Origin of the sequence: Serratia sp. FGI94 (assembly GCF_000330865.1) — a bacterium.
Classification (GTDB): Bacteria; Pseudomonadota; Gammaproteobacteria; order Enterobacterales; family Enterobacteriaceae; genus Serratia_B; species Serratia_B rubidaea.
In genome coordinates this window covers 4,580,717-4,811,402 of record NC_020064.1, presented here as the reverse complement: position 1 = coordinate 4,811,402, position 230,686 = coordinate 4,580,717, and the positions used below count along the sequence as shown (strand labels likewise).

Here is a 230,686-nt window from a genome sequence, read left to right as displayed (position 1 = left end):
GCCTGAAGCTCAAACAAACGCATACCATCGGCATGCTGGTCACCGCCAGCAATAACCCGTTTTATGCCGAAGTGGTGCGCGGCGTGGAGCGTAGCTGTTACGAGCGTGGCTATAGCCTGATTTTGTGCAACACCGAAGAAGATGCGGCGCGGATGAACCGCAGTATGGAAACGCTGTTGCAAAAGCGTGTCGACGGGCTGCTGGTGATGTGCACCGAAAATCACCGGCCGTCGCCGGCGAACCTGAGGCGTTACCCGTCACTCCCCATTGTGATGATGGACTGGGCGCCTTTTGAAGGGGCGAATGACATTATTCAGGACAACTCCCTGCTCGGCGGCGAAATGGCCACGCAATATCTGATATCCCGCGGCTACCGGCAGATTGCCTGCATTGCCGGGCCACAGGATAAAACCACCGCGCGCAACCGTCTGGAGGGCTACCGCCGGGCGATGCAGCAGGCGGGATTGCCGATCCTGCCGGGTTATGAAGTGCATTGCGACTTTGAGTTTGAAGGCGGCGTACGCGCCATGCAGCAACTGCTTGCCTTGCCGGTCGCGCCGCATGCGGTTTTCGCCGGCAATGACGCGGTGGCCGTCGGTGTATACCAGGCATTGTTCCAGGCCGGGCTGTGTGTGCCGCAGGATATGGCGGTGATGGGATACGACGATATTGAACTGGCGAAGTATCTGGCGCCGCCGTTAAGCACCATTCATCAGCCGAAAGACTCGCTGGGCGAACTGGCGATCGATGCGCTGATCAATCGCCTGCAGAACCCACAGCGTGCCGCACAGGTGATGGTACTGACTCCTGAGCTGGTGGAGCGCGCCTCGGTGGGGCAGCTCAGCTGACTTTGGCGCGCTTCTCCTTGCCGGTAATCAAATTGCGGCCGTCTTTTTTGCGCAGCAGCATAAACACCAGCGCGGAGGCGACGCTGACCATCCCCATGGTAATAAAGGTGTAGTGGAAGTGGTCGATCATGGTGCCCAGCGACAGCGAGTCGTAAAAGCGCAATACCGCCGCGCTGACGGCCACGCCGAAACTGATGGAGAGCTGCTGGGTTACCGCCAGCACGCTGTTGCCTGAACTGGCATTGGCGTCGCTAAGATCGCCCAGGCTGATGGTATTCATCGCCGTAAACTGGGTCGACATCGCCATGCCCAGTAAAAATAGCGGAATAATCAGCAGCCACAGCGGCATGCCCGGGCTTTGCAGGGCAAACTGCGCAATCAACACGCCGATAATCACCGTAATGCCGACCAGCGTGCTGCGGTAACCGAACCAGCGCAGCACCTGTGACACGGTCGACTTGGCCAGCAGAGAGCCAATGGCGGTTGGCGCCATCATGCAGCCGGCGACGATCGCCGAGTAGCCGAAACCCACCTGCAGCATCAGCGGCATCAAAAAGGGAATACAGCCGGTGCCAAGGCGCGAGGCGACGTTGCCGGCAATGCCGACGGAGAACGTGCGCGTCTTGAATAAGTCCAGACCGATCAAAGGCTGCGTACGGCGACGGGCATGGGCGATATAGCCTGCCAGCATCACAAACCCACTTAAAAATACGCCCAGAGAGATATAACTGGCCAGCACGCGTTCACCGAACAGCTCCAGGCCGGTGGATATCATCACCAGGCTCAAACCGAACAGCATAAAGCCGAGAAAATCAAACGGCCGTTTTGGCGTGGTGAAGTCCGGCATATATTTGCGTGCGTACAGAATGCCGAGCAGGCCAATAGGGATATTGATAAGGAAAATCCAGTGCCAGGTGGCGTAGGTCACCAGCCAGCCGCCGAGCATCGGGCCGAGAATCGGCCCCACCAGGCCGGGCATGGTGACAAAGTTCAGGACCGGCAGCAGCTGGCTGCGCGGGTAGGCGCGCAGTAACGCCAGGCGCGCCACCGGCATCATCATCGCACCGCCGACGCCCTGAATCACGCGGGATATCACCAGGAAACTGAGGCTGGGGGAGAGCGCGCACAGCAATGAACCCAACGTAAACAGCGAAACGGCAAAGATAAATATCCGGCGCGTGCCGAAGCGGTCGGCCAACCAGCCGCTCACCGGAATCAGCATCGCGACGGTCAGGGTATAGCTGATGACCGCCGACTGCATGGCCAGTGGCGAACGTTCCAGGCTCTGGGCTATCGCCGGTAAAGCGGTGTTGAGAATGGTGGCGTCCAGCGCCTGCATAAAGAACGCCATAGCGGCTATCCAGGGCAACCCTGCCATACTGCGCGCGTTTTTCGTCATTGTTTTCCTGCTTAATCCCGGGTGATTTCCTTCTTCTATATAGAAGAGGGATTTTTTTCGCCTAACAGAATCTGGCATGCCTTAAAGGCGGCCTGGGCGTCTTTGGCCAGTATGGCGTCGACAATATCCTGGTGCTGCTGCAGTTTGATCACTTCGTTGTTGGTTATCGCCCTGAAATAGCTCTGATATACGGAGCTGAACAGGTTAGAGAATGAGATCAGGAATGGATTGCCGCTGGAGGCGTAAATCAGCTGGTGGTATTGCGTGTCCACTTGTATCCAGCGTTCGCGGTCAAAATCATCGTGCAGGGCGCGCATTTCCGCCATCAGCGCCGTCAGCTGCGCCCGTTGTTCTTCATCGGCCTGTATGGCGGCCAGTGAACAGGCCTGCGGCTCCAGCGAAGTACGCAGTATAAGGAAGTGCTGCATCACCTGATCGAAGTTTTCCCGCGTCATCCACCAGGTCAGCAGCTCCTGGTCGAGGAAGTTCCAGTGGTTTTGCGGCATCACCCGCGTGCCGATGCGCGGTCGCGGCAGCAGCATGCCTTTGGCCGCCAGTATTTTTACCGCTTCCCGTACGGCGGTGCGGCTAACGCCGAACGTTTCCCCCAGTTCCATTTCTCCGGGCAGAATGCTGCCCGCTTTAAACTCGCCGGCCAGAATCTGTTGGCCGAGTTTTTCCGCCAGTAAATAAGAAAGATTGCGTTGTGCGGCCTGTTGTTGAGCATCTAGTTGCATGGCTGCGGGTCCTTGGCTTACGTCGTTACTGTTATTTTACTCTACTGAGCGCGGGGTTTTATGGCTGTTTGTCGGAAAAAGTGATGTAAAAATGCGCTTTTTAGCCCCTTTTGCTGAAAAATAACGCAGTTGAAAAGTTTTTTTAAATTAGGGGTTGCGGCGTTCTGAGAACTCCCTATAATGCGCCTCCACTGACCGGGAACAACGACTGACAAGCCGCCGGGTCAGCGAGAAGAAAGCGAAATAAACGCTTGACTCTCCGGGTGAAAAGCGTAGTATACGCAGCCCGCGCCGATGAGAATTATCTCCGGCGATGCTCTTTAACAATTTATCAGACAATCTGTGTGGGCACTCACAAGACGATATCCAGCATCTTCGGATGCAAAAAATATCAAGTCTTGAAGAGTGACTAACTGAAGTAAAATTCATGCAGTAATCTTTGAGCAACAGCTATTAACTTAGCGAATCAAGCTTTTAATTGAAGAGTTTGATCATGGCTCAGATTGAACGCTGGCGGCAGGCCTAACACATGCAAGTCGAGCGGCAGCGGGAGGAAGCTTGCTTCCTCGCCGGCGAGCGGCGGACGGGTGAGTAATGTCTGGGGATCTGCCCGATGGAGGGGGATAACCACTGGAAACGGTGGCTAATACCGCATAACGTCGCAAGACCAAAGTGGGGGACCTTAGGGCCTCACACCATCGGATGAACCCAGATGGGATTAGCTAGTAGGTGGGGTAATGGCTCACCTAGGCGACGATCCCTAGCTGGTCTGAGAGGATGACCAGCCACACTGGAACTGAGACACGGTCCAGACTCCTACGGGAGGCAGCAGTGGGGAATATTGCACAATGGGCGCAAGCCTGATGCAGCCATGCCGCGTGTGTGAAGAAGGCCTTCGGGTTGTAAAGCACTTTCAGCGAGGAGGAAGGTGGTGAGCTTAATACGTTCATCCATTGACGTTACTCGCAGAAGAAGCACCGGCTAACTCCGTGCCAGCAGCCGCGGTAATACGGAGGGTGCAAGCGTTAATCGGAATTACTGGGCGTAAAGCGCACGCAGGCGGTTTGTTAAGTCAGATGTGAAATCCCCGAGCTTAACTTGGGAACTGCATTTGAAACTGGCAAGCTAGAGTCTCGTAGAGGGGGGTAGAATTCCAGGTGTAGCGGTGAAATGCGTAGAGATCTGGAGGAATACCGGTGGCGAAGGCGGCCCCCTGGACGAAGACTGACGCTCAGGTGCGAAAGCGTGGGGAGCAAACAGGATTAGATACCCTGGTAGTCCACGCCGTAAACGATGTCGATTTGGAGGTTGTGCCCTTGAGGCGTGGCTTCCGGAGCTAACGCGTTAAATCGACCGCCTGGGGAGTACGGCCGCAAGGTTAAAACTCAAATGAATTGACGGGGGCCCGCACAAGCGGTGGAGCATGTGGTTTAATTCGATGCAACGCGAAGAACCTTACCTACTCTTGACATCCAGAGAACTTTCCAGAGATGGATTGGTGCCTTCGGGAACTCTGAGACAGGTGCTGCATGGCTGTCGTCAGCTCGTGTTGTGAAATGTTGGGTTAAGTCCCGCAACGAGCGCAACCCTTATCCTTTGTTGCCAGCGGTTAGGCCGGGAACTCAAAGGAGACTGCCAGTGATAAACTGGAGGAAGGTGGGGATGACGTCAAGTCATCATGGCCCTTACGAGTAGGGCTACACACGTGCTACAATGGCGTATACAAAGAGAAGCGAACCTGCGAAGGCAAGCGGACCTCATAAAGTACGTCGTAGTCCGGATTGGAGTCTGCAACTCGACTCCAGGAAGTCGGAATCGCTAGTAATCGTAGATCAGAATGCTACGGTGAATACGTTCCCGGGCCTTGTACACACCGCCCGTCACACCATGGGAGTGGGTTGCAAAAGAAGTAGGTAGCTTAACCTTCGGGAGGGCGCTTACCACTTTGTGATTCATGACTGGGGTGAAGTCGTAACAAGGTAACCGTAGGGGAACCTGCGGTTGGATCACCTCCTTACCGAAAGATATCCTGACTGTGCAGTGTCCACACAGATTGTCTGATGAAAAGAACGAGCAAAGCGTCGATGCGTTGGGGGTACGGTGACAAGTAACAATGTCGCTCGATTTTCCTGGGAAAATCTCACCCTTACACGAAATTAGCGAATCAGTGATTCGCTAAGAAAATTTCGTGTCCCCTTCGTCTAGAGGCCTAGGACACCGCCCTTTCACGGCGGTAACAGGGGTTCGAATCCCCTAGGGGACGCCACTTGCTGATATCGGGTGAAAGACGGTATCAAACGATATCTCAAAACTGACTTGCGAGTCATGTTTGAGATATTTGCTCTTTAACAATCTGGAACAAGCTGAAAATTGAAACATGACGGCTGAAACTTATCCCTCCGTAGAAGTAGTGGGATGAGGAGTAACCTGTCATAGAGTCTCTCAAATGTTTGCAACGCGAAGTGAAACATCTTCGGGTTGTGAGGTTAAGTGACTAAGCGTACACGGTGGATGCCTAGGCAGTCAGAGGCGATGAAGGGCGTGCTAATCTGCGAAAAGCGTCGGTAAGGTGATATGAACCGTTACAACCGACGATACCCGAATGGGGAAACCCAGTGTGTTTCGACACACTATCCTGTCATGAATACATAGTGGCAGGAGGCGAACCGGGGGAACTGAAACATCTAAGTACCCCGAGGAAAAGAAATCAACCGAGATTCCCCCAGTAGCGGCGAGCGAACGGGGAACAGCCCAGAACCTGAATCGGCTTGTGTGTCAGTGGAAGCGTCTGGAAAGTCGCACAGTAAAGGGTGATAGTCCCGTACACGAAGATGCACAGGTCGTGAGTTCGATGAGTAGGGCGGGACACGTGTTATCCTGTCTGAATATGGGGGGACCATCCTCCAAGGCTAAATACTCCTGACTGACCGATAGTGAACCAGTACCGTGAGGGAAAGGCGAAAAGAACCCCGGCGAGGGGAGTGAAATAGAACCTGAAACCGTGTACGTACAAGCAGTGGGAGCACCTTCGTGGTGTGACTGCGTACCTTTTGTATAATGGGTCAGCGACTTATATTTTGTAGCAAGGTTAACCGAATAGGGGAGCCGTAGGGAAACCGAGTCTTAACTGGGCGTCTAGTTGCAAGGTATAGACCCGAAACCCGGTGATCTAGCCATGGGCAGGTTGAAGGTTGGGTAACACTAACTGGAGGACCGAACCGACTAATGTTGAAAAATTAGCGGATGACTTGTGGCTGGGGGTGAAAGGCCAATCAAACCGGGAGATAGCTGGTTCTCCCCGAAAGCTATTTAGGTAGCGCCTCGTGAACTCATCTTCGGGGGTAGAGCACTGTTTCGGCTAGGGGGCCATCCCGGCTTACCAAACCGATGCAAACTCCGAATACCGAAGAATGTTATCACGGGAGACACACGGCGGGTGCTAACGTCCGTCGTGAAGAGGGAAACAACCCAGACCGCCAGCTAAGGTCCCAAAGTCATGGTTAAGTGGGAAACGATGTGGGAAGGCACAGACAGCCAGGATGTTGGCTTAGAAGCAGCCATCATTTAAAGAAAGCGTAATAGCTCACTGGTCGAGTCGGCCTGCGCGGAAGATGTAACGGGGCTAAACCATGCACCGAAGCTGCGGCAGCGACGCTTAGGCGTTGTTGGGTAGGGGAGCGTTCTGTAAGCCGTTGAAGGTGGCCTGCGAGGGTTGCTGGAGGTATCAGAAGTGCGAATGCTGACATAAGTAACGATAAAGCGGGTGAAAAACCCGCTCGCCGGAAGACCAAGGGTTCCTGTCCAACGTTAATCGGGGCAGGGTGAGTCGACCCCTAAGGCGAGGCTGAAAAGCGTAGTCGATGGGAAACAGGTTAATATTCCTGTACTTGGTGTTACTGCGAAGGGGGGACGGAGAAGGCTAGGCTAGCCGAGCGACGGTTGTCTCGGTTTAAGCGTGTAGGGGGGTGTTCCTGGTAAATCCGGAACGCTGTTAACCCTGAGGCGTGATGACGATGCACTACGGTGCAGAAGTAGTTGATGCCAAGCTTCCAGGAAAAGCCTCTAAGCTCCAGGTAACATCAAATCGTACCCCAAACCGACACAGGTGGTCAGGTAGAGAATACCAAGGCGCTTGAGAGAACTCGGGTGAAGGAACTAGGCAAAATGGTGCCGTAACTTCGGGAGAAGGCACGCTGGCGCGTAGGTGAAGTCCCTTGCGGATGGAGCTGAAGCCAGTCGCAGATACCAGCTGGCTGCAACTGTTTAATAAAAACACAGCACTGTGCAAACACGAAAGTGGACGTATACGGTGTGACGCCTGCCCGGTGCCGGAAGGTTAATTGATGGGGTTATCCGTAAGGAGAAGCTCTTGATCGAAGCCCCGGTAAACGGCGGCCGTAACTATAACGGTCCTAAGGTAGCGAAATTCCTTGTCGGGTAAGTTCCGACCTGCACGAATGGCGTAATGATGGCCAGGCTGTCTCCACCCGAGACTCAGTGAAATTGAACTCGCTGTGAAGATGCAGTGTACCCGCGGCAAGACGGAAAGACCCCGTGAACCTTTACTATAGCTTGACACTGAACATTGAGCCTTGATGTGTAGGATAGGTGGGAGGCTTTGAAGTGTGGACGCCAGTCTGCATGGAGCCATCCTTGAAATACCACCCTTTAATGTTTGATGTTCTAACTCGGCCCCATAATCTGGGGTGAGGACAGTGTCTGGTGGGTAGTTTGACTGGGGCGGTCTCCTCCCAAAGAGTAACGGAGGAGCACGAAGGTTAGCTAATCACGGTCGGACATCGTGAGGTTAGTGCAAAGGCATAAGCTAGCTTGACTGCGAGAGTGACGGCTCGAGCAGGTGCGAAAGCAGGTCTTAGTGATCCGGTGGTTCTGAATGGAAGGGCCATCGCTCAACGGATAAAAGGTACTCCGGGGATAACAGGCTGATACCGCCCAAGAGTTCATATCGACGGCGGTGTTTGGCACCTCGATGTCGGCTCATCACATCCTGGGGCTGAAGTAGGTCCCAAGGGTATGGCTGTTCGCCATTTAAAGTGGTACGCGAGCTGGGTTTAGAACGTCGTGAGACAGTTCGGTCCCTATCTGCCGTGGGCGTTGGAAGATTGAGAGGGGTTGCTCCTAGTACGAGAGGACCGGAGTGAACGCACCACTGGTGTTCGGGTTGTCATGCCAATGGCACTGCCCGGTAGCTAAGTGCGGAAAAGATAAGCGCTGAAAGCATCTAAGCGCGAAACTTGCCTCAAGATGAGTCTTCCCTGGGCCTTTAAGGCCCCTGAAGGAACGTTTAAGACTAAGACGTTGATAGGCTGGGTGTGTAAGTGCAGCGATGCATTGAGCTAACCAGTACTAATGAACCGTGAGGCTTAACCTTACAACACCGAAGGTGTTTTAGAGAGATTGGTTGATATTTTCAGTGAAGTTCCGAGATTGGTTCTGATGGCTACGAGGTAGCGGTCGGGATGAAACAGAATTTGCCTGGCGGCAATAGCGCGGTGGTCCCACCTGACCCCATGCCGAACTCAGAAGTGAAACGCCGTAGCGCCGATGGTAGTGTGGGGTCTCCCCATGCGAGAGTAGGACACTGCCAGGCATCAAATAAAGTAGAAAGCCTCATGCGAAAGCATGAGGCTTTTTGCGTTTGGTCAGAAAAAATAAAAAAAGCAGGCAATTATTGCCTGCAGATTTATTTATTCAGCCAACGCACAATAAACTCGGCAATGCTTGGTGGATCGTTGATATCAAGCCGCTCTCCGACAAAATCAAGCGCGCGATCGCTGGCAACCGCAATCACATGCTTATCCAGCATCTCCTCCAGCGGCCGGCCAATTTCGGCTCGGTAGAGAATGATTTTACTGACCGGCTCATGTTTGAAGCCCTCGACCAGAATAAGATCGACGTTATTGTGGTCGAACCGGCTAGCCAGATAGTGAAGATTTAGCGGTTGCTGTTCCAGCGTTTCCGTCATCAGCGCCCAACGTCGATCGCTGGCGACCAGGGTCTGGTCTGCGCCGGCCTTACGCAGTTCGTAGCTGTCTTTCCCCGGTTTATCGATATCCATATCATGGTGGGTGTGTTTGATCAGCCCGACCCGAATATGTCTTTCTCGCAGCAGTGGGATCAGCTGCTTGAGCAGCGTGGTCTTGCCGGTACCGCTGTAAGCGGCAATGGCAAGCAGAGGCGTGGCGAGTTTAGTCATTGGCGATCCCCTTCTCCTGTAGCCAATGCCGGCAATCATCGGGAGTATTCAGATTCAGGAAGGCATGGGCCTGCCCGTTGAATACTACCTGCCTGGCGGCAACCTGTTTAAGAAACAGCATCAGCTTACGTTCTCCCCGCGCCAAATACTCAGCCAACTGTGGCGCCAGGCTTTTGTGCAGCAGCGCCAGCGTTGGATGAGCGCGCTCGCCATCGCTGGCATAGGCCGCCAGGGCCTGCTGCTTGCCTTGCCACAGCATCTCCACCAACGTGAGCGGCAAATCAGGCACGTCACACGGGACAAAGGCCACCCAGTCGCCGTGTGCCGCCCGTAAGCCGGCCAGCATGCCAGCCAGCGGCCCGGCAAAATCTGCTGTCAGATCGCCGACAACCGGCAGCCCGCTCTGCTGATAAACTGCCTGATTGCGATTGGCGCTGATGATTACGGCGTTAACCTGCGGCATCAGGCGCTCTAGCACATGGCGATAGAGTGGGATCCCGCCAAGCGAGATCAATCCCTTATCTTCTCCCCCCATGCGCGTAGCTCTGCCGCCAGCCAGGATCACCCCGGTAATATCTGTATGCATAAACCTTTCCCTTTTGAAACCTGCGCCCTGATTGTAGCGCTAAAGCCGCCCGGACATCAGGATTTACCTTTATTGACACGCTGTTCCTTTCCCTGTGCAGGCAAGCCTGCTACTTTGTGGGTTTATCGACTTCATTGGACGAATGAGTATGAAAACGCATCGCGTGGACGAATTGATTGAGCTACTGCATCCGGCCTGGCAGGAAGAGCCCGACCTCAATCTGATGCAGTTTCTGCAAAAGCTGGCGCAGGAAGCGGGTTTCCAGGGTGATTTGGCCGAGCTGAGCGATGATATTTTAATCTATCATCTGAAAATGCGCGGCAGCGCCGCAACGGAACAGATCCCCGGTCTGAAAAAAGACTACGAAGAAGATTTCAAAACGGCATTATTACGTGCGCGCGGCGTGATTAAGGACTAGTGCTGCTGCGGTACAGGGGCAACGATGCTACTATTTTCATTCCCGGCCCCCGTGCTGTCATCAGGCTAAAATGAATGTTGTTATGAACGATTCTGCGTTTAATTTTGCTACCCTTTCTCCCGATCTGATTATGGCCGCATTAGAAGGGGTCGGCCTGCGCGTTGATTCCGGCCTGACGGCGCTCAACAGCTATGAGAACCGCGTTTATCAGTTTGCCGATGAAGAACGTCACCGCTATGTGGTGAAGTTTTATCGTCCTGAACGCTGGAACGCCGCGCAGATCGAGGAAGAACATCAATTTTCTCTCGACCTGAGCAATGCCGAGGCGCCTGCGGTTGCGCCGCTACGGCTGCAGGGGAAAACGCTGCAGAGCTTCGGCGGCTTTTATTTTGCCGTTTTCCCCAGCGTCGGCGGGCGGCAGTATGAGATAGATAATCTCGACCAGCTGGAATGGGTCGGCCGCTTTTTGGGGCGCATTCACCAAACCGGCCGGAAAAAGTTGTTTACCGCGCGCCCGACCATCGGCGTTGACGAGTATCTCACCGCGCCCAGAGCAGTGCTGGCGGGGTGTGACTTAGTGCCGTCGGCGCAGCGGGAAGCTTTTCTTGGCGCGACGGATAGGCTGATCGACGCCATTAAGCAGAGCTGGCACCTGGACTGGCAGCCGCTGCGTTTGCACGGTGATTGCCATCCGGGCAATATCCTGTGGCGCGACGGTCCGCTGTTCGTCGATCTTGATGATGCGCGTAATGGCCCCGCGGTGCAGGATCTTTGGATGCTGCTGCACGGTGAGCGCAGCGAGCAGTTGCTGCAGTTGGATGTGTTGTTGGAAGCCTATAGCGAATTTGCCGAGTTTGACCGGCTTGAACTGGCGTTGATTGAGCCGTTACGGGCGATGCGTATGGTGTATTACCTGGCATGGGTAGCGCGTCGCTGGCAGGATCCGGCGTTTCCAAGAAGTTTTCCGTGGATGGCGGAGTCTGATTTCTGGTTGTCTCAGACCGCGACATTTACTGAACAGGTCAAGCTGCTACAGGAGCCTCCTTTGCAGCTGATGCCGATGTATTGAAGATTTAACACAATGGAGAGTTTAGTCTTATGAAAAAGATTTGGTTGGCGCTCGTTGGTATGGTTATGGCGTTTAGCGCCTCCGCCGCGCAGTTCAGCGATGGTACCCAGTATGTAACCCTGGACAAGCCGGTCACCGGCGAGCCGCAGGTGCTGGAGTTTTTCTCGTTCTACTGCCCGCACTGCTACCAGTTTGAAGAGGTTTACCACGTTTCTGACGCGGTGAAAAAAGCGTTGCCGGCGGGCACCAAAATGACCAAGTACCACGTTGAGTTCCTGGGCCCGCTGGGCAAGCAGCTGACTCAGGCATGGGCTGTGGCGATGGCGCTGGGCGTAGAAGACAAGATCACCCAACCGATGTTTGAAGCGGTACAGAAAACTCAAACCGTGCAAACGCCGGATGATATTCGCAACGTGTTTGTGAAGGCGGGCGTGAAGGCGGAAGACTATGACGCGGCGCTGAACAGCTTCGTGGTGAAATCTTTGGTCGTTCAGCAGGAGAAAGCCGCGGAAGATCTGCAGCTGCGCGGCGTGCCGGCGGTGTTTGTTAACGGCAAATACATGGTCAAGAATGACGGCCTGGATACCAGTTCAATGGATGCTTACGTAAAGCAGTTTGCTGACGTAGTTAAATTCCTGAGCGAAAAGAAATAACGTTCACTGAAGCTGAATATTGCAACGCCGGTCATTGACCGGCGTTTTTTGTTTGGCGCTTGAGCTTATCCAGTAACCGATCCTTTTCCTGCCAGAGCGTATTCAGCCACAGCTGGAACTGTCGTTTATATTGCTTATCGTTGAAGTAGTCGCCATGCAGACTTTCATCGATGGGTAAGGTTTCAATACGCACCACTATCCGCTTCAGACGTCCGCATAACATATCCAGGAATGGGTGTTCGCTGTTATCCGGGTAGTGCAGCGTAACGTTGAGTATTTTATCGAACTGGCTGCCTAACGCGCTGAGGGTAAAGGCAATGCCGGCAGCCTTTGGCGCCAGTAAATTGCGGTAGGGCGAATTGGTTTTAATTTTTTTTGCTTCGGTGAAGCGTGACCCTTCCACAAAATTGACGATGGTGGTCGGCCGCTGGCGAAACTTTTCGCAGGAACGGCGGGTGGTCTCAATATCCTGGCCGCGCTTTTCCGGGTGCTTAAGCAAATAGGCGCGTGAGTAGCGTTTCATAAACGGCATATCCAGCGCCCAGCAGGCCAGGCCGACAAAAGGCACCCAGGCGAGCTGCTGCTTAAGGAAGTATTTATTCATCGGGGCATGATTGCGAAATAGCACGCAAAGCACGACGATATCTGACCAGCTTTCATGATTACTGATCAGCAGATACCAGTTTTTACGGCTTAGCCCTTCCAGCCCTTCAATATCCCAGCTTAGCTGCGGGTTAATGCGCAGCAGCACAGCCAGCCCTTGGCACCAGCACCACATCATAAAATCAGCAAATGCGGAAATGCCCCGCCAGATTGCCGGGACGGGCACCAATAGCTTAACAATACCGGCCAGCGTGATGGGGATTGAACACAATACCGTCAACAGGATGGTCAATAAGGCAGAAATAATAAAAATAACAGGGGCTAACAATCTTGGCATGGTTATCGGTTGACGGTTAGTGGAAACAGCGTTGCAGGCATACGCTTCCGCGCGTGAAGGACGCATTTTAACAGAAAGCGGGGGAGGAAAGCGCCCACAACGCGCAACTGTTTTCTTTACCCTCGTCTGCCGCCTTACGGACTCTCGCGGTCATTGCGTTTTTTATGGTCGTAATTTGCTGCATTTTCGTGCAACTTTCCCAGTTTGTGCTAGGGTAATTGAGGCGCCGAATTTGATTAACGGCGTGCCGAACAACGCGTGTAACTTATATCCACAAATCTCAAAAAATGAAAATTATGGCGGTCAAGCGATGCTTACCATAAAACGCCATGATTTTATTGGTTTTTTTATTTGTTATTATAACAATTAACCCATTGTTATAATTCATTCTCTTTTCTATGCACAAACTTATCCACAGGCACGATCCTGCGGATCGCTTTGCAAAAGGCGATCATTTTTCATCGTAATGCGCGCTAAGGATCGTCTCCGGCGGCCAGCTATGGCATCCTTACCCTAAGTCCATCATCAAAAAGAAACGCTATGGCCCAGATTGCTGAAAACCCTTTGATCCTGGTAGATGGTTCCTCTTACCTCTATCGTGCCTATCATGCCTTCCCGCCGCTGACCAACTCTGCCGGTGAACCGACCGGCGCCATGTACGGCGTGCTGAATATGTTGCGCAGTCTACTGCAGCAGTACGCGCCAACCCATGTGGCGGTAGTGTTCGATGCCAAAGGCAAAACTTTCCGCGATGAGTTATTCGCTGAGTACAAGTCTCATCGTCCGCCGATGCCTGACGATCTGCGCGCACAGATCGAACCTTTGCACCGCATGGTCAAGGCCATGGGGCTGCCGCTGCTGGTGACGCCGGGCGTTGAGGCGGATGATGTTATCGGCACGCTGGCGCTGCAGGCGGAAAAAGCCGGCCATGCCGTGCTGATCAGCACCGGCGATAAAGATATGGCGCAGCTGGTGACGCCAAACGTTACGCTGATCAACACCATGAACAACACCATCCTGGGGCCGCAGGAAGTGTGTGATAAATATGGCATCCCACCGGAATTGATCATCGATTTCCTAGCGCTGATGGGCGACTCCTCCGATAATATCCCCGGCGTGCCGGGCGTGGGCGAGAAAACGGCGCAGGCGCTGCTGCAGGGGCTGGGCGGCCTGGATACGCTGTATGCCAACCTGGACAGCATTGCGACCCTGAGCTTCCGCGGTGCCAAAACCATGGCCGCCAAGCTGGAGCAGAACAAAGAGGTGGCCTACCTCTCCTATCAGTTGGCGACCATCAAAACCGACGTTGAGCTGGAAGTCAGCTGCAGCGAACTGAACGTCCTGCCGCCGGATGTCGATCAGTTGCATCAGCTGTTTAAACAGTATGAATTCAAGCGCTGGTTGGCGGACGTTGAGTCCGGCACCTGGCTGCAGGGCAAGAAAGGCAGCGGTGCCAAGGCCGCCAGCGCGGCAAAACCGTCCGCCGCCGCAGAGACGCCTAAAGCCGAGGCGGAAGCCAAGCTGTCGCAGGATGGCTATGTCACCATTCTGGATGAAAAAACCTTTGCCGAATGGCTGGAGCGGCTGAAAAAAGCCGAGCTGTTTGCCTTTGATACCGAAACCGACGGTCTGGATACGCAGAGTGTGAACCTGATCGGCCTGTCGTTTGCCATCGAACCCGGCGTCGCCGCCTATTTGCCGGTGGCGCATGACTATCTGGATGCGCCGGCGCAGCTGGATCGCGACTATGTGCTGGCAACGCTAAAGCCGCTGCTGGAAGATGAAAAAGCGCTGAAGGTCGGGCAGAACCTGAAGTTCGACAAGAGCCTGCTGGCGCGTTATGACATCGATCTGCGCGGCATTGCCTACGACACCATGCTGGAATCCTACGTGCTGGACAGCGTCGGCGGCCGTCATGATATGGACAGCCTGGCCGATCGCTATCTTGGTCATAAAACCATTACCTTTGAAGAAATTGCCGGCAAAGGTAAAAATCAGCTGACCTTCAACCAGATCGCCTTGGAGCAGGCGGCGCCGTACGCGGCGGAAGACGCGGACGTCACTTTGCAGCTGCATTTGGCCATGTGGCCGAAACTGAAAGAGAGCGACGGCCAGCGCAAGGTGTTCAGTGAGATTGAAATGCCGTTACTGCCGGTACTTTCCCGCATTGAACGCACCGGCGTGCTGATCGACCAGCATATTCTGGCGACCCATTCGCAGGAGCTGACCAAGCGGCTGGCCGAGCTGGAAACGCAGGCGCATGAGCTGGCGGAAGAGCCGTTTAACCTGGCGTCGACCAAACAGCTGCAGGCGATTTTGTATGAGAAGCAAAAACTGCCGGTGTTGAAAAAGACCCCGGGAGGCGCGCCGTCCACCAATGAAGAAGTGCTGGCCGAGCTGGCGCTGGACTATCCGCTGCCAAAAGTGATCCTGGAATACCGCGGGCTGGCCAAGCTGAAGTCCACCTACACCGATAAGCTGCCGCAGATGATTAACCCGGTCAGCGGCCGGGTGCATACCTCGTACCATCAGGCGGTCACCGCTACCGGCCGCCTGTCATCGAGCGATCCGAACCTGCAGAACATCCCGGTGCGCAATGAAGAAGGGCGGCGCATTCGTCAGGCGTTTATTGCGCCGAAGGGATACCGTATTTTGGCCGCCGACTACTCGCAGATTGAGCTGCGCATTATGGCGCATCTGTCGCAGGATGAGGGGCTGCTGAAAGCCTTTGCCGCCGGGGAAGATATTCACCGGGCGACGGCGTCCGAGGTCTTTGGCGTGCCGTTGGATAAAGTTACCGGTGAACAGCGCCGCAGCGCCAAGGCGATCAACTTCGGCCTGATTTACGGCATGAGCGCCTTTGGTCTGGCGCGCCAGCTGGGGATCCCGCGCAATGAGGCGCAGCGCTATATGGATCTCTATTTTGAGCGTTACCCTGGCGTACTGGATTATATGGAGCGCACGCGTCAGCAGGCTTCCGAACAGGGATTCGTCAGCACGCTGGACGGCCGTCGTCTCTATCTGCCGGACGTGCGCTCCAGCAACGGCATGCGCCGTAAGGCGGCGGAGCGTGCGGCAATCAACGCGCCGATGCAGGGTACCGCGGCCGATATCATCAAACGTGCGATGATCGCCGTGGATAGCTGGCTGCTGGAGCAGAAAGAACCGCAGGTGCGCGTGATCATGCAGGTGCACGATGAACTGGTGTTTGAAGTGCACGAGTCGGTGCTGGAAGAAGCCAGCCAGCGCATTCGCGACCTGATGGAAGGCAGTATGACGCTGGCGGTGCCGTTAAAAGTGGACGTTGGCAGCGGAAATAACTGGGAAGAAGCGCATTAATGACGCAACTGGCCGAACGTTGCGCTAAACGGCGAAAAACCCAGCTATTTTCGTAATTTAGCTACATTATACGGCGATTGTTTCCGCAACATCGCCGTTATTCCCCCTTTCAGGCTGTAACTAAACTACAGAAAATTCTTTTTCCTGGTGAAAAAATGATGTAAAGTTACAGGCGTAGGGTACAGAGGTAAGATGTTCTATCTTTCAGACCTTTTACTTCACGTAATCGGATTTGGCTGAATATTAGCCGCCCCAGTCAGCAGTGACTGGGGCGTTTTTTATTGTAAAAACAATAAGATTACCCGTTCTTTATCACGACTTTTCCCGGCGCTTCGTAACCCTTACTCGCCGCCAACCGTCATTTTCCCGTCATCTTGTCATAACTTTTTCTGATGTCTTTCGTTCAGATCTGTAATTAGATAACAAAATCTTCTGGCGCGATCAAAAAAGGGCCCGCTGGCGGACCCTGATTATCATCTGGTCTGGGCGTTACTCGCCGCCGATGTCATCCTCTTCCGGCAGTACTTCCGGTGGGATCTCGTTAAACCAGGTGTTCAGCTTCTGGCTCAGTTTATCAACGCCAAATTTTTTCAGCGAAGAGAACGGCTCGACCTGAATATCGCCCATAAACGCCAGCACCGCTTCACGCACCATATTGACCTGCGCCTTGCGCGCTCCGGAAGCCAGCTTGTCGGCCTTGGTCAGCAGCACCAGAACCGGAGTACCGACATCCACCGCCCACTGAATCATTTGCTGATCGAGATCTTTGAGCGGATGGCGGATATCCATCAGCACAACCAGCCCTTTCAGGCTGTTGCGCATCTGCAGGTATTCACCCAGCGCGCGCTGCCATTTGCGCTTCATCTCTTCCGGTACTTCGGCATAGCCGTAACCCGGCAGGTCGACCAGGCGGATGCCGTCTTCCACTTCAAACAGGTTGATAAGCTGGGTGCGTCCCGGGGTTTTACTGGTGCGCGCCAGGCTTTTCTGGTTCGTCAGCGTATTCAGCGCGCTGGACTTGCCGGCGTTAGAGCGGCCGGCGAATGCCACTTCAATTCCGGCATCCGGCGGCAGATGGCGGATATCGGGCGCACTGGTGACGAAATGGGTCATGTGGTAGTTGTAATTTTTGCTGGTCAAAATTTTTCGTCTCCGAGTGAAGAAGGGCTTTCCGGTGGGCGATTATAACTGCATCAGCGTGAAAAAGGGGCGCTTTCTCCGATTTTCCCCCTCAGAGCGGCAATTTTCCACCGGCAAAGCGGCATTGGCGTGTAAGACATTTGCCATTCCAACAGGGGGATATGTCGCTTTATTTTCCGACCGTAAAATAATATTTATTTTAAAAACAAATGGTTGTCTTGTGTTGGGGGCAAATAGTCCGTGTAAGCCGTTGTGAGTACCTTGAGCGCAGGCGTAATCCGCGTAAAGTAGCGACCAACGCAGGATGTGAAGGAATCAGGAACGTTCAGGATGAACGAAAAACCTCAGGGAGCGCACAGGAAGTGCGATGAGTGACAGGATGACTTCAAACGGCGTTGATTTGTTCGCTTAGGATTAGCGAACGCCACAAGGATGGTGGAGTATTGGCAGTCGGATGCTCGCGGGATGCGCGCTCAGGATGAGCGGATACGAAAGGATTGCGTACAGGGATGATTTTTCTTTCCAGGATGGAAGGCTAAATAGCAGGGAATGCGCTGATAGCAGAAGGAAAAACCGGGATGTTGAGTGTGCGCATGGAGTGCGTAGCAGGAATATCCTTCGTATGAAGGTATGAAATAGGCGACAGGTTTAACCTGTCGCCTTTTTTATTTGTCTGCTTTCTGCTAGATTCCGCCGCAATTCTATACCCTAAATAATTCGAGCTGCGGGAAGGCGACAAGAGAAGGAATCCCGATGAGCTTACTCTGGTAAGCGATTCGGGTGACTGAGCGCAGCCAACGCATCTGCAGCTTGAAGAATGACGGGTATATACTGAATCTACATACACCGAAGAGCATATGCCATGAACCAGTCATCAAAAGCGCCCCGCGGCAAAGCGGCGACGTCAAAAGCAAAAAAGAAAAGTCGTGTTGAGCTTGATATGGAAGCTCGCGAGCGTAAGCGCCAGAAAAAGCGCCGTGGCCATGCTTCCGGTTCACGCACCCAGATTGAAAACGCCAAGCAAAAGAAATCCGCAACCGGGGATGTGAAAGATCCGCGTATCGGCAGCAAAACGCCGGTGCCATTGCTGGTGGAAGCGCAGGCTAAGGTGAAACCGCAGAACAAAACCAAGGCTGAAGCCAAACCGCGCCTGTCGCCGGAAGAAGAGCTGGCGAAGCTGGAAAATGATGAGCGTCTGGACGCCCTGTTGGACCGCATTGACGACGGCGACAAGCTGACGGGGGAAGAGCAGGCCTACGTCGATCAGACGCTGGACCGCATTGATGCGCTGATGGCGCAGTTGGGCATCGAGTTGGGTGACGACGATGACGACATCGACGAAGAAGAAAAACCGGAAGATATCCTGAAACTGCTGAAAAGCGGCGGCCCGAAAAACGCGCTTTAACCGGTTATGTGGCCAATTCTGCTAATAGCCCTACTGTTAACATGTTATCTGCTGTGGTTATTCGGTAAACTATGGCGGCTGTCGAGGCGCAAAGCGCGCCTCCGCAGCGCTTCCGTGGCCAGACAGCAACGACAATTGCCCATTTCCCGGCCCGGCAGCAAACGTAAACCCAGGGGGTTCTGAGTCATGGCATCCGCCGTTCGCGACTCTTTGGGGCGATCGGAAGGAGTGAGCAATGTCAGAACAGGCTATCGTCTGGGATTTGGCCCTGATCCAAAAATATAACTATTCAGGCCCGCGTTATACCTCGTACCCAACCGCTTTGGAGTTCAGCCAAAGCTACGACGAGGCGGCATTCCAACGTGCCGCCCGGCGCTACCCTGAGCGACCGCTATCGTTGTATGTCCATATCCCGTTTTGCCACAAGCTGTGCTATTTCTGCGGCTGTAACAAGCTGGTGACGCGTCAGACGCACAAAGCGGATGAGTATCTGGCGGTATTGGCGCAGGAAATTGCCGCCCGGGCGCCGCTGTTTGCCGGGCGCCAGGTCAGCCAGATGCACTGGGGCGGCGGTACGCCGACCTACCTGAGCAAAACGCAAATCAGCCGGCTGGTGGCCATGCTGCGCCAGCATTTTGATTTCCTGCCGCAGGCTGAAATGTCGATCGAAGTGGATCCGCGTGAGATTGAGCTGGATGTGCTCGATCATCTGCGCGCCGAGGGCTTTAACCGCCTGAGCATGGGGGTGCAGGACTTCAACAAGGAGGTGCAGCGGCTGGTCAATCGTGAACAGGATGAAGCGTTCATCTTTGCCTTGATTGAGCGCGCCAAAGCGCTGGGCTTTAACTCCACCAATATCGATCTGATTTACGGCCTGCCGAAGCAGACGCCGGAGAGCTTTGCTTTCACCCTCGAGCGGGTTGTCGAACTGAACCCGGATCGGCTCAGCGTGTTCAACTATGCCCATCTGCCGAGCCTGTTCGCCGCCCAGCGTAAAATCAAGGACGCCGATCTGCCTGACGCACAGCAAAAGCTGGATATTTTGCAGCAGACCATCGCCTCGCTGACCGACTCCGGTTACCAGTTTATCGGCATGGACCATTTCGCCCGCCCGGATGATGAACTGGCGGTGGCGCAGCGCGAAGGAAATCTGCACCGTAATTTTCAGGGCTACACCACTCAGGGCGACAGCGACCTGCTGGGGCTGGGCGTGTCGGCCATCAGCATGCTGGGGGACAGCTACGCGCAAAATCAGAAGGAGTTGAAGGCGTACTATCACAGCGTTGAGCAGCAGGGCAATGCGCTGTGGCGCGGGCTGACGATGAGCGAAGATGACTGCTTGCGTCGCGACGCGATCAAAACCCTGATCTGCAACTTCCAGCTGAATTTCCGCCCGATAGAGCAGCAGTACGGTATTAGCTTTGTGGAATATTTCGCTGAGGATCTGCAGCTGCTGGCGCCGTTTGAGCGCGACGGGCTGGTGGTGCGTGATGAGCAGGGCATACGCGTTACGCCGCAGGGACGCCTGCTGATACGCAATATCTGTATGTGTTTTGATATCTATTTGCGCAAACAGGCGCGTGCGCAGCAGTTTTCCCGCGTGATCTGACGGTGTCCCGCCACGGCCGCACCGCCGGCGGCCGTGGCCTTAACTGAAGAAGTTAATCAGGGCGGCGCACAGCACGGCGGCAACGGCGGCCTGCGGCGTATGGCCGGCAGTAGCGCTGACGTCCGCACCTTGCGCAATAAAGGCGATAAGAGAATCCAGCATGGCGACCTCCGGGTTTTTTCGACCCGATCATACTGCGAGTTAGTTTACTGTAAAGTCTGAAGTTGCTGTTTTTTTGTGCGCCCAACGAGGTTTTCAGCATTGGGCGCGCCGTTTACTCCATGCCCAGCTCTTTCAGCTTGCGCGTCAGGGTATTTCTGCCCCAGCCCAGCAGGCGCGCGGCCTCCTGTTTATGCCCTTGGGTATGGCGCAGCGCCGTGGTCAGCAGGGTGCGTTCCATTTCCGGCTGCGCCTCCGAGAGCAGGTTTTGATGACCGGAACGCAGCGCGCTTTCGGCCCACTGCGCCAGCAGCGTCGCCCAGTTGCCGGCGCCGGCCGGCGCGCCGCTCTCCGGCGGTGAGGCTTCAAACAATTCGGTGGGCAGATCCTGAATCAGCACTTCCTGACCGGCGGCCATCACCGTCAGCCAGCGGCAGGTATTTTCCAACTGGCGCACGTTGCCGGGCCACGGCAGGCGCGTCAGCGCGGTTTCGGTTTCCGGGTGCAGGTTTTTGGCTTCGACACCCAACTCCTTGGCGGCCACCTGCAGGAAGTAGCGCGCCAGCCGCGGGATGTCTTCCCGACGCTCGCGCAGCGGCGGCAGGTGAACGCGAATCACGTTCAGACGGTGGAACAGATCCTCGCGGAATTTGCCTTCCTGCACCCGTTGCTCCAGGTTCTGGTGGGTGGCGGCAATAATGCGCACGTCCACTTTCACTGGCGCGTAGCCGCCGACCCGATAGAATTGGCCATCCGCCAACACGCGCAGTAAACGAGTCTGCACGTCCAGAGGCATATCGCCAATTTCATCCAGGAACAGCGTGCCGCCGTCGGCCTGTTCAAAACGGCCCTGACGGATTTGGTTGGCGCCGGTAAACGCGCCTTTTTCATGGCCGAACAGCTCGGATTCGATCAGATCCTTGGGGATAGCCGCCATATTCAGGGCGATAAACGGCGATTTGGCGCGCGGGCTGTGGCGATGCAGCGCATGCGCCACCAGCTCTTTACCGGTGCCGGACTCACCGTTGATCAACACGCTGATGGATGAGCGCGACAGGCGGCCGATAATGCGAAAGACGTCCTGCATCGCCGGCGCTTCGCCGATAATGTCGGCGGTCGGGCTGCTGGCGGGCTGGCTGCGCGCCGGCTGTTGCTGCTCCTGATAGTGGCTGATGGCGCGTTCGACCAGCGCGACGGCCTCATCAATGTCGAACGGCTTCGGCAGGTAGTCGAACGCCCCTTGCTGATAGGCGCTGACCGCAGCGTCCAGATCCGAGTGGGCGGTCATAATGATCACCGGCAGCATCGGGTGACGCTGCTTAATCTGCTTGAGCAGCGCCAGGCCGTCCATGCCCGGCATGCGGATATCGGACAGTAAAACGTCGGGAGTTTGCGTAGACAGCGCCTCCAGGACGGCGTTGCCGCTGTCAAACGTTGCGCAACGCATGCCGACGCCGGTCAGGGCGCGCTCAAGCACCCAGCGGATGGAGCTGTCATCATCGACGATCCAGACAATCCCTCGTTGCATAGCAAACCTCACTGACGAATAGGCAGGTAAACCGAAAATTCGGTATGTCCCGGCCAACTGTTAAATTCAATTTTGCCGCAGTGCTGATCGATCAGACTGCGGGCAATGGATAATCCTAGGCCGGTGCCGCCTTCGCGGCCGCTGACCATCGGGTAGAACAGCGTATCCTGCAGCTGCGCCGGCACGCCGGGGCCGTCGTCTTCAATATCAATGCGCGCCGCCAGGCGGTAACGCGTGCCGTGCAGAGTGATTTGAAACGCGGTGCGGGTGCGCAGCCGGATAGTGCCGCCGGTATCGCCCAGCGCCTGCAGCGCGTTGCGGGTAATATTCAACAGCACCTGTTCAATTTGTTCCGGATCGTGCGCCAGCTCCGGCAGGCTGGGGTCGTAATCGCGCACCAGCGTGACGTTTTCCGGTTTTTCCAGCGACACCAGCTGGCATACCCGCTCCGCCACCTGGTGGATGCTTTGCGTAATGTGCTGACCGGGCCGCTGCGGCCCCAGCAGGCGATCGACCAGGTTGCGCAGGCGGTCGGCCTGCTCAATGATCACCTTGGTGTATTCGGTCAGGGCCGGGTCGGGCAGGGCTTTGGCCAGCAGCTGTGCTGCGCCGCGCAGCCCGCCGAGCGGATTTTTGATTTCGTGCGCCAGTCCGCGCACCAGATCGCGCGCGGCGACCTGCTGGGCATGCTGCAGCTGTTCCTGACTCAGGCGACGCTGATTATCCATCGGCGCCAGTTCCAGCAGGATATAGCCTTCCGGCAGCGCCTGTGCGGTCAGCGACAGAATATGCGCGCGGCCGTCAACCACCAGCGTGACTTCGTTATCGGTAAACCCCTGGCCGGTATTCAGGCTTTCGCGCATCAGATCGACGTTCAGCGAAAAATAGCCGAGCAGGTCGGGCAGCGGCGTGCCAAACAGTTTACGGGAGCTTTGCGCCAACAGCTGTTGCGCAGCGGGGTTGGCGTAATGTACCGCCAGCCGATCGTCCAGCAGCAGTACGCTGTTGATCAGGGAATTGAGGATCTGCCCCGCATCGGGCAGTGGTTCAGTTGTCATATATGCCCTTCATCTTCCAGGGTGCGGCGCATGGGTTGAATTTGCTAACCCGGTCAGCCGGCAGACTAAGCGCGAACGCTTTGCACTGTTTTGGTGCATCCATCCTACTCCATCCGTGATAATTGCGGAATGGCGTGGATTTGCAGAAAAAGAGTGTGGAGAAAAAAACCCATCCGAAGATGGGCTGAAAAGTTTCCACGGCAACAAAAAAACGACAACTAAAATTAGGTGGCGCCGCGCGGGGCGGCGCTGGTCAAGCTTAAACGCTGTAGTACAGTTCGAATTCAACCGGGTGCGGCGTCATGCGCACGCGGTCCAGCTCTTCTTTACGCAGAGCGATGTAGGCGTCGATCGCGTCGTCGGTGAAGACGCCGCCGCGGGTCAGGAACTCGCGGTCTTCGTCCAGCGCCGCCAGCGCTTCGTCCAGGGAACCGGCCACTTTTGGAATCTCAGCCTCTTCTTCCGGCGGCAGGTCGTACAGGTTTTTATCCATGGCGTCGCCCGGGTGGATCTTGTTGATGATGCCGTCCAGACCGGCCATCAGCAGTGCGGCGAAGCACAGGTATGGGTTGGCCGCCGGATCCGGGAAGCGGGCTTCGATACGGCGCGCTTTCGGGCTGGCAACCACCGGAATACGGATGGATGCAGAGCGGTTACGCGCTGAGTAGGCCAGCATAACCGGCGCTTCATAACCCGGAACCAGACGCTTGTAAGAGTTGGTGGTCGGGTTGGCCAGGGCGTTGATGGCTTTCGCGTGTTTGATTACGCCGCCGATGTAGAACAGCGCGGTTTCAGACAGGCCGCCGTATTTGTCGCCGGCGAACAGGTTGGTGCCGTTCTTGGACAGCGACATGTGGCAGTGCATGCCGGAACCGTTATCGCCGAACATCGGTTTTGGCATAAAGGTTGCGGTTTTGCCGAATGCGTGCGCCACGTTGTGGACCACGTATTTGTAGATCTGGATTTCATCGGCCTTCTTGGTCATGGTGTTGAAGCGGGTCGCCACTTCGTTCTGACCTGCGGTTGCCACTTCGTGGTGGTGAGCTTCAACCACCAGACCCATTTCTTCCATGGTCAGACACATGGTTGAACGCAGGTCCTGCGAAGAGTCGACCGGCGGCACCGGGAAGTAACCCCCTTTGACGCCCGGGCGGTGGCCTTTGTTGCCGCCTTCGTATTTGGTGCCGGAGTTCCAGGCGGCTTCGATATCGTCGATCGCCACGTGGGAACCGCTGATGCTGCTGCCGAAGCGGATGTCGTCGAACAGGAAGAACTCAGGCTCCGGCCCGAACAGCACGGTGTCGGCAATGCCGGAAGAGCGCAGGAAGTCTTCCGCACGTTTGGAGATAGAGCGCGGGTCGCGGTCATAGCCTTGCATGGTGCCCGGCTCAAGAATGTCGCAGCGAATAATCAGCGTAGGCTCTTCGTAGAAAGGATCCAATACCGCGCTGCTGGCGTCCGGCATCAGCACCATGTCAGATTCGTTAATGCCTTTCCAACCGCCGATCGACGAGCCGTCAAACATTTTGCCTTCTTCGAAGAAATCGGCGTTTACCTGGTGGGCAGGAATGGTGACGTGTTGTTCTTTACCCTTGGTGTCAGTGAAACGCAGGTCTACGAATTTCACTTCATGCTCATTCAGCATCGTCAAAACGTGTTCAGCGGACATACTTAACTCTCCCGGATTTATCATTGTCGTCGTCGTGGAACGAATCTTTACTACTGGCTTTTTTTCACCTTGTGTAGACTAAAGCGAAAAGCGTGCCAAGTTTCAAAATGGCGGCCTTATGCCATTCTGGGCGGCTTTTACCCATTCCGAGTATGCACCAACAGGAATGCATTGCACCATAATCGTGCAAATAACCCCGCGATGGGCACCATAATGGTGCAAATTGCGTCCAAAGGTGACGTTTTGCACCGTGAAAGGGATCACAAACTAACCTGATTAGCATTGTTTATCAGAGATGGTTGTGATCTTGTTTAGTCCCTCGCTTAATACGTGTACAATAGCGCGCTATTTCTAATGCCTGAGGCAAAGCTGTGATCGAAAATTTGCGTAACATCGCCATTATTGCCCACGTTGACCATGGTAAAACCACTCTGGTCGACAAGCTGCTGCAACAATCCGGTACCTTCGGAGAGCGTGCGGAAGCCGCCGAGCGCGTAATGGACTCCAACGATTTGGAGAAAGAGCGTGGGATTACCATCCTCGCAAAAAACACCGCCATTAATTGGAATGACTACCGCATCAACATCGTGGATACCCCGGGACACGCCGACTTCGGCGGCGAGGTAGAGCGTGTGATGTCAATGGTCGACTCGGTGCTGCTGGTTGTGGATGCAATGGATGGCCCAATGCCGCAAACCCGTTTCGTGACCAAGAAAGCGTTTGCAAATGGTCTGAAGCCGATCGTGGTCATTAACAAGGTTGACCGTCCGGGCGCACGTCCTGACTGGGTTGTCGATCAGGTATTCGACCTGTTCGTTAACCTGGACGCTACCGACGAGCAGCTGGATTTCCCTATCATCTATGCATCCGCGCTGAACGGCATCGCCGGCACCGATCATACCGATATGGCCGACGATATGACGCCGCTGTATCAGGCGATCGTTGACCACGTGTCCGCGCCGGAAGTGGATCTGGATGGCCCTCTGCAGATGCAGATCTCCCAGCTGGACTACAACAACTACCTGGGCGTGATCGGCATCGGCCGCATCAAGCGCGGTAAAGTGAAGCCGAACCAGCAGGTCACCGTTATCGACAGCGAAGGCAAGACGCGCAACGGTAAAGTGGGCAAAGTGCTGGGCCACCTGGGTCTGGAGCGTATCGACAGCGACCTGGCGGAAGCGGGCGACATCATCGCCATCACCGGCCTGGGCGAGCTGAACATCTCCGACACCATCTGCGATCCGGCTAACGTGGAAGCGCTGCCTGCGCTGTCCGTCGATGAGCCGACCGTCAGCATGTTCTTCAACGTCAACACCTCGCCATTCTGCGGTAAAGAAGGCAAGTTCGTGACTTCTCGTCAGATCCTTGAGCGTCTGAACAAGGAACTGGTGCACAACGTGGCGCTGCGCGTAGAAGAAACCGACGATGCCGACGCGTTCCGCGTGTCCGGCCGTGGTGAACTGCACCTGTCGGTGCTGATCGAAAACATGCGTCGTGAAGGCTTCGAGCTGGCGGTTTCCCGTCCGAAAGTTATCTTCCGTGAAATCGATGGCCGTAAACAAGAGCCGTTCGAGAACGTTACGCTGGATATCGAAGAGCAGCATCAGGGTTCTGTGATGCAGGCGATGGGTGAGCGTAAGGGCGATATGAAAAACATGGATCCGGACGGTAAAGGCCGCGTGCGCCTTGACTACGTGATCCCAAGCCGCGGCCTGATCGGTTTCCGTAACGAGTTCATGACCATGACCTCCGGTACCGGCCTGCTGTACTCCACCTTCAGCCACTACGACGATCTGCGTCCGGGCGAAGTCGGCCAGCGTCAGAACGGCGTGCTGATCTCCAACGGCCAGGGTAAAGCGGTAGCGTTCGCCCTGTATGGTCTGCAAGATCGCGGCAAGCTGTTCCTGGGCCACGGTGCGGAAGTGTATGAAGGCCAGATCATCGGTATTCACTCACGCTCCAACGACCTGACCGTGAACTGCCTGACCGGTAAGAAACTGACCAACATGCGTGCTTCCGGTACTGACGAAGCGACGACGCTGGTTCCGCCTATCAAGATGACTCTGGAGCAGGCTCTGGAATTTATCGATGATGACGAACTGGTTGAAGTGACGCCAACGTCCGTGCGTATTCGTAAACGTCACCTGACGGAAAACGATCGCAAACGTGCAAGCCGCGGTTCTAAAGAAGCATAACTGCTGATTTAGAACGCACTGCTTGGGGCGCCTGTCGGGCGCCCTGAGTTTTTTCTTCTGCTTTCTCCCTTTTCTGCGGCGCGCTATGCGCTTTTCTCCGCCTTATCTGTTCAGCTTCTGCTTTTCCCGCTACAGTGAAACCTCACCGGTCGTCAGGAGAGGGCTATGCTGTATATCTTTGATTTAGGTAACGTGATCGTCGATATCGATTTCAAACGTGTGCTGGGCGTATGGAGCAATCTGAGCGGCACGCCGCTGGCGGTGCTGGCGGAACGCTTTAGCATGGGTGAGGTATTTCAGCGCCATGAGCGGGGGGAAGTGAGCGACGAGGAGTTCGCCGCCCGCCTGTGCGATGAAATGGGCATCGCGCTGAGCTTTGAGCAGTTTGCCGCCGGCTGGCAGGCGGTATTTGTCGCGCTGCGTCCGGAGGTGATCGCCATCATGCAGCGCCTGCGCAACGAGGGCCACCGGGTGGTGGTGCTGTCGAACACCAACCGGCTGCACTGCAATTACTGGCCGCAGCACTACCCGGAGGTGGCGGCGGCGGCGGACCATCTCTACCTGTCGCAGGATCTCGGCCTGCGTAAACCGGAGCCGGCCATTTACCAGCGGGTGCTGGAAGCGGAAAACACCCCGGCGGAACAGGCGGTATTCTTTGACGATCATCCCGATAATATTGCGGCCGCACGGGCTTTGGGCATGACGGCGGTATGGGTGACCGATCGCGATACGGTGCCGGCCTATTTTGCCGCTTGAGCCAGGCGGGTTAAGCTTAAGACATACGAACTGACAAGGAGTGAGTATGTCGTTTTTCCGTAGCAAGAAGCTGCCGTCATCCGTAAAGCCGGGCGTCACCTACGGCCGGCTGCTGCTCAAGCGCATCGACAGCGACGGCCTGACCATGTTGGCGGGCCATCTGGCGTATGTCTCCCTGTTGTCGCTGGTGCCGCTGGTGACCGTGGTATTTGCGCTGTTTGCCGCCTTCCCGATGTTTTCCGATATCAGCGTACAGCTGAAGAGCTTTATCTTTTCCAATTTTATGCCGGCGGCCGGCAACGTGATCCAACGTTATCTGGAGCAGTTTGTCGCCAACTCCAACAAAATGACCGCCGTCGGCACCTGCGGCCTGATTGTCACCGCGCTGCTGCTGATCTCCTCCGTCGACAGCGTGCTTAACACCATCTGGCGCAGTAAAAACAAGCGGCCGATCGTCTATTCGTTCGCGGTGTACTGGATGGTGCTGACGCTGGGGCCGCTGCTGGTGGGCGCCAGCATGGCGATCAGCTCTTATCTGTTGTCGCTGAACTGGCTGGCGCAGACCGGCGTTAACAGCCTGGTGGATCGGCTGTTGCGTATTTTCCCGCTGCTGCTGTCGTGGGTCTCTTTCTGGCTGCTGTACAGCATCGTGCCGACGGTGCGGGTGCCGCCGAAGGACGCACTGGTCGGCGCGCTGGTGGCCGGGCTGCTGTTCGAACTGGGCAAGAAGGGCTTTGCGCTGTACGTCACCATGTTCCCGTCTTATCAGTTGATATACGGCGTGCTGGCGGTGATCCCGATTTTATTTCTGTGGGTCTACTGGAGCTGGTGTATCGTATTGCTCGGTGCGGAGATCGCCGCCACGTTCGCGGAGTACCGCGCGTACAAACAGCAAAAAATTGAGCAGCAACAGCAGGATAAACCGTCATGATTGCATTGATTCAGCGAGTATTAAACGCCAGCGTCACGGTAAACGGCGAGACGGTAGGCAAAATTGGCCCGGGTTTGTTAGTGTTATTGGGTGTAGAGCAAGATGATAACGAACAGAAAGCCGAGCGTTTGTGCGAGCGCGTGCTGGGCTACCGCATTTTTGGTGATGATAACGGCAAGATGAACCTTAACGTTCAGCAGGCCGGCGGCAGCGTGCTGGTGGTTTCACAGTTTACGCTGGCCGCGGACACGCAAAAAGGTATGCGGCCCGGCTTCTCGCGCGGCGCGGAGCCTGCGCAGGCCGATCGGCTATATCAGTATTTTGTTGGCCAATGCCGCGAACGCGGCGTGGAAACACAGACCGGCGAGTTCGCGGCGGATATGCAAGTCGCACTGGTGAACGACGGTCCGGTGACGTTCTGGCTACAGGTTTAAAAATTTGGAGAGAAGGCGTCTATGTATCACCTACGAGTACCCGTTACAGAACAAGAACTGAAGGATTATTACCAGTTTCGCTGGGAAATGCTGCGCAAGCCATTACACCAGCCGGTGGGTTCGGAAAAGGATGCCTATGACGCCATGGCGCACCACCAAATGGTGGTGGATGAGAATGGCAAAATCGTCGCCGTCGGCCGGCTGTACATCAACGCGGATAACGAAGCGGCGATTCGTTTTTTAGCGGTCGACCCTGGCGTACAGGACAAAGGGCTGGGCACGCTGGTGGCGATGACGCTGGAGTCGGTAGCGCGCCAGGAAGGTGTGAAGCGCGTGGTGTGCAGCGCGCGTGAAGATGCGGTGGCGTTCTTCGCCAAGCTGGGGTTTGAAAGCCAGGGGGAGATCAGCGCGCCGCAGACCTCGCCGATCCGCCACTTCCTGATGATTAAGCCGGTGGCGACGCTGGACGATATCCTGCACCGCCCGGACTGGTGCGGGCAGCTGCAGCAGGCCTGGTACGATCATATTCCGCTCAGTGAAAAGATGGGGGTGCGCATCAGCCAGTACACTGGCCAGCGCTTTGTCACCACCATGCCGGAGGTCGGCAATCAGAACCCGCACCATACGCTGTTTGCCGGCAGCCTGTTTTCGCTGGCGACGCTGACCGCCTGGGGATTGATCTGGCTGCTGCTGCGCGAGCGCCATTTGGGCGGCACCATCATTCTGGCGGATGCGCATATCCGCTACAGCAAGCCAATCACCGGCCGTCCGCGGGCGGTGGCCGATCTCAGCTCGCTGAGCGGCGATCTTGACCGACTGGCGCGCGGCCGCCGCGCCCGCGTGCAGGCGGAAGTGGTGCTGTTTGGCGATGATGATAAAGGGGCGGTGTTTGAGGGCACCTACATGGTGTTGCCGGCCGAGCCGGAAGTGCCGTTGGATCAGGGCGGCTGCGAAGCCATTCCCGAATAGGCAACGAGGGCGCTGTGCGCGCCCTCGCGAGTTTACGGCTGCTGCTGACTGACCGTTTGTCCGTCTTTCGCCGTGGCTTGCAAAGTCCCCCGCACGGAATCCCGGAACGGTCCGTCGCTGTTTAACAACCCCTGCAATTGCAGCTGCAGGTTGCCGTCGCCCTCCAGCGGCACCGGCTGCCAGCCCCACTGCTGCAGGGTGTTAAGCGGCACCGAACGGCCGGACAGCGACAGCGAAAACGGCTTGCCCGGCAGCTGCATTACGCTGGCCTTGGCATCCAGCAGGCCATCCGGCATAAAGGCGCTGAGTTCGGTAACGGCGATCTGCCGCGGGTCCGCCGTCAGCGCCAGCGAGGGCCTGCGGACGTCGATTTTATTGAACGTCGCTTCGTTGGCGCTCAGGTTCAGCGAGCCGGACCAGATCCCCCACTGACCATCACGTGCCAGCAGCAGGCTGCTGCCGTTTCCGTTCAGCGCCGTCAGCTGGAGCGGAAACGCCGGATTGATATCGATAATCAGGTTGCGGTTGGTGGTCAGCTTATTGACATATACCTGCGACAGCCAGGCCGGCAGCGGCCTGAGCCACAGCTCGCGCCAGTTCTGCGGCAGGGTATACTCCAGCGCCGCGACGGTGACGTCGTCCAGCTGCAAGCGTTTGGTGGCGCGCAGCCAGCTGCCGCTGGCGCGCAGCAAACCGCCTTCCCAGCGCGAAGTCAACTGCTCGATGGCAACGCCGGCCGGCGACAGCCGCGTACTGATAATCGGATCCACCAGATGGAAGCGGCCGTTGATGATATCGCTGGCGTTGGCATTGAACGCGCCGTCCTCGCTGCGCCAGTCCCCCTGTTGCAGGGTGACGTTTTGCAGGGACAGGTCGAGATCGTTAAACGCCCATGCCTTGCCTTCCAGACGCGCATCGATCAGGTCAAAGCGTTTCAGCGTGATTGGCGGCAGGGTGGTTATGTGCTGCCAGAACTGTTCCAGCGACAGTGGCGTTTGCAGGCGCACCTTGTTCAGACGCAGGCGCTCCACCAGCCAGCTGCCGTCGGCGGCGCGCGTCGCCTTGCCGGTGAGATCGCCCTGGGCGAGGTTGGCGCCGAAATCTTCCAGCAGCAGCTGATGGTCTTTGATTTGCCCCTGTATCAGCGCCTGTGAGGCGGGAATGTCGTTCAGGGTCAGCGAACCGGCGCTGAACTGGAAGCGGTTGTTATTGCCCAGCAGTTCGCCGGGCTGAGGCCGCCATGGTGTTATCCCGGCGTTGACGCGCTGCGCGTTGAGCCGCCAGTCGGCGTCGCCGGCGTGCACGGCCATATTGCTCAGCTGCAGTACGTCAGCCTGGAGCGGTAGCGCCGCAGCGTCAGGCTGCACATTGAGCGTACCGTCGCGCAGCGTCACGCTGTGGAAGTAGCGCGGGTTGGTGATCTGTCGCAGGCTGAGGCCGAGATCGATGCGCTTGGCCGCCAATGCCTGCGGCTGGTTGGCGCGCGCCAGCGTGACCTCCTCCAGGTTGACCTGCGTTGGGTTATCCCAGGAGTGGGTGATTTTGCCAAGAGAGAGGCGGTAGTCGCTGCGCTCGCTCACCCAGTCGCCGATCTGGCCGGCGGCCCAGCGGCTCTGCCCGACCAGATACAGCAATACGATGACGATTGCCGCCGCCACCAGCAGCCATAGCAACAGTTTCCCGATAAATTTCATCGCCTGCCCACCCCAGCGCTCAAAAAAGATACCCCGTTTATGCCGTAATTGGCCGGCTATCTCAAGGGTAATGGTCTGAGTGGCAATAAAAAACGGCCGCAGACGGCCGTTTTAGACGATAAGCGTGGGCTATGCGGCCCGGCTGCAGGATTATTCCTTCTCTTGCGGGAACACCAGGTTCAGTACGATGGCGGTGATACCGCCGGCGGCGATACCGGAGGAGAGCAGGGTTTTCAGCCAGTCCGGGGCGAACTGCAAAATCAGCGGCTGCTGGGAAACGCCCATACCCACCGCCAACGACAGCGCCATAATCATGATGGCGCGGCGATTAAGCTTCTCACGCGAGACGATGCGCACGCCGGATGCGGCGATGGTGCCGAACATCACGATGGTGGCGCCGCCCAGTACCGGCTCGGGAATATGCTGCACAAAGCCGGCGACCGCCGGGAACAGGCCCAGCGCGATCAGCATCAGCGCCACCACAAAGCCGACGTAGCGGCTGGCGACGCCGGTCAGCTGGATCACGCCGTTGTTCTGGCCGAAGCAGGAGTTCGGGAAGGTGTTGAAGACCGCCGACAGCATGGAGTTAAGACCGTTGGCCAGCACGCCGCCCTTCAGGCGCTTCATATACAGCGGGCCGCGCACCGGCTGCTCGGAGACGTCAGAGGTGGCGGTGATGTCGCCGATGGTTTCCAGCGAGGTGACCATAAAGATCAGCATCAACGGCAGCAGCAGATTCCAGTCGAAGCCCAGCCCGTAATACAGCGGGGTAGGGATGGTGATGGATGCGGCGTTGCTGACGGGCTGACTGGCGGGCAGCATATCGAGCGCCCAGGCCAGCAGATAGCCGACCGCCATGGCGATCACCAGCGAGGCGACGCGCAGATAGGGATTGCGCTGACGATTGAGCAGAATGATCACCGCCAGCACCGCGCCGGCCAGCAGCAGATTTTTGGGCGCGCCGAAGGTGTGGTCGCTCATGGCGGCGTAGCCGCCGCCGATGGAGGTCAGGCCGACCTGAATCAGCGACAGGCCGATGATCATCACCACAATGCCTGAAACCAGCGGCGTAATAATGCGGCGCGCCAGGTGCAGGACGCGCGACAGCAGAATCTCGGTGCAGGAGGCGACCATCAGGGTGCCGAACAGCGCCGCCATCATGGTCGGCACGTCTGCACCGCCGTTTTTCAGCGCCATGCCGCCCATAATCAGCGGCGATACGAAGTTAAAGCTGGTGCCCTGAATCGACAGCAGGCCGGAGCCGACCGGGCCCCAGGTCTTGATTTGTAAAATAGAGGCCAGACCGGAGGCGAACAGCGACATGCTGATAATGTGCTGAGTATCCTGCGCCGGCAGCCCTAATGCCTGGCAGATTAGCAGCGCCGGCGTGATCACGGCCACGAACATCGCCAGCAGATGCTGGCCGGCGGCAAACAGCGTTTGCGGCAGCGGCGGGCGGTCTTCCAGGCGGTAGATCAGTTCGCTTTTGGGCGAGGCGGCGGAGGCGTTTTGCGCGGGTTCAAGCTCGGCGGATTGCATGGTCATGGTGTGGCACTTTTCCGAAACGGCAAAGCAGGCATTTTAATCGTCTGGGCATCAAAAGCAAACGGTTGCCCTGTACTTTTCTGCCTCACATATTTTTATTTATGTCGCATTTTCATGCATTTTTTCTTGTCTTCTCAGCGTTTTTTCCTTCTAATCCTGCATTCATCAAGTTTAAAAAACTCAGTGGTTTTATATAACTTATTAATAAAATTGGATTTTTACCCTCACACGGAGTACCTGGATGTTTCATCTTGATACTTATGGCACGTTAGTCGCTGCAACTCTGGTTTTGCTCCTTGGGGGCAAGTGCGTTAGAAGCATTCCGCTGCTAAAAAAATACACCATTCCTGCCCCCGTCGCCGGTGGTTTGCTGGTTGCGCTGTTATTGCTGATTTTAAAACAGACCGTTAACTGGGAAATCAGCTTCGATATGTCGCTGAAAGATCCGCTGATGCTGGCCTTCTTCGCCACTATCGGCCTTAACGCCAACCTGGCGCGGCTGCGCGCCGGCGGTAAGGCGTTGGTTATCTTCCTGTTTGTGGTGCTGGGGCTGCTGGTGGTGCAGAACGCCATCGGCATCGGTATGGCGAAGATGCTGGGGATGGACCCGTTAATGGGCCTGATCGCCGGTTCGATCACCCTGTCGGGTGGCCACGGCACCGGCGCCGCCTGGAGTAAGCTGTTTATCGAGCGTTACGGCTTTGAAAACGCCACCGAAGTGGCGATGGCCTGCGCCACCTTCGGCCTGGTGCTGGGCGGCCTGATTGGCGGCCCGGTAGCGCGCCATCTGGTTAAACGTTCCACCCCGGAAGGTTCGCCGGATGACAGCGTCCAGCCGAGCGGCTTTGAGAAGCCGGAGAGCGGCCGCCTGATCACATCCTTGGTGATGATTGAAACCATCGCGATGATCGCCATCTGCCTCAGCCTTGGCCAGCTGATTGCCGGCCTGCTGAGCGGCACGGTGTTCGAGCTGCCTAACTTCGTCTGCGTACTGTTTGTCGGGGTGATCCTCAGCAATACGCTGGCATTCACCGGCTTTTATACCGTGTTTGAACGTGCGGTATCGGTGCTGGGCAACGTCAGTCTGTCGCTGTTCCTGGCGATGGCGCTGATGAGCCTGCGCCTGTGGGAGCTGGCGTCGCTGGCGCTGCCGATGCTGGCGATCCTGGCGGTGCAGACGCTGGTGATGGCGCTGTACGCGATTTTCGTCACCTACCGGGTGATGGGCAAAAACTATGACGCGGCGGTGCTGGCTGCCGGGCACTGCGGCTTCGGGATGGGCGCTACGCCGACCGCGATCGCCAATATGCAGGCGATTACCGATCGCTTTGGCCCGTCGCATCTGGCGTTTCTGGTGGTGCCGATGGTTGGGGCGTTCTTTATCGATATCGCCAACGCCATCATTATTAAGCTGTATCTGCTGCTGCCGGTCTTCCCGGCGATTGGCTGAGTCAGGCGGGGGATGTTACCCCGCAGGACGGCAAAAGGGCGCCTTATCGGCGCCCTTTTTTATGCGTTGGAGTAGCGGGCTTTTTCCGGCAGCCAGCGCTCGATCAGCGCCTGAGCATGGTCGGGATAGTGCTGGTGGATATGGCGCGCAACCCGCTGGACTTCCGGGATCATCGCCTGATCGCGCAGCAGATCGGCGACTTTGAATTCGGCACTGCCGGTCTGCCGGGTGCCCAACAGCTCGCCGGGGCCGCGGATTTCCAGATCGCGCTGGGCAATCACGAAGCCGTCGTTGCTGTCGCGCAGCACCTGCAGGCGTTTTTGCGCGGTTTTACTCAGCGGCGTTTTGTACAACAGCACGCAGTGCGAGGCGACCGCGCCGCGGCCTACGCGGCCACGCAGCTGGTGCAGCTGCGCCAGACCCAGCCGCTCCGGGTTTTCAATAATCATCAGGCTGGCGTTCGGCACGTCGACGCCGACCTCGATCACCGTGGTGGCGACCAGCAACTGCAGTTCGCCCTGCTTGAAGGCCTGCATCACCGCCTGTTTTTCCTGTGCTTTCATCCGGCCGTGCACCAGCGCTACCTTCAGCTCCGGCAGCGCCGCTTTCAGTTCTTCCCAGGTGGCTTCCGCCGCCTGCGCTTCCAGCAGCTCGGACTCTTCAATCAGCGTACAGACCCAGTAAGCCTGGCGCCCTTCCTGCAGGCAGGCGTTTCTGACGCGTTCGATAATGTCCGCCCGGCGGGTATCCGGGATCGCCACGGTGGTGACCGGCGTGCGTCCCGGCGGCAGTTCGTCAATGACCGAGGTATCCAGATCGGCGTAGGCGGTCATCGCCAGCGTACGTGGGATCGGCGTGGCGGTCATGATCAGCTGATGGGCATGGAAGCCCTGCTCTTCACCTTTTTCCCACAGTGCCAGACGCTGGTGGACGCCAAAGCGATGCTGTTCATCGATGATAACCAGCGCCAGCCCGTTAAATTGCACCTGTTCCTGGAAGATAGCGTGGGTGCCGACCACCATGGAAACCTGGCCGCTGGCGATCGCTTCCTGCTGGGCGATACGCGCCTTGCCTTTTTGTTTCCCGGCCAGCCAGCCGACCTCAATGCCCAACGGCGCAAACCATTGGCGGAAGTTATTTGCGTGCTGTTCCGCCAGCAGCTCGGTCGGCGCCATCAGCGCCACCTGTTTGCCGTTAGCAATGGCGCGCAGCGCCGCCAGCGCCGCCACCAGCGTTTTCCCGGAGCCGACGTCGCCCTGAACCAGGCGCATCATCGGGAAATCTTTTTGCATATCCGCTTCGATATCCGCCACCACGCGCTGTTGCGCACCGGTCGGCGCAAACGGCAGCTGGGCCAGAAACGCCTTTTTCAAGGCGTCGTCCGGCAGCAGCGGCTGGGCGTGGTAGCTCTGCGCGCCGGCGCGTACCGCCAGCATGCTGAGGTTGTGCGCCAGCAGCTCTTCCATAATCAGCCGTTTCTGCGCCGGGTGCTTGCCCAGCTCCAGATCGGCCAGCTGAATATCCGGCGGCGGACGATGCAGCGTATGCAGCGCCTGCGGCAGGCTCATCAGCCCGCCGCTCAGTTCCGGCGGCAGCAGTTCGGTAATGGCGCAGGTGTCCAGCAGCTCCAGCGCCTGATCGGTCAGCTTACGCAGCGTCGCCTGGCGTACGCCTTCGGTGGTGGGGTAGACTGGCGTCAGCGACGCCTGCAGTTCAACGTCGTCATGCTCGCCCTGCAGGCGGTATTCCGGATGAATAATTTCTGCACCGTGGTTGCCGCGTTTGATTTCCCCGTAGGCGGTGACCCGGCGTCCGGTCGCCAGGCTGTTTTTCATCGCCGCGTTGAAATTGAAAAAGCGCATGGTAAGGATGCCGGTGCCGTCGCTGATTTGGCAGGTTAGCATGCGGCGGCGGCCGAAACTGATATCGCTGCGCAGCACTTCGCCCTCTACCGTGGCGAAAATGCCCGGCAGCAGGTCGTTGATGGGGTACAGACGGGTGCGGTCTTCATAACGCAGCGGCAGGTGCAGCAGCAGATCCTGAATGGTGTCCAACCCGATTTTCGCCAGTTTGGCGGCCTGGCTGGCGCCAACGCCGTTCAGCGTGGTGAGCGGAACCGCATCCAGCAGGCGGCCTTTCATCTGCGCACCGTGGCTTGCATGGTGGCCCACCATTCGGCGTCGGCGACCACTTCGCCGTTTTCATCGATATGCGGGCGCGGCAGGCCTTTGCGCTTGGCGACGTTGGCCAGCACCGGATAGCCGCCTTCAAACAACAGGCGCTGCTGCTCTTCGTCATCCAGCATGCTGCGATCGCGGCGGTACATGCCGGCATTCTGGCGCTGTCGCTGAGCTTCATACAGGATCAGGGCGGAAGCCACGGAGACGTTGAGCGACTGCACCATGCCGATCATCGGAATGATAATGTCCTGGTCGGCCAGCTGCAGGGCTTCTTCGGTGATGCCGGTTTTCTCCTGCCCCAGCAGAATACAGGTTGGCCGGGTGTAGTCGATATCGCGGAAATCCACCGCGCGGTCGGAAAGGTGGGTCGCCAGGATCTGCATGCCCTGGCCCTTCATATGCTGCACCGCATCGCCAATGGTCGGGTGCGTTTTTACGTTGACCCAGCTGTTGCTGCCGGCGGCGGAAGAAACCAGCGTGCGCATGCGGGCGGTTGGCCAGACGGCGTGAACCTGGTGCACGCCAACGGCGTCGGCGGTGCGGATAATTGCAGAGACGTTATGCGGTTTGTGGACCTGCTCCAGACAGACCGTCAGATCCGGTTGCCGGGTGGCGAGCATTTCACAAATCCGCGCATAGCGTTCGGGGCTCATAGGCGCTAGTTTCGGTTACGGTTAACTTTAATCACATCCGGCATGATACGGATTTTACGCATGATATTTGCCAGATGGATGCGATCGCGAGTGGTCAGGCGAATAAAGGCGCTGTAGACCCGGCCGTCTTTCTCTTCGGTATTCAGGCTTTGAATATTGGACTCGGCAGCATTGATCGCTGCCGTCAGGTTGGCCAACGCCCCCTGATGATTGAACATGTCCACTTTGATCTCGGCGATGAATTCCTGCTCGGTTTCCTTATCCCACTCGACCGCCATGAATTTTTCCGGCTCTTTCTGGTAACCGCGAATGTTACGGCAGGATTCATGGTGGATCACCAGCCCTTTGCCCGGGCTGACGTGGGCGATAATCGGGTCGCCCGGGATCGGCCGGCAGCACTTGGCAAAGGTGATCAGTACGCCGTCGGCGCCTTTGATCGCCAGGTTGCGCACGCCGGAAGAGGCGCCGAGGCTGGATTGGTCACCCTGCAGGTTTTTCGCCACCACCACGCTCATGGCGTTGCCGAGGCCGATTTCCGCCAGCAGATCGTCCAGCGTCGCCAGCTTCATGCGCTCCAGCTCGTGCTGAATGTTTTCCTGCGGGATTTCGGCCAGCTTGCGGCTGCCGCCCAGCGCATGGTTCAGCAGACGACGGCCGAGGTTGACGGAGTCGTCGCGCTTGAGGTTTTTCAGCATCTGGCGGATTTTGGCGCGCGCTTTCGAGCTGACGACAAAGTTCAGCCAGGCGGCGTTTGGCCGCGCCCCCGGTGCGGTGATGATTTCCACCGTCTGGCCGCTGGTAAGCGCCTGTGACAGCGGATAAGGCTGGCGATCGACGCGGGCGCCGACGCAGGCGTGGCCGATATCGGTATGCACGGCGTAAGCGAAGTCAACCGGCGTGGCGCCGGCCGGCAGTTCGACGATGCGGCCTTCCGGGGTGAAAACGTAAATCTCATCTGGGAACAGATCGGATTTGACGCTCTCGATAAATTCGAAGGAGCTGCCGGCGCTTTGCTGCAGTTCCAGCAGGCTTTGCATCCAGCGCTGGGCGCGGATTTGCGCGGTGGTGCCGCTTTCGCCCTGTTCCTTGTACGCCCAGTGCGCAGCTACCCCCATTTCCGCCATCTGATCCATATCTTCGGTACGGATCTGCACTTCGACCGGCACGCCGTGCGGCCCGATCAGCGAAGTATGCAGCGACTGATAGCCGTTGGCTTTGGGAATGGCGATGTAATCTTTAACCCGTCCCGGGCGCGGTTTGTACAGGCTATGCACCTGGCCCAGCACGCGGTAACAGGTATCCACTTCCTTGACGATCACCCGGAACGCGTAGATATCCATAATCGAATGGAAGCGCTGCTCTTTCAGGTGCATCTTGCAGTAAATGGAGTAGAGGTGTTTTTCCCGTCCGCTGACGCGGCAGGCGATGCCGGCCTCGGTCAACCGTCCTTCAATTTCGGAAAGAATCTTTTGGATCATTTCCTTACGGTTGCCGCGCGCGGCTTTGACCACTTCCTTGATGACGCGGTAGCGGTTGGGGTAAAGCGCCTCAAAACCCAACTCTTCCAGCTCGGTTTTCAGGTGATGGATGCCCAGGCGGTGCGCCAGCGGGCTGTAGATTTCCAGGGTTTCACGCGCGATGCGCCGGCGTTTGTCCGGGCGCAGCGAACCGAGGGTGCGCATATTGTGCGTACGGTCGGCCAGCTTGATCAGCACGACGCGGATATCCTGCACCATCGCCATGATCATCTTGCGGAAGTTTTCCGCCTGCGCTTCTTTTTTATCCTGGAACTTGAGCTTGTCGAGCTTGGATACGCCTTCAACCAGTTCGGCGACGCTTTTGCCGAACAGCTGTTCCATATCCTGATAGGTAGCCGGGGTGTCTTCAATGACGTCATGCAGCAGGGCGGCCATCAGCGTCTCGTAATCGAGACGCATCTCCGCCAGGATGCAGGCCACGGCGACCGGGTGAGTAATATAAGGCTCACCGCTGGAGCGTGTCTGGCCCTCGTGAGCATCACGTGCGACGAGGTATGCCTGTTTGAGGCGCTTAATTTGCTCCTCAGGCAGGTAACGTTGAATCAGCTGGTTAAGGCTTTCAAACAGGTACAAGGCAGACTCGCTATTTAATTAACGACGGCCTTCAGCAATCGCGGTAACCGCCTGAATTTCTGCGGCTTCCTGCTCTTGCTGCTCCTGGCGCTCACGGACGTCGAGGATCTGGCTGTTGATCAGACCTTCTTCGATTTCGCGCAGCGCGATAACGGTGTACTTATCGTTCTCTTCAGGAACCAGCGCGTCTTTGCCGCCGACCTGGATTTGACGTGCCCGACGAGCAGCGACCAACACCAGGTCAAAACGGTTACCAATTTTCTCTACAGCGTCTTGAACAGTTACGCGTGCCATATTTGTGCTACTCCACAGGTGACGAAAAGACTGGGCATAATACTGAAACTGTCTTCAGTCTGCCAATAGTTTGCTGATTAAAGCGTCATGTCGCAGCATTTGCCGACCTAAACGCAAGCGCTCGGCGCGAATAATGGTTTTCAGATCGGACAGCGCCAGATCGAAATCATCGTTCACGATTAAATAATCATACTCCGCATAGTGCGTCATTTCCGCTACCGCCTGCGCCATGCGCTTGGCGATCACCTCATCGGAGTCCTGCCCGCGGCCGCGCAGGCGGCGGCCCAGCTCTTCCTTCGACGGCGGCAGAATAAAGATGCTGCGCGCCTGCGGCATTTTGGCGCGAATTTGCTGCGCGCCCTGCCAGTCGATATCCAGGAAAACATCGACGCCGGTCGCCAGCACCTGCTCGATAGCCGCGCGTGAGGTGCCGTAATAGTTGCCGAACACTTCGGCATGCTCAAGGAAGGCATCCTGCGCAATCATGCGGCGGAATTCGTCGTGCGACACAAAGAAATAGTGTTCGCCATGATTTTCACCCGGGCGACTGTCGCGCGTGGTGTGTGAAACCGACACCTGCGTGTCGTACAGCGGTTGGGTCTTTAACAAAGCCTGAATCAGACTTGATTTACCTGCGCCGCTGGGTGCAGAGACAATATAAAGCGTGCCTTGAGCCATGATGATGTTCGTTGATAGCGGTTGATGTGCCAATTACAGCAGATGTGTATTTTCTCCGCACAGTATACACGGCTAACGCCGCTGATGCAGCGTTTGCACGCATTTTGCCCGCGGCTTTGGGGGAAAAACACGGCAAAAATTGCAAACTGCCTTGCGTATCGCGTTATTTCGAGGGTTTTGCGCAAAAGAAAATTTATTTTGCCATGCGTTTCTCAGCCGATGAGTTTATGCGTTGCCGCCGTGCGGAAAAGCGGTTTTACTGCACCGCATCAGGGAGGAAGGAATGAAAGGACACCTTTTTTACGGCGCCGTGTTTTTTATTCTCGCGATGGTCATCTCCGCTTGCGTGCAGGCGGAAACCTGTCCGCACTGGCCGGCGGAGCGGCTGCGCAACGAACTGAATGCGTTGGAAGAGCAGCTGGCGCGTTGGGATGCGGCCTATTACCAACGCGGGCAAAGTTTGATTAGCGACGAACTCTATGACAGCCTGCGGCAAAAGCAGCAGTTTTGGCGGATTTGCGCCGGGCGGGCGGGGGAGCCGCCGCTGCCGCTGTTGCCGGCGGGAAAAATGCCCCATCCGGTCGCTCATACCGGGCTGCGCAAGCTGACGGACCGCCGGGCGGTAGCCCGCTGGCTGGCGGAGCGCCGTGACGTGTGGCTACAGCCGAAGATCGACGGCGTGGCCGTAACGCTGGTGTACCGGCAGGGCAAACTGGCGCAGGCGATCAGCCGCGGCGACGGCCGGCAGGGGGAAGACTGGCTGGAGAAGGTCAGGGTGATCCCCGGCGTGCCGTCAACGCTGGCGGGCGCGCCGGACTTTCTGGTGCTGCAGGGGGAACTGTTTCTGCTGATGACCGGTCATCGCCAGCAGGTTCACGGCGGCGTCAACGCGCGCGCCAGCGTTGCCGGCGCACTGATGCGTAACCGGCCCTCGGAACGGCTGGCGCAGCTGGGGATTTTCATCTGGGCCTGGCCCGATGGCCCGCCCGAGATGTCGCAGCGGCTGGCGCAGCTGGCGGCGTGGGGCTTTACGCTGGCGCGGGACTATACCCGGCCGGTGAGCTCGGTAGAGGACGTTATCCGTTGGCGTGAGAGGTGGTTTGCCACTCCCCTGCCTTTTGTCACCGATGGTGTGGTGCTGCATCAGGCTCGTTCGCCGTCCGGGCGCTACTGGCGTAATAAGCCGGCGCTGTGGGCGGTAGCGTGGAAATATCCGCCGGCAGAACAGGTGACGCGCGTGGAGCGGGTGATGTTCCGCATTGGCCGCACCGGCAAAATTACGGTGGTGCTGGCTTTGGATCCGCTGCAACTGGATGATAAATGGGTGCGACGCGTCAACATCGGTTCGCTCGCCCGCTGGCGGTTCTGGGACATCGTGCCCGGTGATCAGGTCGCCGTCAGCCTGAAGGGACAGGGGATCCCCCAGGTGACCCGCGTGGCGTGGCGCAGCGTGGAACGGCCTGTGCTGACGGCGCCGGATGCCGAGCGCTATCACGCCTTCAGCTGCTTTACCCCGCAGGCCGGTTGCCGGCAGCAGTTTATCGCGCGGCTTGTGTGGCTGAGCGGCCCGCAGGGGTTGATGATGAACGGCGTCAGCGAAGCCAGCTGGCGCATGCTGGTCGAACACGGACGGGTGAAAGAACTGGCGGACTGGCTGACGCTGACGCCGGAAAGCCTGCGCACGCTGCCGGGGGTGGGTGATAAGCAGGCGCAGCGGCTGCATCAGCAATTTATGCTGGCGCGGCGGCAGCCGTTCCAACGCTGGCTGCTGGCGTTGGGGGTGCCGCTGTCGGCCGAACAACTTGCCGGGGTGACGGGGTGGCAACAGGCCAAAAGGTTGCCGACGCATATATGGCAGCGGCAGGCCGGCGTCGGCGATAAACGGGCGGCGCAGCTGGTTGCTTTCTTCCGCCAGCCGGCGCTACAGCGCGTGGCAAACAGCCTGCAGCGGCAGCATATCGCCGGCTTTGCCGACGATGCGCTCAGTGATCCGGATGTTGATAATTGAACACGGGCAGCCCGAGCCGGAAGCGCAGGGCAAGCAGGCGTGCCCCCAGGCCGGCAAACAGCGTAATCAGCACCACGACGTTATGCGGCAGGTCGAAGTGCTGCAGGCCGATATACAGCCAGGCGGCAGCGAAAGCGATACCGCCGTAAATCTCTTTCTGGAATACCAGCGGGATGCGGTTGCAGAACATATCGCGCAGCACCCCGCCGAACACGCCGGTGATCACCGCGGCAATGGCGGCGATAATCGGGCTGTGGCCCATATCCAGCGCCACCTGCGCGCCAATAATAGAGAATACGATCAGGCCAACGGCATCCAGCACCAGAAACAGCCGGCGCAGATGACGCATCAGCGGGGCGAGCCAGGTGGTGACGATGGCGGCAATGGCGACAATCACGATGTATTCTGGGTGTTTAACCCAGCCTAGCGGGTAATGGCCAAGCAGGACATCGCGCACCGAGCCGCCGCCGATGGCCGTGGCGGAGGCGATGATCAGCACGCCGAACAGATCCATCTGACGACGCCCGGCGGCCAGCGCGCCGGTCATGGCTTCGGCGGTGATGCCAATAATATAAAGAATGCTCAGTAACATGAGGAAATTCGCTGTGCGGCTAGAATAGAACTTTTAACTGAAGGGTAATGACCATCTGATTATGCCGCCACTGAGTTTTTCTCACCGATAGCCATTCGGATTACTATAACTAATGCCTTGGTGCGTATTTTTCTTTGCTTACAGCATTGTTGTCGGTTGTTATTAAAACTCAGGCATAAATTATTTCGTGCTGCTTTCCCGGGGAAACTATTTACACAATAGCCCACGCCGTGCGGCGTGGGCCTGCCGTTACTTCGCCTGCGCCAGAATATTGCCCTCCCAGCCTTTCTGCGCGTAGTCATTCAGGTGCTTGATTTGCCGTACCGGCTGGCCTTGGCTAAAGTTGATATCGTGCAGCGATACCCAGACCTGTGAGGCCGCGAAGGTTGATTTGAAGTGGTATTCGCCGTGGCTCAGGTCGGAAATGGCGGTCCAGTAAGTGCCGATGCCTTTATTTTGTTCCGGGCGCTTGCTGTATTTTTCATACATATCGGACACTTTCTGTTCGTCAGGTTCTGCCGGCGAGCCGATGGGGTAAGCCACATTGTTAATCACCGATAAAATAAATCCCTGAGCCTGATTCTTGTTATCCGGCTGCGGTAGGTTTTGTAGATCGTAGCTGGCGCGCACCAGGCGCTCATCCGCTTCCAGCCCGCCGGGAATGTCGCCGCGTTTGGCGTTCTGATATTTAGCCAGATTCTTCAGCTGCTGTGCGTAAGACGGCGGGTTGGTCATCACCCGGTAGTTTTTATCGTGATAAACATTAACTTTGCCGTTATCAATCTCGATAATCGCCGAATCACCGCTAACGTCTTCAATGGCGATATGTTTGGTGTCGGAGGCGTAATCGATCGGCAGGCGCGCGGCGACCAGGCGCACATCGTTACGGATCGCATTTACTGCCTGATCGACGGTTGCGTAATTGTCCAGAATGTAGCTGAGCCAGGCGCGGCTTTCGAGAACCGGTTTATCCTGATTGTCCTGTTGAACCTGGCTGCCGTTCATATAAAACAGCGTGTGCCCCGCCAACCCTTTTTCATTCATGCCATCCATCGGGAATACGCCGTCGGCATAGACCACTACGCTGCCGTAGCGGGTTTGCCACTGTGCGGCATTGGGATTGTCGCCGCCGTTATGCGCCACGCCGCGCGGGGTGATCACCAACGCGGGATCGACCGGGCCGAAGAAATCCAGATTACGGGCGCTGACCATATAGCCGGGGTACATATTCATAAACGCGCGGGTGCAGGCCTGTGCGCCGGTGGTCAGGCTGGCGCTGAGTATCGCGCCGGCCAGCAGCGCCGATGCGCTGGAAACGAATTTTTTCATGTTATCTCCTTACCGTTATGTGAGGGGTACTCGGGAAGAGTAAGGCGTTGGCCGCGCGGTCAAGAGTGAGTTAATGGGGGAAAATCCCCCGAACCGGACAGGAACAGCCGTGGGAAAGATTCGATTTTCTTTAGCTCAGATAGAGGCGTTCGCCAGCGTGTGCGAGAGCGGTAATTTAACGCGGGCAGCTAAACGCCTGGGCAAGGACCGCACCACCGTCGGCGAACTGGTCGAGTATCTGGAGCTGGATTTAGGTTATGCGCTGTTCGATCGCCATACGCGCCCGCTGCGGTTAACGGATGCCGGGCAGCGCCTGTATCGTCAGGCGCGGCTATTCCTGCAGGAAGCGGAAACCTTTTGCCAGTTGGCAGAGCATATTCCGCAGCAGGTTCGCCAGCGCGTGGTGCTGTGCTATGACGCGTTTACGCCAAGGCAGTTTTTGAGCGCGCTGTCGGCGGCGCTGTATCAGCAGGGTATTGCGTTGGACCTGCGCATGATGGAAAGGGCAGAGGCGGAAGATCTGTTGGCCGACGGCGCGGCGCACCTTGGCGTCTATCAGGCGCTTAACCGCAGCATCAGCGATCGGTTTAAATGGCGGGCGCTAGGGGCGTTGGAGATGGCAGTGTATGCCCGTGAGGGGTTCTTTCCGGACGCCTGTCCGATTCCGCTGATTGCGCTGGCTGCGCACACTCAGCTTATCCCGTTCAGCGACCTGCCGGATGCCATGGCCAAGCGCTTACAGATCTCTGACCGTATCCGGGTAATCAATGAATTGTCGCTGCTGCAGGTGGCGCTGAGCGCCGGGCAGGGCTGGGCATTTTTACCGACGCATTTTCAGGCCCAGCAATGGCCGGCGGTAAGCCGGCTCGACACCGACCTGGGCCAGAGCGGCCTGACGCACCCGATGGTCGCGCTCTGGAAGCCGGGCGCCGATGATGAGTTGCTGCGGTTGATTGAACAGGTGCAGCGGATATACCGCGAGGAATCTTAGGGGGTTCCGGTGGAGAATGTTACCGGGATCGCCGCTGACTTTATCCTGAAATAGCAGATATTCGTTGTGATCCCATTGCCTCTCGGTGATGAAAGATTTAGGTTATGCCTGAATGTATTACGATCACATTAATTATGAATGGAACATGTTAGGGATATCGTTAACAAACCCTGCAATGCTAAAGGGTTTGTAAATTTATTAGTGCTGGTGGGGATTGTCATGGGATTAGCCGATGTTGCTCTTTGGTTTAATATAATTGTCACGTGTTCTTTGCTCATCGTTGTTTTTTATGGTGTGAGGAATACATTAAAATCTAGTAAAAACAACGAGTCTATTATGAATAGTGGTCAGGAGGTGGAGGCCATAGTGATTGATGCAAAGCCACATGATAACCAAACTGCAGATGGGCGTCTGTTTATTTCATTATTGATCGAGTTTACCACTGGAGATGGAAAAATATCCACCAATAAAGATATTAATATTTCGGCATTTTATGCTGAAGAATATAAACTAGGTAAATTGATTACTATAAAATACCAAAGGAGCAATCCGCAGAATATCATTGTTGTTGGCAATGTTAATAACTAGTATGCTGTTGTATGTGGGCATGGGTGCTAAGCCGGTGGAACGAACATTAACAGAACATTTCTGTATATATCTGACATTTACTGGGAGGTAGAGTGAGTTTTATTAGTCAATATTCAGGGCTGATCATTATGGCAGCGCTTGCCTTAACGTTTTTGATGATTTTTGGAACGCTAAGAGGGCTGAAGGGACAGGGAGATGATCTTACCAAAATAAAACACTGGTTAAGTAAAGAAAGATGGAAAGGTGAGATAAAAGAAGCATTATTGTCAAGTTGGCGGCAGACTAACGCGACTAATAATCTTGACTATTATTTTGTCTTCACCTTTGAGATGAATATTGATGGGGAAAATAAACAGTACAGTGCTGCTTCAGTCGTTAGGGTATCAGAGGTTCCTAAATTAAAACCAGGCTTACCGATCATCATTAAATATGATGGGGTTCCGCCAGAAAAAATTGCAGTAATGTCTGTTGATTATGGGTGAGTAATTTCTCACATAAGAAGGTTTTTATGGGTTTTATCTCAGAGCATCCGTTTATCTTTGCGTGGTCAGTTATCTTTATTCTTGTTTTTATTTCTATAAGGGGACTTAGAGGTCAAAAGGACGACATTAAAGAAATTAAAAATTGGATTGGTAGAGACTTATGGAAAGGTAGTGTCTCCACTGCCAGACTCATCTCATGGCAACAACTGCAGGCAACACACAATATTGATTACTTCTACTCGTTTACTGTTGAAAGCGAGCTGGACGGTAGCTTAAAGCAGTACAGTGCCGCAGGAGTGGTTAAAGCTTCGGAGGTTGGCAAATTGCGGAAAGGGTTAGTCGTGATAATAAAGCATCAAGGCGTACCCCCTAAGAAAATCGCCGTTATTGGCGTTGATTTTGACTGAGCAATAACGTGTTAATGCCGCATTTTACTGTCTTCAGTAAGCTGCATCGCTATATCGTACACTGTTTACCAACTGCCTGAATAACATACGTAGCGCATAGCGTTATCCTTATATTACAGGTGGCCGGTGCTGCGGGATGCGGTTATTGACCTATGTTATCGATAGTTACGCGGAGCAAAACACCCGATCTTTATAGTGTTATAAATAAACGTGACGATATTCATCATATTCTGATTCTATATTTCACTATCGCGGCCTATCCTGATATAAAGGCGATTCTTTACTATCGCATTACCGTTGTCAGGCAAAGGACTACCGTCATGTTAGATCGCATTACCGTTCAGCTACCCATCCCCGGGCTGCTTTTCTGGAAACTCTCCGGGCGTGAGGCGTTATCGGAGCCGTTTGAACTGAACGTAACGCTGCTGAGTACTGATGCACGTATCGATCGCAGCAGCCTGTTGGGGCAGCCGATTACGGTGACTATCCCGACGCGTTCTCTGATGGGTAAACGCTACCTGAACGGTAAGATAACCCGCGTGGCGGTCAATGCGGTGGAACTGTCCGGTACCCGCTATGCGGAATACCGCCTGACGATGGAGCCGGATCTGTGGCCGATGAAGCGCGACCGTAACCTGCGTATTTTCCAGGGCCAGACGGTGCCGCAGATCGTGAAGAGTCTGCTGGGCGAAAGCCAGGTGAATGTGGAAGATCGGCTGACGGGCAGCTATCGCCCATGGGAATACTGCGTGCAGTATCAGGAGAGCAGCCTGGCGTTTATCAGCCGTTTGATGGAGCTGGAGGGCATTGCCTATCACTTCAGCCATGAGGCGGACAAACACACTCTGGTGTTGACGGATGCCCCGCTGCAACAGCAGCCGTTCAGCGGTTACGAGAGTATTCCCTACCATGTTACGCCTTCCGGCGGCAGTACCGACGAAGAGGGCATCAGCCAGTGGGCGCTGGAAGACAGCGTCACACCGGGCATCTACAGCCTGGACGACTACGATTTCCGCAAACCCAACGCCTGGCTGTTCCAGGCGCGTCAGAATCCGGCCTCGCCGTCACCGGGCAGCATCGATGTTTACGACTGGCCGGGACGCTATGTGGAACATGGCCACGGCGAGTTCTATGCCCGCATCCGTCAGGAACGCTGGCAGGTGGATCACCAGCAGATACAGGGAACTGGCACCGCCGTTGGGCTGGCGCCGGGTTACACCTTTGCACTGCTGAACGCGCCATTCTTCAGCGATAACGGCGAGTATCTGACTACGGCGGTGCACTACCAGTTTGAAGAGAACCGCTATGCCAGCGGCGACAGCGGGGGAAGCGTTCACCGGCTGGACTTTTCGGTGATCCCATCCTCCGTCGTATTCCGCCCGGAGCAGGCGACGCCTTGGCCGCGTACCTACGGCCCGCAGACCGCGAAGGTAGTGGGGCCGCAGGGCGAATCCATCTGGACCGATAAATACGGCCGGGTGAAGGTGAAGTTCCACTGGGACCGTCTGGCGAATGGCGATGACACCAGTTCGGGCTGGGTGCGCGTTTCCAGCGCCTGGGCCGGTCAGGGGTTTGGCGGTGTGCAGATCCCGCGCGTTGGCGACGAAGTAGTGATCGACTTTATCAACGGCGATCCGGACCGCCCCATCGTGACGGGCAGGGTATATAACGAAGCCAGCATGCCACCGTGGGCGCTGCCGGCAGCGGCCACCCAGATGGGCTTTATGACCCGCAGTAAAGGCGGGCATCTTGATAATTCCAGCCATCTCTATTTTGAAGACAAACCCGGTGCTGAAATGTTGTCGATGCATGCGGAAAAAGATATGCGGGTTTCGGTAGAGAATAATAAAGATGTGACTATCGATGGTACACGTACTACCATTATTGGCAAAGAACAAAATGATGAAATCATTGGTGATGCAACGTTCCATTACCGGAAGAAACGGAAAACGACAGTAGATGATGTTGAAACTAGATTATTTAATAATGGTGAAGAAACCACCATTAGAAATGGACGAACTTTAAGCGTAATTAGTGGTGACGATAATATCGTAGTACACGATAACAGAGATACGAAAATCGGAGCTAATGAGCGTCGGCATATAAAGGGAACTCTAACAAAGACTGTTGATCAGGGGGTGAAGACAACAGTTATTTCTGGTGGGGTTACCGAAAGTATTGAAGGTAATGTAAAGGTTGATATTAATGGAAGCTGGAGTCAGAGTGTAACGTCAGGGAATATTGATATTTATAGTCCAAATGAAATTACTATTAAAAGTGATTCGAAAGTTAGCATTGAAGCACCTTCTAGCTGGGCAAAAACTGCAGTCCATTCATTATCTTTAACAGGGTTTAGTGAAAGCTTTACTGGAAATAATGTTTCTTTTACAGGTAATAGTGTTGGTGCCACGGGGGTGAGCTCAACCTTCACGACGGTTACTAACAGTGTAACGGCATTGAGTAATTCGAGTACGCTCGTAAGTTATTCTACGCGAGCTATTGATAATCGACGTGCTTTAACAAAAATAGAAGATTCTCTCCAGAATCTTGTTATTAGTGCGATACATGTATTTATATGAAGGGTTATATGAGCTTTTTAACAGAACCATTTTTTTTATTTGGTATAGTTGTTACTGTTCTTGCATTGGTTTTATCCTTTGCTATGTTTAAACCTAATAAATCTCAGTTGACAACAATGAAAGACTGGGTGTCCCGTGAAAAATGGACAGGAACGACAATTGTTGTTCCACTTGAATCATGGAATCAAACAGATTCGAAATATGGTAATGATTTTTTTTATGATTTTTATTTTATGGCAACTATCGGTCAAAAACCTAAGAGATATTGTGCAAAGGGTTTAGTAAGGGCAAATGATATTCATAAATTAAAGAAAGGTCTGGAGTTGGTTGTGAAATATAGTGATGATACGCCACCTAAAATCGCAGTGATAAATGTTAATTATTAACTTTTGATGTTTATGTTACTGTGTAATTGATAAGCCAAAAAGGAATTGGTTTTTATGGTCTATATAAGCCATTTGGGATTTCTGAGAATGTGGAATGATTGTGATTCCACTTTTTGGTAATTGAAAATAAATGGAATGTTATAATTGTCAGTATATCATTTTTAATTTATTTCGCTTATAGTGGGAATTACAGTGGGAAGTGAATATGTAAATTTTTTCAGAAATAAATGCATAATATAGGAAGGGAAAATTTTGAAATGAAAAAACTCTCGTCTCGATGCATAATACCGTTTACCCCTCCCAATTAATATCAGGAAATACATGTATTTCATTATTAAATATCTACATATTATAATTGTTGGTGTCGTTGTTATTGCAATAGGTTATTCCCTTGTCAGAAACCGTATACGTAAGAATGTTGAAAAAGAGATACTGAATAACCCATGTTATACTGAAGCAACTATCGTAGATATTACCCCCGGGACTCCATCAAATATTGGCATTATTAGTATCCATGTTGGTTACCGCTTTACAACAGAAACTGGGGATACTATTGAAAAGGATGATGAACTAATAAACATTAAAACAATGGATTTACAAAAATATCAAGTGGGATCCGGGATACCTATTGTTTATGCCAGAAATGAACCATCAAAAAACATGTTGAATATGAGGGATGCGATGAAAGATTTCAAGCGAAAGTAATTAATTGTTATCTGGTAAAGCCTATTTATGTTTGATTTCATTAAGTCTATGACTGAAAGATCATGGTTTGCCTATGTTGTCTTGGCTATTATGATTATGCTTGGGTTATATTATTTATATTCCTTTGTTCTGGATAATTATCGACGCATTACTATGGAAAGAAATCAAGAAGAAGCAAGAAGAAATGGCATCCAGGGAAAAGCTGTTATTATTAGTTCAAATCTAACACCTGAACTTCAGGATATTCTTGTGAAAAAGAAGAAAAGTCTTGATTTAACAATTAGTGTAACAGGACCTGATGACATTTCTTTTGAAGTAAGAACAACACATTTGGTTAATCCGTTGATGCTGGATGATTATCGTATGGGAAAAAATTTGGTTGTTAAATTTGTGCCTGGAGATAAAGAGAAAATAGTAATTATTGATAATAATAAGGAAAAATAATGGTTTTAGGATGGGTTATACCTGATTATTTTTGGGTTACATTAATAATAGCAGTTGTTATCATTATTGTAATAGCTTACTGCTATAGAACAGGTGCCACTTATGACCGATTTAAAAAGGATGGGGTTCGTACAGAGGCTAGAATTTTGAATATGGATAAAATCGGAGCGACAGGAACGGGAAATACAAAGCTTAAGATGGATATTGAATTTGATACTGACTCAGGACAGGTTACTACAACAGCTAAAGAATATATTTCCCCTCAGAATATGGTAAAGATAATGAGGAATAATACGATTTGTATTTATTATATACCTAATAACCCAAAGGAAGTATTTTTGGCTCCATTTGAAATGAAGTGATAGTGTATTTTTATGTGAGGTGGCATGACCAATTTTAAGACTGATTTTATTAATGGTTAAAAATGAATATTTCTTATTTTACAACTTACCCTTTATTGGCTATATCTTTCATCGCCATGGCTTTTTTTGTATATGCACTAATTCGTGGAGGGAGTGGGGTTAAAATTAGTCCACAAGATGCCGTTGATACACAAGGAGAGATTGTTTCGATAAGAAGTTCAAGTGGCGAAAACTCTGCGTTTGTTAACGTTTTGATTACAGTTAGGTTTAATACTTTTGATAAAAAAATCATTACAAGTGAAGGCAGAGCAGTTATTGATGTAACGAGACTAACAGAATATAAAAAAGGTGATTCAATACCATTGACCTATTCAAGGATTGATCCTAAAAAAATCAAGATAAAAATAAAATCTCCATTGGATAAATAGTGTCTTTGTATGAAGAATTGGGAATATAATTGCGGGAAGTAAAATGAGTAATGCATTTATTATAACAATGGTAATAATCGCGCTGGTGTTCGGCGTTTTCCCCATGGCACGCTTCCTCTATACGAATTTTATCCCATATTTAAAGGATAGTTTTTCTCAGGATGCAGTTTTAAAAAATGGTATGGTTACGGATGCGGAAATTGTTAATACAGTTCAAACAAGTAGTTGGGATGGTAATAAACCTGTTTATAAACTTACGTTCCGGTTTAAAACAAAAGAAGATGACCTTGTTGAATCAACAATAATGAAGCCTTTAACTTTCAAAGAGATTGAAACCCTTAAAGAAGGCTATATAACTACAATAAAGTACGATCCTGAAAATCCGAAAAAAATAGCCTTGCTTGATAAGCCATTGATTCTTGGGGATTAAATGATTCGTGGTATAGATAATCGATGTTTGAAATAAAAACCAGTGCTACTGGCAGGTTGGATATGTATGGTTACTATCCCAGCTAAAGGAAATATTGCCGATAAGGATAAATGATGGCTATCCTGGAAGCCGCCAATATTATATTAACGTTTACCATTATCTTGGTATGTTATTATTTTGCCAACAGAGTTATCAAGGGTTCCCGTCGGCGTGAACTGGGGATTATTGAACAGGGAGCAGATGTGTACGTTACTATCCTGTCGCTAAAGCAAAGCGGCCTGTTTATTAACAATAACCCTGTTCTTGAGATGGACTTACGGCTAGAGGATCCTGAAAGCCAAGCCGTCTGGATGCTGGAAAAACACCGTGAAACCGTGCCGCAGATCGCTCTTTCGGCTTATCAACTGGGATTGGTATATCAGGCAAAGGCTAATGGTAAAAATGATTTTGTCTTTATTAAGGATAACTCTGGGAAACCCGTTGCTGTTAGTTATTGATGTTATTTATCAATAGCTTTCCCCATATGTTTTTAGAAAACACAGTGAGCTGTTGATCGTTCTCGTTAATGGTTAAGCCAAGTTGAATATGACAGTTTATTTATTTTTTATCTTGTGGAATGTCGCGCATGGTTTTTCTGTTAACTTATCACCTTGAGAATGATATTCTCCATGCAAACGATTAGCGGATGATTATTTCAGGCATGGTAAAACCCTCCGATGAAAATTATCAAACCCCTGCGCCTTAGCGTATTAAATCGCCCTTATCGCTGGCAGGGCCATAACCACCTTGGCGTTTCGGTGATGGCGCTGGCGGATATGGGGGAGGCGCCGCAGCTGCGGCCGGAAGTCGAGCTGTGGCAGCTGGCAGCCAGCGAGCTGCAGACCAGCGGCGGGGTGATTGATATGGCGATCCCCAAAGCCCGGGCGGAATTTCTGGCCACGGGTTATGCCTACAGCCATCACCAGTCGGATAAAACCGCCGTTGCGGCGCGTATCGAGATCGAAGGTCTGAGCAAAACCCTGGCGGTATATGGCGATCGCTACTGGTCCGGAGACCGGGCAACGCCGCCGCAGCCCTTTGAACAGATGCGTCTGGACTGGAGCCGCGCCTGGGGCGGTGAAGGGCATGAGGAAAACCCCCACGGCGTTGGCCTGCATCCGGTGGCGGTCGGCGGCTATCAGCTGCGCCCGTTGCCCAATATCGAATCGATGCATGAGCGCATCACCTCTGCCGGTCAGCAGCCGGAACCGGCGGGTTTTGGCGCGCTGGATCTGCTGTGGCCGCGACGCTTTAAGCGCATGGGTAAAAAATATGATGCCCGCTGGCTGAAGCAGGATTTCCCCGGCTTTGCCCGGGATATCGACTGGCGGGTGTTTAACGCCGCCTCGCCCGATCAATGGTGGCAAGAGCGTGATGCGCTGCCTCCGCAGGCGCGTTGGCGCATCTGGAATATGCATCCGGAACGGCCGCTGCAGGAGGGCACGCTGCCGCCGTGGCAGGCCCGCTGCTTTATCAACCGTCAGCGCGGCGATGAAACGCTGTTCGAAGAAATCGCGCTGCGCGCCACCACCGTCTGGTTCTTCCCGCATCTGCAGCAGATGATCCTTATTTGGCAGGGCAACACCCGCATCAACGAAGATGACGCTGCCGATGTGTTGCAGCTGATGCCTGCGTTGGAGGGCGTCGGCGCGGCCCGTTCGACCAGCCACTATCGCAAGGTGCTGAGCCAGCGGATGGATAAAGAGCGCGGCGCGCTGTTTGCCTTCCGGGAAAAGGACCTGGTGCCGGAAGCGGCCATTGGTCCTTGGATCGACAGCGAAATAGAACAAAGCTCCAGCCCGATGCGCGACAATATGAAAAATCGCGCCAATCTGTTGCGTGAACAGCATCGGGCACGGCTGGAGGCTCAGGGCGACAGCGTCGATGACCTGCTGCCGGCGTTTGAAGAGCCGGAGATCCCGCCGCTGGATGAACTGCCGGCGTTTATCGACAAGCTGGAGCAGCAGGCGGAAGCGCAGCGTCTCGATGCCGAGGAACGCAAGCGCGAGATGGAGGCCCGCTTCCCCGAGTCCGCAGAGGATGAAAACGCCCCTCGGGGACCGGAAACGATGCAGCGTATGCAGGATATGCTGCACCAGAATAAGGACGCCCTGAGCGAGAAGAAGCTGGCGCAGAGCCAGGCGGCGCTGCACCAGATGTACCTGATGTCGGTACAGAGCCAGCCGCCGGCCCGGCGTCTGAAGGGCGACCTGGCGCAGATCATCCGCAGCCGCGTGCAGCGCACCCTGGAACAGGGGGGCGATTTCAGCGGTATGGATCTGACCGGCGCGGACCTTTCCGGTATGGATTTGCGCGGCGCCAACTTCAGCCAGGCGCTGCTGGAGTGTGCCGATCTCAGCCACAGCCGGCTGGATGGCGCCTGTTTGCGCGAGGCGATGCTGGCGCGCTGCGAACTACACCACAGCTCGCTGCGGGAATGCGATCTGGAGGGCGCCAGCCTGGCGCTGGCCCAGTGCTGCCACAGCGATTTCAGCGGCGCGCGCTTTAAAGAGACCCAGCTGCAGCAGACGCTGTTCGACGACTGTATCTTTGACGATGCCGTGCTGGATGGCCTGCTGCTGCGCGAGACCTGGCTGACCCGCTGCCGTTTCCGGCGGGCGCGGCTGGATAGCTGCATCTTTATGGAGCTGACGCTGCCGGCGGCCGATTTCAGTTCGGCCCGGCTGCATAAAACCACCTTTATGAAAACTACGCTGGAGGCGGCCAGCTTCAGTGGCGCCAGCCTTGAAAGCTGTTCCTGGGTGGAGAGCCACGCCGAGCAGGCGCGGTTTGACGGCGCGACGCTGGTGACCTGCGCCGCGGCCTCGGAGAGCGTGCTGAACGGCGCCGATTTTAGCAACGCCACCCTGAAGCAGTGCAACCTGCGTCAGACGCCGCTGCGCGGCGCCCGCTTCACGCTGGCGAAGCTGGAAAACAGCGACCTCAGCGAAGCCTGCTGCCAGGGGGCCGATTTTACCCGGGCAAATCTGGTCGGCAGCCTGTTTGTGCGCAGCGACTTCCGGCAGGCCAATTTCAGCGATGCCAACCTGATGGGGGCCATCTTGCAAAAGAGCCTGTTGGGCGGCGCCCGTTTTAACGGCGCCAATCTGTTCCGGGCCGACCTTTCGCAGGCCATTACCGACGATGCAACCAGCCTGAACGGCGCCTGGACCAAACGGGTTAAAACGTTGCCAGGCCGTGACGGAGAAACAGTATGACCAATCTTGGCGCAGCGGATCTGCAGCAGCGGGTGAAGGGCGGTGAAGCAATTAGCGAGCTGGTGTTGGATGGGCTGGACCTGCGCAACTGCGACCTGTCTGGCGGCATCTTTCAGGAAGTCTCGTTAAACGGTGTCGATCTGCGCGGCGCCAACCTGCATGAAGCGGTGTTCACCGAATGCGAGCTGAACGACGTGCAGGCCGACGGGGCGCAGCTGACGCAGACGGTGTTTAACCAGTGCGCCATGGCGAACCTCCGGGCCGCCAATACGGCGCTGCGCGAGTGCGTCTTTAACGATTGCGAGCTGACGGCCAGCGATTTTTCTGACGGTCAGCTTGATACCACCCAGTTTATGCGCTGCAAGCTGCAGCAAAGCCGTTTTAGCCGCAGCGCGCTGGATCGCAGCACCTTCTTTGAAACGCCGCTTGATAAGGCGCAGTTTGCCGAGTGCCGCCTGCAGATGACTACGTTTTACGGCATTGATTTACGCGCGGTCGATCTCGGCGGCGCCAGCTTTGAACGGGTGGTGTTTTTTGAATGCGATCAGCGTAATAAAAGCTATGCCCGCCAGCAGTTTACCGGCTGCCAGTTTACTGATAACCGCCTTGACGAGGCGGACTTCAGCGGCGCGCAGCTGACCCAGTGCAATTTTAAAGGTGCTTCGCTGCAGCGGGCGAACCTGCGTCAGGTCGATGCCCGTCAGGCGCTGTTTATGGAGGCCGATCTGAGCGGCGCCCAGTGCCAGGGCAGCCAGTTCGATCAGGCGATCATGGTCAATGCGCTGCTGAGCGGCGCCGACTTCAGCCAGAGCCGGCTGTTTCAGAGCATTTTGCAGCAGGCCGTCGCGGTGGCGACCCGTTTCCGCTTCTGCGATCTGACCTATAGCGATTTTTCCGGCGCTGACCTGCGTCAGGCAGATTTTACCGACGTCCGTTTTTCCCGCACCCGCTTTCACCGTGCCCGTCAGGACGGCGCGCATATCCCGAATCGCAAAGGGATGCTGGAATACGATGAAGAATTACTGGCCGCCGAAGCCTGGAGCGCTCAGCGCCAAAGCCGCGGTTAAGGAGAGGTGATGAACAATATCAATCATAAACTGGCTCAGGCGGCGCTGCCGCCGCTGCAGGCCGCAGGCCGGGTAACCCACTGTTTTGCCGACGGCAGCCTGATGGTGGAGTGTGAAGGCCGCGGCTGGCACTGCCGCCGGGCGGCGAGCTGCCTGATTGCCCCGGCGGTCGGGGACAGCGTGCTGATCGCCGGGGCGGCGGACAAGGCGTGGCTGCTGGCGGTGCTGGAACGGGCCGATGAAGGCAGCGCTGAGCTGTCGCTGCCGGGGGATCTGCACATCCGCAGCGCCGGAGAACTGAGCCTGAGCGGCGCCACCCTGAAGGTGGCGGCGCAGCAAGGGGACTGCCACATCGGCGAGATGAACTACAGTGGCGATAAGCTTTCCGCCTGGGTCAGCCTGACCCGTATGGTGGGCAAACGCGCCGAGTCGGTATGGCAGACGGTGACCCAGGTCAGCCAGAACCTGTTTCGCCATACCCGCAATACCGAGCAGGTGCGCGCCGGACAGGTGGATATCCGCGCCGATGATTACGCACGTCTGCACGCGCACAACACGGTGATTACCTCTAAAGCGATCACCAAAGTCGATTCAGAACAGATTCATATGGGCTAAGGAGGCCGCGATGTTTGCCAACTGCCAACTGATGGGCGTCGATCTGGCCTTTCCGGACGTGTGCCTGACCCCGATGCCTGCGCCGACGCCGATCCCCTATCCGGATATCGCCATGGGGCCGACGGCGATCCCCAACGCGCTGAACATTCTGTTTATGGGCATGCCGGCGCACAATATGGCGACGGTAACGCCGCTGACCAACGGCGATAACGCGGGCGTCGCCACCGGCGTGGCGTCCGGTACGGTGATGGGGCCGTCGCGCCACCTTACCGGCGCATTTACCGTATTGCTCAAGGGCACGCCGGCCACCCGGCTGACCAGCGTCAGCCTGCAGAACTCCACCAATACGGTGGGGATGCGTATTGTGCCCAGCCAGTTTAAGGTGTTGATGTTGGCACCATAAGGCGCGGCATAAAAAAACGGCTTCCGCTCTGCGGAAGCCGTGATAGCGTTGGTCGGCGGTAGGCCAGCCAGTGTGCGATTACTCGATGTTTTGAATCTGCTCGCGCATTTGCTCGATCAGCACCTTCAGCTCAATCGCGGAGGTGGTGACGTCGGCATTGATGGATTTGGAGGCCAGCGTGTTTGATTCGCGGTTGAACTCCTGCATCATAAAGTCGAGACGACGGCCAACGGCCTCTTTTTTCTTCAGGATATTGCGCGTTTCTTTTACGTGCGCCTCCAGGCGGTCCAGCTCTTCGGCCACGTCGATACGCTGCGCCATTAGCACCAGTTCCTGTTCAAGACGGGTGTTTTCCAGCTGTACCTGTGCTTCTTCCAGCTTGCTCACCAGACGCTCGCGCTGCCATTGCAGAATATTCGGCATCTGCGCGCGCACCTTGACCACTTCTTCACCGACGGCGTCCAGACGCTGTTCGATCAGCGCTTTCAGCGCGGTGCCTTCGCTTTCCCGCGCGGCGATAAAGTCATCCAGCGCGCCGTCCAGCGCCTGCAGCAGCTGGGCGCTGATGGCGTCCAGATCCTGCTCCTGCGCGGACATCACGCCCGGCCAGCGCAGCACGTCGATTGGGTTGATTTCCCCTTCGTCGCTTTGCATTTTCACCCAGTTGGCGGCTTCCACCAGCTGCTTGGCCAGCTTTTCGTTCAGGATCAGCGAGCTTTGCGCGCTCGGGTCCAGCTCAAAGCGCAGGTTGCACTCCACTTTACCGCGCGTCAGGCGGCCGCGGATGCGTTCGCGAATCACCGGCTCCAGGCTGCGGAACTGCTCCGGTAGGCGGATATAGGTTTCCAGGTAACGTTGGTTAACGGAACGCAGCTCCCAAGCTGCGCTGCCCCATTCACCCTTGATTTCACGCCGGGCGTAGGCGGTCATGCTGCGGATCATTGTGCGTACCCGAATTAAGAAATGATGGTTCGATTATAGCGTTGCCGCCGCAGGCAAGATAGGCATAACGTCACGATGCGGCAAGATCGCCGCGTCGCGCGCTTATCGCGTCGCGTTGCTGCAACCGGCGATATTTTGGGTATAATGCGCAGCCAATGATGATTTAACGTCGGAGAAAGCCCCATGCGTCCAGCTGGCAGAGCACCACAACAAGTTCGCCCCCTGACACTCACCCGTCACTACACGAAACACGCTGAAGGTTCAGTGCTGGTTGAGTTTGGCGATACCAAAGTTCTGTGCACCGCCACGGTTGAAGATGGCGTACCGCGCTTTCTGAAGGGCCAGGGGCAAGGCTGGATCACCGCAGAATACGGCATGCTGCCGCGTTCGACCCACAGCCGCAACGCCCGCGAAGCGGCGAAGGGCAAGCAGGGCGGACGCACGCTGGAGATTCAGCGTCTGATCGCCCGCTCGCTGCGTGCGGCGGTCGATCTGAAAAAGCTGGGTGAGTTCACCATCACGCTCGACTGCGACGTCCTGCAGGCGGACGGCGGCACCCGCACCGCCTCCATCACCGGCGCCTGCGTGGCGCTGGCCGACGCGCTTAATGCGCTGGTCGCCGCCGGCAAGCTGAAGGCTAACCCGATGAAGGGCATGGTGGCCGCCGTTTCCGTCGGCATCGTGGACGGTGAGCCGGTCTGCGATCTGGAGTATGTGGAAGATTCCGCGGCGGAAACCGATATGAACGTGGTGATGATGGAAGATGGCCGCATGATCGAGGTACAGGGCACCGCAGAAGGCGAGCCGTTCAGCCATGACGAACTGCTGGCGTTGCTGGCGTTGGCCCGAGGGGGCATCGACACTATTTTCCAGGCGCAGAAAGCGGCGCTGGCAGAATAATTTTTAAGGCGACTGAGAAGTCGCCTTTTTTACGCCCGGCGATCGGGCGCAGTATCAATCAGTATCAAGACGAGGAGAAGCAGTGATGAAAGCCTACCAGCGCCAGTTTATCGAGTTTGCGCTTAACAAGCAGGTATTGAAATTCGGCGAGTTCACCCTGAAATCCGGCCGTACCAGCCCATATTTCTTCAACGCCGGCCTGTTCAATACCGGGCGCGACCTTGCGCTGCTGGGGCGTTTTTATGCTGAAGCGCTGGTAGATGCCGGCATTGACTTCGATTTGCTGTTCGGCCCGGCGTATAAAGGCATTCCGATCGCCACCACCACCGCCGTCGCGCTGGCCGAACATCACGACCGCGACGTGCCTTACTGCTTCAACCGTAAAGAGGCGAAAACCCACGGTGAAGGCGGCTCGCTGGTCGGCAGCCCGCTGCAGGGTCGCGTAATGCTGGTGGATGATGTCATCACCGCCGGTACCGCAATTCGTGAATCCATGGAGATTATCAACGCCAGCGGCGCCAGCCTGGCCGGCGTGCTGATTTCCCTCGACCGTCAGGAGCGCGGCCGCGGCGAGGTATCAGCGATTCAGGAAGTCGAGCGCGATTATCACTGCAAGGTCATCTCTATCGTCACGTTGCAGGATCTGATTGCCTATCTGGCGGAAAAACCGGAAATGGCGGAGCATCTGGCGGCGGTGCGCGCCTACCGCGAGCAGTACGGCATCTAATTTGCGCGACTGACGGATATATACCCTAAATAATTTGAGTTGCAGAAAGGCGGCAAGGGAAGGAATCCGATGAGCTTACTTAGGTAAGTGATTCGGGTGACTGAGCGCAGCCAACACATCTGCAACTGGAAGTATGACGGGTATCAACGCCGGGCATGCCCGGCGTTGTCTTATTGCAGCTGTGCCGCCAACAGCGGCCAGCGTCCTTCAAACTCTTCCGTCGGGCGGTAGCGGAATTCGGAGCGCACATAGCGTGACAGCATGCCCTCGCAGAATGCCAGCAGCTGGCTGGCCAGCATGGTTTCATCCACGATAAAGCCTTTGCCTTCCCGCAGTTTGCGTTCCTTCAACACCTGGCGCAGCTGCGCTTCGATGCGTTCAAACAGCTGGTTAATCCGGCCCTGCAGGCGATCCTGTTCAAACATCAGCGCGTGGCCGGTCATAATCCGCGTTAATCCCGGGTTGCGCTCGGCAAAGCTGAGGACGAGCAGCAGAATCAGCCGCAGGCGGCTGAAGGTCTCTTTTTCATCCTGCAGGATCAGGTTGATACGCGTGATCAGGCTGTCTTCGATAAACTCGATCAGGCTGTCGAACATCCGCGTCTTGCTGGGAAAATGCCGGTACAGCGCGGCTTCAGAGACACCGACATTCGCAGCCAGTTTTGCCGTGGTGATGCGCTGGCTGCCGTCGCTGGATTCCAGCATCTGGGCTAACGCCTGCAGTATCTCCTCGCGCCGATTCCTTTTGGTATTTTCTTTTTCTGCCATGTCTGATAAGACCCTTGCTAAAACGGCTTGGACTTTGGAAACCCGGCACCGGCCGCGCCAGACGCTATTCTGTGCGGCTTATGTGATAGCTTTTTTACGGTGTGGGGTCAGCGGTCTTTATGACCGGTTTTCTTCGCATTGCCTGGCCTGTGGCGGTGATATGTCCCATGGTGTGGGCACTCAACGCTGCCGGCTGCCGGGAACCCCGTCGCTGAGCTCTCCATAGCCTGCGGCGGACGAGGTTTCAGGCGGCTTCCGTGCCGGCCATCCTAATGCGGTCGTGCTTATTGGCGACCCGAGTGGCCGAAGCCGCCTTCGCCGCGTTCGCTGCTGTCGAACTCTTCGACCAGGTTGAATTCAGCCTGCACTACCGGTACGAAGACCATCTGTGCGATACGTTCGCCCGGCTCGATGGTGAACGCCTTTTGTCCGCGGTTCCACACGGACACCATCAGCTGCCCCTGATAGTCGGAGTCAATCAGGCCGACCAGGTTGCCCAGCACGACGCCGTGCTTATGGCCAAGGCCGGAGCGCGGCAGGATCACCGCCGCCAGATTGGCGTCAGCGATGTGAATGGCCAGACCGGTCGGCAGCAGGGTGGTTTCCCCCGGCGCCAGCTCAACCGCGGCGTCCAGGCAGGCGCGCAGATCGAGGCCTGCAGAACCCGGCGTGGCGTAAGTCGGTAATGGAAAATCCTGACCGATACGCGGGTCGAGAATCTTAACGTCGATTTTTTTCATCATAACGGCTGACTATCTCGTCTATTAAACGTTGGCCAAGGAGAGCTTTATCGCTAAGCGCCAGGCGCTTTTCCCCATCCTGCCAAAAAAGGTGTAAGGCATTGGTATCACTGTTGAAACCCTGCCCTGCAAGCGATACATCGTTGGCGCAGATTACATCCAGTTTCTTGCGCGCCAGTTTTTGTCGCGCGTATTCTTCCACATTCTGGGTTTCGGCAGCAAACCCAACGACAAACGGTCGATTTTTGTTCATGGCGGCAACGCCGGCGACGATGTCGGGGTTTTTTACCATCTTGATGGTGATCTCATCACCCTGTTTTTTAATTTTTTCATCGGCCACCAGCGCAGGGCGGTAATCCGCCACGGCGGCGCAGGAGACAAAAATATCCTGCTGAGCCGCCTGCTGCTGCACGGCCCGCTCCATCTCCAGCGCGCTGATGACGTCGATGCGCGTCACCGACGGCGGGGTCGGCAGATCCACCGGCCCGGCGATCAGCGTGACCTGCGCGCCGCGCGCCGCGGCGGCGGTGGCGATGGCAAAGCCCATTTTGCCCGAGCTGTGGTTGCTGATAAAGCGCACCGGGTCCAGCGCCTCACGCGTCGGGCCGGCGGTGACCATCAGCTTCAGGTGCGTGAGGTCCTGCGGCGTTGAGAAGTGGCGGTTCGCCAGATCGACCAGCTCCAGCGGATCAAGCATCCGGCCCGGGCCGACGTCGCCGCAGGCCTGGCTGCCGCTGTCCGGCCCCCACATCAGCATGCCGCGCGCCTGCAGGGTGCGCAGGTTGGCCTGCGTCGCCGCGGCGCGGTACATCTGTTGGTTCATCGCCGGCGCGGCGGCGATGGGGGCGGCCGTCGCCAGGCACAGGGTGGTGAGCAGGTCGTTGGCCATGCCGGCGGCGACGCGCGCCAGCAAATCTGCCGTTGCCGGCGCCAGAATCACCAGATCGGCCCACTTGCCCAGCTCGATATGGCCCATGGCGGCCTCTGCGGCGGGATCCAGCAGATCGTCCGACACCGGATAGCCGGAAACCGCCTGCAGCGTCAGCGGGGTAATGAACGACTGCGCAGCCTGGGTCATCACTACGCGTACTTCGGCGCCTCTGTCGCGCAGGCGGCGCACCAGCTCCGGGCATTTATACGCCGCGATGCCGCCGCTGATGCCCAGTACGATATGTTTGCCGGAAAGTCCCGTCATCGTCATTGTCCGATTGAAAACCGAAAGATGCGCCATTTTAGCATACTCGCCGCGCGGATGAGCGTTTCTGCATAACCTGGTGGTCGTTACATTGAGCTTTGCGCAGTACATCGCAAGCTTATCAGGCCGCCGTCGTTAACCCCCGCCCCGCATGGCATGATGTCTGCGCAGGGAGGACGAATCATGAATAATCAAAGTCTGGCGCCGTGGCCGGGAGAGCTGGCGCCCAGGGAAAAGTTGCTGCGTGACGGCGCGGCGGCGCTGTCGGATGTTGAACTGCTGGCGATTTTTTTGCGGACCGGGTTTCCCGGCGTGCACGTGATGTCGCGTGCGGAACAGCTGCTGCGGCAGTTTGGCTCGCTGCATCGGCTGGTGTCGGCGGATTATGCCCAGCTGTGTGCTCAGAAGGGCGTGGGGGATGCCACCTACAGCCAGCTGAGCGCCACGTCAGAGCTGGCGTTTCGCTGCTTTTCCGGCCGCTTGACGCAGGAGGACGCGCTGCTGAATCCGCAGGTTACCCGCAACTATCTGCAAAGCCTGCTGACGCATCGCGAGCGGGAGGTCTTTTTGGTGCTGCTGCTGGATAACCAGCATCGGGTCATCCGCCATCAGGAAATGTTTGCGGGCAGCATCAGCAGCGTGGTGGTTCACCCGCGGGAAATTGTGCGCGAGGCCTTGAAGGCGAACGCCGCCGCCATTATTCTGGCGCATAATCATCCTTCGGGGCGGGCCGAACCCAGTCAGGCGGACCGCCAAATTACCGAGCAAATCGTCAGCGCCTGCCAATTATTGGAGATCCGGGTGCTCGATCATCTGGTTATCGGCAGGGGGGAATGCGTCTCTTTTGCCGAGCGCGGCTGGCTTTAGGAAAAAATTTCGCGATCCTTGAGGGATCTTTAGCTGTTCGGGACTTGAGCACTTACGCTTCAGAGCGTATACTACGCCACCTTTGAGAATCTTGGGTTTGGCGTTAAGAGCCTATCTCAGCAGGTTTCTGACCTGATGTGTGGTTTCTGACCTGATGACGAGAGTCTCCTCAGTATGAAGTTTGCTGAGATGGGCTCTAAAGCCTGACGAGGCGGCCATACCCTATACGAAGCTCGAGCTGATTTGATTTTTGGAGAATAGACATGTCCCGAGTCTGCCAAGTTACTGGCAAGCGCCCGGTGAGCGGTAACAACCGTTCCCACGCAATGAACGCGACCAAACGCCGTTTTCTGCCAAACCTGCACTCACACCGTTTTTGGGTTGAGGCTGAGAAGCGCTTTGTAACTCTGCGTGTATCTGCTAAAGGTATGCGTATTATCGATAAGAAGGGTATTGAGACGGTTCTGGCCGATCTGCGTGCCCGTGGTGAGAAGTATTAAGGAAAGGAACTGAATCATGGCTAAAGGTGTTCGCGAGAAGATCAAGCTGGTTTCTTCTGCTGGTACTGGTCACTTCTATACCACCACGAAGAACAAGCGTACTAAGCCGGAAAAACTGGAACTGAAGAAATTCGATCCAGTTGTCCGTCAGCACGTAGTCTACAAAGAAGCTAAAATTAAGTAATTCTTAGTTTAGTGGATTAAGTAAAACCCGGCTTCGGCCGGGTTTTTTGCTTTTTGCCCGCCGTACCCGGCCGTGCATCACCGTTGTTCCGCCACGGGGATTCACAGCGCCGCCGCCAGGCAGTAATCTGGACGTTGTAGGGCAACCGAATGCGAGAGGAGCGCGCCGTGCCAGAATTACCAGAAGTTGAAACCAGTCGCCGCGGTATTGAACCGTATCTTGTCGGACACAGCATCCAGTACGCCGTGGTGCGCAATGCGCGTCTGCGCTGGCCGGTCTCCGAACAGATCCTGGCGTTGAGCGACCGGCCGGTGCGCAGCGTCCAGCGCCGCGCCAAATACCTGCTGATTGAACTGGATGCCGGCTGGATTATCGTCCACCTCGGCATGTCGGGCAGCCTGCGCATGCTGGCGGAAGAGAGCGAGGCCGGTAAGCATGACCACGTCGACCTGGTGATGAGCAACGGCATGATTCTGCGCTATACCGACCCACGCCGTTTTGGCGCCTGGCTTTGGTGTGAGGACCCGGCAACCAGCAACGTGCTGGCCCATCTGGGGCCGGAGCCGCTGAGCGAGGCGTTTGACGGCCGGTATCTGTTTGATCGGTCGCGCAATAAGCGTACGCTGATTAAGCCCTGGCTGATGGATAACAAGCTGGTGGTGGGCGTGGGGAATATCTATGCCAGTGAGTCGCTGTTTACCGCCGGGATCCTGCCGGACCGCCCTGCGGGATCGTTGAGCCTGCCGGAGGCCGAGCTGCTGGCGACAACGATTAAGGCCGTGCTGCAGCGCTCGATCGAACAGGGCGGCACCACGCTGCGCGATTTTCTGCAGTCGGACGGAAAACCGGGGTATTTTGCGCAGGAACTGCAGGTCTACGGACGCGCCGGCGAACCTTGCCGGGTCTGCGGCACGCCGATTGAGAGCGCGAAGCACGGGCAGCGCAGCACCTTCTTCTGCCGCCGCTGCCAGCATTAAGCGTTAGCTGGACGCCAGCTTTTCCAGCAGCGCCTTGGTGACGACATCCGGCAGGAACGGCGAGATGTCGCCGCCGTGGCGCGCCACCTCTTTCACCAGCGAAGAGGAGATAAACGACCACTCTTCCGACGGCATCAGAAAAACGCTTTCCAGGGTGGGCATCAGGTGGCGGTTCATATTGGCCAACTGCAGTTCATATTCGAAATCCGACACCGCCCGCAGCCCGCGCACCAGGATATTGGCGTTTTGATGCTGGGCAAAGTGCGCCATCAGCTCGCTGAAGCCCAGAACTTCTACGTTATCCAGATGCGCCGTTACCTGCGTCGCCAGTTCGACGCGCTCATCCAGCGTAAACAGCGGCTTTTTGCTCGGGCTGGCGGCAATGGCCAGAATCACGCGATCGAACATCCTTGACGCCCGGGTCACCAAATCCAGGTGGCCGTTGGTCATGGGGTCAAACGTTCCGGGGTAGATGGCTTTGCTGGTCATGATTTACTTCTCTGAATAGTTGCGGCCCAACGCCCACAGTGCGGCGTACTTATTAAAGGTATATTGCGCGTTGACCACGGCTAACAGCAACCCCTGTTTACCGTCGAGAAAGCCGGCGCGCAGCAGCCAGGTCTTGCAGAAGGCGCCAAGCGTGTGGGTGAGGATGGAGAAGTAACCGCAGCGCTTGCCGGCGGTATGGCGCTGCGTCGCCCATTCCTGCGCGTAATGAAGCTGCTTGCGCTGAAAGGCAAAGAAGTCGCGGCAGGTCAGATGCAGCAGATCGCCCTGTAGCGGCACGATGCGCGCGCCGAGCGTATTGAGCGACTCGTGCACCAGATCGTCGTTGTAGCGGTAGCGTTCACGCGCGTACAGGCGGTTGACGCGGTCCGGATACCAGCCGCTATGGCGCATGAAACGGCCAAGAAACAGGTTGCGTCGTCCCAGGCTGTAAACCCGATCGTCATCCGCGGCGCTGAGCACCTGCTCGATGGCGCGACGCAGCTCCGACGTTACGCGTTCGTCGGCGTCGATCATCAACACGTAATCGCAGCCGGCGTAGCTTTGCGCCAGCTGGCGCTGTTTGCCGAAGCCCTGCCAGTTGCGGTTGACGAAGACTTTTGCGCCCAGTTTTTCGGCAATGGCCACCGTATCATCCTGGCTGCCGGAGTCCAGCACGATGATTTCATCCGCCCAGCTGACCGACTGCAGGCAATCCGGCAGCAGCTCGGCTTCGTTTTTGGCGATCATCACGACCGACAGGCTTTTGCGGTTTTCCATCAGTGGCTCCGGGGCGGCAGATAAGGCTCCAGCAGGTGCAGCAGGCGCTGCAGCGCGCCCTGGTTCTGATACAGCACTTCAACGGCGTGGCGGCCGTAGTAACGGCGATAATCCTCATCGGTCAGCAGCGTCTCCACTTCTTTGACCAGCGAGTCGGTATCGGTGACGGTAATCAGCCCTTCGGCCTGAGAGAGCTTGCCGCAGATATCCTTAAAGTTAAAGGTATGCGGGCCCATCAGTACCGGAATGGCGTGCGCCGCGGCTTCCAGCGGGTTATGCCCGCCGCGTTCCACCAGGCTGCCGCCGACGAAGGCCAGATCGGCAATGCCGTACAGCAGCATCAGTTCGCCCATGGTATCGCCGATCACCACCTGGGTGCTGCTGGAGGGAATTTCGCCGCTGCTGCGGGTGGTGTAGCTGAAGCCGGCCTTTTGCGTTAACTCTTTGGCGGTCTGGAAGCGTTCCGGGTGGCGAGGCACCAGGATCAGCAGCAGGTCAGGGTGCTTTTCCAGCAGCTTACGGTGCGCCGCCAGCAAAATGGTTTCTTCCCCTTCATGCGTGCTGGTGGCGATCCACACCGGACGCCGCGGCGCCCACTGGCGGCGCAGCGTCACCGCCCGGGCAGCCAGCTCCGGGGTAACGGAAATATCGAACTTCAGGCTGCCGGTAACGGTTAACTGGGAACGCTTCAGCCCCAGTTCGATAAAGCGGTCGCCGTCTTCCTGGTTCTGCGCGGCGATAAGCGTAATGCGGCGCAGCATATCGCGCATAAAGCCGCCGATTTTTTTATAGCCGGCGGCAGAGCGGGCGGAAAGGCGCGCATTGGCGATCACCAGCGGGATCTGGCGCTGATGCAGCGCGTTGATCATGTTCGGCCACAGTTCAGTTTCCATGATGATGACCAGCTTCGGATTAACCTGATCAAGGAAGCGGTGCATGGAGCCGGGCAGATCGTAAGGGAGGTAGACGTGGTGCACATCTTTGCCGAAGGCGGACTGGACACGCTCTGAACCTGTCGGGGTCATTGTGGTCACAGTAATCGGTAAAGAGGGGTAACGGTGGCGCAGGGCGCGCACCAAAGGAATGGCGGCGAGCGTTTCGCCGACGGAAACGGAATGCAGCATGATGCCGCCGGGAACCACTTTCCCGGCGCAGAAGCCATAGCGTTCAGCCCAGCGCTTGCGGTAGGCCGGCGCTTTGCGGCTGCGCAGTAATAAGCGAAGCCAGATCAGGGGCTGAATGAGGTAGAGGAGTACCTGATATAAACGCAGCAACATTCTATCAATTTCATTTTTATGGGTTATTCGGAATAGTACCATAATCGGCAGGGAAAGGCGCTAATTTGGTGGCTTCGGGCACCAGTTTCAGACAACAGACGGGTGGTTTCGTCGATAGGGTTGATATGAAAAATATTTTAATTATTCGCCGCGATAACATTGGCGATCTTGTTTGCACCCTCCCTTTGATTGAAGGCGTAAAAATTGCGTATCCAGATGCCAAGCTCTATTTGTTAATTAATAAAATCAGCCAGGACGTCGTAGAAAATAACCCGCATATTGAGAAGGTTTTTGTCTATAAAAAGGCAAAGCACAAGGCGAAGCATGAAACGACGCTGGGCGTTTATTTCGAGCGCCTGATGATATTCCTGCAGCTGCGGAAGATAAAATTTGACGCAGCGATTCTGGCAAATCCCGTTCCCTGCAAATACAGTCTGCGGCTGGCGAAAATGGCGGGCGTCAAACATATTATCGGCGCCGACCTCGGTTCATCGGAAATAACCCGCGCGTTCAAACCGCAAGATTTTCACGGCAAACATCAGGTGGAACATACCTTTAGCTATTTGTCGGCGATCACCGATCGACAAATCGCCATTCCCCCGGTGCGGGCTTACTTAAGCGCGTCAGAGCGGCAGCAGGCGCAGCAGCGTATACAAACCGCCTTGCCGCAGGCGGAGCGCATTTATGCGGTGCATATCAGCAGCCGCATGGCTAACCGGCGCTGGCCGCTGGAGCGCTACGCCGAGATTATTCGCCGTTTGACCGATGATCCGCGCAATGGGGTACTGATATTTTGGTCGCCGCAGGGCACGCTGGCGCCGGATGATATCGGCGATCGGCAGCGCGCTCAGCAGCTGCTGGAGCAGTGTGGCAATGCGCGCGTCGCGCTCTACCCGACGGCGTCGGTGCGTGAGCTGCTGGCGGCGTTTGAGCGCTGCCACCTGGTGCTGTGCAGCGACGGCGGGCAGATGCATCTGGCCGCTGCGGTAAACAGCACGCAGGTGGTGTTCTTCGGTGATACCGACAAGGAATCCTGGCACCCGTGGTCGGGTAAGTACGCGATTTTGCAAACGGCGTCGGGCGAGTGCGCCGACGTAACGGTCGATGAGGTGTGGCAGCAGATCGGCGCGTTGACGGCGTAGGCTTCTCGGCTGCCGGCGAGGCAGCCGAGCGTTCTGGCTACGGGCGTTTTACCAACGAGAGATACTTGTCGATAATATGCTCGTAGTCGAATTTACGATACATCGCCGGGACGATCTCGGGGGGAGTCTCCCACGCCAACCGTAATTTCTCTGCAAGGGATTGCGCGCTCATTGCGGACATATAAGGGGCTAATTCGCCGTTCATGATTTCAGCCACGCCGCCGGGGCTTTGCGTGCTGACGATCGGCGTATGGCAAATCAATGCTTCGATCAGTACCGTTGGTAGCCCTTCGCTATCGGAACTGAGCGCTACAATTTTTGCGCCCTTGATGGCTGGCAGCGGATTTTGCTGGAAGCCGGCAAGGATCACCTTATCCTGTAGCTGCAACGCCGCTATCTTCGCCGTAATCGCCTGTGTGACAGACTCTTCTCCCTGGCCGATAAGCACCAGTTTGCCCGGCAATTGGGCAAGTGCAAACGCCTCTAATAACCGGTCGTGACGTTTAACCTGGTGAAAACGACCGACATGCAGGATGTAGTCTTCACCGGCGAAGGGATTGACCGCGGCTGCGCGCCGTTCGATCTCTGGAATATCGAACGGGTTATAAATGGTGATGAGCTGCGCGGGCTTGATACCCATCTGCTGAACCACATCTTCACCTACCGCATCGGATACGGTGATGAGTTGACGATTCTTATAGACATGCTGCATTTTTCGCCGTTTGAGCCAGCGGCTCAGGCCGGTTTTATTGCCCAGATACGAACGTGAAAACATGCCGTGAATGCAATGCCAGACGTTATTGGATCGCAGTATTTTGGAACGAACGACAATACGGTCGGTTTTATGCAGGTTGGAGATGACCAGTGTCGGTTGGCCGACGCGGGCGAAAAGCTCGCTGAGCACGGCATCAAGCGAGGCTGCACGTCTGGATAGCTCGGTCAGTTTGCGTAACGGGCCGGTTCCGCGGTCTGCATCAACGATAAAATCAATGCCCGCAGGGATTTCATAATCGCGCTTATTGCTTAATGACAGCAGGGTGACGTGATAGCCACGCTGCTGAACGCCTTTGGCGAGGGCTAGAGTAACGTTTTCAGCGCCGCCGCCCGGTAGCCCGTCGATAATAAACAGAATATGTTCTTTCATGATGGCAACACGCTCTGATACAGCGAAACCAGTTGTTCGGACAGGCGCGCCGGCGTTGCCGGCATAATGCGCTGCCGGGCCGCTGCGCCCATGGATGAACCCAGCGCCTGTCGCGGTAAGTCGCGCACTGCAGCGGTTAACGCCGCGACGTCCAGCGCATCGCTGACAAAACCGTTTTGGCCGGCGGTGATAAACTCGGCGCCGCCGCATGTGGTGCTGGTGATCACCGGCAGACCACATGACATGGCTTCCAGAATAACGTTGGGGAACGGATCGTACAGCGTAGGCAGCAGTAGCCCGTCGGCGGCCTGATAGAAAGGCAGCGTCTGTTTCTGCACGCCCATAAAGCGGATGCGGTCGCCGCAGCCTAGCGATTGGGCCAGCGCGCGATAGCGTTTTTCCGCCTTGTCTTTACCCACCACCAGCAGATAACTGTCGGTGGCCGCGACGGCGCGAATCGCCGCCGCCAGCCCTTTGCGCTCAAAGCCGGAGCCGACGAAGATCAGGCAGTGGGCCTGCTGCGGGATCTGGTATTGCTGGCGTAGCAGATGCCGCTGCGCGTCGTCGGCGGGCAGGAATTTCTGGTTATCGATGGCGTTGTAAATCACCCTGATTTTATCGGCGGCGACGCCGAAATCGTCGATGATTTCCTGTTTAATCATTTCTGCGTTGCAGATCACCGCCTTCAGTTCGGGGGCGGCGTACATCGCCCGTTCGGCGCACATCACGTAGCGGTGGTAACGGTTGGAGAACAGCCATTTACGCCGCCATTCCGGCAGCAGGCGCGCACGCTGCAACAGCCAGCGGCGGTGCACGCCGTCGCCGGCCCGGTAAATATCGCAGCCGGCGATGCGTTCGTGACTTTGCACCAGATCGAACCGTTCCTGCTGCCACAGCGCGCGCGCCGCCTCGGCAAAGCCGCGCTCGCGGCTGATGCGGCCGAGTTTAAACGGATTACACAGGTGAATATGCCAATTGGGGTTGGCGTCTCCTTGCCATTCGCGGGTAATGACGTTGAGTTCGAGGTCCTGTTGCTCCAACGCTTCTAAGGCGCGGGAAACAAAACGCTCAGCCCCGCCGTCCGGGCGGTATTTTTGACGAACGATCGCCAAACGCAATGCGGTCATGAAAGCTGGCTCCGCGCGGCAGTGATGACCGCGTCTGTAGGAATAAGGTTAAGGTAACGCTCATCGGTACCGGTGTTCACCGCATCCGGGTCGGGCAGTGGCCCGTAGTCTCCGGCCCAGATAACCTGGCCGATAACCTGCCATGGGCGCCAGAACGTCAGCTTGGACGGGCCAAACAGCGCGATGCAGGGGGTTTTCAACGCGGCGGCCATATGCATGGGCACGGAGTCTACGCCGATAAATAGCCCGGCGTGATCGATGATCGCCGCCAGTTGCCGCAGGGTGAGCTGACCCGCCAGCGACACCACGCCCTGTTGGGGGCAGTGCGCCAGAATGTTTTCCACCATTTTCCGCTCTTTCTCATCGGGGCCGGAGGTAATGACCACGATATGGCCATCGCTTTGCAAGGCGGTGATGAGCGCGGCCATTTTCTCTTCGCTCCAGCATTTAAAGAACCAGCGGGAGGTGGGTTGAACGACAATATAGTCATTCTGTACGCCGCGCTGCTGCAGCAGCGCTTCGGCGGCCTGCCAGTCCTGAACGGCATAGCTCATGGTGACCTGCGTATCGCTGAGCTTCAGACCGAGCGGCTGCAGCAACGAGAGGTTCTGCTCCACCGTATGCAAGGCGTCATGGCCCTCGACGGAGGCGAGCTGGGTATGGCAGTGGCGCCAGAGAAAGCCGCGGCGTTTGGGGAAATCAAAACCCAAACGGATGCGCGCGCCGGTCAGGCGCGTAATCAGCGCGCTGCGCCACTGGTCGGCGAGGTTCACCACCAGATCGTAATGCTGCGCCTGCAGCCGGCGGATCAGGCGCCATTCGTGGTCGAGATGCGCCTTGGCACCCTGTTTTTTCCATTGGCGGTCAATGGCGAATATCCGTGACACCGCTGGATTGCTGGCTAACATATCCTGCGTTTCCTGGTACAGCAGCACGTCTATCTGCGCCTGCGGATAGTTTGCTTTTAGCGTATTGATGACCGGCGTGGTCAGCAGCATATCGCCGTGGTGGCGCAGCTTAATAACTAAAATACGCTGTACAGATGTTGCTGGGATCGGTGCTGACGCGTCGTTCATCGTGATTCGCTATCTGGGAAACCAGCGAATGATTCTAAATGACCCTCTCGCATGTGGCTACTGTTGCGGATTTTTCGTGTGAAACGTGGAAAAATAGCGCGATAAAAGAGACAAATCTGTTGCGCCGTTGTCCAAACCTGACGGCGAAGTCGTTTGCTCACGGCAGGCGGGCTGTGTAGCATGTTTGTATGTTATTGATATCAGGCGCGATATTTATGAATAAACCGGCATTTCTCATCACGATAGATACTGAAGGCGACAACCTGTGGCAGAACCACGATCGTATTACAACTGAAAATACCCGCTTTTTACCTCGCTTTCAGGCGCTGTGTGAGAAATATGCGTTTAAACCGGTTTATCTCACCAACTATGAAATGGCGGTTGACCCGCAGTACGTCGAGTTTGCCCGTGATGTGATTGCGCGCGGCACCGGTGAAGTGGGTATGCATCTGCACGCCTGGAACAGCCCGCCGCTGACGCCGCTGACCGACGATGATTGGCGTCACAAACCGTATCTGATTGAGTATCCGGCCGATCAAATCCGCGCCAAGGTCGATCATATGACCAAGCTGCTGGAGGATGCCTTCCAGACGAAAATGCTGAGCCACCGCGCCGGACGCTGGGCGTTCAACGAATATTACGCCGAGCTGCTGCTGGAATATGGCTATCAGGTCGACTGCTCGGTGACGCCGCGGGTCAACTGGCAGTATTCGCCGGGCAATCCTCAGGGCAACGGCGGTACCGACTATCGCGCGTTTCCGTCTCACGCCTACTTTATCGACCCGCAAAACATTGCGCGGCCGGGCCAGTCCGGCCTGCTTGAAGTGCCGATGAGCATTCAGTACAAGCATTCCGGCGTGATGAACGCGATTAAACAGGGTTATGACCGTCTGCGTGGCAAGCGGCGCTCGCCGTCGGTGCACTGGCTGCGCCCGAGCGGTAATAATCTGGCGCAGATGCAGCGGGTGGCCGAACGCTCGTTGGCGGAAGGGCATGATTACGTTGAGTTTATGCTGCACTCTTCGGAGTTTATGCCCGGTGGCAGCCCGACGTTTAAAAATGAGCAGGATATTGAAGCGTTATATCGTGATTTAGAGCAGTTCTTTAGTTGGATGCACGGCATCGCCGTAGGTAAAACGTTGGCGGAATATTACCAGGACGTAGTCAGTAAAAGATGAGAGAGAAGAAGAAATTTAAAATAGGGCTGAGCGATTCTTTGCTCGGACTGTCGTTTCGCCAGGCGCTGGCGACGCCGGAAAAGAAGCGAACGTTATCAACGATAAATTTTGACAGCATTCTGGTGTATTCAACAACGGCGTTGGGCGATTATATGTTCAACTCGCCGGCATTACGGGCGATCCGTCAGCGTTACCCATCAGCAAAGATCACGCTGGTGGTGCATCCTAAGTATCAGGATCTGATAACAACGCGCGATTTTTACGATGACGTTTTGTTCTGGACCAACAAAGCCAGCGATATGTTTACGCTGGTCAGCCAGGCGAAAGAACGTAAGCCGCAGCTGGCGATTTTACTGCATTCCCATCTGCCGTATGACGTCGTCAGCGCCGCGATGGCCGGGTGCCGGTATATTGTACGTGATAACTACGCCAAACCGGTCGGCAGGATGAACCGCTGGTTGACTTACGGGTTGGATGAATTCGATGAGCACGTCATTGCGCGTAAGATGAAGCTGGTTAGCGCGTTGGGGTGTGAAACGGATAATGTGGCAATGGCTTTGCCCTGTGCCTATGAGAAGCAGCCAAAGCCGGAAGGCGTGATACGTATCGGTTTCCAATTGGGTGCTTCAACGCTTGTTCGCTGCTGGCCGCCGGAATATTACGCTGAACTGGCGCAGCGGCTGATAGCCAGCGACAGCCGCATTGAAATCGCGCTGATCGGTTCTGCGCCTGAAAAAGGGTTGGCGGAGGCGTTGATGCAGCATGTTGAACCGGCGCTGCGGAATAAGATCACCAGCCATGTGGGGAAAACGTCGCTGCCGCAGCTGCTGGGGGTTATCGCCTCAATGGATTTATTGGTGACGGGAGATACCGGGCCATTACATCTGGCGATCGCCTTGCGGGTGCCGACCTTGAGTCTGTTTGTGACCGAAAACCCGTGTCGCAGCGGTCCTTATCAGGATAAAGGCCGCCATGAATATATTTACTTGCCGCTGGAGGATCCGCGGGTGGTTGATGAACAGGCCCCGCTGAGAGCGATATCCGTCGGCGAAGTTTTTGACTGCGTTGAGCGTATGCTGACGCATTGAAAACAAAAGAGCGCTTATTGCGCTCTTTTTTTCTGGCTTGGAAACCTCTTTAGACCTTTTTTTCTTTACTCTGGTAGAGAGGGGGGCTAGGCGGCGTCGGCTGTAGGGTGAGATAGATAACCAACATCAGCGTCAGGTTGGTGACGTAACGCTGGTCGATGAATAATGTATCCACCATACCAATAAGAATCGTTGGCAATATAAGCAAAATCAGCATAGCGTTCGTATCCATGTGTCTGCGGGCCAGATACACAAGCGAGAAAAAGCATAATAATGCGATTATGCCCGCAATACCCTGCAGAGAGCCCGCCTCAATAAAATCATTATGGAGGTGATACGCGATGTTGCGCAGGGCTTCCGGATTTCCCCCTTCATGGCTGTCGATATATTGGGTTGCGTTGGCAAACCTGACATCGGTGCTCTGCCCACCTGGAGATTGGAGCATCGTATGTATTCCTGCTTTCCACATACTGATGCGCGAGCCTAGTGATGTGTCGCCATTACCTTTTTGGTAATTACTGATTTCATTGATTATATCGGTAAGCCGTGCCGTCGCTGTTGAAAATAAATGGCTGGCCGCAGTTGCCATGACGACGACAATCAGGCCGGATAGCAAAATGGTTTTTAGCGTCAGATGGTGGCGACGGCAGAAAAAAAACAGTAAAAACAGTGGGTAACTCAACAGGGTTGCACGCGTTTCTGTCAGGAAAATCACCCAAAGACTTAATAGGATAACAATGGTTATCGCTACGTATTTATACCGCCATGATGTTTTATGGATAACATATACAGTTAATAAAGACTGTAGCATGTAAATATACGCGGTTATCGTGGATACCGTATTAATTTGCAACCGCATATCGGGCGATTGTGCGTGCAGGTAGAGTCCGATACTCGACGTATAAAAGAAACCGAAGATCAGTAGTCCCTTGGCAAAAACTTTTACTTTATGACTTATTTGGTGATGTAACGAACCAAGCATCATGATGAGCACGGCGCCGCATAACAGACGTGTCGCGCTGGTGAGATATTCATTATGCGTTTCTAACATGCCGGATGCGGGAAAACGCCATAGCCAAACGGCTTGGCTTAATCCGATACAGAATACAGCCATGGAGGTCAACGCGGCATCGCGGGAAATTACCCATGACTTGCTGATGGCAAAGGCGGCTGTAGCGAATAAAACGGCCAGATAAAACGCATTTCTCGTAATCGTGCTATCGGTCAAGCTAGTTGATGCAGCGATAATGGTGAACAATAAAGCAATGGCAGCCAGATTGGCGGTACTTAATTTACGAAGCATGCAAAACTCCGTTCTAACTCTTTGACGAAGCGAGTGTAGTCAAACTTCGTATTAGCATGATGCATAGCGTTATTACTTAGCGTTAGATAACGGTTCTGTGTAGTGACGTTGAGAATCTGTTGGGCGCAGTCTGCAGGATCCAATGTGAGAGGCGGCGCCATTTTCTGCGTTACCGTATCGAAGACCTGGTGTGGAAAATCAATGCTGATACCTGTTAGCGCACGGTATTGCTCAAAGGTCAGGGCTGGTGCAATGCCTACGCCGCATTCGCCGTCGGGGATGACTTCTGGTTGCCCATCAATCAGCGGGAAAATCACCGGGACGGCGTGGTATAACGCTTCCATACAGGAGAGCCCGAAAGGTTCCGTGACCGGAGAGCTGATGTAAAAATCGATACGGTCGAAAAATGACGTCAGATCCTGTTGAAAGCCCAGAAAATGAACGTATTTCTCAACGCCCAGTTTGGTAACGAGTTCACGTAGCTTTGCTTCATCAGGCCCTTTGCCGGCGATGTACAGTTCAGCATCAATACTTTTTTGCCGCAGGGTATGCAGCGTCAAAATAGAGACGCCGATACCTTTAAGAGAGACGAGACGAGAAGCCGTACCCAACACTACACGCGTTGTCGGCGCTACGGTTTTGGGAGAGATTGTGGTTGGCGGCGGCACGCAGTTGCTGACGATTTCTATTGGGCAAGTCAGCTTGAAACGCTCTTCTAATACGCGTTTGGAGGCGAAGCTGACAGCGATACAGCCGTCCACTTTTTCGAAAAATCCTAATGTCTTCGCATTCAGCGGGAAACGCCAAGAGCAGCCATGATCGTAATAAATCGTTTTGCTATTGCGTATCTTACGCGCCAGATTGGGCACAAAGTCCCAAAAGATCACCAAGTCGGCCCGCTGTCTTTCGATTTTTCGCAGTAAAGCGGACTTGCGAAGAAACACTGGATACTTCAGAGCACGATCATTGATGATGCGGTTGGCGAACAATACGGGAGTGTCACCCAGTTCGCTGGCTATTTCTGGCCCGATCTTATTACTGATACAAAGTATGCTATCGCTGCCAGCCGTTGCGTTATGTAAGAACTGCAGGAAAATTTTCTCAGCGCCGCCCATTTTCTCTAAATTGATTACATGTAATCGCTTCATGACCTTGGTTCCTGCAGCAGAGTGAACACTTCGTTCGCTGAAATAGAGCTCATCATGTTGTTCGATGATTTTTTTGCTATTTGGTTCTGCCCATAACCACCGATTAATCCGGGATCGGTCGGGCCGAACAGCGTAATATTCGGTCGATCGAGCGCGGCGGCCAGATGGCTGAGGCCGGTATCCACCGATACCACGCCTTTGGCGCCGGCCAGCACCTGTGCAACCTGCTCCAGGCTGAGTTTCGGCAGTACTTCGGCATGCGGGAAGCCTTCCGCCAGGCGCAGCGCACGCTGGTGTTCGTGCTCGGCACCCCACGGCAGCTTGATGTGCAGCCCGGTCGGCGCAACCAGCGCGATCAGCTCGCGCCAGTTCTCTTCCGGCCAGTGCTTCTCATCGCGGGTGGTGGCATGCAGAAACACCAGATATTGCCCGGCGTCCGCCGGCGGCTGAGTGAGAAAACGAGCGGCGATGGCGTAGTCGCCATAGGTGGCGGGCTTGGCGTAGCCGAGGCTTTTGGCGAACAGTTCGCGGGTGCGCTCCACCGCGTGCTGCTGCTTATCGATGTGATGACGGTGGTTGTAGAACCAGCTGGCGAACGGCTCGCGCGCGCTTTTGCAGTCTTGCCCGTGCTTGCTGCCTTTGGCAACGCGGGTCACCAGCGCGGCGCTTTTGATCAACCCCTGCGCGTCAATCACCACGTCGTAGTTGCGCTCTTGCAGCTGGCGTTTAAAGTCGCAGCGCTGTTGGCGGGTTTCACTGCCGAACCAGTTTTTGCGCCAGCGGCGAATGGCAACCGGAATCACCCGATCCACCGCCGGGTGCCAGGTGGGGATCTGGCGAAAACCTTCTTCCACCACCCAGTCAAAGCGAATGCCGGGGATGGCGTTCATCGCATCCGTCAGCGCCGGCAGCGTATGCAGCACATCCCCCATGGATGAGGTCTTGACGATCAGCACCTGCATGGTTATTCCTCGCTGTCGGCCAGTAACGGCATTAACGCGTCTAACACCTGTTGCGGCTGAATATCAATCAGGCTCTGATGATAGCCCTGGTCAGCATCGCCTTTACGCACCTTGTGGTAACCGCTAATCAGGCGGATCACCTTGGCTTTGTCCGACAGCGGCGGCGTGAAGTCCGGGCTGCTCGGCCCGTACAAGGCTATCAGCGGTTTATTCAACGCCGCTGCAACGTGCATTAAACCGGAGTCATTACTGACCACCGCCTGACAGGAGGCCAGCAGGATGACCGCCTGCTCCAGCTGGGTTTCGCCGGCCAGATTGATACAGTGGCCGCGTGAGGTGTCTGCCAGGGCCGTACGGATCTGTTCACCGGCCTCGTGATCTTTGGCGGAACCGAACAGGGCGATCTGGTAACCCTGGTCGATCAGCATCTGTGCCAGCTGGGCGTAATGGTAGTGCGGCCAGCGTTTGGCCGGGCCGAATTCCGCACCGGGGCAGAAGCCAATCAGCGGGCGGGCGTCGGTCAGATTGAAGGAGGCGGTAGTCTCCGCAATCTCTTCATCGCTGACCTGCAGCTGCGGCCATAACAGCGGCTGCGGCAGATCTGCCGCGCTGCGGATACGCTGTTTATCATAGGCCAGCGCCACATAGCGCTGGACCATTAACGGGAAAGCGGCTTTATCCAATACGCGGATATCGTTCAGCAGCCCGTAGCGCATTTCGCCGCGCCAGCCGCAGCGTTGCGGCACCTGAGCGAAGAACGGCACCAGAGCGGATTTGAACGAATTCGGCAGTACATAGGCGCGATCGTAGCGATTGGCGCGCAGCGCGTGGCCAAGACGGCGACGTTCGCCGAGCGCCAGCGCACCGTGCCCGAGGGGCATCGCCAGCGCCTGACTGACTTCCGGCATCCGCGCCAGCAGCGGCCGACACCAGGCCGGAGCCATCACGTCGATCTCTGCTGACGGGTACTCGGCCTTCAGGGTGCGGTAAAGACTTTGCGACATCATCATATCGCCAACCCAGGAAGGGCCGATAACCAGTATTTTCATACCGTACAGATTCCCTTCAGCTTAAGCAGTGCGGTTGAGCCAGGCCATATACTCTTTGACGCCTTCGGCGACCGTTTTAAACGGTGCGGTGTAACCCGTCGCGCGCAGATTGGTCAGATCGGCCTGGGTATAAGCCTGATAGCGGCCCTTCAGCTTTTCCGGGAACTCAATATATTCCACCGCGCCTTTCTGGTGGAAGTCCACCACCGCGTCGGCCACCGCCTGGAAGGTTTCCGCCCGGCCGGTGCCGCAGTTGAAGATGCCGGAGACGCCGTTCTGCCAGAACCACAGGTTAACCGCCGCCACGTCGCCGACGTAGATGAAGTCACGCTTGAAGTTTTCGCTGCCGGCGAACAGTTTCGGGTTCTCACCGCGGCCGATCTGGCCGTTGAGGTGGAAGGCCACGCTCGCCATGCTGCCCTTGTGGCCTTCACGCGGGCCGTAGACGTTGAAATAGCGGAAGCCGCACACCTGAGAGTCGGCCTCCGGCAGAATTTCACGCACGTACTGGTCGAACAGGAATTTGGAGTAGCCGTAAACGTTCAGCGGCTGCTCGTACTGGCGTTCTTCGATAAAGTTTTCGCTGCGGCCGCCGTAGGTGGCGGCGGAAGAGGCGTACAGGAAAGGAATTTGGCGATCCAGGCAGTAGTGCAGCAGATCTTTGGAGTACTGATAGTTGTTATCCATCATGTACTTGCCGTCCCACTCGGTGGTGGCGGAGCAGGCGCCTTCATGGAATATCGCTTCGACATCGCCGAAATCGTCGCCGGCAACGATGCTGGCGATAAAATCTTCCTTATCCATATAATCGGCAATATCGAGATCGACCAGATTGACGAATTTGGTGCCGTCTTTCAGGTTATCGACCACCAAAATGTCACGATAACCTTTATCATTCAGTGCTTTAACGATGTTGCTGCCGATCATGCCGGCGCCGCCAGTGACGATAATCATTGGGCTTACCCCTGTTTATTCTGCCTGGTAGGGCACGATACCCCACGCTATATGACGCCTATAATAGCATTTCATGCCGTTGCAAACATCGGACGGGCTCCGATTCTCCTTAGAAGAGATTGCGGCGGTAACTGGCCGGTCTCTGCCGTGATATCTGCTGCATTTTTCATATTCTCTCCGGCGGATTATCGTCAGTCCGGTTACAAATCAGTAAAATATGTTGAAAATGAGCCAATCCTGGAGATAACAGAATGTCCGCGTCGTTTTATCAGCAGTTGGAACAACAACTTGCCGACACCCGTGCCGAAGGGTTGTTTAAGCAGGAACGTATTATCACCTCCGCGCAGCAGGCCGATATCGCCGTGGCGGATGGCAGCCACGTTATCAATTTCTGCGCCAACAACTATCTTGGTTTGGCGAACCACCCTGCGCTGATCGAGGCGGCGAAAGCCGGTATGGACAGCCACGGTTTCGGCATGGCATCGGTACGCTTTATCTGCGGCACCCAGGACAGCCATAAACTGCTGGAGCAGAAGCTGGCCGAGTTCCTGGGGATGGAAGACGCTATTCTCTACTCCTCCTGCTTTGACGCCAACGGCGGCCTGTTTGAAACGCTGCTGGGGCCGGAGGATGCGATTATTTCCGATGCGCTGAACCATGCTTCCATTATCGACGGCGTACGCCTGTGCAAGGCCAAGCGTTACCGTTACGCCAACAACGACATGAGCGAGCTGGAAGCGCAGCTGAAACAGGCGAAGGCCGACGGCGCGCGCCATATCCTGATCGCCACCGACGGCGTGTTCTCGATGGACGGCGTGATTGCCAACCTGAAAGGGGTGTGTGACCTGGCGGATGACTATCAGGCGCTGGTGATGGTGGACGACTCCCACGCGGTCGGCTTTGTCGGCGCCAATGGCCGCGGTACGCATGAGTATTGCGAAGTGATGGATCGCGTCGACATTATTACCGGCACCCTGGGTAAAGCGCTGGGCGGTGCTTCCGGCGGCTACACCGCGGGGAAAAAAGAGCTGGTGGAGTGGTTGCGCCAGCGCTCGCGCCCTTATCTGTTCTCCAACTCGCTGGCGCCGGCGATCGTCGCCGCTTCGATCAAAGTGCTGGAACTGCTGGCAGAAGGCGACGCTCTGCGCGAGCGCCTGTGGAGCAACGCCCGTCTGTTCCGCGAAAAAATGACCGCCGCAGGTTTTACCCTGGCCGGCGCCGATCACGCCATTATCCCGGTGATGCTGGGAGATGCGAAACTGGCGCAGGACTTTGCCAATGCACTGCTCAAGGAAGGCATTTACGTAACAGGTTTCTTCTATCCGGTGGTGCCGAAAAATCAGGCGCGCATCCGTACTCAAATGTCCGCCGACCATTCACCGGAGCAAATTGAACGCGCCGTTGAGGCGTTTACGCGTATCGGCAAAGATCTTGGCGTTATTGCATAAGGTAAAACCATGAAAGCACTGTCTAAACTGAAAGCGGAAGAAGGGATTTGGATGACCGATGTGCCACAGCCGGAGCTGGGGCATAACGATGTCATGATCAAAATTCGCAAAACCGCGATCTGCGGCACCGATGTCCATATCTATAACTGGGACGAGTGGTCACAGAACACCATTCCGGTACCGATGGTGGTGGGCCACGAATACGTGGGCGAAGTGGTGGCGATTGGTCAGGAAGTGAAAGGGTTTACTATCGGTGACCGCGTGTCCGGCGAAGGGCACATCACCTGCGGGCACTGCCGCAACTGCCGCGGCGGCCGTACGCACCTGTGCCGCAACACCACCGGCGTGGGCGTCAACCGCCCCGGTTCGTTCGCCGAATATCTGGTGATCCCGGCGTTTAACGCCTTCAAGATCCCGGACAATATCTCCGATGAGCTGGCGTCGATTTTTGACCCGTTCGGCAATGCCGTGCATACCGCGCTCTCGTTCGATCTGGTGGGTGAGGATGTGCTGGTGTCCGGCGCCGGGCCAATCGGCATTATGGCGGCGGCGGTGTGTAAGCACGTGGGGGCACGCAACGTGGTGATCACCGACGTGAATGAATACCGTCTGGACCTGGCGCGCAAAATGGGCGTCACCCGCGCGGTGAACGTCAGCCAGGAAAACCTGAGCGATGTGATGAACGAACTGGGCATGACCGAAGGGTTTGACGTCGGCCTGGAGATGTCGGGCGCACCGCCGGCCTTCCGCACCTTGCTGAACGCCATGAATCACGGCGGCCGCATCGCCATGCTGGGGATCCCGCCTTCCGATATGTCGATCGATTGGAACCAGGTGATTTTCAAGGGGCTGTTTATTAAAGGTATTTACGGCCGTGAAATGTTTGAGACCTGGTATAAGATGGCCGCGCTGATCCAGTCTGGCCTGGATCTGACGCCGATCATTACCCACCGTTTCTCGATTGACGAGTTCCAGCAGGGCTTCGACGCCATGCGTTCCGGGCAGTCCGGGAAAGTGGTGCTGAGCTGGGATTGATGTGATGATAACAGGGCGGAGCAGGCTCCGCCCTGGATTATGACTGTTTTTCTGACGTGCGCGGCCAGCTTGGCCAGTGCTGCTTGATAAAGGTCACCACCGGCGACTGCGCGATGCTTTCGCCAATGACCGCCAGCGCCGTACCGGCGTGCACTTTTTCCTGCGTCTTCGGCGCCTTCACTTTGCACTGCTTGATGCCGTTTTTGAACGGATTCTTCGGCTGCGTCGGACGCGGCGGTTTGCTCGGCGGCAGATAGCCGCCGCCCTGCGGCGCATTCAACAGCGAACTGGGCCTGACCAGCTCAATATCGGCAGGCAGCGTCGCCAGCATTTGCTTGAGCACTTTCACCGTGGCCGGCCGCGGGTGGCCGATGGCGATGGTGGAGCCGTTGCGGCGTGCCAGCTCGAGGGCGCGGTTGAACTGGTGGCGGATATCGCTTTCGCTGGCGGTATCGTCAAGGAATACCCGACGTTTGATCACCTTGACCCCGGTGCCCGCCGCGGCGCGGGTGGCCTGGCTGTTGCCGATGGTCATGCTGTCGAGGAAGTACAGGTTATAGCTTTCCAGCGCCTGCATCACCTTTTGCATGGCCGGCAGGCTGGAGGTCATGGCGCTGCCCATATGGTTGTTCATGCCCACCGCATAGGGCACGTTGCTTACCGCATTGCGGATAATGCGCTGCACCTCTGCGCTGCTCATGGAAGGCCGCAGGGTATCGCGCTCCAGCGGCTGTTTGCTGAGCGGCTCCATTGGCATATGGATCAGCACCTCGCGGCCCTGCGCATGGGCGCGGGTCGCCATCAGATGGGCATGCGGGGCATTGGGCAGCACCGCCACCGAGATCGGCAGCGGCATTTGCAACACGGCGTTTTCTTCATGAGGGCGGTAACCGACGTCATCGATCACAATCGCCAGTTTGCCGGCCTGTGCGGCGGTGGCCAGCAGCAGGGAACCAATCAGTACGGCGCTTCGTGTTTTGAGGTAGTGCAAAGCTATCTTCCCAACCACGGCAGTGGGTTAACGGCCTGACCCTGGCGACGAATTTCGAAATAGAGCGACGGCGTTCCCTGGCCCCCGCTGGTACCCACCAAGGCGATCGGCTGGCCGGCACGCACCTGCGCGCCCACGTTCACCAATGCGCTCTGGTTATAGCCGTACAGGCTCATATCACCTTTACCGTGCTCGACCACTACCACCAGGCCGTAGCCTTGCAGCCAGTCGGCCATCAGCACGCGACCGTCGGCGATCGCCTTGACTTCACTGCCTTCCGGCGCGGCGATAACCACGCCTTTCCAGCGTAACTCGCCCTGCAGCTGTTCGCCGAAGCGGTGCAGGGTGTTGCCGCGTACCGGCCAGTAGGCCTGACCGTTAGGCCGCCCCAGGCCGCCGGTGCGCGCCATCAGCGAACGTTCGCTTTCGCTAGGCTTGTAGCTGGTGCCGGTTTTCTTCGCCTGCTGCTCTTTCTTGCGCACCTTCTCGCGTACGCGGGCGGCTTCACGCGCTTCGCGCTCGGCACGGGCGCGGGCCTCGCGTTCGGCGCGGGCGATTTTGTCGCGCAGGCGACTTTCGTTCTGGCGCAGTTCACCCAGACGCTGCTGATCTTTTTCCAGCGAGCTTTCCAGGGCGCTCAGGGTTTTCTTACGCGCGCTGCGCGCCTGCTCCAGCTTCTGCTGTTGGGCCTGCTGTTCGCTCAGCAGGGATTTTTGCTGCTTCTGCTTAGCGACCAGCGTGGTTTTTTGCTGCGCCAGTTCCGCGCGGGTTTGCTTCAGCTCTTCGATATTTTTCTGGCGCGCTTCGTTCAGATAGCCGAAATAAGCCAGGATACGCTCGCTGCGCTGGCTCTCTTCACCGCTCAGGATCAGCTGTACGGCGCTGTGCTGCCCCTGACGGAACGCGGCGTCCAACTGTCTGGACAGGATGTTTTGCTGTTGGGTCTGCTGCTTTTGCAGCTTGGCGATCGAGGCGTTAAGGCCGGAGATATCTTTGCCTAACGTGGTCAGCGTACTTTGCGTACTCCGTAAGGAACGGCTGGCCTGTGCAATGGTTTTTTCCTGCTGCCTGAGTTTGTCCTGCAGGCTGCTGCGCTGTTGCTGCTGTTGTTTAACCGCTTTTTCTTTCTCGGCGATGCTTTGCTGGATGTCTTTAAGCTGGCTTTTGTTGTCGTCGGCGGCATGGCCGGATAACGGCAACAGCAAGACGCCAGCGTATAACACGCTGGCGCACAGTGTGGTCAACTTCCGTGGTGCAACGCGTTGCGGCAGCAGCTGGCTGCCGGCTTTTGCGCCTCGGGTTACCCTTGATAGTGCAAAATACGCCTTCTCCCTCATGGAGTAGGATTATTCCACGATGAACAGCGGCTTACCAGTCATCTCTTGCGGGATTTTCATTCCCATCAGCGTCAGCATGGTCGGTGCAAGGTCGGAAAGCTTGCCGCCGTTGACCGCCTGCGCCGGTTTACCGACGTAAATTAACGGCACCGGCAGGCTGGTATGCGCGGTGTGCGCCTGGCCGGTCTGCGGGTCGCGCATCTGTTCGGCGTTGCCGTGGTCGGCGGTGATCAGCAGCTGTCCGCCGACGCTCTCCACCGCGTTAACAACCTGTGCGATGCAATTATCCAGCGTTTCCACCGCCTTGACCGCGGCGTCATAGTCGCCGGTGTGGCCGACCATATCGCCGTTGGGGTAGTTGCAGATGATAGCGTCGTATTTCCCGCTGTGAATGGCGCCCAGCAGTTTCTCGGTCAGCTCCGCCGAACTCATTTCCGGCTGCAGGTCGTAGGTGGCCACCTGCGGCGAGTTAATCAGGATGCGCTCTTCGCCGGTGAAAGGCTGCTCCACGCCGCCGTTATAGAAGAAGGTGACGTGGGCGTACTTTTCGGTTTCGGAGATGCGCAGCTGGGTTTTATCGTGCTTCATCAGCCATTCGCCGAAGGTGTTGGTCAGCGCCGTCGGCGGATAAGCGCAGGCGGTGTCGATATCGGCGGCGTATTCGGTCAGCATTACAAAATCGGCGAACTTCACCACTCTGGCGCGCGGGAAACCGTTGAAGTCGGCGTCGACAAAGGCGCGGGCGATCTGGCGCGCGCGGTCGGCGCGGAAGTTCATGAAAATCAGCGCGTCGCCGTCCTGCATGGCGGCGCTGGCTTCGCCGGCGGCCTGAATGACCGTGGGTTTGACGAACTCATCGTTTTCATCGCGTGCGTAGGCGGCCTGCAGCGCGGCGTCGGCGCTGTCGGCATGAAACTCGCCTTTGGCGTCGGTCAGCAGGTCATAGGCCAGCTGGACGCGATCCCAGCGGTTGTCGCGGTCCATGGCGAAGTAACGGCCGACCACCGAGGCGATGCGTCCGACGCCCAGCTGTTCGAACGCTGCGCTAAAGCGCTGCAGGGAGGCATCGGCGCTGCGCGGCGGCGTGTCGCGGCCGTCCAGAAACGCATGCAGATATACGGCGCTGGCGCCGCGTTGCGCGGCCAGTTGCACCATCGCCAGTATATGGTCTTCATGGCTGTGGACGCCGCCCGGCGACAGCAGCCCCATGATGTGCACCGCTTTGCCGGCCTGCGCCGCTTTATCCACCGCGGCGGTCAGCACCGGGTTGGCGTAGAAATCGCCGTCGGCGATCGCCTTGTCCAGCCGGGTCAGATCCTGGTAGACGATACGGCCGGCGCCAAGGTTGACGTGGCCCACTTCCGAGTTGCCCATCTGGCCGTCAGGCAGGCCGACGTCCAGCCCGGAGGCGGCGATCAGCGTATGCGGCCGCTGCTGCCACAGCTGGTCCATCACCGGCGTGCGGGCGTTGAGAATGGCATTGTCCTGCTGCTCTTCACGGTGGCCGTAACCATCCAGAATCACCAGCACCATAGGCGTTTTATTGCTCGACATTGTATTAACCTCGTTGCTGTAAATATGTCAGCCTGAAAAGGGAGTGATAGTAGCGGATGGCCGCGCGCAAAGTGCCCAAAGAGATCAAACTTACGGCGAACAGTCGGCCACTTTTTACGGTGATAAGGAGAATTTCCCGGCGTCGTCCGCAGTTTCTGCAATCGCGGATGCTAATTGGCTGTAATTGACGCATTCGGCAGGTATACTCTGGAGCCTTGACCTATTTTCCTTTAACTAACGAGAGTTGTTACGCCCCATGCTGCAAGAAATTATGCCATTCGTTAGCAAGCATCCCATCCTGAGCCTGGCCTGGATCGCCCTGCTGGTTGCGGTGATTGTGATGACCTTCAAAAGCCGTTTCTCCAAGGTTAAAGATATCACGCGCGGCGAAGCTACCCGTCTGATTAACAAAGAAAATGCCGTGGTGGTCGACACCCGCAGCCGTGAAGATTTCCGCAAGGGCCACATTGCCAACGCCATCAACCTGACGGCGAGCGAAATCAAAAACGGCAGCCTGGGCGAGCTGGAAAAACACAAATCCCAGCCTATTATCGTAACCTGCGCCAACGGCACCGCATCGCGCGCGCCGGCGGAAAGCCTGAGCGCCGCCGGGTTCGCCAACGTCAGCACCCTGAAAGACGGCGTTGCCGGCTGGAGCGGGGATAACCTGCCGCTGGTGCGCGGTAAATAATCACGTTTTTACGTCGTAGAGGTGGCTTCCATGGCTAATATCGACATCTATACCAAGGCGACCTGCCCGTTCTGCCATCGCGCCAAGGCGCTGCTGAACAGCAAGGGCGCTGCGTTCAACGAGATCGCCATCGACGGCGATAACGTAAAACGTGAAGAGATGATTGCGCGCAGTGGGCGAACCACCGTGCCGCAAATTTTCATCGACGGCCAGCATATTGGCGGCTGTGATGATTTATATGCACTTGATGCGCAAGGTGGTCTGGATCCGCTGCTTTAAGCGACCGGCCATGGTTCACATCAATATTGCTGAGTATCAATAAGGACGTTTAACCAAGGGTATTATCGACATGTCAGAACAAAACAGCACCGAGATGGCTTTCCAGATCCAACGTATCTACACCAAAGACATCTCTTTTGAAGCACCGAATGCACCGCAGGTTTTCCAGCAGGAGTGGCAGCCGGAAGTTAAACTTGATCTTGATACCGCTTCCAGCCAACTGGCGGACGACGTGTATGAAGTTGTGCTGCGTGTTACCGTGACGGCATCTCTGGGTGAAGAAACCGCATTCCTGTGCGAAGTCCAGCAGGCGGGTATTTTCTCCGTTGCCGGCATTGAAGGCACTCAGCTGGCGCACTGCCTGGGCGCATACTGCCCGAACATCCTGTTCCCGTATGCGCGCGAGTGCATCACCAGCCTGGTATCCCGCGGTACTTTCCCGCAGCTGAACCTGGCACCGGTCAACTTTGATGCGCTGTTCATGAACTATCTGCAGCAGCAGGCAGAAGGCGAAGGTGCTGAACCACATCAGGATGCCTGATGAAAACAGTCAATGCTTCAATGACCGTTATCGGTGCCGGCTCGTACGGCACCGCATTGGCCATTACGCTGGCGCGTAACGGCCATCCGGTGGTGTTGTGGGGGCATAACCCCGACACCATCGCCAACATGCAGCGCGAACGCTGCAACCAGACATTTCTCCCCGACGTTCCTTTCCCTGATAACCTGCTGCTCGAGGCCGATCTGGCGCGCGCGCTGGCGGCCAGCCGCGATGTGCTGGTGGTGGTGCCGAGCCACGTTTTCGGCGACGTACTGCGCCAGCTGAAGCCGCTGCTGCGGGCGGACGCGCGTATTGTGTGGGCCACCAAGGGGCTGGAGGCGGAAACCGGGCGTCTGCTGCAGGACGTGGCGCGCGATGCGCTGGGCGAGGCGATGCCTCTGGCGGTGGTTTCCGGGCCGACATTCGCCAAAGAGCTGGCGGCGGGCCTGCCGACGGCGATTGCCCTGGCGGCGACCGACGAACAGTTTGCCGATGATTTACAGCAGCTGCTGCACTGCGGCAAAAGCTTCCGCGTTTACAGCAACCCGGACTTTATCGGCGTACAGCTGGGCGGGGCGGTGAAAAACGTGATTGCCATCGGCGCCGGCATGTCCGACGGGATCGGCTTTGGCGCCAATGCGCGCACCGCGCTGATTACCCGCGGCCTGGCGGAGATGAGTCGTCTGGGCGCGGCGCTGGGCGCTGATCCGGCCACCTTTATGGGCATGGCGGGACTGGGCGATCTGGTGTTAACCTGCACGGATAATCAATCGCGCAATCGCCGCTTCGGTATTATGCTGGGGCAGGGTATGGACGTGACAACCGCGCAGGATAGCATTGGCCAGGTGGTCGAAGGCTATCGCAATACCAAAGAGGTGTTGGCGCTGGCGCAGCGTCACGGCGTGGAAATGCCGATTACCGAACAGATTTACCAGGTGCTGTACTGCGATAAAAATGCCCGCGAAGCGGCGGTGAGCCTGCTGGGGCGGACGCGCAAGGACGAAAAGCACAACGCCTGATGTGAACGGCCCGTAGCGTCGGGCCCGGGGACGCGCCCTGAGCGGGGCGTCCGTATTATCACGTATTACCTTGCCGCCCGCGGCGAGGCGTTTTGTTTTGCAAAGTCAGAGCCAGAGAGGAACGCAATGTCGTCAGATGAGTTAGAGCAGGTGTGGAGCAACATTAAGGCGGAAGCGCGAGCGCTGGCTGATTGTGAACCGATGCTGGCTAGCTTTTTCCATGCGACGCTGCTGAAACATGAAAATCTGGGCAGCGCGCTCAGCTATATTCTGGCGAACAAACTGGCGAATCCGATCATGCCGGCGATTGCGGTGCGGGAGGTGGTGGAAGACGCCTACCGTTCCGACGCGCAGATGATCGCTTCGGCGGCGAGCGATATTCTGGCGGTGCGGCTGCGCGATGCGGCGGTGGACAAATACTCTACGCCGCTGCTGTATCTCAAGGGTTTCCATGCCCTGCAGTCTTACCGTATCGGCCACTGGCTGTGGAATCAGGGCCGTCAGGCGCTGGCGGTGTACCTGCAAAACCAGATTTCCGTCGCGTTCGGCGTGGATATTCACCCGGCGGCGAAAATCGGCTGCGGCATCATGCTCGACCATGCCACCGGTATCGTGATCGGTGAAACGGCGGTGGTGGAAAACGACGTCTCCATCCTGCAGTCGGTGACGCTGGGCGGTACCGGCAAAACCAGCGGCGATCGCCACCCGAAAATTCGTGAAGGGGTGATGATCGGCGCCGGCGCGAAGATCCTTGGCAATATTGAAGTGGGCAAGGGCGCGAAGATCGGCGCAGGTTCGGTGGTGCTGCGTCCGGTGCCGCCGCATACTACCGCCGCCGGCGTGCCGGCCCGCATCGTCGGTCGTCCGGAAAGCGACAAACCGTCGATGGATATGGATCAGTACTTCAACGGTTCGAACCACGGTTTTGAGTACGGCGACGGCATCTGATCGCCGTCGTCTCTCTTCCCGCCGAAGGCCGCGACAGCGGCCTTTTTGTTGTCTGCCGCGCTATTGTCTGAGCAGCGCGCCGGCATAATCCAGCTGCCGCCAGGCTTCATACACCACGACCGATACCGCATTGGACAGGTTCATGCTGCGGCTTTGCGCCTGCATCGGAATACGGATTTTTTGTTCGGCGGGCAGCGCATCCAGAATGCTGGCCGGCAGGCCGCGGGTTTCCGGGCCGAACAGCAGGTAGTCGCCCGGCTGATAGCTGACCGCGCTGTGCGCCGGCGTGCCTTTGGTGGTCAGCGCAAACAGCCGCTGAGGTTTTTCGCTGGCGACGAACGCCGCATAGTCGGCATGGCGTTTGATGCTGGCGAATTCGTGGTAATCCAGCCCGGCGCGACGCAGGCGCTTATCGTCCCACGGGAAACCCAGGGGTTCGATCAGGTGCAGCTGAAAGCCGGTGTTGGCGCACAGACGGATGATGTTGCCGGTATTGGGCGGTATTTCGGGTTCAAATAAGACGATGTTCAACATGTAAAAAGCCCCTCATGACGAGGGGCGCAGAATAGCAAATATTGCGGGGTACTGTCGCTAGCGGGTGCGCGGCGGTTAATGCTCGCGCGCCGGTTTGCGCTGGTGCAGCGGCAGCCACAGGATCAGACGCAGGCCGCCGAGCGGGCTGTCTTCCGCCTTGACCCAGCCGCGGTGCTGGGCGATGGCCGCCTCGACGATCGCCAGCCCCAGGCCGGTACCGCCGGATTCGCGGTCGCGCGCCTCATCCGTACGATAGAACGGACGGAAGATTTGTTCACGGTCTTCCGCGCTGACGCCGGGGCCGTCATCGTCAACCACAATGGTAATGCCTTGATTATCGACGCTGAACGCCACCTCAATGCGCGTATGGGAATAGCGCAGGGCGTTGCGTACGATATTTTCCAGCGCGCTGTCCAGAGCGCCGGCGTTGCCGAACAGCGTCCAGGGACCCGGCGGCGAGGTGACCGTCAGCTGCTTGCCCATCTGTTCCGCTTCAAAGCCGGCATTGTCCAGCACATCGGCCCACAGTTCGTTGGCCTTCAGCAGCTCGTGCGCCAGCTCGGTCTTCTGTTGGCCGCGCGACAGCGCCAGCAGATCGTTGATCATCGAATCCAGCCGCTGCGCCTCGGTCTCAATGCGCGCCAGCTCGTGGCCTTCGCCGTGGCGGCGGCGCATCAGCGCGGTCGCCAGCTGCAGCCGGGTCAGCGGCGTGCGCAGTTCGTGCGAGATATCGGAGATCAGCCGCTGCTGGGCGGTCATCATGCGTTCCAGCGCGCTGACCATCTGGTTGAAGCTGGCGCCGGTCGCCAGAAACTCCTGCGGCCCCGATTCCAGCTCCGGGTGCTGCTTCAGATTACCGCGCGCCACGTCATCGGCGGCGTTTTTCAGCTTGCGCGCCGGTTTCGCCAGGCTCCAGGCCAGCCAGAGCAGCAGCGGGGCGCTGATCAGCATGGTGACGATCAGCAGCAGCAGCGGCCGGTCGAACATTAGGTTGATAAAGTCGGACTGCGGGCTGTTGGCCGGACGGATCAGATAGAGCTGGTAGTTGTCTTCGCCGTCGCGCACCGAGAAGGGGCCGACCAGTTCGACGCGGCCATATTTTTTCTTCTTGGGGTGATCGGCATTGTCGGACTGGCCGATAAAGTTGCGTACGATTTGCATATCGTTACGCTGTGCGCCAATCACCCGGCCTTCGCTGGTCACCAGAATCAGGCGCTGGCCCGGCGGCGCCCATTTGTCGATGGCGCGGAACAGGCGACGCCACCACATCAGATCGTTGGCCGGATCCTGCTGTAATTCGGCCTCGACGTGCTGTTCCAGCATCAACCCCTGCCGCTGCTCGCTGTCCAGCAGCGAGGTCATCTGGCGGGAGTCGAGCTTGGGCACCATCAGCACCAGCATCAGCACCAGCGCCAATGTGAACCAGAAAATGGCGAAGATGCGTGCCGTCAAACTGTTGATCATGTTGCTGATACCATTAAATAGCCCCGGCCGCGCAGGGTTTTGAACCATGGGTGGCCGTCTTTACGGTCCGGCAGCTTGCGCCGCAGGTTGGAGATATGCATGTCGATAGCGCGGTCAAACGGCGTCAGACGTTTGCCCAGCACTTCCTGGCTCAGCAGTTCGCGCGAGACCACCTGGCCGAGATGCTGCGCCAGCAGGTACAGCAGGGTAAATTCGGTGCCGGTCAGTTCCAGCACCTGGCCGTCGAAGCTGGCTTCCTGACGCCCCGGGTTCAGCTGCAGGCCATCGACGTCCAGCGTCGGCGCGCCGCTGTCGACGCTTTGCTGCTGCTCGCTCCAGTTGGAACGGCGCAAGATGGCGCGGATGCGTGCCACCAGTTCACGATCGTTGAACGGTTTCGGCAGATAGTCGTCGGCGCCGAGCTCCAGGCCCAGCACCCGATCCAGCTCGCTGCCGCGGGCGGTCAGCATGATCACCGGGGTTTGGTGGTGCTGACGCAGTTCTTTCAGCGTATCGATGCCGTTTTTCTTCGGCATCATGATGTCCAACAGCAAGAGATCGATGGAGCCGTCCAGCAGCGACAACGCCTGTTCGCCGTCATGGGCAACGACGATATTAAAGCCTTCCATCTCAAGCAGTTCTTTCAGCAGCGAGGTCAGCTCGCGGTCGTCGTCAACTAACAGAATCTTGTTCATTATGATTTACCTCCTGACGCAAAATACGTCATCAACTGTTGGCATTCCATGACTTTACGTAGTTTTACATGCCCTGACGGATGTTTGCAGCTGCAGCGATACACTGCTCCTCGTTGACTTGCAAAGCGGAATGAACGAGGAGTGAAAATGCGTAAGGTGACCGCATTAGTCGTGGCATCCATGTTGGCATCAGGTTCCGCCATCGCCGCCGACGCCATATCGCCTTCCGCGCAGGATGCCGCAACCAGCAACCCCGGCCAGCATCATATGTTTGACGGCGTCAGGTTGACTGAAAAGCAACGTCAGCAAATGCGCGATTTAATGCGCCAGGCCCGTCACGACCTGCCTGGTGTCAATGTAGCTGAAATGGAAGCAATGCATAAGCTGGTGACGGCAAACAAATTTGATGAAGCCGCCGTGTATGCACAGGCGGAGAAGGTGGCCCAGGAACAGGTGAAGCGCCAGGTCGAGATGGCCCGGGTGCGCAACCAAATGTATAACTTACTGACGCCACAGCAAAAAAGTGTTCTAGACCAGAAGCATCAGCAGCGTATGCAGCAGATGGAGCAACAACTTTCTGGTTTGCAGCAAGCTTCTGCCCAGAAGTGAGTGCGACTGAGTAGTACCCTGTTTTTCCTTGCCATAGACACCATCCCTGTCTTCCCCCCTCATGATGAGGGGGTTTTTTTTGACCAAAATCCATCAGGGGTATTTAGATACAACGCCCCTCTGGAGTTGGCCGACGTGCTGCCGATATTGAACATATGGTGTCGATCTCTGAACCCATGGCGGCAACTATGCGGCGTATGTCCGCGGCTGACCGGCAAAGACTCATCACCCTGACGGCGGGGATTTTTTACCCGACATTCCGTTATACTCACCCCACTGGATAGTGAATCGGGATAGGTTATGGAACAGCAATATGCGTGCCTGGTGAAGTCCGCCGCTCTGGCCGCGACCGTGATGGCATCAATCCTGCTGCTGATAAAGATCGTCGCCTGGTATATCACCGGGTCGGTGAGCCTGTTGGCGGCGCTGGTGGACTCCCTGGTCGATATTGCCGCTTCGCTGACCAACCTGCTGGTGGTGCGTTATGCGCTGCAGCCGGCGGATGAGGAACATACTTTTGGCCACGGCAAGGCCGAATCGCTGGCGGCGCTGGCGCAGAGCATGTTCGTTTCCGGCTCCGCGCTGTTTTTATTCCTGACCGGCTTTCAGCATCTCTATGCGCCCGAGACGCTGCGTGCGCCCGCCGTTGGTATTGTGGTGACGGTTATCGCCTTGCTGAGCACCTTGCTGCTGGTCACCTACCAGCGCTGGGTGGTGCGCAAAACGCGCAGCCAGGCGGTGCGCGCAGATATGTTGCATTATCAGTCAGATGTCATGATGAATGGTGCTATTCTTATCGCGCTTGGGCTAAGCTGGTACGGTTTTCAGCGGGCGGATGCGTTGTTCGCGTTGGGTATCGGCGTCTACATTCTTTACAGCGCGTTGCGTATGGGTTACGAGGCGGTGCAGTCGCTACTGGATCGCGCATTGCCGGATGATGAACGGCGCGCCATTATTGAGGTGGTTTCCTCATGGCCGGGCATCAAAGGGGCGCACGATTTGCGCACCCGCCAGTCTGGCCCGACCCGGTTTATTCAGCTGCATTTGGAAATGGAAGACAATTTGCCGCTGATGCAGGCGCATATTTTGGCTGAACAAGTGGAAAAAGCGTTATTGCACCGTTTTCCCGGCGCGGATGTCATCATCCACCAGGATCCGTGTTCCGTGGTGCCTGCGGGGCGGCAGGGTCGTTGGGAGCTATAATTAACCTATTGCAATGGTGCCGGATCCCATGAAGAAAACGTAAAATTAGCTCAGTGTGCGTTGTTACTTTTTACCTGAATTTAGCGTGACCTGAATCAATTCAGCTTGGTGATTTTGTTATAGTATTCGGCAATAAAATTCGTAGGCGGGGTTGCTGCAACCGGAAACGCGAAAAGCCAATCGGCAAAGACAAAGTTCTTAAGAAATTGCATCTACAAGTTCAGAGGTAGTCATGATCAAGAAAATCGGTGTACTGACGAGTGGCGGTGATGCGCCGGGTATGAACGCGGCGATCCGTGGCGTTGTACGCGCCGCGCTTACGGAAGGTCTGGAAGTTTTTGGTATTTACGACGGCTACCTTGGCTTGTACGAAGATCGCATGGAGCAGTTGGACCGCTACAGCGTGTCCGACATGATCAACCGTGGCGGCACCTTCCTCGGATCGGCCCGCTTTCCGGAATTCAGAGATGAAAACGTACGCGCCAAGGCGATTGAGAACCTTAAGAAACACGGCATCGATGCGCTGGTGGTGATCGGCGGCGACGGCTCCTATATGGGGGCAAAACGCCTGACGGAAGAGGGGTTTCCGTGCATCGGCCTGCCGGGCACTATCGATAACGACGTGGCCGGCACCGACTACACCATTGGTTTCTTCACCGCGCTGGAAACCGTGGTAGAAGCGATTGACCGTCTGCGTGATACCTCTACCTCGCACCAGCGTATTTCAATTGTGGAAGTGATGGGGCGCTACTGCGGCGACCTGACGCTGGCGGCGGCGATTGCCGGCGGCTGTGAGTTTATCGTCCTGCCGGAAATTGAATTTAACCGTGACGATCTGGTGTGTGAAATCAAGGCCGGCATCGCCAAGGGTAAAAAGCACGCGATCGTGGCGATTACCGAGCACATCTGCGACATTGACGAGCTGGCCGCCTATATCGAGCAGGAAACCAAGCGTGAAACCCGCGCTACCGTGCTGGGCCACATTCAGCGCGGCGGTTCGCCGGTGGCGTATGACCGTATTCTGGCTTCGCGCATGGGGGCTTACTCCATCGAACTGCTGCTGAAAGGGTACGGCGGCCGCTGCGTCGGTATCCAGAATGAGAAGATGGTGCACCATGACATCATCGACGCGATTGAAAACATGAAGCGTCCTTTCAAGGGCGACTGGCTGGAAACGGCGAAAAAGCTGTACTGATCCTGCCCGGCCGTGCCGACAGACAAGCCTCCGTACGCGGGGGCTTTTTTTTGTGGATCGTCGCCATATTCCAGAATCGTCTAGGCCCAAATTTTTTATTCTTTAATTGCTGCCCCAGTTTCTGGCAGGCTTTGACGCTAAATCAGCCGTTTTGAGCTGGCGATTATTTATCTTGGGAGAGCGTGCGATGCGTAAATGGGGTGTAGGCCTGACATTAATGTTGCTGACAACCGGAGCGTTGGCGAAAGATCTTCAATTGCTGAACGTTTCATACGACCCGACGCGCGAGTTCTACCAGGAATACAATGCCGCCTTCAGCCAGCACTGGCAGCAGCAGCACGGCGATAAAGTTACCGTGCGTCAGTCCCATGGCGGTTCCGGCAAACAGGCCACGTCGGTGATTAACGGCATCGAGGCGGATGTGGTGACGCTGGCGCTGGCTTACGATGTGGATGCGATCGCCGCGCGCGGGCGGATTGATAAAAACTGGATCAAACGCCTGCCGGACAACTCGGCGCCTTATACCTCCACCATCGTGTTCCTGGTGCGTAAAGGGAACCCCAAACAGATCCACGACTGGCCGGATCTGATCAAGCCGGGCGTATCGGTGATCACGCCGAACCCGAAAACCTCCGGCGGCGCACGCTGGAACTATCTGGCGGCCTGGGGTTATGCGCTGCATCACAACAATAACGATCAGGCCAAGGCGCAGGCGTTTGTTAAGAGCCTCTATAAGAATGTGGAAGTGCTGGATTCCGGCGCGCGCGGCGCGACCAATACCTTCGTTGAGCGCGGCATTGGCGACGTGCTGATCGCTTGGGAAAACGAGGCCTTGCTGGCGAAAAAGGAGCTGGGTAAGGATAAGTTTGAAATCGTCACTCCGAGCGAGTCGATTCTGGCGGAGCCGACCGTATCCGTGGTGGATCGCGTGGTCGACAAGCGCGGCACCCGTGAGGTGGCGAACGCCTATCTGAAGTATCTGTATTCTCCGGTGGGGCAGACCATTGCGGCGAAGAACTACTATCGCCCGCGTGATGCCGCGGTTGAGGTCAAATTCGCCGAGCAGTTCCCGAAACTGAAGCTGTTTACCGTTGATGATACCTTTGGCGGCTGGAGCAAGGCGCAGAAGGAACACTTCGCCAGCGGCGGAAAGTTTGACGAAATCAGCAGACGCTGAGACGTAACAATAAAAAAACCCCGGCATGCCGGGGTTTTGTCATTCTGAGCCGTTGGCTATCAGGCTTTTTTCGCTGCGGCTGCGGCTTTGACGATCACGGCGAAGGCGTCGGCCTTCAGCGATGCGCCGCCTACCAGCGCGCCGTCGATGTCCGGCTGGGCGAACAGCTCTGCGGCGTTTTTATCATTCACGGAACCGCCGTACTGAATGATGATGCCGGCAGCGACGTCGGCATCGTGCTTGGCGATGTGGTCGCGGATAAATTTGTGTACCGCCTGAGCCTGCGCAGGGGTAGCGGACTTGCCGGTGCCGATGGCCCAGACCGGCTCATAGGCAATCACGGTGTCTTTCATCGCCGGCGCGCCCAGGGTTTTCAGCACGGCGTCAATCTGACGTGCGCAAACTTCTTCGGTCTGGCCCGCTTCGTTTTCCGCTTCGGTTTCACCGATGCACAGCACCGGGGTCAGGCCGGCTTCTTTCAGCACCGCGAATTTCTCGGCGATCACTTCGTCGCTCTCTTTGTGATAGGTGCGACGCTCAGAGTGGCCGATGATGATGTACTGTGCGCCGACGTCTTTCAGCATGTTGGCGGAAACTTCACCGGTAAAGGCGCCGGCCAGGTTCACGTCTACGTTCTGGGCGCCCAGCGCGATGCGGCTGCCGGCCAGCTGATGCTTGGCCTGGTCCAGGTACATGACCGGCGGCGCGATGGCTACGCCGCAGCCTTCTACGCTGCTCAGTTCGTTGCGCAGGCCGGCGATCAGCTCGTTAACCATGTGCGTGCTGCCGTTCAGTTTCCAGTTACCCATCACTAATGGATGACGCATAATTTTTCCTCCAACAAGGGAACGTGAGAATCGATGCCCGACATCAGCGAAGCGGCAGCCTACAGCGCGGCCGCTTCGGGCAGAAAGGGCATAAATAACTACTGCCGGACCGGCAGTCAACCTGCCCAACAGTATAGAGATGAATGGATCGGATGGCTTTGCTTTTCGTCATTTAATCGTCGCGGGGTTCACGGTTCCGCCAGCGTCAGTTTCACCGGCTCCACCGCGAACGTCAGGCCCTGTTCGCCGTTATCGGCGACCACATAGCGGATGGCGCCGACCTGCTGAGTGTAAAAGCGCGAGCCTTTACCCTTCTCCAGTAAGGTACTCACCTTGATGATGCTCTGCTCTACCGTTAACGCCGGTTCGAACTGGCGCATTAATGCCGCCATATAGTTGACGGTGACGGCGCGTGCGCTTTTCTCTTCGTTGCCCTGCAGCGGCAGGTGGGTGATTTGCAGCGTTTTGATTTTACCGGTGCCTTTTTCCAGCGCGGTGGAGGCATACAGGTTTTCGTTGAGTTTACTGGCGGCGCGGGTCAGCAGCGGCGTGTCGTCGGCGCTGCCGTCAATGGCGCGGAACTCGCCGATCGGCAGTTTGGGGTTGTCGCGATTGTATTTGGCGCGGAATTTCGCCACGGTCAGATCGAACGTCGGCGCTCCGGCCAGCAGGTATGGCGCGGTTGGGGGCGCATCATTGGCGGCCGGCGTTTGCTCGGCCCAGGCATGGCCCACGCCCGAAAGCAGACAGGCGACGAGAGGAAGTGTTCTCAGCATAGCTCGCGGTGTTGATAGCAAATCGGACTCCGATTAAAGCGGTAATCGGGGGAGGTTGTCAAAGATCCGCCCGGATTATCTGTTTGCTGCCCTGAATGGTGTGCGGCGCATCAGCGCTGACGCCGTCCCTGCCGTGCCTATGTTACACTGCCGCACAGCTTATGGGCAGATTAACAACGCAGGATTCCATGACAATACAGCAGTGGTGTTTTTCGTTTAAAGGGCGCATTACGCGGCGCGATTTCTGGCTTTGGATGGGTGTCTGGCTGGTGCTGATGGCGGCAGCGTTTACGCTGGCCAACTATCAGTGGGTTGCTATCCAGAGCATTGCGTTTTTTATTGTGGCGCTGCTGTGGCCGACGGCGGCGGTGCTGGTCAAGCGGCTGCACGATCGCAATAAATCCGGCTGGTGGGCGCTGCTGCTGATTTTGGCGTGGATGCTGGCGGCGGGCAACTGGCAGATGCTGGCGCCGATCTGGCAGTGGGGCGTCGGGCGTTTTATCCCGACGCTGATTATCGTCATGATGGCCATCGATCTGGGCGCCTTTGTCGGGACGCCCGGCGAGAATCGCTTCGGGCCTGAAGCCGAACCGGTCAAATTCCGCGATTAATCACCAGTAGTGCTCGCTGGTGATGTGCCCCGGCTTGCGGCGCAGGTGTTTGCGCATCCCGTGCAGCTCCTTCAGCGTTTGCTGGGTGTCGCGCACCATCTGCGGATTGCCGCACAGCATCACATGGCCGGTTTCCGCATCCAGCGGTAGGCCGATGGCGGCCTCCAGGCGGCCGTCTTCAATCAGCGCCGGCACCCGGCCGGTCAGCGAGCCGGAGACCTCCTCGCGGCTGACCACCGTCTGAATGCGCAGTTTGCCGTTGTAGCGCTGCTGCAGCTGCTGCATCAGCGGCAGGTAGCTCAGGTCGCGGGCATAGCGGGCGGCGTGCACCAGCACCAGATTTTTGAAGCGTTCAAGGCCTTTGCCTTCCTGCAGAATCGACAGGTACGGACCAATGGCGGTGCCGGTCGCCAGCATCCACAGGGTTTCGCAGTCCGGCACTTCGTCCAGTACGAAGAAGCCGGCGGCCTCTTTGGTCACCATTACTTCCGCACCCGGCTGCAGCTGGTTCAGCCGTGGGCTGAGTTTGCCTTCCGGCACCGTGACCAGGTAAAACTCCAGGTTGGAGTCGCAGGGCGCATTGACGTAGGAGTAGGCGCGCTGCACGCGCTCGCCGTCAATCTCCAACGCCAGCTTGGCGAACTGGCCGGCGGTAAATGGGTCGATGGCGGCATCGACGGTGAGACTGAACAGCCCATCGGTCCACTGTTCCAGGTGAGTAACCTTGCCTTTAACCCATTCAGCCATACTTCATGCTCCCATCATCAAATCAAAAATAAAATTAGCACTCTGCGCGGTCGGCGTCGTTATCGCTCTCTGATATTTATCTTATGGCAAGTTGATGCAAACAATTATCGATTAAATGCTAAAGCCTGGCGGCGGCCCGCGGTGCCTGCCGTCGCGGTATGCGTGACGTACCGTTTAATTTACGAGAATGGACGACTTTGCTGCCAGTGTGACCTGGATCAATATTTGGTCGGGACTCGCTAAAAAAAACAGATTTGTTAGTTTATGCGCCAACAAGAGGATGTCTGCGCAACGCTGGCCAAAATTGCCGCCACGCGCAGGGTTTTGGTGAGTTAAGACGTTAACAAAGAGAATGAGAAAACTAGAGAATTTCCACCTGTTGGTGATGCTGATCCTGCTGGTTGCCGTCGGTCAGATGGCGCAAACCATTTATGTGCCGACGATTGCCAATATTGCCCACGATTTGTCGGTGCGCACCGGCGCCGTGCAGCAGGTGATGGCGGCCTATCTGTTGACCTACGGTTTTTCACAGCTGATCTACGGCCCGCTGTCGGATCGCGTTGGCCGCCGGCCGGTGATTCTGGCCGGGATGGCTATTTTTATGCTCGGTGCCACCGGCGCGCTGCTGGCTAACAGCCTGACGATGCTGGTGGCCGCCAGCGCCATTCAGGGCATGGGCACCGGCGTGGCCGGCGTGATGGCGCGCACCATGCCGCGCGACCTGTATGCCGGCACCGCGCTGCGCTATGCCAACAGCCTGCTGAATATGGGCATTCTGGTCAGTCCGCTGCTGGCACCGGTGATTGGCGGCGCGCTGGCGATGGTCTTCGGCTGGCGCGCCAGCTATGCGTTCCTGCTGGTATTGTGCGTGGGCGTCGCCTTCGCCATGTTCCGCTGGCTGCCGGAAACCCGCCCGCAGCAAACGGAAAAACGGCGCATGCTGGCCAGCTTCCGCCAGCTGCTGGCCGATGGAGCGTTCAGCCGCTATCTGGTCATGCTGATCGGCGGTCTGGCGGGGATTGCGGTGTTTGAGGCCAGCTGCGGCGTACTGATGGGCGGCGTGCTGGGACTGAACGGGCTGACCGTCAGCATCCTGTTTATTCTGCCGATCCCGGCGGCCTTTTTCGGCGCATGGTATGCCGGCCGCGACGGCAAAAGCTTCCAGCAGCTGATGTGGCATTCGGTGCTGAGCTGCCTGCTGGCGGGTCTGATGATGTGGATCCCCGGCTGGTTCGGCGTGATGAATATCTGGACGCTGATTGTTCCCGCCGCGCTGTTTTTCTTCGGCGCCGGGATGCTGTTCCCGCTGGCGACCACCGGGGCGATGGAGCCGTTCCCTTACCTGGCCGGCGCCGCCGGCGCACTGGTGGGCGGGATGCAGAATATGGGCTCCGGTCTCGCCACCTGGCTGTCGTCCATGCTGCCGCAGACCGGGCAGTTCAGCCTGGGCCTGCTGATGTTCGCCATGGCGCTGCTGATTCTGCTGTGCTGGTGGCCGCTGTCCAACCGTATGCAGCAGGCGGGCCACACCGTTTAACGTGAGCGGCCAGGCATTGCCTGGCCGTCGGGTGACCCCTTACAGCAGGTACGGGTGCAGCGCCGGGTCCTTACGATCCAGATAGTGGGTCGAACGGATGCGGCGGATGGTGCGTGATTTACCGCGGATCAACAGCGTTTCCGTGGTCGCCATATTGCCCTGGCGGCTGATGCCTTCCAACAGGTCACCTTTGGTGATGCCGGTGGCGGCGAAGATGACGTTGTCATTGCGCGCCATATCGTCCAGCAGCAGCACCTTGCCCGCCTCAATGCCCATCTCCTTACAGCGCGCCAGCTCCTGCTCGCCGATGCGGCGGTTGGCGTCATTATCTTCCTTCACCTGATGACGCGGCAGCAGGCGCGCCTGCATATCGCCGTCCAGCGCGCGGATCACCGCGGCGGAAATCACCCCTTCCGGCGCGCCGCCGATGCCGTACATCACATCCACTTCGCTGTCCGGCATGCAGGTCAGGATTGAGGCGGCCACGTCGCCGTCCGGAATGGCGAACACCTTGACGCCCATCTGCTGCATTTGCGCGATCGTCGCGTCGTGACGCGGTTTAGCCAGCGTGATCACCGTCAGTTGCGACAGTGGCTTGTTCAGCCGCGCGGCGACGTTTTGCAGGTTGTCGGCGAGCGGCAGGCTGAGGTCAATAGCGCCGCGCGCCGCCGGCCCTACCACCAGTTTTTCCATATACATATCCGGCGCGTGCAGGAAGGTGCCGCGATCGCCGACCGCCAGCACTGCCAGCGCGTTGGATTGTCCCATGGCGGTCATGCGCGTGCCTTCTATCGGGTCGACGGCGATATCCACCGCATCGCCCTGGCCGGTGCCGACCTGCTCGCCGATATACAGCATCGGCGCTTCATCGATTTCACCTTCGCCAATCACGATGCGGCCATCGATCGCCACCTTGTTGAGCATAATCCGCATGGCGTGGACGGCGGCGCCGTCGGCGGCATTCTTGTCGCCGCGTCCCAGCCATTGATAGCCGGCTAACGCCGCAGCTTCGGTTACGCGGGAAAATTCGATGGCTAATTCACGTTTCATGGCAAAACCTGTCAGTGAGTAGAGGGGAAGAGCGGGTAAGTTTACCACAGCGGCGGGCGGGCGCGGCGGGGCAAAAAAAAGCGCCGCCTTGCGGCAGCGCATTGTTCGTGTGACTTCGGCGCGGAATTATTCGTGGTCTTCCCACGCCTGGGCGCGGGCGACCGCTTTTTTCCAGCCGCTGTAACGGTAGTTACGTTCGGTGGTTTCGATGCTCGGGCGGAATTCCCGCTCGATGACTGCCTTGCTCTTCACTTCATCCAGGTCGTTCCAGTAGCCGATGGCCAGACCGGCGAGGAACGCCGCGCCTAACGCCGTAGACTCGCGCACTTCAGGACGCTCAACGCGCGTGCCCAGAATGTCGGACTGGAACTGCATCAGGAAGTTGTTGGCGACAGCGCCGCCGTCAACGCGCAGCGACTGCAGACGGGTATTGGAGTCGGCCTGCATGGCGTCCAGTACGTCGCGGGTCTGATAGGCGATGGACTCCAGCGTTGCACGGATGATGTGGTTGCTGTTGGCGCCGCGGGTCAGACCGAAAATGGCGCCGCGCGCATACGGATCCCAGTATGGCGCGCCCAGACCGGTGAAGGCCGGCACCACGTAGACACCGTTGCTGTCTTTCACCTTGGTGGCGAAGTATTCGGAATCGGCCGCATCGCTGATCAGCTTCAGCTCGTCGCGCAGCCACTGGATAGACGCGCCGCCGATAAACACCGCGCCTTCCAGCGCGTAGTTCACTTCACCGCGCGGGCCACAGGCAATGGTGGTCAGCAGGCCGTGGCTGGAGCTGACCGCCTCTTCGCCGGTATTCATCAGCAGGAAGCAGCCGGTGCCGTAGGTGTTCTTCGCCATGCCCGGCTGGACGCACAGTTGGCCGAACAGCGCCGCCTGCTGGTCACCGGCGATGCCGGCGATAGGAATACGCGTGCCGCCCTTGCCGCCGATGTTGGTCTGGCCGTAAATTTCGGAAGACGGGCGCACCTTCGGCAGCATGGCGCGTGGAATATCCAGCGCCTGCAGCATGCGTTCATCCCAGTCGAGCTGGTGGATGTTGAACATCATGGTGCGCGAGGCGTTGGTGTAATCGGTGACGTGAACCCGCCCCTGCGTCATTTTCCACACCAGCCAGGTGTCGACGGTGCCGAACAGCAGTTCGCCGCGCTTGGCGCGTTCACGGGCGCCCTCGACGTGATCCAGGATCCATTTCACCTTAGTGCCGGAGAAGTACGGGTCGACCACCAGGCCGGTGTTCTGACGGATGTACTCTTCCAGGCCGTCGCGCTTGAGCTGTTCGCAGATATCTGCGGTGCGGCGGCACTGCCAGACGATGGCGTTGTAGATCGGCTTGCCGGTCTCTTTTTCCCACACGATGGTGGTTTCGCGCTGGTTGGTGATGCCGATCCCGGCGATTTGGTCCGAGTTGATGTCGGCTTTCGCCAGCACTTCGACCAGCGTGGAGCTTTGAGAAGCCCAAATCTCCATCGGGTCGTGCTCTACCCAGCCGGCCTTTGGATAAATTTGTTCAAATTCGCGCTGCGATACTGCAACGATATTGGCATCGTGATCCATGACGACGGCGCGTGAGCTGGTGGTTCCCTGGTCGAGGGCGACAATAAATTTTTTTTCTGTAGTCATGGTTGAGTCCTGCTGTTGTTAACCATTTTAAACTGCGCCAATTACGCTTTACGCTGCGACGTTTTGGCGGCAGGCTGCCCTTGCTCTTCTTCGACGCAGTCGTCGCAAGGCAAGTGGCGGCCAATCAAGGTACGATAGCCGAAGGCGCCCAGGATGGCCCCGAGAATCGGTCCGAAAATCGGTACCAGGAAGTACGGGATATCGCGTGCGCCGGTAAAGGCGACGTTGCCCCAGCCGGCGAGATAGGCGAACATTTTTGGTCCGAAATCACGCGCCGGGTTCAGGGCGAAGCCGGTCAACGGGCCCATGGAAGCGCCGATAACGGCGATCAGAATACCGATCAGCAGCGGCGCCAGCGGGCCGCGCGGTACGCCGTTGCCATCGTCGGTTAGCGCCAGAATCAGGCACATCAGAATGGCGGTGATCACGGTTTCCACCAGGAACGCCTGCGCGACGGAGATGTGCGGGTTTGGATAGGTGGAGAAAATCCCGGCCAGATCCAGACTCTCTGCGCTGCCACGCACCATGTTGTGGGCGGCTTCGAAATCAAAGAACAGATTGTAGTACAGGCCGTAGACCAGCGCAGCGGCGCAGAAGGCGCCGGCGACCTGGGCGATGATGAACGGAACCACGCGGCGGCCGTTAAAGTTGGCGAACAGCCACAGTGCGATGGTGACGGCCGGGTTGAGGTGGGCGCCGGAGATGCCGGCGGTCAGATAGATCGCCATGGCGACCCCGAAGCCCCAAATAACGCTGATTTCCCATTGGCCGAAGCTGGCGCCGGCCAGTTTTAATGCGGCAACGCATCCTGCGCCAAAGAAGATCAGTAGGCCGGTGCCGAGAAATTCTGCGATACATTGGCCTTTTAATGTCGGACTGGTGTTTTGGCTCATAATGTTGTTGTCCTGCAGGGTTATAGGTTTTAGGCTCGGCGGGTAGCCTGCCGGCCTTAAGGTACAGGTTTTTTTAATCTCATCCTCTTTTAAATTGAGGACGTGATGTAAATTTATCGTTAACGAACATAAACGAGAAATAGCGAAATCAAAATGTGTGTGCTCCGTCATAAAATTGAGCGAATTCGCGTTGTCTGCTGTTCTTTCCGCGCCATCTCGCAGCCGGGTTGGTCAGGGTTTTTGTCCGACAATTGTTAGCGCGCGTTTGTCGTCATACGCGCATTTTTCAGTTTTGGCTGATGGCGGGGGCGGGAAAATTGCAACAGACTGCGCGTTGAGCCGGTATGTTGCTAGACAGTAAGAGGCGGGCTACTTACAATCGTTTTTATCGAAAGAGCGTTTTATCGAGACAGGCGCGTTTTTAATCAAAAGCGCGTGTCACTTGCGCGATGCATATTCGCAGCGGCTGCAGCCTGTGCTGTGCGGCTGCTTAATAGATGTACGCCTTGCTATCATGAGGGGACCGAAGATGTCATTTGAAGTATTTGAAAAACTGGAAGCAAAAGTTCAGCAGGCGATTGATACCATCACTCTGTTGCAGATGGAAATTGAAGAGCTGAAAGAGAAGAACAATACGCTGTCTCAGGAAGTGCAGAACGCCGCCGGCAACCACGAATCACTGGTGCGTGAGAATCAGCAGCTGAAAGAAGAACAGCACGTATGGCAAGATCGCCTGCGCGCGCTGCTGGGCAAAATGGAAGAGGTCTGATTCCCTTTGCCGCAGTAACGAAAAGGGCGCCGACGGCGCCCTTTTTCATGGTAACGGCTTATTCAATATCGAGCGGGTCTTCCGCCAGAATGATGCCGGTATTGTCGGCATACAGATGATCGCCGGAGAAGAAGGTGACGCCGCCGAAGTTGACGCGGATATCGCTTTCACCCACGCCTTCGCTGGTGGCGCCGACCGGGATGGCCGCCATGGCCTGGATGCCGATATCCAGCTCTTCCAGATCGTCCACCTGACGCACCGCGCCGTACACCACAATGCCTTCCCACTCGTTCTGGGTCGCCAGGCGCGCCAGTTCCGCGTTGATCAACGCCCGGCGGACCGAACCACCGCCGTCGACCAGCAGGACGCGGCCGCGGCCGTTTTCTTCAAGCAGGTCAAAAAGCAGGCCATTATCCTCGAAACACTTCACCGTGGTGATCTGTCCGCCAAATGAAGTACGCCCGCCAAAATTAGAGAACAGAGGCTCAACCACGTTGACCTCTTCATGATAGATATCGCAAAGTTCGGAAGTATCGTATTTCATAGGATTTTATGTCTGTTTGCCGCTGGAATAACCAGTATATCCCTTTCTGCGCCCTGTTGGCAAAATCATCAGTTTTTATCTAGCTGAGCGCCACGCCGGCGGCGAACAAAATATTCGCCAGCAGGGCGGCCTTGACCATGTGCTCCAGCATCGGGCGCATGCCGGCCGGCGAAGGGTCGCGCAGTACGCGCAGCGCATGGCGCCACAGCAGCGGCACCGCCAGCACAAACAGCCAGCCCCACGGGCCGCTCAGGTTGAACAGGGTGAACAGCGCAAAGCACAGCACCGCGCCAATCAGCAGCAACGCATGGTATCGCCGGGCGTTCTTCGGCCCCAGCCGCACCGCCAGGGTGTTCTTGCCGTTGGCGCGGTCGCTTTCGATATCACGCAGGTTATTGATGTTCAGCACCGCCGCCGCCAACAGGCCGCAGGCGGTGGCCGGCAGCATCACGATGCTGTCGAAATGCAACGTCTGCAGGTAATAGGTGCCGGCCACGCTCAACCAGCCAAAGAACGCCAGCACCGAGATATCCCCCAGCCCCAGATAGCCATAAGGCTTGTTGCCGACGGTATAGGTAATGGCGGCGACGATCGCCAGCGCGCCGAGCGCCAGGAAGCCGACCACGTCGCGCGGCGTTTCGCAGGCCAGCGCAATCAGCGAACAGCCGGCGATGGCGATCAGCACCACGGTAATGACCAGCGCGCGTTTCATCTGCGCCTGGGTAATCATGCCTTTTTGCATGCCGCGCAGCGGCCCGATGCGATCTTCTGTGTCGCTGCCTTTGACGGCGTCGCCGTAATCATTGGCCAGGTTGGAGAGGATCTGCAGCAGTCCGGCGGTCAACAGCGCCAACAGCGCGACGCCAGGTTTTAGGCTGCCTTGCCAGGCGGCAATGGCGGAACCGACAACGATGGAGGCGAAAGCCAGCGGCAGGGTGCGTGGACGTAAACTTTCCAGCCAGGCTCTGGCTGGGGTGGTGGAGGTAGATGAGCTCATTTTTCGCTTCAGCAAGTCAAGTGGCTGTGTCCGCAGATAAAAAAATGGGAGGCAATGCCTCCCATTTTCGTGACTGACAGGACAGTGATAGAGCGATTATAGGATAAAACGGCTCAGATCTTCATCTGCAACCAGCTCATCCAGGTGATTGCGCACGTATTCCGCATCAATTGTAATGGATTGACCATTAATCTCGCTGGCGTCATAGGAAATATCTTCCATCAGACGCTCCAGCACGGTGTGCAGACGACGTGCGCCGATGTTCTCGGTGCTCTCGTTAACCTGCCATGCGGCTTCGGCGATGCGGCTGATACCGTCAGCGGTGAAGTCGATGGTGACGCCTTCGGTCGCCATCAGCGCCTTGTACTGCTCGGTCAGCGACGCGTTCGGCTCGGTCAGAATGCGTTCGAAGTCTTCGGTCGTCAGCGCCTGCAGTTCAACGCGGATCGGCAGGCGGCCCTGCAGTTCCGGGATCAGATCGGACGGGCTGGCAACCTGGAAAGCGCCGGAGGCGATAAACAGGATGTGGTCGGTTTTCACCATGCCGTGCTTGGTGGAGATGGTGCTGCCTTCCACCAGCGGCAGCAGGTCGCGCTGCACGCCTTCGCGGGAGACGTCCGGGCCGGAGGAGTCGCCGCGCTTACAGATTTTGTCGATCTCATCGATAAATACGATGCCGTGCTGCTCAACGGCTTCGATCGCCTGCTCTTTCAGCTCTTCCGGGTTAACCAGCTTGGCCGCTTCTTCTTCCACCAGCAGCTTGAAGGCTTCTTTGATCTTCAGCTTGCGGGGTTTCTGCTTCTGGCCGCCGAGGTTCTGGAACATCGACTGCAGCTGGTTGGTCATCTCTTCCATGCCCGGAGGCGCCATGATTTCGACGCCCATCGGCGCGGCGGCCAGGTCGATTTCGATCTCTTTGTCGTCCAACTGGCCTTCGCGCAGTTTTTTACGGAACGACTGGCGGGCGGCGGACGGTTCCTGCTGCTCTTCCGGCTGGCCCCAGTTGTTTTTGGCCGGCGGGATCAGCACGTCGAGGATGCGCTCTTCCGCCATCTCTTCAGCGCGGGTGCGGTTTTTTTCGATCGACTGCAGGCGCACCATTTTCACCGCGGCGTCGGTCAGGTCGCGGATAATGGAATCCACTTCCTTGCCGACATAGCCCACTTCGGTGAACTTGGTGGCTTCAACTTTGATAAACGGCGCGTTGGCCAGTTTAGCCAGGCGACGGGCGATTTCGGTTTTACCGACGCCGGTCGGACCGATCATCAGAATGTTTTTCGGCGTTACTTCGTGACGCAGCATCTCGTTGAGCTGCATACGACGCCAGCGGTTACGCAAGGCGATGGCAACGGCGCGTTTGGCTTTGCTTTGGCCGATGATATAACCGTCCAGTTCGCTGACGATCTCGCGCGGAGTCATTTCAGACATAGTATTCGATCCTTACGCTTTGGAAGGCAGTTCTTCAATAGTGAGATTATGGTTGGTGTAAATACAGATGTCGCCGGCAATGCCGAGAGACTTCTCGACGATTTCACGGGCGCCCAATTCGGTATTTTCCAACAATGCGCGCGCGGCTGACTGGGCGTACGGGCCGCCGGAGCCGATCGCGATCAAATCATTTTCAGGCTGAACCACGTCACCGTTACCGGTGATGATCAGCGAGGCGTTTTCATCGGCCACGGCCAGCAATGCTTCCAGCTTGCGCAGCATGCGGTCGGTACGCCAGTCTTTCGCCAGCTCGACGGCGGCTTTCACCAGATGGCCCTGGTGCATTTCCAGTTTACGCTCGAAAAGCTCAAACAGCGTGAAGGCGTCAGCGGTGCCCCCGGCAAAACCGGCGATCACTTTATCGTTGTACAGGCGGCGTACTTTTTTGACGTTGCCTTTCATCACCGTATTGCCCAATGTTGCCTGGCCATCGCCACCGATGACGACTTGGCCGTTGCGGCGTACGCTTACAATTGTTGTCACGAGCAGACCCTCGTTGCAGACTGAAAGAAGTCCCCGCAGCGCCTGCTTGCGCAGGTGCTACGAGGCATATTGAGAGTATAGATGGGGGAGGATTACGGCTTTTCAACCCCTGACGGAGAGGGGAATGCATCCTGACATACCAATGCCCTTCAGGCGGGACAAGGTTTTGTCGGCGCCGGCGCGGCTGCTGAACGGCCCGAGCACGACGCGGTTCCAGCCGCCGCCGTTGGTGATGCGGCTTTCAATGCCTTCAAACGCCAGGCGCGCACGGACGGATTCCGCCTGATCGGCGGCGCGGAACGAGCCGCACTGCACCATCCAGCGCTGTTTCTGTTCCGGTTTGCTTTCCGTCTTCGCCGCCGGCGGCGGCGTCGGTTTAGGCTGTTGCGCCGGTTGGCTGCTGGCGCCGCCGCTGAACGGGTTGCGCGGCTGGCTGGCCGGCGGCTGCGTTTGCTGCTGCACCTGTTGCTGTTGGCGTGGCTGCTGTACCGGCGCCGGCTGCTGTGCGTTGTTGCGCGCGGCCTGAGCGGCGTCGTTATACGGCACCTCGTTGAGCTGAGTCGGGCGCTGCTGCATATCCGCCTGCATCTGCTCCAGCAGCTGGCGCTGTTCCTGGGTCAGCTGGGTTTTGGAATTCACCTCGCCGCCGGCCGTCGGTTCGGTCGGAGTTTGTACGCCGGTCTGACGGTTTTCCAGCTCTTTGATGTAGCGCCAGCGCTCTTCCGGCTTCGGCGGCAGGCCGTTGCCCGGGCGGTTGCTGTGGGCCGGCGACAGCGGTTCGTCGTCCGGTTTGTTATGGGTAATAAAGTAGAGACCGCCGGCAAAGATCACCAACAAGGCGACCGCAAGCGCTACCACGGTTTTGGACACCTTCGGAGAACTGCTTTTTTTACGGCTGGGGGTTTTGCGCCGCGCTCCAGAGCGCCCGCGGCTTACATAGTCTTTCTGTGCCACTATTCTTCCGCTGTATCTTTATTAGAAATTAAGTTCATCATGTTACTGAACCCTAAAATATTTGACTAGCGTTTAGGGGCGGCGGTGCTGCCTCTGACGATCAGTTCGCTGTCCAATAAACGGGAGCCGCTGGCGACGTTTTGCCCGTGCAGCTGTTCCAGTAACAGTAACATGGCTTGCTGACCAATTTGAAAGCGCGGTTGCGCCACCGTGGTTAACGGCGGATCGCAATACTGCGTCATTTTCAGGTCGTCAAAACCGACGATCGACAGATCGCCCGGGACGCTCAGGCCCATTTTACGCGCCTGCGACAGCACGCCGATCGCCATGATATCGCTGTGGCAGAACACCGCCGTCGGCGGTTTCGGCAGCGCCATCAGGGTTTTCAGCGCGGCTGCGCCCGCTTCATAAGTGAAATCACCCCGGGTAATATAGCCGCTTTCGACGGTAATGCCATTACGGCGTAGCGCCTGAATGTAACCCTGCAGGCGATATTCGCTGAGCGGCATCTGCTGCGGCCCGGCGACGCAGGCGATCTGCGTGTGCCCGAGCTGATGCAGATAATGCACGGCCTCGAAGGCGGCGGTCAGGTTGTCGATGTGTACCGTGGGCAGCTCCAGCTCCGGCGCAAACTCATTGGCCATCACCATCGGCGGCAGGTTGCGCTGCTCTTCCTTGCTGGCGTCGAAGGGCAGGTTGGAGCCGAGCAGCAGCATGCCGTCGATCTGTTTGGTGATAATCAGATTAACGAAGGTGCGTTCCTGCTGGTTTTGCTGCGCGCAGTCGCCGATCAGCACCAGATAGCCCTGCTGCGCGGCGGTTTGTTCAATCCCTTGAATAATATCGGCGAAGAAGGGGTCGCAGATATCCGGGACGATCACCAGGATGGTGCGGGATTCATTACGCTTCACGTTGCGCGAGAGCGCATGCGGAGAGTAACCCACGGCCAGTACGGCCTGTTCCACTTTCTGACGCGTTGGCGCTGAGACCTTCTCCGGGTTCATCAGCGCGCGTGATACGGTTGCCGTTGAAACGCCCGCCATTTCCGCAACGTCTTTCATGGTTGCCATGGATAACTCTTTCTTGTGTTCCAACGCCTTTCTCCTTGCGCCGGCCCTATGCCAACGCGATTACTGCCATACCCCGGGCAACGATGCCGTTTCAGGGCGTATTTCCGCAATCACGCCAGGTTCGCGGCTGTGCAGCCCGCGAGCGGAAATCTTTACGATATTCTAAACAGATTACGTACCGCTTTTGTTACCTAATTTGCATAAAAAATGTGATGAAGTGGGAGTTTTTCGCGTTCGCTCGCAAATTCAAGGGTAAACGTTTGCTTAACGCCAAAGAAATCAGACTTTTCCGTGTTCAACCGTCGATGGGATCGACGTCCAGCGTCCATTTAACTTTGCGTGCCTGCGGCAGGGTGCCGATCAGCGGCAGGGTGTTTTTCATGATCCCCTGCAGAACGCGGCGCGACGGGTGTTGCAGCAGCAGCTGCCAGCGGAAACGTCCCCCGCGTTTGGACTGCAGCGCCGGCACCGGCCCCATCACCCACAGGGCATCGTCTTTCAGCGGGCTGGCCTCCAGCAGATTGCGCAATTGCTGCAGGAACATCGGCGCCTGCTGATTATCGTGATCGTCGGCGCGCAGCATAATGTGGCTGGTATAGGGGGGCAGGAAGACGCTGTTGCGCTCGCTAAGCGCCTGCTTGGCAAAGGCGTCGTAGCCTTGTTGCAGCAGCGTCTGCAGCAGCGGGTGCTCCGGGTGGTGAGTCTGCAGCAGCACTTCACCCTGCTTGCCGGCGCGGCCGGCGCGGCCGGATACCTGGGTATACAGCTGGGCGAAGCGTTCGGCGGAACGGAAATCGGCGGAAAACAGCGCGCCGTCGACGTCCAGCAGCGCTACCAGCGTCACGTCCGGGAAGTGGTGGCCCTTCGCCAGCATTTGCGTACCGATCAGAATACGCGCGCCGCCGCGGTGGATCTCGTTCAGATGCTGTTCCAGCGAGCCTTTACGGCTGGTGGTGTCGCGGTCGATACGGGTAATCGGCGTGTCAGGGAACAGCGGCGCCAGCTCGTTTTCCAGCTGTTCGGTGCCGACGCCGACCGATACCAGATGCGTAGAGCCGCATTGCGGGCACTGGTGCGGCACCGGGCGCTGGCTGTCGCAGTGGTGGCAGCGCAGCTGGCGGTGATTCTGGTGCAGGGTGTAGTAACGGTCGCAGCGCTGACATTCGGCGATCCAGCCGCATTCGTGACACAGCAGCGCCGGCGCATAGCCGCGGCGGTTGAGAAACAGCATCACCTGATTATCGTTTTTCAGGTGGTGCCGCATGCTGTGCAGCAGCGGTTGCGACAGGCCGACCTTCAGCGGCAGGCCTTTCAGATCGATCAGGTGCTGGGCGGCCGGTTTGGCGTTGCCGGCGCGCTGCGTCAGTTTTAACTGACGGTATTTGCCCAGCTGCACGTTATGCAGCGTCTCCAGCGCCGGCGTCGCGGAACCCATCACCATCGGAATATTTTCCGTATGGGCGCGGAACACCGCCAGATCGCGCGCGTGGTAACGCCAGCCTTCCTGTTGTTTATACGAGCTGTCGTGTTCTTCATCAATAATGATGACGCCCAGGCGGGCGAACGGCGTAAACAGCGCCGAGCGGGTGCCGATGATAATCGCCGCCTCGCCGCTGCGGGCGCGCAGCCAGACGGACAGGCGCTCGCTGTCATTCAGGCCGGAGTGCAGTACCTCTACCGGCGCGTTGAAACGCTCGCGAAAGCGGGCGATGGTCTGCGGCGTCAGACCGATTTCCGGCACCAGCACCAGCGCCTGCTTTCCCTTCGCCAGGATGTTTTCCAGCACGCTGAGATAGACCTCAGTCTTGCCGGAGCCGGTGATCCCGGCCAGCAGCCAGGCGGCGAACTGTTCATCTTCGCTGCGGATGGCGCCGACGGCGGTGGCCTGCTCGGTATTGAGCCGCAGCCGTTCGCCCTGCACGCTGAAGCCGGGCCGCCAATCCTGCAGCGCCACGCTCTGCGTGCGCAAGTCGGCCAGCCCTTTGGCGCGCAGCGCCTGCAGCGCATTGTCGGTCAGATCGAGTTCGCTGACCTGGTGACGGTAAACCGGACGCTGCAGCAGGGCGGCGAGCGCCTGCTGCTGTTTGCGGGCGCGTTTCAGGCTTTCCGGCGGCGTGGCGCGCCCGGACTCGGTGGCGAACCACTGCCACAGCGGCGCGGTTTCCGCCGGTTTACCCTGGCGCAGCAGGGTCGGCAGCGCATGAAACAGCACTTCGCCGAGCGGATAGTGGTAATAGTCGCTGGCCCAACGCAGGATGCGCCACATTGCGGCGGAAAACAGTGAATCGCCGTCGATGATGCTGTCTATCGGTTTGAGTTTTTCCAGCGGCAGCTCGCTGCTGTCGCTGCATCCGGTGACGATGCCGATGGCGCGCTGCTTTCCCCAAGGTACGCAAACGCGCGCGCCGACCACCGGCTGTAGCCCCTGGGGCAGCAGGTAATCGAAAGTGCGGGTCAGCGGAACCGGTAGAGCAACGTGAACAACGGGCATAGGGTCCATCCAAATGAGAAAGAGGGGCTAGTTTACACGGCAGACGGCCAAATGTACGGATCCGATTGCGCGGTGTATTTAATTCTGTATAATTTGCCGCCTTTGGTATAATTCGATACCAATAAATTATCATCAACCACGTGTGGTGTCTGGCGAAACAGGGCTGGATAGCGACACGGCCTTAACTGAGGTTTCCCCATGAAAGAAGGTATCCACCCTAAATACGATTTCGTTACTGCAAGCTGCTCTTGCGGTAATGTCATGAAGATCCGCTCTACCGTGGGCCACGATCTGAACCTGGACGTTTGTGGCGCATGCCACCCGTTCTACACTGGCAAGCAGCGTGACGTTGCTACCGGTGGCCGCGTTGACCGCTTCAACAAGCGTTTCAGCGTACCAGGCGTTAAGAAATAAGATTTCTTACCGACCGATAAAAAAGGCGCCTTCGGCGCCTTTTTTGTTTCTGTCACCGGCGTTCGCCGATGGCATCAATATTCCCAGGTATCGGGATCGACGCCCAGCTCACGCATCAGCACCTTAGCGGCTTCCGGGATTTCATCGCTGCGCTCTTTGCGCAGGTCTTCATCATTAGGCAGCGGCTGGCCGGTAAAGGCGTGCAGAAACGCTTCACACAGTAATTCACTGTTGGTGGCGTGGCGCAGGTTGTTGACCTGGCGACGGGTGCGCTCGTCGGTGAGGATTTTCAGAACCTTCAACGGAATCGACACCGTGATTTTTTTTACTTGCTCGCTTTTTTTACCGTGTTCAGCGTAAGGGCTGACATACTCGCCGTTCCACTCAGCCATGGGACACCTTAAAATTGTCAGAAAAATTACAATATTCTAAAAACCGGCCAATTATGCCCGATCTTCACTGTTCTCACTAAATAAATGTCAATGTTACGCGACCAGGGTCACTGATGGACGCAGCGTGAGCGAGATGGACTATGCTTATCGCGCCAGCTTCTTACCCGACCAAACTGACATAATGTTAGCGGGTATTATGCCTCTGCTTAATCTATACGCAAAGAAGTTTAGATGTCCAGATGTATTGACGTCTATCCGTCATGCGATTAATCTTTAGGCCTCATTCATCCGCCTTCGAGAGCCGAGCGACTCCTATGACGCGTAAACCAGCCACGATTGCCGTGCGTAGCGGCCTGAACGATGACGAGCAGTACGGCTGCGTCGTCCCGCCCATTCATCTTTCCAGCACCTATAACTTCACCGATTTTAATCAGCCGCGTGCGCATGACTACTCCCGCCGCGGCAACCCGACGCGTGATGTGGTGCAGCGCGCGCTGGCGGAACTGGAAGGCGGCGCCGGCGCGGTGATGACCGGCAGCGGCATGTCGGCCATCCATCTGGTGACCACCGTACTGCTGCAGCCCGGCGACCTGCTGGTGGCGCCGCATGACTGCTACGGCGGCAGCTACCGGCTGTTTGACAGCCTGAGCAAGCGCGGCGCCTATCGGGTGCTGTTTGTCGATCAGGGCGATGAAGCGGCATTGGCGCAGGCGCTGGCGCAGAAGCCGAAACTGGTGCTGATTGAAACGCCGAGCAATCCGCTGCTGCGCGTGGTGGATATTGCCGCCATCTGCGAGTCGGCGCATGCGGCCGGTGCGCTGACGGTGGTGGATAACACCTTCCTGAGCCCGGCGCTGCAGCAGCCTATCGCTCTGGGGGCGGATCTGGTGGTGCACTCCTGCACCAAGTACCTCAATGGCCATTCGGACGTCGTCGCCGGCGCGGTGATTGCCAAAGACGCCGAGCTGGCGGTAGAGCTGGCGTGGTGGGCGAACAACATCGGCGTTACCGGCGGCGCGTTCGACAGTTATCTGCTGCTGCGCGGTATGCGCACTTTGGCGCCGCGGATCAGAGCGGCGCAGGAGAATGCCGGCGCCATTATTCGTTATTTACAGCAGCAACCGTTGGTGAAAAAGCTGTATCATCCTTCCCTGCCGGAAAACCCGGGCCATGATATTGCGCGCCGGCAGCAACGCGGCTTTGGCGCGATGCTCAGTTTTGAGCTGGATGGCGACGAGGCGGCGCTGCGCCGTTTCCTGTCGGCGCTGCGCCTGTTTACGCTGGCGGAATCGCTGGGTGGGGTGGAGAGCCTGATCTCGCATACGGCGACCATGACCCACGCCGGCATGGCGGCAGAGGCGCGGGCGGCGGCGGGCATTTCCGACAGCCTGCTGCGTATTTCCGTGGGTATTGAAGACAGTGACGATTTGATTGCCGATCTGGAACACGCCTTCCAGGCGGCGGCAACGAGGTAAGCATGAATGCAATTGCGGTAGCAGGACCGGTCAGCGGACGTCAACTGCACAAATTCGGCGGCAGCAGCCTAGCCGATGCGAAATGTTATTTGCGGGTGGCCGGGATTATGGCGGAGTACAGCCAGCCGGGCGATCTGATGGTGGTGTCTGCGGCGGGCAGCACCACTAACCAACTGATTAACTGGCTGAAGCTCAGCCAGAGCGATCGTCTTTCTGCACACCAGGTACAGCAAACGCTGCGCCGTTATCACAGCGAACTGATCGGCGGCCTGCTGCCGCCGGAAACTGCCGATGCATTGATTGCCGAATTCACGCGCGATCTGGAGCGACTGGCGGTGCTGTTGGATGGCCGGGTTGATGACGTCACTTATGCCGAAGTGGTCGGCCACGGTGAGCTCTGGTCGGCGCGCCTGATGGCGGCGGTGCTTAATCAGCAGGATATTCAGGCGGCCTGGCTGGACGCGCGTGATTTCCTGCGCGCCGAGCGCGCCGCGCAGCCGCAGGTGGATGAAGGGCGCTCTTATCCGCTGCTGCAGCAGCTGATGGCGCAGCATCCCGGCAAGCGGCTGGTGGTGACCGGCTTTATTTCGCGTAACGATGCGGGTGAAACCGTGCTTCTGGGACGTAACGGCAGCGACTATTCGGCCACGCAGATTGGCGCACTGGCCGGTGCGGAGCGCGTGACCATCTGGAGCGACGTCGCCGGGGTATACAGCGCCGACCCGCGCAAGGTGAAAGACGCCTGCCTGCTGCCGTTGCTACGGTTGGACGAGGCCAGCGAGCTGGCGCGCCTGGCGGCGCCGGTGCTGCATACCCGCACCCTGCAGCCGGTGTCCGGCAGCGATATCGATCTGCAGCTGCGCTGCAGCTATCAGCCGGAACAGGGGTCGACCCGGATTGAGCGGGTGCTGGCTTCCGGCACCGGTGCGAAGATTGTCACCAGCCATGATGACGTTTGTCTGGTTGAACTGGCGGTGGCGCCGCAGCATGACTTCAAGCTGGCGCAAAAAGAGTTGGAGCTGGTGCTGAAACGCGCGCAGATCAAGCCGCTGGCGGCCGGCCTGCATCCGGATCGCAACCTGATTCAGCTGTGCTACACCTCGGAAGTGGCCGACAGCGCGCTGTGCGTACTGCAGGACGCCGGGCTGCCGGGAGAGGTACAGCTGCGGCAGGGGCTGGCGATGGTGGCGCTGGTCGGCGCCGGCGTGTGCAAGAACCCGCTGCACAGCCACCGTTTCTACCAGCAGCTGAAGGATCAGCCGGTCGAGTTTATCTGGCAGGCGGAAGACGGCATCAGCCTGGTGGCGGTGCTGCGCCAGGGGCCGACTGCGTCGCTGATCCAAGGGTTGCACCAGAGCCTGTTCCGGGCGGAAAAGCGCATTGGTCTGGTACTGTTCGGCAAAGGCAACATCGGCTCCCGCTGGCTGGAGCTGTTTGCCCGCGAACAGAAAAACCTGTCCGCCCGCAGCGGTTTTGAATTCACGCTGGCCGGGGTGGTGGACAGCCGCCGCAGCCTGCTGAACTACGACGGTCTCGACGCCAGCCGGGCGCTGGCCTTCTTTGAAGAAGAGGCGCAGGAGCTGGATGAGGAGTCCCTGTTCCTGTGGATGCGCGCGCATCCGTTTGACGATCTGGTGGTGCTGGACGTGACCGCCAGCGAAGACCTGGCGCAGCAGTATCTGGATTTCGCCAGCTACGGCTTCCACGTGATCAGCGCCAATAAGCTGGCGGGCGCCTCCTGCGGCAGCAACTACCGCCAGATCCGCGACGCCTTCGCCAAAACCGGCCGCCACTGGCTGTACAACGCCACCGTCGGCGCCGGCCTGCCGGTTAACCATACGGTGCGCGACCTGCGTGACAGCGGCGACGGCATTCTGGCGATCAGCGGCATTTTCTCCGGCACGCTGTCGTGGCTGTTCCTGCAGTTTGACGGCACCGTACCCTTTACCGAGTTGGTGGATCAGGCGTGGCAGCAGGGGCTGACCGAGCCTGACCCGCGTGTGGATCTGTCCGGCCAGGACGTGATGCGCAAGCTGGTGATTCTGGCGCGCGAGGCCGGCTACGATCTCGAGCCGAACCAGGTACGGGTTGAGTCGCTGGTGCCGGACGGTACCGAGCAGGGTACGGTCGATCAGTTCTTTGAGAACGGTGAGGCGCTGAACCAGCAAATGCTGCAGCGCTTTGAGGCCGCCAGCGAGATGGGCCTGGTGCTGCGTCACGTGGCGCGTTTCGACGCCAACGGCAAGGCGCGCGTCGGCGTGGAGGCGGTGCGTCCGGAGCATCCGCTGGCCGCGCTGCTGCCGTGCGATAACGTCTTTGCGATTGAAAGCCGCTGGTACCGCGATAACCCGCTGGTGATCCGCGGCCCGGGCGCTGGGCGTGATGTCACCGCCGGCGCTCTCCAGTCCGATCTCAACCGGCTGGCGCAGCTGCTGTAATCCTCCTTGGCGAGGTAAATGCCGACAGGGCGCTGCTTGCAGCGCCCTGTTGCTTTTTCAGCCGCCGGCTACATGAAATTCTCTCCGGTAGCGGTGAGGATTAATCATCCTATTACCCTCACTTTTCTGTTGACTCTTTCACCAACATCCGGCATTTTCTATCTAGACGTCTAAACGTATAGACGCTTATTAAAATAACACCGCGATCGACAAGAGGCAGACAGGGTATGAGTTTTTTTCACGCAAACCAGCGGGAAGCGCTGAACCAGAGCCTGGCCGAATTAAACGGTCAGATTAACGTATCGTTTGAGTTCTTTCCGCCGCGCACCAGCGAAATGGAAGAGACTCTGTGGCAGTCGATCGATCGTCTGAGCAGCCTGAAGCCCAAATTCCTCTCGGTCACCTACGGCGCCAACTCCGGCGAGCGCGATCGCACCCACGGCGTCATCAAGGGGATTAAGGATCGCACCGGCCTTGAGGCCGCTCCGCACCTGACCTGCATTGACGCCTCGCGCGAACAGCTGAGCGAGATCGCCCGCGACTACTGGAACAACGGCATTCGGCATATCGTGGCGCTGCGCGGCGATCTGCCACCGGGCAGCGGCAAGCCGGAGATGTACGCGGCCGATTTGGTGGCGCTGCTGAAGGAAGTGGGTGATTTCGATATTTCGGTGGCGGCGTACCCGGAGGTGCACCCGGAGGCAAAAAGCGCGCAGGCCGATCTGATCAACCTGAAGCGTAAAATCGACGCCGGCGCCAGCCGCGCGATTACCCAGTTCTTCTTTGATGTGGAAAGCTACCTGCGTTTCCGCGACCGCTGCGTCGCCACCGGCATTGACGTTGAAATCGTGCCGGGCATTCTGCCGGTGTCCAACTTCAAGCAGCTGCAGCGCTTCGCTGCCATGACCAACGTGCGGGTGCCGAGCTGGATGACCAGCATGTTTGCCGGGCTGGATGATGACCCGGAAACGCGCAAAATGGTGGGGGCCAATATTGCCATGGATATGGTGAAGATCCTCAGCCGTGAAGGGGTAAAAGACTTCCACTTCTACACGCTGAACCGCGCCGAGATGAGCTACGCAATTTGCCATACGTTGGGGGTGCGCCCGGTAGCGGCGGCTTGAAAACAGGCTGCAATAAAAAACCCAACCAGGCGGTTGGGTTTTTTGCTCTTTATTATTGCGCAATTAACCGACAGGGCGCTTTGTGAAATCATAGATGGTGGCGGGGTTCCTAGAGTGTGAGTAGGCATAGTCCACTCTGTACCTTGTTGCCTCCGCGGTGAAGGGACTTAATGGCATAAAGTGAGTCTTGCCTAATAGATCGTATATGGTGAGATTGACATAGCAGGAAACGCCATAGGTTTCAGCGTGACGACCAGTCCCTTCAGTGAAGGTAAACCAGCAGTACATAGAAATGAAGGGCAGTACTTCACCCTCAGAAGTTGTAAGGGCACCGTTGTTACTAATTTCCCAGTCGCCGTAGAGTCGCAGTCGGCCGTCAACGGTTTCGCCGAATTTGGCCAGATACAACCGGCGCATTTCTTCCATCGGGAAGCATTCTTCCAACGTTTGATACGTTTTGATGATATCAGTCATACATAAATTCTTTGTAAAAAGTGTTTAAAGATTAGTGATATGCCATACGGAAAAGCTTTCCCGTATGCAGATACGCCAACCATTAACACTTGTTTTTTGTGGGATTATTCGGGTGTGCCGGCGTTGGGACAAATAAACATAAAAAAATGCCCGCTATATCAATAGCGGGCATTGGTAAGGGATGCGTTGAGCGTGTGGCCTAGCCGGTATTGCGCATCCCGGCGGCGATGGTGACGGACAGCTATAATTTAGTTCAAGGCGGGCATTAGCATCGAGCCCTTACATCGGCGGCATGATAAGTTCAGCGTTATTTAATTTAATATAAAGTTTAAAAATAAATATTTTAGAATTGTCATAAAATAAGAGAATACAATGCAAGAGAAGGCCAATACGGTGATTCTGTAATAAGTATCTATCCATGCTGATGTTTTAGGTCCTATCTCATCAAGGAAATTATAGATAGAATCGCTTTCTTCGTGCATGAATAGTGGCTTTCTTTTGTCTTTCAAACAATGAAAATAATATGACATCCCAAATGAGCCAAAGTATCCCATCTGCGAATGGAAATGGTATGCAGCGCCAAATGAGTATTTTTTTGACAGATATTTATTTATAGTTGCGTAGTAATTATTTTTTATTTTACAAAAATAAAAGAATAAATATACCATGGATATGATAGATATCCATGCTGAGGTGATTCCAAGGTAAGAAATTACAGTTATCATTTTAGTCTTTAAGTAGGTAATCAATAAAAGTTTCGCCTGACTTGCTACCCATGTATCCGCCGACCAGCGATCCTACGGCAGCACATGCGAACCCTCCAGCACCGGCAGCAGGCGCTGTTATTATTCCTAAACCGACGCAAATAGCTCCTCCTGCTGTTGCTCCTAATGCCCCCCCTCCAAGTCCACCTACAGTGCTGAATCCAAATTTAGAATATTCTTTAAAGGCAGCTTTTCCGCATTCATTTTCTCTGCCTGTAGTGCATGAGTTGACTACATTATTAGTTGCACCCGAGAACGAAAATGAGATGCCGATATACCCACCGGTCTTAAGGAAACGAGCTGCTTTAGCTGCATTGGCTGTATAAGTGGAATATCCGGGGATAGCGCCGATGCCGACAGTAGACCACTCGTGAACAATGGAACGGCTGGAAAGATTCAATGCACGTCGCATGTTATCGTAAGGCTTTAATTTTATAGAATTCTTCACCATGGACTTTACAATGGGTTTGTTAACCAATTCTTTTAGTTCGGCAAAAAGGCGGTTTCTTTCCACAAAAAATTGCTGGCCGATAAGCGTCCCCTGAGTTCGGTACTGGTTTTGATAAGTCGTCTCAATTTTTTTTAATGTGTGTTCTATAGCTCGAAAATATTTTTCCCCTGTATCACCAATGGCACCAAAAATTTTATCACCAGCAAAAGTCAGGCCGGCAATCATGCCGTAATTTCGCTGGAAAAAACTCGATTCATCCGTGCTGATACCAACAAGACCTTCATTGACTCGCTGTTTTGCTAGTCTGAATGAGCGTAACATTTGCCCGGTCATAGGGGTGTCTGGGTCTGCGACAATAAGAATCTGGCCTGGTTTTACCCAGTTTGTATCTGCATTGAGTTGCATGAAGTGACGAGCTGCGTGTGTATTGCGACGATTAAACAGCAATCCTGTTTGCAATGCCAATGAACCAGGTTGTTCTACCACACAATAACCGGGGGTGATGTTACGTGACATGTTATCCCTCTCAAATGCCAACTCATTGTTCCGGCAATAGTAACCTAATGCCTTCGAGGTGGGTACACTAGAAAATAATTTTGTGCATAATTCCTCCTTAAGCACCATGTATTACATGAATCATGCTGATATATAACTGATTGATAGCTATTAAATTCAATCAAGAGCATCCTTAAGGATTATGAAATCTCCAATCTAACCGGGGCTACAGGAAAAAATGCCCGCTATATCAATAGCGGGCATTGGTAAGGGATGCGTTGAGCGTGTGGCCTAGCCGGTATTGCGCATCCCGGCGGCGACGCCGGCGATGGTGACCATCAGCGCCTGCTCGACGCGTGCGTCCTGCTGGTCGCTTCCCTCCTGCTGACGTGAGCGGTGCAGCAGTTCCGCCTGCAGCACGTTCAGCGGGTCGGTATAGACGTTACGCAGCGCGATGGATTCGGCGATCCACGGCAGGTCTTCCATCAGGTTGTCATCGTTGGCGATGGTCAGCACCACTTTGATATCGCTCTCCAACTGCTCGCGCAGCTGCTTGCCCAGCGGCCACAGTGATTCATCCACCAGACGCTGATCGTAGTACTCCGCCAGCCACAGGTCGGCCTTGGCGAACACCATTTCCAACATGGCGATGCGGGTGGAGAAGAACGGCCAGTCGCGGCACATCGTCGCCAACTGCTCCTGCTTGCCGGCTTTCACCGCTTCCTGCAGCCCGGCGCCGGCGCCCAGCCAGGCGGGCAGCATCAGGCGGTTCTGCGTCCAGGCGAAGATCCACGGAATGGCGCGCAGGCTCTCCACGCCGCCGTTCGGCCGGCGTTTGGCCGGGCGGGAGCCCAGCGGCAGTTTGCCCAGCTCCAGTTCCGGCGTTGCCGCGCGGAAGTAGGGCACGAACTGCGGGTTTTCACGCACGTAGCCGCGGTACATCTGACATGAGGTGTCGGACAGCTCGTCCATCAGGGTGCGCCACTCTTTCTTCGGTTCCGGCGGCGGCAGCAGGTTGGCTTCTAGAATCGCGCCGGTATACAGCGCCAGACTGCTGATGGTGACTTCCGGCAGGCCGAACTTGAAGCGGATCATCTCCCCTTGTTCGGTGACGCGCAGCCCGCCTTTCAAGCTGCCCGGCGGCTGCGACAGCAGCGCCGCATGAGCCGGCGCGCCGCCGCGGCCGATTGAACCGCCGCGGCCGTGGAACAGCGTCAGCGCAACGCCGGCTTTTTCACAGGTTTTAATCAGCGCATCCTGTGCACGGTACTGCGCCCAGGAGGCGGCCATCACGCCGGCGTCTTTGGCCGAGTCGGAGTAGCCGATCATCACCATCTGTTTGCCCTGAATAAAGCCGCGGTACCAGTCGATACTCAGCAGCTGGGTCATCACGTCGTCGGCGTTGTTCAGATCGTCCAGGGTTTCGAACAGCGGCGCCACCGGCAGGGCGAACGGGCAGCCGGCTTCTTTCAGCAGCAGATGCACCGCCAGCACGTCGGACGGCGTGCGCGCCATGGAGATCACATAGGCGGCGATGGAGCCCTGCGGCGCCTCGGCGATCACCCGGCAGGTCTCCAGCACTTCCTGCGTGTCCGCGCTGGGTTGCCACTGCAGCGGCACCAGCGGGCGCTTGGAGTTCAGCTCACGGATCAGGAACGCCTGTTTATCCGCTTCCGACCAGCTTTCATAATCCCCCAGGCCCAGATAGCGCGTCAGTTCGGCGATGGCCTCGGTGTGGCGGGTACTTTCCTGACGTACGTCGATGCGCACCAGCGGCACGCCGAAGCAGCGCACGCGGCGCAGGGTATCGAGCAGCTGGCCGTTGGCGATGATGCCCATACCGCAGGCGACCAGCGACTGATAGCAGGCGTACAGCGGTTCCCACAGCTGTTCATTGCTCACCAGCAGGTCGTGCGGCTTCAGCATGCGTTCGCCTTTCAGACGGCCTTCCAGATAGGCCTGCGAGCTGACGAGCTGGCTGCGCAGGCGCTTCATGATTTCCCGGTACGGCTCCTGCACCGCCTCACCGCCGGCCAGCTCGCGCAGCGCCGGCGTACATTCGGTCATCGACAGTTCCGAGACCAACACCTGGATATCGCGGGTGAACAGGTCGCAGGCTTTCCAGCGGCTCAGCAGCAGCACGTGGCGGGTGATTTCGGCGGTGACGTTCGGGTTACCGTCGCGGTCGCCGCCCATCCAGGAGGTAAAGCGCACCGGCACGGCCTCCACCGGCAGGCGGTAGTCGATGGCGTTTTCCAGCTGTTCGTTAAATTCGCGCAGGAAGGCCGGTACGCCTTCCCACAGGCTGTTTTCCACTACCGCAAAGCCCCATTTGGCTTCATCGATCGGTGAAGGGCGGTTTTTGCGGATTTCATCGGTATGCCAGGACTGCGCCACCAGCTGACGCAGACGGCGCATGATCTTGTTGCGCTCGTAATCGGCCAGATCGTTGTGATCCAGTTGGCTGAGGCAGGTGTTCACCTCCACCAGTTTGTGGATCAGGGTGCGGCGGGTGATCTCCGTCGGGTGGGCGGTGAGCACCAGCTCGATGGAGAGTTGATCCACGGCGTCGCACAGCTCTTTATTGCTGAGCTTTTTGCCTTTCAGGCGGCTGAACAGCTGCGCCATCGCTTCCGGATTGCTGGCGGCTTCGCCGTGCGGCGAAATGCTGTGATACTGCTCGGCCACGTTGGTTAAATTGAGGAACTGACTGAAAGCGCGCGCTACGGGCAGCAGCTCATCGTTGGACAGGTTTTGCAGCGTAGTGAGCAGCTCCTGACGATGCGCCTCGTTGCCTGCGCGTGAAGATTTGGAAAGTTTACGGATGGTTTCAACACGATCGAGAATATGCTCGCCCAGCGCTTCTTTAATGGTTTCGCCGAGCAGTTTGCCGAGCATACTGACATTACTTCGCATTGCCGAATATTGTTCGTTCATATAACCCCTGACCCAATCTGTACGTATTTGCATACCTTTCATGTGCGGGATGTATCTGTTCTGGCTGTTGTCCCTGATGCCTGGATACCACCCCGGGTGCATTTAGGTATCTGTTGTAAGTAAATTTCACGTGTCAGGCATAGGAAGCCTGTTTTATCGCACCACGTGTCTGTCCAATGGTTAATTGACACTATTTTCAGCAAAAAAACATCAAAATCATCGTTTTTTGTGAAATTTAATTACAGCCTGCGGTTTATCAGTGTGGCTAATTACGCGCAGGCTTACTCCTTTCAGCTAGGGGCATGATAGATCATTGCCCCTATGATTTCGTCGGTTTATTGATGGCAGAAGTGATCGACCAGCTGGCCGATCAGCTTGCGGGTAGGCTCGATAAAGGCGGTGTCGATGTATTCATCCGGTTGGTGCGCCTGGTTGATGGAGCCTGGCCCCAGCACCAGCGTCGGGCACACTTCTTGGACAAACGGCGCCTCGGTGCAGTAGTTGACCACCTCTGTACGCGAACCCAGCAGCTGCTCGATCACCGCCACCAGGTGGTGATCGGTTGGGCATTCATAGCCGGGGATCGGCGGATGCAGCTCATCAATACTCAGACGACCCGGCCAGCGCTCGCTCACCGGCGCCAGCGCGCTGTGCATCAGCTCATTAATATTTTCCAGCGTCATCCCCGGCAGCGGGCGGATGTCCAGATGCAGTTCGCAGCAGGCGCAAATGCGGTTTGCCGCATCGCCGCCATTAATATGCCCGAAGTTCATCGTCGGATACGGCACGGCAAACGCCGGGTTGTTATAGCGCTCCTGCAGGGTTTTACGCAGCTCCATCAGGTGGCCGATCGACTCATGCATCAGGTCGATGGCGTTGACGCCGCGCGCCGGATCGCTCGAGTGGCCGGACTGGCCGGTGATGCGGATAGCGCTGGAGAGATGGCCCTTATGCGCGCGCACCGGCCGTAGTGACGTCGGTTCGCCGATGATGGCGAAGTCTGGACGGATAGCGCTCGAGGCGGCGAAGTAGCGCGCGCCGGCCATCGTCGTTTCTTCATCCGCCGTGGCCAGAATATACAGCGGTTTGGTCAGTTTGCTGGCGTCGATATCGCGCACCGCATCCAGAATAAAGGCAAAGAAGCCTTTCATATCCGCCGTGCCGAGACCGTACAGCTTATTGTCGTGTTCGGTCAGGGTAAACGGGTCGCGCGTCCAGCGCCCTTCGTCATAGGGCACGGTGTCGGTATGGCCGGCCAGCAGCAGGCCGCCGCTGCCTTCGCCAATGCTGGCCAGCAGGTTGAACTTGTTGCGGGTATCTGGCACCGGCTGCACGTCGACGCGGAAGCCTAAATCGCTAAACCAGCCGGCCAGCAAATTGATTAACGCTTCATTACTCTGATCGAGAGCGCCATCGGTGGCGCTGATCGACGGGGTGGCGATCAGCGCCCGGTACAGCTCAATAAATGGAGGTAATTTCATCTTCACTGTTGACAGCCTTTGGTTAGGGTAGTATCAATATTCATGCATTTATTTTGAATAAAAATACAGTAAACTAAAGCGTAACGGAACCCGAGGACCGGATGTTTATAAAAACATCAACGCTCAACCACGTGGGTGAACGACGCAACAACGCGGTCGAACCCTGTTACCGGGGTCGCAAGCGACCACTTGGCAAGTTTAGAAGGTGAAAGGCCACATGTTGAATACGCTGATCGTTGGTGCCAGCGGCTATGCCGGAGCGGAGCTCACGGCTTACCTGAATCGTCACCCACATATGAACATAACCGCTTTAGCGGTTTCAGCGCAAAGTGCAGATGCAGGAAAATTGCTTTCCGACCTGCATCCGCAGTTGAAAGGTATCGTCGATTTACCGCTGCAGCCGCTGACGGACGTGGCGCAGGCGGCGCAGGGCGTCGATGTGGTGTTCCTCGCCACCGCCCATGAAGTCAGCCATGACATTGCGCCGCTATTTCTGGCCGCCGGCTGCGTGGTGTTTGACCTGTCCGGCGCCTTCCGGGTGCAGGATGCGGCGTTCTATCCGCAGTATTACGGCTTTGAGCATCAGCATGCCGACTGGCTGGAACAGGCGGCGTACGGCCTGGCTGAGTGGCAGAGCGACAAAGTCAAAACCGCGCAGCTGATCGCAGTGCCGGGCTGCTATCCGACCGCCGCCCAGCTGGCGCTGAAGCCGCTGATCGACGGCCAGTTGCTGAATTTGTCGCAGTGGCCGGTGATTAACGCCACCAGCGGCGTCAGCGGCGCCGGGCGCAAGGCCAGCGTCACCACCAGTTTTTGCGAGGTGAGCCTGCAGCCGTATGGGATTTTCACCCACCGGCATCAGCCGGAGATCGCCGCGCACCTCGGTACGCCGGTGATCTTCACCCCGCATTTGGGCAACTTCCCGCGCGGCATTCTGGAAACCATCACCTGCCGGCTGCAGCCCGGCGTGAGCGCTGCGGATATCGCCGCCGCCTATCATGCCGCCTATGACGACAAGCCGCTGGTGCGGCTGTATGAGCAGGGCGTGCCGGCGCTGAAGTCGGTGGTGGGACTGCCGTTCTGCGATATCGGCTTTGCCGTGCAGGGCGAACACCTGATCGCCGTGGCGGTGGAAGATAACCTGTTAAAAGGTGCGGCCGCTCAGGCGGTGCAGTGCCTGAATATTCGCTTTGGGTTCCCTGAAACCCAATCATTACTTTAAGTCCGCGTGAGTAAATAACGATGAATCCGTTAATTATCAAGTTAGGTGGCGTGTTATTAGACAGTGAAGAAGCGCTGGAGCGTCTGTTTACCGCGCTGGACAGCTATCGTGCCCAGTATCAGCGTCCGCTGGTGATCGTACACGGCGGCGGCTGCGTAGTGGATGAGCTGATGAAGCAGCTGTCTCTGCCGGTGGTGAAGAAAAACGGCCTGCGGGTCACGCCTGCCGAACAGATTGACATTATTACCGGCGCGCTGGCGGGCACGGCCAATAAAACCCTGCTGGCATGGGCGGTGAAGCACCAAATCAATGCGGTCGGCCTGAGCCTGGCCGACGGCAACAGCGTGACGGTTACGCAGCTCGATCCGGAGCTGGGCCACGTGGGCAACGCGCAGCCGGGGTCGCCGGCGCTGCTGCAGACTCTGCTGGGCGCGGGCTATCTGCCGGTGGTCAGCTCCATCGGCATTACCGCCGGTGGCGAGCTGATGAATGTCAATGCCGACCAGGCCGCGACGGCGCTGGCCGCCACGCTGGGCGCCGACCTGATCCTGCTGTCGGACGTCAGCGGCATTCTGGACGGCAAGGGCCAGCGTATTGCCGAAATGACGGCGCAAAAAGCGGAGCAGCTTATCGAACAGGGCATCATTACCGATGGTATGGTGGTGAAGGTTAACGCGGCGTTGGACGCTGCCCGCACCCTTGGCCGCCCGGTCGATATCGCCAGCTGGCGCAACGCAGAAAAATTACCGGCGCTGTTCAACGGTGAGTCAATCGGCACCCGGATTCTTGCTTAACTTCAGAATTGAAATAGGAATAAGACAATGCAAAACCAAAATATCAAAAAAATCGTGCTGGCTTACTCCGGCGGCCTGGATACCTCTGCCATCATTCCATGGCTGAAAGAGAACTACGGCGGCTGTGAAGTGGTGGCGTTCGTGGCGGATATCGGTCAGGACCGCAGCGATCTGGAAGGGGTGGAGAAAAAGGCGCTGCAGTCCGGCGCCTCCGAGTGCCATGTTGTCGACCTGCGTGAAGAGTTCATCCGCGATTACGTCTATCCGGTGCTGCAGACCGGCGCGCTGTATGAAGGCACCTATCTGCTCGGCACCTCGATGGCGCGTCCGATTATCGCCAAAGCGCAGGTTGAGCTGGCGCTGCAGGTCGGCGCAGACGCGCTGTGCCACGGCGCAACCGGTAAAGGCAACGATCAGGTGCGTTTCGAAACCACCTACACCGCGCTGGCGCCGCAGCTGAAAGTAGTGGCGCCTTGGCGTGAGTGGAACCTGCGTTCCCGTGAAGCGCTGCTGGATTACCTGAAAGAACGCAATATCCCGACGACCGCGTCACTGGAGAAAATCTACAGCCGTGATGAAAACGCCTGGCATATCTCCACCGAAGGCGGCGTGCTGGAAAGCCCGTGGAATGCGCCGAACAAAGATTGCTGGGTCTGGACCGTCGACCCGCTGGAAGCGCCGGATCAGCCGGAGCAGGTCACCATCAGCGTTGAAAAAGGCCGGGTGGTGGCGGTAAACGGCGAAACGCTGACGCCGTACCAGTGCTTGGAAAAACTGAACGTGCTGGGCGCCAAGCACGGCGTGGGGCGGATCGATATCGTCGAAAACCGTCTGGTCGGCATCAAATCCCGCGGCTGCTATGAAACGCCGGGAGGCACCATCATGGTTGCGGCGCTGCGCGGCGTTGAGCAGCTGGTGCTGGACCGCGACAGCTTCAAATGGCGTGAGCAGTTAGGTCTGGAAATGTCCTACGTGGTTTACGACGGTCGCTGGTTCGCGCCGCTGCGTCGCTCGATTCAGGCTTCTGCTGAAGCGCTGGCGGAAGAGGTGAACGGCGAAGTGGTGCTGCAGCTGTATAAAGGCCAGGTGACGGCGATTCAGAAAAAATCGGCCAACAGCCTGTATTCAGAAGAATTCGCCACCTTCGGTGAAGACGAAGTTTACGACCACAGCCACGCCGGCGGCTTTATCCGCCTGTTCTCTCTGTCTTCACGTATCCGTGCGTTGAACGAACAGAAGTAAGGCTGGCGGTTGTGAGTATTTCGGGGCGCAGCATGCTGCGCCCCTGATGTTCTGAGCGAATGTATAAAAAATTCAGGAGCAGATTATGGCACTTTGGGGCGGGCGGTTCAGTCAGGCGGCGGATCAGCGGTTCAAACACTTAAACGACTCACTGCGTTTCGACTATCGCCTGGCGGAGCAGGACATTGTCGGCTCCGTCGCCTGGTCGAAAGCGCTGGCGACCGTCAACGTACTGACGGTGCAGGAGCAGCAGCAGCTGGAGCAAGCGCTGAACGCCCTGTTGACGGAAGTGCAGGCGGATCCGCTGGCGATCGTGCAGAGCGATGCGGAAGATATCCACAGCTGGGTGGAGCAGAAGCTGATCGAGAAGGTTGGCGATCTGGGCAAAAAGCTGCACACCGGGCGCAGCCGTAACGATCAGGTGGCGACCGATCTTAAGCTGTGGTGCAAACAGCAGGTCGGCGATCTGCTGACGGCAATCGTACAATTGCAGCAGGCGCTGGTGGAAACTGCCGAAGCTAACCAGGACGCGGTGATGCCGGGGTATACTCACCTGCAGCGTGCGCAGCCGGTGACCTTTGCCCACTGGTGTCTGGCGTATGTTGAGATGCTGGCCCGTGACGAAAGTCGTCTGCAGGATACCCTGCAGCGGCTGGATGTCAGCCCGCTGGGCTGCGGCGCGCTGGCGGGCACCGCCTATCCTATCGACCGCGAACAGCTGGCCGGCTGGTTGGGGTTTGCTTCCGCCACCCGCAACAGCCTGGACAGCGTTTCCGACCGCGACCACGTGCTGGAGCTGCTGTCCAACGCCTCTATCAGCATGGTGCACCTGTCGCGCTTTGCTGAAGACCTGATCTTCTTTAACAGCGGCGAGGCGGACTTTATTGAGCTTTCCGACCGTGTCACCTCCGGTTCGTCGCTGATGCCGCAGAAGAAAAACCCGGACGCTCTGGAACTGATCCGCGGTAAATGCGGCCGCGTGCAGGGCGCACTGACCGGCATGATGATGACGTTAAAAGGCCTGCCGCTGGCGTATAACAAAGACATGCAGGAAGACAAGGAAGGGCTGTTCGACGCGCTCGATACCTGGATGGACTGCCTGCAGATGGCGGCGCTGGTGCTGGACGGTATTCAGGTGAAGCGTCCGCGCTGCCAGGAAGCGGCGGAGCAGGGCTATGCCAACGCCACCGAGCTGGCGGACTATCTGGTCGCCAAGGGCGTGCCTTTCCGTGAGGCGCACCATATCGTCGGCGAAGCGGTGGTTGAAGCCATTCGTCAGGGCAAGGCGCTGGAAGCTTTGCCGCTGGCCGATTTGCAGCAGTTCAGCAGCGTGATTGGCGATGATGTCTATCCGGTGCTGTCGCTGCAGTCCTGCCTCGACAAGCGTTCGGCCAAAGGCGGCGTATCGCCGCAGCAGGTTGCCAGCGCCATTGCCGCCGCCAAACAGCGGCTGGCATAACGGCAAAGGCCGGTGAACAGCGTTAAAGGCGCGGCGTGATGCTGCGCCTTTTTTTTTCTCAGCCGGTAAGGCGCGAGCACAGATAACGGTTCAGGCTGACGCCGTCCTCCATGGCGTTCATCGCCAGACGGCGGTGTTGTTCGGGGGGCAGGCGTAGCACCAGGCGGCCGCTAAACTGCTTTTCCGCGAGCGCTTCCGGCGGCGTTTCCCCGTTGGCGAGCATTTCCGCCACTACGTTATGCACCAGCTGTTCGATGCCGGCCAACGCGGCGCTGCGTCTCGGCGCCAGCCAGGACAAGGAGGGAAATTCGGTGCACAGCCCGACAAATTCCTGGTCTTCTGCCGACCAGGTAATGCGATAAGTGTAATGTTCAAGCTGATCCATGTTGTCCCTCCAGTCTGCTCAAGGCATCAATAACCTGCTTCACCTGATAAGCTTTTGCCGTGTTGCCCCGGCCCTGTTGAATATTCACTCTGGGATCGCCGGGCCAGGGCATGGCGTAAACCCGATGACTGCCGCCGTTGATGCGGGGGTTGCCGAACCAGCGATCGCAGATCCTGACCAGCTCGTTGAATTTGATGCTGGCGATGCGCTGCTGCAGCATGGCGATATCTTCCGTGATCTCTTTCATCACGACAACTCCATTTTAGTATCATTATTGGTATCAATTCAATGTTTGTGGCATGAAAATGCCGGGAAAGCGCAGCGAGGGCAACCAAAAGAAGGTGAAGCTGGAATGGGTGACGCAAAAAACGGGCAGGTCTGTCTGGTGGGGATTTATTTTCGGCAGGATAAAAAAGGCGGGCCATTTCATCAGGCCCGCCAAATGCTTACAGGAGTTTGTTGTTACTCGTTAATCAGACTGACAGGAATTTTTCCAGGTCGTCGCTGCCGCCGATATGACGGCCGCCGATAAATACCTGCGGCACGGTGGCGCGGCCGCTGACGGCGCGCAGGCTGACGGTGGTCGCATCCTGGCCCAGTACGATCTCTTCATACTGCATGCCGCGCTCTTGCAGCATCTGTTTGGCTTTGGCGCAGAACGGACAGCCCGGTTTGGTGAATACGGAGATAGACTCCTGCACTTTAAATTCCGGCGCCAGATATTTCAGCATGGTGTCGGCATCAGACACTTCAAACGGGTCGCCCGGTTTGTTGGGTTCCACAAACATCTTTTCGACCACGCCGTTGCGTACCAGCATGGAGTAGCGCCATGAACGCGGGCCGAAGCCGAGCTCGGCTTTCTCAACCAGCATATTCATGCCTTTGGTGAATTCGCCGTTGCCGTCCGGAACGAAGGTAATATTTTCGGCGTGCTGGTCTGCCTTCCAGGCGTTCATTACGAAGGTATCGTTAACGGAAACGCACAGGATGCTGTCGACGCCATTCTGTTTAAATACGCTGAACAGCTCGTTATAACGCGGCAGGTGGCTGGAGGAGCAGGTCGGGGTAAAGGCGCCCGGCAGGGAAAACACCACCACGGTCTTATCTTTAAACAGGTCATTGGTGGTGATATCCATCCACTGGTCGCCTTGGCGGGTGTGGAACGTAACCTGAGGGACTTTTTTGCCTTCTTGGCTGGTAAACATAGAATAACCCCTTAATAAGATAAAATAATTTTTTTCGGCTGACGTGACGTCGCTTCGTTGATGAACATTATTCACGTCGGGGCTTGATAGTTCTAATCACTCATTGCTATCTTATCTATCGCCACGGTCTATCGTGGCATGGAGGGAAACAATGAATATTCGTGATTTAGAGTACCTGGTCGCCTTGGCCGAGCACCGCCACTTCCGGCGCGCTGCCGATTCATGCCATGTCAGCCAGCCCACGCTTAGCGGCCAGATCCGTAAACTGGAAGATGAACTGGGCGTGATGCTGCTCGAACGCACCAGCCGCAAGGTGCTGTTTACTCAGGCGGGTCTGCTGCTGGTGGAACAGGCGCGCACCGTACTGCGTGAAGTCAAGGTGTTAAAGGAGATGGCCAGCCAGCAGGGGGAAACCATGTCCGGGCCGCTGCATATCGGTTTGATTCCGACGGTGGGGCCTTACCTGCTGCCGCAGATTATCCCGACGTTGCATAAATCCTTCCCGAAGCTGGAAATGTATCTGCACGAAGCGCAAACCCAGCAGCTGTTGGCTCAGCTCGACAGCGGCAAGCTGGACTGCGCGATTCTGGCGCTGGTGAAAGAGACCGAAGCCTTTATTGAAGTGCCGCTGTTTGACGAACCGATGAAGCTGGCGGTCTATTCCGACCACCCGTGGGCGCAGCGCGAGCGCGTTGCGATGCCGGATCTGTCAGGGGAAAAGCTGCTGATGCTGGAAGACGGCCACTGCCTGCGCGATCAGGCGATGGGCTTCTGCTTCCAGGCCGGTGCGGATGAGGACACCCATTTCCGCGCTACCAGTCTGGAGACGCTGCGCAACATGGTGGCCGCCGGCAGCGGGATTACGCTGCTGCCTTCACTGGCGGTGCCGTCGGAACGCGAGCGTGACGGCGTGTGCTATCTGGATTGCTATAAACCGGAGCCGAAACGCACTATTGCGCTGGTGTATCGCCCCGGCTCCCCGCTGCGCAGTCGTTACGAGCAGCTGGCCGAGGCGATTCGCGAGCATATGCAAGGTTACATTGGCTCGACGTTAAAACAGGCGGTTTAAGCCGTTGAGCGCCGCCACCCGGAAGGCTTCGGCCATGGTCGGATAGTTGAAGGTAGTATTAACGAAATACTCGATGGTATTACCTCCATTTTTCTGTTCCATGATCGCCTGGCCGATGTGAATGATCTCGGCGGCGCGCTCGCCAAAGCAGTGGATCCCCAGGATCTCCAGCGTTTCACGGTGGAACAGGATCTTCAGGCTGCCGACGTTCATGCCGGCGATTTGCGCCCGCGCCAGGTGTTTGAACTGGGCGCGGCCCACTTCATACGGCACTTTCATCGCCGTCAGCTCCTGCTCGGTTTTGCCGACGGAGCTGATTTCCGGAATGGTATAAATCCCGGTCGGGATATCGTCAATCAGGTGTCCGCCCACTTCACCGCTGGAGATCGCCTGCGCGGCGATGCGGCCCTGGTCGTACGCGGCGGAGGCCAGGCTCGGATAGCCGATGACGTCGCCCACGGCGTAGATATGCGGCACCGCAGTCTGGTACATGCTGTTGACCTTCAGCAGCCCGCGGCTGTCTGATTCCAGGCCGATATTCTCCAGCGCCAGCGAATCGGTGTTGCCGGTACGGCCGTTGGCGTACAGCAGGCAGTCCGCTTTCACTTTCTTGCCGGATTTCAGGTGTACGATAACCCCGTTATCCACCCCTTCGATTTTCTCGTACTCTTCGTTATGACGGATCACCACGCCATTGTTCCAGAAGTGGTAGGAGAGGGAGTCCGACATTTCCTGATCGAGGAACGCCAGCAGCCGATCGCGGGTGTTGATCAGATCGACCTTGACGTTCAGGCCGCGGAAGATCGAGGCGTATTCGCAACCAATCACCCCGGCGCCATAAATAATGATGTGGCGCGGTTCATGGTTCAGCTCCAGGATGGAGTCGCTGTCATAAATGCGCGAATGGTTAAAGTCGACGCCGGCCGGATGATAAGGGCGTGAGCCGCAGGCGATAACGATATGCGCCGCGCTGACCGTGTCCTGCGTGCCGTCCGGGTAAGTGACGCTGACGGTATTGGCGTCGATAAAGCGGGCGTCGCCGGCAAACAGTTTGCACTGGTTGCGCTCATAGAACCCCTGACGCATACGCGTTTGCTGATTAATCACGTTGTCGGCGTGGCGGAGGATGTCAGGGAAAGTGGCGCTGAGCGTGCGGGAGTTATTGTAGAGCGGGTTTTGGTTAAATTCGATAATGCGGCTGACGGCGTGGCGGAGGGCTTTCGACGGGATGGTGCCCCAATGGGTGCAGCCACCGCCGACGTTATTGAACCGTTCGATAACGGCCACGCGGGCGCCTTGTTTCACCAATCCCATCGCGGCACCTTCGCCGCCAGGGCCCGAGCCAATAATTATGGCGTCAAATTGATAGTGCTGTTGCATGTAGGAGGGACCTATTCTTATACAAAATTACAACGGTATCTTAACATCATAGCGCCGCTCACCCAATCACCATTAGGCTTTTTGAGGCAAAGTGCGACAGAGAGCCGGTATCATGGCCGCAGAGTGCGTTTGTATAAATGCTGTTGCAATAAAATTTGCTATATTGCCAGCCTTACGGCGTTAGACTGAGAGAATGGAAGTTATCTGGATATGCATATGGGCGTCAGAGCACAACAGAAAGAAAGGACGCGTCGTTCCCTGATTGAGGCGGCGTTTAGCCAACTCAGCGCCGAACGCAGTTTCGCCAGCCTGAGCCTGCGAGAGGTTTCTCGCGAGGCGGGGATTGCGCCGACTTCGTTTTATCGTCACTTCCGCGATGTGGATGAGCTGGGGCTGACGATGGTCGATGAAAGCGGCCTGATGCTGCGCCAGCTGATGCGGCAGGCGCGCCAGCGCATTGCCAAGGGCGGCAGCGTAATCCGCACGTCGGTCTCCACCTTTATGGAGTTTATCGGCAATAACCCCAATGCGTTTCGTCTGTTGCTGCGCGAACGCTCCGGCACGTCTGCGGCATTTCGCGCCGCGGTGGCGCGTGAAATCCAGCATTTTATTGCTGAACTGGCGGATTACCTCGAATTGGAAAACCATATGCCGCGCAGCTTTACCGAAGCGCAGGCCGAGGCAATGGTAACGATCGTGTTTAGCGCCGGCGCCGAAGCGCTGGATATTGATATTGAGCAGCGCTGCCAGCTGGAAGAGCGGCTGGTGCTGCAATTACGCATGATCTCCAAAGGCGCTTACTACTGGTATCGCCGTGAGCAAGAAAAAACGTCTGTGTCCCACGTATAAAAAGAAGGTGAAAAGTAATGGAAAAACCAGGCCGTGAGAATGGCACCTTACTGCTGGCATTGGTTGCCGGCCTTTCTGTTAACGGTTCTTTTGCCGCACTGTTCAGCTCGGTCGTGCCGTTTTCGGTCTTCCCGCTGATTGCTTTGGTGCTGGCGGTGTACTGCCTGCACCAGCGTTATCTTAACCATCCGATGCCGGACGGCATGCCAAAACTGGCGGCGGGCTGCTTTTTGCTGGGGCTGCTGCTGTATAGCGCCATTGTGCGTGCGGAATATCCGCAGATCGGCTCCAACTTCCTGCCGTCGATTCTGTGCGTAGCGCTGGTGCTGTGGCTGGGCGTGAAGCTGAAGGCGCGTAAAGCGGTCAGCGTTGAGAACGGCCCGCAGTCGTAAGTGCGGCAGATGCCGGACGCCGCTGAGCGCCCGGCATCATCACGGTTAGGCGCGTTTTTCCAGCAGGACGCCGCACTCCATATGGTGGGTGTACGGGAACTGATCGAACAGCGCCAGACGCGTGACCTGATGCGTCTCCTGCAAAGTTGCCAGATTGGCGCACAGCGTTTCCGGATTGCAGGAAATATACAGAATGCGCGGGTAGGCCTGCACCATCTTCACCGTCTCATCATCCAGCCCGCTGCGCGGCGGATCGACAAAAATCGTCTCACAGTTATAGTCACCCAGTTCAATGCCCTGCAGACGGTTGAAGCTGCGCACGCCGTTCATCGCCTGGGTAAACTCTTCCGCCGACATCCGAATAATTTGCACGTTATCGATCTGATTGGCGGCGATATTGTATTGCGCCGCCGCCACTGAAGGCTTGGCGATTTCGGTGGCCAGCACGCGTTCAAAGTTGCGCGCCAGCGCCAGCGAGAAGTTGCCGTTACCGCAGTACAGCTCCAGCAGATCGCCTTTGGCGTCGGCGGTAACGTCCAGCGCCCACTCCAGCATTTGCACGTTCATCGCCGCGTTAGGCTGGGTGAAGCTGTTTTCCACCTGGCGGTAAATCATGTCGCGGCCGGCGACCGGCAGCACTTCATCGACGTAATCCTGATCCAGCATGATTTTCATTTTTGACGCGCGGCCGATCAGGTGCAGGTCGAAACCTTGCGCGCGCAGCGCGTCGCGCAGCTGTTCCGCATGCTGCCGCCACTCGTCGTCCAGTTTGCGGTGATACAGCAGCGACGCGATGATTTTGCCGCTTTGCGTGGAGAGATAGTCAATCTGGAACAGTTTACGCCGCAGGATAGGTTGCGGTTTGATGGCGGCGATCAGCGCCTGCATCAGACGGTTAATCAGTTCACTGGCGGCCGGGAAACGATCGACGCGGATGCGCTGTTTGGTCTGCTGATCGAACATGATGTGGTACATCTCGTCTTCATCATGCCAGATGCGGAACTCGGCGCGCATGCGGTAGTGCTGGACTGGCGAGCGGTACACTTCCGGCTCGGGCGCCCCGAACGGCGACATCATGGTGTTCAGGCGGCTGGTTTTTTCCGCCAGCTGCTCGTCGTAGCGTTCAATCGGCAAATTCTCGGGGGTCATGGTCTTCTCGTCAGTCAAATTGGATCAGCGGGGATTGTAGGGAATTGGGCCGTGAAGTCCAGTTTTGTCCGTCGCCATGTTGCGGCCTAGATTGGAAGTCTAGACATCCATTTGCATTGATCGTAGCATTGCCGTCCGGCCTCAAGCAGCGAGTGAAAAGGGAATCCGGTGGGAATCCGGAGCTGACGCGCAGCGGTATGGGGAAGTCACGGCGATAGCGTAACCACGCAGACACTGTCCACTGCAGGACGGGAAGTCATCGCCCGGTGTCGGCGGCTCTCTGCCGCCGGCAAATCCCAAGCCCGAAGACCTGCCGGTATTACGTCGCAATGCCCCTGTTCGCGCGAATTTCGGCCGGGGATCTGCGGCATCCGCCAATTAAGTTTGGATGCTTTTCTCATGATAACGATAAAAAATACGCTGTTGGCGGTGGCTTCCTCTGCCACGGCCTTTTCCGTCTGGGCGCAGGACAGCGCAGCAATCAACAACAACGGCGATAACCTGGTGGTCTCGGCCAACCGTTTTTCGCAACCTGTTTCTTCCGTTCTGGCGCCGACGTCGGTGGTGACCCGCAATGATATCGAGCGCTGGCAGGCGAAAAGTCTGACCGACGTGATGCGTCGCCTGCCGGGGGTCGACGTGGCGCAAAACGGCGGTATGGGGCAGAACAGCTCGCTGTTTATTCGCGGCACCAACTCCAGCCACGTCCTGCTGCTGATCGACGGCATTCGCCTGAATCAGGCCGGCGTCAGCGGCTCTTCCGACCTGAGCCAAATTCCCCTCTCGCTGGTGCAAAAAGTGGAATATATCCGCGGCCCGCGTTCGGCGGTGTATGGCTCTGACGCCATCGGCGGCGTGGTCAACATTATCACCACCCGTAACAAGAACGGCACCGCGCTGTCCGCCGGCCTTGGCTCCAATGGCTATCAGGCCTATGACGCCGCGACTCAGCAGCCGCTGGGGGATAACACCGTCGCCACCCTGGCCGGCAACTATACCTATACCAAAGGGTATGACGTGGTTGCCTACGGCAGCACCGGTATGCAGAGCCAGCAGGACCACGATGGCTTTATGAGCAAGTCGCTGTATGGGTCGGTTCAGCACCAGTTCAATGAACAGGTCAGCGGCTTCTTCCGCGGCTATGGCTATGACAACCGCACGGCGTATGACGGCTACTATTCGCCCGGCTCGGCGCTGGTGGATACGCGTAAGTTGTACAGCCAAACCTGGGACAGCGGCGTGCGCTATCAGCAGGGCATTTATGCCAGCCAGCTGGTCGGCAGTTACAGCCACAGCAAAGATTACAATTACGATCCGCGCCTTGGGCAGTATGCCAGCTCGGCGCGGTTGGACGATGTGGAGCAATACAACCTGCAATGGGGGAACACCTTGCAGGTCGGGCAAGGTACGCTGAGCGCCGGCGCCGACTGGCAGGATCAGAAAATCAAACCGAATACCGCATCGGTGACGGAAGAAAAAAGCCAGCGCAATACCGGCCTGTACCTGACCGGCCAGCAGCTGTTTGGCCCGCTCACGCTGGAAGCCGCGGTACGCGGCGATGATAACTCCGAGTTTGGCTGGCATGGCACCTGGCAGACCAGCGCGGCGTGGGAGTTTGTGGAAGGCTATCGCTTTATCGCCTCCTACGGCACCGCGTTTAAAGCGCCGAATATGGGGCAGCTGTACAGCGACTTTTATGGCAACGGCGATCTGAAGCCGGAAGAGAGTAAACAGTGGGAAGGCGGCTTTGAGGGGCTGAGCGGGTCGGTGAGCTGGCATGTGTCCGCTTACCGTAATGACGTTGATAACCTGATTGACAGCGACCCGGTGACTTACCGCTATTACAACATCGGCAAGGCAAGGATTAAGGGCGTTGAGGCTACCGCCTCATTTGACACGGGTCCATTCACCCATCAGCTGGGGTATGACTATGTGGATGCGCGTAATGCCAAAACCAACGAGCTGCTGCCGCGCCGCGCCAAACAGCAGGTGAAGTATGAGCTGGACTGGCAGGTGTACGACCTTGACTGGGCGGTTACCTACCACTATCTGGGGCAGCGTTACGATAAAGACTACAGCGGTTACCCGGCGCGCAGCGTGAAGCTGGGCGGCGTCAGCCTGTGGGATCTCGCGGTGTCGTATCCGGTCACATCACATCTGACAGTTCGTGGTAGAATTGCCAACCTGTTTGATAAAGATTATGAGACGGCATATGGCTACGCTACTCCAGGGAGAGAGTACTACCTCACCGGAAGCTATACCTTCTAATTCCACCGCGACGCCGCGCCCGACGGTGCTGGTATTTGATTCCGGCGTCGGCGGGTTGTCGGTGTATCAGGAGGTTCGGCAGCTGTTGCCGGATCTCCACTATATATACGCTTTCGATAATGTGGCGTTCCCTTATGGTGAAAAGTCCGAGGAATTTATCGTCGAACGCGTGCTGGAGATTGTCGGCGCCATACAGCAGCGGCATCCTCTGGCGATTGTGATTATTGCCTGTAATACCGCCAGCACCGTTTCTTTACCCGCTTTACGTGAACGTTTTGACTTTCCGGTGGTGGGCGTGGTGCCCGCTATCAAGCCTGCCGCCCGCTTGACGGTGAATGGCACCGTTGGGCTGCTGGCAACGCGCGGTACCGTACAGCGCGCCTATACCCGTGAATTGATCGACCGCTTCGCGACCGACTGCCAGATTGAGCTGTTGGGCTCATCCGAGCTGGTGGAGCTGGCGGAAGCGAAACTGCATGGCGCAGAGGTGCCGCTGCCGGCGCTGAAGAAAATTCTGCAGCCTTGGCTGAGCATGCGCGAGCCGCCGGATACGGTAGTGTTAGGCTGCACCCACTTCCCACTGTTAACAGAAGAGCTGATGCAGGTGCTGCCGGCAGGGACGCGGCTGGTGGATTCCGGCGCGGCGATTGCCCGTCGTACTGCCTGGCTGATCTCAACGCAGGAAAATGTGGTCTCGACGCAGGATGATAATCTGGCTTACTGTTTAGCGCTAAATGAAGATACCGATGCTTTATTACCCGTTTTACAGGGTTATGGCCTCAAATCGCTGAAAAAACTGTCGCTTTAGCGCTATTTTGTTTAAATGTTCGACGGTTGAAAAGTTTTTTTAAATTAGGGGTTGCGGCGTTCTGAGAACTCCCTATAATGCGCCTCCACTGACCGGGAACAACGACTGACAAGCCGCCGGGTCAGCGAGAAGAGAGCGAAATAAACGCTTGACTCTCCGGGCGAAAAGCGTAGTATACGCAGCCCGCGCCGATGAGAATTATCTCCGGCGATGCTCTTTAACAATTTATCAGACAATCTGTGTGGGCACTCACAAGACGATATCCAGCATCTTCGGATGCAAAAAAATATCAAGTCTTGAAGAGTGACTAACTGAAGTAAAATTCATGCAGTAAATCTTTGAGCAACAGCTATTAACTTAGCGAATCAAGCTTTTAATTGAAGAGTTTGATCATGGCTCAGATTGAACGCTGGCGGCAGGCCTAACACATGCAAGTCGAGCGGCAGCGGGAGGAAGCTTGCTTCCTCGCCGGCGAGCGGCGGACGGGTGAGTAATGTCTGGGGATCTGCCCGATGGAGGGGGATAACCACTGGAAACGGTGGCTAATACCGCATAACGTCGCAAGACCAAAGTGGGGGACCTTCGGGCCTCACACCATCGGATGAACCCAGATGGGATTAGCTAGTAGGTGGGGTAATGGCTCACCTAGGCGACGATCCCTAGCTGGTCTGAGAGGATGACCAGCCACACTGGAACTGAGACACGGTCCAGACTCCTACGGGAGGCAGCAGTGGGGAATATTGCACAATGGGCGCAAGCCTGATGCAGCCATGCCGCGTGTGTGAAGAAGGCCTTCGGGTTGTAAAGCACTTTCAGCGAGGAGGAAGGTGGTGAACTTAATACGTTCATCAATTGACGTTACTCGCAGAAGAAGCACCGGCTAACTCCGTGCCAGCAGCCGCGGTAATACGGAGGGTGCAAGCGTTAATCGGAATTACTGGGCGTAAAGCGCACGCAGGCGGTTTGTTAAGTCAGATGTGAAATCCCCGAGCTTAACTTGGGAACTGCATTTGAAACTGGCAAGCTAGAGTCTCGTAGAGGGGGGTAGAATTCCAGGTGTAGCGGTGAAATGCGTAGAGATCTGGAGGAATACCGGTGGCGAAGGCGGCCCCCTGGACGAAGACTGACGCTCAGGTGCGAAAGCGTGGGGAGCAAACAGGATTAGATACCCTGGTAGTCCACGCCGTAAACGATGTCGATTTGGAGGTTGTGCCCTTGAGGCGTGGCTTCCGGAGCTAACGCGTTAAATCGACCGCCTGGGGAGTACGGCCGCAAGGTTAAAACTCAAATGAATTGACGGGGGCCCGCACAAGCGGTGGAGCATGTGGTTTAATTCGATGCAACGCGAAGAACCTTACCTACTCTTGACATCCAGAGAACTTTCCAGAGATGGATTGGTGCCTTCGGGAACTCTGAGACAGGTGCTGCATGGCTGTCGTCAGCTCGTGTTGTGAAATGTTGGGTTAAGTCCCGCAACGAGCGCAACCCTTATCCTTTGTTGCCAGCGATTCGGTCGGGAACTCAAAGGAGACTGCCAGTGATAAACTGGAGGAAGGTGGGGATGACGTCAAGTCATCATGGCCCTTACGAGTAGGGCTACACACGTGCTACAATGGCGTATACAAAGAGAAGCGAACCTGCGAAGGCAAGCGGACCTCATAAAGTACGTCGTAGTCCGGATTGGAGTCTGCAACTCGACTCCATGAAGTCGGAATCGCTAGTAATCGTAGATCAGAATGCTACGGTGAATACGTTCCCGGGCCTTGTACACACCGCCCGTCACACCATGGGAGTGGGTTGCAAAAGAAGTAGGTAGCTTAACCTTCGGGAGGGCGCTTACCACTTTGTGATTCATGACTGGGGTGAAGTCGTAACAAGGTAACCGTAGGGGAACCTGCGGTTGGATCACCTCCTTACCGAAAGATATCCTGACTGTGCAGTGTCCACACAGATTGTCTGATGAAAAAGTAACGAGCAGAAATACCTTTATAGGCTTGTAGCTCAGGTGGTTAGAGCGCACCCCTGATAAGGGTGAGGTCGGTGGTTCAAGTCCACTCAGGCCTACCAAATTCTTCCTTATGCTGCGTTATGCTCCCGGTCGTTTACCGACGTAAACTTCCCGGTCGCATGCCTTGCCTAAGAAAGAATTAACTCTTTGCGAGTTGGTAATAACAAAGGTATTGCACGCGATTATATGGGGCTATAGCTCAGCTGGGAGAGCGCCTGCCTTGCACGCAGGAGGTCAGCGGTTCGATCCCGCTTAGCTCCACCATATAAGTCCGAATATCAATACTTCAGAGTATATTGGCAACAGTATGCTGCGAAGTATTTTGCTCTTTAACAATCTGGAACAAGCTGAAAATTGAAACATGACGGCTGAAACTTGTCCCTCCGTAGAAGTTTGGGATGAGGAGTAACCTGTCATAGAGTCTCTCAAATGTTTTACAACCCTTAGCAGGTTGAGCGAGCCAAGTGAAGTCAAGGCGCCCAGCGCGGAGGAAGCGGAGTGGACTGAATGTCCATGAGCATTCCGAGCACTGCGTAACGCAGAATTCACGACGCGCAGCCAACCGGCCAGACAGAAGAAACATCTTCGGGTTGTGAGGTTAAGTGACTAAGCGTACACGGTGGATGCCTAGGCAGTCAGAGGCGATGAAGGGCGTGCTAATCTGCGAAAAGCGTCGGTAAGGTGATATGAACCGTTATAACCGACGATACCCGAATGGGGAAACCCAGTGTGTTTCGACACACTATCCTGTCATGAATACATAGTGGCAGGAGGCGAACCGGGGGAACTGAAACATCTAAGTACCCCGAGGAAAAGAAATCAACCGAGATTCCCCCAGTAGCGGCGAGCGAACGGGGAAGAGCCCAGAACCTGAATCGGCTTGTGTGTCAGTGGAAGCGTCTGGAAAGTCGCACAGTAAAGGGTGATAGTCCCGTACACGAAGATGCACAGGTCGTGAGTTCGATGAGTAGGGCGGGACACGTGTTATCCTGTCTGAATATGGGGGGACCATCCTCCAAGGCTAAATACTCCTGACTGACCGATAGTGAACCAGTACCGTGAGGGAAAGGCGAAAAGAACCCCGGCGAGGGGAGTGAAATAGAACCTGAAACCGTGTACGTACAAGCAGTGGGAGCACCTTCGTGGTGTGACTGCGTACCTTTTGTATAATGGGTCAGCGACTTATATTTTGTAGCAAGGTTAACCGAATAGGGGAGCCGTAGGGAAACCGAGTCTTAACTGGGCGTCTAGTTGCAAGGTATAGACCCGAAACCCGGTGATCTAGCCATGGGCAGGTTGAAGGTTGGGTAACACTAACTGGAGGACCGAACCGACTAATGTTGAAAAATTAGCGGATGACTTGTGGCTGGGGGTGAAAGGCCAATCAAACCGGGAGATAGCTGGTTCTCCCCGAAAGCTATTTAGGTAGCGCCTCGTGAACTCATCTTCGGGGGTAGAGCACTGTTTCGGCTAGGGGGCCATCCCGGCTTACCAAACCGATGCAAACTCCGAATACCGAAGAATGTTATCACGGGAGACACACGGCGGGTGCTAACGTCCGTCGTGAAGAGGGAAACAACCCAGACCGCCAGCTAAGGTCCCAAAGTCATGGTTAAGTGGGAAACGATGTGGGAAGGCACAGACAGCCAGGATGTTGGCTTAGAAGCAGCCATCATTTAAAGAAAGCGTAATAGCTCACTGGTCGAGTCGGCCTGCGCGGAAGATGTAACGGGGCTAAACCATGCACCGAAGCTGCGGCAGCGACGCTTAGGCGTTGTTGGGTAGGGGAGCGTTCTGTAAGCCGTTGAAGGTGGCCTGCGAGGGTTGCTGGAGGTATCAGAAGTGCGAATGCTGACATAAGTAACGATAAAGCGGGTGAAAAACCCGCTCGCCGGAAGACCAAGGGTTCCTGTCCAACGTTAATCGGGGCAGGGTGAGTCGACCCCTAAGGCGAGGCTGAAAAGCGTAGTCGATGGGAAACAGGTTAATATTCCTGTACTTGGTGTTACTGCGAAGGGGGGACGGAGAAGGCTAGGCTAGCCGAGCGACGGTTGTCTCGGTTTAAGCGTGTAGGGGGGTGTTCCTGGTAAATCCGGAACGCTATTAACCCTGAGGCGTGATGACGATGCACTACGGTGCAGAAGTAGTTGATGCCAAGCTTCCAGGAAAAGCCTCTAAGCTCCAGGTAACATCAAATCGTACCCCAAACCGACACAGGTGGTCAGGTAGAGAATACCAAGGCGCTTGAGAGAACTCGGGTGAAGGAACTAGGCAAAATGGTGCCGTAACTTCGGGAGAAGGCACGCTGGCGCGTAGGTGAAGTCCCTTGCGGATGGAGCTGAAGCCAGTCGCAGATACCAGCTGGCTGCAACTGTTTAATAAAAACACAGCACTGTGCAAACACGAAAGTGGACGTATACGGTGTGACGCCTGCCCGGTGCCGGAAGGTTAATTGATGGGGTTATCCGTAAGGAGAAGCTCTTGATCGAAGCCCCGGTAAACGGCGGCCGTAACTATAACGGTCCTAAGGTAGCGAAATTCCTTGTCGGGTAAGTTCCGACCTGCACGAATGGCGTAATGATGGCCAGGCTGTCTCCACCCGAGACTCAGTGAAATTGAACTCGCTGTGAAGATGCAGTGTACCCGCGGCAAGACGGAAAGACCCCGTGAACCTTTACTATAGCTTGACACTGAACATTGAGCCTTGATGTGTAGGATAGGTGGGAGGCTTTGAAGTGTGGACGCCAGTCTGCATGGAGCCATCCTTGAAATACCACCCTTTAATGTTTGATGTTCTAACTCGGCCCCATAATCTGGGGTGAGGACAGTGTCTGGTGGGTAGTTTGACTGGGGCGGTCTCCTCCCAAAGAGTAACGGAGGAGCACGAAGGTTAGCTAATCACGGTCGGACATCGTGAGGTTAGTGCAAAGGCATAAGCTAGCTTGACTGCGAGAGTGACGGCTCGAGCAGGTGCGAAAGCAGGTCTTAGTGATCCGGTGGTTCTGAATGGAAGGGCCATCGCTCAACGGATAAAAGGTACTCCGGGGATAACAGGCTGATACCGCCCAAGAGTTCATATCGACGGCGGTGTTTGGCACCTCGATGTCGGCTCATCACATCCTGGGGCTGAAGTAGGTCCCAAGGGTATGGCTGTTCGCCATTTAAAGTGGTACGCGAGCTGGGTTTAGAACGTCGTGAGACAGTTCGGTCCCTATCTGCCGTGGGCGTTGGAAGATTGAGAGGGGTTGCTCCTAGTACGAGAGGACCGGAGTGAACGCACCACTGGTGTTCGGGTTGTCATGCCAATGGCACTGCCCGGTAGCTAAGTGCGGAAAAGATAAGCGCTGAAAGCATCTAAGCGCGAAACTTGCCTCAAGATGAGTCTTCCCTGGGCCTTTAAGGCCCCTGAAGGAACGTTTAAGACTAAGACGTTGATAGGCTGGGTGTGTAAGTGCAGCGATGCATTGAGCTAACCAGTACTAATGAACCGTGAGGCTTAACCTTACAACACCGAAGGTGTTTTAGAGAGATTGGTTGATATTTTCAGTGAAGTTCCGAGATTGGTTCTGATGGCTACGAGGTAGCGGTCGGGATGAAACAGAATTTGCCTGGCGGCAATAGCGCGGTGGTCCCACCTGACCCCATGCCGAACTCAGAAGTGAAACGCCGTAGCGCCGATGGTAGTGTGGGGTCTCCCCATGCGAGAGTAGGACACTGCCAGGCATCAAATAAACGTTATCAGCGTGACGTCTGATGATCGCAAGGTTGAAAAGAGACCTTGCTGCTTTGTAAAAAGCAACGTAACAGAATCGGTGGAGCGGTAGTTCAGTTGGTTAGAATACCTGCCTGTCACGCAGGGGGTCGCGGGTTCGAGCCCCGTCCGTTCCGCCACTTATTTAGATTATGCCTGCTGATAAGCAGGCATAATGGTAAGCACGATTTAGGGGCGTAGCTCAGTTGGTAGAGCACCGGTCTCCAAAACCGGGTGTCGCGAGTTCGAGTCTCTCCGCCCCTGCCATATTAAAAACCCTTTGCGCAAGCGAAGGGTTTTTTGCTTTTGAGCCCCGCCAATTTTTCCTTTCACGTTGAATCTTTCTGCGATGGTGATGCGCTTATTATCGGCAAAAGGCTCTATTGCCGCCTAAAAGGCCCATGAGGCCTTTTGGATTAATACAGAGCCTACCCCTACCATTAAAAAATTAAAACGGCTGTAGCGCCTCATGCCGCGGTATTTAAAGGTATTTTTAGTAACTGACGAATAAGCGGCTGCTGATCGCTGTTTTGCAACCAAACGGCATACAGCGGGCGCGTAATACTTGGCACTTCCGCGTTGGCGACCAGGTTCGGATACTCTTTTTCCCACTGGCTTGGCAAAAAAGCGCAGCCGCCGGTGGTTTCCAACAGCTGACGTGTCAGGTGCGCTGAGGTGGTCGTCAGAACCGGCACGGTCTCCGCATCCAGCATGCGGCTTTCCTGCTGATGAAAATCCGCTCCCCATTCCAGTTTGATATAGGGCATCGGCGTCTGTTGATCGCGCTGCGATGAGGAAAAGAGTCGTAACGAAAAGTTGCCCAGCAGCTGGCTGGTTAATTCATCCATTTTGGGTGGCTCGGTGGTAATCAGTAAATCGAGCTGTCTTTCGTGCAGCTGTTTTACCAGCGAATGCCGCAATGCGATGCGTGCTTCCAGCTGTAATGTCTCCCGCTGTTGGTAAAGCGACTGGAGCCACGGGGTCAGGTAGGCTTCCCATAATGATGCGCTAGCGCCGATTGACAGTTCGCTGTGCTGAGGCGACCGTACGACCTCTTTTTTGGCCAGTTGCCAGGTGTTCATCAGGCTTTCCGCGTAGGGTAGCAGACGTTCTCCGGCCGGCGTCAGACGGATATTATTGCGGTGGCGGGTGAATAAATTCGCACCTAATTGATTTTCCAGCTGACGAATGCGGAAACTGACCGCGGACTGCGTTAAATACAGAGATTCTGCGGCTCGGCCAAAGTGACGCGTTCTACTGACCTCCAAAAAGGTTTTCAGTAATTCGGTATCCACGCCTTTCTCCAAAATTTTTTTGTCGTTAAGATTTAAATGTTTTGTTTTACACGCTGTCAAGCGTATCTAATACTCCGCGCCATAAACAGCACGGCCATAAGAGAATTAGGAGCGTGTCAGATGGCGGATAGTTTCACCACGACTAATCGTTTTTTTGATAATAAACACTACCCTCGCGGGTTCTCCCGTCACGGCGATTTCACCATTAAAGAAGCGCAATTGCTAGAGCGTTTCGGCTATGCGTTCAATGAGTTGGATGCAGGGAAACGCCAACCAGCCACTGAGGAAGAACAGCTGTTCCTCGCAGTGTGCCGCGGTGAACGCGAGCCGGTTACCGAGCAGGAAAAAGTCTGGACCAAGTATCTGACGCGTACGCGTCGCCCGAAAAAATTCCATACTCTGTCCGGCGGTAAACCGCAGGCTGATGCGGTGGAAGATTACACCGACAGCGATGATTAAAAAAATGGGGCTTCGGCCCCATTTTTTATTCCAGGCTGCGATGTAGCTGGATCAGCAGGCGTTCCATCCGACGGTAGCCTAATGCTTCGCTGAGATGGTGGCGGGCAATATGTTTTTCTCCCGCTAAATCCGCCAGCGTGCGTGCTACCTTGAGGATGCGATGCCAGGCGCGTACGGATAATCCCAGCTTAAGCAAGGTTGTTTCTAGATAGTGGGCGTCGGCATCGCACAATGGGCAATCTCGATCCACTTCGCGTTTGCCGAGAATGGCATTAATTTTTCCGGCGCGCTGCAATTGCCGTTCCCGCGCCGCGATTACGCGCTGGCGCACCTGCTGGCTGCTTTCTCCCGGCTCCTGCTGTTTGCTGAGCGTACCGGGCGGCAGCAAGGGGACTTCAATCGATAAATCGAACCGGTCGAGAAATGGCCCGGAAAGTCGGCCCAGATAGCGCAGAACCTGCTGTGGCGGGGTTCGGTTATGCACGCCCTGATAATGACCGGTCGGGCTGGGATTCATGGCGGCGATCAGCTGAATCCGCGCCGGGAAGCAGACTTTGGCGCTGGCGCGAGAAATGACAATTTCCCCGGATTCCAAAGGCTCGCGCAGGGCGTCCAGCGTACGCCGTTCAAATTCGGGGAGTTCATCAAGGAACAGCACGCCGTTGTGCGCCATGGATATTTCCCCCGGACGCGGCAGAGAGCCGCCGCCGACCAGTGCCGCCATGGATGCGCTGTGGTGCGGCGCCCTGAATGGCCGCTGGCGCCACGGCAGCCTGCCGGCGGGCTGATGCTGCAGGCTGGCAACCGCAACGCTCTCCAGCGCCTCCTGGTCGGTTAGCGGCGGCAATAATCCCGGCAGGCGGCTTGCCAGCATGGTTTTGCCGGTGCCTGGCGGGCCGAGCAGCAACAGATTGTGACCACCGGCGGCGGCAATCTCCAGCGCCCGTTTGGCCTGTTCCTGGCCGATAATATCCTGCAGGTCCCCCCGGTTGTCGTTAGGCGGCGCGGCAGGAGGCTGGGCAAGCGACAGTTCACCCTGGCCCAGCAGAAAGGCGCAGACGGCCAACAGGTGCGTTGCAACCCGCGTTCCTTCTTTTGGCAGGAGGCCGACTTCCCCTTCATTTTCTGCCGGCAGGATCAGCCCTCTGCCATCCTGCTGCGCCGCCATTGCTGCGGGGATGGCGCCGCTGACGGCGCGCAATGCGCCGGACAGCGCCAGCTCGCCGAGAAATTCGTGTTCAGCCAGCCGATCTGCCGGGATCTGCTCCGAAGCGGCGAGGATCGCCAGAGCGATCGGCAGATCGTACCGGCCACCCTCCTTGGGCAGGTCCGCCGGCGCCAGGTTGACGGTGATGCGTTTCGCGGGAAAGGTAAAACCGTTGTTGAGCAGTGCGCTGCGTACCCGATCGCGCGCCTCCTTGACCGTGGTTTCCGGCAGGCCGACCAGCGTTAATCCGGGCAACCCGTTGCTGATATGAACTTCGACCGTCACCGACGGCGCCTGAACGCCCAGCGTAGCCCGAGTGAAAATAACCGCCAATGACATAGAGCCTCCTTACTCAGGCCGGCAGCATGCGCCTTCCTGGCCACCGCTGCAGGGCTTAATTGACGAAACTGCGCGGCTTATTCCGGAAAATATTCATTATTTCATTGCGATAGGCGTTTTTTGCGAGTGGGGCGGCAATACTGATTAACAATTCCGTGAACGATGCAACAAATTAGCAGGCTAACCAAGTTGCAACCGGAGAGTTAATGGGTGTATTTAACAATTGATTAAAATAAAAAACACTTAATCAACATAATCCCCGACCGTCGCCTACTCCGCGGCGACAGCCGTTGAACCCCATTCACTTTGTACTCTATGGTAGGAATAACGTTATGTTTGGTTGGACGTCGTTGCAACGCAATGCAGCCATCGCCAGCTTTGCCAGCTGGACGCTTGATGCTTTTGATTTCTTTGTTCTGGTCTTCCTACTCAGCGATATTGCCGAGGCGTTTCACGTCGGTATGGAAGAGGTCACGCTGGCGATTCTGCTGACGCTGGCCGTACGGCCGATCGGCGCGCTGCTGTTTGGCCGCGCGGCGGAAAAGTATGGGCGCAAGCCGATTCTGATGTTGAACATCGTGTTCTTTTCCGTGTTTGAGCTGCTGTCCGCCGCCGCGCCTTCGCTGACTATTTTCCTGCTGCTGCGCGTGTTGTATGGCGTTGCCATGGGCGGCATCTGGGGCGTTGCCTCCTCGCTGGCGATGGAAAGCATTCCGGATCGTTCACGCGGGCTGATGTCCGGTATTTTCCAGGCGGGCTACCCGTTCGGCTATTTGCTGGCGGCGGTGGTGTACGGCACGCTGTTTGAGCTGCTGGGCTGGCGTGGCATGTTCGTAATTGGCGCAGCGCCGATTTTACTGCTGCCGTTTATCTACTACTGCGTGCAGGAGTCGCCGGTGTGGCTGGCGGCGCGTCAACGCAAAGAGAGCACTGCGCTGCTGCCGGTGCTGAAGCAGCATTGGAAACTGTGTATTTACCTGGTTGCACTGATGGCGGCGTTCAATTTCTTCTCTCACGGCACGCAGGATCTGTATCCGGCGTTCTTGAAAGTTCAGCACGGTTTCGATCCCAAAACCGTCAGTATCATCGCGATTAGCTACAATATCGCCTCCATTATCGGCGGCGTATTCTTCGGCGTGCTGTCGGAAAAGATCGGCCGTAAAAAAGCCATTGTTATCGCCGCACTGCTGGCGCTGCCGGTGATTCCGCTGTGGGCGTTTGCCAGCGGCTCGCTGATGTTGGGGATCGGCGCATTTCTGATGCAGTTTATGGTGCAGGGCGCCTGGGGCGTAGTGCCGACCTATCTGAATGAGCTGGTGCCGGCCAACACGCGGGCGGTGCTGCCGGGATTTGTTTATCAGCTGGGTAATCTTATTGCCTCGGTGAATGCGACGCTGCAGGCGAGCATCGCGGAGAGCCACGGCCATAACTACGGCTTGGCCATGGCGATCATCGCCGGTACGGTGGCCATTGTGATTTCGCTGTTGGTGCTGTTTGGCAAGGACACGCGCGGCAAAGCGCTGTCCGGCACGGTCGAATCGGCGTCTGCGCATGTTAACGTTTGAAAAGGCAGCACTTTGTTTGAGGTATGACCAGATTGTGCAGAATAATAACGCAAAAAAAGTATTGTCATGTGAAGTGTGACTATGGTAACTCTGTAGGCATTAGTTCGAAACGAGCACAGTGAACATACCGATTATGAAAGCGTTTGCCCAAGTGATTAGCCTAGTCGTGATTAGCGTGGTGGTGATTATTATCCCACCGTGCGGGGCTGCACTTGGACGAAGAATGGCTTAAAAAACAAGCCGGAATCGCAAGAGAACCCCCGCACCGTCAGGTCCGGGGGTTTTTTATTGGCAAGAGAAAAGTGAAGTGGGGAGCAGAGAGTGAACAACAGAACAAAATCCTGCAATTCTCGAAGTAAGGCGGGGAAATAACTATGAATGGTGCTCAGTGGGTGGTGCAAGCGTTGCGTGCGCAGGGGGTTGATAAGGTTTTCGGCTATCCGGGCGGCGCAATCATGCCGGTGTACGATGCGTTGTATGACGGTGGGGTAGAACACCTGCTGTGCCGTCATGAACAAGGGGCGGCCATGGCGGCAATCGGCTATGCGCGCGCCACCGGTAAAACCGGCGTCTGCATCGCCACCTCCGGCCCCGGCGCCACCAACTTGATCACCGGCCTGGCGGATGCGTTGCTTGATTCCGTGCCGGTGGTGGCCATCACCGGGCAGGTGGGGTCCGCGCTGATCGGCACCGATGCCTTTCAGGAGATCGATGTTCTGGGCCTGTCACTGGCCTGCACCAAGCACAGCTTCCTGGTGGAATCGCTGGACGCGCTGCCTGGCATCATGGCCGAGGCGTTCGCCATCGCCGCCAGCGGTCGTCCTGGCCCGGTGCTGATCGATATCCCGAAAGACATCCAGCTGGCGCAGGCGGATTTACCGCCGCACCTGATGCCGGTCAACGACGAGTGCGACCCGGCGATGGAGGGTATCGAGCAGGCCTACGCCCTGCTGGCGCAGGCGCAAAAGCCGGTGCTGTACGTCGGCGGCGGCGTCGGTATGGCGCAGGCGGTGCCGGCGCTGCGCGCGTTTATCGACGCTACGCAGATGCCGACGGTCGCCACCCTGAAAGGGCTGGGCGCACCGGATGCCGCGCATCCGTACTACCTCGGCATGCTGGGGATGCACGGCACCAAGGCGGCAAACCTGGCGGTGCAGGAGTGCGATTTACTGGTGGCGGTCGGGGCGCGCTTTGACGATCGCGTTACCGGCAAGCTGAACGCGTTTGCGCCGCACGCCAAAGTTATCCACATGGATATCGACCCCGTTGAACTGAACAAGCTGCGTCAGGCGCACGTCGCGCTGCAGGGCGATCTGAAAACGATGCTGCCGGCGCTGCAGCAGCCGCTGGCTATCGGTGAGTGGCAACAGCGCGTCGGCGAGCTGAAAGCGCTGCACGCCTGGCGCTACGACCATCCCGGCCAGCTGATTTACGCGCCGCTGTTGCTCAAACAGCTGTCGGAGCGCATGCCGGCCAATACGGTGGTCACCACCGACGTCGGGCAGCACCAGATGTGGAGCGCCCAGCATATGACGTTCGAGCGGCCGGAAAACTTCATCACCTCCAGCGGGCTGGGCACCATGGGCTTTGGCGTGCCTGCCGCGGTCGGCGCGCAGATCGCCCGGCCGCAAGATACGGTGATCTGCGTATCGGGCGATGGCTCCTTCATGATGAACGTGCAGGAGTTGGGCACCATCAAGCGCAAGCAGCTGCCGGTGAAGATCGTGTTGCTGGATAACCAGCGTCTGGGCATGGTGCGCCAGTGGCAGCAGCTGTTCTTTGACGGGCGCTACAGTGAGACCAACCTGTCCGATAACCCCGATTTCCTGACGCTGGCCAGCGCGTTCGATATTCCCGGCCAACGCATTACCCGCAAAGACCAGGTGGCGGAGGCGCTCGACGCGCTGTTAAACAGCGACGGGCCGTATCTGCTGCAGGTGGCGATTGATGAACTCGAAAACGTCTGGCCGCTGGTGCCGCCGGGCGCCGGCAACGAAACCATGTTGGAGAAAGTATCATGATGCAGCATCAACTCTCGATCCAGGCCCGTTTTCGTCCTGAAATGTTAGAGCGCGTATTGCGTGTCGTACGTCATCGCGGCTTCCAGGTTTGTGCTATGAATATGGCGTCGGGCCTGAACAGCGACCGAATCAATATTGAATTGACCGTTGCCAGCCAGCGCTCGGTAGATTTACTGTCATCCCAGTTAAATAAATTGATGGATGTCTCCAGCGTGGAAATCCAGCAGCAACACAACAACACATCACAACAAATACGCGCCTAAGGCGCGAGAAGGAAAGAACAATGACGAAGAAAGCCGATTATATCTGGTTCAACGGTGAGATGGTTCCTTGGGCCGAGGCGAAAGTACACGTGATGTCGCACGCCTTGCATTACGGCACGTCGGTGTTTGAAGGGGTACGTTGCTACGACTCCCATAAAGGTCCGGTGGTGTTCCGTCACCGTGAACATATGCAGCGCCTGCATGATTCGGCGAAGATCTACCGCATGCCGGTCTCCCAGAGCGTGGATGAGCTGATGGAAGCCTGCCGCGCCACGCTGCGTAAAAACAATCTGGTCAGCGCCTATATCCGTCCGCTGGTCTTTGTCGGCGATGTCGGGATGGGCGTTAACCCACCGGCCGGCTACAAGACAGACGTGATTATCGCGGCGTTTCCTTGGGGCGCGTATCTGGGTGAAGAGGCGCTGGATCAAGGTATCGATGCGATGGTTTCCTCTTGGCAGCGCGTGGCGCCAAATACCATTCCGACCGCGGCCAAAGCGGGCGGCAACTATCTCTCTTCGCTGCTGGTGGGCAGCGAAGCGCGTCGTCACGGCTACCAGGAAGGCATCGCGCTGGATGTGCATGGCTACATCTCTGAAGGCGCCGGTGAAAACCTGTTTGAGGTAAAAGACGGCGTGCTGTTTACGCCGCCGTTCACCTCCTCGGCGCTGCCGGGCATTACCCGCGACGCGATTATCAAACTGGCGAAAGATCTGGGCATTGAAGTGCGTGAGCAGGTGCTGTCGCGCGAATCGCTGTACCTGGCCGACGAAGTGTTTATGTCCGGCACCGCGGCGGAAATCACGCCGGTGCGCAGCGTCGACGGTATCCAGGTGGGCATCGGCAAGTGCGGGCCGGTCACCAAGCAGATCCAGCAGGCATTCTTCGGCCTTTTCAGCGGCGCCACTGAAGACAAATACGGCTGGCTGGATCCGATTAACCCATAACAAACCGCGCCAGACAGACAACACAACCGCCCCGCACGTGCAGCATCCGGGGAATAAACGGACGGTTCGTTCGCCGTCCGTATAAAAACAGAATTTATTGGAGTGAAAAGAGCATGCCTAAGTTACGTTCAGCCACCACCACCCACGGCCGCAATATGGCCGGCGCCCGCGCCCTGTGGCGCGCGACCGGGATGACCGAGGCCGATTTCGGCAAGCCGATTATCGCGGTGGTCAACTCCTTTACCCAGTTTGTGCCGGGCCACGTGCATCTGCGCGATCTGGGCAAACTGGTTGCCGAACAGATTGAAGCCTCCGGCGGCGTGGCGAAAGAGTTCAACACCATTGCGGTGGATGACGGCATCGCCATGGGACACGGCGGCATGCTTTACTCCCTGCCTTCGCGTGAGCTGATCGCCGATTCGGTCGAGTATATGGTCAATGCCCACTGCGCCGATGCGATGGTGTGCATCTCTAACTGCGACAAAATCACCCCGGGGATGATGATGGCGGCGTTGCGCCTCAATATTCCGGTGATCTTCGTCTCCGGCGGCCCGATGGAGGCCGGTAAAACCAAACTGTCCGACCAGATCATCAAGCTGGATCTGGTGGACGCCATGATTCAGGGGGCGAACCCCAACGTCAGCGACGCCGAGAGTGAACAGATTGAACGCTCCGCCTGTCCGACCTGCGGCTCCTGTTCCGGCATGTTCACCGCCAACTCGATGAACTGTCTGACCGAGGCGCTGGGGCTGTCGCAGCCGGGCAACGGCTCGCTGCTGGCGACGCATGCCGATCGCAAACAGCTGTTCCTTAACGCGGGCAAGCGCATCGTTGAGCTGACCAAACGTTACTACCAGCAGGACGATGAGAGCGCGCTGCCGCGCAATATCGCCAATAAGGCGGCGTTTGAAAACGCCATGACGCTGGATATCGCCATGGGCGGCTCGACCAATACCGTTCTGCACCTGCTGGCGGCGGCGCAGGAAGGCGAGGTGGACTTCACCATGGAAGATATCGACCGCCTGTCCCGCAAGGTGCCGCACCTGTGCAAGGTGGCGCCGAGCACGCAGAAATACCATATGGAAGACGTCCACCGCGCCGGCGGGGTGATCGGCATCCTCGGCGAACTGGACCGCGCCGGTTTGCTGAACCGCGACGTCAGCAACGTTCTGGGTCTGACGCTGCCGCAAACGCTGGCGGCCTATGATGTGATGCTGACTCAGGATGAGGATGTGAAGCAGATGTACGCTGCCGGTCCGGCGGGTATCCGCACCACGCAGGCATTCTCGCAGGACTGCCGCTGGGATTCGCTGGATACCGACCGTAAAGAGGGCTGTATCCGCACCCGTGAGCACGCCTACAGCCAGGACGGCGGGCTGGCGGTGCTGTATGGCAACCTGGCGGAAGACGGCTGTATCGTCAAAACCGCCGGTGTCGACAAAGAAATTCTGGTCTTCAGCGGCCCGGCCAAGGTGTACGAGAGCCAGGAAGATGCGGTGGAAGCCATCCTCGGCGGCAAAGTCGAAGCCGGCGACGTGGTGGTCATCCGCTACGAAGGGCCGAAAGGCGGGCCGGGCATGCAGGAAATGCTCTATCCGACCACCTATCTGAAATCGATGGGGCTGGGCAAGGCCTGCGCGCTGATCACCGACGGACGTTTCTCCGGCGGCACCTCCGGTTTGTCCATCGGGCACGCCTCGCCGGAAGCGGCCAACGGCGGTCTGATTGCGCTGGTGCAGGACGGCGATACGATCGCTATTGATATCCCGAACCGCGGTATCAAACTGGAAGTGGCGGACAGCGAACTGGCGGCGCGGCGCGAGGCCGAACTGGCGCGCGGCGATGCGGCCTGGACGCCGAAATCCCGCGAACGTCAGGTGTCCTATGCGCTGCGCGCTTACGCAACGCTGGCCACCAGCGCCGACAAAGGCGCGGTACGTGACAAGAGCAAGCTGGGAGGCTAAGCGGCATGGCGGTATCACAACCCCTATCAGAGGCCCCCTGCGGGGCGGAGTATCTGCGGGCGGCGCTGCGTTCGCCGGTTTACGAGGTGGCGCAGGTCACCCCGCTGCAGAACATGGAAAAACTCTCCTCGCGGCTGGGCAACGCCGTGCTGGTCAAACGTGAGGACCGCCAGCCGGTGCACAGCTTTAAGCTGCGCGGCGCCTACGCGATGATTGCCGGCCTGAGCGAAGAGCAAAAGGCGCGCGGCGTGATTACCGCTTCTGCGGGCAACCACGCGCAGGGCGTGGCGCTGTCCGGCAGCCGTCTGGGGATTAAAACCCTGATCGTGATGCCGGTCGCCACCGCGGATATCAAGGTGGACGCGGTGCGCGGCTTCGGCGGCGAGGTGTTGCTGCACGGCGCCAATTTTGACGAGGCGAAGGCGAAGGCGGTGGAGCTGTCTCGCCAGCAGGGCATGACCTTTGTGCCGCCGTTCGACCACCCGGCGGTGATCGCCGGGCAGGGGACGCTGGCGATGGAGCTGCTGCAGCAGGACGCCCATCTGGATCGGGTGTTTGTCCCGGTCGGCGGCGGCGGCCTGGCGGCCGGCGTGGCGGTGCTGATCAAACAGCTGATGCCGCAAATCAAAGTGATTGGCGTTGAGGCGGAAGATTCGGCCTGCCTGCGGGCGGCGCTGGATGCCGGACAGCCGGTGGATCTGGCCCGCGTCGGGCTGTTCGCCGAAGGCGTGGCGGTCAAACGTATCGGCGACGAAACCTTCCGCCTGTGCCGTGAGTATCTGGATGACGTGATCACCGTCGACAGCGACGCCATCTGCGCTGCGGTTAAAGACCTGTTTGAAGACGTGCGCGCCATTGCCGAACCGTCGGGCGCGCTGGCGCTGGCAGGGTTGAAAAAGTACGTGCAGCAGCACGATATTCAGGGCGAGCGTCTGGCGCACGTGTTGTCCGGCGCCAACCTGAATTTCCACGGGCTGCGCTACGTATCCGAACGCTGCGAACTGGGCGAGCAGCGCGAAGCCTTGCTGGCGGTGACCATTCCCGAACAGCAGGGCAGCTTCCTCAAGTTCTGCCAGCTGCTGGGCGGCCGTTCGGTCACCGAGTTCAACTACCGCTACGCCGATGCCGACAACGCCTGCATCTTCGTCGGCGTGCGTTTAACGCGCGGCCATGCGGAGCGCCGGGAAATCATCAGCGAGCTGACGGCCGGCGGCTATCAGGTGGTGGATCTGTCCGACGATGAAATGGCCAAGCTGCACGTGCGCTATATGGTGGGCGGCCGCCCTTCCAAGCCGCTGCGCGAGCGGCTGTACAGCTTTGAGTTCCCGGAATCGCCCGGCGCGTTGCTGAAGTTCCTGAATACTCTCGGCACCCACTGGAATATTTCCCTGTTCCATTACCGCAGCCATGGCACCGACTTCGGCCGCGTGCTGGCGGCCTTCGAGCTGGCGCAAAGCGAGCCGGAGTTTGAACAGCATCTGACGGCACTGGGCTATGACTGTCATGATGAAACGGATAACCCGGCGTTTCGTTTCTTCCTGCAGGGCTAGGGCGATCGTTAACCGCCTGATTGCCCAGGGACGCGAGATGGAGCGGCAGATTGCAGCGCGCGATCCTGCCGTGTTTACCGGTGTTGCCCCTGAACTGGAACGGCATTTTCTGACGCCCGGCCAACGGCTTTCCCCGCCGGGGGTTGGCAATGTCATGGGGCTGATGATTGGCCTGACATTCGGCGTAGCGGGCGTGATGGGCATGATGGCTGATGTGGCGTTTGCCTTCACGAACGTGTCGCCGGCGGTGGCGCTGTTGGGCAGCGGCGGCATATTGGCGGTATGGATGTCGTTAATCCTGCTGCAACTGACGCAGGGTAAAAACAGCGGCGTGCTATTGTTGAAATATTATCTGCTGTTGTTGGCGGTTGCGTTGCTGGCCGCGCTGTTTGCCTGGGGGGGTGGCGTCTCCGGTTTCTTCAGCGTGGCGCTGCTGTCGCTGGGCGTTGCAGGCGGATTTATTTTCAGTCATCGAACAATTTTTTATCTGTATGTGACTTATTTTCGCAGCCGGCGCCGGGTCTTTGTTAAACGGCGTTGGCAAATGGCTGATATTCGTCGCGGCAGATAGCGCAAGCAGCAGGAGAAGCCATGGCGCAGCAGTTTGCCGGATTTAGTCAGCAGGGATTGGACTTCCTGCAGCAGGTGCGGATTGAAAACGACAAAGCGTGGTTTGAGGCGCACCGCGCGCTGTACGAACAAACGCTGTTAACGCCGTTTCGCAGGCTGGTGGAACAGCTGGCGCCGGCGATGCTGGCGATCGACCCGCAGTTTGAGACCCGGCCGGCGATCGGCAAAACGCTGTCGCGTATTCACCGCGATACGCGTTTTTCCCACGATAAGTCCCGCTACCGCAGCCGCATGTGGCTGACCTTCAAACGGCCGAGCAAAGACTGGAAAGACGCGCCGGTCTATTTCTTTGAGCTGGGGCCGGACATGTTGCGCTACGGGCTGGGTTATTACAGCGCCAACAAGCCGACGATGGATCTGTTCCGTCATACGTTGCAGCGGCAGCCGCAGCAGTTTCTGGCGGCGGCGGCCTGCTGCCGGCCGCCGTTCGAGCTGGTGGGCGAGAGTTACAAACGTCCGCTGGTCAAAGGGCAGGCGGCGGAGATTGCCCACTGGTATCAGCGCAAATCCTTCGCGGTGATGGCCAGCGATCGTCAGGTGGAAAAACTGTTCAGCGCCGATTTGGCGCCGATGCTGACGCAGGCTTTCCAGCAGTTGGAGCCACTCTACCACTGGCTGATGAAAGTGGAGGCGATGAAGCAGATCGACCCGGCCGACCTGTAGCCGTCGCGCGGCGCTACAGCAGGCGCCAAAACGCTTCGATCAGCGGGTCGCCAAGGCGTTTGCGCTGTACGCAGACCCCCAGTTCAAACGGCTCCACCATCGAGATATTGTCCAGCTGCGAGATACGGTTGCGCACCGGCTCCGGGCTGTTGTCCACCACCACGCTGGGGATCAGCGCGATGCCGCAGCCCAGCGCCACCATCGAGACGATGGCCTCGTGGCCGCCGACGGTGGCGTAAATCAGTGGGTTGCTGATGCGGTGCCGGCGGAACCACAGCTCGATGCGTTTTCGCGACGGGCCGTGCTCCGGCAGGATAAAGGGAATATTGGCCCAGTCGGGCTGTTCGGCAAAGGCCTGGGCGCGCACCGCGCACGGCAGCGCCGGCGCAATCAGCACCAGCGGAATTTCGCCGATTTTGGTGAAATCGACGCTGCCCGGCAGGCTTTCCGGCCGGCCGGCGATGCCGAGGTCCGCCTCATTGGACTGGATTTTATCCACCGCATCGGCGGCGTCGCCGGTGGTGAGTTTGATTTCCACCAGAGGATGCTGGGCGCGAAAGCGATCGAGGATCGGCGGCAGATGGCTGTAAGCGGCGGTCACCGAGCAGAACAGGCGCAGTTCACCGCTGAGCGACGGGCCATGCTGGCCGAGCGCGTGCTTGAGCTGCTGATACTGCAGCAGCGTCTGCTGGGCGAACACCTTCAGCAGTTCACCGGCGTCGGTCAGCTGCACGGTGCGGTTGTCCCGCAGAAACAGCGGCTTGCCGACGCCCTCTTCCAGCCGCTGAATCTGGCGCGACAGGGTGGAGGGACTGACGTGCATCGCCTTGGCGGTGCGGCCGAAATGGCGGCTTTCCGCCAGATGCAAAAACAGCTTTAAATCGCGTAAGTCCATATTAGTATGCTCGCAGCGATGGTGTTGCATAAATTGCAACGTGATGTTCTTAATATATCAATTTAAGCAACGCAAATCCTGTTATACATTGAGCTTAACGAATCTCCGCACAGACAGGGCGGGGAATGAAAATAACATGCAATACACAACATCTAACTGGAGTAGCACCATGGCTAACTATTTCAACACATTGAACCTGCGTCAGCAGCTGGCGCAATTGGGTAAGTGTCGCTTTATGGCGCGCGACGAATTTGCCGATGAGGCGGGCTACCTGAAAGGGAAAAAAGTGGTGATTGTCGGCTGTGGCGCTCAGGGTCTGAACCAGGGCCTGAACATGCGCGACTCCGGCCTGGACGTGGCGTACGCTCTGCGTCAGGAAGCGATCGACGAAAAACGCGCGTCATGGCGCAAGGCCACCGAGAACGGCTTTAAAGTGGGCACCTATGAAGAGCTGATCCCGCAGGCCGATCTGGTGGTTAACCTGACGCCGGACAAGCAGCACTCTTCCGTGGTGCGCGCGGTGCAACCACTGATGAAAGACGGCGCGGCGCTGGGCTACTCGCACGGTTTCAACATCGTTGAAGTGGGCGAGCAGGTGCGTAAAGACATCACCGTAGTGATGGTGGCGCCGAAGTGTCCGGGCACCGAAGTGCGTGAAGAGTACAAACGCGGTTTCGGCGTACCGACGCTGATCGCCGTACACCCGGAAAACGATCCGAAAGGCGAGGGTATGGCGATCGCCAAGGCATGGGCGGCGGCGACCGGCGGCCATCGCGCCGGCGTGTTGGAGTCTTCCTTCGTGGCAGAAGTAAAATCCGACCTGATGGGCGAGCAGACCATTCTGTGCGGTATGCTGCAGGCAGGCTCGCTGCTGTGCTTCGATAAGCTGGTGGCGGAAGGCACCGATCCGGCATACGCCGAGAAACTGATCCAGTACGGCTGGGAAACCATCACCGAAGCGCTGAAGCAGGGCGGCATCACCCTGATGATGGATCGCCTGTCCAACCCGGCCAAACTGCGCGCCTATGCGCTGTCTGAGCAGCTGAAAACCATCATGGCGCCGCTGTTCCAGAAGCACATGGACGACATCATCTCCGGCGCGTTCTCCAGCGGCATGATGGCCGACTGGGCGGAGGACGACGTGAAGCTGCTGACCTGGCGTGAAGAGACCGGTAAAACCGCATTTGAAAACGCGCCGCAGTTTGAAGGCAAAATCAGCGAGCAGGAGTACTTTGATAACGGCGTGCTGATGGTGGCAATGGTGAAAGCGGGCGTTGAGCTGGCGTTTGAAACCATGGTGGATTCCGGCATCATCGAAGAGTCGGCGTACTATGAGTCGCTGCACGAGCTGCCGCTGATCGCCAATACCATCGCCCGTAAGCGTCTGTATGAAATGAACGTGGTGATCTCCGACACCGCCGAGTACGGCAACTACCTGTTTGCCAACGCTGCGGTGCCGCTGCTGAAAGAGTTTATGACCACGCTGCAGGCGGGCGACCTGGGCAAAGCCGTCGCGGGAACCGCGGTGGACAATGCTCAGCTGCGCGATGTCAACGAAGCAGTGCGCAACCACCCGATCGAAGCGGTAGGCCGCAAACTGCGCGGCTATATGACCGATATGAAACGCATCGCCGTAGCAGGCTAAGCGTCGCAGCAAGCATGGAAAGCCGGCAGAGAGTGCCGGCTTTTTTATTGGCTGACGTTCTGCGGCGGCGTAATTAACCGCTGTTCAATCCCCAGCCGTATCTTACCTGCAGGCACGTCGGTGCCCGCATCCATCGCGCTGTCAGGCCGGCATCGCCGCCGGCGGAATAATCGCGCCGCGGTGCTGAATCACCGTGCTGGCGGTCAGATGGCCGCGCTCCGCCGCCTGCTGTGGCGTACCGCCGCTGAGGCGCACGGCGAGATAGCCGGCGCTGAAGGAGTCGCCGGCGGCGGTGGTGTCAACCACCTGTTCCCGCGCCAGTTTCACCGCCGCGACCTCCAGCGGCGTCTCATCATGCAGATAGACCAGACAGGCGTCGGCGCCGCGTTTGATCGCGATCTCCCGCACGCCGAAACCGCGGGTGCGCTGCACCACCTGTTCCACCGGCAATGCCCCCCATAACGCATCCTCATCGTCCAGCGTCAGAAACGCGGTGTCGGTGCAGGACAGCATCTCGCGATAGGCCTGCTGCGCTTCGTCCCGGTCTGCCCACAGCCGCGGGCGATAGTTATTGTCGAAAATGACCTGGCCACCGTTGGCGCGGCATTGGCGCAGCAGCGCCATCAGTTTGCCGCGCGCGTCGGCGGACAGGATCGCCAGGCTGATGCCGCTGAGATACAGATAATCAAACTGCGCCAGCCGGTGGCAAATGGCGTCGGCCTGCGGGCCGTCGAGCCAATAGCGTGCGGCGGCGTCATTGCGCCAGTAATAGAAGGTACGCTCGCCGGCCGCGTCGGTTTCAATCACGTACAGCCCCGGCAGTTTATCCGCCAGCTGCTGCACCAGGGTGGTGTCGATCTCTTCCTGCTGCCAGGCGCGCAGCATTTCCTGACTGAAACTGTCGTTACCGAGCGCGGTGACATAGTGGACGTTCAGCGCCTGGCGCTGCGTCTGACGGGCAAGATAGACGGCGGTGTTGAGCGTATCGCCGCCAAAACCACGGCTGAGGGCGGCGCCGTTCTGCGACAGCTCAATCATGCATTCGCCGATTACGGCAATATTTTTGCAAGTCATGCTAATCCCTGAATAAAGGTGGGCGGGGTTAATGCCAGTCTTACGGTTGGGAGGCGAGGAGTCAATAGAAATGAAATGGTGTTTTAATTTGTTTTTTGCGGCGATCGCCAAACGATCGGTTAGCGCCGGTTAACGTGCGCGACGGGCAGCGCAGGCCAAAAGGGTGAAGTCTGCCTTATCCTTAACTAGGCTTAGGGAGAGCGGCCGCTAATCAATTAGCACAAACCGGCCGTACGCAACGGATAGTAGGGAAGTGACGATGAGCAAAACGGGAAAAATAATCAGCGGGATCGGCGGCATGGTGCTGTTGGTCATGGTCGTGCTGGTGGTCTTTATCGCCACCTTCGACTGGAATCGCCTCAAGCCGACGATTAATGACAAAGTCTCTGCCGAACTGCAGCGACCGTTCGCCATCCGCGGCGATCTCGGCGTGGCGTGGCAGCGTAAACAGGAAGAGGGCGGCTGGCGCGCCTGGGTGCCGTGGCCGTATATCCATGCGCAAGATATTGTGTTGGGCAACCCGGACACTATTCCCGGCGATCATATGGTCAGCCTGCAACGTGCCGAACTCAGCATCGCGCCCCTGGCGCTGCTGAGAAAAGAAGTGCTGATCCCGCGCATCTGGCTGCAGCGTCCCGATGCGCAGTTACGGCGTCTGGCCAACGGTGAAAATAACTGGACGTTCAACCTCGCCGGTGCCGGGCAGGATGGGCAGAGCGCGGCGTCCGACTGGTCGGTGAATATTCACGATATCGTGTTCGACCGCGGGCAGATAGCGTTTAAGGACGCCACGCTGAAGGCGGATTTTCATGCGGTGATCGACCCGCTGGGCAAGCCGCTGCCGTTCAACCAGGTCACCGGCAAGAAAGATAAGGGCCAGGTGATTACGCCGGATTATGTGTTTGGCTGGCAGGTAAAAGGTAAGTATAACGGCGAGCCGCTGAGCGGCAGCGGTAAAATCGGCGGCATGCTGTCGCTGCAGAATGCCGGCCTGCCGTTCCCGCTGCAGGCTGATATTCGCTCCGGCGCGACCCGCGTGGCGGTGGCGGGCACCCTGACCGACCCGTTAAATCTCGGCGGGCTGGATTTACAGCTGAAGTTTTCCGGCGACAGCCTGGGCAATCTGTATGGCCTGACCGGCGTGCTGTTGCCCAATACGCCGCCGTATGCCACCGACGGACACCTGACGGCCCGGCTGCACGAACAAGGCGGTGCGGTGTATCGCTACCAAAACTTCAGCGGCAAAATCGGCGACAGCGATATTCACGGCGACCTGCGCTATGTCGCCAGCCGGCCGCGGCCGAGCCTGAGCGGCAATGTGCTTTCCAAACAGCTGCGCTTCGCCGACCTGGCGCCGCTGATCGGCGCCGACAGCAATACGGCCAAGGCCGGCCGCGGCGAGAAAACGCGGCAGCCGGCGGATAAGGCGTTACCGGTCGAGACGTTCGCCACCCAAAGCTGGGGCGTGATGGATGCCGACGTCAAATTTACCGCCAAACGCATTGAACATGGCGATGCCCTGCCGCTCCGCGATCTGTACACCCATCTGCGGCTGGATAACGGCGCGATCCTGCTGGATCCGCTGCGCTTTGGCGTCGCGGGCGGCAACCTGAACTCAACCGTACGGCTGGACGGCAGCAAGCAGCCGATGCGCGGACGGGTGGATATGCACGCCCGCAACTTCCAACTGAAGAAGCTGCTGCCGAATGTGGAATCGATGAAGCGCAGCCTGGGAGAGCTGAACGGTGATGCGACGTTAACCGGCAGCGGCAACTCGGTGGCGGCGCTGTTGGGCAGCAGCAGCGGCGATCTGCGCCTGCTGGTGAATGACGGCATGATCAGCCGCAGCCTGATGGAGATTCTGGGCCTGAACGTCGGTAACTATCTGGTGGCGCAGATCTTTGGCGATGATGAAGTGGGCATCAACTGCGCGGCGGCGGACGTCGGCGTGCGCAACGGCGTAGCCACGCCGAGGCTGTTTGTGTTCGATACCGAGAACGCCATCATCAACATCACCGGCAACGCCAACTTCGCCAGCGAGCGGCTGGATCTGTCCATCGATCCGGAGAGTAAAGGCATGCGCGTGCTGACGCTGCGTTCGCCACTGTATGTGAAAGGCACCTTCAAGCACCCAGACGCCGGCGTGAAGGCCGGGCCGCTGATTGCGCGCGGTGCGGCCGCCGTGGCGCTGGGAGTGGTGGTGACGCCGGCCGCCGCGCTGCTGGCGCTGGTATCGCCCAGCGACGGCGCCGATAGCAACCAGTGCGGACAGGTTCTCCAGCAGATGAAACAGAAAAAGTAACCGCTTCTCAGGGGCGCGGCTGCAACAGCGTGCAGTCGTGGTCCTGCAGCTCTTCCGCCGAGGCCAGATTGAGGCGCAGCAGATTGCGTTCGGTGGCCAGCAGCAGGAAATCGCCGTTTGACAGGGCGGTCATCGCCAGGCCGTAATGTCCCATCTGTTGGCCGGCTCCGGCGACGCCGCCGGCCAGCAGGCGAAACGCACCCTGCTGCGCCAGTTCGCCCGGCGTCACCCGTCGTACCAGATAGTCGTGCTGCAACAGCCCGCCGGGCAGCGGTTGCCAGCGCGGGGTGAAGGTTTGCTCCGCCTGCGTCAGGCGTTTTTGCACCGCCGGCGCCAGGCAGGAAATATGAATATGCAGCTGGTTTTGCGTGCGGCCGTAGGCGGAGTTGATGGCCAGGGAGACTGCCGCGTCATCAATAGGTTTTCCGTATTTCTCCGCCATAAAGCGGCGCGCCTGCCAGGCCAGCAGAAAGTAGTTGGGCGCCGCCGGCGTCAGCAGTTCAGGGCTCTCAATGCCGGTAATTTTTGCCGTCGGCATCAGCAGGTACTGCAGCGGGCCGTTGCGGTCTTTAAACACCACGGCGCCGTGCTGCAGGTCAACCTGCGCGCAGGGGGCGGGATCGTGATGCTGCTGCTGATTCGGCAGGCACTGCTGGCTGACGATGTGCCACAGCGTGTCAGGATGCGCGGGTTTCAGCCAGAGATAGAGTGCAAGGAGGGCTAATGCCAGTACAAGGAACAGCAGTAACAGCCGGCGGTGCAGTGTCATCATCGGTATCCGGATCGCGTTATCGGGGCAGGTCAAGCAGGCAGGATAAATGCTTTTGATGACAGAAAACAGCGCGGCGTGCGGCCCGCATGGAGCGGGCCGCAGAGGGGGTTACAGCGACTGGTGGCGGGTTTCTTTCATCAGCAGTAGGGCGATCAGCGTCAGCGTCGCCATCGCCGCCAGGTACATCCCGACGTAGAACAGGCCATAGTTGGCGTTCAGCCAGGTGGCGATATAGGGCGCGACCGACGCGCCAAGAATCGAGGCGACGTTATAGGAGAAAGAGGCGCCGGTATAGCGTACTTCGGTCGGGAACAGCTCCGGCAGTAGCGCGCCCATCGGGCCGAAGGTCAGCCCCATGATGCTCAGGCCGCACAGCAGGAAGGCCATCACCAGCGCCTGGTTGCCGGAGCCGAGCATGGTCGGGAACAGGAAGGCGAAGCCGATCATCAGCAGCGTGATCACCACCATGGTTCTACGACGGCCGTAGGCATCCGCCAACAGACCGGCGATAGGCACCATGACGCCAAAGCCGATGACCGCCAGCATCAGCATCCACAGGAAGCTTTCTCGCGAATAGCCGAGCCCCAATGGCTGTGCGGCGGTGCCATAGGTCATTGAGTAGACGGTCATCAGGTAGAACAGCGTGTAGGTCGCCAGCATGATAAAGGTGCCGAGGATGGTGACCTTCAGATGCTTGCTGAGCAGGGTGCCGAGCGGGATCTTCACCTGCTTGCCCGCCTTCACCGCTTTGGCGAACACCGGCGTTTCATGCAGAGAGACGCGCACGTACAGGCCGATCAGCACCAGCACCGCGGAAAGGATAAACGGCAGGCGCCAGCCCCACGCCATAAACTGCTGGTCGGTCAGCAGCCAGGAGAGCAGCAGGAAGGTACCGTTGGCGAAGAAAAAGCCGATCGGCGCGCCCAGCTGCGGGAATGAACCGTACAGCGCGCGTTTGCGCGGCGGGGCGTTTTCGGTTGCCAGCAGCGCCGCGCCGCCCCATTCGCCGCCGAGACCCAGGCCCTGACCAAAGCGCGCCAGCGCCAGCAGCAGCGGGGCGAAGACGCCGATGGTTTCATAGCTTGGCAGCAGCCCGATCAGCACGGTGGAAATACCCATGGTCAGCAGCGAGGCGACCAGCGTGGCCTTACGGCCGACGCGATCGCCAAAGTGGCCGAACAGCGCGGAGCCGATCGGACGGGCGACGAAGGCGACGGCAAAGGTCGCCAGCGACTGCAGGGTGGCGGTGGTCGGGTCGCCCTGCGGGAAAAAGATATGCGGGAACACCAGCACCGCCGCGGTGGCGTAGATGTAGAAGTCGAAGAATTCGATAGCGGTGCCGATCAACGAAGCGACCAGCACTTTTCCCCGGGAATTGATTGGTGCGGACGCATCGTTGGCGTCGGCGGATGTTGTGATGGAGGCTTGCATAGTTGTTTCTTATATTTTCATTATGTAAAAGGCCATCTTATGCCACAGCAAAACCCCTTTTCAATGGCGTAACTTTGTACAATGCGGGAAATAAACGCTTAATAAGATTAAAGTTTTACCTTTGCGTTTATCTGTGGAGTTTAACGTCACAAAAATACCTCAAGGCAGTGGGAAAGGCTGGAAAAGAGGGAAAGAAAAGTAGATGGGTAGTGCGTTGTGCTGCTTTTGGCGGGGCGGCAAGCGTGTGGTTAGCGTTATCTTCTGATTTTTAGGCCTGTTTTTGGCATAAAGAACCGGCCATCAGACGATGACCGGTATATTCACGTAGTTAGCCGGCGGTCATTCTGGTTTGGCCGGCGGAGATTTATCGTCCTTATACTGCGCGGTGGCGATCCAGGCGGCGCAAAACAGCGTCAGACGGGCAAAAAAGTAGAAGAAGGCCATCAGCCCGATAACCGAGCCAAACGCCGCGCCGGACGGGGATTTCGCCACCTGCGGCAGCGTCATGGTCATCACGAACTTGATCACTTCAAAGCCGATGGCGGCCATCAGCGTGCCGCGGAACAGCGCCTTCTTATTGGGCTTGTGGCGCGGCAGCATCCAGAAAATCCACAGAAACAGCAGATAGTTGGCGAAGATGGAGATGGACAGCGCAATCAGCGTCATCGCCGGACGCAGCCATTCGATGCCATCCAGCCCCAGCGCGCGGACGATGGCCGCCTGCGCCGAGCCGGCGATAGAGGTCAGCGACAGCGTGACGATCAGCGCTACCACCAGGCCGGTCAGCGAGATAAAGTCGCGGGTGTATTTAAAATAGATTTTTTCCTGATCCTGCGGGTTACGCTCCCAGACGTCGCGCGACTGCGCGCGTATCGCTTCACGCAGGTTGCCCATCCAGCTGATGCCGGAATAGAGCGCCAGCGCCAAACCGGTCAGGCCGACGGTGGTGCGCTGCTGGATGGCGGTATTAACGGTGTTTTTCAGCGTGTTGGCCAGCGTCGGGTCGCTGATGCTGCCGACAATCTTGTTGATCAGCTCGGTCAGCAGGTCCTGATTGGAGGCCAGCACAAAACCGACCGCGGCGAATGACACCATCAGAATCGGGATCAGCGACAGGAAAGAGAAGTAGGTAATGGCGGCGCCGAACTGGCTGCCCAGCCGGTCGTTAAAGCGTTCGGCCGCACGCAGCAGGTGGGCAATGCCCGGTCTGGCCTTGATATGTTCCACCAGACGGGAAAAACCGGAGATGCCCCGGTCAATCTTGTGGTTCCCGGTCTTGATGTCGATCAGCGGTTTGGCTGACTCGCCCGTTTGGCGCTGCTGGGGGGTGTTCTCAGATCCTGTAGGCATTACTCACGCTTTCCTTATATAAAAACCTATAACCTTCACCATTATAGCCAAAGCGGCCATGGATTTGACCCCGACGCCGGGAATTGCTCCACTTCCCGGCGTCATGCGGCCCGGCAGGCAAAAAATGGCGGAAATTCGGCCGCGAACGTAAATTAGACTGCGTAATTAATCGGCGCGTGTTACCTTATTTATCCCGCTTTTTTTCGTTATGGGATAAATCTTGCCAAAGGACAGACGCCATCTCCATAATTCGCTCATAATTGATGAATAAATCCTTTTTGGGTTTTAAAAAGTTTACACTCCTTCGCATTAATCTATATTCTTGCGCCTATTATTATCTCCGACGACACGATGAGCCTGTTAAGTACAGCGCTCCTGATAAAGAATATTTTTAAGGAAATGATTATGCGTAAACTGACTGCTTTATTTGTTGCCTCTACTCTGGCGCTGGGTTCCGCCTCCATGGCGTTTGCGGCTGATACCGCCACCACCGCCGGGGCGGACAACGCGCCGATGAAAATGATGCACCATAAAGGTCCGGGCAAAGGCGGCCCGTTCGCGGGGCTGAACCTGACCGAGCAGCAGCGCCAGCAAATGCGCGACATTATGAAAGAAGCGCACCAGAAACGCGGCCCGGGTATGAAAGAAGAGCGCCAGGCGCTGCATACGCTGGTGGCCTCCGACAGCTTTGATGAAGCCAAAGCCAAAGCGCAAATTGATGCCATGAGCAAGGCGCATTCCGAACGTATGCTGGCGCGCGCCAAAGCCGAAAATAAAATGTATAACCTGCTAACGCCAGAGCAGAAAAAACAATACAATGAGAATTATCAGAAACGCGAACAGAAAATGATGGAGCACATGAATAAAATGAAAGCGCAGCACGAGGCTGCCGAGTAATTAACCGTGTAATGTGCGAAATAAAAATAACAGGGCCAGAGCGATCTGGCCTTTTTTATTTATATTTTTAACGCCGCAGTATGGTGAGAAGAATGGCCCGGCGGAATTATTTTACCGCGGTGATGGCATGGAACTGCGCCACCACCGCGTCGGCAAATCGCACGTCGTTGATATGATAGGGCGTTTTAATCAACCGGCGCCGCGTGGTCTGCAGCAGGGTTTGTTCCAGCGCGTCGACAAAGGCGCGCAGCGCCAGCGGATCCCAGAACGGTTGGCCAGGCGCATCCAGTGAGGAGAGACCACCCTCCGGTATCACAAAGCGAATCTCTCCCGGGCAGGCATTCAGCTTTTCGCCGATCCAACGCCCGATATGGGCATTTTCTTCTGCGGTGGTGCGCATCAGCGTCACCTGGGTGTTGTGATTATAAAAATGCCGGTCGGCATAACGTGCCGGGATGGTTTTGGGATGACCGAAATTAATCATATCCATGGCGCCGCAGGACAGCACGCAGGGAATACCGGTACGGGCAATGGCACCAAAACGGTCTTCGCTGCAGGCCAGCACGCCGTCGAACAGATAATCGCCCACCTCGGTGGTGGTCAGATCCAACACCGCATTCAAGAGCCGGCTGTCGATCAGCTTTTCCATCGCCTGCCCGCCGCTGCCGGTAGCGTGAAACACCAGGCAATCCCATTGCGCTTCGATGGCGCGGGTCACGGCCTGGATACACGGCGTCGTCACGCCAAACATGGTCAAGCCGGTGGCCGGTTTGCTGAGCACGTCGTCATCGGTATGGAAGCGCACTGCGCCGGCGATCTGGTGTGCGGCATTGCCCAGCACCTTGCGTGAAATGCGGTTCAGGCCGGCAATATCGGTCACGGAATACAGCATGGCGATATCGCTGGCGCCGACATAGCCGGAAACGTCCCCGGCGGCCATACTGGAGACCATCAGCTTGGGCAGGCCGATAGGCAGCTGCTGCATTGCCGGGGTGATCATGGCCGTACCGCCGGAGCCGCCCATGCCCAACAGGGCGGCGACATCGTTGCGCGACAGCATAAAGCGTTCAAAAGCGATGGCCATGGCGGCGATAGCCTGACCACGGTTCTGACAAAAGACGGCGGTTGCGCCTTCCGGATGAAAAGTGGCTACGTCGGCCGCCGAAATGTCGGCCGGGTAGCGTACGGGCATGTTATGGGTGGAAAGATCGACGGTGATGGTGGGTAAACCGAGGTTGTCAATCAAACCACGCACATACGCCAACTCTTGTCCTTTGGTATCTGCTGTGGTAGCAATATAGACAAAGGTTGGGGTATTTCTCATCGTCTGTTCCTGAAGAAAGGCCGGCCATGAGTGCCGAACTGATTGTTTCTAATGATAACTTATAATAGTAGTTTGGAACCCTGGTGTTGGTACAATTAGATACAGCCGATGAATTTGTATACATAATGAGACTGCGGTATCATTAATGCAAGTCCTTTTTAACGATAAATGAGACTAACGTCTCATTTTTTGCATTTATAGTTCGCTTTTGCGACGCTGGAAGGGCCAGGATCCTGCCTGTCAGGTTTTTCATTATGCCGCCTGTGAGCCGGTATGATTTGTGTGAGGTCGATGTGTCGCTATCCGCTTTTCCCGCATCGCGGGACGAACCCCTAACCCATACGCGCGCCAGAACGCGCAAACTGCTGCTTGCCAGCGCGATGGAGCTGTACGATGACGGCGCGTTTCCGTCGATCACCGAACTGGCCGCCCATGCTCAGGTATCCCGCGCTACCGCCTATCGTTACTTCCCGACGCAAAGCGCGCTGATTACCGCCGTGGTGGCGGAAAGTCTGGGGCCGATTTTGCAGTGGGAACCGCATGATGATGATGCGCTGCTGCGCATTCAGCAGCTGCTGGCCTTTGCTTACCCGCAGATGGAGCAGCATGAAGGCGCGCTGCGTGCGGCGTTGCAACTCTCTCTGCAGCAGTGGGCCAATGCCACGCCGGGAGAAAAATTCGTGCGCGGTAACCGCAAACGCCTGCTGAAACTGGCGGTCGAGCCGTTGCAGGATAAATTGCCGCCGGAGGCGCTGCAGCGCGTGATCCACGCTTTCTCGCTGATTTACGGTTCAGAAGTGTTCCTGGTGTTGAAAGATATTTGGGGACTGGAGCTGAGCGGTATTCAGGACGTGACGCAGTGGATGGCGAAAGCGATTATTCGTCAGGCCGAAGAAGATGTGCGCAACAGCAAAAAATAACCAGCAGGATAATCCATTTTTAGCGCATTGCCGGCGTTGAACCTAGAATTATTCACTAAACGAATAGGCTATGTAGTTATAATTTTTACTGATAATTACTAAGCCAGAATTCCGCGCAACCGGAACTCTGAGTAAATATTTTGCACACAAATTATCAATTAATTCATTGATAATCATATTATTAACTTGATATCAATTTCCTGCCAAATAAGACTATTGCCATGGTCTAATTAGCATTCACCACTCTTTCACTTCGCTTTTCTCTCTCTGGTTAGCGGAATGTTTTTCCGTAATGGCGTTTGCCATCGCTTTTCGCCTGCCGGGCGAAGTGACCATTGTTGTGCTTTATTTATTTGGTGTTACAAAAACGTAACACATAAAACCAATAAAACATTTGCAAACAACAATGGACGGTATCTGGGATGGTCAGTCAACGTAAAGAGAATAAGCCGGGGCGGATGGGGGCGGCGTTTCCCGCGCCGGTGAAGCAGCGTATGCAATTAAGCGCCGTCGCCTGTTTTTTGGCGGTGATCGGCAGCGGGGCGCAGGCCGCCTCCTATGTGGAAAATGGCCGGCCCGGCGACGCGGCCAGCTGGCGCAGTAATGAATTTAATGCCGAATGGGGGCTGGGGGCGATTCATGCCGACCAGGCCTACGCCGCCGGTTACACCGGTAAAGGTGTCAAGCTGGGGATTTTCGATCAGCCGGTTTATGCCCAGCACCCGGAGTTCGCCAGTCAGGACAAAGTGATCAACCTGGTGACGCAGGGGGTGCGGGAATACACCGACCCCTATATTCCGGTGAAGAAAGGTGACGCCTTCCGCTATGACGGCACGCCGAGCGTTGGGTCAGACGGCGAGTTAGGTTCGCACGGTACGCACGTCGGCGGTATTGCCGCCGGCAACCGTGACGGCGGAGAAATGCACGGCGTGGCCTTCAATGCGCAGATCATCAGCGCGGAGAACGGCGACCCAGGCCCGGAAGATGGCATTATTCTTGGCAACGACGGGGCGGTATACAAGGCCGGTTGGGATGCGTTGATTGCCAGCGGCGCAAGAATTATCAACAACAGCTGGGGGATCGGCATTACCGATAAGTTTGCCGAGGGCGGTTCCGATCCGGCCTATCCTCACTTTACCGTCGATGATGCGCGTAAACAGTTCGAACAGATCAAACAGATTCTGGGCACTAAGCCGGGCGGCGCCTATCAGGGAGCGATTGATGCGGCGCGCAGCGGCATCGTCACCATCTTTGCCGCCGGCAATGACGATAACCTGAATAACCCCGATGCCATGGCCGGGCTGGCCTACTTTGTGCCGGATATTGCGCCGAACTGGCTGTCGGTTGCCAGCCTGCAGGATCCGCAAGGCACCGGGGATTACTCTATCAGCACCTTCTCTTCCCGCTGCGGCTACACCGCCAGCTTCTGCGTTTCGGCGCCGGGGTCGAAGGTTTACAGCTCGGTGATTGAAGGCACCACGCCGGACAATCTGACCACCGGCTATGCCAAGTACAGCGGTACTTCGATGGCTGCGCCGCACGTTGCCGGCAGCATTGCGGTGTTGATGGAGCGCTTCCCGTATATGACCGGCGCGCAGGTGGCGTCGGTGCTGAAGACTACCGCCACCGATATGGGCGATCCGGGGATTGATGCGCTGTACGGCTGGGGGATGATTAATCTCGGCAAGGCGATCAACGGGCCGGGGATGTTCTATACCGAGCAGGATATTCCGCAAGAGTTCCGCGTGCCGGATGAACAAGGCGTTGCTTATGGTTCCGGCCAGTTTGTCGCTAACCTGCCCGGCGTCGGCGCGGTGCTCGACCGGGGTAAACCGACCGAGCGGGTGTGTGATGACGTCCACTGCGGTCTGGATATCTGGAGCAATGATATCTCCGGCCACGGCGGCCTGACCAAAGAGGGCATCGGTACGCTGGTGCTGACCGGCAACAACAGCTACAGCGGGCCGACGCTGGTGAATCAGGGCCTGCTGGCGGTGAACGGTACGCTGGCGTCGGACGTGACGGTACAGGACGGCGGCGTACTCGGCGGCTCGGGCCGCATCGGCTCGCTGACCGCCAACGCCGGCGCCACCGTGGCGCCGGGCAACGATCGGCACGTTGAACGTGACCCGCACGTGACCTTTGCTGCGGCTCGCGCTACGCGGTGGAAGGCGGCACGGACGGCAGCAGCGATCGGATCGTCAGCGGCGGATCGGCGCAGATCGACGGCGGCGAGGTGGTGATGCTGCTGGATCAGCAGAACGTGCTGAACGGCGAGGGCGGCGGTAGCGCCATCGGTCAGTATGACATTCTGCAGGCGCAGCAGGGTATCAGCGGGCAGTTTGACGGCGCGACGACCAGCTCGCCGTTCTGGACGCCACGCTGTCGACGCAGGGCAGCCAGCTGACGGCCGACGTGGCGCGTAACGACACCGCGCGTTCGCCAGCGTGGCGACGACGCAGAACGAGCGCTCGGTTAGCGGCGGCGGCCGGATGCGCTGGCGGCGGGCAACCCGGTATATGAAAGCATTCGGCCTCCCGGCAGCGCGGGGCAGGCGCAGCAGGCGTTCCCGCCAGCTGTCGGGGCACGATCCATGCGGATATCGCCTCGGCACAGGTGAACGACAGCCGCTACCTGCGTGACGCCGCTGAACACGGCCGTCTGCGTCAGGCGGAAGGGCTGGCGACGGCGCCGGACATCAAGGCGGATGACGGCGGCGCGCGTGGGCGCAGTTTACGGCGCGCGTGGGAGGACCATGCGTCCGGGGATGTGAATGCCACCGGGCTATCAGGCCTCGACCGTACGGGGTGCTGTTGGGTCTGGACTCGGCCTATGACGACTGGGCGGGCTGGGGGTGGCGACCGGCTACACCCGCACCTCGCTGGACGGCGGCTACGGCTCGAACGCGGACAGCGACAACTACCACCTGGCGGCGTACGGCAGCAAGCAGTACGGGGCGCTGGCGCTGCGCGCCGGAGGCGCTTACACCTGGCACCGGTTCGATACGGCGCGCTCGGTGAACTACGGGCTGCAGTCGGACCGTGCGACGGCGAAATACAGCGCGCGCACCGAGCAGCTGTTCGCGGAGGCGGGCTACAGCGTGCAGGGTGAGTGGGTGAACCTGGAGCCGTTCGTCAACCTGGCGTACATCAACTTCCGGAACAACGGCATCAGCGAGTCGGGTGGCGCAGCGGCGCTGCACGGCGACAAGCAGCATACGGACGCTACGGTGTCGACGCTGGGGCTGCGTGCGGACCACCAGTGGCAGCTGAGCCGTGAAACGGCGGTGACGCTGCGCGGTGAGGCGGGCTGGCAGCATCAGTACGGCGAGCTGGAGCGTGGCACGGGGCTGAAGTTCCGCGGCGGCAACGCGGCGTTCGTCAGCAACAGCGTGCCGGTCTCGCGTGACGGCCTGTTGCTGAAGGCCAGCGCGGACGTGGCGGTGAGCCAGAACGCGTCAGTGTCGCTGGGCTACGGCGGCCTGCTGTCGGATCGCCATCAGGATAACAGCGTCAACGCCGGCTTCACCTGGCGCTTCTGATTCAGTGCCTATCCATTGTTAACACTCAGGGCCGCCCATTCGGGCGGCCCGTTTTCCCATGCGACGAGCAGAACAAATATCAAAGGTAACGGGAATGAAAGCATCTACAGGAAAGAAAAGGCCGACATGGAAACTGAATGCCTTGCTGTGTTCGCTGTTGGCGGCAGGCAGCGTGCAGGCGGACGACGGTAAAATCGGCGACCCGGGCAGCTGGCGCAGCGCCGAGTTTAATGCCGACTGGGGGCTGGGGGCGATTCACGCCGATCAGGCCTACGCCGCCGGCTATACCGGCAAAGGGCAGAAAGTGGGGATCCTGGATACGCCGGTGTATAACCAGCATCCCGAGTTCGCCGGCGACGGCAAGCTGACCAATGTGGTGACGCAGGGGATCCGCGCCTATACCGATCCTCACCGGCCGGGCATTAACGCCGGCGATCCGTTCTATTTCGACGGCACCTTCCATTTTTATAGCGGCGAGACGCTGAGCAACCACGGCGTGCACGTGGCGGGCATCGCCGCGGCCAACCGCGACGGTGCGGGCATGCACGGCGTGGCGTTTGATTCACAGATAATCAGCGTGGACAACGATAACGACGGCCCGGCCTACGGTGAATTTCTGGGGCTGGACGGCGCGGTGACCAACGCCGGCTGGCAGGCGATGATTGAAAGCGGCGCGCGGGTGATTAACAACAGCTGGGGCGTCAGCATCCCTGATTTCCTTTCTGACGGTGGTAAAGACCCGGATGCGTTGCACTTTGAACTGCGCGATGCGCAAGAGCAGTTCGATCAGGTGAAGCCGCTGCTGGGCAGCCTGGCCGGCGCGGGTTACCAAGGGGCGATCGACGCCGCGCGCCACAATATTCTGGTGTTGTTTGCCGCGGGCAACGACGGTAACTACAACCAGCCGGACGTGATCAGCGGGCTGGGCTATTTTGTGCCGGATATCGCACCGAACTGGCTGACCGTTGCCAGCGTGGCGCAGGATGACGCGTCGACCAACAGCGTGCCTTACACCCTCAGTTCTTTCTCAACCCGCTGCGGCTACACCGCCAGCTTCTGCGTCGCTTCGCCGGGCAGTAAAATATACAGCGCGGTGGCCAACGGCTCCGATCCGCAACAGCTGACGTCGGACTACGGCAATAAAAATGGCACCTCGATGGCAACGCCGCACGTGACCGGTGCGGTCGCCGTACTGCTGCAGCGTTTCCCTTACCTGTCGACGGCGCAAATTGCCGACGTGCTGAAAACTACCGCCACCGATATGGGCGACCCGGGGATCGATGCGCTGTACGGCTGGGGGATGATTAACCTCGGCAAGGCGATCAACGGGCCAGGGATGTTCTATACCGAGCAGGATATTCCGCAAGAGTTCCGCATCCCTGATGCCGAGGGCGTGGCCTATGGTCCTACGCAGTTTGTCGCCAATATTCCGGGGGTGGGCGCGGAGCTGGATAGCGGTACGCGCTATCAGCGCATCTGTGATGACGTACACTGTGGCCTGGAAGTTTATTCGAACGATATCTCCGGTCACGGCGGCCTGACCAAAGAGGGCATCGGTACGCTGGTGCTGACCGGCAACAACAGCTACAGCGGGCCGACGCTGGTGAATCAGGGCCTGCTGGCGGTGAACGGTACGCTGGCGTCGGACGTGACGGTGCAGGACGGCGCGGCGGCGTGCTCGGCGGCTCGGGCCGCATCGGCTCGCTGACCGCCAACGCCGGCGCCACCGTGGCGCCGGGCAACTCGATCGGCACGCTGAACGTGACCCGCGACGTGACCTTTGCCGCCGGCTCGCGCTACGCGGTGGAAGCGGCAACGGACGGCAGCAGCGATCGGATCGTCAGCGGCGGATCGGCGCAGATCGACGGCGGCGAGGTGGTGATGCTGCTGGATCAGCAGAACGTGCTGAACGGTGAGGGCGGCGGTAGCGCCATCGGTCAGTATGACATTCTGCAGGCGCAGCAGGGTATCAGCGGGCAGTTTGACGGCGCGACGACCAGCTCGCCGTTCCTGGACGCCACGCTGTCGACGCAGGGCAGCCAGCTGACGGCCGACGTGGCGCGTAACGACACCGCGTTCGCCAGCGTGGCGACGACGCAGAACGAGCGCTCGGTAGCGGCGGCGGCGGATGCGCTGGCGGCGGGCAACCCGGTATATGAAAGCATTCTGGCCTCCGGCAGCGCGGGGCAGGCGCAGCAGGCGTTCCGCCAGCTGTCGGGGCAGATCCATGCGGATATCGCCTCGGCACAGGTGAACGACAGCCGCTACCTGCGTGACGCGCTGAACAGCCGTCTGCGTCAGGCGGAAGGGCTGGCGACGGCGCCGGACATCAAGGCGGATGACGGCGGCGCGTGGGCGCAGTTTATCGGCGCGTGGGACCATGCGTCCGGGGATGTGAATGCCACCGGCTATCAGGCCTCGACCTACGGGGTGCTGTTGGGTCTGGACTCGGCCTATGACGACTGGCGGCTGGGGGTGGCGACCGGCTACACCCGCACCTCGCTGGACGGCGGCTACGGCTCGAACGCGGACAGCGACAACTACCACCTGGCGGCGTACGGCAGCAAGCAGTACGGGGCGCTGGCGCTGCGCGCCGGGGGCGCTTACACCTGGCACCGGTTCGATACGGCGCGCTCGGTGAACTACGGGCTGCAGTCGGACCGTGCGACGGCGAAATACAGCGCGCGTACCGAGCAGCTGTTCGCGGAGGCGGGCTACAGCGTGCAGGGTGAGTGGGTGAACCTGGAGCCGTTCGCCAATCTGGCGTACATCAACTTCCGGAACAACGGCATCAGCGAGTCGGGTGGCGCAGCGGCGCTGCACGGCGACAAGCAGCATACGGACGCCACGGTGTCGACGCTGGGGCTGCGTGCGGACCACCAGTGGCAGCTGAGCCGTGAAACAGCGGTGACGCTGCGGGGTGAAGCGGGCTGGCAGCATCAGTACGGCGAGCTGGAGCGCGGCACGGGGCTGAAGTTCCGCGGCGGCAACGCGGCGTTCGTCAGCAACAGCGTGCCGGTCTCGCGTGATGGCTTGTTGCTGAAGGCCAGCGCGGACGTGGCGGTGAGCCAGAACGCGTCAGTGTCGCTGGGCTACGGCGGCCTGCTGTCGGATCGCCATCAGGACAACAGCGTCAACGCCGGCTTCACCTGGCGTTTCTGAGCCTGCACATCGTCAGTATTACATTCAGGGTCGCCGGTGGCGGCCCTGTTTTTTTCCGCAGAGGCAGAAAAATTGCCCTAATCTTCTCTCCTGCCGGTAAAATCCCATAAAAAAAACGGCCCCCTGATGGGAGCCGGTTCAATGGGGGGTACATCTTTATTATTAGCGATAAAGGCTTTTACTCTGAACGGTGTGCCGTTGTCCTAATGCATACTGTCTTTTAGAACCGGCAACCTGAACGAGTTTCCCTGGTGTCGTTATGGTTATAAGTACTGGTGTTTTATTTTTATAGTGTGTTGCTGTGTGTAGCTTTTGATACCATGTTTGACTATAAAACATGGTGTGTCAAGCAATGTTTGAGATTAATCTTGCATATGATGCTAATATTGAATGATGTTCGAACACGATAACATGTCAAAGCGACTGAAAAATTAGAAAAAATCGAAGGAAAAAATGGATAACAATCATCAAAAATTCGATTCGCAGTCGATTGCAAACCGGGTCAGAGAACTCTTTCTTCATCACGGGATCGGTAAACGTCAGCAAGCAAAGGAACTTAGCCGCATTCTGGCGCTAAGTTTTTCCCATGCCCACCGTAAGCTGAAAGGGCAAAGCCCCTGGACGCTGGAGCAGATCAACAGCGTCGCGGCCGCGCTGGATGAAACGCCGGCCGCCATTGTTGATATCAACGTGGAGAATGAGCCTCCCGCGCAAACTATTGCACGAGATGCCATCTTTTCGCTGGCCGGGGTCAACATTCCTTGCGTGGCATACATCGGCAGCGAAGTCAGTGGCGGGCGTTTTTCTGAATATGTCGCGCTGCAGGAAGAGGAAAGGTGGGTGATTTACCGCGCCGATGAGGCGTCGGCGGGCAGTCGCTACTGCGTGGAGCTGATCGAGATCCGTCCGACGAACATCGACGATGAGCGCTTAAGCATCGCGGTGCTGGATGATTCGCACCAAGCGGCGGATGAGCTGGCCAAATACCTGAACAGCCGCGGCTTTAACGCCGTTGCCTTTTACGACGTGCCAGCGTTCAAACAGGCGCTGAGCCGCAGCCTGTTCGACGGTTATGTGGTCGACTGGCTGATCGGGCAGGAAACCTCCGAACAGTGCATCGAGGCGATTCGCGCCTCCGATAACCCGGATGCGCCGGTGTTGGTGCTGACCGGCCAGCTGGGCACCGGGCTGCGCGAGTCGGAAATCGCCAAGGCGATGCGCGATTATGACGTGCTTGGCCCGTATGAAAAGCCGGTGCGGCTGCATGTGATTGAAGCCGCGCTGCAGCGCTGTTTTAACCTTTAAGGAACAGCGCGGACAGGGCGGTGGACAGCGCCTCCAGCCGCACGGGTTTTATCAGGTAATCGTCGAACAGCGCGCGTTGCTCCAGCGTCAGTAGCTCCGGCGTCTGGGCGCTGATGCCGATAATCGGAATATGGCGGTTGGGGCCGCGCTGGCCGCGCAGCTTTTTCGCCAGCGCCGCACCGTCGATGCCCGGCATCTGTAAATCCAGCAGCAGCACGTCATAAGGCCGGCGCAGCAGCTTTTGCAGCGCGCGCTCTGAGGAATCGCACAGCTCATGCTGGTAGCCCAGCTTGTCCAGCAGGGCGGCGAAGGCTTCCCCCACCGACCGGTTGTCGTCCACCACCAGTACCTGCTGTTCTTTCATCGCCATATCGGACAGCGCCTGCGGCTGCGCCTCTTCTTCCGCCTGATCTTCACTGACTTCCACCGGAATACTGACGATAAAGGTGCTGCCTTTGCCCTGTTCGCTGTAGACGGTCACGGTGCCCTGCAGCAGCGCGACCAGGCCGCGTACGATTGCCAGCCCCATGCCGACGCCGCCGTACTGTTTGGTATTGGACTGGTCCAACTGGGTAAACGGCTGGAATATCTGCCCCAGTTTCTCTTCTTCCATCCCGATGCCGGTATCGGTCACTTCCAGCATCAGCGCATTACCGCCGGTTTGGCGCCGCAGGCAGCCGTGTACGGTGATGGTGCCGCTTTCGGTGTATTTGAAGGCGTTGGTCAGCAGATTGACCAGAATCTGGCGGATGCGCAGCGGGTCGGAATACATCTGCGCGTGGCTGAAGTCGACTTCGCACAGCAGCGCGATCTGCGTTTTGTTCATCAGCATGCCGATTTCATCGGTAGTTTGCTGAATCAGCTGTTCAGCATTGAATGGCATAATACGCAGTTCCATCATGCCGCTGTCCAGATGCGCGTAGTCGGTCAAATCCTTCATCTGGGTTTCAATCTGCTGCGCAGCGGTTTCCAGCCGCTGGAAGGTATCAACGTGCTCGCTGGAGACGTTGGTATTCATCAGCACGTCAATGGCCGACATGATGCTCTGCAGCGAGGTGCGCAGTTCGTGGCCGATGGCGCCGAGGAAGGCGTTTTTCGAGTGCGTGGCCTTTTCCGCCTCAATGGCCTTGGCCTGCTGCTGAATGGTAATGCGCTGCTGGCGCAGGACAATCAGCGTAATGGCGACCAGCGCAATCACCGAGAACATGATGATCACCAGGCCATAGAAAATAATATGCCGCTTCTCGATATAGTCGTTATAGGCGACGGTGCGCTGCTTCACCTCCGCATGGTCGGCCAGGTTAGCCATTTCGATCGAAAACGGCTTCATCTGCTGCATGGACTGGGTAATTTCCTGCAGGTTCGGCGGGGAGGCGCTGATGAGATGGTCGAGCTGATTCATTTGCGCCACCATCTGCTTAATCACTTCGGGATAGCCGGCCTCGCGGTACAGCGGCTGGGTGGATTCCGACACGGTCTCCAGCACGTAGAAGCGAGAATACAGAATTTCAAACCTGAGCCTTAACGCCTCGACGTCCACCTTGGGCGCATTCTTCAGCTGTTCCACATAGGTTTCAAACTCCGCCAGCTTGATGGAGAATTTCGCGATCGACCACGAGTAGTTTTCCTGCGTGCCGGCGATGGCGTACAGCCCCTTTTTCGACAGCGTGGCGCTGTAGTAATACAGGGTGATGGTGGAAGCCACAATGAACAGGGCGGCGAAAATGGCCGGGATCGCCAGCCGGCTGCCGTTCTTGAACTGGGTCAGCTTCATTTAATCACGATCCTGTTGACCTGCCAGATAAAGCGCGAGTTATACAGCGGCGAATTTAACTCCGGGCCGCTGTCATCACGCGGGTAAACCAGAAACAGCGGGCCGAAGTTGCGGATTTTCAACATTTCCCCGTCCATTTTATAGGCCAGGATGATGTTGTAGTGCTCCACGTCGGACAGCGGAATATCGATGTAATAGTCGTTCAGCGCATGCATCGACAGCGTATGCCCCTTGGCGCCCACTTTTTCCAGGATATCCGCCACCGCCACGCCGTCGAATTTGCGCCGCGGCGTCCACGAGGTGGAGGTGGAAATCGAGTGGACCGGCATGGCGAACAGGTCCCGATCGCTAAAAACATAGCGCTTGTTGGCCGCATCGGTGTAATGGCTGATATTGCCAGAAACTTCCAGAGTAAAGGCTAACGCGGAGGTTTGGGCGGCGATCAGGGCGAATAGCGCCAGGGCAAGAGTTCTGATCAGGGTCGATAGCATCGGGAATTTCTCCGCAATGAAAGGCAAGGGCCAAGAAATAAATTTAGCAGGCTAAACAGTGTCAGAAAACAGCGAATTATGCAGGCGGCGGCTGCAGAAAAGACAAAGGCCAGCAAAGCCGGCCTTTGGGCGGTTCCACAGTACCTGATTCTTATAATAGCACTTTTTTAGCGGCGATAAGAATCAGCGTGGAGATGATTTAGAACATTCCGGCAATTTCACCCATCAGTTTGAGTTCATCTTTGGAGATGTAGGTCGGTCGATTACTGTCGTCGGTTAAAGAAACATAGTGTTCATTGCTGATCAGCAGAATTTTCGCCTTCACCGGCGAGGTATCCGTCAGCAAGATGTTAGAAAACAGATGTTCCATGCGCGCCTTGATATCTCCGCCGCCGGCCAGATTAATCGGGCGGCGGCTCATGTAAGTCATGGCGCTCTTTTTCGCCTTCTCTTCGTCTTTCAGGATCTTGACGCGGGTTTCATTGAAAAAGGCGGTGAGCTTGTTGCGGGCTTTCGACATTTTTTTCATGGCGTCCACCAGCTTCTTATTCTCCCCGACTCGGCGGTCGGACAGAAAGTTGCGTACTGCGAGCACGCAGCCGCTGGAGATACCCAACGCGCCGACGGCGCCCAGGGCGAAGCGGGCGTAAGCGTTGGTCATCAGGGTCTCACCGGCCTGAGCGGCGGCGGTCGCGGCAAAATAGGCGCCGGAACTCGACAGTGCGCCAACGACCCCTACCGCCGCAGCGGCCATGTTGTAATTGCTTTTTTGCGTATCGTCATAGACGTTGCCGCCATAACCTCTGAGCGAGGTGCCGTATTTATTGAAAACGTCGGACCGTCGGTTCAGCATGTTGCCGGTCATATCCTGCAGCCCGATGCTTTCTTCCTCATCGCGGCTTTCGCCATAGTCTGCATGCGTGTTTCTGCGGTCGCTGGCGCGCTGTAACTCGGCAAAGGTATTCATGATGCCGGAGTCAGTGTCGGTTTCGAACTGCATCAGCGTTTCTTCATCCAGCTCATTAATAAAGGCAAGAATCACCCGCAGGTCATCCTGGCCGATCAGGCTGCCCTTTAAAACGGATTCGACATCCAGTGTTGGATCTGCCATAGAACCCTCCCGTGGTCAGGTTATATTTCTTTGTTTTGTTTGATATCCCAACCGGATTTGGTTTCTGCCCCTTTGGTGCCCTTATCCGTCTGTTCCCAGTAGTGCAGATTGACTTTCGACGCCTGGAAGCGATATTTCACCAGAATATTATCGGTGTGGCCGACGCCGGTAAAATCAGCCAGCGTAACCAGCACGTCTTCCAGCACGATGCGCGAATATTCCACCTGACTGCCGCCGGCTTTACAGATGGATACTTCCACTTTGTTGACGTGCTTGCCGCTGGAGCAGAATTTTAAAATCGCCGGGGTGGCTTTATCGATCAGCGCCTGAACTTCCAGGTCGCGGTAATTCACTTTGCCGGTGCCGCCGCCGCCGCCCACCGCCATATTGCCGGATTGGGACGCGCCCCAGGTAAACGACAGAACGTCGATCCAATTTTTATGATTGGAATCATGGGATTCGCCGGTTACGCCTTCGACTTTCAAAAAGGTATCAATAGCCATTTTTTTCCTCATTGGTAAATGGTGATATTCGCTACCAAATTAACCGACGACCCGGTGTTGTCAACGCGCGATCTCTTGTTATCAGATTATTAAGATTTCCCTCATGTGATTTAGCCTGGTGATAATAAACAGGGTGATATTAAGCAGTTAAAAATAAAAGAATTATATTGTTTTTGACTGGCTGAATTTATTTTAAAGCGGGAGGACAAATAGATGACGTTTTTATGACGTGATTATTGATGGGGATTTTCGCGCTCGGCGTTAAACGATAAGAAAAAGGGCCGGCTGCGCTGACAGTCGGCCCGAGTTAACTCGGATAGCCTGCGGTTAAACCGGTCAGGGTTTAACGCATGGTGACGAACTCTTCCGCCGCCGTCGGGTGGATGGCCACGGTGTTGTCGAAGTCCTGCTTGGTGGCGCCCATCTTCACGGCGACCGCAAAGCCCTGCAGGATTTCATCCATACCGAAGCCGATGCCGTGCACGCCGACGATTTTCTCATTCTCGCCGACGCAGACCAGCTTCATACGGCAAGGCTGGCGGTGCTGGGTCACGGCGCTGTACATGGCGGTAAAGGAGGATTTGTACACCTTCACGCTGTCTTCGCCATATTTTTCCTTCGCTTCCGGCTCGGTCAGGCCGATAGTGCCGATCGGCGGGTGGCTGAACACCACGGTCGGGATATTGCTGTAGTCCAGGTGCTCGTTCGGCTTGTTGTTGAACAGGCGCTCGGACAGGCGACGGCCGGCGGCCACCGCGACCGGCGTCAGTTCAACTGCGCCGGTGTTGTCGCCGACGGCGTAGATGCCCGGTACGCTGGTGTTCTGGAACTGATCGACGTTGATGTAGCCCCGGTCGTTGGTCTGTACGCCGGTGGCCGCCAGGTTCAGGTTATCGGTCGCTGGTTCGCGGCCGATCGCCCAGACCAGGCTGTCGACGGTAAATTCGCTGCCGTTTTCCAGCTGCAGGGTCAGGCTGCCGTCGGCGTTTTTCACTACCGCCTTTGGCACCGATTCGGTGTGCAGGCTTGGCCCTTCGGTGTTCATCACCTCCACCAGCGTGTCAACGATCAGCGGGTCGAAGCTGCGCAGCGGCGCGTGCTTGCGCACGAACAGGTGAGTTTCCGCGCCCAGCGCGTTCATCACGCCGGCGATTTCCACGGCGATATAGCCGGCGCCCACGACGGCGACGCGTTTTGGCATCTCGTCGAGTTCGAAGAAACCATCGGAGTCGATGCCGTATTCCGCGCCCGGAATATCAGGGTGGCTCGGGCGGCCGCCGGTGGCGATCAGAATATGGTCGGCGGTGATCTGCTCGCCGTTGACTTCCACGGTGTGCGCATCGATAAAGCGGGCGAAGCCCTTGATCACGTCAACCTTGTTTTTGCCCAGTACGTTGTCGTACGAGTTGTGGATGCGGTCGATATAGGCGGTGCGGTTGGCGACCAGCTTCTTCCAGTCAAACGCGTTGACCGTGGTGTCGAAGCCGTAGTCCGGGCCGTATTGGTGAATCGCCTCGGCGATCTGCGCCGCGTGCCACATCACTTTTTTCGGTACACAACCCACGTTGACGCAGGTGCCGCCAAGTTCTTTGGCCTCAATCAGCGCACATTTCTGGCCATACATGGCTGCCCGGTTGATCGATGCGATACCGCCGCTGCCGCCGCCAATTGCTAGATAATCGTAATGTTTCGTCATCTGGGTTTTCCATGAGTTGTGTAAATTGAAGAGGATAGAGTTTAACGCCTGAGGTGGGTTTGTCGCAAAGATTGCGTCGATGGCTGTGATAGGCGTGGACGCAGGCGCGGCGTGCGCGCCTGCGGTCACCGGTTACTCCGGCATCACCCAGTTGATCAGATGGTGGCCGATGCCGGACGGCACCAGCGTTTTGTGCAGCCACGGCAGCACGTTCTGCATCTGCTGCTCCAGCTTCCACGGCGGGTTGATCACAATCATGCCGGAGGCGGTCATGCCGCGCTGGTCGCTGTCCGGCTTCACCGCCAGCTCAATTTGCAGAATGCGGCGGATGCCGGTGGCTTCCAGCTCTTTCAGCAGGCGTTTGATCTGCTGGCGCAGCACCACCGGATACCACAGCGCATAGGTGCCGGTGGCGAAGCGTTTATAACCTTCCTGGATCCCTTTCACCACGTCCTGATAGTCGGTTTTCATCTCATACGGCGGGTCCATCAGGATCAGACCGCGGCGCGACGGCGGCGGCAGCTGCGATTTCAACTGCTGATAGCCGTCGGCGCGCTGCACCTTGGCGCGTTCGTCTTTCTGGAATTCGCTGCGCAGCAGCGGGTAGTCGCTCGGGTGCAGCTCGGTCAGGTGGATCTTGTCCTGTGGACGCAGCAGCTGACGGGCGATCAGCGGCGATCCCGGGTAATAACGCAGCGATCCGCTGCGGTTCAGGTGCTGCACCACGCCCATATAGGCCTCCAGCTCTGCCGGCAGGTCGTCGCGTTGCCACAGCAGGCCGATGCCTTCCAGGTATTCACCGGTGCGCTCGGCGTGTTCGCCGCTCAGCTGATAACGTCCCGCGCCGGAGTGGGTATCCAGATACAGGAACGGTTTCTCTTTTTCTTTCAGCGACTCAATGATCAGGCTCTGGACGGTGTGCTTCAGCACGTCGGCGTGGTTGCCGGCGTGAAAACTGTGGCGGTAACTTAACATGGCGTTTGGTCATTCCTTGTGCTCCGTCTGCGGAGCGTGTGCGATAAGGCAGTAATCTGCACACAGTATAAACTGTTCGCAGGGGAAAAAGTGAAATGCATTGTCAGCCAGTGGAGGCCGCCGCGCATGACGTGTCAACATGATGTATTGGAACGCTACCCCGGCGCGCAGCGCTGGGCGTTCGGCGACGGTCCGCAGCTGGCGGATGAGCTGCTGCAGCTGGTATTAGCGGGAGAAAAAACGGCGACCTGCAGCTCTTACGTGGCCTATCAGCAGGCAAAAGTGCCGCAGATCGGCGACTACAGCGTGATTCTGGACGGCCGGGGCGAGGCGCGCTGCGTGATCCGCACGCGTGCGCTGCTGCTTATCCGCTTCTGCGACGTCAGCGCTGAGCTGGCGGCGAAAGAGGGTGAAGGGGATAAAAGCCTGGCCTGCTGGCGCGAAGGGCATCAGGTGTTTTTCACCCGCGAAGGCACCTTTGCGCCGGATATGTGGCTGGTGTTTGAGGAGTTTGAACGGGTGGCGGTTCTTGAGGAGAAGTGAACGGGGCGTATTTGGGACGTGGGGCATCACGAGGCTGGCATGCGCCGTCAGCCCTATCGCCGGCAAATGTACTAGCGTTTCTTCGCCTTAAACTCAAACGTGGCAATGATGTGTATGACCGCAAAGGCTAACGCTGAGTAGCGCAATAGCCAATGATCGCTTATCCATTGGGCGGAATCTGTAATAAATAAAGCTCTGCCATTGGCAAATATTATGAATTGCCAGGTGGCCAATATCCAGCCCGCTATCATAAGCAGCGTTGCGGATAATTTGTTGTCCGTGTGGTTAACCTTCAGTTTTATAGCAAGAAAAAGTAAAACGACGAATGCCGAAATAAAAGAGTAAAGCCACATCATGTATTCCCCCGTTCCTTGTTAACCCGAGTCTATCTTTTTACTGATGAACATGCCCTTCCCAACGCGCAATAGACGGGGAAATCTCGGCGCAACAAGGGATATCCTGACTATCTAGGCCAAAAAACAGGGCGCCCTCCTAATTACGGGTAATCCTTGTCGATTGTTGTTGTGTCACCCGTGCAGAAAAAGGGATAAATACGCGGCTCAATGACCACCTCCTGCCGAGGCACCATTGATTTTCCTGCCGTCTGGCACCATGTTAATCCTTACACACGCATTTTCAGGTCGGCCAGGCGTGGCCGGCCCCAACGATAATCAGGACTGCCCTATGACAAATCCGTTGCTGACACCGTTTTCCCTGCCGCCGTTCTCCGCGATCCGTCCGGAAGATATTGTGCCGGCGGTGCAATCCGCACTGGCCGATTGCCGCGCTGAAGTTGAGCGGGTGGTGGCGCAGCCGGGGCCGTTCACCTGGGATAACCTGGTGCAGCCGCTGGCGGAGGTAGACGACCGCCTGTCGCGCATCTGGTCGCCGATCGGCCATCTGAACTCGGTGAAAAACAGCCCGGAGCTGCGCACCGCCTATGAACAGGCGCTGCCGCTGCTGTCTGAGTACGGCACCTGGGTCGGCCAGCACGAAGGGCTGTATCAGGCCTACCGCAACCTGAAAGAGGGCGACGGTTTTGCCCGGCTGAGCGTGCCGCAGCGTAAAGCGGTAGAAAACGCGCTGCGCGACTTTGAGCTGTCGGGCATCGGCCTGCCGGCGGAGAAACAGCAGCGCTACGGTGAAATCGTCGCGCGCCTGTCCGAGCTGGGTTCGACCTACAGCAACAACGTGCTCGACGCCACCATGGGCTGGAGCAAACTGATTACCGACGAAGCAGAATTAAGCGGCCTGCCGGAAAGCGCGCTGGCGCAGGCACAGGCGATGGCGCAGGCCAAAGAGCAGCAGGGCTGGTTGCTGACGCTGGACATGCCGAGTTACCTGCCGGTGATGACCTATGCCGATAACCAGGCGCTGCGTGAAGAGATGTACCGCGCCTTTACCACCCGCGCCTCCGATCAGGGGCCGAACGCCGGTAAATGGGACAACAGCGCGGTGATGGCGGAAACGCTGGCGCTGCGTCATGAGCTGGCGCAGCTGCTGGGCTTTGATACCTATGCCGATAAATCGCTGGCGACCAAAATGGCGGAAAATCCGCAGCAGGTGATCGACTTCCTGACCGATCTGGCCAAGCGCGCCCGCCCGCAGGCGGAGCAGGAATTGGCGCAGCTGCGCGCCTTCGCCAAACAGCACTATGGCGTTGACGAGCTGCAGGCCTGGGATATCACCTACTACGGCGAAAAACAGAAACAGCACCTGTTCTCCATCAGCGATGAGCAGCTGCGCCCTTACTTCCCGGAGCAGCGCGTGGTGGAAGGGCTGTTTGAAGTGGTGAAGCGCATTTACGGCATCACCGCCAAAGAGCGTCAGGGCGTCGATACCTGGCATCCGGAAGTGCGTTTCTTTGACCTGTTCGACGCCGACGGCGCGCTGCGCGGCAGCTTCTACCTGGACCTGTATGCGCGCGAGCACAAGCGCGGCGGCGCCTGGATGGATGACTGCGTCGGCAAACTGCGCAAGGCGGACGGCGAGTTGCAAAAGCCGGTCGCCTACCTGACCTGCAACTTCAACCGTCCGCTGGGCGACAAGCCGGCGCTGTTCACCCATAACGAAGTGACCACGCTGTTCCACGAATTCGGCCACGGCCTGCACCATATGCTGACGGAGATCGACACCGCCGGCGTCGCCGGTATCAACGGGGTGCCGTGGGATGCGGTCGAACTGCCGAGCCAGTTTATGGAAAACTGGTGCTGGGAGCCGGAAGCGCTGGCGTTTATCTCCGGCCACTACGAAACCGGCGAGCCGCTGCCGAAAGCGCTGCTCGACAAGCTGCTGGAAGCCAAAAACTACCAGGCGGCGCTGTTTATCCTGCGCCAGCTGGAGTTCGGCCTGTTCGACTTCCGCATGCATTACGAATATGACCCGGCAACCGGCGCGCAGATCCTGCCGCTGCTGGCCGAGGTGAAGAAAATGGTCGCCGTGGTGCCGTCGCCGAGCTGGGGCCGCTTCCCGCATGCCTTCAGCCATATCTTTGCCGGCGGTTATGCGGCGGGTTATTACAGCTATCTGTGGGCGGAGGTGCTGTCGGCGGATGCCTACTCGCGCTTCGAGGAAGAGGGCATCTTCAACGCCGACACCGGCAGCGCCTTCCTGGATAACATCCTGTCGCGCGGCGGTTCGGAAGAGCCGATGGAACTGTTCAAACGCTTCCGTGGCCGTGAGCCGCAGCTGGATGCTATGCTGCGCCATTACGGCATTAAAGGATAACCTGACACGTGAGCGTGTGTTTATTGTGTGAAGCAGGCGCCGACCCCGGCGCCTTATCTGTTTTGGCCGAGCGCTGGCGGCTGACCTCGGACGATGAGGCTCCGATGGCGCTGGTGCTGACCCCGGAGCGTCTGGAACTGCGCAAGCGCGACGAACCCAAGCTGGGGGCGATCTACGTGGACTTCGTTTCCGGTCCGATGGCGCATCGGCGCCGCTTCGGCGGCGGGCGCGGCGAGGCGGTGGCCAAGGCGGTCGGCGTCAAGGGCAGCTACCTGCCGAGCGTGGTGGACGCCACCGCCGGGCTGGGGCGTGACGCCTTTGTACTGGCGGCGCTCGGCTGCCGGGTGCGGATGCTGGAGCGCAATCCGGTGGTGGCGGCACTGTTGGATGACGGCCTGCAGCGCGGCTATCAGGATGCGGAAATCGGCCCGTGGCTGCGGGAGCGGCTGACGCTGCTGCACGCCTCCAGCCTGACGGCGCTGGCCGATCTCAGCCCGCGGCCGGAGGTGGTGTATCTCGATCCGATGTATCCGCACAAGCAGAAGAGCGCGCTGGTGAAAAAAGAGATGCGGGTGTTCCAGTCGCTGGTGGGCAGCGACGATGACGCCGACGGTCTGCTGGAGCCGGCGCGCCGGCTGGCGACCAAGCGCATCGTGGTGAAGCGCCCCGACTATGCGCCGCCGCTGGCGCAGGTGCCGGCGCACGCCGCGACGGTGACTAAAAACCACCGTTTCGATATCTATATGCCGCTGTAGCGGTTTTCGCCGCAGGCGTGTCAGCAAGAGCCCGGTGCGCCGGGCCTTATCTAACCGATCTACCTCTCATTTCTCTGCATCAATCTGAAAACCTGCTGGAAAAAGCACAATCCCGATCGCATGCTGCCAGTTAATGTCATCCCACTCGCAGTAAATGGAATTATGAAAAAGACGCTTCTTTCCCTGTTGCTTGGCCTGAGCGGTTCCGCACTGGCCGCTGAGCCGGTCAACATCACTATTCTCGGCACCTCCGACCTGCACGGCACCTTTGTGCCCTGGGATTATGCCACCGACAGCGAAAACCTGGCCGGCAGCCTGAGCCAAATTGCCACTCAGGTGCGCAACGTGCGTGCGCAGCAGCCGAACGTGATTCTGGTCGACGCCGGCGACACCATTCAGGGCAACTTTGTTGAAACGTTTAAGAACGACAAAACCAGCCCGATGATCCTCGGTTTTAACGCGCTGGACTACGACGTCTGGGTGATGGGCAACCACGAATTCGATTTCGGCCTGCGGCCGCTGTCCACCTCGCTGAGCCAGTTTAAAGGCACGGCGCTGGCGGGCAATATCCTGTGGGACAGCGGCAAGCCCTATCTGCCGGCCTACAAGATCGTCGAACGGCAGGGGGTGAAGATCGGCATTATCGGGATGGATACGCCGATGACCGCCGAGTTTGCCAAAGGCACCGACCGCATCAAGGGGCTGAACTTTACCGATCCGGTGCAGGCGGTCAAACAGGTGATCCAGCAGATCCAGGGCGAGGTTGACGCCATCGTGCTGGTGGCGCATATGGGCATCGATAACGAAAACCAGCGGCCGGGCACCGGGGTGGGCGATATTGCACGCGCCAATCCGGAGCTGGCGGCGATCGTCGCCGGCCATATGCACGTGAAGGTCGATAAGGCGGTGATCAACGGCGTGATCGTGACCGAACCGGATAAATACGGCCGCGCGCTGTCGCGCATCGATCTGCAGTTTGAACGGCACAACGGCAGGTTTGTGCTGATCAATAAAGACAGCTACACCTATCCGATTCAGGGAACGGCGTCGGACGAACAGCTGGAAGCGATCTATCAGCCGTACCACAAAATTCTGCGCGCCAACGCCAACCGGCCGATCGCCCAGCTGACGGGGCAGGATTTGGTGCCGCCGGACGCGGTAAAGGGCATTCCGCAGGTGCACGTGCAGGATACCGGCATCAGCAGACTGTATCAGGAGGCCAGTCGTTACTATGCGCCGCAGGCCGAAGTGATTGCGCTGCAGATTGATAACGACCGGCCGAAGCTGAACGTCGGTACCATTGCCGCCAAGGATATTGCCTTTAACTATCAGTATGCCGGCGGTGAAATCACCGTTTACCAGATGACTGGCAAAGAGCTGAAAAAATATATGGAATGGTCCGCCGGCTATTTCAACCCGCTGCGCGACGGCGACGTGACCTACAGCTTTAACCCGCAACGGCGGGCATCCAAGTATTCCACCAATGATTTCTTTGACGGTGTGACCTACAAGATTGACCTGCGTCAGCCGGCAGGGCAGCGCATTGTCGATCTGAAAATGGCCGACGGTTCGCCGGTGACCGATACGACGCCGATTCGTCTGGGGATGAACAGCTACCGCATGGGGCACCTGACGCAACAGGGCGGCGCGCTGGAGGGCATGCGCTTCCCGGTACTGTCGGACAGCAAGCAGGAGTATGGCGAGGAGGCGGGGACGATCCGCAATCTCACCATCCGTTACCTGACCGAGGTAAAAAAAGGGCGGTATCAGGGCCAGACGGTGCAGCGCTGGCAGCTGCTGGGGCTGAACGGTTACGAAAAACAGCGCAAAATCGTCGAAAAACTGCTGAATGACGGCAGAATCAGCGTGCCGACCACGGCGGACGGGCGCTACAGCAACGTGGCGTCGATTAACGTGAAGGGGCTGACCTTCAGCGACCCGCAGGCGCGCCAGCGTAAAGAGAGCGAGCTGAAAGCCCGGTTGAAGACGGCCGACAACCCGGCGCTGCAAAAACAGCTGCAGGACCAGCTGGTGATCATCGCCGCGCTAAATCAGGCCTGATAAAAAATGCCGGCGGTGACGCCGGCATACATGAGCGGGGCGGGCGTTACAGCACCCCTTGCGCCAGCATCGCCTCCGCCACTTTGACAAAGCCGGCGATATTCGCGCCGCGCACATAGTGGGTCTGCTTGTCTTCGCCGCCGTACTCCACGCAGGCGTGGTGAATATCCGCCATGATGTGCTGCAGGCGTATGTCGACCTTTTCCGCCCGCCAGCCGAGGCGCGCGGCGTTTTGTGCCATCTCCAGCCCGGAGGTGGCGACGCCGCCGGCATTGGCCGCCTTGCCCGGCGCAAACAGCACGCCGGCGTCCAGGAAGGCGTCGGTGGCCTGGATAGTGGTCGGCATATTGGCGCCCTCGGCGACCGCTTTGACGCCGTTATGGATCAGCATGTTGGCGGCGGCCAGGTCCAGCTCGTTCTGGGTGGCGCACGGCAGCGCGATATCCACCGGCACGCTCCACGGCTGCTCGCCGGCCAGATAGGTCAGGCCGCGTTCGCGGGCGTAATCCTCTACCCGGCCGTAACGCTGGTTCTTGATTTCCGCCAGGTGCGCCAGCTTCTCGCGGGTAAAACCGGCGTCGTCCACCACGGTGCCGCCGGAGTCGGAGGCAGTCACCACGCGGGCGCCGAAGGCCAGCGCCTTCTCGATGGTGTACTGCGCCACGTTGCCGGAGCCGGATACCGCGACGCGCATCCCTTCAAAGCCCAGGCCGTGGCGTTTCAGCATCGCATCGGTGAAATACACCAGGCCGTAACCGGTGGCCTCCGGCCGGATCAGGCTGCCGCCGAAAGAGAGTCCCTTGCCGGTAAACACGCAGGCGGTGTTGTTGGACAGCTTTTTCATCATGCCGGTCATAAAGCCGACTTCCCGCCCGCCCACGCCGATGTCGCCGGCCGGCACGTCGGTATCCGGCCCCAGATGACGATACAGCTCGCTCATCAGCGCCTGACAGAAACGCATGATCTCGCCCTGGCTTTTGCCTTTGGGGTTGAAGTCCGAGCCGCCTTTGCCGCCGCCCATCGGCAGCGTGGTCAGCGCATTCTTGAAGGTCTGTTCAAAACCGAGGAACTTCAGAATCGACAGGTTCACCGACGGATGGAAACGCATGCCGCCCTTGTACGGCCCGATGGCCGAGTTGAACTGCACGCGCCAGGCGCGGTTGACCTGCACCCGGCCGGCGTCGTCTATCCAGCTGACGCGGAACTGAATGACGCGTTCCGGTTCGACCAGGCGTTCCAGCAGCGCATATTCCCGATAGCGCGGGTTACGTTCAATAAACGGCCACAGCGAGGTAAACACTTCGCGTACCGCCTGCAGATATTCGTCCTGATAGGGGTTTTGCTGCTGTAATACGGCAAGAAAGGATTCGAGCGATGCGCCCTGTTCCATAGATAGCTCCTTCTAAATGAATGCCCCCAGCTTATTACTATTGGTTTAACGTCACGGGGGAAGATGTTGTGTCTGCCTTGACTATATCACCGGGGGACGATTGTTTATCAAGCAATTAATCCCCGCAGAAACAAAAAAGCCCACAAATTGTGGGCTTTTTGAGCAGAAGGCGTCGCGCTTAGGCGTCTTCATCCTCTTCATCGCGCAGCGGTACAATCAGCATATCGATATGTACGGTATTGATCAGCTGGCGCGCGGAAGACATCAGCTTGCTCCAGAAGTCCTGGTGGTGGCCGCACAGCACCAGATCCATATCGTATTTCTTGATGGCGTCCACCAGCACCTGCGCCAGATCGCCGCTGCCGCTCAGGGTTTCGGTGATAGGGTAGCCGGCGTTTTGCGACAGTTCGGTCAGCGCGTTATGGGTTTCTTCGGAAATACGCTTTTGCATATCCCCCAGATTAACGTCGATCAGGCCGGTATACAGGTCGGAATAATTCACATCTACGTGGATCAGAGAGACTTTGGCATTGTACGGCCGCGCCATGGAAACTGCTTTTTCGACCAGAATTTTACTTTCTGGGGAGAGGTCTACCGCGATAAGTATGTGTTTGTAAGCCATGAGAATACTCCTTCCATATAATGCCGATTAAAGGGTAGCAGGCATTCCGCACGCCAGCCTGGCGCCGTTGTTTTCTCCGCCATGATATGGCGTTCACCTGCATCATATCATTGTGCTAACGCAATGATATGTCGGGCCGATCACAGCGCAATGCTTCACTCAGTCTTGTCATTTTCACCCCGTCAGTTTTACACCTATCGGGCTAAAAATCCTATTTATTCAGGGGGTATTACGCCGCTGACCGTTTGAATTATAAGCGTTGTTGCAAAAAGTATAGTCCCGAATGGCGGCTTGAGCGCGGATGCGGCAAACCGGAGGCGGTTCTGCAGCGGCGGCGGTGCTAAATTTTCCCGCCTGTCCGGCTACGTTTACGTTTCATTATCCTACAATTATGTTACGGGCCTCTCCTTTCCTCTGTGCACTGTACGGCGTCCTAATATGCGTTTGCGTATCGATGGGGCGTCGCTGACGGAGGAGGCCTGAGCGGTATAACTATCGGTCATCAGTGAGTATTGGATATGAAGTAGGGCCGTTGGCTCCGGCGGGTTGCCGTGGATCGCAACGCCTTGAGGGGGAATCATGATCAGTACCGTCGCGCTGTTTTGGGCTTTGTGTGTGGTATGTGTGGTAAACATGGTGCGCTATTACTCGTCCCTGCGCGCGCTGCTGGTAGTGCTGCGCGGCTGCGACCCCTTGTTGTACCAATATGTTGACGGCGGCGGTTTTTTTACCGCCCACGGCCAGCCGAGCAAGCAGCTGCGCCTGGTGCGCTACATCTACGCGCAGCGCTATACCGATCACCATGACCCGGAGTTTATCCGCCGCTGTGAGCGGGTGCGCCGGCAGTTTATGCTGACCTCCGCCCTGTGCGGGCTGGTGGTGGTCAGCCTGATCGCCATGGCTATCTGGTACTGACGCCAATAAAAAAAAGGCGGCCCTGGGGCCGCCTCGTTCGTTGGGGTCGCTGACTCAGATCAGCTTCAGCGCCAGCCAGTACAGAGAACCGGACAGAAGAATCGAGATCGGCAGGGTCAACACCCAGGCCAATGCGATGCTTTTCACGGTTTTACTCTGTACGCCGCCGCCATCCACGATCATGGTCCCGGCTACCGCCGAGGAGAGCACGTGGGTGGTGGAAACCGGCATGCCGGTGTAGCTGGCGACGCCGATCGACAGCGCAGCGGTCATCTGGGCCGATACGCCCTGCGCGTAGGTCATGCCTTTTTTGCCAATCTTCTCGCCGATGGTGGTCGCAACGCGTTTCCAGCCCACCATAGTACCGAGAGACAGCGCCAGCGCGACGGCGACAATGATCCACAGCGGCGCATACTCAACGGTCTGCAGCAGATCCTGACGCAGGTTGCTCAGGAAGCGCTTGTCTTCCGCTGAGGTTTCCGGCAGCTTGGCGACTTTATCTGCGGTATCGGTCACGCACATCAGCAGGCGGCGCAGCTGGCTGCGTTGCTCCACGTTCAGCTGATCGTAGCTTTGCAGGCCCTGCAGCAGGCCGGAGGCGTGGCTGATGGCCGGCATAGCGCGCGACGTGTCGCAGTGGAACTCTTGCGGCGCGTTGCTGGCCGGCGTTTCTTCCGGCGTCGGCACCAGCGGCGTGATGGCGACTACGTGCGCCAGCGACTCCTGATGCTGCTGGTAATACTGCTCCAGATGGCTGACGGCGTCGCGGGTACGGGTGATGTCATAGCCGGTTGCATTCATATTGAGTACAAAGCCGGCCGGCGCAACGCCGATCAGCACCAGCATGATCAAACCAATGCCTTTCTGACCGTCGTTGGCGCCGTGCGAGAAGCTGACGCCGACGGCGGACAGGATCAGCGCAATACGCGTCCAGAACGGCGGCTTGCGCTTACCGTCAACCTTTTCACGTTCGGCCGGCGTCATATGAATACGCTTGCGTTTTTTGGTGCCGCTCCAGTAACGGCGCAGCATAAACACCATCAGCCCGGCGACCATCATCCCCACCAGCGGGGAGAAGATCAATGACAGGAAAATACTGATCATTTTCGGGATGTTAAGTGCATCCACCATGGAGGTGTTGGTCACCAGAGCGTTGGTCAGGCCGACACCGATAATGGCGCCAATCAACGTGTGGGAACTGGAGGCCGGCAGACCGAAATACCAGGTGCCGAGGTTCCAGACGATTGCCGCCAATAGCATGGAGAACACCATGGCTAATCCGTGAGCGGAACTGACGTTCAGCAACAGATCGGTTGGCAGCAGGTGGACAATGGCGTAGGCAACACTCAAACCACCGAGTATTACGCCAAGGAAATTAAACACGCCCGCCATTACGACCGCAAGTTGCGAGCGCATAGCACGGGTATAGATCACGGTAGCAACCGCATTGGCCGTATCATGAAAGCCGTTGATGGCTTCGTACATCAATACGAACAGCAGTGCGAGTATTAACATCAGGCCGGTATGGAAATCCAGGCCAGCGAACAAATGCAACATAAGCGTTACGCCAGGTTTGTGGACATGAACGCCGCGCATTATCCGTGACAACAGGGGGCGGGGAAAAGAAAAATATGACGTTTTTTTGATTTCATTGCGCCCAAACTGGCACTATTTACCAGCAAATCAAATAAATATCATGATGTTACACGGATTTACCGATTATAACATTTTCTTACCGCGGCGCTGGCGCAGGCCGTAATTTATACATAATTACGATGAATTTAGCGGTGAGCGGCAGCGAAATAGCGTAAAATGGCACGCTTTTGTCGTGATTGTGGTTTAACTCAGAGAGGCTCAGGTGGAACAGTTTGATGTGGTGGTCATCGGCGCAGGCGCGGCGGGAATGTTTTGTGCGGCGCAGGCAGGGCAACTGGGTTGCCGGGTGCTGCTGCTCGACAACGGCAAAAAGCCGGGGCGTAAAATTCTGATGTCGGGCGGCGGGCGCTGTAATTTCACCAACATGTACGCCGAACCGGCGGCTTACCTGTCCAATAACCCCCATTTTTGCAAATCCGCGCTGGCGCGTTACACCCAGTGGGATTTTATCGACCTGATTAACCGCTACGGCGTGGCTTACCATGAGAAAACGCTGGGCCAGCTGTTTTGCGACGACTCGGCGCAGCAGGTGGTCGATCTGCTGGTAAAGGAGTGCGAGCTGGGCCAGGTCACGCTGCGCCTGCGCAGTGAGGTGCTGCAGGTGGAAAAGTGCGACGAAGGCTTTGAGCTGATGCTGAATGGAGAGAAAGTGAGCGCCCGCTCACTTGTGGTGGCCAGCGGCGGACTTTCCATGCCGGGGCTGGGCGCTTCACCCTTCGGTTATAAGCTGGCGGAACAGTTTGGTCTTAACGTGCTGCCCACCCGCGCCGGACTGGTGCCCTTTACCTTACATAAGCCGCTGCTGGAGCAATCGCAGACGCTGTCCGGCGTCTCGGTGCCGGCCAGCATAACGGCGGCGGACGGCACGCTGTTCCGCGAAGCCATACTGTTTACCCACCGCGGCCTGTCCGGCCCGGCGGTGCTGCAGATTTCCAGCTACTGGCAACCCGGCGAGTATGTAAGTATTAACTTACTTCCCGATCTCGATCTGGCGGGCTTCCTGGACCAGCAGCGTCAGGCTCACCCTAATCAGAGCCTGAAAAATACGCTGGCGCTGCAGCTGCCGAAACGGCTGGTTGAGTTCTTGCAAAGCCTGGGGCAACTGCCGGAAGCGACCCTGAAGCAGCTGACCCCCGCCCAGCAGAGCGCGCTGGTGGACAGCCTGCAGCAATGGCGGGTACAGCCCAACGGTACGGAAGGCTACCGCACGGCGGAAGTGACGCTGGGCGGTGTGGATACCCGCGAGCTGTCGTCCAAGACCATGGAGGCGCGCAAGGTACCGGGCCTGTACTTTATCGGCGAAGTGGTGGACGTGACCGGGTGGCTGGGCGGTTACAACTTTCAGTGGGCATGGAGCTCCGCCTGGGCCTGCGCACAGGCGCTGGCCACAACGTCCCGTTAGCGGATTATGACGGGAGATGGCGCCGGGCCGGCGGCGCCTGTTGCGCCATCAGCGCCACTACCCAATCAATAAATACGCGCAGCTTGGCGCTGACGTGCCGGTTGGGACGAAAGGCGATATAGAGCGGCATGGGTTCAAAACGCCAGTCGCTGAACAGCGGCGTCAGCTCGCCGCGCGCCAGGGCGGGAGCGGCCATATAATCGGGCAGCCACAGAATGCCCAACCCCGCCAGACCGGCGGCCAGATAGGCGTTGCCGTCGTCAACGGCGAGGATATAGCGCCCGTGGACCTCCAGCCGTTCATCGTCGCGGCGCATAGCGTAGGGCAGCGCTTTACCGCTGCGCGCCCAGAGAAAGCCGACGATGCGGTGATGGCTCTCTTCCAGTTCGCGCGGATGGACGGGTACGCCGGCCTGCGCCAGATAGGACGGTGCGGCATAGGCGCCCAGCTGTAAATCCGCCACGTGGCGCGCCACCAGGGACTGGTCGCTGATTTCCCCGCCGCGCACCACGCAGTCCACCTGCTCGCCAATTAAATCTACGATGCGATCGCTGACGCCCATATCAATCTGAATATCCGGGTATTGTGCGTGAAAGGTGGGGAGCGCCGGCACTAAAATCATCCGTGCCAACGGGCTGGGCACGTCGATCCGCAACCGGCCGCGTGGCGCAGCGGCGGCGCCGGACAGGCTGGTTTCCGCATCGTCCAAATCGGCCAGCAAACGCACGACACGCTCGTAGTAGGCGGCGCCGTCGGCGGTAAGGTGAACCCGGCGGGTGGTGCGGTTGAGTAATTTAACGCGCAGCCGTGCTTCCAGCTGTTGCACCAGCTGGGTCACCGTTGTTCTGCTGATCTGCAGGTTTTCCGCGGCCTTGGTAAAGCTGCCGCTGTCCACCACGCGGACAAAGGCCTGCATTGCATCGAATCGATCCATATAGCCTGGAGCCTCCGCGATTGTTTGTGTTTTACAAACAGTGATGGTGCTTTTTGCCAGTTTATTCGCCAGGCGGCGGACTTTAAAGTCTTTGTTCACCGAACTTTATGGGTGAATCAACCCGCACAGGAGATCGATCATGGCGAAGCGAGATGTGGTATTCCCCGCAGGGCGTCAGGCGCTGTATGAACGTAACCGTTATTCCCCGGCGATTCGCGCCAATGGCCTGCTGTTTGTGTCAGGCCAGGTCGGCAGCCGTGAGGACGGCTCACCGGAGCCGGATTTGACGGCGCAGGTGCGCCGTGCCTTCGACAACCTGAATGCGGTGTTGCAGGCTGCCGGATGCACCTTTGATGACGTTATCGACGTCACCGTCTTTATGGTGGATCCGCAATCCATCTTCCACACCGTCTGGGAGGTGGTGCCGGAGTATTGGGGTAGCGCGCCGCACCCGACGCTAACCGCCGTCGGGGTGACCTGGCTCTATGGTTTTCAGTTTGAAATCAAGGTGATTGCCAAGCTGCCGTCGGAGGCGGAAAGCTGACAACGCCAGCGTATTATGCCGCCTGCGCCGGCACAGACACCGGCTGGCGCAGGCGCGCGTTTGGCGCAAACTCTCGTATTGTTTGCTAATAGCAATTTGCCTGGCGGATTTCCGGCACCCTATACTGACCATTCATCGTACGTAATGAATGGAGTCATAATGAAGGAAGGTAATAACATACTGATATTGGATGATATCCATTATCAAATAGATGACTCGGTAATTCTGGATTCGGTCTCTTTGACGCTAAAATCCGGTGAGTTCAAACTCATCACCGGCCCCTCCGGCTGTGGCAAAAGTACGCTGCTGAAAATTGTTTCCTCACTGATTAGCCCAACCCGCGGCGCTATTATTTTTGACGGCAAGAATATTAACGAGCTGTCGCCTGAGCACTATCGTCAGCAGGTTTCCTACTGTTTCCAGACGCCGGCGCTGTTTGGCAGCTCGGTATTTGACAACCTGGCGTTGCCTTACCAGATTCGCCACGTCAAACCGGATGAGGAAAAAATGAAGCGGGATCTGCAGCGCTTTATGCTGCCGGAGAGCCTGCTGCAAAAAAGCATTAACGAACTGTCCGGCGGGGAAAAACAGCGGGTTTCGCTGATCCGCAACCTGCAGTTTGTGCCTCAGGTCCTGTTGCTGGATGAGGTCACCAGCGCGCTGGATGAAGAGAATAAGCATAACGTTAATGAAATTATCCGCCAGCTGGTTGCACAGCAGAATATGGCCGTGCTGTGGGTGACGCACGACCGGGATGAAATTGCGCATGCCGACGATATTATCGAGCTGCAGGCGCATCAGGCACGGGAGACAGCCAATGAACCAGCATAACATCACCAATGAATCACTGGGGCTGTCGATGATTCTGGTGCTGGTGGCGATTTTAATCAGCCATAAAGAAAAGCTGGCGCTGGAAAAAGACATTATCTGGAGCATCTGCCGGGCGGTGGTGCAGCTGATTATTGTCGGCTATGTGCTGAAGTATATTTTTGCCTTGAATAACGAGGCGCTGACGGTGTTGATGGTGCTGTTTATCTGCTTCAATGCGGCCTACAACGCCAAAAAGCGCAGCAAATATATTGAGCATGCTTTTGTAACGTCGTTTATCGCCATTACCACCGGCGCGGCGCTGACGCTGATTGTGTTGGTGCTGACCGGCTCGATTGAATTTACGCCGATGCAGGTGATCCCGATTTCCGGCATGATCGCCGGCAACGCTATGGTGGCGGTCGGGCTGTGTTACAACAACCTGGGGCAGCGTTTCAAAAGCGAACAGCAGAAGATCCAGGAGATGCTCAGCCTGGGCGCTTCACCGAAGTTTGCGTCCGCCGCGCTGATTCGCGACAGCATTCGCGCTTCGCTGATCCCAACGATTGATTCGGCCAAAACGGTGGGGCTGGTCAGCCTGCCGGGCATGATGTCCGGTTTGATCTTTGCCGGCATCGATCCGGTGAAGGCGATCAAATACCAGATAATGGTGACGTTTATGCTGCTGTCTACCGCCAGCCTGTCGACCATCATCGCCTGTTATCTGGCGTACCGTAAGTTTTATAACCAGCGTCATCAGCTGGTGGTGACCACGCTGAAGTAAAAAAGAATACGGCCTCTCAAAAGAGGCCGTTATTTTATCGGCTACGGCGTCTGCAGCAGCGCGATACTTTGGTGAATCTCCCGTTCAATATCCGCTTCCGTCCAGCTGTTCAGCTGTGAAGAGAAAGGCTCGAAGGCGTAAATGCCCCGGTAGCCCAGGCGTTCCAGATTCTGCACCTGCTTTTTACTCTCCAGACGATCCCGTTCGCTCAGCATAATGCGTTCCTCATCGCCCAGCGCCTCCTTGGCGCGCGGATCTTCGACGCCGGAGAGGTGCACCAGACCGATCCGATCGATCTGGATCTGCGCATCAAATTCCTGCTGAGCAGGCTCGCTCAGGTAATGGTGGAAGGTATCTAGCACGATCTGATAGGGAGCGCCGGCATCGCGGATAATGGCCTGGCTCAGCAGCGATGAGCGCAGAGAGCTGATGCCGAAGCCGAGCGGCTCTACATAGCCTTCAACGCCGTAATGCCGGAACAGCGGTGCCAGCAGCCGCAGCGCGGCCAGCGTGTCCTGCTGCTTTTGCTCATCGCTGCGGCGATCGTCCCTGCTGCAGTGCGGGCACAGCACCAGCGCCCTGCTGTGAATGGCCTGCGCCTGCGCCAGCAGCGCGTGCGCATTGCCGAGTAGCGTCTCTTCATCGTCCGGCAGGTTGAACATGCCGAGCGCATTGATGGTGATGATTTCAATGCCGTACTTTGCTGCCAGCGCGTTGAGCTGCTCATTGCTCAAGTCGTCGGTTACTTTGCCGCTGGGCATATCGTTGCGCAGCTCAACCTTGCTAAGGCCGCATTTTTTTACCAGTTGGAAAAAACGTTCCAGATCGAGGTTCGGGGCTATCTTTCGATTGATACAGAAACGATCCAGCGCAATGGCCATGGTGTCTGACTCCCACAAATAAAGGTTAGGGTTTTTCATTGGGTAACGATAAGGATTTGGCCGTAGCGACAGGCTGACGGTAGCGTTTGGCCATCACCACCTGTTCCATTTTTTCCAGCGATACGCCTTTGGTCTCCGGCACGAAGCGGCAGATAAACCAGTAGCTGAACACGCAGCAGGCGGCGAACACCCACATCGGGAAGGCGCCGTGGAAGGTGGAGAACAGGTAAGGGTTGTCATTGATCATCGGGAAGGTTTGCGAGACGGCGAAGTTGGCGACCCACATACAGCCGACGGCGATGCTCATACCTTCCGAACGCATCCGGTTGGGGAAGATTTCGGAGATCAGCACCCAGCAGCCGACGCCCCAGGAGAGCGCGTAAAACAGCATAAAGAACAGCATGCCGAACAGGGCGAAGTAGCCGGTGGTTTCGCTATAGAGCGCGTAGGAGGTGATCAACAGGCCGATAATGGCGCCGAGAGTGCCGAAGCGCATCAGCGGCAGGCGGCCGATGCGGTCCATCAGCATGGCCCCGATCACCGAGCCGACCAGCTGCAGCACGCCGATCCAGATGGTCTGGAACAGGGCTTCCTGTGCGTTGCTGGTGACGGTTTTCAGCACCACGGGGGCGTAGTACATCATCACGTTGACGCCGGTGACCTGCTGCAGCATGGCGATCATGCAGCCGACGAACAGAATGAAACGCACGCGCCTGTCGTGGAAATTGAGCTTTTGCTTGGCCTGTTGCAGGTCTTCCTGCAGGGACGCTTTAATTTCTTTCAGGACGTTGCGCGCGTGGGCCTCGTTGGAGACGCGGGTCAGCATCGCCAGCGCCTTGTCCTCCTGGCCCACCATCACGTTCCAACGCGGTGATTCAGGGATAATAAACACCAGAATGCAAAACAGAATGCAGGGCACCACTTCCGAGCCGATCATCCAACGCCAGCCCATCTCGGTCAGCCAGGCTTCCGAGGCGTAGCTGGCGATTTTAAAGTTGACGTAAAAGATCAGGATCTGGCCGAACACGATGGCGAACTGCTGCATGCTCAGCGCGCGGCCGCGCATGTCCTTGGGAGACACCTCCGACATATACATCGGGGATACGGTGGCGGCGATGCCTACCGCCAGTCCGCCGATCATGCGGTAGATGACGAACCAGGTGAAGGAGGTCGCCAGCGCGGCGCCCACGGCGGAAATGGTGAACAGCAGCGCCGCCAGTACCAGCGCTTTTTTGCGTCCGTAGCGGCCGGCCAGCGGCCCGGCGCCGAATGCGCCCAGCACGCAGCCGAGCACCACGTTGGACACCGCCCAGCCGGTTTCCGCCGGGGTGAGGTGGAAATAGGCTTTCAATGCTTCGATGGCGCCGGAGATTACGGCGGTATCGTAGCCGAACAAAATACCGCCGAGCGCCGCGATGCCGCATATCCGCAGTACGTACCCTGTATTATGTTTTCGCTGATGTGACATATGTTGCTCCGATTTTTATCCATGTTTCCGTCCGCAATGCGCGTCGTCAGGGGAAGGCGGGCGGAAGGTGTGAACCGTGCCTGTCATCAAGGCGTGTTTATTCGGGTAATTCAGCGATTGAGAAGAACATTTATTTCATAGTTACGGAATAATGAAATATTGATTTTTAGACGCAGTTCAAAAAAATCACTGGAAAAGAAAAGTGCCATACCCGTTTCTTGCGAGCTGCGAAGCAAGAAAACCAGCCGCGCCGGCAGGCGTTAGCGGGTGATGTTAAGGGTTTTTACGCCATTTGACGGGAAGGGACGTTTTCCTGTTTGTTGGACATGGCGATGTAACGTTACCTTAAAAATTGCGATCGGCTACGCCAAAAATAAAATTTCCAAAACGTTTTATTTGAAACTTTTTTTTCAATGGAATAAGGTTTACTTCATTCGGCCAGGGTTCAGCCTGCCTGCAGGTGCCGTAAGGCATCGCGCTATCTGAGGGTTCTTCTGGTCATCGCGGCATGTTGAAAAGAGGGTGGAACATGAAAATCGTGGGTAACTTTATTGATGGGCAGGTGTGTCCGAGCAGCAGCAACCAAAGCGTGGACGTGCATAACCCGGCAACCGGGCAGGTTGAGCGTCAGGTGACGCAAAGCACCGCCGCCGAGGTCAAACAGGCGATTGATGTCGCGCACCGGGCGTTCGCCGGCTGGTCGCAAACCACCCCGCTGCGCCGCGCACGCATCATGTTTAACTTCAAGGCGCTGTTGGAGCAGCACCGGGAAGAGCTGGCGCAGCTGATCGTCAGCGAGCACGGCAAGGTGTATTCGGACGCGCTGGGCGAGCTGACGCGCGGTATGGAAGTGGTGGAGTTCGCCTGCGGCATTCCTCACCTGATGAAAGGGGAGTATTCCGCCGACGTCGGCACCGGCGTCGACAGCTTTTCCCTGATGCAGCCGCTGGGCGTGGTGGCCGGCATCACGCCGTTCAACTTCCCGGCGATGGTGCCGATGTGGATGTTCCCGATTGCGCTGGCCTGCGGTAACACCTTCGTGCTGAAGCCGCCGGCGCTGGCGCCGTCGGCGTCGGTGCGCATGGCGGAGCTGCTGAAAGAGGCCGGCCTGCCGGACGGCGTTTTCAACGTGGTGCACTGCGCGAATGAAAATGCCGCGCAGCTGTGCACCGACCCGCTGATCCAGGCGGTCAGCTTTGTCGGCTCCTCCACCGTCGCCGAGCATATCTACACCACCGCCAGCGCCCACGGCAAACGGGTGCAGGCCTTCGGCGCCGCGAAGAATCAGGCGATTATCATGCCGGACGCCGATCTGGACGCCACGGTGAACGCCCTGATGGGCGGCGCATTCGGCTCCGCCGGCGAGCGTTGCATGGCGCTGCCGATTGCGGTGGTGGTGGGCGACGATACTGCCGATACGCTGATCGCCAAGTTGAAACCGCTGATTGCTCAGTTGCGCGTCGGGCCTGGCCTGCAGCAGGGCGGCGAAGAGAATGAAATGGGGCCGCTGGTTTCTTCGGCGCACCAGCAGAAAGTCCTGGGCTATATTGATGTGGGCGTCGAAGAAGGCGCGATGCTGGTGGCGGACGGTCGCAACTACAGCGTGCCGGGGCATCCGGACGGTTATTACGTCGGGGGCACGCTGTTTGATCACGTGACGCCGCAGATGCGTATTTACCGTGAAGAGATCTTCGGGCCGGTGCTGGGCATTGTGCGCGTCGCCAGCTATCAGGAAGCGATTGACACGGTGAACGGCCATGAGTTCGGCAACGGCAGCGCCATCTTTACCAGCAATGGCCACTATGCACGCCAGTTCGTGCATGAGGTGCAGGCCGGTATGGTTGGGGTCAACGTGCCGGTACCGGTGCCGATGGCGTTCCACAGCTTTGGCGGCTGGAAGCGTTCGGTATTCGGCGCGCTCAACGTACACGGCGCCGACGGGGTGCGTTTCTATACGCGTATGAAGACGGCAACGGCGCGCTGGCCTTCCGGCCAGCAGACGGTATCCGAATACAGCATGCCGACATTAGGTTGATCAACCATGCGCGGGGGTGGCCGGAACAGGTAAGGCCGCCCCGTTGCGATAACAACGGCCATACGCACCACTGGTGGGTATGGCTTGACGACAACGGGAGGAGTTCATGTCTTCATTGCTTGCGAAATGCCAGCAACCCGATAGCCAGGGGCGTATTCAGCATGTTACGCCGGAAAACGCCGACTGGCGTTTTGTCGGTTTTGACGTTTATCGCCTTGAAGCGGGGAAAACGCTGACGCTGAGCAGCGACGATAAAGAGCTGTGCCTGGTATTGGTGGCCGGCATTGCCTCCGTCGCGACGCAGCATGCCGAATATCCCCATATCGGCAAACGTATGAGCCCGTTTGAACGGACGCCGCCCTATGCGGTTTATGTGCCGCATCATGACCAGGTTATCGTGCGTGCCGAAAGCGATCTGGAGCTGGCGGTATGCAGTGCGCCGGGAAGTGGTCACCTGCCTTCGCGGCTGATTACGCCGGCAGACGTTGGCGTTGAGCGCCGTGGCAAGGGCCGCAACCAGCGCTTGGTGCACAATATTTTGCCGGATGATAAGCCGGCGGACAGCCTGTTGGTGGTGGAGGTTTACACCGACGAGGGGAATACCAGCTCCTACCCCAGCCATAAGCACGATCGGGAAGACTCTGCGGATGAAACCTATCTGGAAGAGACCTACTACCACCGTATTCAGCCGGAGCAGGGGTTCTGCATGCAGCGCGTGTACACGGATGACCGCTCGTTGGATGAGTGTATGCCGGTGTACAACCGCGACGTGGTCAAGGTGCCGCGCGGCTATCATCCGGTCGCCACCCTGGCCGGCTACGATAACTACTATCTTAACGTGATGGCCGGGCCGACGCGCCTGTGGAAGTTTACCTGGGAAAAAGATCACGCCTGGATTAACGGGGATGATTACCCGCAGAAATAGCAGCGTCGCCACGGAGTGACGACGGCGAAGGAGGGCGAACCAGGTGTTCGCCCTTTATGCTATGCGTCTTTAGCGTTATTCAGCGCCAGTGAAACGGCCAGCGTCTGCGCCAGGCACATGGAAGCCACCTGCGAACGGAACCCGTCCACCTGCGCTTCCCTGACCACGAAACACACGTCGCTAAAGGCCGCCAACGGGCTTACCTGGCTGTCGGTAATGGCGATTTGCTGCGCGCCCTGTTTGGCGCCCAGTTCCACCAGTTCCAACGCTTCTCTGGCATAAGGCGAATAGCTAATGGCGATCACCACGTCTTTTGGCTTCACCATGCCCAACTGTTCGGTAAACATACCGCCCAGGCCGTCAATCAGGAAAGCGCGACGCTCCAGATGGCGCAGGGCGTAGGTCAGGTAGGAGGCGACGCTGAACGAACGACGCAGGCCAATCACGTAGATATTCTCTGCGTTCTTCAGCAGTTCTACCGCTTTCTCCAGCTGTGCGGCGTCGATCTGCGCCGGCAGTTGCTGCAGCGCCTGTGCATTCACCATGGTGAAGACATTGAGAATTTCGGCCGGGTTCTCCGGTGCGGCGTTGTCATCCGTCGAAGTCTGACGGAACAGCCGGGCGCGCTCGGTATAGTTAACCGTCTCTTCCATCAGGTGTTGACGAAAGACCTGTTTCATCTCATTGAAGCCGCTGAAGCCGAAGGCGTTGGCAAAGCGGATCAGGGTTGATGGCGGTACGCTGGCCTGTGCGGCGATGGAGGCCACGGTGTCGAACGCAATGCTGTTGCTGTTATCCAGAATATAACGCGCGACCTGCTTCAGACGTTTGCTGAGCGTTTCATAACGGTGGCGGATTTCGTCTTGTAATAGCGAAAGTTGAGTTGGGTTATTCATCCATTCGGCTCACAGTATTGGCTAAAGCGCTAAAAGGCCTGCGCCTGGAGTATTTATTCGTCATTCTAACAGACGGAGCGGAAGTTTCATTTCATCAAAAAGCGATTTATTTCAACGCAGGCTGCGTTAGTTCACAGAAAATGGGCAAAAAAGCCCCCTAAAGTCGTAAACATGCTTTAAGGGGCGGGAGGATATTGTTTTAAGGACGATGGGTTACGCCATCATGTTGCGGACGATATAACCGCCAGAAACCGATGAGCGTAAGATATTTCTGTTTAACTTGAGAAATTAAAGAAGAATCATCTAGCTCACCCCGCAGCCAGAGCCGCGACGGCTGGCCGAAAATGGTACGGCCTACCGCAAATCCTTTCACCCAACGTTCGTCGGCGGCGGCGGCAAACCCGGCCTTCAGCGCGTCTTCCGGCGCATCCAGACCCAGAATGACCACGCCACGGCAGTCGGGATCGGCGGTATCGATCAGTTCGCCGACCTGGCGCCAGCTCGCTGCGCTCAGCGGCGGCAGTTTCCACCAGTCGGGTTTTATCCCTAACTGATAGAAATGCGACATAATTTCCAGATAATAACTTTCCTCTTTATCGCTGCTGTCCTCGGGTAAAATCACTTCCAGCAGCAGCTCATGGCCGGTTTTACAGCATCCCTGATAAACGTCGTTAATCAGCGCATCCTGCTCATTGCGCAGTTCGACGGCGTCGTGAGGATGATAAAACACCAGGCATTTCACCACGTGCTCCAGCGGCCAGTCGACCAGCTGAGAGCCGATGTTGCCATGCTCCAGGCGTAGCGGCCGCGAGCTGGGCAGCTCGATCGGGCGGCCGATCCACCACCCCTGGCCGGTGATTTCATTCAGCGCCACCTGACCATATGTGGTGTCGGCCAGAATACCGCTGTTGCCCTGCAGGCCGGCCTCGTCCGCCGCCTCTTTGGCGGCGGTCAGCAGCAGGGACTTCAGCTGTGGAATGCGCGCTTCATCCACGCCGGCTTCGCGCGCCATATCCGCCAGCTGTTTGCGGTGGTCAAAGGCGAAGACGCACAGCTCCGGCCACTGCTGCTTGCGCGTGGTGACGCGGTGCAGGTGGTTCAGGCGCGCATCGCGATCGGGGCGCGGCACCTGTTGTTCACGCGCCAGGTAATCGTCCAGTTCGCGCCTGGTCGGCATCGCCGGGGCGCAGCCGTGGCGTGAGACCACCAGCGCGCCGCAGGCGTTGGCGTAGCGACATGCCTGATCCCAGCCCTCGTCATTCAGATAGCCGCGTAGCAGGCCGGACATAAAGGCATCGCCGGCGCCGAGCACGTTAAGCACTTCAACCCGCACGCCACTGTGCAGTTTCACCGCCTGCCAGTCGCCCGGAATGGCCCCTTCAAAGACTGAACACCCTTGTGCGCCGCGTTTGCATACCAGCGTCGCCTGGCTGACTTTGCGCACGTTGGCCAGCGCGGTCAGCGTATCGGTGCTGCCGCCGGCAATATGAAACTCTTCTTCCGTGCCGACGATCAGGTCAAAGTGGTGCAACACTTCCTGCAGCTCGCGGGTGACCGTGTCGGATGCGACAAAGCGCGTTTCACCGTCGCCCAGCGACGTCAGCCCCCACAGTACCGGGCGGTAGTCAATATCCAGCGCTTTGCGCAGCCCGTGGCGCTGCGCATATTCCAGCGCCTGCAGCACGGCGGCGCGCGTATTGGGGTGGGACAGGTGGGTGCCGGTGATTGCCAGCGCGCGCGACGAGGCAATATAGGATTCATCAATGTCTTCAGGCGTTAACGCCATATCGGCGCAGTTATCGCGGTAGAAAATCAGCGGAAAGGTTTCCTGATCCTTAATGCCGAGGATCACCAGCCCGGTCAGCCGCTGCTTGTCGGTGATCAGACAGCGGGTGTCCGCCCCTACGCGCTGTAGCTCTTCGCGTAGAAAACGTCCCATATGTTCATCGCCGACGCGGGCCAGCATGCCGGACTTCAGCCCCTGAATCGCCGTGCCGTAGGCAACGTTGCCGGAAGACCCGCCGAGGTATTTGGCGAACGTGCTGGCATCTTCCAGACGCGCGCCGATTTGCTGCGCGTAAAAATCGACGGCGATGCGGCCGAGACAGATGACATCAAGCGGTTTTTGTTGTGAAACCATAGCCCTTTCCTTCTGTATTAAGCAAAAGCCGACTGCGACCCGATAAGCGGAGGTTAGCAGGAATCATTGCGTCGAGTATGGGGAATAAAAATTCCAATTTCAATATTAAATGAAATTTACCAGCCGTGAAGGGCATGCAGTGACGGTGGGACATGCCTACGATGCCGTCCGGCGCCGGTACTGCGGGCTTATGCGCAGATTTGTTTCGTATTGACGCCCGTCTTTTATCGCCGCGCGCGGCGTCTGGCGCCGGCGCTGATAACCCGCCTTCAGGCGTTGACGCCGTGGGGAAAGCGCGCGTTGCACCGGCTTTGAAATTAGGGTTTTCATTAGAATGCGATCTTTATCGCAAAATGAAATGTTTTTTCTGATGCGTGATTTTATGAAAAATATATTTGTTTATAATCGCTGCATGTTTCAGGTTGCCGAAGGTTTGAGCAATCTGTCCGCACCCGGTCCAAGATATCAGCGAATTCAGGGCAGGAAAACCGTTCCGTAATCTCAGCGGTGATGCCGGCGAGAGGTAAACCGGGCATCAGGCCATCATTAGGGGGAAGAGAATGAGTAAGATCAGATTGACCATGGCGCAGGCGCTCGTCAAGTTCCTCGACAACCAGTATTTGCTGGCGGATGGCGTCGAAATCAAATTCGTGAAGGGCATCTTTGCGATTTTCGGCCATGGCAATGTGCTGGGCCTCGGGCAGGCGCTGGAGCAGGATCGCGGTCAGTTAACCGTGCTGCAGGGACGCAATGAGCAGGGGATGGCCCACGCGGCGACCGGCTTTGCCAAGCAGAAGCTGCGCCAGCAGATTTACGCCTGCACCTCTTCCGTCGGCCCCGGGGCGGCCAATATGGTCACCGCCGCTGCCACGGCGACCGCCAACCGTATCCCTCTGCTGCTGCTGCCCGGCGACGTCTTTGCCTCGCGCCAGCCGGACCCGGTGCTGCAGCAGATCGAGCAGTCCTACGATCTGAGCATCAGCACCAATGACGCGTTTCGCGCGGTCAGCAAGTACTGGGATCGCATCACGCGTCCGGAGCAGCTGATGAGCGCCTGCATCAACGCCATGCGCGTGTTGACCGATCCGGCGGAAACCGGCGCGGTGACGCTGTGCCTGCCGCAGGATGTGCAGGGCGAAGCCTACGACTACCCGGAATACTTCTTCCAGAAGCGTCTGCATCGGCTGGAGCGCCGGCCGGCGACGGCCGGTGCGCTCGGCGATGCGCTGGCGCTGCTGGCCGGCAAGAAAAAGCCGCTGTTGGTATGCGGCGGCGGGGTGAAGTATTCCCAGGCGGGCAAGGCGCTGCAGCAGTTCGCCGAGCGCTTCCGCATTCCCTTCGCAGAAACCCAGGCCGGCAAAGGGGCGGTGGTTTCCGACCACCCTTATAACGTCGGCGGCATCGGCGAGACCGGCTGCCTGGCCGCCAATACGCTGGCGAAGCAGGCCGATCTGGTGATTGGCGTCGGTACCCGTTATACGGATTTCACCACCTCTTCCAAATGGCTGTTCCAGAATCCGGACGTCGATTTCCTGAATATTAACGTCAGCGCGTTTGATGCCGGCAAGCTGGACGGCGTGCAGCTGCTGGCCGATGCGCGTGAGGCACTGCAGGCATTGGACGAGCTGGCGACGCAGCAGGATTACCGCGCCGATTGGGGCGATGCCGTTGAGCAGGCGCAGGCGGCGCAGCAGCAGGAAACCGAACGGGTTTATGCCGTCGCCTACACCGGCGCCGAGTTCGTGCCGGAAATTGACGACCACCTCGATCGTGAACGGGTGTTTGCCGAATTTATTGCCCAGACGGGCTCCTCGCTGACTCAAAGCCGCGTGCTGGGGGTGCTGAATCAGCAGCTGCCGCAGGACAGCGTGATCGTGGCGGCGGCCGGCAGCCTGCCGGGGGACCTGCAGCGGGTATGGCGCAACCGCGGTGAACACGGCTACCACGTGGAGTACGGCTACTCCTGTATGGGGTATGAAGTGAACGCCGCGCTGGGCGTCAAACTGGCCGAGCCGCAGCGGGAGGTGTACGTCATGGTGGGGGACGGGGCATTTATGATGCTGCACTCCGAGCTGGTCACCTCCATTCAGGAAGGCTGCAAAATCAACGTGGTGCTGTTCGACAACATGACCAATGGCTGCATCAACAATCTGCAGATGGAACACGGCATGGACAGCTATACCACCGAGTTCCGCTTCCGCCAGGACGGGGAGCTTAACGGCGGGCTGGTGCCGGTGAATTTCGCCATGCTGGCGGCGGCTTACGGCTGCAAAACCTACAGCATCACCACCGAGCAGCAGCTGATTGAAGCGCTGGCCGATGCGCGCCAGCAGACGGTTTCTACGCTGTTGGACATCAAGGTGCTGCCAAAAACCATGGTGCACAAATATCTCAGCTGGTGGCGCGTGGGCGGAGCCCAGGTGGCGGACAGCGACAAGATCGTTGCGGTTGCCCGGCAGCTGCAGGAAAACATCGACAAGGCCCGTGATTACTGATGATTACGGCTTGTATCCAGTTCTAAATCCAGAGGATAGCGAAAATGACATTAAACATTGGGGTTATCGGTGCCGGTGCGATTGGTCGCGATCATATTCGTCGCTGCAGCCAGGTGTTGCAGGGGGCCCGCGTGGTCGCCGTCAACGATATCAACCGCGACAACGCGACGGGCGTGGTGGAGCAGCTGCGTCTGGATGCGCGCGTCTATGATGACGGCCACGCGCTGATTAATGCTTCAGACGTGCAGGCGGTGCTGGTGACCTCCTGGGGGCCTAGCCACGAGGAATTTGTGCTGGCTGCGGTTGCCGCCGGCAAGCCGGTATTTTGTGAAAAGCCGCTGGCGGTGACCGCGCAGGGCTGTAAAAACATCGTCGAGGCGGAAGCGAAGCACGGGAAACGGCTGGTGCAGGTCGGCTTTATGCGCCCGTACGATCGGGGCTATCGCGCGCTGAAACAGGTGCTGACCAGCGGGCAGATCGGCGAGCCGCTGATGCTGCACTGTGCGCACCGTAACCCGAGGGTGGGTGAGGCCTACACCACGGATATGGCGATTACCGACACCCTGATCCACGAGATCGACGTGCTGCGCTGGCTACTGGATGACGACTACGTGTCGGTGCAGGTGGTGTTCCCACGTAAGAGCAGCAAGGCGCTTGCCCACCTGCGCGACCCGCAGATTGTGCTGTTTGAAACGGCGAAGGGTACGCGTATCGACGTGGAGATCTTCGTGAACTGTCAGTACGGCTACGACATTCAGTGCGAGGTCGTCGGGGAGACGGGGATCGCCAAGCTGCCGGAACCTTCATCCGTACAGATGCGCAGCAATGCCAGGCTGTCCAATGAGATCCTGACGGATTGGAAAGAACGTTTTATTGATGCCTATGACGTTGAGCTGCAGGGCTTTATCAATGACGTGCTGGCCGGGCAGCTGCAAGGGCCGTCGGCCTGGGACGGTTATGCCGCTGCGGTAACGGCCGATGCCTGCGTCGCCGCGCAGCTCAGCGGCGAGGTGGTACCGGTTTCTCTGCCGCCGCGTCCTTCTTTCTACGGCAAATAATCGCCTGATTCACTTTTCATATATCCGGAGCCGCCAGGGGCACGCGGTGAACAAGGATGTTGAACATGTCGGCGAGGATGCCGGAGGCTGGCGGCCCGGGTATATCTGCTTTACGGGGGAATAACGATGAAGATCGCGTTTGATGTGGATGTCATTAAAGATTTAGGCGTCACCCAGATGGTGCAGCAGGTTGCCGACTGGGGATATAAATATATCGAACAGTCGCCCCATCCGCAGATCAACCCATTCTATAAACATCCGAAGGCCAGCCGTGAAATCATGGCGGAGTACAAAAATGCGCTGAAGGCCACTGGGGTGGAGATATCCTCATTCATCGTGGTTTATCGCTGGTCCGGTCCGGGTGAAGATCGCCGTCAGGCGGCGGTGAAAAATTGGCGCCGGATGATTGAGATTGCGGTGGAGATGGGCGTGCAGGTGATTAACACCGAGCTGGCGGGTGACCCTAATGAGCCGGAGATCTGCGAAGAGCTGTGGTACAAATCCATGGAAGAGCTGCTGCCCATTATTGAGCGCGAAGGCATCCGCATGGAAATTCAGTCCCACCCGTGGGATTTCTGCGAGCTGAATAATGAAACCGTCGATATGGTGAAGTCGCTGCGCAGCGACCACGTGAAGTATTTATACAGCGTGCCGCACTCGTTCTATTACGACAAAGGCAAGGGCGACGTGGCGAACATGCTGCAATATGCCGGGGATGACCTTTCCCACGTGTTGATCGCCGATACCATGAACCATACCCGCCACTGCCGCTATATCGTCAACCCGCCCGGCGTTGACGCCGCGGTGCATCAGCATGTCGGCATCGGCGAAGGCGAAATCGATTTTGACGCGCTGTTCCAGACCCTGCGCGATATGGAGTTCGCCAACCGCAACTTTAAGGTGGGTGGCGAATCGATTATTTGCACCTCCCTGTTTGGTTACCCGGAAAAGATGAAAACCCAGGCGGTTGAAACCCGGGAACGCATCGAAAGAGAACTGTTAGCTAAATAACGCTGCCGGCGACGTCCTTGATGGCCTGTCGTGCTGCTGCACGGGTTGCGTGATGCAGGGCGGGAGCAGGGTAAAGCGCCGATTTAATGACTGAGGCCCAAAATGAATAAAGACTATGTGAAGCTGGCGATCGCCCCGATTGGCTGGACCAATGACGATATGCCGGATCTCGGTAAAGAGAACACCTTCCAGCAGTGCGTCAGCGAAATGGCGCTGGCAGGATTTAGCGGTAGCGAAGTCGGCAGCAAATATCCGCGCGATCCGCAGGTTTTAAAACCGATGCTGGATATTCGCGGCATTCAGATTTGCAACGCCTGGTTCAGCACCTTTTTTGCCGATGGGCAGAAAGAGAAGACTATCGATGAGTTCGTTAACCATATGAACTTTTTGCATGATATGGGCGCCAGAGTGATTGGCTGCTCCGAGCAGAGCAAAAGCATTCAGGGCACCGACAAGGCGATATTGGAAGAGAAACCCTGCTTTACCGATGAAGAGTGGCAGCGCGTTGCCGACGGGTATAACGAACTGGCGAAAATCGCCGCCGGTAAAGGTATGCAGGTCTGCCTCCACCACCATATGGGAACGGGGATTCAGACCGCGGAGGAGGTCGACCGCTATATGAGCATGGTGAACGACGATGTGTATCTGCTGTTTGATACCGGCCATGCCTATTATTCCGAAGGCAGCCAACAGGCGATGCTGGCTATTTTGGAGAAATATCTGCCGCGCATTAATCATGTTCATCTGAAAGACGTGCGCGACGAGGTGGTTGCCGAGGTGCGGGCTAATCGCCTGAGCTTCCTGGACGGGGTGAAAAAGGGCACCTTCACCGTACCGGGAGACGGCGTGATTGATTTCCGTCCGGTCTTTAAACTGTTGGACGACTACGGTTATCGGGGATGGATGGTGGTGGAGGCCGAGCAGGATCCGGCCATCGCCAACCCGTTTGAATATGCGGTTAAAGCGCGTCGCTATATCAAAGAGACTGCCGGCATTTAGCGGCTCTGGCGCTTCCCGTGAACGGCTGCGGGAAGCGTGTCCGCTTGGCATCGTGCTGCTCAGACGCCGTGGCAGCGCGCCATATGATAGGCATCAACCAGTTTGCCATCGCGCATGGCGAAATACCGGCTGGTGCCTTCTATCTCAAAACCAAATTTCTTATACAGCGCAATGGCGCCCTGATTGTCGGTGAATACCGTCAATTCAATTCGCTGGATCGCCGCCCAGTTATCGCAGAGCTCAATCATCGCGCGCATGAGCGCGCCGCCGACTCCTTTGCCCTGCTGCGCGGGATCGACGCCGATGCCAAAGGTGGCGACGTGACGCCGGCGTAGCGACTGATTCAGCTGGATAACGATCTGGCCAACGACCTGCTCGTCGATGCAGGCGACCAGGTTGTGTAACCCAGGTTTGGCGTCGGTCAGCCGTTGCTGCCAGTGTGCGAGTGAGGGCAGCGGAAGCTGTAGCGTATCGCGATAGACGTTGGGATGGGTATACAGTTGTTGCAGCGCCTGTGCATCGGTGGTTTCAACATGGCGGACGATGATTTCTCCCATTCCCTTATCCCTATGATTATCAGCAATATTTCACTCTAAGTTATCGGGTCTTCGCCTTGAGTCAATAAAATTTTAGCTTGGCTAAAAAAACGCTTTACAGATGCGAATGATAATGATTATTATTGTCATGCGTTCTCGGCAGGCGGTGCAGCTAACCGCTCTGACTTGAAGGCACGACATTGCTCACATTGCTTCCAGTGTTTACTTAGCCAGCTCGGGTGCTGGCTTTTTTTTTGCCTCAATCATCCACCTTTGACGCTCAACAAATCTTCTGCGGCTCCTCTGTTTATTTCATCGAAAATTTTGAACAGAGGGGTGAGTTTTTTACGCTTTCTTATTCTGCTGTCAGGTCTAGACTGTAAAAAACATTGAGGAGAGTTGAACATGATCTATTTACGTAAAGCGAAAGACCGCGGCCACGCTAACCATGGCTGGCTGGACAGCTGGCATACCTTCTCTTTTGCCAATTATTACGATCCGAACTTTATGGGGTTCTCCGCTCTGCGGGTTATCAACGAAGACCGGATCGACGGCGGTCAGGGGTTCGGCACCCATCCGCATAAAGATATGGAAATCCTGACCTACGTGCTGGACGGCACCGTAGAGCATCAGGACAGCATGGGTAATAAAGAGCAGATCCAGGCTGGGGAGTTCCAGATTATGAGCGCCGGTACCGGGGTGCGTCATTCTGAGTACAACGCCAACAGCGACAAGCTGCTGCATCTGTACCAAATCTGGATTATTCCGGATACCAACGGTCTGCCGCCGCGTTATGAGCAGCGCATGTTTGATGCGCCGCAGGGACGTCAGCTGGTGTTGTCGCCGGACGCCCGCGAAGGCTCGCTGAAGGTGTTCCAGGATATGACGCTGTCGCGCTGGGCGCTGAATAAAGACGAACAGGCGGAGTATACGATTGAAGCCGGCCGCCGCGTCTGGGTACAGGTGGTGCGCGGTTCCATTACCATTAATGACAACCGGGCTGGCACCAGCGATGCGCTCGCCATCTGGGATGAAACGGCGCTGTCGCTCCATGCCGATGAGGACAGCGAAATTCTGCTGTTTGATTTGCCTCCGGTGTGATCGCTAAACGTTAGCGGGGCTCAATCTGGCGATTGAGCCCTTTTAGCGCCCGTTTGATATCAGCATTATCAGCCCGCCGTTTTTTTTGCTAAAATAACCGCCCATTCACGGTTTGTCAGCTCATTGATAATGAAGAAAAAGCGGCCGGTACTTCAAGATGTTGCAGATCAGGTTGGCGTCACCAAGATGACGGTGAGCCGCTATTTGCGCAATCCTGACCAGGTTTCCGCCGCCCTGCGGCAGAAAATTGCGGTCGCTCTGGATGAGCTGGGCTATATCCCCAACCGCGCACCGGATATCCTTTCCAACGCGACCAGCCGCGCTATCGGCGTACTGCTGCCGTCGCTGACCAACCAGGTATTCGCCGAGGTGCTGCGCGGTATTGAAAGCGTCACCGACGCGCACAATTATCAAACCATGCTGGCGCACTACGGCTATCTGCCGGAACGTGAAGAAGAACGCCTGACCTCGCTGCTCTCTTATAACATTGACGGCCTGATCCTGTCCGAGCGCACCCATACCGCCCGCACCCGCAAAATGATTGAGGTTGCCGGCATTCCGGTGGTGGAGCTGATGGACTGCGTGTCGCCCTGCATTGATATGGCGGTCGGCTTCGATAACCATCAGGCCGCGCGTCAGATGACGCAGCAGATTATTGCCCAGGGCTATCGCCATGTGGTGTATCTGGGGGCGCGCCTCGATGAGCGTACGCTGATAAAACAGCAGGGCTATGAGCAGGCGATGCGTGAAGCCGGGCTGCAGCCGCAGAGCATTATGACCAATCGTGCGTCGTCCTATTCCGGCGGCGGTGAAATGCTGCGCCAGGCGCAGCGTGACTATCCGCAAATCGACAGCGTATTCTGCACCAACGATGATCTGGCGATTGGCGCCGCCTTTGAGTGCCAGCGTCAGGGGTTATCCATTCCACAGGATATGGCGATCGCCGGTTTCCACGGCCACGATATCGGCCAGGTGATGATGCCGAAACTGGCCAGCGTGCTGACGCCGCGTGAGACCATGGGGCAAATCGGCGCGGAGCGGCTGCTGGCGCGCCTGCGGGGCGAAACCGTCAGCCCGGCGATGGTCGACGTCGGTTTTACCATTATCCCCGGCGGCAGTATTTAAACCACGCTGCTTTTCACCCGCTACTCGCTTTCTCCCTTTTTCGCCTTTGTCGGAACGCTGACTATAATTCCTTGCTGGTCGAGATTTGACCGCCGTAATTTGACTTCCTTCACAGTTACGGGATGTCAGTTCGCTGGTTTGTTGCTTAATTCCAGCGCGACAAAGACAATGTTACCGATAACCTGTTACCAGTAACATTTAGCGCCTGGGACTCTTGAGAGCATAAAAATTATGAATAATCCACAACACCACGTTTTCATCCTGATGGGTGTGTCCGGCAGCGGAAAATCTGCCGTCGCCAATGCTGTGGCGCATGAACTCAATGCCGCCATGCTGGATGGTGATTATCTGCATCCCCGCAGCAATATCAATAAAATGGCCGGCGGCCATGCGCTGAACGACGACGACCGGGCGCCTTGGCTGGCGGCGCTGAACGACGCCATTTTTGCCATGCAGCGCACCAATGGCGTGGCGCTGCTGGTGTGCTCCGCGTTGAAAAAACGCTACCGCGACCGCCTGCGTGAAGGTAACAGCAACCTGCACTTTATCTACCTGGAAGGGGAAAAAGAGGTAATTGAAGCGCGTCTGAAACAGCGCAAAGGACATTTCTTCAAGCCGCAGATGCTGGTTTCCCAGTTTGAAGCGCTGGAAGTGCCGCAGGCGGATGAGTCAGATGTGCAGGCGATTGACATCGACCAGCCGTTGGACAACGTGGTTGCCGACGTCGTTTCTCATATTCAATCCGTAACCAACCAGGGGTAAACGATAATGGATACATTAACGCTGGTGCTGACCGCCGTCGGTTCGGTGCTGCTGCTGCTGTTCCTGGTGATGAAAGCGCGGATGCATGCGTTTATCGCCCTGATGCTGGTGTCGATGGGCGCCGGCCTGTTCTCTGGCATGTCGCTGGAGAAGATCACCGACACCATGCAAAAAGGTATGGGCGGCACGCTGGGCTTCCTGGCGATTGTGGTGGCGCTGGGCGCGATGTTCGGCAAAATTCTGCATGAAACGGGCGCGCTGGATCAGATTGCCGTCAAAATGCTGAAAGGCTTTGGCGAACAGCGCGCGCACTATGCGCTGGGGATCGCCGGCCTGATTTGCGCCTTGCCGCTGTTCTTTGATGTGGCGATCGTGCTGCTGATTGGCGTGGCCTTCGCCGTAGCGCGCCGTACCGGCGGCAATCTGGTGAAGCAGGTGATCCCGCTGTTTGCCGGCGTTGCCGCCGCGGCGGCCTTCCTGCTGCCGGGGCCGACGCCGATGCTGCTGGCGTCGCAGATGAACGCGGATTTCGGCTGGATGATCCTGATCGGTCTGGCGGCCGCCATCCCGGGCATGTTGCTGGCCGGCCCGCTGTTCGGTTCATTTATCAGCAAACACGTCACGCTGGAACTGCCGAAGGATATCGAAGAGCCAAGCATCGACAGGAGCAAGCTGCCTTCGTTCGGCTTTAGCCTGGCGCTGGTGCTGTTCCCGCTGGTGCTGGTGGGGCTGAAAACCATCGGCGCGCGCTTTACCGAGGAAGGCAGCTCGCTGTATCAGTGGCTGCAGTTTATCGGCCACCCGTTCACCGCGATTCTGATTGCCTGCCTGGTGGCGATTTACGGCTTGGCGATCCGCCGCGGGATGAGTAAAGACAAGGTGATGGAAGTCTGTTCGGCAGCTATTCAGCCGGCGGGGATTATCCTGCTGGTGACCGGCGCGGGCGGCGTGTTCAAGCAGGTGCTGGTGGATTCCGGCGTTGGCCCAGCACTGGGTAATGCGCTGATTGGCGCAGGCCTGCCGATTGCCGTTGCCTGCTTTGTGCTGTCGGCGGCGGTTCGCGTGATTCAGGGTTCGGCAACCGTGGCCTGTCTGACCACCGTCGGCCTGGTGATGCCGGTGATTGGCGAGCTGGGCTACTCCGGGGCACAGATGGCGGCGTTGTCAGTCTGTATCGCCGGTGGCTCCATCGTCCTGAGCCACGTCAACGACTCCGGTTTCTGGCTGTTCGGCAAGTTTACCGGCGCCACCGAAGCGCAGACGCTGAAAACCTGGTCGGTGATGGAAACCATCCTCGGCACCACCGGTGCGGTGGTGGGGATGATCGCCTTTACGCTGCTGTAATCATTTCTGAGCTGATTAAGGCGCCTGCGGGCGCCTTTTTTATGGCGTCCGGCAGCAGCAACCGCCGCGCGATCCGCCTTTATAAGCAGGATTGCTAACAATTGCGCTAGCATCGAATAAATTCACTTTTCGCCCGCGCTGACATTTTGTAAGGTGTGAGGATATTGCTCATCAATGACTCAATAAGTCGTATCCTCCAAGGCAGGACAGTTTTATGAAAAACGTTGGTTTAGTCGGTTGGCGCGGTATGGTCGGCTCGGTGCTCATGCAGCGCATGACGGAAGAGCGCGATTTCGACGCCATTCGCCCGGTATTCTTCTCCACCTCACAGCACGGCGCGCCTGCGCCGGTTATCGGCGGTCAGCAGCAGGGGACGCTGCAGGACGCCTACGATATCGATGCGCTGAGCGCGTTGGATATCATTATTACCTGTCAGGGCGGCGATTATACCAATGAGGTTTACCCGAAGCTGCGCGCCAGCGGCTGGCAGGGTTACTGGATTGATGCCGCGTCCTCCCTGCGGATGGACGACGAGGCGATTATTATTCTGGATCCGGTCAACCGCGCGGTGATTCAGCAGGGTCTGGATAAAGGCGTTAAAACCTTTGTCGGCGGCAACTGCACCGTCAGCCTGATGCTGATGTCGCTGGGCGGCCTGTTCGCCAACGATCTGGTGGAGTGGGCGTCCGTGGCGACCTACCAGGCAGCCTCCGGCGGCGGCGCGCGCCATATGCGCGAACTGCTGACGCAGATGGGCATGCTGCACGCCGACGTGGCGAAAGAGCTGCAGGACCCGGCGTCCGCCATTTTGGATATTGAACGCAAGGTGACCGAGGCGACCCGTTCCGGCAAACTGCCGACCGATAACTTCGGCGTGCCGCTGGCCGGCAGTTTGATCCCGTGGATTGACAAGCAGCTCGACAACGGTCAGAGCCGTGAAGAGTGGAAGGGCCAGGCGGAAACCAACAAGATTCTGGCCAGCTCCAGCCTGATTCCGGTCGACGGCCTGTGCGTGCGCGTCGGCGCGCTGCGCTGCCACAGCCAGGCGTTTACCCTGAAGCTGAAGAAAGACGTGTCGCTGCCGGAAATCGAGCAGATGCTGGCGACGCACAACGACTGGGTGCGGGTGATCCCGAACGACCGCGAGCTGACCATGCGCGAACTGACGCCGGCGGCGGTAACCGGCACGCTGAATACGCCGGTCGGGCGCCTGCGCAAGCTGAACATGGGGCCGGAATACCTGTCTGCGTTCACCGTTGGCGATCAGCTGCTGTGGGGCGCTGCAGAACCGCTGCGCCGTATGCTGCGCATTCTGCTGTAATGTGCCGGCGCCATATTTGATGGCGTAATCATACTGAGCCCGCTTATTGGCGGGCTTTTTTATTTTACCCGTCATGCTTCAAGCTGCGTTCAGTCACCCGAATCCCTGACCTGAGTCGGTGCATCAAATTCCTTTTCTTACCGTCTTTTTGTAACTCGAATTATTTAAGCGTTATATTAATTGTTCGTGTTATTTAAATAAATAACTCGTTATTTTCCGGCAGGAATAATGGCGCTTGGTTGTTTACATTCTGTTCGTTCAGTGATTATTATTCTGATAAAAGGATCATAATGGATGGTTACACAAGGAGTGTATCACGATGACGGCATTACAATTCCCCTGCACGATATTTAAAACCAAAAATATAATGGATGATTATGGTTCAGATGATATGCGCTACGCAGATCTATCCGCATCCCAATTAAAAACGCATTTTCATTTGGTTGATGTATCCACCCGGGTTAATCCCTATACCCTGACGCAGATCACGCCGTTTAATCAGCCGCATTCGCGCTTTTACGGCATGCGCGGGCAGGGGACTACGCTCACCCGGCAGGAGTGCGCCAGAATTCTCTTTGACGAATTCCGTCAGTTATCCCGCCTGTTTGCACTCTATGGCCCTTATAAGCATCTGATTGAGGAAATGATCGGCCATATGCAGCACGGCAATGGCACGCCGTTTAGCAGTCCACATCTGAATGCCGCGTTAAAGGCGCAGATTATGGGGGATAAAGATGAGAAAAATAGTACACGTTTACGATTATGGAATGTTTTTGACCAAAGAATTGATTGGGGAAATAAATTTTTCCCGTCAGAGTACGAGAAGGAACTTACTAAGGCAATATTTGGTGGTAAATTACCAAAATTTGATCGGTTTCAGGATAATTTTAACGGTATGGGGATTACCGTACATGATACTTGGGCCACGCATATCACTGTAAAATCACTGCAGGTTGATAGCGAAAGTTACCGTGCGCTGGTGCACTATCGGGTGCAGGACCACTTTGGGCTGGATGATGACGATATCAGAAAGATTAAGTTTAACCAGTTTCGTTTCTTCCGTATCTGGTTTGTACTCCAGCGCTACAACCAGTTTGGTTTTCGGCCATTTATGACTAATATGGAAGCAACGGTGGAAATTACGGGGAAGCGGAATGGGTAAGTGCAAAAAGGTAATTTATACGTTGGCATTAGCAGGCATGGCTCTACTAGGCTATTTTTTTTGGCGCTCGCTGCAACCAGTAGAAATTATTGCTATTCACCAGAGGGAGAACTATAGCGATGTGCTGGTGAAAAATTTTCCTTTCACAGATCAAGGGAAAATAAATTGGTGGTTAGATAATAAAGAGATCCTAAAGGAAAAATATGATATCCCTAAACCAGATTCGGATGGATTCTTTACTATTATATTTTGGGACTTTGGTGATGGTTATAAAGAGGCTGGGAAGTATGACCGAATGTGTTTTGAAGATATGAAAGAGAAAGAAAATTGCATTGAGAAGAATGTATTTTTTATTGCTGAAAACGATAGGGATAATGATATGTTATTTGTCGGAGATGGTGGGCGGTATCTTATGAAAAAAAATGGTGAGCTCATTAAGCTTAGGCGTGATTGAGAATTAATGAAAGAATATTATAGGGAAGGTAAGGGCATAATTATGCCAGCGAATCGATTAATTCTACTAATCGTGTTACTGTTCGTGGTGTTGTCAATCTTAGCTTTTGGGTGGAGCCTGCGTCCGGTAGAAATTGTTGCCGTTCATCAGAGAGGTAATTACAGTGATGTTTTAGTGAATAATTTTCCTTTTACAGATAAAGGAAAAATAAATTGGTGGCTGAAAAACAAAGAAAAAATTAAAAATAATTATGATATTCCACAACCTGCATCCTATGGTTTTTTTACGATTATCTTTTGGGACTTTGGTAGTGGTTATAAAGAACCTGATAAATATGACAGAGTGTGCTTTGACGACGTCAGAGAGAAAGAAAACTGTATAGATAAAAACAAATTATTCACAGTAAGAAATGATAGGAATGGCGATATTATATTTTCCTTTAGCGATGCCCGCTATCGCCTAAATAAAAACGGTGAAATAACCAAACTCAAACGCAAGTCGGATTAATTCACCGTTGATGTCGGCCGCGTATCGCGGCCAACAGTGTCCGGAGCCTTAGCGGCTTAGGAAGCCAGCGACAGCGCTTTGGCTTTTGCGCGTTCCGCCAGCCACTCGCTGACGCGCGCCTGCTGCGCCTCGTCCAGCCACATGCCGAGCTTGGTGCGGCGCCAGATAGCGTCTTTCAGCTCCACCACCCACTCTTTCTCCACCAGGTAGCGCAGCTCCGCTTCGTACAGGCCGTGACCGAAGTCTTCGCCCAGATCCGCCAGGCTGTTGGCGCCGGACAGGATCAGCTCGCTGTGGCTGCCGTAGGTGCGGGCATAGCGACGCGCCAGTGCTTCCGGCAGCCAGCCGTGTTCACGGCGCAGTTTGGCTGCGTAGCTGTCGCGGTCGCCGCCGATATCGCCGCCCGGCAGGGTGCCGTTTTTGGTCCAGGCAGGGCCGGCTTCCGGATAGTAACGCGCCAGTTTTTCCATCGCGTGTTCCGCCAGCTTACGGTAGGTGGTCAGCTTACCGCCAAAGACCGACAGCAGCGGCGCCTGGCCGTTGTCGTCGTGCACGTCCAGCGTGTAGTCACGGGTGATGGCCTGCGGTGAGTCGGACTCATCGTCGCACAGCGGACGCACGCCGGAGTAGGTCCAGACGATATCGTCGCGGCCATACTGCTTCTTAAAGTGGTCGTTGTACACTTTCAGCAGGTAATTGATTTCGTTATCGTCAATTTTCACGTCTTTCGGATCGCCGTGATATTCCACGTCGGTGGTGCCGATAATCGAGAACTCATCCATCCACGGGATTACGAAGACGATACGGTTGTCTTCGTTCTGCAGAATGTACGACTGCGGCTGGTTATGCGCCTTCGGCACCACGATATGGCTGCCTTTGATCAGGCGGATGCCGTACGGGGATTTCAGCTTGAGGCCGTCGTCGAAGAAGTTTTTCACCCACGGGCCGGTGGCGTTGACCAGACCTTTGGCGCGCCAGGTGAAGGTTTTGCCGCTGTCGATATCGGTCGCTTCCACCATCCACATGCCGTTTTCACGCCATGCGCGGGTCACTTTGGTGCGGGTGCGCACTTCGCCGCCGCGTTCCACCACTTCCTGCGCGTTCAGTACTACCAGACGCGCATCGTCGACCCAGCAGTCGGAATATTCGAAACCGCGCTTCAGTTCCGGCTTCAGAACGGATTCTGGGCCAAAACGCAAACTCTTGCTGCCCGGCAGGCTGGTGCGCTTGCCCAGGTGATCGTACAGGAACAGGCCGGTACGGATCATCCAGGCCGGACGCAGGTGCGGCTGGTGCGGCAGGCGGAAGCGCATCGGGAAGGCGATATGCGGCGCCAGTTTCAGCAGCACTTCACGTTCCGCCAGCGCCTCGCTGACCAGACGGAATTCGTAGTGTTCCAGGTAGCGCAGGCCGCCGTGGATCAGTTTGGAACTGGCGGAAGACGTAGCACAGGCCAAGTCTTGCGCTTCCAGTAGCAGTACGGACAGCCCGCGCCCGGCAGCATCCGCCGCGATGCCGGCACCGTTGATGCCGCCACCGATAACGATCAAGTCTTTGGTTTCCACGTCATCTTCCTCCAGATGTTCGAAATAGCTCTTTTATGTTCGTTTTCGCTCATCATTGTAATCAAAAACCAACAAACAAGCCAAGAGTTAACCAAACAAAAACATTCACGCGTGATAAAGGTAACAGTTTGGCGGCAATAGGCATACAAACTGAGCGGCTTTAACCCGCAGGGCAAAGCGCCGGCAGGCGGAGGAGAGAGGGAAAGCGGAGGCGTTGCGCAGGCCCCCTTCCGGGCGGAAGGGGGAGGTTAAAAGCGGGGCAGAAGAATCAGCACAGCTCCAGCTGTACGTCGTACTGCTCGATAATTTTCATGACCCCGGGCGGCGGCAGCTGGTCGGTGAACAGGTAGTCGATCAGATTCATATTGCCCAGGTTGACCATCGCGTTGCGGCCGAATTTGGAGTGGTCGGTAACCAGCATCACGCAGCGTGAGTTTTCAATAATGGCGCGCTTGGTGCGTACCTCATGGTAGTCGAATTCGAGCAGCGAGCCGTCCATATCAATGCCGCTGATGCCGAGAATGCCGTAATCGAGGCGGAACTGTGAGATAAAGTCCAGCGTCGCTTCGCCCATAATGCCGCCGTCGCGGGTACGCACCTCGCCGCCGGCCAGAATCAGACGAAAATCCTCTTTGGCGGTGAGCAGGGTGGCGACGTTCAGGTTGTTGGTGACGACGCGCAGGTTTTTATGGTTCATCAGCGCGTGCGCCACGGCTTCCGGCGTGGTGCCGATATCGATAAACAGGGTGGCGCCGTCCGGGATCTGGCTGGCGACGCGCTGGGCGATGCGGTCTTTTTCCTCTGACCACATCACCTTACGGTCATGGTAGGCGGTGTTCACCGAGCTGGATGGCAGCGCGGCGCCGCCGTGGTGGCGCTGAATTTTATTTTGATCGGCCAGGTCGTTCAGATCGCGGCGAATCGTTTGCGGGCTGACGTCAAAATGTTCCACCAGTTCTTCAGTGCTGACGTAACCTTGCAGACGGACCAGCTCGATAATTGCGTCATGACGCTGTGTTTGTTTCACGGTAATCCCCTAATACGCCGATATACCCGTCGGGTGCAGTTTGCCGAATTTCTACCCGTAATCTTTTGATCTGTAAAGGTATAGTCTTATTGAGCGTTATTGTTCGTTATGCGCGCGATGACGCGTGTCCCAAAATGCCATCAGCAACCCTAACACTAAACCGGCCACGTGTGCCGCGTTGGCGATCGACATTCCTAAAATATCGAAGTAGCCGGCGACCAGCCACAGCACGGAAAATACCATCAGGCCGCGCGGCAGCATCAGCCCGCGCTCCGGCGCCCGTTCGCCGCTGAGCCAGCTGTAGCCCATCAGCGCATACACCACGCCGGACAGGCCGCCAAACAGCGCGCCGCTGAACAGCGATTGCGCCCAGCCGCTGAAGAAGGCCGACACCACCGCCAGCACAAACAGTTTACCGGCGCCGAGGCGTTTTTCCATCGGCCCGCCGAGATACCACCACCAGAGCAGGTTAAAGGCGATATGCAGCAGTGAGAAGTGCAGAAACGCGTGGCTGATCCAGCGCCACAGCTGGGTATATTGTTCGCCGTTCTGCGGCCAGGAAAGCCAGTACATCACGCTGTCGTCGCCGATGACCTGCATCAGGACATACACCAGAATGCACAGCGCCATCACGCTCAGCGTCAGCGGGCCGGCCTTGCTGCGGATAATCTGTAGGTAGGAGTCGTGCGGGTAGTGCAGTTCGGCGGCGGTGCCGCCGGTCTGCCAGCTGGCGGCCTGATAGCGGCGGTTGAGCGGGTCGCGCATAAACTGCTGCAGTTCGTGTTGCACCTGTTCCAGCCGCTGTTCATCCGCCAGCCAGATCTCCGCGGCGTCCTGGCCGTGGCGCAGTTCCAGCGTAATGCCCTGCGTTGCCATATAGTCGACAAACGCCAGAGCCAGGCGTGGGTTGGATACGGCGATCACTCTAATCATAAGTAGGGAGTTTCCGTCTTGCGTGGATGCGTTGTGGCCGCTGCAGCTGCCGGCGATGGCTGATTATAACGTTGAAAACCGACGTCGCAGCACCGACCTGTGGAAAATCGTGCGGACAGCGGGGGAAGAACAGGGCGCGACGCGCCCTGGGGATTAGTCGGCGCTGCTTTCCACGTCCTGCGGGTATTGACGCAGCCAGGCCTCAAAGCCGCCGTCGATGCTGTACACCGCGTCAAAGCCCTGATTCAGCAGGTACTGTGCGGCGCCGCGGCTGCTGTTGCCGTGGTAGCACATCACCATCACCGGACGATCGAAATCGTTTTGCTGCATAAAGGTTTGCAGGGTGGCGTTGGTGAGGTGAAATGCGCCCGGCGTATGCCCGGCGGCGAAACTTTGCGGATCGCGGATATCGACCAACGCCGCGCTGCCGTCTTGCCAGCGGCCGTGCGCCTGCTCAACGTTGATCGCTTCAAACTGTTCCATGACTTCCAATTGCCTCGTAATTAGGGGACGCCGCTATTGTAACCAATTCCGCGCGCATAAAGACCAGACCAATACTGTGTCTTTATGCGCCGTAGCCCATCATCTGCAACAGCCGCTGCGCCTGCTGCACCGCCTCCTGCCGGTGGGCGACCCCCAGCTTCTGATACAGGTTGCGGATGTGCGTTTTGATGGTGGTGGCCGCTACCGCCAGCTCGCCGGCGATCTGGTCGTTGCTGTAACCGGAGTAAATCAGTCCGAGCACCTGCCATTCGCGCTGGGTGAGCGGGCTGGTGCGGATAAGTTCGGGCACCTGCGGGTGCGTCAGCAGCTTATCGACGAAGTTCTCGTCAAAATGCGCGAACTTATGCCGGTGATGCTGGTTGATATCGCGCAGGATGCGCTGGGCGCGGTGCTGTTCCAGCTCCGGCAGCGTGTTGAGCTGTATCAGCTGGCGCAGCTGCTGCGCCATGGCTTCACCCTCAATCACAAAGTGGCTGATAAAGCCGGTGCGGTTGGCCAGCGTCAGCGCTTCAATCAGCACGCGCTGGGCGTCGCTTTTACGCTCGGTCTGCCAGTACAGCTGGTTGCTCAGCAGCAGGTTGCGGTTGAGATCGCTGGTCAGGCGCAGTCGGCGGGCGTTGTCGTTCAGCTCGTCCAGCACCACTTCGGCTTCCTGATAGCGGCCGAGCAGGATCTGCACCCGGGCGATATTGCGCCATTGCCCCTGGGTGAAGTGATTGTCCGCCATGGCGGGCTTTTCGGTATGGCTCAGCCAGCGCGCGGCGGCGGTGACGTCACCGGTCATCTGCCAGTGGATAACCCGCGGTTTGTCGGCGTTGGTCAGCCAGTCGCGGTGGTACTGCGCGCCGTGCTGCAGGGTTTCGCAGCGCTGCAGGTAGGCGTGGGCGTTATCCAGATCGCCGCGCGCCAGCGAGCACTTCGCCAGCATGGCAAGACACTGCAGCTGCTGCTGGGGCTGGTAGTTGGCCAGCACCGTCAGGCCCAGCCTGGCGGTGTCTTCCGCTTCGTCCAGCCGCGACCACGACCACAAGATCTGCGCCCGGATGCGCAGCAGGAACTCATGCATCGGCAGCTGCTCCAGATGCTGTTCGCGGATCAGTTCGAACGCTTTGTCCTGAGTTTCGTACGCCGCCTGCAGGAATCCCTGGGCGATCAGAATTTCGCTCTGCTGCAGCAGCGCCCACAGCGCGTAATGATAGGTCTGATGGCGACGGGCCATCTGTTCGGTCTGCTGCATCATCGGCAGGGCGCGCGTCAGCTCGCCTTTACAGTGGTGGATTTCGCCGGTGACCGAGGTGGCGACGATACGGCTGTAGTAACTGGATAGCGGCAGGTGCTTCAGCGCCTGCATCGCCAGCCGCTCCGCCTCTTCCGGCTTGCCGGCGTTGATCGCCACCTGCGCCCGCAGCGCATCAAACTCGGCGCGCAGCGTCGCGTCAACGGCGATCTGCTGGTCGCGCATCGCCTGTTCGGCCCGCTCCAGCTGGGTGTTGACCTCGATATAGCGGTGCTGGCTCTGCGCCAGCCAGGCCTGTAGCAGCGCCAGCTTGGGGTTCTGGATCAGGCGATCGTAAGGCAGGGCGTTCAGGCACTCTTCCAGCAGCGCCAGCTCGCTGTGGTGGAACAGCGACCAGGCGTGCTGCAGCAGAATGTCGCGCAGCATGCTGACGTCGTTGGCCGCCAGCGCGTGGTGAATGGCTTCGGCCGGGTAGCCGAGCGCCAGCCAGCCTTCGGCGGCAGCGCGGTGCAGCCCCGGCAGCTCCAGCGCCAGCTCCCACTGGCAGCGCTGGCGCAGAAAAGAGGCAAACAGCGGGTGGAAGTTAAACCACTCGCCGGTATCGTCCATGCGGTGGATAAACATGCCCTGCCGCTCCAGCTCCTCCAGCCGCTGCTGGCCGTTATCTTCGCCGGTCAGGCGCACGATCAGCGCGTCGTTCATGGAGCGCAGCACCGAGCAGCGCAGCAGGAAGGCGCGCGCGCCGGCGTCGACGTGATCCAGCACCTCATCCACTAGATAGTCGGCCAGATGGCTGGCGTTCAGCCCGGCCAGCCGCTTCGCCGACTGTTGCGCCGAGGCGCTGGACTGGCGGGCCGACAGGGCGATCAGCTGCAGCGCGGTGGCCCAGCCGGCAACCTCGTCGCACAGGCGGCTGCTGTCCTGCTGCGCCAGCGGCGCCGGCAGACGACAGTCAAAGAACTGCTTGGCTTCCAGATGATTGAACGCCAGCTGTTGGCTGCCCAGCTCCAGCAGCTGGTCGCGCACGCGCAGGTTGGCGATCCCCAGCGGCGGCAGCGTGCGGGACAGCAGGATCAGCGTCAGGTTTTCGGGCTGATGGCGCAGGAAAAAGCGCATGGCTTCATGGATGACGTCGTTGGTGATCAGGTGGTAATCGTCAATCACCAGGTACAGCGGCTGGTGCCAGTCCGCCAGTTCGATAAACAGCTGGCCAAACAGTGCGGACAGGCTGGCGTACTGATGCTTTTGGCTGAGGGCCTCGCTCTTGACGCACTGCCCGCCGGTCGCCTGTTGCAGCGCGGCGATCAGGTAGCTGGCGAAGCGCTCCGGCTGGTTATCGCTCTCATCCAGCGAATACCAGCCCAGCTCGGCTTTATCCGCCGCCCACTGGGCGATCAGGGTGGTTTTCCCGTAGCCGGCCGGGCTGTTGACCAGCGTCAGGCGATAGTTTGCCGCGCCGGCCAGTTTCGTCAGCAGGCGATCGCGTACCACGGTATTTTGCAGCCGTACCGGGCGGCTCAGTTTTGATGGGATCAGCATAGTCGTCCAGATATAAAGCGCGGTTCCTGCCGCCGAAACCTGCCCGCAGGGGCCGTTGAAACGCGTTGTGCCCGCCGGGATTGGAGAGACGATTAATTATTTTATAGCGCGTAATTAATCACCCCGTTTAACTTCTGCCAACGTTAAGCGTAATGCAACAAGCTTCCGTTTTGACTTGGCGG

The 230,686-nt window shown here is 57.4% G+C and carries 198 protein-coding genes, 5 tRNA genes, 6 rRNA genes, 2 pseudogenes and 1 riboswitch (1 of these 212 only partly in view); of the genes and pseudogenes, 119 read left to right on the top strand and 92 right to left on the bottom strand.

What is annotated here, in order from left to right; translation table 11 throughout:
* Positions 1-848: the 3' portion of a ribose operon transcriptional repressor RbsR gene (rbsR, locus tag D781_RS21970; protein ID WP_015962416.1), read on the top strand. It extends 157 nt beyond the left edge of the window; only the last 848 of its 1,005 coding nucleotides appear in the window; the start codon falls outside the window, past its left edge; it ends in the stop codon at positions 846-848.
* Here rbsR and mdtD read toward each other — a convergent pair.
* Together mdtD and D781_RS21960 are read right to left on the bottom strand one after the other, a co-directional pair.
* A complete protein-coding gene (gene mdtD / locus D781_RS21965; protein WP_015962415.1) occupies positions 841-2,247 on the bottom strand; it encodes a multidrug transporter subunit MdtD in 1,407 nt (468 codons plus the stop codon). The genes rbsR and mdtD overlap by 8 nt on opposite strands.
* A gap of 35 nt (positions 2,248-2,282) precedes the next feature.
* A complete protein-coding gene (locus tag D781_RS21960) occupies positions 2,283-2,984 on the bottom strand; it encodes a FadR/GntR family transcriptional regulator (protein WP_015962414.1) in 702 nt (233 codons plus the stop codon).
* A gap of 475 nt (positions 2,985-3,459) precedes the next feature.
* Here D781_RS21960 and D781_RS21955 point away from each other — a divergent pair.
* The 4 genes from D781_RS21955 to rrf (D781_RS21940) all read left to right on the top strand — a co-directional run bounded on the left by D781_RS21955 (position 3,460) and on the right by rrf (D781_RS21940) (position 8,595).
* Positions 3,460-5,001 (top strand): 16S ribosomal RNA (locus tag D781_RS21955).
* Between the two features lie 173 nt (positions 5,002-5,174).
* Positions 5,175-5,250, top strand: a tRNA-Glu gene (locus D781_RS21950).
* A gap of 218 nt (positions 5,251-5,468) precedes the next feature.
* Positions 5,469-8,376: ribosomal RNA gene (locus D781_RS21945) — 23S ribosomal RNA — on the top strand.
* Between the two features lie 103 nt (positions 8,377-8,479).
* A 5S ribosomal RNA gene (gene rrf, locus D781_RS21940) occupies positions 8,480-8,595 on the top strand.
* The 16S, 23S and 5S rRNA genes sit together here with 1 tRNA gene alongside, the layout of an rRNA operon.
* A gap of 93 nt (positions 8,596-8,688) precedes the next feature.
* Here the strand turns inward: rrf (D781_RS21940) and mobB are convergent.
* Positions 8,689-9,201 (bottom strand): molybdopterin-guanine dinucleotide biosynthesis protein MobB, encoded by a 513-nt coding sequence (mobB, locus tag D781_RS21935; RefSeq protein ID WP_015962413.1) that lies wholly within the window; start codon positions 9,199-9,201, stop codon positions 8,689-8,691.
* The gene (gene mobA, locus D781_RS21930) at positions 9,194-9,787 is read right to left on the bottom strand and encodes a molybdenum cofactor guanylyltransferase MobA (protein ID WP_015962412.1); all 594 of its coding nucleotides are present in this window, start codon (positions 9,785-9,787) and stop codon (positions 9,194-9,196) included. Before mobA ends, mobB begins: the two co-directional genes overlap by 8 nt.
* A gap of 148 nt (positions 9,788-9,935) precedes the next feature.
* On the opposite strand from mobA, the gene D781_RS21925 reads away from it, so the two are divergent.
* The 3 genes from D781_RS21925 to dsbA all read left to right on the top strand — a co-directional run bounded on the left by D781_RS21925 (position 9,936) and on the right by dsbA (position 11,927).
* Positions 9,936-10,205, top strand: coding sequence for a YihD family protein (locus D781_RS21925; RefSeq protein ID WP_015962411.1), 270 nt, complete (start codon positions 9,936-9,938; stop codon positions 10,203-10,205).
* An 82-nt stretch (positions 10,206-10,287) separates the two neighbouring features.
* Complete coding sequence (locus D781_RS21920; protein ID WP_041411940.1) at positions 10,288-11,274, top strand: serine/threonine protein kinase; 987 nt, start codon at positions 10,288-10,290, stop codon at positions 11,272-11,274.
* Between the two features lie 29 nt (positions 11,275-11,303).
* Positions 11,304-11,927, top strand: coding sequence for a thiol:disulfide interchange protein DsbA (gene dsbA, locus D781_RS21915; RefSeq protein ID WP_015962409.1), 624 nt, complete (start codon positions 11,304-11,306; stop codon positions 11,925-11,927).
* A 31-nt stretch (positions 11,928-11,958) separates the two neighbouring features.
* On the opposite strand, the gene D781_RS21910 is transcribed toward dsbA, so the two are convergent.
* Positions 11,959-12,867, bottom strand: a complete 909-nt coding sequence (locus tag D781_RS21910) for an acyltransferase (RefSeq protein ID WP_015962408.1) — start codon at positions 12,865-12,867, stop codon at positions 11,959-11,961.
* A gap of 540 nt (positions 12,868-13,407) precedes the next feature.
* Here D781_RS21910 and polA point away from each other — a divergent pair.
* A complete protein-coding gene (gene polA / locus D781_RS21905; protein WP_015962407.1) occupies positions 13,408-16,206 on the top strand; it encodes a DNA polymerase I in 2,799 nt (932 codons plus the stop codon).
* Between the two features lie 489 nt (positions 16,207-16,695).
* On the opposite strand, the gene yihA is transcribed toward polA, so the two are convergent.
* A complete protein-coding gene (gene yihA, locus D781_RS21900) occupies positions 16,696-17,346 on the bottom strand; it encodes a ribosome biogenesis GTP-binding protein YihA/YsxC (protein ID WP_015962406.1) in 651 nt (216 codons plus the stop codon).
* 862 nt (positions 17,347-18,208) lie between these two features.
* Between yihA and yihI the strand changes: the two genes are divergently transcribed.
* Positions 18,209-18,751 carry a Der GTPase-activating protein YihI gene (gene yihI / locus D781_RS21895; protein WP_015962404.1) on the top strand — a complete coding sequence of 181 codons (543 nt, stop codon included), beginning with the start codon at positions 18,209-18,211 and terminating at the stop codon, positions 18,749-18,751.
* 235 nt (positions 18,752-18,986) lie between these two features.
* Positions 18,987-20,360 carry an oxygen-independent coproporphyrinogen III oxidase gene (gene hemN / locus D781_RS21890; RefSeq protein ID WP_015962403.1) on the top strand — a complete coding sequence of 458 codons (1,374 nt, stop codon included), beginning with the start codon at positions 18,987-18,989 and terminating at the stop codon, positions 20,358-20,360.
* A gap of 39 nt (positions 20,361-20,399) precedes the next feature.
* Here the strand turns inward: hemN and D781_RS23815 are convergent, their stop codons facing one another.
* The 4 genes from D781_RS23815 to glnA all read right to left on the bottom strand — a co-directional run bounded on the left by D781_RS23815 (position 20,400) and on the right by glnA (position 24,774).
* Positions 20,400-20,522, bottom strand: coding sequence for a YshB family small membrane protein (locus tag D781_RS23815; RefSeq protein WP_015962402.1), 123 nt, complete (start codon positions 20,520-20,522; stop codon positions 20,400-20,402).
* Between the two features lie 112 nt (positions 20,523-20,634).
* Positions 20,635-22,047, bottom strand: a complete 1,413-nt coding sequence (gene glnG, locus D781_RS21885; RefSeq protein ID WP_015962401.1) for a nitrogen regulation protein NR(I) — start codon at positions 22,045-22,047, stop codon at positions 20,635-20,637.
* 8 nt (positions 22,048-22,055) lie between these two features.
* Positions 22,056-23,105 (bottom strand): nitrogen regulation protein NR(II), encoded by a 1,050-nt coding sequence (gene glnL / locus D781_RS21880; RefSeq protein WP_015962400.1) that lies wholly within the window; start codon positions 23,103-23,105, stop codon positions 22,056-22,058.
* A 259-nt stretch (positions 23,106-23,364) separates the two neighbouring features.
* Positions 23,365-24,774, bottom strand: coding sequence for a glutamate--ammonia ligase (gene glnA, locus D781_RS21875; RefSeq protein ID WP_015962399.1), 1,410 nt, complete (start codon positions 24,772-24,774; stop codon positions 23,365-23,367).
* A 371-nt stretch (positions 24,775-25,145) separates the two neighbouring features.
* On the opposite strand from glnA, the gene typA reads away from it, so the two are divergent.
* The 5 genes from typA (at position 25,146) to fabY (ending at position 30,059) form a co-directional block, all read left to right on the top strand.
* Positions 25,146-26,969 (top strand): ribosome-dependent GTPase TypA, encoded by a 1,824-nt coding sequence (gene typA / locus D781_RS21870; protein ID WP_015962398.1) that lies wholly within the window; start codon positions 25,146-25,148, stop codon positions 26,967-26,969.
* 165 nt (positions 26,970-27,134) lie between these two features.
* A complete protein-coding gene (gene yihX / locus D781_RS21865) occupies positions 27,135-27,725 on the top strand; it encodes a glucose-1-phosphatase (RefSeq protein WP_015962397.1) in 591 nt (196 codons plus the stop codon).
* A 46-nt stretch (positions 27,726-27,771) separates the two neighbouring features.
* Entirely contained in the window at positions 27,772-28,656 is an 885-nt protein-coding gene (locus D781_RS21860) for a virulence factor BrkB family protein (RefSeq protein ID WP_015962396.1), read from the top strand.
* The gene (gene dtd / locus D781_RS21855) at positions 28,653-29,090 is read left to right on the top strand and encodes a D-aminoacyl-tRNA deacylase (protein ID WP_015962395.1); all 438 of its coding nucleotides are present in this window, start codon (positions 28,653-28,655) and stop codon (positions 29,088-29,090) included. The genes D781_RS21860 and dtd overlap by 4 nt, the downstream gene beginning before the upstream one ends.
* A gap of 21 nt (positions 29,091-29,111) precedes the next feature.
* Positions 29,112-30,059, top strand: a complete 948-nt coding sequence (gene fabY / locus D781_RS21850) for a fatty acid biosynthesis protein FabY (RefSeq protein ID WP_015962394.1) — start codon at positions 29,112-29,114, stop codon at positions 30,057-30,059.
* Between the two features lie 32 nt (positions 30,060-30,091).
* On the opposite strand, the gene D781_RS21845 is transcribed toward fabY, so the two are convergent.
* Positions 30,092-31,753: an AsmA family protein gene (locus tag D781_RS21845; RefSeq protein ID WP_015962393.1), complete on the bottom strand. Its 1,662-nt coding sequence runs from the start codon at positions 31,751-31,753 to the stop codon at positions 30,092-30,094.
* Between the two features lie 150 nt (positions 31,754-31,903).
* Positions 31,904-33,298: a uracil-xanthine permease family protein gene (locus D781_RS21840; protein ID WP_015962392.1), complete on the bottom strand. Its 1,395-nt coding sequence runs from the start codon at positions 33,296-33,298 to the stop codon at positions 31,904-31,906.
* Positions 33,299-33,539: 241 nt separating this feature from the next.
* Between D781_RS21840 and gltS the strand changes: the two genes are divergently transcribed.
* Positions 33,540-34,748 (top strand): sodium/glutamate symporter, encoded by a 1,209-nt coding sequence (gltS, locus tag D781_RS21835; RefSeq protein ID WP_015962391.1) that lies wholly within the window; start codon positions 33,540-33,542, stop codon positions 34,746-34,748.
* A 59-nt stretch (positions 34,749-34,807) separates the two neighbouring features.
* Here gltS and recG read toward each other — a convergent pair whose 3' ends face one another.
* From recG to gmk, 5 genes are read right to left on the bottom strand one after another with little or no spacing between them, the layout of a single operon-like run.
* The gene (recG, locus tag D781_RS21830; RefSeq protein WP_015962390.1) at positions 34,808-36,889 is read right to left on the bottom strand and encodes an ATP-dependent DNA helicase RecG; all 2,082 of its coding nucleotides are present in this window, start codon (positions 36,887-36,889) and stop codon (positions 34,808-34,810) included.
* Positions 36,886-37,581: a tRNA (guanosine(18)-2'-O)-methyltransferase TrmH gene (gene trmH, locus D781_RS21825; protein WP_071823862.1), complete on the bottom strand. Its 696-nt coding sequence runs from the start codon at positions 37,579-37,581 to the stop codon at positions 36,886-36,888. The genes recG and trmH overlap by 4 nt, the downstream gene beginning before the upstream one ends.
* Positions 37,582-37,586: 5 nt before the next feature.
* Positions 37,587-39,692 carry a bifunctional GTP diphosphokinase/guanosine-3',5'-bis pyrophosphate 3'-pyrophosphohydrolase gene (gene spoT / locus D781_RS21820; RefSeq protein WP_015962388.1) on the bottom strand — a complete coding sequence of 702 codons (2,106 nt, stop codon included), beginning with the start codon at positions 39,690-39,692 and terminating at the stop codon, positions 37,587-37,589.
* Positions 39,693-39,710: 18 nt separating this feature from the next.
* Positions 39,711-39,986, bottom strand: coding sequence for a DNA-directed RNA polymerase subunit omega (gene rpoZ, locus D781_RS21815; RefSeq protein WP_015962387.1), 276 nt, complete (start codon positions 39,984-39,986; stop codon positions 39,711-39,713).
* A 54-nt stretch (positions 39,987-40,040) separates the two neighbouring features.
* Positions 40,041-40,664, bottom strand: coding sequence for a guanylate kinase (gene gmk, locus D781_RS21810; protein ID WP_015962386.1), 624 nt, complete (start codon positions 40,662-40,664; stop codon positions 40,041-40,043).
* Positions 40,665-40,675: 11 nt separating this feature from the next.
* Here gmk and D781_RS23785 point away from each other — a divergent pair, with 11 nt between their 5' ends.
* Together D781_RS23785 and ligB are read left to right on the top strand one after the other, a co-directional pair.
* The gene (locus D781_RS23785) at positions 40,676-40,951 is read left to right on the top strand and encodes a hypothetical protein (RefSeq protein WP_124014469.1); all 276 of its coding nucleotides are present in this window, start codon (positions 40,676-40,678) and stop codon (positions 40,949-40,951) included.
* Positions 40,948-42,672, top strand: coding sequence for an NAD-dependent DNA ligase LigB (ligB, locus tag D781_RS21805; protein WP_015962385.1), 1,725 nt, complete (start codon positions 40,948-40,950; stop codon positions 42,670-42,672). The genes D781_RS23785 and ligB overlap by 4 nt, the downstream gene beginning before the upstream one ends.
* On the opposite strand, the gene D781_RS21800 is transcribed toward ligB, so the two are convergent.
* Together D781_RS21800 and D781_RS21795 are read right to left on the bottom strand one after the other, a co-directional pair.
* On the bottom strand, positions 42,647-43,264 hold the full coding sequence (locus D781_RS21800; RefSeq protein WP_015962384.1) for a trimeric intracellular cation channel family protein: 618 nt from the start codon (positions 43,262-43,264) through the stop codon (positions 42,647-42,649). The genes ligB and D781_RS21800 overlap by 26 nt on opposite strands.
* 249 nt (positions 43,265-43,513) lie before the next feature.
* Entirely contained in the window at positions 43,514-44,593 is a 1,080-nt protein-coding gene (locus D781_RS21795) for a linear amide C-N hydrolase (RefSeq protein ID WP_015962383.1), read from the bottom strand.
* A 109-nt stretch (positions 44,594-44,702) separates the two neighbouring features.
* Between D781_RS21795 and D781_RS21790 the strand changes: the two genes are divergently transcribed.
* From D781_RS21790 to D781_RS21730, 16 genes are all read left to right on the top strand, one after another.
* Positions 44,703-45,584 carry a LysR family transcriptional regulator gene (locus D781_RS21790; protein WP_015962382.1) on the top strand — a complete coding sequence of 294 codons (882 nt, stop codon included), beginning with the start codon at positions 44,703-44,705 and terminating at the stop codon, positions 45,582-45,584.
* A gap of 219 nt (positions 45,585-45,803) precedes the next feature.
* Positions 45,804-46,172 carry a hypothetical protein gene (locus tag D781_RS21785; protein WP_124014468.1) on the top strand — a complete coding sequence of 123 codons (369 nt, stop codon included), beginning with the start codon at positions 45,804-45,806 and terminating at the stop codon, positions 46,170-46,172.
* Between the two features lie 92 nt (positions 46,173-46,264).
* Positions 46,265-46,654 (top strand): hypothetical protein, encoded by a 390-nt coding sequence (locus D781_RS23145; RefSeq protein ID WP_071823861.1) that lies wholly within the window; start codon positions 46,265-46,267, stop codon positions 46,652-46,654.
* A 26-nt stretch (positions 46,655-46,680) separates the two neighbouring features.
* Positions 46,681-47,061 carry a hypothetical protein gene (locus tag D781_RS21780; protein ID WP_015962380.1) on the top strand — a complete coding sequence of 127 codons (381 nt, stop codon included), beginning with the start codon at positions 46,681-46,683 and terminating at the stop codon, positions 47,059-47,061.
* A gap of 320 nt (positions 47,062-47,381) precedes the next feature.
* The gene (tssI, locus tag D781_RS21775; RefSeq protein ID WP_015962379.1) at positions 47,382-49,640 is read left to right on the top strand and encodes a type VI secretion system tip protein TssI/VgrG; all 2,259 of its coding nucleotides are present in this window, start codon (positions 47,382-47,384) and stop codon (positions 49,638-49,640) included.
* An 8-nt stretch (positions 49,641-49,648) separates the two neighbouring features.
* Positions 49,649-50,026 (top strand): hypothetical protein, encoded by a 378-nt coding sequence (locus D781_RS23140; protein ID WP_071823915.1) that lies wholly within the window; start codon positions 49,649-49,651, stop codon positions 50,024-50,026.
* 321 nt (positions 50,027-50,347) lie between these two features.
* Positions 50,348-50,731, top strand: a complete 384-nt coding sequence (locus D781_RS21770; RefSeq protein ID WP_015962377.1) for a DUF3592 domain-containing protein — start codon at positions 50,348-50,350, stop codon at positions 50,729-50,731.
* A gap of 27 nt (positions 50,732-50,758) precedes the next feature.
* Positions 50,759-51,175 (top strand): hypothetical protein, encoded by a 417-nt coding sequence (locus D781_RS21765; protein ID WP_041411937.1) that lies wholly within the window; start codon positions 50,759-50,761, stop codon positions 51,173-51,175.
* A complete protein-coding gene (locus D781_RS21760) occupies positions 51,175-51,537 on the top strand; it encodes a DUF3592 domain-containing protein (RefSeq protein ID WP_233494106.1) in 363 nt (120 codons plus the stop codon). Before D781_RS21765 ends, D781_RS21760 begins: the two co-directional genes overlap by 1 nt.
* 62 nt (positions 51,538-51,599) lie before the next feature.
* Positions 51,600-51,965: a DUF3592 domain-containing protein gene (locus D781_RS23780; RefSeq protein ID WP_124014467.1), complete on the top strand. Its 366-nt coding sequence runs from the start codon at positions 51,600-51,602 to the stop codon at positions 51,963-51,965.
* Between the two features lie 43 nt (positions 51,966-52,008).
* Positions 52,009-52,395 (top strand): DUF3592 domain-containing protein, encoded by a 387-nt coding sequence (locus D781_RS21755; protein ID WP_015962376.1) that lies wholly within the window; start codon positions 52,009-52,011, stop codon positions 52,393-52,395.
* 110 nt (positions 52,396-52,505) lie between these two features.
* A complete protein-coding gene (locus tag D781_RS21750) occupies positions 52,506-52,892 on the top strand; it encodes a hypothetical protein (RefSeq protein ID WP_233494105.1) in 387 nt (128 codons plus the stop codon).
* Between the two features lie 219 nt (positions 52,893-53,111).
* Positions 53,112-55,652, top strand: coding sequence for a DUF2169 domain-containing protein (locus tag D781_RS21745; protein ID WP_015962374.1), 2,541 nt, complete (start codon positions 53,112-53,114; stop codon positions 55,650-55,652).
* Positions 55,649-56,719 (top strand): pentapeptide repeat-containing protein, encoded by a 1,071-nt coding sequence (locus D781_RS21740; RefSeq protein WP_015962373.1) that lies wholly within the window; start codon positions 55,649-55,651, stop codon positions 56,717-56,719. The genes D781_RS21745 and D781_RS21740 overlap by 4 nt, the downstream gene beginning before the upstream one ends.
* Positions 56,720-56,728: 9 nt before the next feature.
* A complete protein-coding gene (locus D781_RS21735) occupies positions 56,729-57,334 on the top strand; it encodes a DUF3540 domain-containing protein (protein WP_015962372.1) in 606 nt (201 codons plus the stop codon).
* Positions 57,335-57,344: 10 nt separating this feature from the next.
* Positions 57,345-57,737 (top strand): DUF4150 domain-containing protein, encoded by a 393-nt coding sequence (locus D781_RS21730; RefSeq protein WP_015962371.1) that lies wholly within the window; start codon positions 57,345-57,347, stop codon positions 57,735-57,737.
* A gap of 78 nt (positions 57,738-57,815) precedes the next feature.
* On the opposite strand, the gene D781_RS21725 is transcribed toward D781_RS21730, so the two are convergent.
* Positions 57,816-58,679: a YicC/YloC family endoribonuclease gene (locus D781_RS21725; protein ID WP_015962370.1), complete on the bottom strand. Its 864-nt coding sequence runs from the start codon at positions 58,677-58,679 to the stop codon at positions 57,816-57,818.
* 183 nt (positions 58,680-58,862) lie between these two features.
* Here D781_RS21725 and rph point away from each other — a divergent pair, with 183 nt between their 5' ends.
* The gene (rph, locus tag D781_RS21720; protein ID WP_015962369.1) at positions 58,863-59,579 is read left to right on the top strand and encodes a ribonuclease PH; all 717 of its coding nucleotides are present in this window, start codon (positions 58,863-58,865) and stop codon (positions 59,577-59,579) included.
* A gap of 85 nt (positions 59,580-59,664) precedes the next feature.
* Positions 59,665-60,306: an orotate phosphoribosyltransferase gene (gene pyrE / locus D781_RS21715; protein WP_015962368.1), complete on the top strand. Its 642-nt coding sequence runs from the start codon at positions 59,665-59,667 to the stop codon at positions 60,304-60,306.
* A 170-nt stretch (positions 60,307-60,476) separates the two neighbouring features.
* Here pyrE and slmA read toward each other — a convergent pair whose 3' ends face one another.
* The 3 genes from slmA to coaBC form a co-directional block, all read right to left on the bottom strand.
* On the bottom strand, positions 60,477-61,073 hold the full coding sequence (gene slmA, locus D781_RS21710) for a nucleoid occlusion factor SlmA (RefSeq protein ID WP_015962367.1): 597 nt from the start codon (positions 61,071-61,073) through the stop codon (positions 60,477-60,479).
* Between the two features lie 284 nt (positions 61,074-61,357).
* Positions 61,358-61,816, bottom strand: a complete 459-nt coding sequence (gene dut / locus D781_RS21705) for a dUTP diphosphatase (protein WP_015962366.1) — start codon at positions 61,814-61,816, stop codon at positions 61,358-61,360.
* Positions 61,794-63,008: a bifunctional phosphopantothenoylcysteine decarboxylase/phosphopantothenate--cysteine ligase CoaBC gene (gene coaBC, locus D781_RS21700; RefSeq protein ID WP_015962365.1), complete on the bottom strand. Its 1,215-nt coding sequence runs from the start codon at positions 63,006-63,008 to the stop codon at positions 61,794-61,796. The genes dut and coaBC overlap by 23 nt, the downstream gene beginning before the upstream one ends.
* A gap of 183 nt (positions 63,009-63,191) precedes the next feature.
* Here coaBC and radC point away from each other — a divergent pair, with 183 nt between their 5' ends.
* From radC to mutM, 4 genes are all read left to right on the top strand, one after another.
* A complete protein-coding gene (gene radC / locus D781_RS21695; protein ID WP_015962364.1) occupies positions 63,192-63,875 on the top strand; it encodes a DNA repair protein RadC in 684 nt (227 codons plus the stop codon).
* Between the two features lie 263 nt (positions 63,876-64,138).
* Positions 64,139-64,375 carry a 50S ribosomal protein L28 gene (rpmB, locus tag D781_RS23135; protein WP_015962363.1) on the top strand — a complete coding sequence of 79 codons (237 nt, stop codon included), beginning with the start codon at positions 64,139-64,141 and terminating at the stop codon, positions 64,373-64,375.
* Between the two features lie 16 nt (positions 64,376-64,391).
* Complete coding sequence (gene rpmG / locus D781_RS21690; RefSeq protein WP_002442576.1) at positions 64,392-64,559, top strand: 50S ribosomal protein L33; 168 nt, start codon at positions 64,392-64,394, stop codon at positions 64,557-64,559.
* A 167-nt stretch (positions 64,560-64,726) separates the two neighbouring features.
* On the top strand, positions 64,727-65,536 hold the full coding sequence (gene mutM / locus D781_RS21685) for a bifunctional DNA-formamidopyrimidine glycosylase/DNA-(apurinic or apyrimidinic site) lyase (protein WP_041412263.1): 810 nt from the start codon (positions 64,727-64,729) through the stop codon (positions 65,534-65,536).
* 3 nt (positions 65,537-65,539) lie between these two features.
* Here the strand turns inward: mutM and coaD are convergent, their stop codons facing one another.
* The 3 genes from coaD to waaA are packed head-to-tail and all read right to left on the bottom strand — an operon-like array spanning position 65,540 to position 68,079.
* Positions 65,540-66,025 carry a pantetheine-phosphate adenylyltransferase gene (gene coaD / locus D781_RS21680; RefSeq protein WP_015962361.1) on the bottom strand — a complete coding sequence of 162 codons (486 nt, stop codon included), beginning with the start codon at positions 66,023-66,025 and terminating at the stop codon, positions 65,540-65,542.
* A 3-nt stretch (positions 66,026-66,028) separates the two neighbouring features.
* The gene (locus D781_RS21675; protein ID WP_015962360.1) at positions 66,029-66,802 is read right to left on the bottom strand and encodes a glycosyltransferase family 2 protein; all 774 of its coding nucleotides are present in this window, start codon (positions 66,800-66,802) and stop codon (positions 66,029-66,031) included.
* On the bottom strand, positions 66,802-68,079 hold the full coding sequence (gene waaA, locus D781_RS21670; protein ID WP_015962359.1) for a lipid IV(A) 3-deoxy-D-manno-octulosonic acid transferase: 1,278 nt from the start codon (positions 68,077-68,079) through the stop codon (positions 66,802-66,804). Before waaA ends, D781_RS21675 begins: the two co-directional genes overlap by 1 nt.
* A gap of 125 nt (positions 68,080-68,204) precedes the next feature.
* On the opposite strand from waaA, the gene D781_RS21665 reads away from it, so the two are divergent.
* Positions 68,205-69,221 (top strand): glycosyltransferase family 9 protein, encoded by a 1,017-nt coding sequence (locus tag D781_RS21665; RefSeq protein WP_015962358.1) that lies wholly within the window; start codon positions 68,205-68,207, stop codon positions 69,219-69,221.
* A 37-nt stretch (positions 69,222-69,258) separates the two neighbouring features.
* Here the strand turns inward: D781_RS21665 and D781_RS21660 are convergent, their stop codons facing one another.
* The 3 genes from D781_RS21660 to rfaQ are packed head-to-tail and all read right to left on the bottom strand — an operon-like array spanning position 69,259 to position 72,568.
* A complete protein-coding gene (locus D781_RS21660) occupies positions 69,259-70,365 on the bottom strand; it encodes a glycosyltransferase (RefSeq protein ID WP_015962357.1) in 1,107 nt (368 codons plus the stop codon).
* Positions 70,362-71,492, bottom strand: coding sequence for a glycosyltransferase family 4 protein (locus tag D781_RS21655; protein ID WP_015962356.1), 1,131 nt, complete (start codon positions 71,490-71,492; stop codon positions 70,362-70,364). The genes D781_RS21660 and D781_RS21655 overlap by 4 nt, the downstream gene beginning before the upstream one ends.
* Positions 71,489-72,568, bottom strand: a complete 1,080-nt coding sequence (gene rfaQ, locus D781_RS21650) for a putative lipopolysaccharide heptosyltransferase III (RefSeq protein ID WP_015962355.1) — start codon at positions 72,566-72,568, stop codon at positions 71,489-71,491. The genes D781_RS21655 and rfaQ overlap by 4 nt, the downstream gene beginning before the upstream one ends.
* Positions 72,569-72,783: 215 nt before the next feature.
* On the opposite strand from rfaQ, the gene D781_RS21645 reads away from it, so the two are divergent.
* Together D781_RS21645 and D781_RS21640 are read left to right on the top strand one after the other, a co-directional pair.
* Positions 72,784-73,746, top strand: coding sequence for a polysaccharide deacetylase family protein (locus D781_RS21645; protein ID WP_015962354.1), 963 nt, complete (start codon positions 72,784-72,786; stop codon positions 73,744-73,746).
* A 38-nt stretch (positions 73,747-73,784) separates the two neighbouring features.
* Positions 73,785-74,834, top strand: a complete 1,050-nt coding sequence (locus D781_RS21640; RefSeq protein WP_158497493.1) for a glycosyltransferase family 9 protein — start codon at positions 73,785-73,787, stop codon at positions 74,832-74,834.
* A 49-nt stretch (positions 74,835-74,883) separates the two neighbouring features.
* Here the strand turns inward: D781_RS21640 and D781_RS21635 are convergent, their stop codons facing one another.
* From D781_RS21635 to rfaD, 5 genes are read right to left on the bottom strand one after another with little or no spacing between them, the layout of a single operon-like run.
* Positions 74,884-76,137, bottom strand: coding sequence for an O-antigen ligase family protein (locus tag D781_RS21635; protein ID WP_015962352.1), 1,254 nt, complete (start codon positions 76,135-76,137; stop codon positions 74,884-74,886).
* Positions 76,122-77,285, bottom strand: a complete 1,164-nt coding sequence (locus D781_RS21630; protein WP_015962351.1) for a glycosyltransferase — start codon at positions 77,283-77,285, stop codon at positions 76,122-76,124. The genes D781_RS21635 and D781_RS21630 overlap by 16 nt, the downstream gene beginning before the upstream one ends.
* Positions 77,282-78,247, bottom strand: coding sequence for a lipopolysaccharide heptosyltransferase RfaC (gene rfaC, locus D781_RS21625; RefSeq protein WP_015962350.1), 966 nt, complete (start codon positions 78,245-78,247; stop codon positions 77,282-77,284). The genes D781_RS21630 and rfaC overlap by 4 nt, the downstream gene beginning before the upstream one ends.
* Before the next feature lie 2 nt (positions 78,248-78,249).
* Positions 78,250-79,296: an ADP-heptose--LPS heptosyltransferase RfaF gene (gene rfaF / locus D781_RS21620; RefSeq protein ID WP_015962349.1), complete on the bottom strand. Its 1,047-nt coding sequence runs from the start codon at positions 79,294-79,296 to the stop codon at positions 78,250-78,252.
* Between the two features lie 21 nt (positions 79,297-79,317).
* Positions 79,318-80,250: an ADP-glyceromanno-heptose 6-epimerase gene (rfaD, locus tag D781_RS21615; RefSeq protein ID WP_015962348.1), complete on the bottom strand. Its 933-nt coding sequence runs from the start codon at positions 80,248-80,250 to the stop codon at positions 79,318-79,320.
* Positions 80,251-80,501: 251 nt separating this feature from the next.
* On the opposite strand from rfaD, the gene kbl reads away from it, so the two are divergent.
* Both kbl and tdh read left to right on the top strand, forming a co-directional pair.
* Entirely contained in the window at positions 80,502-81,698 is a 1,197-nt protein-coding gene (kbl, locus tag D781_RS21610) for a glycine C-acetyltransferase (protein ID WP_015962347.1), read from the top strand.
* A gap of 9 nt (positions 81,699-81,707) precedes the next feature.
* Entirely contained in the window at positions 81,708-82,733 is a 1,026-nt protein-coding gene (gene tdh, locus D781_RS21605; RefSeq protein WP_015962346.1) for an L-threonine 3-dehydrogenase, read from the top strand.
* 37 nt (positions 82,734-82,770) lie between these two features.
* Here the strand turns inward: tdh and D781_RS21600 are convergent, their stop codons facing one another.
* Genes D781_RS21600 through gpmM form a run of 3 tightly spaced genes read right to left on the bottom strand, consistent with a single transcriptional unit; the run spans position 82,771 to position 86,615 of the window.
* Positions 82,771-83,724: a divergent polysaccharide deacetylase family protein gene (locus D781_RS21600; protein WP_015962345.1), complete on the bottom strand. Its 954-nt coding sequence runs from the start codon at positions 83,722-83,724 to the stop codon at positions 82,771-82,773.
* Between the two features lie 2 nt (positions 83,725-83,726).
* Positions 83,727-85,061, bottom strand: a complete 1,335-nt coding sequence (envC, locus tag D781_RS21595) for a murein hydrolase activator EnvC (protein WP_015962344.1) — start codon at positions 85,059-85,061, stop codon at positions 83,727-83,729.
* 9 nt (positions 85,062-85,070) lie between these two features.
* The gene (gpmM, locus tag D781_RS21590; RefSeq protein ID WP_015962343.1) at positions 85,071-86,615 is read right to left on the bottom strand and encodes a 2,3-bisphosphoglycerate-independent phosphoglycerate mutase; all 1,545 of its coding nucleotides are present in this window, start codon (positions 86,613-86,615) and stop codon (positions 85,071-85,073) included.
* A 256-nt stretch (positions 86,616-86,871) separates the two neighbouring features.
* Between gpmM and D781_RS21585 the strand changes: the two genes are divergently transcribed.
* From D781_RS21585 to cysE, 5 genes are all read left to right on the top strand, one after another.
* Complete coding sequence (locus D781_RS21585) at positions 86,872-87,306, top strand: rhodanese-like domain-containing protein (RefSeq protein ID WP_015962342.1); 435 nt, start codon at positions 86,872-86,874, stop codon at positions 87,304-87,306.
* A gap of 30 nt (positions 87,307-87,336) precedes the next feature.
* A complete protein-coding gene (gene grxC / locus D781_RS21580; RefSeq protein WP_015962341.1) occupies positions 87,337-87,585 on the top strand; it encodes a glutaredoxin 3 in 249 nt (82 codons plus the stop codon).
* A 70-nt stretch (positions 87,586-87,655) separates the two neighbouring features.
* The gene (secB, locus tag D781_RS21575) at positions 87,656-88,126 is read left to right on the top strand and encodes a protein-export chaperone SecB (RefSeq protein WP_015962340.1); all 471 of its coding nucleotides are present in this window, start codon (positions 87,656-87,658) and stop codon (positions 88,124-88,126) included.
* Entirely contained in the window at positions 88,126-89,145 is a 1,020-nt protein-coding gene (gene gpsA, locus D781_RS21570) for an NAD(P)H-dependent glycerol-3-phosphate dehydrogenase (RefSeq protein ID WP_015962339.1), read from the top strand. The genes secB and gpsA overlap by 1 nt, the downstream gene beginning before the upstream one ends.
* A 126-nt stretch (positions 89,146-89,271) precedes the next feature.
* The gene (gene cysE, locus D781_RS21565) at positions 89,272-90,093 is read left to right on the top strand and encodes a serine O-acetyltransferase (RefSeq protein WP_015962338.1); all 822 of its coding nucleotides are present in this window, start codon (positions 89,272-89,274) and stop codon (positions 90,091-90,093) included.
* A gap of 60 nt (positions 90,094-90,153) precedes the next feature.
* Here the strand turns inward: cysE and trmL are convergent, their stop codons facing one another.
* From trmL to cpxR, 3 genes are all read right to left on the bottom strand, one after another.
* Positions 90,154-90,627: a tRNA (uridine(34)/cytosine(34)/5-carboxymethylaminomethyluridine(34)-2'-O)-methyltransferase TrmL gene (trmL, locus tag D781_RS21560; protein WP_015962337.1), complete on the bottom strand. Its 474-nt coding sequence runs from the start codon at positions 90,625-90,627 to the stop codon at positions 90,154-90,156.
* Positions 90,628-90,702: 75 nt separating this feature from the next.
* The gene (gene cpxA / locus D781_RS21555; RefSeq protein ID WP_015962336.1) at positions 90,703-92,091 is read right to left on the bottom strand and encodes an envelope stress sensor histidine kinase CpxA; all 1,389 of its coding nucleotides are present in this window, start codon (positions 92,089-92,091) and stop codon (positions 90,703-90,705) included.
* Entirely contained in the window at positions 92,088-92,786 is a 699-nt protein-coding gene (gene cpxR, locus D781_RS21550; protein WP_015962335.1) for an envelope stress response regulator transcription factor CpxR, read from the bottom strand. Before cpxR ends, cpxA begins: the two co-directional genes overlap by 4 nt.
* Before the next feature lie 147 nt (positions 92,787-92,933).
* Here cpxR and cpxP point away from each other — a divergent pair, with 147 nt between their 5' ends.
* The 4 genes from cpxP to D781_RS21530 all read left to right on the top strand — a co-directional run bounded on the left by cpxP (position 92,934) and on the right by D781_RS21530 (position 96,970).
* Positions 92,934-93,395: a cell-envelope stress modulator CpxP gene (gene cpxP, locus D781_RS21545; protein ID WP_015962334.1), complete on the top strand. Its 462-nt coding sequence runs from the start codon at positions 92,934-92,936 to the stop codon at positions 93,393-93,395.
* Positions 93,396-93,695: 300 nt separating this feature from the next.
* Positions 93,696-94,598 carry a CDF family cation-efflux transporter FieF gene (fieF, locus tag D781_RS21540; RefSeq protein WP_015962333.1) on the top strand — a complete coding sequence of 301 codons (903 nt, stop codon included), beginning with the start codon at positions 93,696-93,698 and terminating at the stop codon, positions 94,596-94,598.
* Positions 94,599-94,830: 232 nt separating this feature from the next.
* Positions 94,831-95,793 carry a 6-phosphofructokinase gene (gene pfkA, locus D781_RS21535; RefSeq protein WP_015962332.1) on the top strand — a complete coding sequence of 321 codons (963 nt, stop codon included), beginning with the start codon at positions 94,831-94,833 and terminating at the stop codon, positions 95,791-95,793.
* 187 nt (positions 95,794-95,980) lie between these two features.
* The gene (locus D781_RS21530; protein ID WP_015962331.1) at positions 95,981-96,970 is read left to right on the top strand and encodes a sulfate ABC transporter substrate-binding protein; all 990 of its coding nucleotides are present in this window, start codon (positions 95,981-95,983) and stop codon (positions 96,968-96,970) included.
* 59 nt (positions 96,971-97,029) lie between these two features.
* Here D781_RS21530 and tpiA read toward each other — a convergent pair whose 3' ends face one another.
* Together tpiA and D781_RS21520 are read right to left on the bottom strand one after the other, a co-directional pair.
* Entirely contained in the window at positions 97,030-97,797 is a 768-nt protein-coding gene (tpiA, locus tag D781_RS21525; protein WP_015962330.1) for a triose-phosphate isomerase, read from the bottom strand.
* Positions 97,798-97,985: 188 nt separating this feature from the next.
* A complete protein-coding gene (locus tag D781_RS21520; RefSeq protein WP_015962329.1) occupies positions 97,986-98,573 on the bottom strand; it encodes a DUF1454 family protein in 588 nt (195 codons plus the stop codon).
* A gap of 188 nt (positions 98,574-98,761) precedes the next feature.
* Between D781_RS21520 and D781_RS21515 the strand changes: the two genes are divergently transcribed.
* On the top strand, positions 98,762-99,184 hold the full coding sequence (locus tag D781_RS21515) for a DUF805 domain-containing protein (protein WP_015962328.1): 423 nt from the start codon (positions 98,762-98,764) through the stop codon (positions 99,182-99,184).
* Here D781_RS21515 and fpr read toward each other — a convergent pair whose 3' ends face one another.
* Positions 99,185-99,931 carry a ferredoxin--NADP(+) reductase gene (gene fpr, locus D781_RS21510; RefSeq protein ID WP_015962327.1) on the bottom strand — a complete coding sequence of 249 codons (747 nt, stop codon included), beginning with the start codon at positions 99,929-99,931 and terminating at the stop codon, positions 99,185-99,187.
* A gap of 352 nt (positions 99,932-100,283) precedes the next feature.
* Here fpr and emrD point away from each other — a divergent pair, with 352 nt between their 5' ends.
* The gene (emrD, locus tag D781_RS21505; protein ID WP_015962326.1) at positions 100,284-101,468 is read left to right on the top strand and encodes a multidrug efflux MFS transporter EmrD; all 1,185 of its coding nucleotides are present in this window, start codon (positions 100,284-100,286) and stop codon (positions 101,466-101,468) included.
* Between the two features lie 39 nt (positions 101,469-101,507).
* Here emrD and glpX read toward each other — a convergent pair whose 3' ends face one another.
* The 3 genes from glpX to D781_RS21490 form a co-directional block, all read right to left on the bottom strand.
* Entirely contained in the window at positions 101,508-102,518 is a 1,011-nt protein-coding gene (gene glpX, locus D781_RS21500) for a class II fructose-bisphosphatase (RefSeq protein WP_015962325.1), read from the bottom strand.
* 126 nt (positions 102,519-102,644) lie between these two features.
* Entirely contained in the window at positions 102,645-104,153 is a 1,509-nt protein-coding gene (gene glpK / locus D781_RS21495; protein WP_015962324.1) for a glycerol kinase GlpK, read from the bottom strand.
* A gap of 41 nt (positions 104,154-104,194) precedes the next feature.
* Positions 104,195-105,046, bottom strand: coding sequence for an MIP/aquaporin family protein (locus tag D781_RS21490; protein ID WP_015962323.1), 852 nt, complete (start codon positions 105,044-105,046; stop codon positions 104,195-104,197).
* A 529-nt stretch (positions 105,047-105,575) separates the two neighbouring features.
* On the opposite strand from D781_RS21490, the gene zapB reads away from it, so the two are divergent.
* A complete protein-coding gene (gene zapB, locus D781_RS21485) occupies positions 105,576-105,815 on the top strand; it encodes a septal ring assembly protein ZapB (RefSeq protein ID WP_015962322.1) in 240 nt (79 codons plus the stop codon).
* A 58-nt stretch (positions 105,816-105,873) separates the two neighbouring features.
* On the opposite strand, the gene rraA is transcribed toward zapB, so the two are convergent.
* The 7 genes from rraA to priA all read right to left on the bottom strand — a co-directional run bounded on the left by rraA (position 105,874) and on the right by priA (position 113,842).
* On the bottom strand, positions 105,874-106,359 hold the full coding sequence (gene rraA / locus D781_RS21480; RefSeq protein WP_015962321.1) for a ribonuclease E activity regulator RraA: 486 nt from the start codon (positions 106,357-106,359) through the stop codon (positions 105,874-105,876).
* Between the two features lie 79 nt (positions 106,360-106,438).
* Positions 106,439-107,356, bottom strand: a complete 918-nt coding sequence (locus D781_RS21475; RefSeq protein ID WP_015962320.1) for a 1,4-dihydroxy-2-naphthoate polyprenyltransferase — start codon at positions 107,354-107,356, stop codon at positions 106,439-106,441.
* Between the two features lie 96 nt (positions 107,357-107,452).
* A complete protein-coding gene (hslU, locus tag D781_RS21470; protein WP_015962319.1) occupies positions 107,453-108,784 on the bottom strand; it encodes an HslU--HslV peptidase ATPase subunit in 1,332 nt (443 codons plus the stop codon).
* A gap of 12 nt (positions 108,785-108,796) precedes the next feature.
* The gene (gene hslV, locus D781_RS21465; protein ID WP_015962318.1) at positions 108,797-109,327 is read right to left on the bottom strand and encodes an ATP-dependent protease subunit HslV; all 531 of its coding nucleotides are present in this window, start codon (positions 109,325-109,327) and stop codon (positions 108,797-108,799) included.
* Between the two features lie 102 nt (positions 109,328-109,429).
* Positions 109,430-110,281 carry a cell division protein FtsN gene (gene ftsN / locus D781_RS21460; RefSeq protein WP_015962317.1) on the bottom strand — a complete coding sequence of 284 codons (852 nt, stop codon included), beginning with the start codon at positions 110,279-110,281 and terminating at the stop codon, positions 109,430-109,432.
* A 65-nt stretch (positions 110,282-110,346) separates the two neighbouring features.
* Complete coding sequence (cytR, locus tag D781_RS21455) at positions 110,347-111,375, bottom strand: DNA-binding transcriptional regulator CytR (protein WP_015962316.1); 1,029 nt, start codon at positions 111,373-111,375, stop codon at positions 110,347-110,349.
* 271 nt (positions 111,376-111,646) lie between these two features.
* The gene (gene priA, locus D781_RS21450; RefSeq protein WP_015962315.1) at positions 111,647-113,842 is read right to left on the bottom strand and encodes a primosomal protein N'; all 2,196 of its coding nucleotides are present in this window, start codon (positions 113,840-113,842) and stop codon (positions 111,647-111,649) included.
* Between the two features lie 198 nt (positions 113,843-114,040).
* Here priA and rpmE point away from each other — a divergent pair, with 198 nt between their 5' ends.
* Positions 114,041-114,256 carry a 50S ribosomal protein L31 gene (gene rpmE, locus D781_RS23130; RefSeq protein ID WP_015962314.1) on the top strand — a complete coding sequence of 72 codons (216 nt, stop codon included), beginning with the start codon at positions 114,041-114,043 and terminating at the stop codon, positions 114,254-114,256.
* Positions 114,257-114,330: 74 nt separating this feature from the next.
* Here the strand turns inward: rpmE and metJ are convergent, their stop codons facing one another.
* Complete coding sequence (gene metJ / locus D781_RS21445; RefSeq protein WP_006317756.1) at positions 114,331-114,648, bottom strand: met regulon transcriptional regulator MetJ; 318 nt, start codon at positions 114,646-114,648, stop codon at positions 114,331-114,333.
* Between the two features lie 314 nt (positions 114,649-114,962).
* Between metJ and metB the strand changes: the two genes are divergently transcribed.
* The 3 genes from metB (at position 114,963) to metF (ending at position 119,685) form a co-directional block, all read left to right on the top strand.
* Entirely contained in the window at positions 114,963-116,123 is a 1,161-nt protein-coding gene (gene metB / locus D781_RS21440; protein ID WP_041411933.1) for a cystathionine gamma-synthase, read from the top strand.
* A 2-nt stretch (positions 116,124-116,125) separates the two neighbouring features.
* Positions 116,126-118,561 carry a bifunctional aspartate kinase/homoserine dehydrogenase II gene (locus tag D781_RS21435; protein ID WP_015962313.1) on the top strand — a complete coding sequence of 812 codons (2,436 nt, stop codon included), beginning with the start codon at positions 116,126-116,128 and terminating at the stop codon, positions 118,559-118,561.
* Between the two features lie 227 nt (positions 118,562-118,788).
* Entirely contained in the window at positions 118,789-119,685 is an 897-nt protein-coding gene (metF, locus tag D781_RS21430) for a methylenetetrahydrofolate reductase (protein WP_015962312.1), read from the top strand.
* Between the two features lie 63 nt (positions 119,686-119,748).
* Here the strand turns inward: metF and D781_RS21425 are convergent, their stop codons facing one another.
* From D781_RS21425 to argE, 4 genes are all read right to left on the bottom strand, one after another.
* Positions 119,749-120,159 (bottom strand): hypothetical protein, encoded by a 411-nt coding sequence (locus D781_RS21425; RefSeq protein ID WP_015962311.1) that lies wholly within the window; start codon positions 120,157-120,159, stop codon positions 119,749-119,751.
* A gap of 726 nt (positions 120,160-120,885) precedes the next feature.
* Entirely contained in the window at positions 120,886-121,890 is a 1,005-nt protein-coding gene (locus D781_RS23120; protein WP_015962309.1) for a hypothetical protein, read from the bottom strand.
* Between the two features lie 270 nt (positions 121,891-122,160).
* Positions 122,161-124,806: a phosphoenolpyruvate carboxylase gene (gene ppc / locus D781_RS21420; RefSeq protein ID WP_015962308.1), complete on the bottom strand. Its 2,646-nt coding sequence runs from the start codon at positions 124,804-124,806 to the stop codon at positions 122,161-122,163.
* A 335-nt stretch (positions 124,807-125,141) separates the two neighbouring features.
* Positions 125,142-126,287, bottom strand: coding sequence for an acetylornithine deacetylase (argE, locus tag D781_RS21415; RefSeq protein WP_015962307.1), 1,146 nt, complete (start codon positions 126,285-126,287; stop codon positions 125,142-125,144).
* Between the two features lie 217 nt (positions 126,288-126,504).
* On the opposite strand from argE, the gene argC reads away from it, so the two are divergent.
* The 4 genes from argC to argH all read left to right on the top strand — a co-directional run bounded on the left by argC (position 126,505) and on the right by argH (position 131,004).
* Positions 126,505-127,509, top strand: coding sequence for an N-acetyl-gamma-glutamyl-phosphate reductase (argC, locus tag D781_RS21410; RefSeq protein ID WP_015962306.1), 1,005 nt, complete (start codon positions 126,505-126,507; stop codon positions 127,507-127,509).
* A 20-nt stretch (positions 127,510-127,529) separates the two neighbouring features.
* Complete coding sequence (gene argB, locus D781_RS21405; protein ID WP_015962305.1) at positions 127,530-128,303, top strand: acetylglutamate kinase; 774 nt, start codon at positions 127,530-127,532, stop codon at positions 128,301-128,303.
* Positions 128,304-128,330: 27 nt separating this feature from the next.
* Positions 128,331-129,545: an argininosuccinate synthase gene (locus D781_RS21400; protein ID WP_015962304.1), complete on the top strand. Its 1,215-nt coding sequence runs from the start codon at positions 128,331-128,333 to the stop codon at positions 129,543-129,545.
* Between the two features lie 85 nt (positions 129,546-129,630).
* Positions 129,631-131,004: an argininosuccinate lyase gene (gene argH / locus D781_RS21395; RefSeq protein WP_015962303.1), complete on the top strand. Its 1,374-nt coding sequence runs from the start codon at positions 129,631-129,633 to the stop codon at positions 131,002-131,004.
* A 58-nt stretch (positions 131,005-131,062) separates the two neighbouring features.
* Here argH and D781_RS21390 read toward each other — a convergent pair whose 3' ends face one another.
* The 3 genes from D781_RS21390 to D781_RS21380 form a co-directional block, all read right to left on the bottom strand.
* A complete protein-coding gene (locus D781_RS21390; RefSeq protein WP_015962302.1) occupies positions 131,063-131,389 on the bottom strand; it encodes a toxin-antitoxin system HicB family antitoxin in 327 nt (108 codons plus the stop codon).
* Positions 131,376-131,636: a hypothetical protein gene (locus tag D781_RS21385; RefSeq protein WP_015962301.1), complete on the bottom strand. Its 261-nt coding sequence runs from the start codon at positions 131,634-131,636 to the stop codon at positions 131,376-131,378. The genes D781_RS21390 and D781_RS21385 overlap by 14 nt, the downstream gene beginning before the upstream one ends.
* Positions 131,637-131,862: 226 nt before the next feature.
* Positions 131,863-132,594, bottom strand: coding sequence for a glutathione peroxidase (locus D781_RS21380; protein WP_015962300.1), 732 nt, complete (start codon positions 132,592-132,594; stop codon positions 131,863-131,865).
* 151 nt (positions 132,595-132,745) lie between these two features.
* On the opposite strand from D781_RS21380, the gene oxyR reads away from it, so the two are divergent.
* Positions 132,746-133,663, top strand: a complete 918-nt coding sequence (gene oxyR / locus D781_RS21375; RefSeq protein WP_015962299.1) for a DNA-binding transcriptional regulator OxyR — start codon at positions 132,746-132,748, stop codon at positions 133,661-133,663.
* Here the strand turns inward: oxyR and sthA are convergent.
* Positions 133,646-135,043 carry a Si-specific NAD(P)(+) transhydrogenase gene (gene sthA / locus D781_RS21370; RefSeq protein ID WP_015962298.1) on the bottom strand — a complete coding sequence of 466 codons (1,398 nt, stop codon included), beginning with the start codon at positions 135,041-135,043 and terminating at the stop codon, positions 133,646-133,648. The two genes, oxyR and sthA, sit on opposite strands and share 18 nt — an antisense overlap.
* Before the next feature lie 216 nt (positions 135,044-135,259).
* Between sthA and fabR the strand changes: the two genes are divergently transcribed.
* Both fabR and D781_RS21360 read left to right on the top strand, forming a co-directional pair.
* Complete coding sequence (gene fabR / locus D781_RS21365) at positions 135,260-135,892, top strand: HTH-type transcriptional repressor FabR (RefSeq protein ID WP_015962297.1); 633 nt, start codon at positions 135,260-135,262, stop codon at positions 135,890-135,892.
* 17 nt (positions 135,893-135,909) lie between these two features.
* Positions 135,910-136,284, top strand: a complete 375-nt coding sequence (locus tag D781_RS21360) for a YijD family membrane protein (protein WP_015962296.1) — start codon at positions 135,910-135,912, stop codon at positions 136,282-136,284.
* Positions 136,285-136,329: 45 nt separating this feature from the next.
* On the opposite strand, the gene trmA is transcribed toward D781_RS21360, so the two are convergent.
* Positions 136,330-137,433 (bottom strand): tRNA (uridine(54)-C5)-methyltransferase TrmA, encoded by a 1,104-nt coding sequence (trmA, locus tag D781_RS21355; RefSeq protein ID WP_015962295.1) that lies wholly within the window; start codon positions 137,431-137,433, stop codon positions 136,330-136,332.
* A 119-nt stretch (positions 137,434-137,552) separates the two neighbouring features.
* Positions 137,553-137,766: riboswitch (cobalamin riboswitch) on the top strand.
* Positions 137,767-137,832: 66 nt separating this feature from the next.
* Here trmA and btuB point away from each other — a divergent pair.
* The 9 genes from btuB (at position 137,833) to D781_RS21310 (ending at position 146,535) form a co-directional block, all read left to right on the top strand.
* On the top strand, positions 137,833-139,701 hold the full coding sequence (gene btuB / locus D781_RS21350) for a TonB-dependent vitamin B12 receptor BtuB (RefSeq protein ID WP_015962294.1): 1,869 nt from the start codon (positions 137,833-137,835) through the stop codon (positions 139,699-139,701).
* Entirely contained in the window at positions 139,646-140,509 is an 864-nt protein-coding gene (murI, locus tag D781_RS21345; RefSeq protein WP_015962293.1) for a glutamate racemase, read from the top strand. Before btuB ends, murI begins: the two co-directional genes overlap by 56 nt.
* Positions 140,510-140,883: 374 nt before the next feature.
* A 16S ribosomal RNA gene (locus D781_RS21340) occupies positions 140,884-142,425 on the top strand.
* A gap of 74 nt (positions 142,426-142,499) precedes the next feature.
* A tRNA-Ile gene (locus D781_RS21335) sits at positions 142,500-142,576 on the top strand.
* A gap of 129 nt (positions 142,577-142,705) precedes the next feature.
* Positions 142,706-142,781 (top strand) — tRNA-Ala (locus tag D781_RS21330).
* A 332-nt stretch (positions 142,782-143,113) separates the two neighbouring features.
* A 23S ribosomal RNA gene (locus D781_RS21325) occupies positions 143,114-146,021 on the top strand.
* A gap of 103 nt (positions 146,022-146,124) precedes the next feature.
* Positions 146,125-146,240 (top strand): 5S ribosomal RNA (gene rrf, locus D781_RS21320).
* Between the two features lie 91 nt (positions 146,241-146,331).
* A tRNA-Asp gene (locus tag D781_RS21315) sits at positions 146,332-146,408 on the top strand.
* A 51-nt stretch (positions 146,409-146,459) separates the two neighbouring features.
* Positions 146,460-146,535 (top strand) — tRNA-Trp (locus tag D781_RS21310).
* A 200-nt stretch (positions 146,536-146,735) separates the two neighbouring features.
* Here the strand turns inward: D781_RS21310 and hdfR are convergent.
* A complete protein-coding gene (gene hdfR / locus D781_RS21305) occupies positions 146,736-147,563 on the bottom strand; it encodes an HTH-type transcriptional regulator HdfR (protein ID WP_015962292.1) in 828 nt (275 codons plus the stop codon).
* 120 nt (positions 147,564-147,683) lie between these two features.
* Between hdfR and D781_RS21300 the strand changes: the two genes are divergently transcribed.
* Positions 147,684-148,022 carry a DUF413 domain-containing protein gene (locus D781_RS21300; RefSeq protein ID WP_015962291.1) on the top strand — a complete coding sequence of 113 codons (339 nt, stop codon included), beginning with the start codon at positions 147,684-147,686 and terminating at the stop codon, positions 148,020-148,022.
* A 25-nt stretch (positions 148,023-148,047) separates the two neighbouring features.
* Here the strand turns inward: D781_RS21300 and D781_RS21295 are convergent, their stop codons facing one another.
* Complete coding sequence (locus D781_RS21295; RefSeq protein ID WP_015962290.1) at positions 148,048-149,568, bottom strand: YifB family Mg chelatase-like AAA ATPase; 1,521 nt, start codon at positions 149,566-149,568, stop codon at positions 148,048-148,050.
* Between the two features lie 332 nt (positions 149,569-149,900).
* Between D781_RS21295 and D781_RS21290 the strand changes: the two genes are divergently transcribed.
* The 9 genes from D781_RS21290 (at position 149,901) to D781_RS21255 (ending at position 159,171) form a co-directional block, all read left to right on the top strand.
* Positions 149,901-151,133: an MFS transporter gene (locus D781_RS21290; protein ID WP_015962289.1), complete on the top strand. Its 1,233-nt coding sequence runs from the start codon at positions 149,901-149,903 to the stop codon at positions 151,131-151,133.
* A gap of 133 nt (positions 151,134-151,266) precedes the next feature.
* Positions 151,267-151,365, top strand: a complete 99-nt coding sequence (gene ilvL, locus D781_RS23115; RefSeq protein WP_015962288.1) for an ilv operon leader peptide — start codon at positions 151,267-151,269, stop codon at positions 151,363-151,365.
* A gap of 142 nt (positions 151,366-151,507) precedes the next feature.
* Positions 151,508-153,154, top strand: a complete 1,647-nt coding sequence (ilvG, locus tag D781_RS21285) for an acetolactate synthase 2 catalytic subunit (RefSeq protein WP_015962287.1) — start codon at positions 151,508-151,510, stop codon at positions 153,152-153,154.
* Positions 153,151-153,417, top strand: coding sequence for an acetolactate synthase 2 small subunit (gene ilvM / locus D781_RS21280; RefSeq protein WP_015962286.1), 267 nt, complete (start codon positions 153,151-153,153; stop codon positions 153,415-153,417). The genes ilvG and ilvM overlap by 4 nt, the downstream gene beginning before the upstream one ends.
* A 20-nt stretch (positions 153,418-153,437) precedes the next feature.
* Positions 153,438-154,364: a branched-chain amino acid transaminase gene (locus D781_RS21275; RefSeq protein WP_015962285.1), complete on the top strand. Its 927-nt coding sequence runs from the start codon at positions 153,438-153,440 to the stop codon at positions 154,362-154,364.
* A gap of 113 nt (positions 154,365-154,477) precedes the next feature.
* The gene (ilvD, locus tag D781_RS21270) at positions 154,478-156,328 is read left to right on the top strand and encodes a dihydroxy-acid dehydratase (protein WP_015962284.1); all 1,851 of its coding nucleotides are present in this window, start codon (positions 154,478-154,480) and stop codon (positions 156,326-156,328) included.
* Between the two features lie 5 nt (positions 156,329-156,333).
* Positions 156,334-157,878: a threonine ammonia-lyase, biosynthetic gene (ilvA, locus tag D781_RS21265; RefSeq protein ID WP_015962283.1), complete on the top strand. Its 1,545-nt coding sequence runs from the start codon at positions 156,334-156,336 to the stop codon at positions 157,876-157,878.
* Between the two features lie 37 nt (positions 157,879-157,915).
* Positions 157,916-158,449 (top strand): hypothetical protein, encoded by a 534-nt coding sequence (locus tag D781_RS21260; protein ID WP_015962282.1) that lies wholly within the window; start codon positions 157,916-157,918, stop codon positions 158,447-158,449.
* 20 nt (positions 158,450-158,469) lie between these two features.
* Positions 158,470-159,171: a DUF2461 domain-containing protein gene (locus tag D781_RS21255; RefSeq protein ID WP_015962281.1), complete on the top strand. Its 702-nt coding sequence runs from the start codon at positions 158,470-158,472 to the stop codon at positions 159,169-159,171.
* Between the two features lie 13 nt (positions 159,172-159,184).
* Here D781_RS21255 and ilvY read toward each other — a convergent pair whose 3' ends face one another.
* Positions 159,185-160,066 (bottom strand): HTH-type transcriptional activator IlvY, encoded by an 882-nt coding sequence (gene ilvY / locus D781_RS21250; protein WP_015962280.1) that lies wholly within the window; start codon positions 160,064-160,066, stop codon positions 159,185-159,187.
* A gap of 169 nt (positions 160,067-160,235) precedes the next feature.
* Between ilvY and ilvC the strand changes: the two genes are divergently transcribed.
* Positions 160,236-161,711, top strand: coding sequence for a ketol-acid reductoisomerase (gene ilvC / locus D781_RS21245; RefSeq protein WP_015962279.1), 1,476 nt, complete (start codon positions 160,236-160,238; stop codon positions 161,709-161,711).
* A gap of 141 nt (positions 161,712-161,852) precedes the next feature.
* Here ilvC and D781_RS21240 read toward each other — a convergent pair whose 3' ends face one another.
* Complete coding sequence (locus D781_RS21240; RefSeq protein WP_015962278.1) at positions 161,853-162,785, bottom strand: sugar kinase; 933 nt, start codon at positions 162,783-162,785, stop codon at positions 161,853-161,855.
* A 259-nt stretch (positions 162,786-163,044) separates the two neighbouring features.
* Here D781_RS21240 and D781_RS21235 point away from each other — a divergent pair, with 259 nt between their 5' ends.
* On the top strand, positions 163,045-165,087 hold the full coding sequence (locus tag D781_RS21235; RefSeq protein ID WP_015962277.1) for an AsmA family protein: 2,043 nt from the start codon (positions 163,045-163,047) through the stop codon (positions 165,085-165,087).
* Between the two features lie 7 nt (positions 165,088-165,094).
* Here the strand turns inward: D781_RS21235 and D781_RS21230 are convergent, their stop codons facing one another.
* The 3 genes from D781_RS21230 to yhjD all read right to left on the bottom strand — a co-directional run bounded on the left by D781_RS21230 (position 165,095) and on the right by yhjD (position 168,640).
* A complete protein-coding gene (locus D781_RS21230) occupies positions 165,095-165,856 on the bottom strand; it encodes a CDP-diacylglycerol diphosphatase (protein WP_071823913.1) in 762 nt (253 codons plus the stop codon).
* Between the two features lie 111 nt (positions 165,857-165,967).
* Positions 165,968-167,290 (bottom strand): MFS transporter, encoded by a 1,323-nt coding sequence (locus D781_RS21225; protein WP_015962275.1) that lies wholly within the window; start codon positions 167,288-167,290, stop codon positions 165,968-165,970.
* A 339-nt stretch (positions 167,291-167,629) separates the two neighbouring features.
* Positions 167,630-168,640 (bottom strand): inner membrane protein YhjD, encoded by a 1,011-nt coding sequence (gene yhjD, locus D781_RS21220; protein WP_015962274.1) that lies wholly within the window; start codon positions 168,638-168,640, stop codon positions 167,630-167,632.
* A gap of 405 nt (positions 168,641-169,045) precedes the next feature.
* On the opposite strand from yhjD, the gene spy reads away from it, so the two are divergent.
* Positions 169,046-169,537 carry an ATP-independent periplasmic protein-refolding chaperone Spy gene (gene spy / locus D781_RS21215; protein ID WP_015962273.1) on the top strand — a complete coding sequence of 164 codons (492 nt, stop codon included), beginning with the start codon at positions 169,046-169,048 and terminating at the stop codon, positions 169,535-169,537.
* A gap of 106 nt (positions 169,538-169,643) precedes the next feature.
* Here the strand turns inward: spy and D781_RS21210 are convergent, their stop codons facing one another.
* Positions 169,644-170,861, bottom strand: coding sequence for a Tm-1-like ATP-binding domain-containing protein (locus D781_RS21210; RefSeq protein WP_015962272.1), 1,218 nt, complete (start codon positions 170,859-170,861; stop codon positions 169,644-169,646).
* Positions 170,862-171,115: 254 nt separating this feature from the next.
* On the opposite strand from D781_RS21210, the gene D781_RS21205 reads away from it, so the two are divergent.
* The 4 genes and pseudogenes from D781_RS21205 to D781_RS21190 all read left to right on the top strand — a co-directional run bounded on the left by D781_RS21205 (position 171,116) and on the right by D781_RS21190 (position 179,789).
* On the top strand, positions 171,116-171,781 hold the full coding sequence (locus D781_RS21205) for a TetR/AcrR family transcriptional regulator (protein ID WP_015962271.1): 666 nt from the start codon (positions 171,116-171,118) through the stop codon (positions 171,779-171,781).
* A gap of 458 nt (positions 171,782-172,239) precedes the next feature.
* Positions 172,240-175,322 (top strand): annotated as a pseudogene (locus tag D781_RS21200) (autotransporter outer membrane beta-barrel domain-containing protein).
* 94 nt (positions 175,323-175,416) lie between these two features.
* Positions 175,417-178,484, top strand: a pseudogene (locus D781_RS21195) (autotransporter outer membrane beta-barrel domain-containing protein).
* A gap of 453 nt (positions 178,485-178,937) precedes the next feature.
* Positions 178,938-179,789, top strand: a complete 852-nt coding sequence (locus D781_RS21190; RefSeq protein WP_015962270.1) for a helix-turn-helix domain-containing protein — start codon at positions 178,938-178,940, stop codon at positions 179,787-179,789.
* Here D781_RS21190 and D781_RS21185 read toward each other — a convergent pair.
* From D781_RS21185 to D781_RS21160, 6 genes are all read right to left on the bottom strand, one after another.
* A complete protein-coding gene (locus tag D781_RS21185; RefSeq protein WP_015962269.1) occupies positions 179,779-181,563 on the bottom strand; it encodes an ATP-binding protein in 1,785 nt (594 codons plus the stop codon). The two genes, D781_RS21190 and D781_RS21185, sit on opposite strands and share 11 nt — an antisense overlap.
* Complete coding sequence (locus D781_RS21180) at positions 181,560-182,054, bottom strand: molybdopterin-dependent oxidoreductase (protein WP_015962268.1); 495 nt, start codon at positions 182,052-182,054, stop codon at positions 181,560-181,562. The genes D781_RS21185 and D781_RS21180 overlap by 4 nt, the downstream gene beginning before the upstream one ends.
* A 199-nt stretch (positions 182,055-182,253) precedes the next feature.
* Positions 182,254-183,165: a hypothetical protein gene (locus tag D781_RS21175; protein ID WP_015962267.1), complete on the bottom strand. Its 912-nt coding sequence runs from the start codon at positions 183,163-183,165 to the stop codon at positions 182,254-182,256.
* 20 nt (positions 183,166-183,185) lie between these two features.
* Positions 183,186-183,668: a type VI secretion system tube protein Hcp gene (locus D781_RS21170; protein ID WP_015962266.1), complete on the bottom strand. Its 483-nt coding sequence runs from the start codon at positions 183,666-183,668 to the stop codon at positions 183,186-183,188.
* Positions 183,669-184,011: 343 nt separating this feature from the next.
* A complete protein-coding gene (gorA, locus tag D781_RS21165) occupies positions 184,012-185,364 on the bottom strand; it encodes a glutathione-disulfide reductase (RefSeq protein WP_015962265.1) in 1,353 nt (450 codons plus the stop codon).
* Positions 185,365-185,496: 132 nt separating this feature from the next.
* Positions 185,497-186,339, bottom strand: coding sequence for a 23S rRNA (adenine(2030)-N(6))-methyltransferase RlmJ (locus D781_RS21160; protein ID WP_015962264.1), 843 nt, complete (start codon positions 186,337-186,339; stop codon positions 185,497-185,499).
* A 126-nt stretch (positions 186,340-186,465) separates the two neighbouring features.
* Here D781_RS21160 and D781_RS21155 point away from each other — a divergent pair, with 126 nt between their 5' ends.
* Positions 186,466-186,882 (top strand): ASCH domain-containing protein, encoded by a 417-nt coding sequence (locus D781_RS21155; protein WP_015962263.1) that lies wholly within the window; start codon positions 186,466-186,468, stop codon positions 186,880-186,882.
* A gap of 71 nt (positions 186,883-186,953) precedes the next feature.
* Here the strand turns inward: D781_RS21155 and D781_RS21150 are convergent, their stop codons facing one another.
* Positions 186,954-187,238 (bottom strand): hypothetical protein, encoded by a 285-nt coding sequence (locus D781_RS21150; RefSeq protein ID WP_015962262.1) that lies wholly within the window; start codon positions 187,236-187,238, stop codon positions 186,954-186,956.
* 328 nt (positions 187,239-187,566) lie between these two features.
* Between D781_RS21150 and prlC the strand changes: the two genes are divergently transcribed.
* From prlC to D781_RS21135, 3 genes are all read left to right on the top strand, one after another.
* Positions 187,567-189,609 (top strand): oligopeptidase A, encoded by a 2,043-nt coding sequence (prlC, locus tag D781_RS21145; RefSeq protein WP_015962260.1) that lies wholly within the window; start codon positions 187,567-187,569, stop codon positions 189,607-189,609.
* An 8-nt stretch (positions 189,610-189,617) separates the two neighbouring features.
* The gene (gene rsmJ, locus D781_RS21140) at positions 189,618-190,364 is read left to right on the top strand and encodes a 16S rRNA (guanine(1516)-N(2))-methyltransferase RsmJ (protein ID WP_015962259.1); all 747 of its coding nucleotides are present in this window, start codon (positions 189,618-189,620) and stop codon (positions 190,362-190,364) included.
* 162 nt (positions 190,365-190,526) lie between these two features.
* The gene (locus D781_RS21135; RefSeq protein WP_015962258.1) at positions 190,527-192,425 is read left to right on the top strand and encodes a metallophosphoesterase; all 1,899 of its coding nucleotides are present in this window, start codon (positions 190,527-190,529) and stop codon (positions 192,423-192,425) included.
* Between the two features lie 46 nt (positions 192,426-192,471).
* Here D781_RS21135 and gdhA read toward each other — a convergent pair whose 3' ends face one another.
* Both gdhA and uspA read right to left on the bottom strand, forming a co-directional pair.
* Positions 192,472-193,815, bottom strand: a complete 1,344-nt coding sequence (gdhA, locus tag D781_RS21130; protein WP_015962257.1) for an NADP-specific glutamate dehydrogenase — start codon at positions 193,813-193,815, stop codon at positions 192,472-192,474.
* 178 nt (positions 193,816-193,993) lie between these two features.
* On the bottom strand, positions 193,994-194,437 hold the full coding sequence (uspA, locus tag D781_RS21125) for a universal stress protein UspA (protein ID WP_015962256.1): 444 nt from the start codon (positions 194,435-194,437) through the stop codon (positions 193,994-193,996).
* A 579-nt stretch (positions 194,438-195,016) separates the two neighbouring features.
* Between uspA and uspB the strand changes: the two genes are divergently transcribed.
* Positions 195,017-195,352, top strand: coding sequence for a universal stress protein UspB (gene uspB, locus D781_RS21120; protein ID WP_015962255.1), 336 nt, complete (start codon positions 195,017-195,019; stop codon positions 195,350-195,352).
* A gap of 54 nt (positions 195,353-195,406) precedes the next feature.
* On the opposite strand, the gene pitA is transcribed toward uspB, so the two are convergent.
* Positions 195,407-196,909 (bottom strand): inorganic phosphate transporter PitA, encoded by a 1,503-nt coding sequence (gene pitA / locus D781_RS21115; RefSeq protein ID WP_015962254.1) that lies wholly within the window; start codon positions 196,907-196,909, stop codon positions 195,407-195,409.
* 301 nt (positions 196,910-197,210) lie between these two features.
* Between pitA and D781_RS21110 the strand changes: the two genes are divergently transcribed.
* The gene (locus D781_RS21110; RefSeq protein ID WP_015962253.1) at positions 197,211-198,410 is read left to right on the top strand and encodes an NAD(P)/FAD-dependent oxidoreductase; all 1,200 of its coding nucleotides are present in this window, start codon (positions 197,211-197,213) and stop codon (positions 198,408-198,410) included.
* A 4-nt stretch (positions 198,411-198,414) separates the two neighbouring features.
* Here D781_RS21110 and D781_RS21105 read toward each other — a convergent pair whose 3' ends face one another.
* The gene (locus D781_RS21105; protein ID WP_015962252.1) at positions 198,415-199,344 is read right to left on the bottom strand and encodes a LysR family transcriptional regulator; all 930 of its coding nucleotides are present in this window, start codon (positions 199,342-199,344) and stop codon (positions 198,415-198,417) included.
* 139 nt (positions 199,345-199,483) lie between these two features.
* On the opposite strand from D781_RS21105, the gene D781_RS21100 reads away from it, so the two are divergent.
* From D781_RS21100 to fetB, 3 genes are all read left to right on the top strand, one after another.
* Complete coding sequence (locus D781_RS21100; RefSeq protein ID WP_015962251.1) at positions 199,484-199,888, top strand: RidA family protein; 405 nt, start codon at positions 199,484-199,486, stop codon at positions 199,886-199,888.
* 159 nt (positions 199,889-200,047) lie between these two features.
* On the top strand, positions 200,048-200,719 hold the full coding sequence (gene fetA / locus D781_RS21095; RefSeq protein ID WP_015962250.1) for an iron ABC transporter ATP-binding protein FetA: 672 nt from the start codon (positions 200,048-200,050) through the stop codon (positions 200,717-200,719).
* The gene (gene fetB / locus D781_RS21090) at positions 200,706-201,479 is read left to right on the top strand and encodes an iron export ABC transporter permease subunit FetB (RefSeq protein ID WP_015962249.1); all 774 of its coding nucleotides are present in this window, start codon (positions 200,706-200,708) and stop codon (positions 201,477-201,479) included. Before fetA ends, fetB begins: the two co-directional genes overlap by 14 nt.
* A 41-nt stretch (positions 201,480-201,520) precedes the next feature.
* Here the strand turns inward: fetB and D781_RS21085 are convergent, their stop codons facing one another.
* Both D781_RS21085 and D781_RS21080 read right to left on the bottom strand, forming a co-directional pair.
* On the bottom strand, positions 201,521-202,360 hold the full coding sequence (locus D781_RS21085; RefSeq protein ID WP_015962248.1) for a TIM barrel protein: 840 nt from the start codon (positions 202,358-202,360) through the stop codon (positions 201,521-201,523).
* Between the two features lie 25 nt (positions 202,361-202,385).
* Positions 202,386-203,828, bottom strand: a complete 1,443-nt coding sequence (locus D781_RS21080) for a sugar porter family MFS transporter (protein ID WP_015962247.1) — start codon at positions 203,826-203,828, stop codon at positions 202,386-202,388.
* Between the two features lie 529 nt (positions 203,829-204,357).
* On the opposite strand from D781_RS21080, the gene D781_RS21075 reads away from it, so the two are divergent.
* Both D781_RS21075 and iolB read left to right on the top strand, forming a co-directional pair.
* Positions 204,358-205,863: a CoA-acylating methylmalonate-semialdehyde dehydrogenase gene (locus tag D781_RS21075; RefSeq protein ID WP_015962246.1), complete on the top strand. Its 1,506-nt coding sequence runs from the start codon at positions 204,358-204,360 to the stop codon at positions 205,861-205,863.
* A gap of 106 nt (positions 205,864-205,969) precedes the next feature.
* Positions 205,970-206,788 carry a 5-deoxy-glucuronate isomerase gene (iolB, locus tag D781_RS21070; RefSeq protein WP_015962245.1) on the top strand — a complete coding sequence of 273 codons (819 nt, stop codon included), beginning with the start codon at positions 205,970-205,972 and terminating at the stop codon, positions 206,786-206,788.
* A 59-nt stretch (positions 206,789-206,847) separates the two neighbouring features.
* Here the strand turns inward: iolB and D781_RS21065 are convergent, their stop codons facing one another.
* Together D781_RS21065 and iolC are read right to left on the bottom strand one after the other, a co-directional pair.
* Entirely contained in the window at positions 206,848-207,684 is an 837-nt protein-coding gene (locus D781_RS21065; protein ID WP_015962244.1) for a MurR/RpiR family transcriptional regulator, read from the bottom strand.
* A 199-nt stretch (positions 207,685-207,883) separates the two neighbouring features.
* Entirely contained in the window at positions 207,884-209,824 is a 1,941-nt protein-coding gene (gene iolC / locus D781_RS21060; protein ID WP_015962243.1) for a 5-dehydro-2-deoxygluconokinase, read from the bottom strand.
* Positions 209,825-210,384: 560 nt separating this feature from the next.
* Between iolC and iolD the strand changes: the two genes are divergently transcribed.
* From iolD to iolE, 4 genes are all read left to right on the top strand, one after another.
* On the top strand, positions 210,385-212,319 hold the full coding sequence (iolD, locus tag D781_RS21055; protein WP_015962242.1) for a 3D-(3,5/4)-trihydroxycyclohexane-1,2-dione acylhydrolase (decyclizing): 1,935 nt from the start codon (positions 210,385-210,387) through the stop codon (positions 212,317-212,319).
* A gap of 44 nt (positions 212,320-212,363) precedes the next feature.
* Positions 212,364-213,377, top strand: coding sequence for a Gfo/Idh/MocA family oxidoreductase (locus D781_RS21050; RefSeq protein WP_015962241.1), 1,014 nt, complete (start codon positions 212,364-212,366; stop codon positions 213,375-213,377).
* Positions 213,378-213,503: 126 nt separating this feature from the next.
* Positions 213,504-214,388: a sugar phosphate isomerase/epimerase gene (locus D781_RS21045; protein ID WP_015962240.1), complete on the top strand. Its 885-nt coding sequence runs from the start codon at positions 213,504-213,506 to the stop codon at positions 214,386-214,388.
* Between the two features lie 102 nt (positions 214,389-214,490).
* Positions 214,491-215,387 (top strand): myo-inosose-2 dehydratase, encoded by an 897-nt coding sequence (gene iolE, locus D781_RS21040; RefSeq protein WP_015962239.1) that lies wholly within the window; start codon positions 214,491-214,493, stop codon positions 215,385-215,387.
* 59 nt (positions 215,388-215,446) lie between these two features.
* On the opposite strand, the gene D781_RS21035 is transcribed toward iolE, so the two are convergent.
* Positions 215,447-215,944 carry a GNAT family N-acetyltransferase gene (locus D781_RS21035; RefSeq protein WP_015962238.1) on the bottom strand — a complete coding sequence of 166 codons (498 nt, stop codon included), beginning with the start codon at positions 215,942-215,944 and terminating at the stop codon, positions 215,447-215,449.
* Between the two features lie 384 nt (positions 215,945-216,328).
* Between D781_RS21035 and D781_RS21030 the strand changes: the two genes are divergently transcribed.
* The 8 genes from D781_RS21030 (at position 216,329) to D781_RS20995 (ending at position 223,699) form a co-directional block, all read left to right on the top strand.
* Positions 216,329-217,024, top strand: a complete 696-nt coding sequence (locus tag D781_RS21030) for a pirin family protein (RefSeq protein WP_015962237.1) — start codon at positions 216,329-216,331, stop codon at positions 217,022-217,024.
* A 129-nt stretch (positions 217,025-217,153) separates the two neighbouring features.
* Entirely contained in the window at positions 217,154-218,149 is a 996-nt protein-coding gene (gene gntR / locus D781_RS21025; RefSeq protein ID WP_015962236.1) for a gluconate operon transcriptional repressor GntR, read from the top strand.
* Between the two features lie 231 nt (positions 218,150-218,380).
* Positions 218,381-218,911 (top strand): gluconokinase, encoded by a 531-nt coding sequence (gene gntK / locus D781_RS21020; protein ID WP_015962235.1) that lies wholly within the window; start codon positions 218,381-218,383, stop codon positions 218,909-218,911.
* Positions 218,912-218,917: 6 nt separating this feature from the next.
* Positions 218,918-220,255 (top strand): gluconate transporter, encoded by a 1,338-nt coding sequence (gene gntU / locus D781_RS21015; RefSeq protein WP_015962234.1) that lies wholly within the window; start codon positions 218,918-218,920, stop codon positions 220,253-220,255.
* Between the two features lie 214 nt (positions 220,256-220,469).
* Complete coding sequence (gene asd, locus D781_RS21010) at positions 220,470-221,576, top strand: aspartate-semialdehyde dehydrogenase (protein WP_015962233.1); 1,107 nt, start codon at positions 220,470-220,472, stop codon at positions 221,574-221,576.
* A gap of 319 nt (positions 221,577-221,895) precedes the next feature.
* Complete coding sequence (locus D781_RS21005; RefSeq protein WP_015962232.1) at positions 221,896-222,738, top strand: YPO3983 family protein; 843 nt, start codon at positions 221,896-221,898, stop codon at positions 222,736-222,738.
* Complete coding sequence (locus D781_RS21000) at positions 222,731-223,192, top strand: DUF943 family protein (protein WP_015962231.1); 462 nt, start codon at positions 222,731-222,733, stop codon at positions 223,190-223,192. The genes D781_RS21005 and D781_RS21000 overlap by 8 nt, the downstream gene beginning before the upstream one ends.
* A 6-nt stretch (positions 223,193-223,198) precedes the next feature.
* Complete coding sequence (locus D781_RS20995; protein WP_015962230.1) at positions 223,199-223,699, top strand: DUF943 family protein; 501 nt, start codon at positions 223,199-223,201, stop codon at positions 223,697-223,699.
* 56 nt (positions 223,700-223,755) lie between these two features.
* On the opposite strand, the gene glpD is transcribed toward D781_RS20995, so the two are convergent.
* From glpD to glpG, 3 genes are all read right to left on the bottom strand, one after another.
* Positions 223,756-225,264, bottom strand: coding sequence for a glycerol-3-phosphate dehydrogenase (glpD, locus tag D781_RS20990; protein WP_015962229.1), 1,509 nt, complete (start codon positions 225,262-225,264; stop codon positions 223,756-223,758).
* 268 nt (positions 225,265-225,532) lie between these two features.
* Positions 225,533-226,291: a DeoR/GlpR family transcriptional regulator gene (locus D781_RS20985; RefSeq protein ID WP_015962228.1), complete on the bottom strand. Its 759-nt coding sequence runs from the start codon at positions 226,289-226,291 to the stop codon at positions 225,533-225,535.
* A 96-nt stretch (positions 226,292-226,387) separates the two neighbouring features.
* Positions 226,388-227,224, bottom strand: coding sequence for a rhomboid family intramembrane serine protease GlpG (gene glpG / locus D781_RS20980; protein ID WP_015962227.1), 837 nt, complete (start codon positions 227,222-227,224; stop codon positions 226,388-226,390).
* A gap of 22 nt (positions 227,225-227,246) precedes the next feature.
* On the opposite strand from glpG, the gene D781_RS24310 reads away from it, so the two are divergent.
* Positions 227,247-227,381, top strand: a complete 135-nt coding sequence (locus D781_RS24310; RefSeq protein WP_255265502.1) for a hypothetical protein — start codon at positions 227,247-227,249, stop codon at positions 227,379-227,381.
* On the opposite strand, the gene glpE is transcribed toward D781_RS24310, so the two are convergent.
* The gene (gene glpE / locus D781_RS20975; RefSeq protein WP_015962226.1) at positions 227,378-227,707 is read right to left on the bottom strand and encodes a thiosulfate sulfurtransferase GlpE; all 330 of its coding nucleotides are present in this window, start codon (positions 227,705-227,707) and stop codon (positions 227,378-227,380) included. The genes D781_RS24310 and glpE overlap by 4 nt on opposite strands.
* 82 nt (positions 227,708-227,789) lie before the next feature.
* Positions 227,790-230,504: an HTH-type transcriptional regulator MalT gene (malT, locus tag D781_RS20970; RefSeq protein WP_015962225.1), complete on the bottom strand. Its 2,715-nt coding sequence runs from the start codon at positions 230,502-230,504 to the stop codon at positions 227,790-227,792.
* Positions 230,505-230,686 lie beyond the last annotated feature (182 nt).

Bases quoted from the DNA above. Each gene is read 5' to 3' on its own strand.
- D781_RS23815 (WP_015962402.1), bottom strand. From the start codon at position 20,522: ATGCTGGATTCTCTTATCGCCTTTATTGCGCAAGGTGCGGACGTCAGC.
- uspB (WP_015962255.1), top strand. From the start codon at position 195,017: ATGATCAGTACCGTCGCGCTGTTTTGGGCTTTGTGTGTGGTATGTGTG.
- prlC (WP_015962260.1), top strand. From the start codon at position 187,567: ATGACAAATCCGTTGCTGACACCGTTTTCCCTGCCGCCGTTCTCCGCG.
- oxyR (WP_015962299.1), top strand. From the start codon at position 132,746: ATGAATATTCGTGATTTAGAGTACCTGGTCGCCTTGGCCGAGCACCGC.
- D781_RS21185 (WP_015962269.1), bottom strand. From the start codon at position 181,563: ATGAAGCTGACCCAGTTCAAGAACGGCAGCCGGCTGGCGATCCCGGCC.
- D781_RS21000 (WP_015962231.1), top strand. From the start codon at position 222,731: ATGGGTAAGTGCAAAAAGGTAATTTATACGTTGGCATTAGCAGGCATG.
- hslU (WP_015962319.1), bottom strand. From the start codon at position 108,784: ATGTCTGAAATGACTCCGCGCGAGATCGTCAGCGAACTGGACGGTTAT.
- D781_RS21075 (WP_015962246.1), top strand. From the start codon at position 204,358: ATGAAAATCGTGGGTAACTTTATTGATGGGCAGGTGTGTCCGAGCAGC.
- rfaD (WP_015962348.1), bottom strand. From the start codon at position 80,250: ATGATTATCGTCACTGGCGGCGCCGGCATGATCGGCAGCAACATCGTT.
- argC (WP_015962306.1), top strand. From the start codon at position 126,505: ATGTTGAATACGCTGATCGTTGGTGCCAGCGGCTATGCCGGAGCGGAG.
- D781_RS23780 (WP_124014467.1), top strand. From the start codon at position 51,600: ATGAATATTTCTTATTTTACAACTTACCCTTTATTGGCTATATCTTTC.
- D781_RS23140 (WP_071823915.1), top strand. From the start codon at position 49,649: ATGAGCTTTTTAACAGAACCATTTTTTTTATTTGGTATAGTTGTTACT.
- D781_RS21050 (WP_015962241.1), top strand. From the start codon at position 212,364: ATGACATTAAACATTGGGGTTATCGGTGCCGGTGCGATTGGTCGCGAT.
- D781_RS21960 (WP_015962414.1), bottom strand. From the start codon at position 2,984: ATGCAACTAGATGCTCAACAACAGGCCGCACAACGCAATCTTTCTTAT.
- uspA (WP_015962256.1), bottom strand. From the start codon at position 194,437: ATGGCTTACAAACACATACTTATCGCGGTAGACCTCTCCCCAGAAAGT.
- D781_RS21300 (WP_015962291.1), top strand. From the start codon at position 147,684: ATGGCGGATAGTTTCACCACGACTAATCGTTTTTTTGATAATAAACAC.
- trmL (WP_015962337.1), bottom strand. From the start codon at position 90,627: ATGTTGAACATCGTCTTATTTGAACCCGAAATACCGCCCAATACCGGC.
- ilvY (WP_015962280.1), bottom strand. From the start codon at position 160,066: ATGGACTTACGCGATTTAAAGCTGTTTTTGCATCTGGCGGAAAGCCGC.
- rpmG (WP_002442576.1), top strand. From the start codon at position 64,392: ATGGCTAAAGGTGTTCGCGAGAAGATCAAGCTGGTTTCTTCTGCTGGT.
- ilvM (WP_015962286.1), top strand. From the start codon at position 153,151: ATGATGCAGCATCAACTCTCGATCCAGGCCCGTTTTCGTCCTGAAATG.
- gdhA (WP_015962257.1), bottom strand. From the start codon at position 193,815: ATGGAACAGGGCGCATCGCTCGAATCCTTTCTTGCCGTATTACAGCAG.
- glnA (WP_015962399.1), bottom strand. From the start codon at position 24,774: ATGTCCGCTGAACACGTTTTGACGATGCTGAATGAGCATGAAGTGAAA.
- argH (WP_015962303.1), top strand. From the start codon at position 129,631: ATGGCACTTTGGGGCGGGCGGTTCAGTCAGGCGGCGGATCAGCGGTTC.
- D781_RS21920 (WP_041411940.1), top strand. From the start codon at position 10,288: ATGAACGATTCTGCGTTTAATTTTGCTACCCTTTCTCCCGATCTGATT.
- D781_RS21730 (WP_015962371.1), top strand. From the start codon at position 57,345: ATGTTTGCCAACTGCCAACTGATGGGCGTCGATCTGGCCTTTCCGGAC.
- rpmB (WP_015962363.1), top strand. From the start codon at position 64,139: ATGTCCCGAGTCTGCCAAGTTACTGGCAAGCGCCCGGTGAGCGGTAAC.
- rraA (WP_015962321.1), bottom strand. From the start codon at position 106,359: ATGAAATACGATACTTCCGAACTTTGCGATATCTATCATGAAGAGGTC.
- D781_RS21100 (WP_015962251.1), top strand. From the start codon at position 199,484: ATGGCGAAGCGAGATGTGGTATTCCCCGCAGGGCGTCAGGCGCTGTAT.
- D781_RS21255 (WP_015962281.1), top strand. From the start codon at position 158,470: ATGGCGCAGCAGTTTGCCGGATTTAGTCAGCAGGGATTGGACTTCCTG.
- hemN (WP_015962403.1), top strand. From the start codon at position 18,987: ATGTCAGAACAGGCTATCGTCTGGGATTTGGCCCTGATCCAAAAATAT.
- D781_RS21755 (WP_015962376.1), top strand. From the start codon at position 52,009: ATGAGTAATGCATTTATTATAACAATGGTAATAATCGCGCTGGTGTTC.
- fpr (WP_015962327.1), bottom strand. From the start codon at position 99,931: ATGGCTGAATGGGTTAAAGGCAAGGTTACTCACCTGGAACAGTGGACC.
- D781_RS21360 (WP_015962296.1), top strand. From the start codon at position 135,910: ATGGAAAAACCAGGCCGTGAGAATGGCACCTTACTGCTGGCATTGGTT.
- D781_RS21240 (WP_015962278.1), bottom strand. From the start codon at position 162,785: ATGACTTGCAAAAATATTGCCGTAATCGGCGAATGCATGATTGAGCTG.
- D781_RS21045 (WP_015962240.1), top strand. From the start codon at position 213,504: ATGAAGATCGCGTTTGATGTGGATGTCATTAAAGATTTAGGCGTCACC.
- D781_RS21735 (WP_015962372.1), top strand. From the start codon at position 56,729: ATGAACAATATCAATCATAAACTGGCTCAGGCGGCGCTGCCGCCGCTG.
- D781_RS21150 (WP_015962262.1), bottom strand. From the start codon at position 187,238: ATGATGTGGCTTTACTCTTTTATTTCGGCATTCGTCGTTTTACTTTTT.
- D781_RS21725 (WP_015962370.1), bottom strand. From the start codon at position 58,679: ATGATCCGCAGCATGACCGCCTACGCCCGGCGTGAAATCAAGGGTGAA.
- fabR (WP_015962297.1), top strand. From the start codon at position 135,260: ATGGGCGTCAGAGCACAACAGAAAGAAAGGACGCGTCGTTCCCTGATT.
- radC (WP_015962364.1), top strand. From the start codon at position 63,192: ATGAATAATCAAAGTCTGGCGCCGTGGCCGGGAGAGCTGGCGCCCAGG.
- fabY (WP_015962394.1), top strand. From the start codon at position 29,112: ATGTATCACCTACGAGTACCCGTTACAGAACAAGAACTGAAGGATTAT.
- iolC (WP_015962243.1), bottom strand. From the start codon at position 209,824: ATGGTTTCACAACAAAAACCGCTTGATGTCATCTGTCTCGGCCGCATC.
- mobB (WP_015962413.1), bottom strand. From the start codon at position 9,201: ATGACTAAACTCGCCACGCCTCTGCTTGCCATTGCCGCTTACAGCGGT.
- glnL (WP_015962400.1), bottom strand. From the start codon at position 23,105: ATGACAACTGAACCACTGCCCGATGCGGGGCAGATCCTCAATTCCCTG.
- fetA (WP_015962250.1), top strand. From the start codon at position 200,048: ATGAAGGAAGGTAATAACATACTGATATTGGATGATATCCATTATCAA.
- yihI (WP_015962404.1), top strand. From the start codon at position 18,209: ATGAACCAGTCATCAAAAGCGCCCCGCGGCAAAGCGGCGACGTCAAAA.
- D781_RS21630 (WP_015962351.1), bottom strand. From the start codon at position 77,285: ATGAAGCGATTACATGTAATCAATTTAGAGAAAATGGGCGGCGCTGAG.
- ilvL (WP_015962288.1), top strand. From the start codon at position 151,267: ATGAAAGCGTTTGCCCAAGTGATTAGCCTAGTCGTGATTAGCGTGGTG.
- D781_RS21225 (WP_015962275.1), bottom strand. From the start codon at position 167,290: ATGCAAGCCTCCATCACAACATCCGCCGACGCCAACGATGCGTCCGCA.
- D781_RS21475 (WP_015962320.1), bottom strand. From the start codon at position 107,356: ATGAGCTCATCTACCTCCACCACCCCAGCCAGAGCCTGGCTGGAAAGT.
- D781_RS21290 (WP_015962289.1), top strand. From the start codon at position 149,901: ATGTTTGGTTGGACGTCGTTGCAACGCAATGCAGCCATCGCCAGCTTT.
- D781_RS21030 (WP_015962237.1), top strand. From the start codon at position 216,329: ATGATCTATTTACGTAAAGCGAAAGACCGCGGCCACGCTAACCATGGC.
- fetB (WP_015962249.1), top strand. From the start codon at position 200,706: ATGAACCAGCATAACATCACCAATGAATCACTGGGGCTGTCGATGATT.
- polA (WP_015962407.1), top strand. From the start codon at position 13,408: ATGGCCCAGATTGCTGAAAACCCTTTGATCCTGGTAGATGGTTCCTCT.
- btuB (WP_015962294.1), top strand. From the start codon at position 137,833: ATGATAACGATAAAAAATACGCTGTTGGCGGTGGCTTCCTCTGCCACG.
- cpxA (WP_015962336.1), bottom strand. From the start codon at position 92,091: ATGATCAACAGTTTGACGGCACGCATCTTCGCCATTTTCTGGTTCACA.
- D781_RS21380 (WP_015962300.1), bottom strand. From the start codon at position 132,594: ATGTTTACCAGCCAAGAAGGCAAAAAAGTCCCTCAGGTTACGTTCCAC.
- D781_RS21035 (WP_015962238.1), bottom strand. From the start codon at position 215,944: ATGGGAGAAATCATCGTCCGCCATGTTGAAACCACCGATGCACAGGCG.
- rfaF (WP_015962349.1), bottom strand. From the start codon at position 79,296: ATGAAAATACTGGTTATCGGCCCTTCCTGGGTTGGCGATATGATGATG.
- rph (WP_015962369.1), top strand. From the start codon at position 58,863: ATGCGTCCAGCTGGCAGAGCACCACAACAAGTTCGCCCCCTGACACTC.
- D781_RS21665 (WP_015962358.1), top strand. From the start codon at position 68,205: ATGAAAAATATTTTAATTATTCGCCGCGATAACATTGGCGATCTTGTT.
- spy (WP_015962273.1), top strand. From the start codon at position 169,046: ATGCGTAAACTGACTGCTTTATTTGTTGCCTCTACTCTGGCGCTGGGT.
- D781_RS21515 (WP_015962328.1), top strand. From the start codon at position 98,762: ATGACAATACAGCAGTGGTGTTTTTCGTTTAAAGGGCGCATTACGCGG.
- D781_RS21155 (WP_015962263.1), top strand. From the start codon at position 186,466: ATGACGTGTCAACATGATGTATTGGAACGCTACCCCGGCGCGCAGCGC.
- priA (WP_015962315.1), bottom strand. From the start codon at position 113,842: ATGCCCGTTGTTCACGTTGCTCTACCGGTTCCGCTGACCCGCACTTTC.
- gpsA (WP_015962339.1), top strand. From the start codon at position 88,126: ATGAAAACAGTCAATGCTTCAATGACCGTTATCGGTGCCGGCTCGTAC.
- gmk (WP_015962386.1), bottom strand. From the start codon at position 40,664: ATGGCTCAAGGCACGCTTTATATTGTCTCTGCACCCAGCGGCGCAGGT.
- mdtD (WP_015962415.1), bottom strand. From the start codon at position 2,247: ATGACGAAAAACGCGCGCAGTATGGCAGGGTTGCCCTGGATAGCCGCT.
- tssI (WP_015962379.1), top strand. From the start codon at position 47,382: ATGTTAGATCGCATTACCGTTCAGCTACCCATCCCCGGGCTGCTTTTC.
- D781_RS21910 (WP_015962408.1), bottom strand. From the start codon at position 12,867: ATGCCAAGATTGTTAGCCCCTGTTATTTTTATTATTTCTGCCTTATTG.
- metB (WP_041411933.1), top strand. From the start codon at position 114,963: ATGACGCGTAAACCAGCCACGATTGCCGTGCGTAGCGGCCTGAACGAT.
- gntR (WP_015962236.1), top strand. From the start codon at position 217,154: ATGAAGAAAAAGCGGCCGGTACTTCAAGATGTTGCAGATCAGGTTGGC.
- envC (WP_015962344.1), bottom strand. From the start codon at position 85,061: ATGAGGGAGAAGGCGTATTTTGCACTATCAAGGGTAACCCGAGGCGCA.
- gntK (WP_015962235.1), top strand. From the start codon at position 218,381: ATGAATAATCCACAACACCACGTTTTCATCCTGATGGGTGTGTCCGGC.
- D781_RS21065 (WP_015962244.1), bottom strand. From the start codon at position 207,684: ATGAATAACCCAACTCAACTTTCGCTATTACAAGACGAAATCCGCCAC.
- iolB (WP_015962245.1), top strand. From the start codon at position 205,970: ATGTCTTCATTGCTTGCGAAATGCCAGCAACCCGATAGCCAGGGGCGT.
- mobA (WP_015962412.1), bottom strand. From the start codon at position 9,787: ATGCATACAGATATTACCGGGGTGATCCTGGCTGGCGGCAGAGCTACG.
- ilvG (WP_015962287.1), top strand. From the start codon at position 151,508: ATGAATGGTGCTCAGTGGGTGGTGCAAGCGTTGCGTGCGCAGGGGGTT.
- glpX (WP_015962325.1), bottom strand. From the start codon at position 102,518: ATGAAACGTGAATTAGCCATCGAATTTTCCCGCGTAACCGAAGCTGCG.
- D781_RS21295 (WP_015962290.1), bottom strand. From the start codon at position 149,568: ATGTCATTGGCGGTTATTTTCACTCGGGCTACGCTGGGCGTTCAGGCG.
- gpmM (WP_015962343.1), bottom strand. From the start codon at position 86,615: ATGTCGAGCAATAAAACGCCTATGGTGCTGGTGATTCTGGATGGTTAC.
- ilvD (WP_015962284.1), top strand. From the start codon at position 154,478: ATGCCTAAGTTACGTTCAGCCACCACCACCCACGGCCGCAATATGGCC.
- D781_RS21740 (WP_015962373.1), top strand. From the start codon at position 55,649: ATGACCAATCTTGGCGCAGCGGATCTGCAGCAGCGGGTGAAGGGCGGT.
- D781_RS21190 (WP_015962270.1), top strand. From the start codon at position 178,938: ATGGATAACAATCATCAAAAATTCGATTCGCAGTCGATTGCAAACCGG.
- D781_RS21135 (WP_015962258.1), top strand. From the start codon at position 190,527: ATGAAAAAGACGCTTCTTTCCCTGTTGCTTGGCCTGAGCGGTTCCGCA.
- D781_RS21235 (WP_015962277.1), top strand. From the start codon at position 163,045: ATGAGCAAAACGGGAAAAATAATCAGCGGGATCGGCGGCATGGTGCTG.
- yhjD (WP_015962274.1), bottom strand. From the start codon at position 168,640: ATGCCTACAGGATCTGAGAACACCCCCCAGCAGCGCCAAACGGGCGAG.
- D781_RS21660 (WP_015962357.1), bottom strand. From the start codon at position 70,365: ATGAAAGAACATATTCTGTTTATTATCGACGGGCTACCGGGCGGCGGC.
- glpE (WP_015962226.1), bottom strand. From the start codon at position 227,707: ATGGAACAGTTTGAAGCGATCAACGTTGAGCAGGCGCACGGCCGCTGG.
- D781_RS21085 (WP_015962248.1), bottom strand. From the start codon at position 202,360: ATGGCCATTGCGCTGGATCGTTTCTGTATCAATCGAAAGATAGCCCCG.
- malT (WP_015962225.1), bottom strand. From the start codon at position 230,504: ATGCTGATCCCATCAAAACTGAGCCGCCCGGTACGGCTGCAAAATACC.
- D781_RS21205 (WP_015962271.1), top strand. From the start codon at position 171,116: ATGCCGCCTGTGAGCCGGTATGATTTGTGTGAGGTCGATGTGTCGCTA.
- D781_RS21800 (WP_015962384.1), bottom strand. From the start codon at position 43,264: ATGTTACTGAGCATTCTTTATATTATTGGCATCACCGCCGAAGCCATG.
- dsbA (WP_015962409.1), top strand. From the start codon at position 11,304: ATGAAAAAGATTTGGTTGGCGCTCGTTGGTATGGTTATGGCGTTTAGC.
- waaA (WP_015962359.1), bottom strand. From the start codon at position 68,079: ATGTTGCTGCGTTTATATCAGGTACTCCTCTACCTCATTCAGCCCCTG.
- D781_RS21170 (WP_015962266.1), bottom strand. From the start codon at position 183,668: ATGGCTATTGATACCTTTTTGAAAGTCGAAGGCGTAACCGGCGAATCC.
- rfaQ (WP_015962355.1), bottom strand. From the start codon at position 72,568: ATGAACGACGCGTCAGCACCGATCCCAGCAACATCTGTACAGCGTATT.
- ilvA (WP_015962283.1), top strand. From the start codon at position 156,334: ATGGCGGTATCACAACCCCTATCAGAGGCCCCCTGCGGGGCGGAGTAT.
- D781_RS21840 (WP_015962392.1), bottom strand. From the start codon at position 33,298: ATGACCATGCAATCCGCCGAGCTTGAACCCGCGCAAAACGCCTCCGCC.
- ligB (WP_015962385.1), top strand. From the start codon at position 40,948: ATGAAAGGACACCTTTTTTACGGCGCCGTGTTTTTTATTCTCGCGATG.
- argE (WP_015962307.1), bottom strand. From the start codon at position 126,287: ATGAAATTACCTCCATTTATTGAGCTGTACCGGGCGCTGATCGCCACC.
- sthA (WP_015962298.1), bottom strand. From the start codon at position 135,043: ATGCAACAGCACTATCAATTTGACGCCATAATTATTGGCTCGGGCCCT.
- ilvC (WP_015962279.1), top strand. From the start codon at position 160,236: ATGGCTAACTATTTCAACACATTGAACCTGCGTCAGCAGCTGGCGCAA.
- gntU (WP_015962234.1), top strand. From the start codon at position 218,918: ATGGATACATTAACGCTGGTGCTGACCGCCGTCGGTTCGGTGCTGCTG.
- rfaC (WP_015962350.1), bottom strand. From the start codon at position 78,247: ATGCAGGTGCTGATCGTCAAGACCTCATCCATGGGGGATGTGCTGCAT.
- D781_RS21175 (WP_015962267.1), bottom strand. From the start codon at position 183,165: ATGGCAGATCCAACACTGGATGTCGAATCCGTTTTAAAGGGCAGCCTG.
- D781_RS21520 (WP_015962329.1), bottom strand. From the start codon at position 98,573: ATGCTGAGAACACTTCCTCTCGTCGCCTGTCTGCTTTCGGGCGTGGGC.
- argB (WP_015962305.1), top strand. From the start codon at position 127,530: ATGAATCCGTTAATTATCAAGTTAGGTGGCGTGTTATTAGACAGTGAA.
- D781_RS21160 (WP_015962264.1), bottom strand. From the start codon at position 186,339: ATGTTAAGTTACCGCCACAGTTTTCACGCCGGCAACCACGCCGACGTG.
- D781_RS21400 (WP_015962304.1), top strand. From the start codon at position 128,331: ATGCAAAACCAAAATATCAAAAAAATCGTGCTGGCTTACTCCGGCGGC.
- D781_RS21435 (WP_015962313.1), top strand. From the start codon at position 116,126: ATGAATGCAATTGCGGTAGCAGGACCGGTCAGCGGACGTCAACTGCAC.
- glpG (WP_015962227.1), bottom strand. From the start codon at position 227,224: ATGATTAGAGTGATCGCCGTATCCAACCCACGCCTGGCTCTGGCGTTT.
- D781_RS21745 (WP_015962374.1), top strand. From the start codon at position 53,112: ATGAAAATTATCAAACCCCTGCGCCTTAGCGTATTAAATCGCCCTTAT.
- D781_RS23120 (WP_015962309.1), bottom strand. From the start codon at position 121,890: ATGTCACGTAACATCACCCCCGGTTATTGTGTGGTAGAACAACCTGGT.
- tpiA (WP_015962330.1), bottom strand. From the start codon at position 97,797: ATGCGTCATCCATTAGTGATGGGTAACTGGAAACTGAACGGCAGCACG.
- rpmE (WP_015962314.1), top strand. From the start codon at position 114,041: ATGAAAGAAGGTATCCACCCTAAATACGATTTCGTTACTGCAAGCTGC.
- D781_RS21385 (WP_015962301.1), bottom strand. From the start codon at position 131,636: ATGAAAGAGATCACGGAAGATATCGCCATGCTGCAGCAGCGCATCGCC.
- metJ (WP_006317756.1), bottom strand. From the start codon at position 114,648: ATGGCTGAGTGGAACGGCGAGTATGTCAGCCCTTACGCTGAACACGGT.
- pitA (WP_015962254.1), bottom strand. From the start codon at position 196,909: ATGTTGCATTTGTTCGCTGGCCTGGATTTCCATACCGGCCTGATGTTA.
- zapB (WP_015962322.1), top strand. From the start codon at position 105,576: ATGTCATTTGAAGTATTTGAAAAACTGGAAGCAAAAGTTCAGCAGGCG.
- gorA (WP_015962265.1), bottom strand. From the start codon at position 185,364: ATGACGAAACATTACGATTATCTAGCAATTGGCGGCGGCAGCGGCGGT.
- recG (WP_015962390.1), bottom strand. From the start codon at position 36,889: ATGAAAGGCCGCCTGCTGGATGCGGTTCCGCTCACCACGCTGAACGGC.
- D781_RS21765 (WP_041411937.1), top strand. From the start codon at position 50,759: ATGTTTGATTTCATTAAGTCTATGACTGAAAGATCATGGTTTGCCTAT.
- D781_RS21275 (WP_015962285.1), top strand. From the start codon at position 153,438: ATGACGAAGAAAGCCGATTATATCTGGTTCAACGGTGAGATGGTTCCT.
- D781_RS21925 (WP_015962411.1), top strand. From the start codon at position 9,936: ATGAAAACGCATCGCGTGGACGAATTGATTGAGCTACTGCATCCGGCC.
- pyrE (WP_015962368.1), top strand. From the start codon at position 59,665: ATGAAAGCCTACCAGCGCCAGTTTATCGAGTTTGCGCTTAACAAGCAG.
- D781_RS21795 (WP_015962383.1), bottom strand. From the start codon at position 44,593: ATGAAAAAATTCGTTTCCAGCGCATCGGCGCTGCTGGCCGGCGCGATA.
- iolE (WP_015962239.1), top strand. From the start codon at position 214,491: ATGAATAAAGACTATGTGAAGCTGGCGATCGCCCCGATTGGCTGGACC.
- D781_RS20995 (WP_015962230.1), top strand. From the start codon at position 223,199: ATGAAAGAATATTATAGGGAAGGTAAGGGCATAATTATGCCAGCGAAT.
- D781_RS21770 (WP_015962377.1), top strand. From the start codon at position 50,348: ATGTATTTCATTATTAAATATCTACATATTATAATTGTTGGTGTCGTT.
- D781_RS21675 (WP_015962360.1), bottom strand. From the start codon at position 66,802: ATGGAAAACCGCAAAAGCCTGTCGGTCGTGATGATCGCCAAAAACGAA.
- rpoZ (WP_015962387.1), bottom strand. From the start codon at position 39,986: ATGGCACGCGTAACTGTTCAAGACGCTGTAGAGAAAATTGGTAACCGT.
- coaBC (WP_015962365.1), bottom strand. From the start codon at position 63,008: ATGACGGGACTTTCCGGCAAACATATCGTACTGGGCATCAGCGGCGGC.
- D781_RS21105 (WP_015962252.1), bottom strand. From the start codon at position 199,344: ATGGATCGATTCGATGCAATGCAGGCCTTTGTCCGCGTGGTGGACAGC.
- D781_RS21845 (WP_015962393.1), bottom strand. From the start codon at position 31,753: ATGAAATTTATCGGGAAACTGTTGCTATGGCTGCTGGTGGCGGCGGCA.
- asd (WP_015962233.1), top strand. From the start codon at position 220,470: ATGAAAAACGTTGGTTTAGTCGGTTGGCGCGGTATGGTCGGCTCGGTG.
- D781_RS21260 (WP_015962282.1), top strand. From the start codon at position 157,916: ATGGAGCGGCAGATTGCAGCGCGCGATCCTGCCGTGTTTACCGGTGTT.
- D781_RS21645 (WP_015962354.1), top strand. From the start codon at position 72,784: ATGAATAAACCGGCATTTCTCATCACGATAGATACTGAAGGCGACAAC.
- tdh (WP_015962346.1), top strand. From the start codon at position 81,708: ATGAAAGCACTGTCTAAACTGAAAGCGGAAGAAGGGATTTGGATGACC.
- D781_RS21210 (WP_015962272.1), bottom strand. From the start codon at position 170,861: ATGAGAAATACCCCAACCTTTGTCTATATTGCTACCACAGCAGATACC.
- cpxR (WP_015962335.1), bottom strand. From the start codon at position 92,786: ATGAACAAGATTCTGTTAGTTGACGACGACCGCGAGCTGACCTCGCTG.
- dtd (WP_015962395.1), top strand. From the start codon at position 28,653: ATGATTGCATTGATTCAGCGAGTATTAAACGCCAGCGTCACGGTAAAC.
- D781_RS21180 (WP_015962268.1), bottom strand. From the start codon at position 182,054: ATGCTATCGACCCTGATCAGAACTCTTGCCCTGGCGCTATTCGCCCTG.
- trmH (WP_071823862.1), bottom strand. From the start codon at position 37,581: ATGAGCCCCGAACGCTATGCGCGGATTTGTGAAATGCTCGCCACCCGG.
- emrD (WP_015962326.1), top strand. From the start codon at position 100,284: ATGAGAAAACTAGAGAATTTCCACCTGTTGGTGATGCTGATCCTGCTG.
- D781_RS21635 (WP_015962352.1), bottom strand. From the start codon at position 76,137: ATGCTTCGTAAATTAAGTACCGCCAATCTGGCTGCCATTGCTTTATTG.
- D781_RS21530 (WP_015962331.1), top strand. From the start codon at position 95,981: ATGCGTAAATGGGGTGTAGGCCTGACATTAATGTTGCTGACAACCGGA.
- fieF (WP_015962333.1), top strand. From the start codon at position 93,696: ATGGAACAGCAATATGCGTGCCTGGTGAAGTCCGCCGCTCTGGCCGCG.
- grxC (WP_015962341.1), top strand. From the start codon at position 87,337: ATGGCTAATATCGACATCTATACCAAGGCGACCTGCCCGTTCTGCCAT.
- secB (WP_015962340.1), top strand. From the start codon at position 87,656: ATGTCAGAACAAAACAGCACCGAGATGGCTTTCCAGATCCAACGTATC.
- glpK (WP_015962324.1), bottom strand. From the start codon at position 104,153: ATGACTACAGAAAAAAAATTTATTGTCGCCCTCGACCAGGGAACCACC.
- D781_RS21585 (WP_015962342.1), top strand. From the start codon at position 86,872: ATGCTGCAAGAAATTATGCCATTCGTTAGCAAGCATCCCATCCTGAGC.
- glnG (WP_015962401.1), bottom strand. From the start codon at position 22,047: ATGCAACGAGGGATTGTCTGGATCGTCGATGATGACAGCTCCATCCGC.
- D781_RS21390 (WP_015962302.1), bottom strand. From the start codon at position 131,389: ATGGATCAGCTTGAACATTACACTTATCGCATTACCTGGTCGGCAGAA.
- murI (WP_015962293.1), top strand. From the start codon at position 139,646: ATGGCTACGCTACTCCAGGGAGAGAGTACTACCTCACCGGAAGCTATA.
- cpxP (WP_015962334.1), top strand. From the start codon at position 92,934: ATGCGTAAGGTGACCGCATTAGTCGTGGCATCCATGTTGGCATCAGGT.
- dut (WP_015962366.1), bottom strand. From the start codon at position 61,816: ATGATGAAAAAAATCGACGTTAAGATTCTCGACCCGCGTATCGGTCAG.
- ppc (WP_015962308.1), bottom strand. From the start codon at position 124,806: ATGAACGAACAATATTCGGCAATGCGAAGTAATGTCAGTATGCTCGGC.
- cysE (WP_015962338.1), top strand. From the start codon at position 89,272: ATGTCGTCAGATGAGTTAGAGCAGGTGTGGAGCAACATTAAGGCGGAA.
- pfkA (WP_015962332.1), top strand. From the start codon at position 94,831: ATGATCAAGAAAATCGGTGTACTGACGAGTGGCGGTGATGCGCCGGGT.
- D781_RS21490 (WP_015962323.1), bottom strand. From the start codon at position 105,046: ATGAGCCAAAACACCAGTCCGACATTAAAAGGCCAATGTATCGCAGAA.
- trmA (WP_015962295.1), bottom strand. From the start codon at position 137,433: ATGACCCCCGAGAATTTGCCGATTGAACGCTACGACGAGCAGCTGGCG.
- metF (WP_015962312.1), top strand. From the start codon at position 118,789: ATGAGTTTTTTTCACGCAAACCAGCGGGAAGCGCTGAACCAGAGCCTG.
- kbl (WP_015962347.1), top strand. From the start codon at position 80,502: ATGTCCGCGTCGTTTTATCAGCAGTTGGAACAACAACTTGCCGACACC.
- D781_RS21080 (WP_015962247.1), bottom strand. From the start codon at position 203,828: ATGTCACATCAGCGAAAACATAATACAGGGTACGTACTGCGGATATGC.
- D781_RS21230 (WP_071823913.1), bottom strand. From the start codon at position 165,856: ATGACACTGCACCGCCGGCTGTTACTGCTGTTCCTTGTACTGGCATTA.
- D781_RS21760 (WP_233494106.1), top strand. From the start codon at position 51,175: ATGGTTTTAGGATGGGTTATACCTGATTATTTTTGGGTTACATTAATA.
- yihX (WP_015962397.1), top strand. From the start codon at position 27,135: ATGCTGTATATCTTTGATTTAGGTAACGTGATCGTCGATATCGATTTC.
- D781_RS21860 (WP_015962396.1), top strand. From the start codon at position 27,772: ATGTCGTTTTTCCGTAGCAAGAAGCTGCCGTCATCCGTAAAGCCGGGC.
- D781_RS21780 (WP_015962380.1), top strand. From the start codon at position 46,681: ATGGGTTTTATCTCAGAGCATCCGTTTATCTTTGCGTGGTCAGTTATC.
- D781_RS21005 (WP_015962232.1), top strand. From the start codon at position 221,896: ATGACGGCATTACAATTCCCCTGCACGATATTTAAAACCAAAAATATA.
- D781_RS21655 (WP_015962356.1), bottom strand. From the start codon at position 71,492: ATGACCGCATTGCGTTTGGCGATCGTTCGTCAAAAATACCGCCCGGAC.
- D781_RS21425 (WP_015962311.1), bottom strand. From the start codon at position 120,159: ATGACTGATATCATCAAAACGTATCAAACGTTGGAAGAATGCTTCCCG.
- coaD (WP_015962361.1), bottom strand. From the start codon at position 66,025: ATGACCAGCAAAGCCATCTACCCCGGAACGTTTGACCCCATGACCAAC.
- iolD (WP_015962242.1), top strand. From the start codon at position 210,385: ATGAGTAAGATCAGATTGACCATGGCGCAGGCGCTCGTCAAGTTCCTC.
- slmA (WP_015962367.1), bottom strand. From the start codon at position 61,073: ATGGCAGAAAAAGAAAATACCAAAAGGAATCGGCGCGAGGAGATACTG.
- gltS (WP_015962391.1), top strand. From the start codon at position 33,540: ATGTTTCATCTTGATACTTATGGCACGTTAGTCGCTGCAACTCTGGTT.
- D781_RS21785 (WP_124014468.1), top strand. From the start codon at position 45,804: ATGGGATTAGCCGATGTTGCTCTTTGGTTTAATATAATTGTCACGTGT.
- D781_RS21750 (WP_233494105.1), top strand. From the start codon at position 52,506: ATGATGGCTATCCTGGAAGCCGCCAATATTATATTAACGTTTACCATT.